Origin of the sequence: Methermicoccus shengliensis DSM 18856 (genome assembly GCF_000711905.1) — an archaeon.
Lineage (GTDB): Archaea > Halobacteriota > Methanosarcinia > DSM-18856 > Methermicoccaceae > Methermicoccus > Methermicoccus shengliensis.
The window spans coordinates 108,444-333,189 of sequence record NZ_JONQ01000007.1; the positions used below are offsets into that span (position 1 = coordinate 108,444).

A 224,746-nucleotide genomic window follows, 5' to 3' on the forward strand; every position below is an offset into this window, starting at 1 on the left:
TGGCTGGGATAGCGTGGCCGGGATAGGGTAGTGGTTATCCTTTGGCCCTGTGGAGGCTAAGACCCGAGTTCGAATCTCGGTCCCGGCCTCATCTCGAGGGCCCGTGGCTTAGCCAGGATATAGCACCGGGCTTCTAACCCGGGGGTCGCGCGTTCAAATCGCGCCGGGTCCGCTTACTCAATCGAGCCTTTTTTGGCATGGGGGCACGCCAGCCTGCCCACGGCTCTACCTCCCTTACTTGGACCTCCTGTCGTCTGAGAGTGCAAGAGCGACTTCTGACCTCGTAAGCAACTGTTGATTGCGGAGTAATCAACACCACCACGATGTCGCAGTAGCTCGTCTCAACCCCGTCGTCTCAACCCCGAGCACATACAGGGTGAAGTTTATAATTGTGGCATTCCTATTGTAGTGCACGGGGGTCTTTCAGATGGTGCTCGTTAGCAACAAGGAGCTCATGGACAAGGCGTACGAGGAAGGTTATGCCGTTGGGGCATTCAACATCAACAACATGGAGATTCTGCAGGCCATCGTGAGTGCTGCGGTGGAGGAGAACTCACCAGTGATTCTCGCAGCCTCCACAGGAGCAATAAAGTATGCGGGCATGGACTATCTTGTGAGCATGGCCAGGGTGGCAGCCCAGAGCGTGGACATCCCCATAAGCCTTCACCTCGACCATGGACCAGACTTTGAATGGGCCATGAGGTGCATCCGCGGAGGGTTCACCTCTGTGATGATAGACGGCTCCAAGTATCCATACGACCAGAACGTGGCCCTCACCAGAAGAGTGGTGGAGAGCGCCCACGCATGCGGTGTGCCCGTGGAGGCAGAGCTTGGCAGGCTGGTGGGAGTGGAGGATGAGATATCGGTAACCGAGCGGGAGGCATTCTTCACAGACCCAGAGGAGGCAAGAAATTTCGTTGAGGAGACTGGGTGCGACTCGCTCGCCGTCTCGATAGGAAACGCCCATGGAATATACAAGGGCGAGCCCAAGCTGGATTTTGAGCGGCTCGAGGAGATTCACGGAGTGGTGGAGGTGCCACTGGTGCTGCACGGCGCCTCTGGAATCCCCGACCACGACATCACGAGGGCAACAAAGCATGGCATAAGCAAAATCAACATCGACACCGAGCTCAGGCTTGCATTTCGAGATGCCGTGAGAAAGGTGGTGTGTGAGACCGATGTGTACGACCCGCGAAAGTTCGTGGGTCCTGCGAGGGATGCGATGCGCGAGGTGGTGAGGCACAAGATTAGAATCTTTGGCTCAAAGGACAGGGCATGATGAAAAGAGATGGGGTGTCCACGGCCACCATTGTGTACCACCCTCCAACCAACACATATATTGTGCGTGAGGGATATGTGGAGGGCAATCTCCTGATAAGGGGCAACCTGCTCACCGCCCCAAATGTGCACATGTGGAGGGACGTGGTGGTGAAGGGCGAGCTAATGCTTGCCAGAGGGTGCACCGTAGGGGGCATGGCAAGGGCAAAATCGGCGGTGATTGGTGCGAGGTGCACCATCAGGGGTGAGCTGGTGGTGGAGGACGGCCTCTTGTTGCTGGACGGTTGTGAGGTGGCAAGGGGCATCCAGTGTGGAGGGGACATCACCATAAGGCCAGGGGTAGTGACGAGGAGTGTGTGCACCAGTGGCGTGGTGGAGATGGTGGGGAAATCACAAATCCCCCACATAGATGCCAAAAAGCTCGTGGCAGTTCCCGAGGTGATGTGATGGAGGTGCACGAGGCACTCGAGCTGTGCAGGGACATAGCTCACAGAATTAGAGAGGCCATAGACAGCCTGAGTACAAAGGATGCTGGCACAGAGATGTACATGGGTGCAGATGGCACACCCACAAAACGCATTGATGACGTGGCAGAGCGTACAGCTCTCGAGGTGATAAGCGAGAGTGGACATCCCATGAGGGTGGTCAGCGAGGAGTGTGGTGAAATCTCTCTCGGAGGCTCTGATATCACGCTCGTTCTCGACCCCATAGATGGCACCACCAATGCCATAAGGGGTCTGCCATCGTACACCGTATCGATGGCACTCACACAAAGAGACCTCTCACAGGTGTGGTTCGGGTATGTGTATGAGCTATCGTGTGGGAGGGAGTACCATGCAGCAGCTGGGAGGGGGGCATATCTTGGCAAAAAAAGGCTTCACGTGTCCCATACTTCAGAGCTATCAGAGAGCACTCTGGGCCTGTATGGCTTTGCGCAGAGCCCACGGGTGATGTGCACACTTGCAAGAACGTGCAAGGGGATAAGGATGGCTGGATGTGCCTCTCTCGAGCTGTGCCACGTGGCATCTGGTGCCATAGATGGGTTCGTCGACCTCAGGGGCAAGCTCAGGATGACCGATGTGGCTGCTGGTGCCCTTCTCGTGCGCGAGGCTGGAGGGATGATTACGGACGAGCGTGCTCGTCAGCTCGCGGGCGATGTAAATGTGGGCACGAGGCTCAGAATCGTGTCCGCATGTGCTCCCCTTCACGGGCAGCTCATGAAGAGAATAGCCGAGGTGGGTGTGTGAAGGCGTGCATCATGTGTGGAGGAGCGGGCACGAGGCTCAGGCCCCTCACGTTTGAGCGGCCCAAGCCAGCGATTCCCCTGCTCAACAAGCCCTCCATCGCAAGGCTCGTGGAGTTTCTCTCAGACAAGGGATTCACAGATATCGTTATCACACTCGGGTACATGGGAAGGCACATCGAGGAGGTGCTGGGCAATGGCAGCCTGTTTGGGGTGCACATCGAGTACGTGTATGAGAGGGAAAAGCTGGGAACGGCTGGCAGCGTGAAGAACGCACAGGAGCTGCTCGAGGGTGAGAGCTTCCTCGTGGTGGGGGGAGACCACGTGATGGATCTCAACCTGCGACAGCTCTACCGCTTCCACACTTCTCATGATGCACTGCTCACCGTGGGTCTGGTGTGCAGCGATGACCCAAGACAGTTTGGAATAGTGGACATGACCATAGACAGCACCATCACGAGGTTCAAGGAAAAGCCCCAGGTGGGGGAGATATTCTCCAACCTCGCGAGCACTGGAATATACGCCTGTGACCCCGAGCTTTTGGATATGATTCCAGAGGGCAGAAAGTTCGACTTTGCATACGACCTGTTTCCCATGCTCATAGAAGAGGGGCACATGAAGGGTTATCTCGTGAGTGGGCACTGGACCGATGTGGGAAGCCCAGAGGCCTACCGCGAGGCATCGAGATGGATGCTCGAGGGGTTGAGTGAGACGGTGATAGAGGGAGGACTGCGTACCGAGGGTGCACGTCTTTCTGGAAAGCTGGTGATAGGCAGCAATGTGAGCATCGGCTCCCACACATCCATCGTGGGTCCCGTGGTGATAGGCCCAGACACCACCATAGGTGAGGGTGTGCTCATAGGGCCATACACCACCATAGGCTCTGGGTGCACAGTGGGCGATGGTGCCAAGGTGCTCTCCTCATACATCTACGACGAGGTCAGCTTGGGCGAGAGGACGAATGTGTTCGGCTCCATCATAGACTGCTGCACCAGCGTTGGGAGGGCGTGCAGCCTCGAGACGGGCTCGGTGATAGGTCCAAGGGTGGTGCTCGAGGACGATGTGGTGGTGCACTCCAATGTCAGAATATGGCCAGATCTCCTTGTCAGTAGGGGAAGGGTGGTAAGTGCCGACCTGTATAACGAAAACTATGAGGTGTCCACCAATGGCTCGTGAGCCTGTGCTACTCCTCTGGTAACTTTTTAATACTGAGTGTCATATCAATGCATGGAGAGTTTATCATGAAGAGAGGTGTGCTCGTATTGGGCCATGGCAGCAAGCTGCCATACAACAGAGAGGTTGTTGAGAGTGTGTGCTCGATGCTCAGGCAGATGAGGGACGATATCATGGTAGTGCCTGCTTTCATGGAGCTGTGTGAGCCCACGATAGAGGATGGGCTCGAGGAGCTCGCCAAGAGCGGCGTGTCCGAGGTGGCAGTGGTTCCGCTGTTCTTGGCGCATGGCGTGCATACTCTCAAGGACATCCCTGCAAGGCTCGGGCTCGAGGACGGCAAAAGAGAGTGCACTTACGAGTGTGGGGGCGTTCAGCTGAGGATATACTACGCCGACCCACTCGGACCTGCGGAGGCCATCGCACGGCTGGTGTACGAGAGAGCCCTCGAGGCTCTTGGTGAGTGATGGGCTGCATCGCAGTGCTCGACCTCACCCATGGAGGGGATGTCCTCGCAAGATGGCTCTCTTCCATGGGTGAGAGGGTCGTGGGTATCGATGTGTACCACACACTGAGCGACCACGAGCGAGGGGAGCTCGAGGACAATGGTATCCCCGTGTTGGAGCGGATGCCAGATGAATGCACCCTCGTGGTGGCACCAGTGCACCTTCCCCCCATTCCCATCCTCAGAGAGGCAGAGAGGAGGGGTATCCACAGGGTTACTCACCACGAGATGGTAAGAAGGCTCGCATTGGAGTGCTTTCCTGAGGTGTGCGAGCGATGCATCGAGATTACGGGCACGAGGGGAAAAACCACCACCTCTGTGCTGCTCGCAAGGCTGCTGAGCTGCGAGGGCAAAGTGGTGTGCCACACCACAATGGGCGTCGATGTGCTCGAGCGGGGTGTGCGCACACAGCACTGGAAAAGACTCAGCATTACCCCTGCCTCAGTGCTCGATGTGCTCAAAAAGGCTGAGCAGACGAGAGCAGAGCACGTGGTGCTCGAGGTGTCCCTAGGGGTGTGCGGGCTGAGAAGGGGTCTGCTCACCACGTTGGAGGGGGAGTACTCCATAGCAGGGGGAACGCTGACCTCCACTCATGCCAAGACGATGGTGCTCTCGCATCCCCCAGAGGGCTTTGTGATGGCAGTGCCCGATGAGGACGTGCCACAGGCCCGCTGTACCCTGAAGTACCTCCACGATGGACTAAGGGTCAGGCTTCTGGATGGCAGCGGTGGCAGCGGGGGCAGCGGGGGCAGCGGGGGCAGGGGGGGCGAGGTCGCCACCGTGTATCTCGATGGAGCAAAGGAAAGATTGGAGAGCATGCTCGATGGCACCATGTACACGAGGGCGCTTGCTCGTGCGGCTGTGGGCGGGGTGCTGTGTGGCCTTTCTCCCACCACGATTGAGCACTACCTCCCAAGGCTCCAGCTCGACGTCGAGGGGAGGATGAGCGTTTACTGCATCGGGGATGCGAGGATAGTGGACTGCTCTGGCTCTGGGCTAAGGGCAGAAGACATCGCCAGAGCCATCGAGCTGGCAATACAGCGGTTTGGGAGGGTGGATGTGCTCGTGGTGGGGGGCAGCAGAACGGTATGCGAGGGGCTTGATGGCCCCGAACTGGAGAGCGTTCTCTCGTGGGCATCCGAAAGGGTGGGTAAAGTGATACATCTCAAGGGCAACGAGAGCTACGAGGTTGCCCTGAGGTGTGCTCTCTCTGCTGCGCCCTCGGGCGTCGTGCTGCTGTGCATCAAGTGCTTCAGGTAATGAGTTCGCCAAGCTGCTCAGCCATGCTCGTTGCCCTCCGCGCTATCGTGCGGGCTGCCTCACACACCATCTCATGTGCCGTATATGAGCGGTCAGACTCCATCTTCATCACGAACACATCCTCGATTTCGCCCACCTTGATGGCACCTACCTCGCATGCCTGCTCACACAGCCTGCACATCGTACACTTAATTATGTCCGTGATGATGGGCTTTCCTTCCTCCATGGCGATTATGTGCTTGGGGCACGCATCGACACACTCGCCACACCCATCACATGCCTCGGAGAACTCCACCTTGGGCATGTTCTTGTAGCCGCACGCCACCCCCACCTGCCATTTGGCATGCTGCCTTCCCGTGCCCACCCTTGCTATCGCCTCCACGGCGACCACCTGGCCCTCGAACAGCTCCACTATGGGTATATTGGGCTCTGCGGGCACCACGGAGGGGTCAGTGGACACCAGGTCAGAGGCGTGCACGGTGCACGGTCCCTCGGCCATCAGCGTGAGCACCACCTGACAGCGGGGGCATCCCTCCTCACACCCACACTCCTCCCTCGGCACAAGGGAGGAGGGGTCACCCTTCAGGGGCACGAGGGCGAGCCTGAGGGCAAGCTGCTCATCGAACAGCACTGACGTGTTGTTATACACATTGAGCTCGTCGATGGCTATCTTGGGTATCTCCGAGAGGGCAGCCCTTCGAAGGGCGTTGGCAAACGCAGAGGATACCCCAGAGAGCACGAACTCCACTCTGTCCTCTGATGTGGATATGATTTCTACTTCCATGGCTGCCACTCACACACGCCTTCCTCGTTTGCCGCCAGGGGGCTTGGTACCGTCGTGGGGGATGGGTGTAACATCCTCTATCCTGCCTATCCTGATGCCCGCCCTCGCAAATGCCCTGATGGCAGCCTGTGCACCAGGTCCAGGGCTCTTCAGCCTGTTGCCACCCGGAGCCCTGACATACACGTGGAGCCCTGTGATGCCCTTGTCCTTGAGCTGCTCTGCAAGCCCGCTTGCCATCTGCATGGCAGTGTAGGGCGAGCCCTCATCCCTTGCGGTCTTGACCACCATGCCACCAGAGGACTTGGCTATTGTCTCGGCCCCCGTGAGGTCTGTCACTGTTATGAGCACATTGTTGAACGATGCATATATGTGAGCAATAGCCCATTTCTCATTATCTGCCATGATACATCACCTCAACTCGCCTTCACTGGCCTTTCTGGATGGGAAGTGTCTGATAGGGGTGAGTTGGCGTAGTACGAGATGCTCATCTCCTCAGAGAGGGGGACGAGATAGCTGGGAACGGTGACTCTCCTGCCATTTATGGCGATGTGCCCATGCACCACGAACTGTCTCGCCTGCTTGATGGTGTGGGCAAGTCCCTGTCTGAACACCTGCGTCTGAAGCCTGCGCTCGAGGATGTTTTCCACACTCATCCTGAGCACGTCGTTGAGGTTGGCCTCCTCACCTATCATGCCATAGCGCTTGAGCATGCTGAGCAGGGCATCAGTCTCCCTCTTAGTGTAGGCGCTCTCTCCAGCAAGGGCCTCCAATGCCATGATGTTCCTTGCGCGACGCCTGAACCGCCTAAGCAAGCTCTGAGCCTTCCACACCTCACGCTTGTTTCGAAGGCCGTACGCCTTGATGAGCTCTGCCTCCTCTGCCAGCCTCCTGGCGTCCCACGGGGTTCTGGGCCCCTCGTAGAGTTTCCTACTCTTTCCCGGGTATCCCATGCACAATCACCTGCCACCCAGCTTCTTTCTCACAACACCCACCGTGGCGCCCGTTCTGCCAGTGGAGCGCGTCCTCTGGCCCCTCACCTTGTGCCCACGTTCGTGCCTGATACCCCTGTAGCACCTAATCTTCTTCAGGAAGGTTATGTCCTCCATGTGCTGCATGGCCAGATCAGAGCCAAACACATGCCTGTCCTCGCCCGTGAGCAGGTCCTTTCTGCGGTTGAGCATCCATGTGGGAATGCTGGACGTGAGTGCGCCCTCCACGAGCTGCCTCAACCTCTCTATTTCCTCATCTGAAAGGGTGCCGAGCCTCGCATCCATATTCACTCCCGCCTTCTGGGCGAGCACCTTGGCGACCCTTCTACCTATGCCCCTCACACCTGTGAGTGCCATTGCCACCTTCTTATTACCATCAAGGTCAGTGTTGGCAATCCTCACGAGATGCTTGAACTCATCCTCGTGTGCCTCTGCATCGTTACTCATAGAGCTTCCTCCATGGGGAATTCCCCATCGCAGCCCCGACTTTCTGTCGGCGCCCCCGATTGCTCGGGTGCTCGCCCCAGCATGCACATACCTCTTATATAAGGATAGCGAATGCTGATGTGGTGGAAAAAGGGCACCCATGTGGGGTGGGGCACTCGCATGCAGACGGAGGGTATCATCGAGCAATTTGAGATGGTTGCAAGAGAGCTCACAATCACATGCACACCCGGAAAAATCGTGCTCTGGTTTGGGAGAGGCATATCGGTGGAGAGAATCCTGAGGGTGCTGTATGCAATAGCAAGGGCAAACCCCACTGCCGTCTATGAGGTGGCATTCACGTGCCCGTATGAGGAAATAGCCAAGTACGAGGCAATGGGCTATGTGCTGGTCTCGTACGCGAGGGTAAAGGGATGCTACAGGGCAATGTTCAACATTCCCTTCTCTGACGTCCATGCAGTAAGGAGCTTTGCAGAGCTCATAGAAAGGGAGCTGCAAAACTCAAGCACCACCAAGACGCTGTACTGGAGTGCGGGCGAACCCTCGATGAGAATGCTGCTCGATGAGCTGGATGGCTTAGGGGGCTGGGAATACAAAAATGTAATATACAGGAAGGGCAGGGGGTGAGTAATGTGAATGCGGACAAACTCACACATTCCAAGAAGAATTTCGAGCACATCACAATGCTAATGCATCTCGTGGCCGACCATCTCATCCAGATGGCAGAAAAGCTGGACAAGGATGCCATAAGCCACCTGATCGACGAGCTGCTCCGTGCCGATGCCATCTTTCTCATGGGCGCTGGACGCTCGGGGCTTGTGGCAAGGGCGTTTGCCATGAGACTCATGCACCTCGGGTTGAGGGTGTACGTGGTGGGGGAGACCACCACGCCAGCGGTGAAGAGGGGAGACCTCGTGATTGCCATATCGGGCTCTGGTGAGACGAGCTCAATCGCAAACCTCGGCAAGATTGCGAAGCAGCTCGGTGCCAAAGTGGCCACATTCACCTCCAACCCTGCCTCCACGCTGGGGAGTATTTCAGATATAGTAATCCCAGTGAGCGGAGGGCTATACAGACAGACGCCAGAGAACAAAGAAAAGGACTACCTCGAGCAGCACATGATGGGCACGTACAGACGGCTCACGCCCCTTGGCACTCTGTTTGAGATCAGCACACTTGTGCTTGCAGATGCCATCATCGCAGAGCTCATAGCGCGCACGGGAACGAGCGAGGAGGAGCTGAGGGCCCGCCATTCCACGCTGGAGTAGAGCATGTCATTCTGACTCTCAACTTTTTTAGATACTCGACCCATATTGGGGTTGTTCTTTTTTTATAGAGATATTTATATTAAATTCTGTGAATGGGAAAGCTTTTAGAGCCCAAAGTAGTGTTTACGGCAGGTTGAGGGGGCATGAGCTGACAATGAGAGACTCGAAAAAGACTGTCCAGACCACACTGTGGGGGGAGCATGTTCCCCAGCTCCCCAAGGTCAGAACGACCGACGGCTACATGCTGGAGTGGGACAGAGAGAAGATTGTCCAGGGGCTTCTCAGGGAATCAAAGCTCAGCGAGTACTTCTATGGCACGCCACCCATGGATGAGCACCTGGCAAGGAAGGTGGCGAGAGAGGCCGAAAAGAGGATTGTGTGGATGAACCCGCGCTTTCTCTCGGGCCCACTCGTGAGAGAGGTGGTGAACACCGTTCTTCTGGAGATGGGCTATCCAGAGTACAGAAATGTGCTCACTCGGGTGGGCATGCCAGTGTATGATGCCCACATGATCGACGTGGGCAATGGGTTTGAGGCAAGAGAGAACGCCAACCTGCAGGAAAACGCCGAGACCTCCCACAAAAAGAAGGCCGACAAGATATCCAAGGAGCAGTACCTGCTGTGTCTTCCCCATCACATCTCGGATAGCCATCTGAGCGGGGATATCCACATCCACGACCTGGAGTACTTCGGCACCCGCCCCTTCTGTCAGGACTGGGACCTGAGGTACTTCTTCTACTATGGACTGATGCCAGATGGTTCTGGTAAGAAGGCGTCAGTGGCTGGACCAGCCAGGAAGCCAGAGGTGGCTATCTTACACGCCGTAAAGGCACTGGGCAGTGCCCAGACCAACTTTGCGGGTGGGCAGGGCTTCTACAACTTCCTCACGTTCCTCGCCCCCTACCTCGAGGGGCTCTCCTATGAAGAGATAGAGCAGCTCATGCAGATGTTCGTGTACGAGATGACCCAGATGATGGTCGCTCGAGGAGGACAGATGGTGTTCTCCTCCGTGCAGCTCTCTCCTGGCGTGCCCAAGCTGTGGAGGGATAAGCCAGTCGTCTACCAGGGAAAGGTGCACGATGGTGTGCACGCACCCCTTCGTACCTATGGAGAGTTCGAAAGAGAGGTCAGGCTTGGCTTTTTAGCCCTCATGAACGTAATGCTCGAGGGCGATGCGATGGGCAAGCCGTTCAACTTCCCAAAGCCAGAGATATCTATAGAACCCGACTTCATGCACGAGGACGAGGAGTTCAACGCCGCACACCCCGACCTTCCCACCTATGATGAGCTGTACACGAAGGCATTCGAGCTTGCCGTGAAGTTTGGCACGCCGTACTTCGACAACCAGCTTCCCCCGTATCGAGGTGCTGGGGAAGGAGTATCGTGCTATCAGTGCTGTGCCTACCAGTTTTCGAGAAACGCAGACAACGACGACGAGTTTGAGGACAAGCTCTACTTCCGGGATGGAAAGCACTTCTCGATGGGTGCGATGCAGGTGGTCAGCGTGAACTGCCCGAGGGCTGCATATCGTGCCAATGGTGATGACGATGCCCTGTTTTCCCATCTAAGGAGTATGATGGACAGGGCAATGGACGTTTTTCACATAAAGAAGGTCTGGATAGAGGAAATCGTCCGAAAGGGAAGGATGCCATTTGCCACTCAGCGACCCATTGACCCAAACACCGGAAGGAGAGGTACGATGGCAGTTGATATCGATGGGCTCGTGTACACCATCGGGGTCGTGGGCATCAACGAGATGGTGCAGCATCACACGGGCTACCAGCTTCACGAATCCAAGGATGCGTTCAGGCTGGCAGTGCGGGCGATGACCGAGATGGAGTTCTATGCAAGGGAGCTATCAAAAGAGCACGGAATGGAGGTCGCCCTTGCCAGAACGCCCGCAGAGACAACCGTGCAGAGGTTTGCCGTGAGCGACTTGCTCAACGAGCAGTACAGAGAGCATGCCCTGAGAGTGGTAAAGGGAGATGTGAAGTATGCCCTTGCCCACCTGTGGGAGACGAGGAACCTTCCAGTGTACTATACCAATGGCACCCACGTGGCATACGATGCCGATGTGCCGCTGGCCGAGCGTATAAGGCTGGAGCACGTGTTCTTCCCCATCGTGGATGGGGGTAACATCATGCACATCTTTCTTGGAGAGCACATGCCCTCTCCTCGGGGGCTAAAAGAGTTCGCGATGAAGCTCGCCAAAAACACTCAGACTGGCTACTTTGCATTCACCAAGGACATGACCATCTGCCTGAGGAACGATGAAGAGCCCAAAAGTGAGGCCACGATGTCACAGAGTGAAGAGAGAGCCATTTTTGCATAGCTGCTTACTGTTGATTACAAAGTAATCAGCTCACCCAATACTTCTCATGCAAAGAGCGGGCGCGGAGGGACTTGAACCCCCGAACTACAGCTTAGGAGGCTGCCGCCCTATCCTGGCTAGGCCACGCGCCCAATCATCTACGGGCTCACCCACTATCGATTTTAGGAGGGCCCGCACAACATCAGATACCTTAACCATATTTAGACTTTATGGCACTCACAACTGGGGGAGAGGTCACCGGGGGAGAGGTCACCAACGGTTATGAGAAGGGTGTGTGCCGTGTGTGCCCAAACAGCACTTCGTTGAGCCATCCGGTTACCAAGTTAATACAGGACGACATCCAATAACTCCAACCCTCATGACTACACCGTCCTAAGCATCCCAATCATCCCAATCATCCCAACCACCCCATATACCTATATATCATTAAAGAAAACTCCTAACTGAGTGCTATGGAGCTTACACCGATACAGCTCGAGGTCCTAAACGCCCTCATAGCCCTCCATCATCAGAAGAGGGGATGCATCAAAGGAGAGGAGATAGCCAGGCTTATAGGCCGTAACCCAGGAACCGTTAGGAACCAGATGCAGTCTCTGAAGGCCCTGAGACTCGTCGAGGGTGTGCCCGGGCCAAAGGGTGGCTATAAGCCCACCACACTCGCCTACGATGAGCTTTCAATTCAGGATGTGGAAAAGGAGGCGGTGGTGCCCATAAAAAGAGACGGAGAGCCCGTCGAGGGGGCTACTGTACTCGAAATCAGCTTTACCACCGTGCACCACCCCCACGAATGCCATGGCACTGCGCGAATGCTTGGAAACATCAAGCTCTTTGAGGAAGGAGACACGATAGAGATTGGCCCCACCCCAGTGAACGGGCTCATTCTGAGGGGAAGGGTGATAGACAGGGACGATGTGAGAAGCTTGCTCCTGTTTGATATAGACAGGATAACAACGCTTCCAAAGGGCACGCTCTCGGAGTGTCCCCTCTCCGAGTTCAAGATTGGAGCAGATACCCCCCTCAGGGATGCGGCAGCGCTGATGGCCGAGAGGTGTGAGCATGCCGCCATGGTGGAGAGAGATGGGAAAGTGGTGGGCGTAGTGGAGCTGCTGGATATCGCGCGTGCTCTTGCCAACAATGGAGCAGACAGCCCAGTGAGCGAGGTGATGCGAGAGCCCATCTGGGCAGATGCCACCACGCCCATGCTGGATGTGCTCGATGTGCTCACCAGTGAGCGTGAGGGTGCGGTGCTCGTCGAGCAAGAGGGCAAGTGCCTTGGGCTGCTCGATTGCAGGCGACTGATTTCCTCACTCGGGTATTAGTCCAGCTGTTCGAGGAATTTTACGAGCATTGGCAAGAATACACCGACATCGCTCACGAGCCCTATGGCCTGCGCCGTGCCCCTGTCCATGAGCTTGGTCACGGTGGAGGGGTTCACATCCACACACACCGTTTTCACATACGAGGGCAGCACGTTGCCCACCGCTATGGAGTGCAGCATCGTTGCGAGCATGAGCACCATGTCGCACTGCTCCACCAGCGCCTCAGTTGCCCTCTTGGCCTCCACGCTGTCCGTTATCACATCTGGCAGCGGACCATCATCCCTGATGGAGCCCGCAAGCACATAGGGAACATCGTTCTTGATGCACTCGTACATTATGCCCCTCGTGATGAGCCCGCCCTCCACGGCAGCCCTGATGGAGCCATATGCCATCACCTCATTGATGGCATAGAGATGATTGCGGTGCCCATGGCTAAGTGGGGCAGAGGTCTTTATATCCATGCCGAGTGATGTACCATACAGTGCGCACTCGATATCGTGCACTGCAAGGGCGTTTCCTGCGAGAAGTGCATCCACGTACCCATTTCTTATGAGCCATGCGAGCTGGGGGGCGGCTCCAGTGTGTACTATGGCAGGACCGCCCACCACGGCAATCCTGCCCCCACTCCTCTTGACATCCACTATCTCCTCTGCAATCTGGCGGATGAGGGTTGTGGTGGGCCTCTCCGAGGATACCGCTCCCCCCATAAAACCAAAAATCGACCTATGTCTTGGTCTTTCGGGTGGAATCACCCTCACTCCCTGCTCCCCCACAACCACCATGTCACCCTTCTTAACATCACACAGCGGCACGCACATTGCCCTGCCATCGTGCACCACCACCACCCTGTCCATGCTGATGTCCTCCACGTCCACCCATTCTCCATTCACCCTCACCTGCGTGGGATGGTTGGTGGTCGAGTAAAAGCCCCTCGGCGCCACCCTGTCTGCGGGTGCCTGTTTTAGCACCACCTCCTCCACCTCTGGAGCGGTCGCCCCAAGGCTGTGCAGCTCCCTCACGAGGGCGAGCAGTTGCTCCTCTGTGCTCGCATACACCCTGAGCTTGGCATAGCTGATGTCTGACTTGCGCCTTCCCACCCTGAACTCGATGATGTCGAAGTCTCCATCCATGTCCATTATGGTGGAGAGCACCTTTGGCAGGATGAGGGAGTCTATCAGATGCCCTTTGAGCTCTATATCTGTGGACGGTGATGGTGTGTTCAAGCTCCTTCCACCTCCTTTTTTGCCTGCTTTATTCTCTCCTTGGTCGTGTAGCCTGTAGCCTTGGTGAGAAACTGCCTGAACCTTCTGTTGGTGTCCAGCACCTGCTCATCTGATGCGTTTTTGTTAGAAGTTGTCTCTACGCATAGGGCTTTGCCATCCAGCCATACCTCCATCCGCTCGATGGCACCATAGCTCAGGATGCACTTTTCTTTTATCATTTGAACCTCGCATGGAAAGCACTCCTCAAGACATCTTGCGACTCTTGTGATGTCGGGTGAGTGTCCCCTTTTGAACTTATACCTCATGCTCGCTCCTCCATGCAGTGATCCTCACGCCTGCCATAAATGCTTGGAGGCTCCTGTGCATCCTCCCCAGAGAGCACCTTTCGATGTACATCCAGAGCATCCCCTGAGATGCTCTCCCAGTTATACTTTTCGCGTATCTTCCCCAGCTCGCCTATTCATTCCGTTTTTTAGTCCCAACGACACGTGGAAATTTTAAGGGCAGGGCTAAAACTCCATCCATGGAGCTACAAATAGATTTGAACCCCGAGGGCGAAACACCCACAGGATTAGCAATCTCTTTGTTCGAGCATATCCAATGCTACCCTCAAAAAGTATTCAGTTGCTTTTTTTCTTGGACTTCCACATATGCTGAGTATCATAAAATTAAGATTAAGATTTTATCTTTTCAGCTATCTCTACACCAAGCTCAAAAGCTTTCCTTAATTCATCTTCTGTCGGTCTATATTTGATCTGCAATGGTTCCATAACATCGAATTTTAACTCTTCAAAAATCCTGTTTATTTCCTTAACCGCTCCCCCTCCCCATCCGTAAGAGCCGAAAGCAACACCAATCTTGTTTTTAGGCTTTAAACTCCTCATGTAGGCTAAAAAGCCTGCAACGGGTGGGAAGACGGTGTTGTGCATTGTCGGCGCTCCGATAGCAATTGCCTTAGCATCCAGAATTTCAGTCATTATTTCGCTCCAGGCATCTCTTCTTACATGGAAAAGCCTAACTTTAACACCTTTACTTGCTCCCTCTGCTATGGCCCTTGCAATCCTTGCTGTACTATTGTACATCGTATCGTAAACTACAACCAGCTTGTCTTCAGCTTCAAAATCAGCCCACTTCTTGTAAGCCTCGATTATTCTGCCTGGATTTTTCCAGATAACTCCATGACTTGGGGCTATCATTCCAATTTGGACTCCCTCAATTTCCTTAAGCTTTTTCTTAACAAGCTCGCCGAAAGGCATTAGGATATTTGCATAGTAAATTTTGGCCCACTTGATTGCTTCTTCCACACCAAGCTCTTCATCGTATCTCTCAACACTTGCTATGTGCTGTCCGAAGGCATCGTTTGAAAGCAATAGCTTATCTCCTTTAACGTAAGTTACCATGTTATCGGGCCAGTGGAGCATTGGGGTCTCTATGAATGTCAAAGTTCTTTTACCGATTTTTAACTCATCTCCAGTCTTAACAACCTTAAATTCCCAGTCCTTGCAATCAAAGTGCTTGCATAAACCACTTTTGCCTCTAGAAGTGCAAACAACAACGGCATCCTTGGCAATTCTTTTAATGTCTGCCAAGCTTCCAGAATGGTCAGTTTCAACGTGATTTGAAACAATGTAGTCAATTTGAGATGGATCGATTATTTCCCTTATTCTTTCCACCATTTCGTGAAAGAACTTGTGTTTGACGGTATCAACTAAAGTTATTTTGTCGTCTATTATAAGATAAGCGTTGTATGTGGCTCCTCTGACAATTTCAAAGTTGTGAAAATCTCTCTCTTCCCAGTCTATAGCCCCAACCCAGTATATGTTTTCTTTAATTTTCAGAGATTTTAAAGCCATTTTTGCATCCCCAATTAGTTAATTAATCAATCATTTTATTAAAAATTTTTGTCAAACTCAGGATTGTTTTAATTTCTGTTTTCTTGTGGGCTGAACCTCTTCAAAACTCTTTAAAGTTCTCTCTTGTTAACCTCCTTTGAACACAGCATAACACTTTATATCTATTTTCTTCATAATTTTCTATTTTTATTTTTTAAGTTTGTAAAAAATATTTAACTATGGCTTTTAAAGTAGCCACCTATAACGTAAATCCATAAAGCAAAATTCACATCATAATTCTTTATGTAGATAAGAAGTTAATACAACTGGCTGCGAATAAACCTCTCAGCAATCCAAACAAAATTAGATTCTCTCCGGAAATTGAAATTAGGTGCATATCTTAGTTTAGTTTTGGAATCATTTAAATTTTCTTAATTAAGCTCCAAGCAAGCTTCTGCTACTCTTATAAGTAATTAATCCCCCTCCTGAATGGCTTTAATCAATTGAATTTTGGCAGATTATTTAGAAATTATTTGCGTTGTATGCTATACTTACTTTTTCATCATTACGAATTGGCCAGCAACTTTTAAATAATCCTTAATAATTTAATACATGGATGGATATTGGCATATGATGAACTGGTATGGATATCCCTTTTTTGGCTTTGGAATGCTATTCTGGTGGTTAGTTTTTCTTATAATTGGATTTCTGGTTTATCAAGATGCTAATAAAAGGGGAGTGAACTACTCCGCCCTAACGGACGGAGTTTCCTGCTTCATCCACCAGCACTTACCCGACGGCTCTCTCAGCCTTTCGGGCAGAGGTGCCAATGTCCACAGGCGTAACTTCGGGCCGTCCCAGCCCTGGGCCACCTTGCGGTGGCAATAATATGTTCATCGGGAACTACATAAAACTTACCTCCAGCCTCCCCCTCCCGCCTCCCCTGCTGTATCCCCTCGCTTTCGCAAGGGGACTTAGCAGCAACGGAAAGTTAAATGGTGCTCTGTGGTTCATTCTCGTAATTCTTCCAATGATTGGGATAATATTTCTTTTACTTTACATTGTAATAAGAGAACCTACACCAGCTAAAACAGAAAAAAGCAGAGCACTTGAGGTTTTAAAGGAAAGGTACGCTAAGGGGGAAATTACAAGGGAAGAGTATCTATGAAGGAAGAGCTGGAGGGATAACAATGCATGACATGCACATGCATGAAGCTGAAAAAGAAGAGACTCAAGAAGATATGGAGCACAAAATGAAAACTGAAACCAAGCATGAAGAACATGAAATGCACGAAATGGAGAAAATGAAACGTGAGCATGAAAACCACGAGATTAAGCATGCATCCCACCACGAACACATGAGGCAGGACTTCAAGAGGAGATTCATAGTTTGTTTAATTCTGACCTTTCCAATTCTAATCTTATCTCCAGCAATTCAGAACTTTCTTGGTTTTAAATTTGAATTTACTGGCTCAATCTATACCCTGTTCCTTCTATCTTCTTTTGTTTACTTCTATGGTGGATATCCATTTCTCAAAGGAGTTTTTGACGAGTTAAAAAAGAGAACTCCGGGAATGATGACTTTGATTGCTGTAGCCATAACCATTGCTTACGTTTACAGCTCTGCAGTCGTTTTTGGTCTCAAAGGCAAATTCTTTTTCTGGGAGCTTGCAACCCTTATCGACATCATGCTTCTCGGTCATTGGATTGAGATGAGATCGGTTCTTGGGGCTTCAAGGGCTTTGGAGGAGCTTGTAAAAATAATGCCTTCTGAAGCTCATCTTATAAAAAACGGGGAAGTTGTGGATGTAAAGGTTGAAAGTCTGAAAATTGGAGATAGAGTCCTTGTTAAACCAGGTGAAAAAATACCTGTTGATGGTGTAGTTGTTGAAGGAGAAACGACAGTAAATGAGGCTATGCTAACAGGAGAATCCAAGCCTGTTACAAAGAAAGTAGGGGACGAAGTTATAGGTGGAGCTATCAATGGGGAAGGTTCGATTGTTGTTGAGGTAAAACGGACTGGAAAAGACACATATCTTAATCAGGTTATAGAGCTTGTCAGACAAGCTCAGGAGAGCAAATCGAGAACTCAGGATTTGGCTGACAGAGCAGCTTTCTTTCTTACAATTATAGCTTTAACCGTTGGAAGTGTAACCTTGATAGCCTGGCTAGCTTTTGGAATGGATTTTGTTTTTGCAATTGAAAGAGCTGTAACGGTTATGGTTATAACCTGTCCCCATGCTTTGGGTTTGGCAGTTCCATTAGTTGTCGCAGTCTCAACATCATTAGCAGCAAAATCTGGATTACTTATAAGAGATAGGCAGGCTTTTGAAAAGGCTAAGGATTTGCAGGCTATCGTTTTTGATAAAACTGGAACACTTACAGAGGGTAAATTTGGAGTAACAGATATAATACCTCTCAATTCGATTGGCAAAGATGAAATTTTAAGGGTAGCTGCATCGCTTGAGGCTAAATCTGAACATCCTATAGCTGAAGGGGTTGTGAGAAGTGCCAAGGAGAGGAATTTAAGCCTTGAGGAAGTAGAACACTTCAAAGCCATTCCGGGAAAGGGCGTTGAAGGAATGATAAATGGTAAGAAATTCAAGGTTGCAAGTCCCAGCTATTTGAGGGAAAATAAGATAGAGTTGAAGGATGAAAGAGTGGAGAAGGTTGAACAGCAAGGAAAGACCGTTGTATTTCTGCTTGAAGATGAAAAGCCTGTTGGGGCTATAGCTTTGGCAGATATTATCAGAAAGGAATCGAAAGAGGCAATTGAAAGTCTTAAAAAAATGGGTATAAAGTGTATGATGCTCACGGGAGATAACAAATTCGTTGCAAAATGGGTTGCTGAAGAAATTGGCTTGGACGAATTCTTTGCAGAAGTTCTGCCTCATGAGAAAGCCGAGGTTATTAAAAGCATACAGGAGAGGGGTTTAACAGTTGCAATGGTTGGCGATGGCATAAACGATGCTCCAGCTTTAGCACAGGCAGATGTTGGTATAGCCATAGGAGCAGGAACTGATGTAGCAATAGAAACTGCCGATATCATTTTAGTCAGGAATGACCCAAGAGATGTCGTGTCTGTAATTCAACTCTCTAAGAAAACCTACTCAAAGATGTTCCAGAATTTACTGTGGGCTACAGGTTATAACTCCTTTGCGATTCCTCTATCAGCAGGTGTTCTTTATGGATATGGAGTTTTACTTACTCCAGCAATTGGGGCATTGCTAATGAGTTTAAGCACAGTAATAGTTGCAATGAATGCAAAGATGTTGATTGTAGATTTGGGCTACTAATTCCTGACGTTTCATCATGAAATAACTGAACAAGATTATTGGTTTAGTCTCATTACATTTAATTTCAAATAATAAAATTAAAAAAATTCAAATCACTCTATCCTCCCAAACTCCTCCTTACTTGCTCCACAAACAGGACAAACCCAGTCTTCTGGCAAATCTTCCCACTTTGTGCCAGCAGGAATACCGTTGTCTGGATCGCCTTCATCCTCATCATACACGTATCCGCAAACAGTGCACTGATATTTCGCCATTTTTACTCCTCCAGATAAACGGTTGCAGTTTTTGGACTCTTACCACCTTTTACAAAATGGTAGTGTTCGTACGTCATGACTTCTCTATCTTCCAGCAGTTCAGCATCCACAACTTCTCCGATAAACAGTGTGTGAGTACTTGCATCCAACCTGTTTACAACCTTAGCCTCAATGTAAGCCACTGCGTTGTCTAAAACAACTGGTGCTCCTGTTTTACCAATTTTGTAGTTTATTCCTTTAAATTTATCAAAGTTCTTACCAGACTTAAAGCCAAATCTTCCTATGAATTCCATTGGCGTGTCCTTAGCCAAAACTGAAACTGTAAAAACTCCGCTGTGCTTTACATAATTGTGCGTTAAGTTCTCCTTATTCAAGCTTGCTGCAATTAAGATGGGCTTTGATGCTACCTGAAAAACGGTGTTTGCTATCTGTCCGTTGTACTTTCCATCTTTCACAGATGCAACTACATAGAGTCCGTAGCTTATTTTGTATAACGCCTTGGGATTCATATGTCCACCTAATACTCCTCACACTTTACCATGAAGTAACCCCTCGGATGCTTGCATGAGGGACATTCTTCCGGAGGCTCTTTTCCATAGTGCACATATCCGCACTCCATGCAAACCCAGTAAACCTCTTTGTCTTTCTTAAAAACAGTTCCAGCTTCGACTTCTTTAAGCAATTTTCTGTATCTTTCCTCATGGTGTTTTTCTGCCTCTGCTATAGCCCTCAATCTTTTTGCTATCTCAACAAACCCCTCCTTTTCTGCAATTTCAGCAAAACTTGGGTACATCTCAGTATTTTCGTAATGCTCCCCTTCTATTGCTGCCTTCAGGTTTTCAGCTGTACTTCCAAAGGTTAAAGGAGCTGCAGCTTCAACGCTAATCTCTTTTACATCCCCCTTTCTCTCCTGAATTAGTTTGAAAAGAGTCTCAGCATGCTCTTTTTCATTGTCAGCGGTAATTCTGAATATCTCCGCAATTTGCTCATACCCCTCGTCTCTGGCTATTTTGGCATAGAAAGTATATCTGTTTCTTGCCTGACTTTCCCCAATAAAGGCTTTAACCAAATTTTTTAAAGTTTCCATACTATCACCTCACTCCTCAATCCACAAACCGTGCACGTTACAATATGCTCTTGCAACCACTTTACCTTTCACTTCAAACTCAGCTTCTGGCTTATCTCCCGGTTTCAATCTATCCTCCATTGGATGCGGAACGCTGCCAACTTTAAACTCCACACCCTCACACTCCCTGTAATTATTTGTCGAAAGAGAATTACTTGTAACAGAACCACCAGTCGTAGTGCTTGTACTCCTCAATCCTCTTCTTAGCCTCTTCAACGCTCGTTGCCGGGTGTATTATCACACTGTCCCCTATGAGCTCGTTGTTGGGCCAGTTTGCCGGAATCGCAACCCCTTCTTCGTCCGACACCTTCAGAGCCTCTACCATCCTCACTATCTCGTCTATGTTCCTTCCAAGCTCCTGAGGATAGTATAGAATTGCCCTTAACACGCCATCGGGGTCAACGATGAACACTGCCCTCACGGTGTTTGTGCCCTTGTCCGGATGAATGAGACCGAGCATGTTGGACACACTGCCAGTGTTGTCCGCAATTATCGGGAACTCTATCTCAACTTTGAGGTTCTCTCTTATCCACTCTATCCACTTGATATGTGAGAACACCTGATCGATGCTAAGACCTATGAGCTCACAATCAAGCTTTCTGAACTCCTCGTATCTTCTCTGAAAGGCTACGAACTCGGTTGTGCAGACCGGGGTGAAATCTGCGGGATGGCTGAAGAGCACGAACCACTTTCCCTTGTAGTCCCCGGGAAGCCTCACCATACCATGGGTTGTCTGCACCTCTATGTGTGGAAAGCTCTCTCCTATCAGGGGAATTTGTCCCTCCATGCTATCACCAAAAAACATTCTTTACAAAAATTTATAAGATTTTCTTTCGAAAATCGAACTAAAAGGACTTTATAGAGGTGGGCATAGTTTGTGCCAATGGACTCAAAGGACCGGAAGATACTGTCGAGACTCATGGAGAACGCAAGAGTGCCAAAAACAAAGATAGCCGAGAGCCTTGGTGTGAGCGAGACTGCTGTCAGGAAGAGAATAACAAACCTTGAGAGGGAGGGTGTGATACTCGGGTACAGGGTGATGGTGAACTACAAGAGAGCAAACATGTTCGCCTCCATAACTGGCATCGACGTCGGACCTGAACACCTGTGGAACATTATCAATGCCCTGAGGGGGATGGATGAGGTAAAGACGATAATGCTCACATCAGGGGACCACACGATAATGACCGAGATAGTTGCACACTCACTGGATGAACTCTCTGAGCTTCACACAGAGATATCGAGGATGGAGGGTGTCAAGAGAATCTGCCCAGCCATCGTTTTGGAAACGATTAAGTGAACCGTTTGCCATGGGCGGGTCGGAGTTGAGACTGTCCTCTATCATGGGCTTGGGGAGAGATTCATAGGTGCATCCAGACGTGCTCATCGGGAGGCCAGAGCACTCCTATATAAGCCGAAGAAAAAGCATAAGTAGGGCGCAGGGTATGTAGTCCCAGCACATCTTGCGAGGGGTCGGGATGGCACGTGAAATAAAGAATGTGGTGTGGCTTGATGAGGTAAACAGCCAGAGCATATCGATGGTGGGGGGAAAGGGTGCGAGCCTGGGAGAGATGATATCTGCAGAGCTGCCAGTGCCCGGAGGGTTTGCAGTCACTGCGCATGCATTTAGGAGGTTCATTACAGAAACGGGCATCGCAGATGAGCTGTTCAGAGTGCTGGAGGTGAACGTGGACGACGATGAGCAGCTCAAGCAGGCAGAGGCGAGGGCAAAAAAGCTGGTGCTCGAGACCGATATGCCAGAGGAAATCAAAAAGGACATCATTAGCTACTACGAGGAGCTGTGCAGGCGAGAAGGTGAGGAGGTGTTCGTGGCTGTGCGCTCGAGCGCCACGGCAGAAGACCTGCCAGATGCCAGCTTTGCAGGTCAGCAGGAGACGTATCTCAACATAAGGGGAGCACGACAGGTGCTGGATGCTGTAAAGCGATGCTGGGCATCACTCTACGGCGCAAGGGCGATATTCTACAGGGCAAAGCAGGGCTTTGACCACTCCAAGGTGGACATATCGGTAATCGTGCAGAAGATGGTGGATGCCGAGAAGGCGGGAGTGATGTTCACCTCTCATCCCACCACTGGCGAGCCAAAGGTAATCATAGAGGGGGCGTGGGGCCTTGGTGAGTCCGTGGTCTCTGGTGCCGTGTCCCCAGATATGTACGTGGTGGACCCATTCAATGAAGAGATAGTGAGCAGGACGGTGTCCACCAAAAACATCATGATTGTGAGGGGAGAGGATGGCTCCACGGTAGAAGTGGAGGTTCCGCCAGACAAGAGGGACGCTCAGGTGCTAACCGATGACGAGATACTCAGGCTGGCGAGCCTCGCAAGGCTCATAGAGGACCACTATGGCGTTCCACAGGACGTGGAGTGGGGCATCGAGAAGGGCAAGATATACATCCTGCAGTCAAGGCCCATCACCACCATAAAGCGTGAGGAGGAAGTAAAGCTGGTGCTCGAGGGCATAGGCGCATCCCCGGGCATAGCCTCCGGGCTGGTGAAGGTGGTGCATGACGTCTCGGAGCTGAACAAGGTGCACGATGGAGACATCATGGTTGCCACTATGACCACCCCAGACATGGTGCCAGCCATGAAGAGGGCTGCGGGCATAATAACGGACGAGGGGGGGCTCACGTGCCATGCTGCCATTGTGAGCCGGGAGCTTGGATGTCCGGCAGTGGTGGGCACCAAGCGTGCCACCACTGTTCTCGAGGACGGCATGCTCGTGAGCATCGATGGCGAGAAGGGGCTGGTGTATCTTGGCAGGCTGGAAGAGGAGGAGAAAAAGGAAACCATCCCGGCACCTGCCCTCTCCACCTATGTGCCCATCACGGCAACTGAGGTGAAGGTGAATCTCTCGATGGTGGAAGCCACCGAGCGGGCACTCGCCACCAACCCAGACGGAGTTGGGCTTCTCAGGATAGAGCACATGATTCTCGGGCTAAACCAGCACCCGAGCTTGTACATCAAGGAGGGGAAGCAGGAGGAGTACATCAACGAGCTTGTGAGGAACATCGAGGTCGTGGCAAAGGCATTCTATCCAAGGCCAGTGTGGGTAAGGACGCTCGATGCCCCCACAGACGAGTTTCGAAGCATGAAAGGGGGCGAGGGAGAACCCATAGAGCCAAACCCCATGCTCGGATGGAGGGGCATACGCAGGGACCTAACCGACAGAGAGCACTTCATGCTGGAACTCGAGGCATTCAGAAGGCTCGTGGAGATGGGATATACCAACATCGGCATCATGCTGCCCCTCGTGCAGCACGTGAATGAGCTCAGGGCTGCCAAGCAGCTCATGAGGGAGGCTGGCATAGACCTCGAGAAGGTGGACGTGGGAATCATGGTGGAGGTGCCTGCAGCCGCCCTCACGATAGACCAGTTCATTGAGGAGGGAATAGACTTCATATCCTTTGGCACCAACGACCTCACACAGTACACCCTCGCAGTGGACAGGAACAACGAGCACGTCAGTGAGCTGTACAACGAGATGCACCCGGCCGTGCTCCATCTGATAGAGCACGTGATTCAAAGGTGCAGAAGGGCCGGGGTGCAGACATCCATATGTGGTCAGGCAGGCTCGAACCCGAAGATGGCGAGAAAGCTGGTGGAGTTGGGCATCACCAGCATCTCTGCCAACATCGATGCCGTGGATGCAGTGAGGAGGGCGGTGATGCGGGCTGAGAGGCAGCTCATGCTGGACGCCCTTCGAGAAAAGCAAGCTAACTCTCGGTGATGCTCGCCCCACTGTTTTTTGCTCGGGTGAGCACCACCCTCCCTCCATCCTCGGAGAGGGCGCGCTCCACCCCTCTCTTCACCCTTTTACCATGCTCGCACACTCCCACTATTGTGGGTCCAAAAGAGCTCATTCCAGCACCAGCTGCGCCACTGTCCAGCATGACATCCATAATCTCTCTCACGCGCTCCGCCTGAAGGCCCACCTCGATGCGCTTGAAGCCCACACCCTGCAGCATGTTCAGCGCCTCGCCAAATGCCACTAAGTCATCTTCGAGCACTGCGGGCATCATCTTCATGAGCACGAGCCTGCATGCCCTCGCAACCTCCAGCTCATCGATGGGGCAGTACTTTGCAAAGATGTCTACCTCCTTCGCATCCGAGGCACCCTTAAGATTCGGAATCGCGAGCACGATGTCCCAGTCTGGGAAGTCATATCTGGCGAGTATGGGCGGAGGGGGTGCTCGACTTGCGGCAGAGGGAGCAAACGCCCCCTTCTGGGAGAGCAGATGCCCAGCATCCACGATGAAGCCCCCGTGCTCGAAGGCGGCAACCCCTATCCCCGACGTGCCCCCCCTCCCCACCATCTGTGCAATTCTTCGTGCAGGGGGGCATGTGCCATGCAGCGTGCACAGGGCAGCGGCTGTGCACAGCGCAAGCTGGGTGCCGCATCCAAGCCCTACGTGCTGGGGATAAGCAGAGGTCAGCGTGAGCGTTGCATTTCCCAGCCCAACGGACTGTGCCACAAGCCTCATCCTGTTTTCAAAAACAGCCCTCTCTGTGTCATCCATCTCGACGGCGATGCATATGTCGAGCCCTTCCGAGGGCTCTGCCACCACCTCGATATAGGGCTCCTGCAGGGCAATGCCCACGCCCCCATCCACCCTGCCAAGCGAGCCATTGAGGTCGAGCAGGCTCAGATGCACCCTCGAGCACGAGCGAACGGTAATCATCATCCATACTCACTCGCTACCTTTTAATATCTCTTTTCCCACTCTTCTGCAATGGACGAGACGCTAAGGCTGATTCACGACATGCACATTCCCCTCTCCTTACGGATATGCCTTGCCACCGATGGCTCGCTCACACATCTTCTCGAGGTGCTCTTCGGAAAGGAGGTGGGAGTGCAGGCAGTAGAGCAGGAGGTGGTGAGCGCAGACGAGACCATTGCCCAGCTGCTCTCTGTGCCAGAGGGCTCTGCCATCAACAGGCGAAGGGTGGTCCTGAGCGCAGAGGGGCAACCACTCGTGTGGGCACTTTCCCTTTCGGCACTGGAGAGGATGCCCCCCTCACTCAGGAGGGACATAGGCAGGGCAGAAAAGCCCATCGGCAAGATACTCAGGGAGCACGGCATCGAGAGCAGGCGTGAGCTTCTGAGGGTGGAGAGAACCAGCGAGATGGCAAGCGAGCTTGGATGTGAGGCTGTGGTCAGGGAATACTACATCATCCATGCTGGAGAGCCCATGATGTGGATAAGAGAGGTGTTCCCCATAGATGGGCGCTGGGAGGGGTTGGAATGAGCTACTCCACGACTAAAAGCGGGAGCAGCTTCACGACGCGTTAATACTACGGCTTAACTACCCCCTCTCCACACCTCTCCTCGCTTACGCAAGGGGTCTTGCAAGCAACGGAAAGATAATTGAACACGCTGAAAAATTCTTGGAAAAAGTGAAAGGCAGTTTCAGGAGGATTGAAAGGCTGGTGAATTACTTTGCTGCTGTTCGCCGACTGCTTCTGAACAGGAGAGGTATCTCGGTGAACTACCCCTATTCGGAAGGGGCTTCCTGCTTCAGCGACCAGACATATCACAGGCTCTAAGGGTCGTCCCAAGGTCTGCCAGCTCTTTCAGCCTTGCAGACATTGTAAGTATGCAGAAAAAGACTATAAGCTTATTGGCTCTCATCTCCCTACGAAAGGGACTTCCCGCCGATAGGTTAAATATTTTAATAAATTCACCCTTTCTCCCTTCATTGTAGAACGGGAAACCAATCAGTTTGTATTTTTTGTTTTCTCCAAATAATTTCGGCTCAATTTTAATCTGGTATTTTTTCCTCAATTTCTTTTAAGAAATCCTCTTTCCATTGGTCTGTTTTAATTAGATGTTCTCCATTTGGCTCTATGAAAAGTTGATATTGCTCAATTTCATCTGAATCCTCTTTCTTTAGAAACAATACAAAATCAGGTTCCATAGCTTTTCCATCTAAAAACCTATAAATCTTAAACAAGCTTGCATTTCTCAATAGATACACTTCGCTATACTCTTTTCTCAAATCTTCTATGACTCTGTCAATAAATTTAACAAAAGATTACTCATTCTGGATGCTTACCACCTCCCAGCATGTCCGGCGAACCTTAATCTTTCAAATTATTAATGTGAGTATAAATCTCTGTCGTTTTTAAACCTAACGACCCACTGCTTATCCTAACAGCATCGGACAACCAAATAAAAAGCGTTAAAAAAGGTTACTATGTCTGTGCCTGAGCAATCGGTATTATCTTCAACCCGAAGCCTGGAAGTACTTCAAAGCTGACGACATTTCCAGTCGTCTTCTTTGCTCCCCTGACCTTAGCCACTTCGAGAGCACTAACGTATCTGTCTCCAACCTGCTCTTTCCTCAGAAAGAGGTGGCAGTCACAGGCTGAACGAATCCTCGTGAGGGCGTCTTCCTTAAAGGCATGCTGATGCAGAGTTATGAAAATTGTCTTGTCTCTGTCACAGATGTTTTTGAGCCTCGTCAGGAATTCGAGAACGTTGTCTTCTGTTGAATATGTTGTAAACATCGTGAGCGAGTCTATCATTATGATATCCTCTCTGATAATTTTTATGTGATTCGCAACGAGGTTAAGAACGCTTTTCATCTGTTCTATGCTCCAGTCCACTCCTTCAAGGTGTAGTGGGAATATTCTAAAATATCCCCAGGCGTAGAAATCTGAGACATCTAAGCCCAAGGACTCCATCTGACCAAGTAAGCTTTTAATTGTGTTTTCTGTGGTATAATATGCTACGCTGCGCTCATTTAATAGACTCCCGTACGTAAACTGCTGGCACATAACACTCTTACCAGTGTCATTTTCACCCTCTATGAGAGTCAATGAGCCGAGAGGTATGCCTCCTCCGAGTCTCTTATCTATCTCACCATTCCCACTTGAAAGAATGCTCTTTTTCTTTTCCTCCTCAATTTCCGCAAGACTTTCAACCGTACTATCACCCCCCAACCGTAAAGTCTAAACTGGTACAAACGGCGTTTGGAGTACAAATCATCAGAACGTAAGTTCCGTTAGCAAGCTGAGAGGACAGACGAGCTTCAAGCTCTGCAACCTCATGGGGATCGAAAATTCCGGGATTTATCAGCTCATTGGTAATGCTAAATGTCGTGTCGTTGAGATACTCAGCAATTCTTTCACCACTTTCTGTTGTGCCATACAGTATAACATCAAATTCATCAAAATCCTTGAACTTTGTTTCTCCCGTATTTTTGAAGTGCGCTGTGATCTTAGGTGTGGAATCATCGTAAGTCAACCCGGTTATAGTAATGTCTGTATGCAGGGTCTTTATAGTTTCTTTAACTGCCCCTCTGTAATTTAAGGCTGAAGACTCGGTGAGTGAAACGCTGCCAGATGCGAAAGTGTATGCTACTGTTATTATCAGGGCAATTGAGATTATCGCTGCTATCACAGTTTCAAAACCCATAGTCTCACCACGAAAACAAATCGCTTGTCCCTACACCATTATACAGCACGAATGCAAGTGTATACTCGCCCTGCGGAAGGCTGTCAGTGTCCAGATTTTCGATTGCAAATCTCAGCGTTTCGCTTTTTTCCCAGTAATCGTCGCTATCTCCGTTTTCTATTGTATAGGAAACTTCGGGGTCCGTTGGAGTAAAATGGAGGTATTTATTATCCGAGTAAATGAATATATCGCTCCGATTTATCAGTGCATCAGGTATTCTTGTATTTCCTGTATTTTTTACCCAGAAGGTAACGTTTACGTATGAAGTGCTGTTGTTCACCATTATAAAAATAATCTCAGCATCGGTTTCAATTTTATCGTTAAGATTTGTGGCAAGGGAGGCATAAGAACCGGATAAATCCCTAATTGAGGGAATAATAACCATTATTGCAGCAGAAGCGGCTACCACTGTAGCTATAATCAAGATTGACGCGGATATCACCTCTCTTGCCATTGATGTTCACCATAATCATGACTTCTTCTCAAGCAGCAGGCCGAGCAGTTTGGAATCCATGCTTGTCTCTTTGTCCTGAAAATACAACATCTTGTGCAGTTTGTATAATTCAAGCACCACGTCTTCGGAGATATTGTCCACATCGGGCCTTAGCAGGTCAATGAGTTTTACCAAGTCAATGAGTTTCACTATAAGGTCCTTTGCTTCAGGGGTTATATAGCCTGCAGACTCAAATACGATGATCATATCTTTCAGAGCTACATCGTATTTTTCGAGCATCTTTTTGACCCATTCCATGAGACTAAGAAGCGTGATAACGTCGTATTTTTGTACGGGCAATGCCTGTGAGGATTCTACTGAGGACTTTCGAGTCCCATTCTCTGGGGCAACTTTGACCATCTCATCGACCTCAAGCATGGGAGCATCCTCCTTTTTTGTCACCTCCTCAACTCCTGAATCGGACTTTTCCTCAACTTCATCCTTTAAATCTTCATCTTCTTTCTTTTTTCCCTCCCTCTTTTCCTCATTTGGTTCCTGAATCGGTGTTGGCACCACCTGTATTGGTTGGGGTGGTTTTGTCGTAGGAGCTAATGCCTCTTCAGCGAGCTTCTGCAGATTCTGGAATGGATTTTCGAGGTTGTTCATAGTTACTCTGATATCCATCAGCAACCGCTTTATAGATCCCTTGAGTATATCGACCTCTTTCTCAAGTTTTTCAAGCCTGCCTTCCGGAGTATCTGCCTCGGCACTTGCAAGAATTTCATCAACGACTGCTTGGTTGATGTCCCCACTCATTATACCACCCTTCTAAAAAAATAAAAAAAATAAAAAATTGAAAATTATTTTAGCAGCACCATGACGCTGTCTATGCTTGGTGGAACTGTGAGCTCAATTGGATATGTTGCACCTGCCGGTGGCTTCACTTCAATTATGAAGTCCTCATTTGGACCGAGGTCAAAGCCGGCATCAGATAGACACAGCGTAATTTCGGCTTTTTCGAGCTCCTCAATGTAGTCGTCGGGGGTGTCTCCTTGCAGACTGTATATCCATTCTACTCTGTAGTGGTCAGCACTGTTATTGGCTACATCGCTGTCGAAGTTCGTTGAGTTCATGTAGTCAAGCTCCTTGAAAGTACCGTCTTGAGGAGCAAGGACAGTGATAACTGTATCGTTTAGGTTTATTGGATTGCCTCCAGCAGCGAGCTGGATAGTAAATGTGGTGTTGGCAATGTTATCACTGGTCGTGTTGCCTGTTGCAACTATTGATCCGACAAGCTCTATCGACGATGTTGCTTGCTTAACTCCTGTGTGCACAACCTCCTGACTTTTCTGCGTCGTGAAGAAACCAGCACTGAGCAATACATAGCTGAACACTGCGGCAACCGTAACGAAAGCTATCAGGACGATTGCTGCTTCGAGTCCTGTGAAACCCCTGTTGTCTTTAAGCATCCTTCTCATTTGGCATCACCTCAGACCTCAGACATATGTTAGATTGGTAAAACTCGGTGGAAGCTGCTTAGTTATTGTAAGTGGAGCGCCTACTGGAGGTTTAACTTCGATTGTTATCTCATCATTGGGCTGAAGGTCTCCTATAGTGTCCCATAGGGAGCTTCCAGTGGAGTCATACAAGTCTATCACAATCTTGTACTTCTCGTTGACTTCGACGGTGTTGTCATTGTCACCTTTTACGCACTCATAGTACCACGAAGCATTGGTGCCCGCCGTAGCACTCTCGTTGTAGAATATCTGCTTGTATCCCTCAGCAGATGCTATGGCCAGTGAAGTCTTGTTCAGATCAACTGACACTCCACCCGCTGTCTGTGTGATATAAAAGTATATCTCTCCCACCTTTCCATTTGACCCGGTGGTACCCTTAGCATCACTTGTACAATTCAAGTAGATGTATTGTCCGTCGAGAGTTAGTGAGCTGCTCGCCTGCTTCACGCCAGTATCCACGACTTGCTTTGATTTCTGGGTGGTGAAGAAACCTGCTCCAAGCATGACGTAGCTGAAGACAGCAGCAACTACAACGAAAGCCACCAATACAATTGCTGCTTCAAGCCCCGTGAATCCCCTCTCATCCTTAACTATTCTCCAACCTCTCATCTTAACACCTCCGTGTGGACTTACCGCCAAATGGCTGGAGCCACTAAGTGGATAGCAACCCCCTTTAAAAATCTGGTATGAATAATAATATTTAAATTTTTCCCTATTGTGGGCATGGGGCGTGATACTGGGTGCGTGTGCGAGTTTGGAGACAAAAGAGGAGTTTTAAGCGTTGCAATTGAAGATGCTGCTCAGAGGCAGCCTTATCCACAGGCTGGTTCACACAGCCACTATCCGTTATCCTTCTGGACTCACGGACTACCTTCCACGGACTACCTTCACACCAGCCCTTACGGGCTGTCCAGCCTTACGGCTGTTGGTCGTTATACCCTTGCATCCTCAGAGTATTTAAACCTGACCACCCACCTCCCCTTGCGTATCCCCTCCCTCTCGGAAGGGGTCCTGCAAGCAACACGAAGATAAAGGACTGGAGTGAACTACTCCGCCCTAACGGACGGAGTTTCCTGCTTCATCCACCAGCACTTACCCGACGGCTCTCTCAGCCTTTCGGGCAGAGGTGCCAATGTCCACAGGCGTAACTTCGGGCCGTCCCAGCCCTGGGCCACCTTGCGGTGGCAATAATATGTTCATCGGGAACTACATAAAACTTACCTCCAGCCCCCCCCTCCCGCCTCCCCTGCTGTATCCCCTCGCTTTCGCAAGGGGACTTAGCAGCAACGGAAAGTTAAGAAAGAAGTCATAATGCTGGATGACCACCTCTTCAGGCTCGACCCTGAGGAAGGAGTGATAAAACTCTCGACTCCAAACGGAAGGCTTAAACTGGAGTTTTATCTGGCAAATTATCACGAGAAGTTCAGGGACTGGAAAGTTTACAAAAAAGTTACGGCTAATCAGAACGGGAGAACTCCAAGCGCATCGAGCACCGCACCGAGCACGATGCCCACGAGAAGTGCCACCATGAATGGGATGTTATCCCCATACTTCCTCGACATCACGAGCGCCACGAGGCTTCCAGCGATTACCACCCACACGGCGAGCAGGCGGTGGTGCAGCATGACCGAGAGGGCAAGCATGCCCTTCACGTCCGCACCCCCCATCCCTCCAAAGTGATAGGACGCGAAGACGGCTGGGGCTATTATCAACAGACTCATGAGCAGCAGCCCAACATCCACTCCAGAAAGCGCAAGCAGCGGCACTCCCAGCCCCATATAAACAGCCCAAACGCGGTTCGAGACCGTCCTCGTTTTGAGGTCGGTATAGGCGGCATACGAGAACACCGCCAACGTCAGAATGAGTACCGGCTCCATCGGGGAGTAAGAGAGCTCTCTTGATATAAATTGCCTGTGCTCACTGAAAGGGGTGCTGTTGCTTACTTCTCACTGCTCCGTAATCAACACTTAGAAGTTCGTGTTAGCTTATTGTCGTTAGCTTATTGGGACGATAGTTTTATATGTCGGATATCGGAATAGGGAAATCAGGATAGAAGATGCAATCTTGGGAGGTGGAGTTATGAGACTGCTGAAGGATACAAAAGGTGTGTCACCAGTCATAGGAGTAATCCTGATGGTGGCAATCACCGTGATACTCGCTGCCGTGATAGGCAGCTTTGCTTTTGGCTTTGGGCAGAGCATGGGAACACCGGCACCGAATGCACAGCTTGTGTTCTCTGATGCTGCAGATGAGCTAACATCGGCTTACCAGCAAGACATATTCTACGTGGACCACATGGGTGGAGATACACTCTCGTGCAAGGACCTCAGGGTTCTGGTTTACCGCAAGCAGACAGGAGATAAGTACAAGACATTTGACTACGATGAGTCGAACAATTACTTCTATTCCTCGGATGGAATAACTGGATCTGGCATGGGCAGCAACGACCTCTTTGAGCCGGGAGAAAGAATAACATTTACTGAAGACAACAACACCAACTGGAGAGCAGGAACGTACACCGTCAAGGTGCTCCACACACCGAGCGGCAACTTCGTGTTCGTCGGTGATGTGGTGGTGAGGTAATCTTAACACCTTACCCCTTTTTTCTCTTTTACTGCCTTTTATGGAGTGTGTCTAACATCCTCTAACCAACTTATGTGACCTCCTCCCCTCCTCTCCTCGCTCACGCAGGGAGTTCTGTAAAAAATGAGCTTGGAGGATAGTGCCCGAGACGGGTCTCGAACCCGCGACCTCCAGATTTCTCAGGAAGGTTGGGGCATGCGCATCGCTTCCTTATGAGTCTGGCGCCCCACCAACTAGGCCACTCGGGCACGCAACACACCTCAATCACGTTGCCCTATTAAAGAGTATCGCTCCCCATCACGTGTGATAGCAGCTCGCAAGCCTTGCACAAGTGCCCCACCGAAGGTTCACCGCATGCTGAGCACCTCGCAAGCTCAAAGGGCTCCCTCGGCACAAGCTCCATTAGCCGCTCATAGCCCCTGAGCAGGGCATACTTGGTTCCCGGATGCTCATACTCCAGCTCGTTCAGCATGCGCTTCAGCGTGAACCTATATGAGCGCTCAGCATATGGACACGTGGGTCCCTCCAGCTCTATTCCATGCAGATGCGCATACAGGGCGGTCTCTCTCTCTGGCACATCGGAGAGGGGTTTGATTCGTGGGATGAGTCCTTCCTTGTACCTGATGGGTCTCATTCTGCACAGCCGTTCCACATCTCCCTTGAGATGGTTCAAAAGCACGCTCTGGGCCTCATCATCGAGGTTGTGCCCAGTGGCGAGCTTGGTTGCTCCAAGCCTCCTTGCCGTGATGTTCAGCAGCCTCTTTCTCAGCACACCGCAGTAGGTACACGCACCTTTTCCATCCCTCATCAGCTCGTCCAGTGTGGTGCCGTACTCATTCTTGAAGGACACAACCTCGAGGGGCACATCACACTGTCTTGCTATCCTGCGAGCCACATCGAGCGTGTGAGCTCTGTAGCCAGCGATGCCCTCATCCACGGCTATCGCCACCAGCTCCACATCCCTTCTGTGTTCTGTGAGCTTTGAGAGCATCATCAGCACGCTGGAGCTGTCCTTTCCCCCGCTCAGCGCAATGGCTATCCTGTCCCCTCTCTCGATTGCCCTGCTCTTTCTGAGCCTTCGCTTCACTTTTCGCTCCACATCGAGCACGAAGTGCCTCGCACATAGGTGCATTCCAGAGTAGGGCTGATAGAAAATCGCCCTCGCTGAGCACTTGGTGCACGATGGGGCGTGTGCTGATGTCTCGCTCATGCTCTCCCATCTCACCTCACAGCTGTCGTCCAGCTGCAGCTGTCGTCCAGCTGGCATACAGCGCATTAATCCACTCATGTGCCAGCTTAATTAAGCTGTTGTTTGCACGCAAAAGCTTATATACAACATCCTCCTTTTTATGTCATTCCTGAAGTGATGCGCGCATGAGAGCCAGCAGACGATATGGAAGGGATATGGGGCTTGCGGTGAGGATGTTCCTCACGATGTTGCTGCTCGCAGCAGTGTATCTCGCGTTTCTCGTTGTGCTCTCGAGGATGTTTGCCCTTCCCTTCGTGCTGCTGTTCGTGGGAGCGTTCATGTTCGCCCAGTTCTACTACTCGGACAGGCTGGTGCTGTGGTCGCTGGGCGCAAAGGAGGTGAGCCCCAGTGAGGCTCCAAAGCTGCACTCCATCGTGGAGCGGCTGTGCTCAATAGCAGACCTCCCCAAGCCAAGGATTGCCATCGTGCCCTCACAGGTTCCCAACGCCCTCGCCACTGGAAGGAGCAAGTCGAATGCAGTGGTGGCAGTAACCGAGGGTCTGCTGAACACGCTGGACACCGATGAGCTCGAGGCGGTGCTCGCTCACGAGCTTTCCCACATAAAGCACAGGGACATGCTGGTGCTCACAATCGCGAGCTTCATATCCACGATAGCCTACTTCATAATGCACAACTTCTACTTCCTTGCCCTTGGAGGAGACAGGCGGGAGGGCAATGCCCCCCTGCTGCTCATCTTCGTGGCATCGCTGCTCACGTGGATCATAAGCTACCTTCTGATTAGAGCGCTCTCGAGATACAGGGAGTTTGCGGCAGACAGGGGCTCTGCCATCATCACTGGAAGGCCCAGAAGCCTGATATCGGCACTGTACAAGATAAGCGGCAGGATGCAGCGCATCCCAACGAGAGATATCAGAGAAGTGGAGGGCATGAACGCCTTTTTCATAATCCCCGCCATCTCTGGGGAGAGTCTGCTCAGGTTGTTTTCCACCCACCCCCCACTGGAGAAGAGAGTGGAGGCTCTGGAGCGGATAGAGAGGGCAATGGAGAGTGTGTAGATGGGGCTGTTCGACGCCCTGTTTGGAAGGACGCGACCCGTGCAGCCCAAGCCAGAGGGGATATACGAGCTGCCCTCGGCAGCTGTGAGTCTCGAGGTGCTCTTTGACCTCAAGCCCGAGGGCAGGGCAGGAGTGTGCTTCAAGCCCATTCCCACCCACCACTTCAGAGAGGTGGAGGAAGAGATGAGGGAGATGCTCACCTGCGCATCCGATGAGGGCACGAGCTTTCACACCCACATGGATGCACTCGGCTATCAGTGGGTACTGCTCGAGGGGGGTGGTGTGGAAAGCCTCGTGACAGCCCTCGCCAGCGTGGTGGATGCGCTTGAGGATGCAGGCTATGCGGACAAGCTCGTGTGTGCCCTGTTCCCATTCAGAGACGGCAAAAGGGCGTATCTCGTGTATAACTACAAGCGGGGCACGTTCTATCCGTTCGTACCCTCTGGAAGCCATGAGCGAGATGCAGAGATGGAGCTGAAAATAGCCTCCCTGATGCGAGATGAGCTCACGCTCGAGAGGGACGAGTCGAGATGGTATCCCATCTGGGATGCGCCCATCTAAAGCCCACCTCGCCCATCTAAAGCCCATCTAAGCACTCTAAAGATACCTTTTCGGAATCGCAAGCAGCTCGCTGCCCACCACGAGCACGCCCAGCTCGTCCCCAGCGTGCACGCCCTCCACTCTCCTCACCCACACGGGCGTGAGGGTGCTCGGATGGAGCACCAGCAGCGCCGTGGCGTCCTCCTCGAGCACGGTGGTGCTGATGACGTTGCTCAATTTTCCGAGCACATCCATGGGCTCATCCAAGGGTACGTGGCGTGAGCCCCTACCATACAGGGGCTCGAGGTGCACACGGTCCCTCACGCCCACCACCACATGAGGTTCGCCTTTGTAGCTCACCACATCCCCAGCCGAGAGTCCGGGAAGCCGCAGCGCATATGTGATACGGTAGACGTCCCTTCCATCCCTCCTTCCTGCGAGCGTGGAAGATGTGGTGAGCGTGCCTCCCATCTGGGAGAGCACCTCCGTGCACAGCTTTTTTGCGGCCTTTGCACTTCCCACATAGAGATCGATGCCACCTCTCACCCTCTCCTCCTTCGTCAGGAATGCCAGCCTCTCTCCCTTCTCTCTAAGCCTCGAAAACAACACATCCACTGTGTGGCGCACCCTTTCCAGCTCGGCCTCGGTGGGGCTGCGGGCATATGACCTCACCTGCACCACGGCCTCAAAATACCCTCCAGACCTCCGAGAGCACGAGGGACAGCTCTCGTATGCCAGCCTGATGTGGAGCACAAAGGGCCAATTTCGCTCATTTGCCACCACCTTCCCCTCAACCCGATACATGTTGCTCGACATCTGCGCGAGGCTCATCTCGATGTCCACATCCTTTGCCTCTGGAGCCACCTCTATGCTATCCAGCACCCTCCTTCTTATGACCTGCTCTATATCGTCCACGTCCACCCATCTGCCCTCGAACACTGCGCCACACCCCCTGCACACCCGTAGGGTCTCTGGAGTGTGCACCTTCACGGGGGATGCGTGTCTAAGCCTGCACTCTGCACACATCCCGTTCTCCAGCAGGTCGGTCTCCTTCCCACACCTCGGACACACTGGCCTCATCCATCCAGCCTCTGGGGTATGTGTCCGGCGAGCATTGCATAGTCCACGAGCACGAGCGCAACCATCGCCTCTGCCACGGGCACGACCCTCGGAAGTATCGTGGGGTCGTGCCTTCCCACTGTGCTCACATCCCTCTTCTCCCCTTCCACGGACACGGTGCGCTGGGGCCGAGCTATCGACGGGGTGGGCTTTACGGCAATCCTGCACACAATGGGCTCGCCAGTGCTGATGCCGCCGAGTATTCCCCCTGCGTTGTTGGTGAGCGTACCAATCCTTCCCTCCTCCGCCACAAAGGGGTCGTTCATCTCGCTTCCCCGCATCTTTGCACACGCAAACCCTGCACCGATCTCAACCCCCTTTACCGCACCTATGGACAAAAGCGCCCCTCCGAGGGCGGCATCGAGCTTGCCAAACACGGGCTCACCAAGCCCAGCGGGCACCCCATGAGCCACCACCTCGGCTATGCCGCCTATGGAGTCTCCCCTTTTTCTCACGTCCTCCACCAGCGCCTGCATCCTTCTGGATGCCTCTGAGTCTGGACACCTCAATGGGCTGCGCTCTGTGGCCTCTCTGAGGACGCGTACATCGGTGGGCACATGCACTGCCTCGACCTCTCCGATTGCCCTCGTGTATCCCACTATCTCAACGCCCAGCCGCCTCAGCAACTTTTTGGCGACCGCCCCGGCCGCCACCCTTCCCACAGTCTCCCGTGCAGAGGCTCTTCCACCCCCTCTCCAGTCCCTGATGCCATACTTTGCGGTGTACGTATAGTCCGCATGCCCTGGTCGAAACACGTCCCTTATGGGCTCATATGCGCTGGAGTCCACATCCCTGTTCCACACCAGCATGGATATGGGAGTGCCAGTGGTCATGCCCTCGAAAACGCCAGAAAGGATGTGCACCTCATCCCACTCCTTGCGCTGGGTGGTGTATGTGCTCTGTCCGGGCCTTCTTCTGTCCAGCTCGAGCTGGATGTCCCCAGCAGAGAGGGGCAATCCCGCTGGACACCCATCCACCACCACGCCCACCGCCTTTCCGTGGCTCTCACCCCACGTGGTTATCCTGAAGAGCGTTCCAAACGAGCTTTTGAGCATCACCTCATAGTCGAGCACAGCTTACATAAGCTTTATTGAACAAAACGTTCTTCTCAAGCCAAGATGCAGTGTGAATGGAGCATTGCTCTGATGGTACTAGTTCTCTTGTGCATAGAGGGGTGGGATACGCCACCGCAAACATTGTGCATGGGGATATACATGCCCAACAGAGCATCACACAGGTGTCCACCACTATTCAACCGAGCTGTCCGATGCCGGGGGGAAGAGCTGGCGGTGGTGGAGGGAGGCATCCAATGAGGCATCCAATCTGTGAGGTAGGGTTTTTAAGCATCGAAGGACAATTACTCTGGCACCAGGGCGCTGGTAGGCTGTGGTGGTCTTGGAGAAGAGTGTGAGGTTTTTGGATACCACGCTGAGGGATGGGGAGCAGACGCCCGGCGTCTCGCTCACCAGTGATGAGAAGGTGATGATAGCGAAGAAGCTCGATGCCATTGGAGTGGACATCATCGAGGCTGGAAGCGCAATCACCTCAGAGGGAGAGCGGGATGCCATCAGGGCCGTAGTTGGCGAGGACCTCTCAGCCGAGATATGCAGCTACTGCAGAATCAGAAAGGAGGATATCGATGCCGCCATATCGTGCGATGTGGACTCCATTCATCTTGTGGCACCGCTGTCCGACCTTCACATAGAAAAGAAGCTCAAAAAGGACAGGGAGTGGGTGAGAGAAACCTCCGTAGAGTGCATCCAGTATGCCCTCGACCATGGCCTCATCGTGGAGTACAGCGCAGAGGACGGCTCAAGGGCTGATGTGGACTATGTGGAGAGCATGTTCAGAGATGCCCTCGATGCTGGGGCACAGCGGGTGTGCCTTTGTGATACCGTGGGCATCCTCGTGCCTGAGAAAACGAGGGAGCTGTTCTCGAGGCTCTCTGGGGTGGGGCCCGTGAGCGTGCACTGCCATGATGACTACGGGCTTGGCACGTCCAACACAGTTGCCGCAGTGCTGGGAGGTGCGAGCGAGGTGCACGTGACAGTCAACGGAATAGGCGAGAGGGCAGGCAACACACCGCTGGAGGAGGTGGCGTTGGTGCTCTCCAACCTGTATGGTTATGACATTGGGCTGAAGACCTCAGAGCTCTACTCTCTCTCAAGGCTCGTCGCAAGGCTGACGGGTGTGCCCGTTGCTCCGAACAAGGCAGTGGTGGGGGGAAATGCCTTCACCCACGAGGCTGGAATCCACGTGCACGGCCTTTTGGCAGATACCTCGACCTACGAGCCCATAAGACCAGAAACTGTGGGCCGAAAGAGGAGGATAGTCCTCGGAAAGCATGCTGGAAGGGCATCGGTGCTTCTCGCCCTCAAGGAGCTGGGGCTGAATGTGAACGACGAGCAACTAAATGAGATAATGGGCCGCATCAAGGAGATTGGAGACAGGGGCAAGAAGGTCACAGACGCCGATTTTCAGGCGATTGCCGAGAGCGTGCTGAACCTCACATCCAAGGCATGGGTCAAGCTCGAGGAGCTCACCGTGGTCTCTGGAACGGTGATGCCCACGGCATCCATCAGGCTGAAGGTGGACGGGGAGGAGAAGCTCGCTGCGGGCACGGGCACTGGGCCAGTGGATGCCGCCATCAACGCCCTTCGTAACGCACTGAGTGGACTGAGTGATGTGCAGCTCGACGAGTACCACGTGGACGCCATCAGCGGAGGCACGGATGCCCTCGTGGATGTATGGGTGAAGATGAGTAAGGACAAGCACGTGATGACCGCGCGCGGTGCCCACTCCGACATCATAATGGCGTCTGTGGAGGCAGTGCTGCAGGCGATAAACCGCCTCAAGGAAAGGGATGCCAAGGAGGGACAGTAGCCCGGACAGTAGCCCCTACCCAAACACCGCTCTCTTTACCGCCTCGATGGTGGCGTCCACCTCAATGGGAGGGGGAGAGTTGGCTATTGCGGTCTCTGGGTCCTTCAGCAGATGGCCAGTGGTAATGCACACCACACTCTCGTCCTCCTGAATGACGCCCATATCAAGCAGCTTTTTGAGTCCAGCCACGGAAGCCGCACTTGCGGGCTCCACCCCTATCCCCTCCCTCTGGGCGAGTGCACGCTGAGAGGCGAGGATTTGCTCATCGCTCACATCCACCGCATACCCCCCGCTCTCATAAATGGCAGAAAGTGCCTTTTTGGCGTTCACGGGGTTGCCGATGCGTATGGCGGTGGCCACAGTCTCGGGCGTGGGCTCCGGGGCAATCTCAAGTGCTCTGGCAGCAAACGCCTCCACGATGGGCTTGGAGCCCTCTGCCTGAATGCCACACATCTTGGGTACGCTCTCCGTGATGCCAAGGTCCCTTAGCTCACGAAAGCCCTTGTAGATGGCGCTGATGTTTCCAGCATTGCCCACGGGCAGCACCACACAGTCGGGAACGTGCCATCCGAGAGCCTCGGCCACCTCAAACGCAATCGTCTTTTGCCCCTCCAGTCTGTAGGGGTTAACAGAGTTCAGGAGATAGAAGCCCTCGCTCTCGCACAGCTGCCTCACGAGCTCCAGGGCCTCATCGAAGTTGCCCTGTATGGATAGCACCTTTGCCCCGTGCATCAGCGCCTGAGCCACCTTGCCAAGTGCCACCTTGCCACTTGGAAGCAGCACCACTGCGGGAATGTTCGCCCTCGCACCATATATCGCGAGCGATGCCGATGTGTTGCCAGTGGAGGCACACGCCACCACCTTCATACCAAGCTCGAGGGCTTTGCTCACCCCCACGGTCATCCCCCTGTCCTTGAACGAGCCAGTGGGGTTCATTCCCTCGTGCTTCACATACAGCTCCCTTATTCCAAGCTCCCTCTCCAGCTCATTGCACCGATAGAGAGGTGTTCCTCCTTCCAATAGAGTTATGGGCTCTCTCCTTACTGGAAGCAGGCTCCTGTACTTCCACACGCACAGCCTGCCAGGTGCCGTTATGGTGGATGGGTCTATGTCGTCCAGATTGTATGCAATCTCGAGCAGCCCTCCACACTCACAGGTGTACACCACCTCATCTGGCGCGTACTCCCTACCGCACTCGATACATCGCTGAACGTACATTCCTCCACACCTCACGAGATGGCACTACAAAAAGGTTGTGATGAGTGCTTAATCCCTGACCTCCAACGCACGCTCCACGAGCCTTCTGCCCTCTGGAGCAGAAAAGAGGGGTGCCTCCTCTATTTTCAGCCTCGCCCTCTCGGCATGAACCTCCTCACCCCTCGTGGGGTCATACCCACCCACGGACTCCTTGAGCCTGTATGCCAGCATCCCCCTTCGCTGCCATGGGGGGGCTTTGGCAAGGTTGATACCCCTCTCGAACAGCAGCTCATGGAGCTGCTCTGCCCCCTTGCCCGCAAGGTGGGCCGCAGCCTGCTCATTACTCATTCCCTCACCCACGAGTGTATAGAATGCGTATGAGTTCATGCAGTTTCGCCAGCACTCCGCCTGCCTCCATATGAGGTAGTCCACCACCTCTCCCCTCTGGAGGGGTATCAGCCTTGCATCAAAGCAAAGGGGCTCTTTTGGCTTGAATTCATAGAGTGCAGATGTGAACACAGAGGAGGCGAGGCTTGCCGCCACAGAGTCGAGCTTTTCCACCCTCCCGTCAAAGGGTAGATGCTCAAGATACACGTTGAACTCATCAGAGAACGCATACACCACAAGGGGAGAGAACACTCCACTTGTGAAGAACGCATGGCATACCGCCACAGATGCCTCTCTCATCGCTTCATCATAGGGCTTTTGCACTCCAAGCCGTGAAAGCACCCTGCTAAACGCCACCCCATCCAGCCTAAGCATGATGGGTGGGGCAACTTTAAGCTGGGCATATACCTCTCTGTGCTTGAAGGACTTCATGCACCCTTAGCGGACGGCCGCCCTGAAATCTGCCTCCTCCTCTTCTGTCTCCTCCTCCCTCCTGGAGACTCTGACGGGGTGTACCATGAGGGCCACGTCGTCCACAGCGGTGATCCACCTGTATGGAAGGTACACACCCTTGCCCCTCACATCGAACAGGCTCTCGTTCACGTCCACCACGGCAAGGCTCGTAATCGCACCCTCGGAAGAGTCTATCACCACGTCCTTGATTCTTCCCACATAGGTGCCATTCAGTGTATACAGGCTCAGCCCCAAAAGTGAGGTCATCTCCATCTTCATAGCGCCCACCATACCCTAAGGGCGACTCAACACCAGCCCATTTATAAGTTTCTCTTGGCACCGGGGCACATGGCAGGAGGGCACCCAAAATAAGGGGTTACGAAAAGCTAATATATAATTCGCTTTTACCCCTGCCCAGCACTGTTGAGGGTCTGGGCATGAGTACAGAGAGCGCGAGGGGAAGAAGATTCGTCGGGATATTGGCCACCTTCGTGACGATGTACATCTTCTGGCTTTTAAACTCAGGGCGGCTTGAGCCCTTCTACATCTCCATGGGCATTGTGTGCGCTGCTTTTGTCTCGGTGTTGTTTGAGAGCCACTTTGTGATGCTTCGCAATATTGGAGAGAGTCTCAAAATCATGGCGAGGTTTTTGGCATACGTTCCCTGGCTGATGTGGCAGATAGTGCTCGCCAACTGGGACGTGGCCAAGAGGGCAATATCCCCCAGCATGCCCATAGACCCGAGGATCATAGCAGTGGACTCCCATCTGAGGAGCACGCTGGCGAGGGTCACCTTCGCCAACTCCATCACCCTCACCCCCGGGACAATCACCGTAGACATCGACGAGGACGGCACGTTCTACGTGCACGCAATAGCTGAGGAGCCCGCACAGAGTCTGCTCGAACCCGTGCCATGCGAAATGGCGGTAAGGTCGGGCTACATCTATGGAGAGAACGAGAGGTGGAAGGCGTGAGCATCTTCGAGGTCTTTATATGGGTGCTGCTGTTCACGAGCTTTCTCGCCCTATACAGGGCGATAAGAGGACCCTCCGTGTACGACAGGGTGGTGGGCATCAACGCCGTGGGCACCAAGACCATCGTGGTGCTCGTGCTCATAGGATACGTGTATGCTCGACCCTCCTTCTTTGATATCCCTCTGCTGTATGCCATCTTGAATTTCATATCCGTCATCGTGATTGCCAAATACCTTGAGAGGGGGAGGGTGGACGAATGATTGAACTCATCAGAATGGCGGTAGCGTTTGGTCTCATGGTGGGTGGGGCGTTCTTCATGCTTACGGGCTCAATAGGGCTCATCAGGTTTCCGGATGTGTACACGAGGATGCACGCGACTGGAAAGTGCGACACCCTCGGTGAGGTGCTCATCCTCAGTGGACTCATCGTGTATCAGGGAATAGACCTCGTGAGCATGAAGATGCTGTTCATAATAATATTCATACTCATCACAAGCCCCATAGCCACCCACGCGATGTTCAAGGCAGCCATCACCAACGGGCACGCGATGTGGACAAAGCATGGCAAAAAGGTGTGGAGCAAGGAGGAGCACAGATGATCTGGTCTGTTGACATCCTGCTGCTAATCTTTGTGGTGGTGCTCGCAATAGCATCAATAGAGGCAAAAGACCTGCTCGTTGCCACCGTGCTGTTTGGGGGCTTTAGCTTTCTCATGGCAGTGATATGGGTGGAGCTGAATTCCGTGGACGTGGCGTTTACTGAGGCTGCAGTGGGCGCTGGAGTATCCACCGTGCTCATGGTGGCGGCAATAGCCCAGACCGCGAGGTATGAGGAGGGAAAGGGTAAGTGAGGCGGTATCTTGCAATTCTCAGCTGCCTGCTGTTCTGGGCACTGCTCATGTATGGAGCGATGGACCTTCCCAACTTCGGAGACCCAAACGCTCCAGCCAACGAGCACGTGGTTCCAAGGTATCTGGAGGGGGCTCTCGAAGAGTGCGGAGTGCCCAACGTGGTGACCGCAGTGCTGGCAAACTACAGAGGCTATGACACACTGGGTGAGACCACTGTGATATTCACGGCTGGAATATCGGTTATCCTTCTTGTGAGGAGGAGGTGGGAATGAAGGTAGATACCACACCCTTCACACAGGATATCATCCTCAGGGTGGGTGGCTACCTGATGGTGCCCTTCATATTCATGTGGGCGCTGTATGTGCTCATCCATGGTGCACTCGGTCCTGGAGGGGGCTTTCAGGCTGGGGTGATCATGGCTGCAGCCTTCATATTCCATGCCACAGTGTTCGGAGTCGATGCCACCAAGAAAAAGCTGCCTGTAAAGCCCCTTGCAGTGATAGCCAGCCTCGGGTTAATGATGTATGCTGGTATTGGGATTGCTGCCATCATGTTTGGGGGCAACTTTCTCGAGTATGGAGTGATACCGTTCTCCGTGCATCCCGAGGTGTCCAGTGAGTATGGTATAGAGGTGGTGGAGATAGGCATAGGGCTCACTGTGATGGCAATCATGACATCCATCTTCTATGATCTTGCTGTAAGGGAGGAATAGCATGCTGGAGCTGTTGCTTGCCAAGTACAACTACATCATATACATCACCCTCATGACCATCGGCTTCTATGGGATGATAGCCAAGAGCAACCTGATAAAGAAGCTAATCGCCATGAGCATCTTTCAGTACTCCATCTTTTTGCTGTACATCTCGGCAGCCGATGTGGAGGGTGGCACAGCTCCCATCCTGTTGGGCGAGGAGGTGCAGTATGTGAACCCCCTGCCCCACGTGCTCATCCTCACCGCCATCGTGGTGGCGGTTAGCACGCTCGCCGTGGGGCTTTCCCTCGTTATAAGGATGTACAGGCGGTTTGGAACAATAGAGGAGGATAAAATTCTGGAGCTGAGCCGATGATGCTCGAAAACCACCTTCCAATTCTCCTCATAGCAGTGGGGCTGCTCGGTGCGTTTTTCACTCCACTGCTCGGGATGATGAGCAGAAGGCTGTGCAACCCATGGACGACTGTAATAACGTTTGCACAGTTTGCCCTGAGCATCGCCCTGCTCTACAAGGTGATGAGCAGCGGGAATGTGAGCTACTGGCTTGGGGGATGGGAGCCCCCATGGGGCATAGAGTACTACGTGGACCTGCTCAACGCGTTCGTGCTGGTAGTGGTGTCCTTTGTTTGCTTTGCCGTGTCCATCTATGCAAGACGCAGCAACGAAGCCGAGGTTCCGGGAAAGGAGGTTGCGTTTTACACACTGTACATTCTGCTCGCCACCGGAATGCTCGGCATCGTGGTAACGGGGGACATATTCAACATGTACGTGTTCTTGGAGATTGCCTCGCTGGCTGCGTATGCCCTGATATCGGTGGGAGATAAGCACGCCCTGAGGGCGAGCTTCAACTACATGATAATGGGCACTATCTCGGCATGCTTCATCCTCATCGGCATAGGCTACCTCTACATAATGACTGGCTCGCTCAACATGGCAGACCTTCATCGCCTGCTTCCCCCCCTATATGGTACCCGCGTGGTGCTCGCAGCACTCATACTGCTCATCGTGGGCCTCAGCATCAAGGTGGCGCTGTTTCCCCTGCACACGTGGCTGCCAGATGCATACACCCATGCACCATCGAGTGTGAGTGCGATGCTCTCTGGCACGTTCACCAAGGTGGGCGTGTATGCCATGATAAGGATACTGTTCACTGTGTTCTCTCCATCCTATGTGATCAAGATGGTGCCCGTGGCCGACGTGCTCGCATGGGTGGCAGCCATAGCCATCATCGCGGGCTCTGTGCTCGCCATAGCCCAGTACGACATCAAGCGCATGCTCGCATACTCCACCGTGAGCCAGGTGGGGTACATGGTGCTCGGGGTTGGCATGGCGACCAAGATTGCGATTGTGGGAGGAATATTCCACATCCTCGCCCACTCCATGATGAAAACTGGGCTGTTCCTGGTGGCAGGAGCCATCATCTACAGGACGGGGATAAGAAACATCTATCAGCTCAGGGGCATGGGAAAGAAGATGCCCTTTACCATGGCTGCATTCGTGATTGGAGCGCTCTCCATGATAGGCATCCCACCCACACTCGGATTCGTGAGCAAGCTGCTGCTGGGCTGGGGAGCGTTTGAAGGTGGGCACTGGGTGTTTCTCGCCGTGATACTCGTAAGCAGCCTGCTCAATGCGGTGTACTTCTGGAGGGTGTTTGAGAACGCTTACTTTGGGGTGCACGAGGACATAGAGCGGGAGGAGGCGCCGCTGAGCATGCTCGTGCCCACGCTTGCGTTTGCGATAATAACGGTCGTGCTGGGCATACTGGCGCTCATTCCCATAGGCGTGATAGAACCCTGGGTGGTAGAGGTTCTGAGTTAGGAGGTGAACGATGGAAGCGATAACGTCAGCAACTCCAGCCCTTGCAGTGCTCGTATCTCTCGTGGCAGCGGCGCTAATATTGCTCACGGGAAGGCATCCCAACCTCAGGGAGAGCGTATCGGTGGGTGCCAGCCTCATAAAGTTCGCCATCGTGGCGTCCATGATGCCCACGGTGCTCGCTGGAACGCTCATCGAGTTCAAAGTGGTGGACATCCTTCCCAACCTGCCCATCATGTTCAGGGTGGATGCATTTGGCATGGTGTTCGGGCTCACCGCTTCTTTCCTGTGGATACTCACCACCCTCTACTCCATGGGATACATGCGCTCACTCGAGGAGCACTCCCAGACGAGGTACTACTTCTGCTTTGCCATTGCCCTCTCCTCTGCCATGGGCATAGCGTTCGCAGCCAACCTCGTCACACTGTTCATCTTCTATGAGCTGCTCACCGTCTCCACATACCCGCTGGTGGTGCACAGCGAGACGCCAGAGGCGATGAGCGCTGGCAGAAAGTACCTGCTCTATCTGCTCACGGCTGGAGTGTTCTTACTGTTCTCCACGATAGCGGTGTACTTCTATACGGGCACCACCGACTTCGCCTTTGGGGGCATCCTCGAGGGGCACGACATCCCCGTGAACATTATAAGGCTGCTGTTCATCACCTTCATGATAGGATGCACCAAGGCAGCCTTCATGCCCCTTCACTCATGGCTTCCCACCGCCATGATTGCGCCCACGCCAGTGAGCGCGCTGCTGCACGCGGTGGCGGTCGTGAAGGCGGGTGTGTTCACTGCGGTGAGAATAATCCTGTACATATTCGGAGTCAACCTGATGCAGGAGACCGGGCTGGCGCTGGCGATGGCATACTTCGTATCATTCACCATCATCACTGCGTCCATCTTCGCCCTCACTCAGGACAACCTGAAGATGAGGCTCGCATACTCCACCGTGAGCCAGCTCTCCTATATCGTGCTGGGGGTGTGTATGCTGACGCCAGCTGGCATAGTGGGGGGCATGTACCACATCGTGAACCATGCCCTCATGAAAATCACGCTATTCTTCTGTGCTGGAGCGATATTCGTGGCAACCGGCAAGAAAAACATCAGCGACATGGGAGGTGTGGGCAAGTTCATGCCCATCACGATGCTGGCGTTCTTCATCGCCAGCATGGGCATGATCGGCATTCCCCCATCCATCGGGTTTTTGAGCAAGTGGTTCATCAGCCTCGGGGCGATGGAGGCCCATCAGGCATTCTTCGCCTTTGTGATGGTGGCAAGCGGCATCCTCAACGCCGCATACTTCTTACCAATCGTGTACACGGCGTTCTTCAACAAGCCAAAAGAGGGTGAGCAATTCACAGAGGCCCCCATGATAATGGTGGTGCCCCTGCTAATCACCGCACTGCTCACCCTCACACTTGGAATTGCACCGCAGGGGGTGTACACCCTCCTGCTCCACGCACTACAGCAGGTGATGCCATGAGCTGGAGAGCAAAGACTATCGCACTGCTCGCTGGGGTGTTGGTGCTCGCCCTATTGGCCCCAGTGGTTGAGCAACCAGAGCATGCCCTCCCGATGGGGGAGATTGTGCTGTTCACACTACTCGGATGCGGGTACTACGTGCTCGTGATGGTGGTACTTCCGCACATCCTTCAGAGGGAGGTGATGGAATGATTCCTCCCGGGCTCATATTCCTGCTGGGAGCGCTGCTCATTCCACTGCTGAAGGGCAGGGTAAAGAAGGCATACCTGCTGCTCGTGCCTGCAATAGTGCTGGTCCAGCTGTTCTTCATGCACCCACAGGTGGGATGGGAGTTTCAGTGGCTCAACATGCACCTCGTGCTCCTCAATGCCGACAGGCTCAGCCTGTTTGTGGCATACGTATTTGCCATCATAGGCTTTCTTGCCATCCTGTACTCACTGCACGTGGATGATGATGCCCAGCACATCGCCTCCTTCATGTACATAGGAAGCTCCCTTGGAGTGGTGTTTGCTGGGGACTTCTTCTCGGTGGTGTTCTTCTGGGAGATGATGGGCATCACCTCGGTGATTCTCGTGTGGGCCCAGCGAGACAGAGAGTCGAGGGATGCTGCATACAGATACATCCTGTTCCACGTGTTTGGAGGTGGGCTGCTCATAGGGGGTGTGGTGGCTCAGTATGCCGCCACGGGCTCGCTCGCCCTGGGTCCAGTATCTCATGGACTGGCATACATCCTCGTGCTGCTCGGAATTGGTGTGAACACCGTGTTCATACCCCTGCACACATGGCTTCCGGATACCTACCCAAGGGCCACCATCACGGGAGCGGTGTTCATGTCGGTGTACACCACCAAGACGGGCGTGTACCTGCTCGCACGCACGTTCTCTGGAGTGGAGGCCGTTGCCATCATGGGGGGCATCATGGCAATATACGGGGTGACGTTCGCCCTGATGCAGAACGATGCCAGAAAGCTGCTCTCCTACCACATCGTGAGCCAGGTGGGGTACATGGTGGCAGGTATCGGGCTGGGGACCGCCCTCGCCATGAATGGCGGTATAGCCCACCTGTTCAACCACATCCTGTACAAGGCGCTGCTGTTCATGACCGTTGGAGCCGTGCTGTACAGTACTGGCATCAGAAACATTACCGAGATGGGTGGGCTGGCACGCAAGATGCCCATCACCACCCTGACGTTCTCGATAGCAGCGCTTTCGATTTCGGGCTTTCCGGGCTTCAATGGCTTTGTGAGCAAGGGAATGGTGATAGAGGCTGCCCACAGCATGCCCCTCGTGTGGGTGCTGCTCGAGCTTGCCTCGATAGGCACGTTCCTCTCCTTCCTGAAGCTGGGATACTACGGGTTCTTCAGAGAGAACAGGAATATCGAGGCCACCGAGGTTCCATACCACATGAGGGTGGCAATGCTGTGCACGGCGGCTCTGTGTGTGCTTCTCGGGCTGTATCCTCAGCTGATGTTCAGGGTGCTACCCTTCGAGGCACACTACGCTCCCTTCGAGCTGCTGAGGGTGAGTGAGACAACCGTGCTGTTCATGATAACCGGCATCGTGTTCATCGCCCTGCTGAAGGTGTTTGAGCCCCACCACGCCATCACCTATGACATCGACCACGTGTACCGTGCCCTTGGCAGGGGCTTCCTGTGGTTCATCAACAACCCCCTTGCAAGGGGTTCCCAGTGGACTGTGGATGTGTTCCTGCACATCAAGGACGCGCTCATCTGGATTGGAAAGAACCCCACGGGCGCCATGGTGCTCCTACTCATAACACCCTACCTGCGGCTCGTGGCCATCCTGAAGGGGCGTCAAGAACTGTACAGGAAGATGATCGAGAAGATGTGGAAGAGCTATCCGGGGGAGCCCGTGAGAAGGGAGCCCATAGGCGATGCGGTCATTCTCGTGCTTGTGTTCGTGGTAGCATATGGAGTGTACTACCTATTCCTCAGATAGGGGGCTGAAAGATGTATAGACTCTCACCACCTCATAGGAGGAATGGAGTTTGGTAGCTCCAAAGAGGGCCCTGCTCAGCGTTTTTGACAAAAGGGGCATCACAGAGCTTGCTCGCTTTCTTGCCGATAGAGGCGTGGAGATCATCAGCACGGGTGGAACCGCGAGCATACTCGATGAGGCAAACATTCCCTTCTGTCCAATCTCAGAGTACACACTGTATCCAGAGCTCATGAACGGGAGGGTGAAAACACTCCACCCCAAGATTCATGGTGGCATCCTCGCCCGCCGAGATAAAGAGCACCACCTGAAGGAGGCAGCAGAGCACGGCATAGAGCTCATCGACCTCGTGTGTGTGAATCTGTACCCGTTTGAGAGCGTTGTGAGAAAGGGATGCACGCTCGACGAGGCCATAGAGAACATAGACATCGGAGGTCCAACCCTCATAAGGGCAGCTGCCAAGAACTTCGAGGCGGTCGTTGTGCTCACAGACCCAGCAGACTACGAGCCAGTGATGAAGGAGATAGAGCACACGGGAAAGGTGAGTCTCGAGACCAGAAAGAGGCTGGCTGTGAAGGCCTTCAGGCACACCGCAAACTACGATGCAAAGATAGACACATACCTCTCGAGCGAGCTGTGTGGTGAGAGGGTGCTGAGGCTCATGTTTACACAGGGAAGGGTGCTGAGATATGGTGAGAACTGGCATCAGAGGGCAGAGCTGTATGTGGAGCAAGATGTGACCGAGTGCACCCTCCCCAAGGCGAGGCAGCTTCATGGAAAGCAGATGTCATACAACAACTATGTTGACCTCGACTGTGCCCTTCAGTGCGTAAGGAGTATCGCTGCCCTCGCAGATGATGCGGTGGTGGCAATCGTAAAGCACAACAACCCGTGTGGGCTTGCCACGGGCAAACGCCTCTCTGAAGTGCTTCAGGCAGCGTGGGCTGGAGACCCCATATCGGCATTTGGAAGCCTCATATGCACCAACCGTCCATTTGACATGGAGGCTGCAGCATTCCTCAAGGACAAGTTCGTGGAGGCGGTGCTCGCCCCCTCGTTCGAGCCAGATGCCCTAAATGCTCTAAAGGCCAAGAGCCCAAATATAAGGCTGCTGGAGCTTGAGGGAGACTGGAGCGAGCTGTCCATAGAGTACACCTACCGATACATACCCGGAGGTATGCTAAGGCAGACGAGGGACACTGAGAGTGTGGCAGAGTGGAGATGCGTGAGCAGGAGACAGTTTCCAGAGCACAAGGTGCCGCTTGCCATGTTCTCGTGGGTGGCGTGTAAGCACACCCGCTCCAACGCCATCGTGATAGCCGAGGAGTATGCCCCTCATGCGTACAGAGTGCTGAGCATGGGGGCTGGGCAGCCAAACAGGGTGGACTCCATAAGGAGGCTCGCCATCCCCAAGGCATACGATAACCTGAAAATGGCATATGGACTCGAGGGAGAGGAGCTGGAGGAGGTGGCAAGAAGAGTGCTCTCCGAGTGCGTGCTCTCATCGGACGCATTCTTCCCCTTTGCAGACAGCATAGAGGCCGCAGCACAGGGACATATCCAGTACATCGTCTCGCCGGGTGGCTCCATCAGGGACGACGAGGTGATTGCGGCAGCCGACAGGCTGAACATCGCCATGGTGTTTACCAAGATGCGCCACTTTCTTCACTGAGTTCGAGGACGAGCTCATCTCCTTCCCTCACACCCAGGAGATGCGAGGCACTGCCCCCACCAAGGGCAAGCTCAAAAAAGCCGAGGGTCCCCCTATACAGCACGAGCCGTCCTTGTTCATACGAGTCCGTGAGAAGGAAAGGATGCCCCCTCACAGTGCCTCTTCCACTGGGAAGGGCTGCAGAGTTCGGAATGGCGAGCACGAGATTACCAAACCCATCCACATAGAGCACCTTCGTGTGCACCTCCTCTCCGCTGAGGTGCACGTGCTCGAGTGTGAGCTCCACGATGCTCTGAGTGGGCATGCCCATCTCTGAGGGACTCACGCCATTTTCGAGCATTGCCGCAGCCACCGCATACTCCACACCAGAGCCCATCTCCCACTGAGCCCTCTCCCACAGCTGTGTCCCGTCCAGCTCAAAGAGCTCGCCCCCTCCCAGCACCTCTGCCGCAGGGCATAGCACCCCGCTGTCTGGACCCACGAGCGTGCCCCTTTTCGTGCGCACGACGAGCATTCTCGAACGACCCCTCACCTCTGAGCCCAGCACGCACACATGGATGGCATCGGGAAACCACACGCTTGCACATCTTAAGAATAGAGCTCCAGCGACCACGTTGCCCCGCGGCACCTCGTGGCTCACGTCCACTATCTTGGCATTCGGACTCAAGGCGAGGATGGCACCCTTCAGCGCTGCGGGATACAGCGTACCAAAGTCAGTGGTGAGGGTTATCATACATACAGCCTCGATGAGTATATGAACCAGAGCCCAAAGCCCACAAGGAAGATGCCGCACGCCCCGAGTATCGCGCGGTACACGCCATCAGAGATGAACCGCCTCGTCCTCGAGAACAACATCGCCACGCCAGCATACCACGCAAGGTCAGAGAGCAGGTGGCCTGCCATGAAGGTGAGGGCTGCAAGGATGCTTGGAAGCCCGAGCAGTATGAGGGCGAGCCCCACGGTAAGCCACCATACCCAGAAATACGGGTTGGATGCCGAGGTCAACATGCCCGCAGCATAGGGGCTGCTGAACACACCACTCCTCAGAGAGAAGGTGCCAAAGGCACTTTTTATTGTCAGAGCCCCGAAAAGGCACAGCGCCACTCCACCAAGCAGCCCTATCTCGGCAATCCACTGATGCACCACCGAGTACACTCCATACACGATGAGGACAAATATTCCCATTTCGAGGGTGGCATGCCCCATCACCACCTTCGGACCTGCCCGCCACCCCTCCTTTATGGAGTGCTCGATTGTCGCAAACAGCATGGGACCAGGGGCCATTGCACCCGTGAGTCCAAGTGTGAACCCCACTACCAGCGCCTCTATCGCATGCATGGGGCTCACAGTATGATATCTATTCCGAGGTGCTCGGCAAGCTCCTTGTATCGATTGCGTATCGTGACCTCGGTAACGCCAGCAACTTCCGCAACCTCACGCTGGGTCTTGCGGTCATTGCACTGTATTGAGCTTATGTAGATGGCGGCAGCGGCCACCCCCGTGGGCCCCCTCCCGCTCGTGAGCTCCTTTTCACCAGCCTGCCTTAGAATCTCGATTGCCCTTGCCTGCACCTCACCGCTCAGACCCAGCCCAGAGCAGAACCTCGGCACGTAATCTATTGGAGATGTGGGTAAGAGCTTGAGCCCGAGCTCTCTTGAGACAAAGCGGTATGTCCTCCCAATCTCCTTTCTGGAGACCCTCGACACCTCCGCAATCTCATCGAGGGTTCTGGGCACACTGCACTGCCTGCACGCCGCATACAGCGCTGCGGCAGCCACCCCCTCGATGCTTCTTCCACGAATCAGGTTTTTGTCCACTGCCTTTCGGTATATCACGGCAGCCGTCTCCCTCACATTTCTCGGAAGCCCGAGGGCAGATGCCATCCTGTCCATCTCCGAGAGCGCAAACGCCAGGTTTCTCTCAGTGGCATTGCTCACCCTTATCCTTCGCTGCCACTTTCTCAGCCTGTACAGCTGGGCTCTGTTCTTGGAGGATATGGACTTGCCATATGCATCTCTGTTCCTCCAGTCTATCATCGTTGAGAGGCCCTTGTCGTGAATTGTGAACGTCATGGGCGCCCCCACCCTCGAGCGCTTCATCCTCTGGTCATGGTCAAACGCCCTCCACTCTGGACCCTCGTCCATGAAGTTGGAGTCAACAACGAGGCCACACCTCTCGCACACGAGCTCCGCCCGCTCATAGTCCCTCACAAGGACACGGCTCCCGCACTCCGGGCATGCCACCGTCTCCTCTACCCTCTCCCTCTCGGGAGCCTCCGCTACCTTCTCCACTACTTTTTCCTTTTCCACCTCTGATGGCCTTTCCTTCTCAATCTCACTTCCTGCCATTATAATCACCCTCTAACGAGTGTAGAGCCTCTGACCCACGAGGCTCTCAGCCCTCACACCCCTCTGCACCCTCACCGCAGCATAGGGGCTGCGCACAGGGCCCATCACATCGTGCAACCAGCCTATCTTCCTGTTGGTCTTGGTATACACTGGAGAGCCCAGCTTAGTGCGACTGGCGTCGAATGCCTCAATCTTGAGGATGAGCTTCCCCTGGGCAGAGAGGTGTAGCACCGTTCCCAATCTCCTCATGTGCTGTGGACACCCCAATCTATATATATGAGTTATCAAACATACCATATAAAGATTTCTCAAAAATAATAATCAAATTTTTTTATTAAATATGTTGAATTAGTATGTATGCCCCTCAGCATGCGTTCTTATCCAACAACATATCAGTGGGAAATTCTCATAACACAGCTCCATCAAAAGATTTTTACGTCCACTACCACGTGCTCCACGCCTGGGGAGAACTTCTTCACCCTTCTCATACCCATGACCTCAGAGCTCACACCCTCGAGAGCTGCCGCCCTCTCGATGTGCTCAAAGGGCCGCTGGGGACTGAGTACGGAGGGCACACTCTCATGATAGTGGATGATTCCACTGCCATCCAGCAGCCCGATGGCCCTCCTGAGGTACCCAACGGGATGCCCCACCACCGAGAAATCACCTATTAACCCCATAATCACCCTGTCTGCAGGCTCTGGGGGCTCGAGTTCGAGACAGCTTCCCAGCATGGGCACCACCCTATCCTCCACACGATTTAGGGTGATGCCCTCGCACAGATACGAGTGCGCCACCGGATTGAGCTCCATGGCATACACGCGCCTCGGCGATGCCCACACGGCACACGGTAGCGTGAAGTAGCCTATGCCGGCGAACATGTCCACCACCACCTCATCATGCCCAACGCTCGCCATGCGCATGCGCTCGAACTGGTTGCCCTTGGAGAACATCACCCTGCACACATCCATGGGATAGAGCACACCGTTTTCTCTGTGCACCGTGTACGAGGATGCCCCCTCCGGATACACAACCTCCCGTTTCGGTGTTCTGAGCTGCCCCTCGATGCCAAAGTCCAGCACCACACACCTGCACATGGGATGCAGCTCGAGCAGGGCCTTGGCTATCTCCCGTCTTCGGGAGAGCAGGGGCTCCTTTAGCTTCACCACCATGATGTCGCCCACTATCTGCCACCGCCTCGGAAGGAGCCGTCTTTCCTCTGGGCTAAGGTGGGCGAGTACATCCATCAAGTCCCTCATCTCAGCAGCTCGAGAGCCTCCCTCACTGTGGCTCCCTCGTGAACGATGGCGCATATCGCGCGCGTGATTTTCGTGGGCTCGTCATGCTGGAAAACGTTTCTACCCACTGCAACCCCCCTTGCTCCAGCCTGCATCGCTCCCTCCACCATCCTCAAAAACTGCTCATCCGTCTCGGTCTTGGGGCCCCCCGCCATCACCACTGGCACGGGACAGCCCTCCACGACCTTCGAGAAGGAGTCCGCATCGCCGGTGTAGTTGGTTTTCACGATGTCTGCCCCAAGCTCAGCACCCACGCGGGCAACGTGTGCCACCACCTCTGGATCGTATGGGTTGGATATTGCCTTCCCTCTCGGGTACATCATGGCAAGCAATGGCATGCCCCAGAACTCGCATCTTTCTGCCACGTGTCCCAGTATCTCGAGCTGCCTTGGCTCGGTGGTAGCCCCTATGTTGATGTGCACCGAGACGGCATCAGCACCCATCTTCAGTGCCTCCTCCACGGTGCACACCTGCACCTTGTCGTTTGGGTCGCTGGAGAGGGCGGTGGATGCACTCATGTGTATTATGAGCCCTATGTCCCTGCCATAGCCTCTATACCCGTGCTTGACCATCCCCTTCTGCTGCAGCACTGCATTGGCTCCCCCTTCTGCCACCATGTCCACCATCCTCGGCAAGTCTATAAGCCCCTTTATGGGACCCTCCGAGATGCCGTGGTCCATGGGTATTATCACAGTGTTGCCACTATCCCTGTTTATGATTCTCTCTATCCTCACTCTCTTTCCAATCTCACTCACGACACCACCCCCATGAACGCCTAAGGGATGTCCAAGGAGAACTGCTACAACAGCCTTCTCAGCTCATCTTCCAGTATGTCTGCCCTCGTAACGCCCTGAAAAACCTGCATGATTTCGTTGTCCTTCTCTATGATGAGGGTGGGCACCACCCTTATCCCATACCTTGCCGCCAGCTCTGGATTCTCGTCAACATCCACTACCCTTATGTCCACCGCATCTCCCAGCCTCTGCTTTAGCCTCTCAAGCTCGGGCTTCTGAAGCCTGCATGGACCACACCATGAAGCCGAAAAATCATAAAGCACAGGTTTTCCCATATACCGTACCTCCATGCAGGTGTGAGGAGTTATAACATAAAAGCCTTCACTCCCTGACAGGGAGTAACTCGAGCAGAAGTTCGAATGCCTCCTTAACGCTCGCATCCCCGCACTTTACGGCAAGCGCCCTCATCCGCACAATGTCGTCCAACATCTTGGGGTCTTCAAAGAGCACGTACCGGGTGGCGAGCACGCACGCCTCGATTAGGGCAGCAAACCCCCTGTTGTGGGCTCTGGGGATGGGGGAGAGCACCTTCCCATCCACGGGCAATAGCTCAAAGGTGGAGATGGTGTTTGTGGCTGTAAGCGGCGCGCATCTGAATGCCACATATGCCTCACACCCCAAAAGCACGGGAAGTGCCACACCCTCGACCTCGTGCCACCCAAACTCGTCCTCGCTGAGCTCTGAGAGGGCAGAGCGCACAAACAGCATGGGGTCATAGCTCACGTGAGCCACGCAGTAGGGTGTGCACTGTAGGTTGGCGTGCGTCTGAGAGCCCTCATACACCCTGAGCGAGCACCTTCCTTCCCTGATGTGCACCCCCATGGGAGCGGCATTGGGCACCCCCTCTCGAACGGTGGAGAGCACCACCTCGTTGATGCCCTCGAAGAGTCCGAACCTTGAGAGCACTATACCACCATCCCCTCCAGAAGCGCTATAAGAAGCCCGGCCCCCACTATGTCGGCAGTGCTTCCCGGGTTGATGTGGGCAGATACCAGCTCATTGTCGAACTGCTCTATCATTGCCAGTGAGTCATGGAGACCTCGAGCCTCCAGATGGCGCACGATATTGCACGCCCTCTGAGACACCTCCATGGCGACCTCATCCCCCTGCTTGGCAGCTATGAATGTATCTGGTCTTTTGGCAAGATTGTGCAGGAAGGTGACCAGCACGGCATCGTTTAGCGTGTGGCGCGCTCTCAGCTCTGTGATCATTTTTGCACTCGCAAAGCTCTCCTCAAACCCACACACCCACTCTCGAGCCACGAGGTCGTATCTTGCAGACATCTGCATGAGGTCGAACAGCGTAATGCCCCTGTTCTGAATCTCCAGCGCCGTTTGCTCTTGGTTGATGTCGAGTGTGTCCACGTCCTTCACCTTTACGCGTGCCATGTGAAATGCCTCCAGAAAATCGAGGGAGTCGTCAACGGTGGTCGTCCTCACGATGTGGGATGCAGAGCTTCGAAGATAAGAGCCGAGCCGTGGCGTGAAGACCAGCTCTGCGTGCCTTCCAGCGGCCATGCACAGCGGAACAAAGAGGAGAAACGTTCCAAAATGGGTGTTTCCCCCTCTGTGCCATCGCATGCTCTCGGCCACTGCATCCCTGATGAGGGCACCCACACCAAAGCTCGAGGATGATGCCCTCACGAGAGCTGGAAGCGCTCCGACAGCGGATGCCAGAAAGTGCTCAAACGAAGTGTCCTCAAAGTCGTGGGTGCGGTCGACGTTTCCCGGCTTTGGGGTGGCAGAGACCTCGAGCAGCATGGCAAGCTGTGCACACTGCGCAATTCTGAGGGCATGCTCCTGCTCCTTACTCATGTCCCACACCCGAAATCCACCTTGGGGTTCTGTCATCCCTCGCGAGCAGCACCACCCTGCTTATGGGCACCTCGTCCACGAGCGTGTAGCCAGTAAAGTGGGCTATACGAGATGCAAAGGCGTGCACCTCCTCGTGGGCGGGCATTGCGTCCCTTGCAAGCCTGTTTCTTGAAAAACCGATGTGCATGTATGCCTTGACCTCCACAAAGTCGGGCTGGGCTTTTTCCAGCAGGGTGGCATATCCTGCCTCGTCATGCATGTTGAGCCCCCTCACGAGTGTTATCCTCACGTTCGTTCTGCATCTTTTCTGAGGGAGAAGCTCGAGGCTCTCGAGCACCCTGTTCCACGTGTTTGCAATGGGACGACACACCTTCCTGTATGTGTGCTCATCCGGGGCATCGAGCGATATATAGAGCATCGTGGGCGATATTTTCTCTATCACCTCCGGGCAGGTGCCGTTGCTCACCACGAACGTGGTCATATCCCTGCTGGAAAACTCCCGTATCAGCTCATCTAGGTATGGGTACAGGGTGGGCTCGCCAGCAAGCGATATCGCCACGTGTCTTGGCGTGTGAGCCTCCCTCAACGCAGCTCCGTCCGTCTTGGAAGAGCCTCCATAGCCCGTGAGAAGGCGCATCTGAGCCTCTATTGCACCATCTGCTATGAGAGATGGAGAGTCCCAGCCGTATGCTGGGGGCTCCACCTCCACTGGACGCCAGCAGAACATGCACCTCTGGTTGCACATCAGCGTGGGGGTCATCTGAATGCACCTGTGGGAAAAGATGCCATAAAACCTCTCCTTGTAGCACATCCCCTCCCCCCTCAGCGCCTTTTTGAGCCAGAGACAGCTCTTTACGGCGGAGTGTGCGCCCACCCTCTGGTAGCCGTGCTTCCTGAGCAGCCTCCAGTACTCCTCATCACTCATGCGCATTTCCTCTTCTCCTCACCCCTCGCACACCTCAAGAGGGCGTCCACATCGATGTGCTCCTCCACCAGCCGATGGGCAATGTCAACGTCCTCCTCACTCTTTATCCTCATTCTTCCCAGCACCTCCTCCATCCTCTCTATGGCGGACAGGACGTCCCCCCTAAAGTGCAAGAGCGGAACACCCCTCTGCTCGGCATGCGAGAGCAGTGCACACTCTGGCACATGCTCACCCGTTGCCACCACACACCCCACATTGCACTCAATGGCCGCCGAGATTATCTCCGAGCGGCCAGCTCCAGTGATCACCACAGAGCTGGCACCCCTTCTGAATGCCCTGATGGAGCTTTGAAGGTCCATAGCACCTATGAGCAGCTCATTGACGGGCCGCTCGAGCCCCTCCTCACCTGCAATCACCTGTGCATTGATGATATCTGCCACCTCCTGCACCTTCAGCTTGCCAAGGGCTGGCTCGTGGGGCACCACACCAAGCACATCTATGCCCCTGCTGTCGAGAAAGCCTCCCACCAGCGATTCCGTCCATTCCATTCGCTCTCCTGGCACAGCGTTTATGATTACACCGCACAGCCCCTCCTGCCCGAGGAGTGTCACGCCCGCAAGCACGCTGTCAGCCAGTCCCCTCGTGTATGGAGAGACGAGCACATTGACGGCCCCCATCAGGGATGAGAGCTTCGATGCCTCAAGCCCAAACACCGCACCAAACTCCACGCCAGATGCTCCCTCCACGAGCACGACGTCCCTATCTCTCGATATCTGCTGGAACGCTGAGAGTACCCTGTCGGAAAGTGCCTTGGTCTTTCCCATGAGCGCATCGTGCACCAGCCGCTCGGTTGCCAGCAGCGGAGTAATCACCTCCAAGGAATCCCCGAGATGGAAAAGCTGGCTCATCATGATGGCATCCTCGTCCATCAGCACACCATCCACATCCACGAGGGCGTTGCCCACTGGCTTCATGTACCCCACTCTGTAGCCCCTCTCGGTGAGGACCGAGAGCAGACCCATGCAGAGGGCACTCTTGCCAGCACATGCACACGTGGACGCAATAAATATGGGTCTCATATTCATACCATTACCTCCTCAGCGTGGCTCTAAAGTCCACTGCCACACATCCGTCACCCTCTCGGCGAACGACCATGGGGTTGATGTCCAGCTCAACGATCTCGGGGTTCTCCTCTGCAAGCTGGGAGAGCCTCTGGATGCACTCCGCCACCGCCTCGACATCATATCTTTCCTCCCCCCTCACACCAGAGAGCAGCGGATATGCCCTGATGTCCCTTATCATCTTGAGGGCCTGGGAGCGTCCCACAGGAGACACCCTGAACACCACGTCCCTGAGCACCTCCACATACACCCCTCCGAGCCCAAACATGAGCAGCTTTCCGAACTGTTCATCCTCACTTATCCCGAGCACCACTTCCCTCCCCTCCACCATCTGCTGGACGAGCACACCCTCCACAAGCGCATCTGGGGCATACCGTCCCACCCTCGCCATGAGCGCAGAATACGCACTCTCGAGCTCGCTGGCATCCGATATGCCCGTGATGACGCCCTTCACCTCTGTCTTGTGGGAGATATGGGGTGATACCACCTTGAGCACCACGGGATAGCCTATGGCGGATGCTGCCCGCAGTGCCTCATCGATATCCCTTGTGAGCACAGAGGGTGCGGTGGGAATGCCGTACGCCTCAAGAAGCTCGATGTGTTCCACCCCGAGCGTGCTCTTCCTTAGCTCCAGCGCCCTTTCGATGATTGTCCTCACGCTCGCTCTGTCTACCTTAAAGCGCACGGGCTCGTCCTCATCCCAGCCCTCGCGCAGCGTGCGCACCCTACCAAGGCTGAACACTGCCCGCTCTGGATAGGGGTATGTGGGGACCCCTCTCTCCCTGAGGATGCGCATCCCTTGCTCTGTTCTGCTACCCCCGACGAGACATGCCACGATGGGCTTTTTGCTCCCGACGGCGGCTATTGCCCGTGCCACTGCCTCCACATCCGTCATCGCCTGTGGAGAGGTCAGACACACCACGGCATCCACGCCCTCGTCATCGCACAGCGCCGAAAGGGCTGACGCGTATGTATGGGCATCCGCATCGCCGAGCACGTCCACGGGGTTGTAGAAGGAGGCTGCTGGTGGCAGCACGCGCTTTAGCTGCTCGATGGTGGACGGGCTGAGCTGTGCCAGCTCGAGTCCATGGAGCACGCACGCGTCCGCTGCCAAGATGCCGAGACCCCCTGCATTGGTGAGCACTCCAACCCTCCTAACCTTCAGCTCGGGATAAGCCGAAAGAAGCATTCCGATATCGAACAGCTCCTCGAGGGAGTATGCCCGAAGGATGCCACACTGGCCAAATGCGGCTTCATAGGCCACATCAGAGCCCGCAAGAGAGCCAGTGTGGGACGAGACCGCCTTCGACCCCGCTCCCGTCCTCCCAGCCTTCAAAAACACCACGGGCTTTTGCCTCGTAACAGCCCTCGCCACCCTCATCAGCCCCCTCCCATCCGAAGCCCCTTCGAGGTAGCCCAGGACGACAGCAGTGCCCTCATCCTCCCTGAGCGCCTCCAGAACCTCGTTCTCCCCGATGTCTGCCTTGTTTCCAAGGCTCACCACAGCGGAGAAGCCCAGCTTCATCTGGTACGCCCAGTCCATGATGGAGGTCAGCAAAGCACCCGACTGAGAGAGCACCCCCACCTTTCCAGCATGAGGTATGGTGGCAGTAAACGTGGCATTTAGCCCGATGCGGGGGTTTGCGACCCCAAGGCAGTTGGGCCCAAGGATGCGAACACCATATTCTTGTGCCGCCTTGAGCATTTCTCTCTCGAGCTTTAGCCCCTCTATACCGCTCTCTCTAAAGCCAGCCGAGATTACCACTGCCACCTTCACGCCCGCCATCCCGCACTGCTCCACCACGTGGGGTACGGCTCTGGCGGGTATTATCACCACCGCCATCTCACACGAGGGCACATCTAAAACGGAAGGATAGCATTTCAGCCCCAGCACCTGCTCATACTTGGGGTTTACGGGATACACATCTCCTTCAAAGGAGAGCATGTTGGAGAGCACCGCATGGCCCACTTTGCCCTCCCTGGGAGTTGCACCGATGACCGCCACTGAGTGGGGAAAGAGCAGGCTCCTAAGAAGGCTCATGGGTCCACCCGTCATCAGGCTGGCACGAACTTCGTGCCATAGTATATGAGCCCCTTCTCATTATCCTCCCCAAGTCTCCTGAACGCAGCCTTTACCCTCATGCCTATGTGCACCTCTTCTGGTGGACACACCACATGGGCAGTGACTCTTGCCCCTTCATCGAGCTTCACGATGGCGAGCACATAGGGTGCATGCCTCTCAAACCCCCTCGCCGCTGTGTGGATTACCGTGTATGTGACCACCTCGCCCTCGCCCCTGAACGTGTACGGCTCAACATTCCCAGAGCGTCTGCAGTTGGGACACACACTCCTTGGCGGAAAGAAGTACTCTCCACACACCGTGCATCTTGTGCCACTCAGGCTGTACCTGCTGGGTATCTCCCTCCAGAACCTCGCTATTCCCATACGCTCACCTCGACAGTATATGGATCACCGCAGTACCTCCAGAGCCGCCCACGTTGTGTGTGAGCCCAACCTCTGCACCCTCCACCTGTCTCTTGCCTGCCTCACCCCTGAGCTGCTCCACGATCTCCACCACCTGCTTGATGCCCGTGGCTCCCACGGGGTGTCCGCACGCCTTTAGCCCTCCAGAAGGGTTCACTGGGATGCTGCCATCGATTTGGGTCTGGCCTTCTTCCGTCATTGGTCCTCCCTCTCCCTTTTTACAGAAGCCTATGTCCTCTATTGCACATATCTCGGCTATCGTAAAGCAGTCGTGCACCTCTGCCACGTCGATGTCGTGCGGGGAAAGTCTTGCCTGTGCAAACGCCCTGCCTGCCGCCACCACGGTGGCATCGAGGGTGGTGATGTCCCTTCGGTTGTGCAGCGATATCGAGCTTGTGGCGCACGCCGAGGCTCTGACATATACAGGAGTCTCACACAGCCTATCCGCCACCTCACGGGCTGCGAGCACGACCGCTGCCGCCCCATCGCTGATGGGTGAGCAGTCCAGCACCCTCAGTGGGTCTGCCACCATGGGGGAACTCAGCACATCCTCCAGCGTGATTTTCCTTCTGAACTGGGCGTTTGGGTTGTGCATGGCGTTGGCATGGTTCTTCACAGCCACGTGGGCAAGCTGCTCCCTCGTGGTACCATGCTCGTGCATGTGGAGGCGGGCAATCATGGCATACAGGCCCGGAAATGTCGCTCCCACAAAGCCCTCCCATTCTCTGTCAGATGCTGCCGCCAGCGCATCTGTTGCCACATCCACCCCCACATCGGTCATCTTCTCAACACCCGCAGCCACCACGATGTCATAGTACCCAGAGGCAATGGCGAGCACCGCCTCGTGCATCGCAAGCCCACCCGAGGCACACGCTCCCTCCACCCTCACCGAGGGTATGCTTAGGGTGGCGAGGCCAGAGTAGTCGGCGATGAGGGAGCCTATGTGCTCCTGCTTGATGAACTGGCCTCCACTCATGTTGCCCACGAACATGGCGTCTATGTCCTCGCCCGCAACCCCGGCATCCTCCAGCGCCTCCACGCCCGCACTCACTATCAGGTCTCTGAACGAGGACTCCCAGAGCTCACCAAACCGTGTGCATCCCACGCCTATCACTGCCACATCTCTCATGTGCTCACATCCTTATCTTGCCCTTGTGCTTCGCATACATCCCATAGTCGAGGTATATGGGGTCTGCCAGCAGCTCCTCGACGGTGGGTGCGCCCCCTCTTATCTCTTCTATTCTGTCAGTTATTGTGAGGGAGAACGAGTCGCTTCCCGCACCAGAGCCAAATGAGGTGAGCAGCACCCTCTCCCCGGGCCGTGCCACATCGAGCACGGCAGCAAGCCCAATCAATGATGAGGCAGAGTAGGTGTTGCCCAGCCTGCCCACCACCAGCCCGGGCGCCAGCTGCTCCTTCGAAAAGCCAAGCTTGGCTGCCACATTCTTCGGAAACTTGCCGTTGGGCTGATGAAACACCACGTAGTCGTAGTCCTCTGGACGGGTGCCCGTCTTTTCGAGAAGCGCCCTTGTTGCAGCAGCCACATGTCTGAAGTATGCGGGCTCACCCGTGAACCTTCCTCCATGCTCTGGATAGGGCTGACCCTCCCTTCTCCAGAAGTCTGGGGTGTCTGTGGTGAACGAGCACGTATCATCGATTACAGCAACCGCCTCTTTGGCCCTTCCCACCACTGCCGCCATGCCACCAGCTGCAGCCGTGAACTCGAGCGCATCATTGGGTGCGCCCTGAGCGACGTCCGAGCCTATTGCCAGCCCGAGGTCTATCATCCCAGAGGACACGAGACCCATGCACGTCTGGAGGGCAGCAGTACCTGCCTTGCACGCAAACTCATAATCGGCTGCAGTGAGCATTGGGGTCGCACCAATTGCCTCTGCAACGATGGTGCTCGTGGGCTTTACTGCATAGGGATGGCTCTCCGAGCCCGTGTATACAGCACCAATGCGCTTGGGGTCTATGTGCGCACGCTTAAGGGCATGCCTTGCTGCCTCCACGGCAATGGTAACCGTATCCTCGTCCAAGTCTGGTACTGACTTTTCCCATACCCCCAGCCCCCTGATGATGGTGGAGGCATCCTTACCCCACACCCTTGCTATATCCTCGACCCTGATTCTGTACCTCGGTATGTACACCCCATAGGATACCAAACCTACATCCACAAAAATCACTTCCTGTGCAGTGCCTCTATGATGTTGCTAATATCCATCAGGGTGGTGAGCACTGGTATCTGCTCGATTTCGGCGATTTTCAGCGCCATCTCATCCACCTTACTTATCCCATGAAGCACCACTGCGCCGGGCTTGAAGCTGGTCACCCTGAGCGCCACCATGGGCGAGCGGCCCGTGCTCACCTTGGTGAATATGAGGGCTCTTTCAGTGCTCCACCCATACAGCCGCTGAAACTCGTTGGAGGAAAGCTCGAGTATCGCCCTGATGCTGTCGATGATTGTGTGCCCATACAGGGGCTTCTTGCTCTTCACATCGAGCACCACCGAGGCATCTATTCTTTCTGCAAGCTCCTCCACACTCATGGGGAGCTCGTACTCCTCCATGTCGTATATCACATTGGGGTTGAACCCATACATCATGGCGGTATATGCCCTGACCTTGCTACCCCCCTTCGCAATGTCCATGTCTATTATGGCGTTCACAATTCTCTTCACGGTCTGCACACCGGGTGAGCGTCTCCTGCCGCTCTCATAGTCTGACACCACCGATGGAGATATTCCAAGATAGGCGGAAAGCTCAGTTTGGGCAATGCCAAAGCTCATCCTCCACTTCCTGAGAGTCTCGCCCGGGCTATCGGAGAGAGTAATCTCCCCCGCCATCCTCTCGGCAAGCCTCACCCTGATATCGCCTCTCTCATTGGCCCGTGCTGAATACCCTGTGCCTCCCTCCATCCACAGAAACAATGTTGCAACGTACTTATAAGTTTAACGAAAGGTAATATCGTCTTTTGACGAACTTCGTCCGAGGATAAGGTTTAAAAGCCCCTCACATATGGTAGTTGCACGGTGAGTCAATGGTCAGGACAAGAGGTATGAGCCACTGCGTCTCCTGTGGTGTGGCGCTCATTGAGAGGGGCTCTGTAAGGCTTCCCTGTCCCATGTGTGGGGAGGAGATAGGAAGGTGCCCAAGGTGCAGGGTGCTGAGCACCGCATACGTGTGCAAAAAGTGTGGATTTCGGGGTCCATGAGGTGATGACATGGGAGAGGTAGCGGCAAAGATAAGGGTGATGCCAGAGAGCACTGAGACGGACTTGGAAGCTCTCAAGCAGAGGGTAAGGGATGTGCTTCCCGAGGGTGTGAGGCTGCATGCCTTCTCGCTCGAGCCAATTGCCTTCGGGCTGAAGGCCCTCATAGTGGTGGTGATTCTCGCCGATGCAGAGGGTGGCACGGAAGGGGTGGAAAAAGCCATCGCTGGGCTGGATGGCGTGGAGAGTGTGAACGTAGTCGAGGTGGGGCTGCTTTAGCCCCTCTAACACGATGCCCCAATCAGAAGCAATCATATACGATGAGTGCATCCACCCCACTTGTGGGAAAATGAAGGACAAGCTCATATGGCTGAAGGCTGACGAGGGGTCATGGGAGGACGTAAAGCCCGTTGTTATAAAGGCACTCGAGGCTGGAGCACACTGCATACTCGCACGTCCAGAGCACGTTAAAAGCATAAGGGAGCTCGGTGGAATCACCATAGCCTCCCAAGAGCCCGATGGGGATATTATCCTCTACCCCTTAGACACCACCCCAGATACTCCTCTTCCAGATGTGGCGCAGCTGATTGGTGAGATTGACGCCCTCAGGGGCAGTGGAAAAGAGGTGGCAGCCCTTGTGGTGATAAGAAACAAGGCATGTGAGGAGCTTGCCGCAAGAATAGGAAAGCACTGCGACTACTTAGTGGTGATCGGCACCGACTGGAAGGTGATTCCCCTCGAAAACCTCATAGCCTCGCTGCAGGGCTATGATGTACAGCTCATCGCCGGAGTGAAGGACTCAGAGGAGGCAAGGCTCGCCCTCGAGACGATGGAACACGGTGCAGATGGCGTGCTGCTGTCCACCTCTGATCCCAACGAGGTCGTAAGGACTGTGAGGGTGGCGAGAAGTGCGGGCACTGGGAGGGTGGAGCTGGTGCCAGCACGCATAACGAGCATAAGGCAGGTGGGCATGGGGGACAGGGTGTGCGTGGACACATGTGCCCTGATGAGCGTTGGAGAGGGCATGCTGGTGGGCTCGCAGGCCAATGGCTTCTTCCTCGTGCACTCTGAGACCGAGGAGTCCCCGTATGTCGCAGCCCGACCGTTCAGGGTGAATGCTGGTGCAGTGCACGCCTACATCAAGGTGGGTGAGAAAACACGCTACCTTTCTGAGCTTCAGGCAGGAGACGAGGTGATGGTGGTGGACGCGCAGGGCAACACGAGGCTCGAGGTCGTGGGGAGGGTGAAGATTGAGCGGCGTCCCCTCGTGCTCGTCGAGGCTGAGGTGGAGGATAAACGTATCAAGATTCTGCTCCAGAACGCAGAGACCATCAAGCTCGTATCCAAGGAAGGTGTGCCACTGTCCATCACGAGTCTAAAGGAGGGTGATGAGGTGCTCGTACATACGGAGAACATCGGAAGGCACTTTGGTATGAGAATAGAGGAGAGCATCATTGAAAAGTGAGGATGCTCATAGACCTCGCCAAGAAGGTGAAGGTTGGCGATATGGGCCCTATGCCAGAAGGCGTGGCATATCACACGTGGAGGGTCGAGGAGAGTACAGAGGGGTCGAGGAGAGTACAGAGTAATCAACTGCTATACAGTAAACAGCATTCCCAAATAGGCTGGCTTGAGATGTTCGTGATAAGGGGAAGGGCATGGGTGTTCGGCGATGATGTCGACACCGACGTCATAATACCCGGCAAGTACCTGCGCACCACTGACTATAGCGTGTTCGCCCAGCACGCGATGGAGGGCATAATGCCCACATTCGCATCCCATGTGAAAAGGGGAGATGTGGTGGTCGCGGGCAGCAACTTTGGGTGTGGCTCATCGAGGGAGCAGGCAGCGATAGCCCTGAAGGAGGTGGGCGTTGGATGTGTGGTCGCCCGCTCATTTGCGAGGATATTCTTCAGAAACGCCATCAACGTGGGGCTTCCCATCATGGAGGCAGACGTGCAGTGTGAGCAGGGGGATATCGTGGAAGTGGACATGGAGCAGGCGTGTGTCAGGGTGAAAAACAGCATGTACAGGGGCACAAAGCTTCCCGATTTTCTCCTCTCCATCCTGAGGGATGGGGGGCTGGTGGCACACAGAAGAAAAAGAGGGATGGGAGATGATTGTTCCAGATGAGCCCAAGTATGTAGGCGTGTGCAGTGAGAAGCCCAACAGGACATCGAGGGTGTACTTTCTAACGCGCTATCTCCTCGAAGAGAAGGGCACAGAACTCACCTTATATGAGCTTGAGACCAGGGGAGAGGGCATCATGAGGGATGTCGTGGATGTAAAGGTGCTCGCCGAACCCCAAGAAATCGTGCGCTATGACAAGGAGGTGGACATCCACAACCGTGCCGAGCTCGTGGAAATCGCCCACATGCTGTGTGGTGATGGTGTGAACACCGTTGTGTTCAAAGGAATGGACGGGCACATAACCTTCGTGCACGAGCCCGACATCGACCAGATACTGAACATCGAGGTGTACGACGTGGTGCCACCCCACCCCTCCATGCTGGTGTACTGGCTCTCAAAGCTCAAGGAGGCAGGGGCGTTCAACGACGTGATGGTCAGGTTCATCCCAAGGCTCGTGAATCTCAAACAGCTCGAGTCCCCCCACACAGTGTTTCCATGCTCTGCCAGCGGGCTCTCTCCTCCCTTTCTCGATAGAGACAGGCTAAAGGCTCCCGTAAAGCTCATAGGATGCGATACTGGCAGAGAGGTGATGCGCGCCATGTACCCCCACATCCCCCACACAGTCGAGAGCTTCTGCCCCTTCAGCACCGAGCTGTACGCCCCCTCTGGCCCCTTCATCGCAAGATGCTGCAGGCGCGAGCGATGTGGTCCTGCGAGGATTGGAGGGCATGTGGGGTACATCGTGCACTGGGGCGTGCATCAGTGTGAGCTCATAGAGGCCGTGCACACCCTTGTCAAGGAGGTATGAGTTGTTCGAAATACGGGAAAAAGATGTTCTGGGCAGAATAGGGGTGCTCAACACGCCCCACGGCAAGGTGGAAACACCCCTGCTCATGCCCGTGATAAACCCTAACAAGCTCATACTCAGCCCCCAGCAGATGAAAAGGATGGGCGTCAAGATGCTCATCACCAACGCCTACATCATATACCGCACCCCAGAGCTGAGGGAGCGAGCACAGCGGAAGGGTGTGCACGGGTTGCTTGGCTTTGATGGCCCAATAATGACGGACTCAGGTTCCTACCAGCTCTCAGTGTATGGGAACCTCGAGGTCGAGAGCGATGAAATCGTGCGGTTTCAGAGTACCATCGGAAGCGATGTGGTGGTGCCAGTGGACATCCCAACCCCCCCGCACGTACCACGGAGGCGGGCAGAGAAGGAGCTTGGGATAACGCTCGAAAATGTGAGAAGGGCAAGGCAACTCCTAAACGAGCTCAAAGGCAGTGGGCTGCTCGCAGCCCCCGTGCAGGGCTCCACGTATCCCGAGCTGCGGCACAGAGCTGCACTGGAGCTTTCGGGCATTGGAGATGTGTACCCCATCGGCGCAGTCGTGCCCCTGATGGAGCAGTACAGGTTCGACGTGCTCGCACAGGTAATCATGCACTCCAAGATGGGGCTTCCTCCATGCGCACCAGTGCACCTGTTTGGTGCTGGCCACCCAATGGTGCTTGCCCTTGCCGTTGCACTGGGGTGCGACCTGTTTGACTCTGCAGCCTATGCCCTCTATGCCGCCAAGGGCAGATACCTGACACCCCAAGGAACCCAGGTGCTCTCTGATATGCAGGAGCTTCCATGTGCATGCCCCGTGTGCGCAGAGCACACACCAGAGGAGTTGGGCCGCAACGAGATGGCGCTCGCCGAGCACAACCTGCGCGTCGCCCTCACAGAGCTAAAGCTGATAAGAGAGTGCATCCGTGAAGGTACGCTCACAGAGCTCGTGCAGCAGCGGTGTCGAGCACACCCAAAGCTGCTCTCAGCACTCAGGGCTGCCATGTCTCACGCCAGCTATATAGAGGAAATCGCTCCCCAGCCAAGGGCTCCCTTCTTCTATGGGGGTCCAGAGAGTGTGCAAAGACCAGAAGTGATAAGGCACAGAAGAAGGCTGCTGGATATGGACATCGGGGAAAGCTGCCTCGTGCTCTCGGGCCGTCCTCGAGGTGTGCACGGCTCCCGAGGTGTGCACGGCTCCCATCACACCGTGTGCATCCTCATAGCTCCCTTCGGACCCTGCCCCATCGAGCTGTGCGAGACATTTCCCGTGAACACCGTGAGCATTGAGGGGGACTTGGAGGCGAAGCAATGCGCCCTTGAGGCTCTGGAGGCCCTCATACTGGCAAATCCCAGCTGTAGCTTTGATATAGAGCTGGACGAGAGCTGGTGTATCCCTCTACTCCTACCAATAATTGGAAGATTGGAAGCTTTTAACAATGTTAAGCACATTGATGTGAAGAAAGAAATACACGAGGGGATGTCACATGAATGATGGCTGCAGACCTGCCTGTGAGAGGGTAGTTTTTTATGTGCTTCCCGCCATCAGGGCTCAGCTCGCAAGGGTGCTCGTGAAGGAGTACGGCGTGCCCCAGCAAAAGGTGGCCGAGCTCATGGGGCTCACCAGCGCCGCAGTATCCCAGTACATCAACTCCAAGCGGGGAGCTGAGCTGGCCCTTTCGAATAGCGTTATGGAGCACATCCATGAATGTGCCCAGCAGATGCTTTCGAGGGAGGCGGAGAAGGACTACATATGTAAGATATGTCATCTCATTCAGAGCGAGGGAATAATTCTTAAGGAGGATGAGTAGTCCCTCTGGAATTGAACCCAAGAGTCATCCCAAGAGGTCCGCACATGCGCATAGTCATCGTGGGAGCTGGCAACGTCGGCTACAACCTTGCAAGGCTGCTCTCCAAAAGGCACGACGTGCTGGTGATTGAAAAAGACCCGGGGCGCTGTGCCTATGTGGAGGAGCACCTCGATGTAGATGTCATATGTGGGAACGGTGCCAATGTCAAGCTGCTCAACGAAGCAGTGGCTATGGGTGCCAAGATGCTCATCGCCCTCACGAACGTAGACGAGGTCAACATAGTGGCGTGCATATCCATAAAGAGGCTGGACGAGGACGTGCTGACAGTGGCGAGGGTGAGAAATCCTGACTATGTGGACACCCCCGTATCCAGCAGAAAGTTCGTGGGGGTGGACATAATGATATCGCCTGAGATGCTCACTGCCACCAAGGTGCTGCAGATCATATCCATCCCCGGGGCAATAGACTACGAGGCGATGCCAAACCTCGGTGTGGAGATCATCCAGTTCAAGATTGAAGAGGAGCATACCTCTCTGATCGACATTCCCCTGAAAGACCTTCCCATCCCCAAGGAGTGCATCGTGGTGGCCATCCACCGTGATGGAAACATCATAATCCCCAAAGGGGAAGACGTGTTCTTGGCGAAAGATAGAGTCATCGTAATAGGCAAGCCCCAGAGCACCCACGCATTTGCCCGGCTATTTGGAGACGCTTCCGAGCTCAAGCGCTTTGTGCTAGTTGGAGGGAGCATTGCAGGTCTATACATAGCCAAGCTCCTGGACGAAAAAAAGCTCGATGTGAAGCTCATAGAGGAGGACGAGGAACGGTGCAGAGTGCTCTCGGAACAGCTGAAAAATGTCCTTGTAATTCATGCGGATGCCACCGACCCAAACGTGCTGAGAAATGAAAAGGTGGGAAATGCCGATGCCCTCGTGTGCATCACCGACAACGAGGAAAAAAACCTGCTGTGCAGCCTCATAGGTAAGAAGATGGGTGTTCCAAAGGTGGTTGCAAGGTTCGCCAAGGTGGAGTACGAGGAGATATTCGATATGGTGGGTGTGGATGCTGCAGTGGGCTACCATCAGGTGATGGCAAACGAGGTGGTAAAGCAGATATTCAGAGAGCGTACCGAGGCAGTGCTCATTCTCGAGAGGTTTTCCGAGGAGGTCATAGGGCTCACAGTGGACAGCAAGGCAAAGATAGCTGGAAAGCCCCTAAGGGCTGTTAAGTTTCCAGAGGGAGCCATCATAGCCCTCGTGCTCAGGGGGGAGGAGGTGATAATCCCCAAAGGGGAGACCGTGCTGAACGAGGGGGACAGGGTGGTGCTGTTCACCCTCACTGATGAGATACCAAAGCTTGAAAAGCTGTTTCATACAACACTTCCACTGAGATAGGGGGCATCCCTTGAGAGAGCGAAAAGAGAGCACGCTGATGAGTCTGTTCGGAGCAGTGCTGTTCTATCTGGCCATCGCTCTGCTGCTCCCGACTGTCGTCGCCCTGTATTATGGTGAGGGTGTGGAGGCGTATCTCTACCCTTTCGTAATAACACTATTCATGGCCATCGTGCTTCTGCTGCGCTATCGCCCGTCTGATACCATACACACCTCAGAGGCGTTCTTTGCAGTCTCGGTGGGCTGGCTTATCGGGATGTGTGTGGCATCGGCACCCTTCATTCTGAGCGGATATGGGCTTGTTGACAGCATGTTCGAGGCGATGAGCGGGCTTACCACCACTGGCTCCACCATCCTGAGTTCAATCGAGGATGCGCCAAAGAGCCTTCTGTTCTGGAGGAGCCTCATTCAGTGGCTCGGTGGGGCTGGAATCATCATGGTGTTCGTGGCAGTGCTGCCCACGTTGGGAGTTGGAGGAAGACAGCTGTTCAGGGGCGAGTTTCCGGGCCACGATGTGCAGAGCATCCGCCTTCGGATAAGGCACACTGCAAGGCTGTTCTTCTACGTGTACCTCGTGTTCTCAGCTGCCCTTTTTGTGATACTGCTCTTTGCGAGGGTGGGAGTGTACGACTCGCTGTGTATAGTGTTCTCCACCCTGTCCACTGGGGGGTTCTCTCCACACACGGAGAGCATCGCCTATTACGGCAGCCCATTCGTGGAGTGGGTCGTGGTGGTGTTCATGTTTCTGTGTGGTGCCAACTTCTACACACACTACAGAGGACTATATGAGCACCCCATACACTACATCAAGAGCGCCGAGTTCAGGGCTTATTGCATCATTGTGGGCAGTGCGATAGCAGCCGTGTGGGCTGCAGTGGAGCTTGCCGAGAGCCCTCCCATAACCTACGGGCTCAGGGAGGCTGCATTTCAGGTGGTCTCCCTGATGAGCACCACTGGGTTCACAACAGCCAACTATGATGGATGGCCCACTCCAGTCAAGGTTCTGCTTCTCATGCTGATGGTGATCGGCGGCTCCACTGGCTCGACGGCTGGAGCCATGAAGGTGGCAAGGTTGCTCATCAGCCTGAACTTCATCAGGCTCACGCTGTACAAGCTGGTGCACCCAAGCGCCATCGTCCCCATCAAGTTCGACGACAAGTGCGTGAGCGAGGATGTTCTATCATCGGTTGCGGCCTTTGTGGTCGCCTATATGGGCCTGATATGTCTCTCAACGCTCCTCCTGCTGTCCATGGGCCTTGGGGCATCTGATGCGTTATCGGCATCAGTCGCCACAATAGGCAACGTGGGTCCTGGCTTTGGCGGGGTAGGTCCCACAGAATACTATGGCTGGCTGCCCTCTGGAGCAAAGCTGATGCTCATATTCAACATGTGGGCTGGAAGGCTGGAGCTGTTCACGGTGTTCGTGCTATTCCTTCCAGCTTTCTGGAGGGAGCTTCGTAAAAAGGAGAGATGAGGAAAGATGAGTATGAGTGGGGAGTGGGAGGAGCAGATACGGGCAGCCTTGGGGGAGATTCCGTGCGAGCTTGTGATAAGAGATGTGGACATCGTGCTGTGCGGAGCTGGAAAAGTGGCAAAGGGCGACATAGCGGTGCACAGGGGCACCATAGTGGGAATGCTCGAGCACTACGAGGCACAGAGGGAGATGGATGGCGAGGGTATGTACGCCCTTCCGGGGTTCATTGATGGACACATCCATCTGGAGAGCTCGATGCTCACGTTTTGCGAGTTCTCCAAGCTCGCAGTACCCCATGGCACCACCGCCCTCGTGTGTGACCCCCACGAGATAGCCAATGTGTGCGGGCTCTCTGGCATTGAGGAGCTGATGCGAGAGGCTGCGAGCGTTCCCCTCTCGGTGTTCTTCACGGCCCCCTCCTGTGTTCCAGCCACCCCTCTCGAGACGAGCGGAGCACGCCTCGATGCATCCCAGCTCGAGCCCCTTATCGTGAGGGACGAGGTGGTTGGGCTCGCAGAGCTGATGAACATGGCAGGTGCCATCCATCGCGACCCAGAGGTGATGCTCAAGGTGAGAGCTGCACGACGAGTGCACAAGAGGGTGGATGGGCACTGCCCGCTGCTAAGTGGCAAGCAGCTCAATGCCTATATGATGGCAGGTCCCAGCTCAGACCACGAGAGCACACTGCCCGAGGAGGCGCTCGAAAAGCTGGAAAAGGGGATGTGGGTGATGATACGGGAGGGCAGTGTCTCCAAAAACATGGAAGAGGTGCTCGGTGGGCTGCTGGATGCCCACGTGGACATGAGAAGATGCATGCTCGTGTCGGATGACCGCCACCCATTGGACATACGGAAGAGGGGATACTTCGAAGGGGTGCTAACGAGGGCAATCGAGATGGGGGTAGAGCCAGTGGAGGCTGTGGCGATGGTGAGTCTCAATCCAGCCCAGTACTTCAATCTCGATGGGTTCGGGGAGATTGCGGTGGGGAAGAGGGCAGACATCGTGCTAACCGACGGCCTCGAAGACATCAGCATCCAGCGAGTGCTGGTTGGAGGTAAAGAGGTGGCATCCAATGGTAAGATGCTCGCAGATGTTCCCAGCTATCGCTTCTCCCCAGCCCTGAGAGATACCGTGAGGCTACCCCCCCTCACCGAGAGCTCATTTGCGGTGAGGACGCACGCAGAGGATACGACGAGGGTGAGGGTGATTGGGGTGCTGGAGGACTCCCTGATCACCGAGAGCTTGAGGTGGGAGCTTCCCGTGGTGGATGGGGAAATACGTGAGGATGTGGACGCAGACGTGCTTCGCATCGCGGTCGTCCACAGACATGGAAAGACTGACAGCATAGGGCTCGGGTTTGTGAGGGGGTTTGGGCTAAACGGTGGGACGATTGGCTCCACGGTGGCGCACGACTCCCACAACCTCGTGCTCGTGGGCGCTCGCAAGAGGGACATGCTCGTGGCTGCCCAGCACCTCGCATCAGTGGGAGGAGGGTTTGTGGCGGTGCGTGATGGAGATGTGGTGGCATCCCTGCAGCTCGAGCTGGCAGGCCTCATGACCACCGCCTCCTCAGAGGAAGTCAGCACGGGACTCGATGAGCTGCACAGGGTAGTGGCAGGATGGGGCTGCCCCCTATCCTCCCCCTTCATGACCCTCTCCTTCATGTGCCTTCCCCCCATTCCCCATCTAAAGCTCACGGACGTGGGGCTGGTGGAGGACTTCTCGCTCGTGTCCCTTGAGGTAAGCTCTTTATAACTTCACTGAGAGGTGGATGCATGCTCGAGCTGCTAAGAGAGTCGCTGAAGGGGTGCCCGATAGTGATGAAAGGTGGTTATCCATACTTCGTGCACCCCCTCACGGATGGTGTGCCCATGATACCACCCCACCTTTTAAGGGAGGTGGCAGGGGAGATTGCGCGCATTGCACACACTGATGTGGACAAGATCATCACCGTTGAGGCGATGGGGATACCCATAGGCTCTGCCCTCTCACTGCACACGGGCATCCCACTGTGCATCGTGCGAAAGCGCAGCTATGGTCTCGATGGCGAGGTGTGCATTGAGCAGCACACTGGCTACTCGCGCTCCAGCCTGTACATCAACGGCATCCACAGGGGAGACAGGCTGCTCGTGGTGGATGACGTGGTGAGCACGGGAGGAACGATGATTTCGCTGCTCACCGCCCTCCAGAAGATGGGAGCAGATGTGAGAGATGTGGTGGTGGTGTTCAAGAGGGGCGAGGGGCTCAGCAGAGTGGAGAGCACGATGGGAAGAAAGATTAAGTACCTGCTCGAGGTCGAGGTGGTGGACAACACGCTCGTAGAGGTGCACACACAATGAAGCTCGACCCATGGGGCTCTGGGGCGCTGGAGGATTATGAGAGGCTGTTCGGGGAGTTTGGAATCCAGCCATTTGAGCCTCTGCTCTCGAGGATGCCAAACCCCCACAGGCTGATGCGAAGACGAATAATATTCGGGCACAGGGAGTACGACGTAGTGCTCGATGCCATGAAGGCTGGTGAGCCCTTTGGAGTGATGAGTGGGTTCATGCCCAGCGGGAGGGCTCACCTTGGCGGCAAGATGGTGATGGAGGAGGTGATATGGCATCAGCACATGGGGGCACACGCACACGTGGCAATCGCAGACATCGAGGCTCATGTTGTCAGGGGCATTCCCTGGGAGCGATGCAGGCAGCTGGGCATGGAGGAATACGTGCTCAGCATGATAGCACTTGGACTCAAGCCAGACGCCCACATATATTTTCAGTCGGCCTCCGAGAGCATAAAGAGCCTCGCGCTCGAGCTCGCATCAAAGGCAAACCTCAGCGAACTCATGGCGATATACGGCTTCTCTGGGGAGACCAGCATTGCCCACATGCACGCTCCCCTGATACAGAGTGCGGACATCCTGAGCCCCCAGCTCACACAGCCCATGCCCGTGGTGGTGCCCGTGGGCTCTGACCAGGACCCCCACATAAGGCTCACGAGGGACCTTGCCGACAGGATGAACATGCTCTCGGTGTTCCAGGACCCAAACGGCGGCGGGGTGAAGGTGTATCTCCGAGATGCCCCAAGAGAGATGCTCGAGGAGCTAACGGATGAGCTCATCAACAGGTTTGGCATAACATCCCATGAAGGGCACATCGACGTTCAGGGAGATGGCGTATCAGCCGAGCAGGTACTTCAAGAGGTGCAAAGAGCTGCCCGCACCGTGGAAAGGCGGCATGGTGGCTTTGGCTTCATCCCTCCTTCATCGATATACCACAAGTTCATGGAGGGGCTAACAGGAGGTAAGATGTCCTCGAGCAAGCCCGAGAGCTACATCGCCCTCACAGAGCCTCCCGAGCAGGCGGCAAAAAAGGTGATGAGGGCAAAGACTGGGGGAAGGACGAGCCTTAAAGAGCAAAGGGAAATGGGCGGTGTGCCCGAGCAGTGCGTGGTGTATGCCATGCTGCTCTTTCACCTGATTGAAGATGACGAACAGCTCACCGAGATTTACACACAGTGCAGGGCTGGAGAGAGGATGTGTGGCCAGTGCAAGCAGGAGGCTGCTGATGCAGTGTACCGTTTTCTAAAGGAGCATCAGGAAAAGCGAGAGCAGGCAAGGGATATGCTCGATGAATACCATATCCTAATGTGAATCACCGCCTTCTTGAATCACCGCCTTCTTTTTTCTCTCACGCCAAACACCGATGGCACGTGAAGGATGTACTCTCCATTTTCCTTTACCGCTATCACAATCTCCCGTCTCTTGAGCAGCATCTCGAGGTTCAGCTCATATGAGCCTGGCTGCAATATCCTTATGCTCTCTATGCGCTTTCCACTCTCTGGCGTGCGCTCATCCTTTGAGATGAACTCGTCCACATCCCTTATCAGCAAATCCACTGGATTGGAAGGGGGCGCCTCCGCTGTCTCGGGAAGGGACTTTTCTGGCACGTACAGAAACTTGTTCCATCCGCACTTGGGACATCCCTCGAGGATGGTCATATCCCCGCTCTGAAACACGGCCCCACACCGTGTGCACCTGTGAGCCATCGATACCCCCTTCCCCTGAGTTGAAAAATAGTTTGTGGTGGCTGGTGGCTACGCTACCTTCGCATCCTCTGAAGCTGCTCCACAGCCCGCTTCACACACTCTTCGAGCAGCTCCACGCCCTTCCCCCTGACCTCGAGCCCGGCTGCCGCTGGATGCCCCCCTCCTCCTCCATCCACGTCCCTCGCCATTTTCGAGAGCAGCTCCCCGAGGTTCAGCCCTGCAGAAACCACTTCCCTTCTCGCCCTTGCGCTGATTCTAACACCCTCCTCGAGCGGCGTGGCAACAAACGCAGCATCTGCCCCAAGTCCCACCAGCCCAGCCGAGGCGGCATCGGTGAAGGAGCTCACTTTCGAGCTTGCCACCACGAACTCCCCTGCCCTGTGCAACTGCATCCTCTGCGCAGCCTTGAGCACCGCCTGCCTCATCGAGGGGTCCTGTGGGGTGGTGGATATTATATCCAGCACCTCGCCATAGCTCACAAGACCCTCAGATAGTATCTCGGAGATGTGAAGAAACGTGCTACTCCTGGCATGCCTGAGATGGCCAGTGTCGGTGATGATGCCAGCGAGCAGGGCTATTGAGACCATTCTCGTGAGGGGAATGCGCCAGCAGCGCAGCATCTTGAGCAGTATCTCCGATGTGGAGGTCTCGGGCTCGTTGATGAACAGCTCCGCATTCTCTTCAAGCTCATAGGTCACATGATGGTCGACTACGCAGTACCTCCTTAAGGGGAGGTTGTTGAGCTGGGTCGTGTTGGAGGTGTCCACGACCACCACGAGTTCATAATCCTCTGTCGAGGGAGACTCTATGGGACTTATCCCAAGATACGCACACATCACCTTGGCAACCCTGTTGAGATTATCAGCAAGCCCCACGTCTCCACCAAACAGCGTCCTTAGCACAAAGGCACTGCCTATTGCATCGGCATCGGCGTTCTTATGGCACAGATACAGCAGCTCACCTTTGGCTTCCTTGAGCAGCTCCTTTAGCCTCTGATACTCAGCACACCTTTCTGTCAACTGCCCCACCTTTCTACTGGTAGTTGTTTAACATTTCGGAGGGACGATGCCAGCCAGCGCACACGCGAGCCTCATGCGCACTCCCCACACCCTGCCCTGCTGCACGCTCTTCAGCTCGATGGGGCTCAGCAGCCTCATCGCCACACTGAGCAGCACATCACGGCTAAAAAGCACATCATACGTCCTTCTGATGGCATATGCCCCCTCGATACATCCGAGCATGTGCTGCCTCCACAGCCGCTCGTACTCGCACAGCTCTCTGCCATGGAGCACGTGCTCTGCCGCACACATCCCAGCCAGCCTTCCAGCAGCCAGTGCCAGCGGAATGCCCCCTCCGGTCGTGGATACCACGTGAGATGCAGCATCGCCAGCGATGAGCACGGCATCGGTGCACGTGCACTTGGGGGGCATCCCACAGGGCACGAGCCCCCCTCCTCTCGCCACTGCCACTCCCTCCCCGAGCTTTGGGCTCGCATGGGAGCTGTGCACGAAAGTGTGAAGGCGGCTGCGAGCGCCCGACCCATATATTAGCCTCGACCCAACCCCCACGTTTGCCCTGTGGGCAGAGTGAGGTATGACCCACCCATATCCCCCGGGGGCAAACCTCCTGCCAAAGTACATCTCCACCACATCAGGCTCCACCTCCACGCCATCCCTCACCTCATAAAGACAGAACGCGAGGTCGCTCTTGCTCCTGTGCCGCACGAGCCCGCTCTGGGACGCCACCTTCGAGAGGGGGCCGTCTGCCCCGATTACCACCTGTGCCTTCACACACTCGCGCACCCCTCGCACATCGAGTGTGAGCGCGCACCCGCTGCCCCCTGAGGCGAGACGCTCGAGGCGGGCGGCAGGCAGCACCTCCGCCCCAGCCCTTGCTGCACTCTTCGCAAGCAGCTCGTCCATTCTTGCCCTGTCAAGCACCCATCCATCCACCTCGAACTGCTTAGAGGTGCCATCTGGAGCCACCATGCGCTGGAGTGATGTGGTGTTCACCCTTGCCCTGCTCACGATGGACAGCTCCTCCTCGATGTGGGGAATGGATAGCAGCTCTTCAAGCTCGTGAGGCTGGGGAAGAAAGCCAGCGCACTGCACGGGTGTGCCCACCCTCGCATGCTCCTCCACCACGAGCACGGAAGCCCCCATCTCTGCCGCCATCTTCGCTGCCGCAAGCCCAGCTGGGCCAGCTCCGACCACCACAATCTGCCAGCGCTCACTCATGGGAGGCTCTCAAAAGGTCAATGGCATCTCTGAGGGGCAGCACCTGCTGTTCCCCAGTGACAAGGTCCCTTAACGTGAGGCTCTGCTCATTCATCTCTCTTTCACCCACTATCACCGCATATCTCGCACCCAAGGCATTTGCCCTGCTGAGCTGCTCCCTTATCGACCTCTTCATCACATCGAGCTCCACCTCAAGCCCAGTACCCTTGCGCAGCTGTTGAGCCACTCCGATGGCATAGCGGTATGTGTCCCCCACGTTCACCACAACCACCCTACTCGCCCTCTCAAGCGGGGGCTCACACACCTCCATCACCCTATCAAAGCCTATGCCAAACCCGCACGAGCTCACAGGCTCTCCACCAAAGAGCTCGGAGAGGGCATAGGAGCCCCCGCCACACACCTGGCTCTCTGCCCCAAGACCCTCCGCATATGCCTCAAACACAATACCAGTGTAGTAATCCAGCCCCCTCACTATCCCGAAGTCCACATCAAAGGGCACCTCATATGCCTCGAGCAGCTCGAGCGTCCTCTCAAGAACCTCAAGCCCCTCAGAGGCCGAAATCTCGGACGCCTGCTCGATGCGGGAAAAGGCGTCCCCTCTAAGCTCCATCAGCGCTTCCAAAGGCTCGAGCACATATGCCATTCCCATCTCCACGAGATATGTGGCAAGCTGCTCCATCTCGTGCTTGTCGAGAAGCCTGAGCACAGAGCGCCTCTGCTCCTCGCTCAACCCCCTCAGCAACCCGCCCACCACATCGAGGTGGCTCACGTTGATAGTGGTGTGCACGCCCACGCTGGATAGCAGCGCATATGCGAGAGCCATTGCCTCGGCATCAGCATACACCTCTCTTCCTCCTATGAGCTCTGCTCCAAACTGCCAGAACTCCCTGAACCTCCCCCTCTGTGGGCGCTCATACCTGAAGCAGTTGCCAAAGTAGTATAGTCTGAGCGGCTTTGGGGCACGCTGCATGCTCTCCACATACATCCTCACGACGGGCGCGGTGAGCTCTGGACGCAGTGCCAGCTCTCTTCCAGACTTGTCAGTAAAGGCATAGAGTTCCTCCTTTATTGCCTCTCCAGACCTGAGGGTGAACAGCTCGAGGTGCTCGAATGTGGGCGTCGCAACCTCGCCATATCCCCAGCTCTCGGCGATGCGCCTCATTGTGCGCTCCACGGCCCTTCTCCTCTCCATCTCCTCCGGGTAAAAGTCCCTCGTGCCCCGAGGTCTGGGTATCCTCATACCCTACCCCTTGATTGGTGCTCACTTAAGCATTTCGAGCTGTGCCCCCTCGAACCCGAGTATCAGGCGTCTTGCCCACATGAGCTTTTTTCTCTTTAGGGGCCCCTTGCTCGCATCATAAAAGTCAAAGCCCAGCAGCACCACCTTGCTTGCCCCAAACGCTCCCGCCAAAAACACGCACCTGTCCCCGTCGGTAAATCCACCAAAGTTGTACACCTCATCGAACGGTATGCTCTGGGTTGTGGGGATGACGTTCTTCAGCCTTGGCACGTACTCTCTGAGCAGGGGAATGTTGTCCCCATGGGCATGCACCACCACGAGAGAGCCCATCCTGTTGGCAGCGATGATGTCGCACATGTTGCCATCGAGGTCACTCACAATTATGTGGGGCACCATCTTGAGAGATAGTAGCACGCTCGTGGCTCCATCGGCTGCGATGAGCACCGAACCATCGAGCATCCTCCTTTCTTTCGCTCTTTTTAGGTCGGAGGCGAGCCTTGCAGCCTTGCCGCACACCAGTGTCCGCCTTTTCTCGATGAGTTCCTTAAGCTTCTCAATGGGTGCCCTGTTGTTCGCCTCTGAGATGAGAGTGCACAGCAGCCTCGCCGCCCGCTCATCTGCGTCCCTCTCAAATCCAAAATCCCTCAAAATGTGTTCGTACACTGGCAGCCACCACCCCATATCTGCATTGGGTGGAGCTGTGATGTGAGCCATGGGTGTTGATGTGGTGTAAAGTATTTTTAATGTTGAGGTATAGCTTGTGGCGGTGAGGTAATGCTTGGTGTGATAGCTGGCACCAACCTTCGAGGCTCGAGGTTGCTCTCTGGGCTCAAGGAGTGCCTCGTGGAGAGCCCATATGGCAGAGCTGTGTGCCACGTTGGCGATGATGTAGTGCTGCTGTTGAGGCACGGACCATCCCACAGCGTTCCTCCACACAAAATCAACCACAGGGCAAACATAGCCGCCCTTGTGAACCTCGATGTGGACGAGGTGGTCAGCGTAAACTCGTGCGGAAGCCTGAAAGAGGCAGTGAAGAGGGGCTGGTTCATGGTGCCCCACGACTTCGTGTGCCTCTGGGACTCAATCACCTTCTTCGAGGACGAGGTGTATCACGCCACGCCAGAAATGGACGAGAATCTCAGGAGAAAGCTGGTGGAGGCTGTGAGAGCCTGTGGCGAGGCCGTGTACGAGCGGGGTGTGTATGTGCAGGTGAGGGGGCCAAGGCTCGAGACCAAAGCCGAGGTGCACTTCCTCGGCACGTTTGGGGACGTGGTGGGCATGACCCTCGCCTCGGAGGCCACACTGTGCTGTGAACTCGGGATACCCTTTGCCAGCCTGTGCTCGGTGGATAACTACGCCAATGGAGTCGTGGGGAAGACCACCATGCAGGACGTGTTCGATGCTGCGACGGCCAGCAGGGAGAGGGTGGAGCGGGTGCTCGATGTGCTGATGGCAAATGAGGGGCAAGAGGGTTGCGCCCAAGGCGCCCAAGGATAAGCTTATTTATGAGATGGCATATGAAAATCTATAGCACTTCGAGGGAGAGGTGCAGAGAGAAATCACAATCATCACTTCAACCCTGAATGCGGATACACTGGTATGAAGGCGAGGAGCGGAACACGAGTCAGGTGAGGCTTGAGAAGTATGTGGCGAGTCCACCGGAATGCTATCCGCCATAGGTATTGAGCCAGCTGAGGGTGATGTGATTTCTTTTTCTGCGTTCCTCCCATCAAGGGGGTGTAAAGTTCATGCAGAATTCAGACGCTACTACCAAGTACCTCATACACGCCAAAATAAGTGCAGATGGAGTTATAGAGAGGCCAGACGTGGTGGGGGCCATATTTGGTCAGACTGAGGGCCTCCTCGGAAGTGATCTCGACCTTAGAGACCTCCAAAAGAGCGGCAGGATCGGCAGGATAGAGGTCAACCTCAAGCTCAAAAATGGCAAGGCGAGGGGCACGATTGATATTCCCTCGAGCCTCGACAAGGTGGAGACCGCCATCCTTGCCGCAGCACTGGAGACCATAGACAGGATAGGGCCGTGCGTGTCCAAGATAGAGGTCGTCAAGATAGAAGACGTGCGAGCCTCGAAGCGCAAATGGATTGTGGAGAGGGCAAAGCAAATCCTCATTGAGGCATTCGATACCTCTGTGCCCGAGAGTCAGGAGCTTGCCGAGGAGGTAAAGCAGTCTGTGCGCACCGAAGAGCTGTGCTACTGGGGCCCAGAGAGACTTCCAGCAGGGCCAAACATCGATGACTCAGATGCCATACTGATAGTGGAGGGGAGGGCAGATGTGCTGAACCTCCTGAAGTATGGCATCAAGAACGCCATAGCCATCGGCGGAACTAACGTCCCGTCCTCCATCGCCCAGCTCTCCAAGAACAAGGTCGTCACGGCCTTCACAGATGGCGATAGGGGTGGCGAGCTAATCATAAAGGAGCTGCTGAGGGTAGCCGATATCGACTACATAGCAAGGGCACCAGATGGCAAGGGCGTGGAGGAGCTCGTACATAAAGAGATCGTGAGGGCACTGAGGCAGAAGGTGCCCGTGGACAGGGTGAGAGATTACTACCTGCGGCCCACGCCGAGAAGGCGGCATGTGAACAGGGTAGAGAGCGAGACGGCACATGCCGCCGTGACCAAGACCCCACTCCCCGAGCCCGCCGAGCCCGCCGAGGAGGTCGAGCCCACAGGGAAGGCCAATGAGCAGGCTGTTGAAGAGCCTTCCGAGGCGAAGGTGGAGATCGAGGTCGAGAGCAGGCAGGCATCCCTGAGGAGGCAAGTGGAGCAGGTCAACGGTACTGGCGTTGCAAGGCTGCTGGACGGGGAGTACAGCGTGTTAAAGGAGCTCAGTGTGGCAGAGCTCGCCGATGGTCTAAAGGAGCTAAATGGCACTGTGAAGGCTGCCGTGTTCGACGGTGTGATCACCCAGAGGCTGCTCGACATTGCGGCCACGAAGAATATCGAGTGTGTGGTGGGCGCAAAGCTCGGAAGCCTCGTGAAGGTGCCTGCCAACGTCAAGGTGATGACGTTCGACTCTGTATGAACCTGCTCTGCACACGCGACTTGGGAAAGCGCAGTGAGCTTGGGAAAGCGCAGTGAGCTTGGGAAAGCGCAGGGAGACCACTGTGGGTTGGCGTCCACATAAATTGCAAGTTAACTTTTTGATGCAGCTATTGCAGGGGCTGCGGTCACCCAAGCTCATGTTAGCATGCACCAGGCACTCCTGAGGCGGTGAGAGCGGTTCGGCTGTTGTGGACGCGGGCGTGGCAGCGAGCCCGACCAAGCCTGGGGAGTCGGTCGAGCACAGCCAGAGCGTACGGTGAAAGCATCCTAAGGACTACACACCGTCTGACGGTGAGTGGTTGACCACGAGAATCGCATCACCCGCCCTCTCAAACAGAAGGAAAACTCGAAAGTTATTTAAAGAGCTGAAGGGATGGAGTAGCTCGCCCAGAGGGTGGTCAATGCCCAGCAACCCAGCCGATATTCCAAAGGAGTATAATGCCACTGCCGTCGAGCAAAAGTGGCAGAGCGTGTGGAAAGACGAGATGTACTACTTTGATGAGCACTCTGAAAAGCCAACGTACATCATAGATACCCCTCCTCCCTACCCCACGGGCAACTTCCACATAGGCAACGCCCTGAACTGGTGCTACATAGACTTCATAGCCAGATACAAGCGAATGCGGGGCTATAACGTCATGTTCCCACAGGGCTGGGATTGCCATGGACTGCCCACCGAGGTGAAGGTGGAGGAGATACACGGCATAACAAAGAATCAGGTGCCCAGAGCAGAGTTCAGAAGGCTGTGTGAAGAGCTCACCCTGTCCAACATTGAACACATGCGCCGTACGATGAGAAGGCTGGGGTTCTCTGTGGACTGGAGCAACGAGTACATCACCATGAAACCTGAGTACTATGTCCAGACCCAGATATCGTTCGTCAGAATGTACGAAAGGGGGCTCATATACAGGGATGACCATCCAGTAAACTGGTGCCCAAGGTGTGAGACCGCCATTGCGTATGCAGAAGTTGAGTACAAGAACAAGCAGGGGGTGCTCAACTTCCTCCACTTCGATTCGCTGGACATCGCCACCACGAGACCAGAGCTTCTGTGTGCGTGTGTGGCGGTTGCCGTGCATCCAGAGGACGAGCGCTATCGGGACATGGTGGGAAAGAGGCTTAAAGTTCCGCTGTTTGGGCACGAGGTCGAGGTGATAGCCGATGAGGCGGTTGACCCAGCGTTCGGCACTGGAGCAGTGATGATATGCACGTTTGGAGACAAGCAGGACGTCAGGTGGTGGAAGAAACACTCCCTGCCCTTACGAGCTGCCATCGACCGAAAGGGAAGAATGACGGCGATTGCGGGTGAGTTTGCTGGGCTCACAATCGAGGAGTGCAGGGATGCGGTAGTGGAGGCTCTCAAAGAGGGGGGATACCTGTATGACCAGCAGGATGTGGAGCAGAGCGTTGGGGTATGCTGGAGGTGCAAGTCCAGAATAGAGATTCTCTCGGAGCCCCAGTGGTTCGTGAGAGTGCTTCCAGAGAGGGTGCTCGAGAGGGCACGGGAGGTACGGTGGGTTCCAGAGCACATGCTCACGAGGCTGGTGAACTGGGTCGAGGAGATGGAATGGGACTGGTGCATCTCGAGACAGAGGGTGTTTGCAACGCCCATTCCAGTGTGGTACTGCACGAGATGCGGCAAAGAGCACGTAGCCTCAGAAGGGGAGTTGCCAGTGGACCCCACACACACTCCCTACACTGGTCCATGCCCTCACTGTGGCGGTGAGGAGTTCGTGCCAGAGGAGGATGTGCTCGATACATGGATGGACTCTTCCATCTCGGCACTACACGTGGGTAGATGGCTTTCGGACTCCCCCATGCTACCCACACAGCTTCGACCACAGGGACATGACATCATCCGCACATGGGCGTTCTACACGCTCCTCAGGGCAGATGTCCTTGTGGACACCAAGCCATGGGATACCATCGTAATCAACGGAATGGTGCTCGGAGAGGATGGGCACAAGATGTCCAAGTCGCTGGGCAACATCATCCAGCCAGAGGAGGTGGTGGAAAGATACGGGGCAGATGCCTTCAGGCAGTGGGCTGCCATCGGGGGCTCGACTGGCTCGGACATCATGTTCAGATGGAAGGATGTGGTGGCCGCCTCCCGTTTCCAGCAGAAGCTGTGGAACATCGCGAGGTTTGCGCGTCTCGCTGGAGCCAAGAAAGAAGAGCAAAAACCCACGCTGAGGACAGCGGACAGGTGGATACTCTCCAAGCTCCAAAGGCTCGTGGAGGAGTGCATCGCCCACATGGATGCCTACGAGTTCGACGAGACTCTGAAGGCAATACGGATGTTTGCATGGGAGGTGCTCGCCGACAACTACATAGAACTCGTCAAAGGCAGGCTATATGGTGAGGACGAGCAGGGAAAACGTGCCGCCCAGTACACGCTGGGTGATGTGGTGCTCACCCTCGCGAGGCTGATTGCTCCCTTCATGCCACATCTAGCAGAGGAGATACACTCTCTGTTCGAGGATAAAAGTGTACATGTACAGCCATACCCCTGCGTGAAGGAAGAGCTGATAGACGAGGGTGCCGAGCGGGAGGGTGAACTCATTGCCAGCATCACATCCGCCATCCGAAGATACAAATCCGAGCACAAGATTGCCCTCAACGCCCCACTCAAAGAGATTATAGTGTACACCAATGGCACGCTGCCAGACACCGTAGATATCTCCAACGCCACCAATAGCAAAACGAGGGTCATCACCCACCCACCAGTGCTCGAAAGAAGGGTGAAGGGGTTCACACCCAACATGGCAGTGCTCGGACCGCTGCTGAGGGCTGATGCCAAGCGAGCAATCGATGCCATGCAAAAGATGAGGGAGGATGAGCTACTGAAGATGGTGGAGGAGGGCACCATCAGGGTGCAGCTCGACGGAAAGCAGATAGAGGTGCCATCCAATGCCATCCACATAGAAGAAGAGTTCCTCGTCGAGGGCGAGAGAGTGGACGTAATCGAAATCGACGGGGCGACGTTGCTCGTGGTACGATGAAGTGAGCACTGTTGATTATAATCAACATGTCTAATCAACATGTCAGAAGGCGGCTCGTGCTCAATATCAAAGAGATAAAGCCAACCCATACACATATATACGCCAAGGAGTGGAGGCTTTAGCCCAGATGATACTGGAGGATGCCCGCAAGGTACTATCTGAGGGGCACGTTTGCGACCACTGCCTCGGAAGACTGTTTGGCAGGCTGTCCACCGGACTTTCCAACAGCGAGAGGGGAAAGGCTATCAGGGTGGTGCTCTCCCTCGAGGATGATGTAAGGAATGAGCAGTTTCTCCACTCAGGTGGAGTGTGCTGGATATGCAACGGGCTGTTCGAGCAGCTGCCCATGTGGGCCAAGCGGGCGCTCGATGCCCTAAGAGAATACGAGTTTCACACGTATCTCGTGGGCACGCACCTGTCGGGCATGCTCGCCGCCAGTGAGGAGATGGCATGGTCAATGCTCTCAGAGCTGCATGCCGAGCCTTTAAAGGCAGAGATAAACAGAGAGGTGGGAAAGCTCATAGGAGAGGCCACTGGAAAGGATGTGGACTTTGAGCATCCCGATGTGGTGGTGCTGCTTGACCTCGAAGGGGATGCTGTGGAGGTAAAGCCCTCACCCATATTCATCATGGGAAGGTACCGAAAGCTCATAAGGGGTATTCCCCAGACCAGATGGCCCCACAGGGCATGCAGAGGAAAAGGGTGCGAGGGCTGTGGGTTCACGGGAAGGCAGTATCCAGAGAGTGTGGACGAGCTCATATCTGCACCGGTGGTGGAAGCCTTTCTGGCAAAGGACACTGCATTTCATGGCTGCGGCAGGGAGGATATCGATGCGAGGATGCTGGGGAGGGGAAGGCCATTTGTGCTCGAGGTTATATCTCCCAAAAGGCGCACCATCGACCTTGAGGAGCTGGAACGAGTGATTAACGAGCATGCCGAGGGCAAGGTGGAGGTCAAAGGCCTGACATATACCACGAGAAAGACCGTGGAGAGGCTGAAGGCCGCCAAGTATCCAAAGCGCTACCGCATAAAGGTGCTGCTCGAGCACGAGGTGTCCCCAGAGCTCATCATCCATGCCCTCGAGGACATCACGAGCAACAGAATAGCCCAGCGAACCCCAAAGAGGGTTGCCCACAGACGTGCCGACAAAGTGAGATACAGGAGGGTGTACGAGGCGAGACTGGTGGCTCTGGAGGGCACATGGGCTGAGATAGAGCTCAGGTGTGAGAGCGGCATGTATGTCAAGGAGCTGGTGTCTGGAGACGAGGGGAGAACTGTTCCCTCGCTCTCGCAGCTGCTGGGTGTGGGGGCCAGCGTAGAGGAGCTGGACGTTCTCGATGTGGAAGATGAGAGTTTCTTGGCCGAGACAAACTGAGTGGAAAGGACTCAGAAAGAAGAGAATGTCTTTCAGAAACAAGACGAAGTTACCCCTCTCTCCTTCTTGCTATCCTCGACTGCAGGGAATGAAACACCGAGAAACCCTCTGCATGCCACGGCTCTCCCCCTGTATCGAAGGAGACCATATCCTTGCTGTACAGCGCGTGGGGGGAGTGTCTTGCAACCACCCTGCACGAGCCAGCATACAGCCTGAGCCTGACCCACCCGCTCACATACCTCTGGGTGGAGTCCATGAAGGCGTTCAGGTCCTCAAACAGGGGCTCATCCACGAGCCCAAAGTATGCAAGCTCTGCCCACTGCTGCTCCAGCACACGCTTGAGCTGTAGCTGACGATACGTCAGCGTGAGCGACTCCAAATCCCTGTGTGCCTTGAGCAGTATGGTGGCCGCTGGATGCTCATAGTTCTCCCGCGCTTTAAGCCCCAGCACCCTGTCCTCCATCATGTCTGTGCGCCCAACACCATGCCTTCCTCCGATTTCGTTGAGCGTCTGAACGAGCTTTACGGGCTCGAGACGCTTTCCTTCCACCTCTGTGGGCACACCTCTCTCGAACGATACCGTTATCTCCTCTGGGTGCTCGTCCCTCGTGGGGTCTAAAGTCCACCCATATATCTCCTCTGGAGGCACGCTCTCTGGCTCCTCCAGCACTCCCCCCTCTATGGAGCGAGACCACAGGTTCTCATCGATACTCCATGGCTTCTCCTTGGTGGCTGGCACGGGAATGCCATGCTCTCTTGCGTACTCTATCTCCCACTCACGGGTGAGATTCAGCTCCCGCATGGGGGCGACCACCTCCATGTCGGTGAGCCTGAACACCGCCTCGAACCTGAGCTGGTCATTCCCCTTGCCCGTGCACCCATGGGCAAGGGCAGATGCCCCAACGCGCTCTGCCACCTCCACCACCTTTTTTGCGATGAGGGGGCGCGCAATGGCCGTGCCCAGCACATACCCCTCGTAGCATCCGTTAGCCTTGATGAGCGGGAATAGATAGTCCTCCACGAACTCCCGCTTGGCGTCCACGGTGTAGTGCTCATCGGCGATTGCTCGTGCCTTTCTTTCTGCCATGTCCACATCTGGCTGACCCACGTCCACCACGACGGTGACCACGTGGTCAAAGCCATATCTCTCCCTTAGCAGGGGGACACACACGGACGTATCCAGTCCTCCAGAGTACGCAAGGACCACCTTCTTCATACTCCTCTCTCCCATGGGAATTGAGCACAGGTATTTAAAAGGAGCACTCACATGAACGGGTGCCCTGCACCGTACTTTCGCTTGAGCGCCTCCTCGACTTGGCTCTGAGGCCATCGCCCGCCTTATCGCCAGCCTTGTGGCCTCATTGATGACGAGGGTGGAGGGCTTTGGTGGAAGAGAAGGGTGGAAGAGAAGGTTCGAGCACTGTCAGCAGGGGTGTGTGCTCCTCACGCGGTGAGGCAAGAGACATCACAAAGGCATGCTGAATCAACTACTGAATCTGCCCCTGATGTTCAAAACAGGGAACTTGCGTGCCCTCTATGTTCGTGAGAAACACCTTTCCACACACAGGACACGTTGCCTCGTGCATCTCTCCACTTCTGATGTTCTCCCTAATCTGCTTTTTCACCAGGGGCTCTGTATAGCATGGACCAGCCCCACAGGGGTTGGTGCTCGGATATCTTCTCTCCTCCTCAGCCACGTGCTCACCTCCATCACATTCGGGGGGCATCGTATATGGACTTACCCAGCCCTATTCCTCCTTTCTCCTCGCCACCTTCACCCTCGCTGGACGCAGCACCCTGCCCCTTCTCTCATATCCATGCACGACCTCCTCGAGGATTGTGCCCTCTGGCACATCGTCCCGCTCCTCATAGAGCACACACTCATGAAGATGGGGATCTAGCATTCCCTCGCACACTATCCTGCTCACACCCTCCTGCTCGAAAAGCTTGCAGAACCTTCCATAGATGAGCTCTATACCAGTAAAGAAGCTTTCGAGGTCGCCTCCACTGTCCCTCAAGGCAAGCACACGCTCTATGTCATCGCTCAGGGCAAAAAGCTCACAGAGCAGCTCATCCTTCGCTCTCTCTGCCACCTCTGCCATCTCTCTCTGCATCCGCTTTCTATAGTTGTCAAAGTCTGCTCTAAGGCGCAGGTAGTCTTCCTGCATAACCCTTAGCTTTTCCTCGAGCTCGTCAATCGTTTTCTGGTCATGCTGGAGCTGCTCACCTGTGTCGCTCGGCTCTGCAGCTCCAGCATCCGTCGTAGTGGAGGGTTGCCCCTCCTCCCGTGATGCCTCTACCTTCTCTTCTCGTGCCGAGGGCTGCTCCTGTGGCTCGGACATATCACCCACCCTGAAATGATTCAGCGAGTGTGGTCAGGTGCCGGGAATGTTCCCCTTCATTCCCCTCCGCTTAGCCATCTCGTAGCTCTTTGGCCAGTGCTTCTCCGCAATGCTGGGCTCCCTTCTCTCCGATGCCAGTATCTCATCCAGCCTCAAAATCATGCACACAATCTCGGTGGCCGTGGAAATCATCTGCCTTTTCACCCTGAGAGGCTCGATGACGTTTGCCTCCCACATATCTATGATGTCGCCGCTAAACACATCAATGCCGGCCGTTGTGCGCCCCCCCTCATGAGCACTTCGAAGGGCCACCAATGTATCAATCACATCCAGTCCCGAGTTTTCAGCCAGCGCCTTTGGAATTGCCTCCAGTGCCTCAGCATATGCCTGCACTGCGAGCTGCTCCCTGCCCTTCAGGGTGTTGGCATACTGCCTGAGTCTGAGAGCCATCTCCATCTCGGGCGCCGCCCCTCCAGCCACCACGGTCTGGTCCTCCACGGCACACGCCACCACCTTCAGGGCATCCTCCAGAGCCCTCTCCACCTCGTCTGCCACATTCTCGCTTCCAGCGTGAATCACGATTGTGACCGCCTTGGTGTTCTTTGCATCGTGGATGTAGATGTACTTGTCTGCCAAAAAGCCAGCCTTTCCGACCTCCTCAACGAGCCCTGCCTCACCTAAGTCCTCTGGCTTAAGGTCAGACGCGGTGGATACAATCCTCGCCCCGACTGCCCTCGAGATGCGCTTTAGGTCATCTGAGAGCAGCCTCTCCACGGCAAAGATTCCGTACTTCGAGAGCAGGCTGTTTCCTATGTCGTCTATGCCCATCTCGGTCATCACTACATTTACGCCCAGCTCTGCAAAGCGCTTTACCTGCTCCTCGACGACACGCACGTCCTCCTGCATGAACTCTGCGAGCTGCTCTGCGCTCTCGATTTTCATCTTGGCCTTCGTCTGGGGCTTTTTAGCCTCAATTCCCTTGTTGAGCAGCGCAATTTTGGCATTCTTCACCCTCCTCGGCATAGAGGGATGAGAGCGCTCTTTGTCGATTACAATGCCATTTATGAGCTCGGTGTTCTCAGAGCGCAACCCCACTCTCTTTATGAGCTTGATGTTCTCCTTCACATCTACGGCACCGTTGTCCTCCACCCCCTTTACGGCCCGCACGCACATCTCGGCAAGGGTGTCGGCATATACCTCTGGACCCTTGCCCATCATTGCTGTCTTGGCAATCTCCCTCAGCGTGGCATCGTTCGTGCGCTCCACCCTTCTTGCGAGGCTGTCCAGCACCTGCTGGGCTCTCTCTGCAGCCATCTTGTATCCAGAAACGAGCACTGTGGGGTGCACTCCCGCATCCATGAGCTTCTCTGCCGCATCGAGCAGTGCGCCAACGAGCACCACCACACTCGTGGTTCCATCCCCTGCTACATCCTCTTGAGTCTTTGCACCATCGATGACCATCTTGGCACTCGGATGCTCAATGCTCATCTCCCTCAAAATTACCGCCCCATCGTTGGTGACTGTGATGTTGCCCAGAGGGTCGATGAGCATCTTGTCCATCCCCAGTGGCCCGAGCGTGCTCTTTACAGAATCCACCACCGCCCTTGCGGCAAGGATGTTCATGTGCCTAGCATCCCTGCCGCTGGTTTTTTCCTTATCAGTGATCACAAACACGGGCTGTCCCGTGGGAGCATGCCCAGCTGGAACGACGACTTTATCTCCAGTGCCTCTTGCCATATTACCTCCTCCAGTACTCCTGAAACGCTGTTTGTTATTCTATAAATAAGTTGTGCAGGGAACACACCATATGGCTATAGCCTCTCGAGATGGTCCAGACCTCTCATGCCCACCAACGCAATGCCAGCTTTGCGCGCCCGCTTTCTGAGCTCGGAATCGCTCGTGGCAAGGGCAGCATCCATCTCGTGTGCCAGCTCCAGCAGAAAATCATCGATGGGCACCTCACGTGGTGATGGACAAACGATGCATCTTTCGGCAAGGGCAAGTGCCACCCTCGCCGCCACACCCTCCTTGCCCCCCCTTCTCGAGAGGCCCCTGAGTTCCAAGAGGACACCCTGGGGCACAAAGAGCTCGGTAAACCCCAGCCTTCTGAGCTCCGAAAGCACATCCACTTTATGGGTGTGGGCCAGCATGAGTATGCTGGTATCGATGATAACTCTGCAGCTCATCTCTTGTTTGCCCTGAGGGTGCCCACGCCTATGAGTCTCCACCTCGAGCCTATCCTGCGTGAGATTGCCACTCGAGCCCCCTCTTCTGCGCACACGGGTCTCTTGAGCTTGACGGTGGCTATGTCTCCCTTCTTGCCCTTTCTGGTATTTGTGATGATGCCGACGGTGGTCGCCGTGCCCACATTGAGCATCAGGGGCTCGGCCCTTGTGAGGGGTTTGACCTCTGCCTCCTCGCTCGTGCCCACCACCCTCTCGAGCAGCCTCACCTCGAGGTCGAACTCATCCCACGTGGGAGGAAGCGTGCCCACCTCACCTGCAATTTGACCCACCAAAAAGTCGCTCTTGGTGAGGGATGGGTCGAGCAGCGTACCCACGCCTATGAGCCCACCCGGAGTTGCCTCTTCCACCTTAACACCGCCAGCCCTCATATCCACTACCTTCGTGGTGAGGGGTACCCATCTCGTGGTGCCCTCTGAATCCACCTTTCTTCCAGGGCGCATCTCGATGTCCATCCCCACCCTGAGTCTGCCCTGTGAGAGGCTTCCACCTATCACCCCTCCCACGATGCGATTCACGGGTGTGCCCGGCTTGTTCACATCGAACGACCTTGCGACATACATCCTCGCAGGCTTGGTGGGGTCGCGCTGCGGCTCTGGGATGTACTTTATGAGAGCCTCGATGAGCACATCGATGTTCACCTTCCTCTGAGCAGATACGGGGATGATGGGCGCATCCTCGGCCACCGTTCCCTTCACGAACTGCTTGATCTGGTTGTAGTGTTCTATGAGGGCGTCCCTCTCCACGAGGTCTATCTTGTTCTGCACGACCACTATGTTTTTCACACCCACTATATCGAGCGCCATGAGATGCTCCTTGGTCTGGGGCTGGGGGCATGGCTCGGTGGCGGCTATAACGAGTACCGCCCCATCCATGAGAGCAGCGCCAGAGAGCATGGTAGCCATGAGACTCTCGTGCCCCGGGGAGTCAACAAACGAGACCGTTCTAACGTGTTCAGTGTCCACATTGTGCACTGGACACACCTTCTCCACCGTGTAGCACTCTGGCTCATCACACAACGGGCACTTTCTAAATTCGGTATCGGCATAGCCCAGCTTTATGGTGATGCCCCTCTTTATCTCCTCACTGTGCTGGTCTGTCCACACCCCAGAGAGTGCTGCCACCAGTGTGGTCTTGCCATGGTCAACGTGGCCCACCATTCCTATATTCATGCTTGGCTGCTTCATCTCCGTACCGCCATGTGTTTCGTAAGGCTGCACGTGCTATGCCCCCTCCCTTTAAAAGATTACCGCCTCCTTCTGTACTGGAGCGCCATGGGCTCCTCAAAGTGTGCTGACTCAAGCCGTCTTCTGTGTTTTCTGGCCCGAGTGTACCCAACTATGGCATGGCCCATGAAGAGTGTTAAGAGAATCACGATGAGGGGAGATGCCCTGCTGAGATAGGTGAGCATTTGGGGGCTTGGCTCGTGCCTTTCCACAAAGGTGGGATTCATCACATCTCCTGGGTCACTGCTGTGACCGAGCCCAAGAGCGTGCCCCAGCTCGTGCGTCGCCACCAGACGTGCAGTCTTCTTTCCGTGTGCCCACCAGAGCAGCCCCCTTTTTTCAGCCACCTCGAGCACTATGTCCACTCTCTCAAACCTCACCCTTCCATCGACGGTGTGGTGCTGTATTTGTGCATATCCAGCCACCCCCTTGGGAAACTCCCCTCCCTCACCTATGTTCTCCACCCAGCGGATGGTTATGTCTGCCTCATCTGGGTCCTCTACCCGCTGGAACACGGGCCTGTATGACAGCCTTCTTGCCCCATCCTTCTCCCAGTATCTGAGAGCAGAGAGCACGGCGTCTCTGTATGCCTCATCCCACATGGGGTGTGTGTTCACATCGTCGATGTATATCCTGATGGGGAGATGGTCCCACGGCTCCTCGGCTATCTTTGGCTGCTCAGAAGCGAACAGCGCATGAGCCTGGGGTAGCATCAGCAGTAGTCCGAACAGTATAGCAACCCTTCTCAAGCGGCTATCAGGTATATCAAAGGATATTTAAGTATGAGTGAACTGCCCCTCGCTCACCCATAATTTCTCTCATCCCTCCTTACGGAAAGGGGCTTCCAGCCCGCATCAGTCAAACTGCACATCAGCCTCTCCGACTACTGAAATACCCAAACACTGAAAGTGAGACTCTTTGGCTTGTGACTCCTCCACATCCGGCTGGAAAGGCAGATATATCCTCATTAGCAATCTTTATATAGTATGACTGGAGCGGGGTAGGGCAGATGGAAGGAACATACAGCCATTTTCCCCTCCTGTGGTGTAAACCTTCCATCTACCCCCTCCTTTACATCAACGGCAAATCCACCCCATTCAGAATATTTATATAGTATGACTGGAGCGGGGTAGGGCAGATGGAAGGAACATACAGCCATTTTTCCTCCTCCTGTGGTGTAAACCTTCCATCTACCCCCTCCTTTTTAGCTCATTGCACTAACTGCTCTTCGATTCACCCTGCTCCATCAGCACCCTTTCCAGCTCTCTTAAGAACTCCTCCTTCTTGCCCTTTGGGATGGAAGCTCCGGCCGCCACGCTGTGCCCGCCTCCGCTTCCACCCACTACGTGTGCCGCCTTGGATAGAGCGCTTGCAAGGTTGATGCCCCTCCTCACCTTGTGAGGCGTGGTGCGGGCAGACACCTTGAGCATACCATCCTCGCTCTCCGCGATTGCCACCACGGGAACGTCATTTCCAAGAAAGCTCATGCTCATTCCGGCAACTATGCCCACAATGGTATCTCTGATGTTGGCACCCGCGTCAAAGTACGTGAAGCTCTGCATCCTCTTTGCACCCTTCTCCCTCACCAGCCTCAGTCCCTCCACGAGGTTTCGCCTGTGCTCGGCCAAAAGTGTCCTTGCCCTTTTGAAAGCTTCATCTCTGTCCCCAAGGCACACCGCCAGCCCCACATCTGCGCACTCATAGCGGGCGGTGGCATTGAGCAGGGTGGAGTACTCCGAGGCATCCCGAAGTTCTGTGCCCTCCTGCTCTGTAAGCAGCGTGTACACCTCCCCCACGAGCGAGGTGGCCCTTGCGGGAGGGACGCCGTTGGCAAGACAGTGCTGTATGAGATTGGAGACCACCCTCTGCTTCTCATCATCATCGAGGTCTATCCACCTCCTCCATCTTTCCCCCTTCGCCCTGATACCACACGCATGCAGAAATGCAATGCAGGCATCCTCGCTTCCCGTGAGCCCCGGAAGCACGGGGTCTGTGGAGTACTCCAACAGCTTGAACAGGGGACGGGTCTGCCTTCCGAACAGTCTGAGGTCAGCACCAAATGAGAGATAGCCATGTGCTGAGCCCTGCCTGAGTACCGCCCTGTTCAGGGATGTCAGCCTGCCGGTCTTCATGTGCTGCATATCGCCCACCGCGCCCACTATCGCAAGAGGAGAGAGGTCGATGTTGCCCTGTGGCGTTCGAGAGAGAGCCCTTGCGAACAGATAGGCGCTGGTGGCCCCACACGCCTTGGATGAGCCATCTATGCCGAACAGGTGGGGGTTGAGATGATGCCTGAGCTGAGAGGGGGCGGGCTGGTGGTGGTCTATCACAATGGCATTCATCTTCAGCCGCTCTATCTGGTCTGCAAGTCCGCTTCCAAGATCTGTGAACACCACCAGCTCGTGTCCCTCATTCAGCAGTTGCTCGAGGTCTGAGGAGGTGAGCTGCTTTATGAACCGTATCTCTGAGGATAGCCCTGCTCTCTGAAGAGCCGTGAGGGCTATGGCGCCAGAGGTCAATCCATCGGCATCTATGTGAGATACCACTATGCAGCTCTCGTGCCTTCGCGCATATCTGGCACACTCGACAGCCCTTTTTTTCATCGAAGAGGGGTCCGCGGAGGGCATCTGCGCATCATTGGAGCTTGGCCCTCATAAAGGTTGCCAAGTCGAGACCGACGAGCCATGATTTGAGTATAAGGCACTGCTTCATTCCGCTTTGCATCCTCTCAGCGAGTGCTGTCCTCAATGGGGGTGCTGCACCCGATGAACGGGATGGTGGTGTGCATGCCCAGCTGCCATCTCGTGTGTACGAGGTGGTCACCACACACGAACATCGAGGCATCGAGCCTCATGAGTCTTCCCACCAACGTGTCCACGAACTCACATGCCTCTGCGAGGTCTGCGGGCTGCTCGGCTCGGTGGGCTGCCCTGTCTATGCTTCTAAAGTGGGCGCACACGATGTCACACCCCCTTCGTATCAGTGTGAGGGTGCCCTTGAGGATGGCCTCATCATAGCTCCTTATGTCCTCGCTGTCCGACACGCCCACCGTGAAGTCTATGCGATGCCTGAACGCACTTGCCCCCTCGGCCTCGGTGACCATACCACACACGATGCCCATCTCTGAGGCTATCTCCAGTATGGACCTTAGAGCGGGGTTTTTCACATCGTTGGTGATGTACACTCGGTGCACCTCTGGATATGCACCACAGAGGATGGAGGCTATCGCTGGTGTGGTCTTGTTGGACACTGTACAAAGGTTCTCGATGATGCCATTTGCCGCCAGGCTCTCGATGTGGGGAGTGCGTAGCTCGGGATGGTAATACACGTTGGAGCACAGGCTATCCACTATCACGAGCACGATGGGAAACTGCGCACTGCCACGAAAGTGCTCAAGAAAGCCCGTGATGGGGGAGCCCTGCACACCGGACAATGGAATGCCTGCCAGCGTGCCAATCGTGGGAGCTATGTCAAGGAGCGTTCGAGTCATGCCCTGTTCGAGGATGGCGCTGCTTTGGAAGCACCACCTCGAGTACACCATTTCTGTAGCTGATTTTGGCCAAAGATGCATCCACTGCACATGGAAGCTCGCTCATCAGGGAACAGGAGCCACCATTGCTCACCGCCGTGATGCGAACTACTCTTTCCCTCACATCCACCTCAATGTCCTCCTCTCGGATGTTTGGCACCTCTGCGGTGATGTAAACCTCGTCATCTCCCTCTATGGTCTCGATATGAGGCTCAATCATCCCACTGCCCAGATCCTCGTCATCGATTTCGTCAAACTCGTCCTCGGGCAGCATCTTTCTAATAATGGGCTCCTCATCTCCCCTCTTTATTATAGAGAACCCATACACCACCGTCTCGTCCAGACCCTCCGCAGGCATACTCTCTATGAGCATTCTTATGAGCCTGTTCAGGTCATCCACAATGTCCTCAAAGGAAGGTTTCCTATCCATGGCTCTCTCCTTTCCTATGCTGTTTGTCTACCTAATATTTAAAAAATGTGGTGGATGTTTTCCGAGCCTACTCACTTATGCCCTTCCTCGCAAACTGGCGAGCCATCTGCTCAAAGTGTGCAAGCTGCTTCCCCGTGAGGCTTGGGGCTATCTTCTCGAGTGCCTTGCACATGTGCTCCATCGTAATCCTCACGCTGCCCACGAGCCTCTTGAGCTCACTGGGCTCTGGAGACGTGGATAACACCTGCCTCAGGGCTGTCATTGTTGCTTCCCTGCACACCGCCGCTATATCCGCACCCGTGTAGCCCTCTGTGGCCATTGCGAGCCTCTCGATATCCACACCCTCGGTGGGCCTGTGCCTGAGGTGGATGGAAAATATCTCCTTCCTGTCTGCGAGTGTTGGAGGTGGCACATACACGAGCCGCTCTATCCTGCCCTGCCTCAGCAGGGATGGCTCCACGAGCTCTGGACGGTTGGTCGCTGCCATCACCACCACATCCTTCATCTCCTCGATGCCATCGATCTCTGTCAGCAGCTGGCTCACCACCCGCTCACTCACGTGGGAGTCTGATGATATGCCCCGGTGAGGAGCTATGGAGTCTATCTCATCGAAGAACACGATTACGGGAGCCGACTGTCTCGCCCTTCTGAACACCTCCCGCACCGCCTTCTCGCTCTCGCCCACCCACTTGGAGAGCAGCTCTGGCCCCTTTATCGAGATGAAGTTTGCCTGTGATTCACTCGCCACTGCCCTTGCAAGCAGTGTTTTTCCAGTGCCCGGGGGACCGAAAAGCAGCACGCCCCTCGGTGGCTCCAGATTTAGCTCATCAAACGCCTCCCTGTATTTGAATGGCCACTCCACGGCCTCGATGAGTTCCTGCTTTACCTCACGCAGCCCCCCAACATCCTCCCACGATACATGGGGCACCTCCATGAACACCTCCCTCATCGCAGAGGGTTCTATGGCTCGCATGGCCGCAAGCAGGTCCTCCTTTCTGACTTCCAGCCTTTCCAGTATCTCCGCAGGAATCTCCTCGCTCTCGAGGTCAATCTCTGGAAGCATCCTTCTCAGGGCATGCATGGCAGCCTCCTTGCACATGGTGGCGATGTCTGCGCCCACGTAGCCGTGTGCGAGCGATGCAATCTCCTTTAGAAACTCATCGGTGACGTCCCGTGAGAGGGGCATGCCCCTCGTGTGGACGTGGAGTATCTCGAGCCTCCCCCTCGCATCTGGAATGCCTATTTCGATTTCCCTGTCAAACCTTCCACCCCTTCTGAGAGCCGGGTCGAGGGCGTTGGGGCGGTTGGTGGCTCCGATGACGACCACCTGACCCCGTGGGGCAAGCCCATCCATCAGGGCGAGCAGCTGCGCCACCACGCGCCGCTCCACCTCGCCCGTGACCTCCTCACGCTTTGGGGCGAGGGCATCGAGCTCGTCTATGAAGACCACGGAGGGGGCATTCTGCTGAGCCTCCTCGAAGATGTCCCTGAGCCGCTCCTCGCTCTCTCCATAGAACTTGCCCATGATTTCTGGACCGCTGATGGAGAAAAAGCTCGCAACTGTCTCGTTGGCGACCGCCTTGGCTATCAGGGTCTTGCCGGTGCCTGGCGGGCCATAAAGCAGCACACCCTTTGGAGGCTCTATGCCGAGCCGCTCGAACAGCTCTGGATGTCTTAGGGGCAGCTCCACCATCTCCCGCACGAGACCTATCTCCCTTGATAGCCCGCCGATGTCCTCATAGCTCACGCCACCCACGAAGAGCTCACTTTCAATGGGCTTGTCCCTGATGCGAATCTCGGTATTCCTGTCTATCACTGCCGGCCCCTTTGGCACAATGGATATCACGACAAACACCAGCACGTTGTCGAGCACATCCACCCTGACCCTCTGTCCCTTGCTCAGCGGCCTTCCCGCAAGGGTGCGTGAGAGGTATCCTTCCCCACCCGCAAAGTGAATCTTCTTGGTGGGGGCAAAGGTCACTCTCTCGGCGCGCCTCGCCTCTATCTTTCTGACCATCACCTTGTCGTCGATGCCCACCCCTGCGTTGGCACGCAGAGAGCCATCCATCCTGATGATACCCTCAGCCTTGTCATCGGGATAGTTGGCACCCACCACGGCAAATGTCTTCATCTTGCCCACGATTTCCACAAAGTCGCCGCTTCTCAGCGATAGCTCTGAGAGTGTCCTCTGGCCCATACGGACGATTCCTGCACCAACGTCCCTGTGATACGACTCGGCAACCCTGAGCGGCTTGCCCTCCTCCAACTCAACTCACCCCAGCTACTCCTCACAGCTGTCGTCCACTTGGCTTTTTACAAAAGCCAGCAAAACAGCGCATTAATCCACTCACGTGCCAGCTTAGTTAAGCTGCAGCTGCCGTCCAGCTGGCATACAGCGCATTAAGGGCTACTGCTAAGTAGCCCCTTAATCCACTCACGTGCCAGCTTCGTTAAGCTGTTCACAGTCAAAGCACACCATCACATCCTTTAACCTGTTGGTGTAGAATCTCTTCTTGCACACCGAACAAACCACCTCGTACAGCCCGCTCTCCTTTTTCACATGCTGCTTTAGCATGGCGGCTGCAGCACAGCACACGCTCTCCGTGAGTTGAGCATCCTCGAAGCTCGAGTGTTCACCCTCTTCCACCATATCACTCCCTACTGTGTACTGTGTGCCCCGCTATTTTTAGGTTTTGAGATATGTTTAAATAATATGAATGAATGAGGATAAAGTAAATTAGAATAGTATAATTTAAGAATTAGAGGTATGTACATGATAGCGAGGATGAAGGCCGACATTTTCAGGTGTCTTGCACATCCCACGAGAATCAGAATTCTTGAGCTGCTCAGAGAGACCACTGCCTCCGAGGCAGCGGAGAAGTGTGGAGATGAGCGAATGGGGGAGCTATGCGTGTGCAAGATCACGCCAGCCCTCGGGCTCGAGCAGTCCAACGTCTCGCAGCATCTGGCAATTCTAAAGGAGAGGGGGCTCATCCGTGGTAGAAGGGAGGGGCAGAATGTGTACTACAGCGTAGCCAACCCCAAGGTGTTCCTCCTGCTCGACGTGGCAGAGGAGCTGCTCGCAGAGAACCTCGAGGAGAGCCAGCAGATGCTCAAGATGCTGAGGTAGATGTAGTTGGACATCACAGTTCTCATCAATGGCGCCATTGCATTTGTTGCAGAGTATCTCTCTGCCCATGTGCTCACGTGCCTCGTGCCAGCTTTCTTTCTGGCAGGTGCCATAGCCGCCCTGTTCTCCAAAGAGGTGGTGCTCACATATCTTGGAGCAGATGCAAAAAAGAGCATAGCCTACCCAGTGGCTGCACTGAGTGGGAGTCTTCTCGCCGTGTGCAGCTGCACCGTGCTCCCCCTGTTTGCGGGAGTGTACCGAAGGGGTGCTGGGCTGGGACCAGCCACCACATTTCTGTTCTCGGCTCCAGCAATAAACGTGCTCGCAGTGGTGTACACCGCAAAGGCCCTCGGGCTCGAGCTTGGAGCCGTGAGGGCGGTTGGAGCAATCGGGTGCTCAGTGGTCATCGGTGTGCTCATGGCTGCCCTGTTCGAGCGACACAAAGAGGAACAGCAGTGCACGTACACAGTGCATGGCTCCAGCTGGAGGGAGCACAGAAAGTCAATCGGCATATTTGTGCTGCTGCTCTCGATTCTGGTGCTGGGCGGAGCAATCACCGACTGGGTGCTCAAGGCGTCCGCCCTGATTCCCCTCACGGTGCTCACGGGATACGCTGCCAGAAGCTGGTACACGAGCGAGGAGCTTTCCGAATGGATGCGAGAGACCTGGTTTCTTGTCAAGATGATTGTGCCCCTCCTGCTCGGGGGTGTGTTTCTCATGGGTATCGTGGTGCAGCTTCTGCCAGCCGAACTCATTGCACGATATCTTGGGGGCAACACACTTATGGCAAACACCATCGCCTCGCTCTCGGGTGCCCTGATGTACTTTGCCACGCTCACAGAGGTGCCAATCGTGGGAGGGCTCATGCAGCTTGGGATGGGAAAGGGTCCAGCACTTGCGATGCTGCTCGCAGGTCCTGCCCTCAGCCTTCCCAACATGATTGTGATATCAAGGGTGATGGGCACAAGAAGAGCGGCAGCCTACATCAGCATGGTGGTGGTGTTCTCCATCGTGCTGGGGCTGAGCTACGGATACATTGCATGCCGCATGCTCACACAGCTGTGAGAGTAAGAGAGGTGTAGCATATGAAAATAGAGATACTGGGAACTGGATGCCCAAAGTGCCAAGCACTCACAAAATATGTGGAAAGGGCTGTTGAGGAGCTTGGACTTAAGGCAGAGGTCGTGAAGGTGGACTCGATAGAGGACATACTCGAATACGGCGTGATGAGCACTCCTGCCTTAGCCATTGAGGGAAAAGTGCTCTTTGCGGGTAAGCTGCCCTCATACGAGGAGGTGTATCGACTGATAGACGAGCACGCTGGAGGGGGGAAGGATGACGGGAGAGCATGAGAGGGGCATCCCAGACAATGCCCTGTTTCTGTGCTTTGGTGGGATGAGCAACACCGGCATGCTCACCGTTAAGGCGGGTATCCGTGTGCTTGAGGAGCTTGGTGAGGACAGGGTGGGCATATACTGTCTAAGTGCCCTACCAGCTGGTGTGAAGATGGTGCTCGAGAAGACCAGCAGGACGAAAAACATCGTGGTGGTGGACGGTTGTCCCAACGAGTGTGCCCGCAAGCTGGTGGAGCGGGCAGGATTCACACCCGATGCAGTCATCAACGTGGCAAAGGACTTAGGGGTGCACAAGGTGCCCTCTCCATCTGCCCATACCGATGAGGATGTAGAGAGGGTGGCAGAGGCGATAAAGCGCGCACTGCTGTAGGAGGGAGTGCGTGGGGAGCGTTGGTGGAGTGGCACAGCACATCACCCGCCATCTCGAGTTCTACTTCTTACTGTCCCTCCTGATGGGGGTGGTGGCTGGATATGGGCACGACCTTGAATGGCTCAAGTCCCTCGTGCCACTTGCCCTATTTTTGATGCTCTACCCCATGATGGTCAACCTCGACATCGAGCGAATCAGAGGGGTGGTGAAAAACAGCAGAACTGTGGGCTTGGCTCTCGTGCTCAACTTCGTGGTCTCGCCACTGCTAATGGCAGCGCTGGTGTATGCCTTTGGCATCCCGGGAGAGCTTGCTGCGGGGCTGCTGCTCATAGGGATGACGCCCTGTGCTGGCATGGTAATAGCGTTCACCGGACTCTCGAGGGGCAATGTGGAGGCTGCAGTGGTGCTGGTGGCGGCAAGCCTGCTGATTGCAGTGGGGATGGTACCGCTGTGGAGCAAGGTGCTCATAGGGATGTTTCTTCCAGTGCCCACAAGGCTCATCGCCCAGACAATTCTTCTCGTCATAGTGCTCCCGCTGGTGGGAGGAGACCTCACGAGGCGACTCATAATAAGGCGCAGGGGATACGAGGGATATGTTGCGATGAAGGAGAGCTTCTCTGCATTTGCATCCTTTGGATTGCTGCTCATATTCTTCATAATATTCTCGATAAACAGCAGGGCAATACTCTCCGAGCCATGGATAGTTGCAAGGCTTGCAGCTCCGAGCGCACTCTTCTACCTGCTGCTGCTCGCTGTGGCATTGAGCATGGGGAGGCTCGCCGGCATGAGCTGGGCAGACAGGGTGGCACTTGCGTTCTCCACTGCGGCAAAGAACCAGTCGATAGCAATCGCCCTTGCCCTCATGGCATTCGGGCATACAGCAGCCCTTGCCGTGGCAGTGGGTGGGCCACTCATTCAGGCGCCCATCATGCTCTCATACGTGCGCTACAACAAGAGCCATCCTCCAAGTGTCCCGAGTGGAGCTTGAGGATTCACTGGTAGCTTGAGGATTCACTGGTAAATGCAAAAGGAGGGTAAATGAGAGTAATAAAAACAGAGAGGATACTTCCCTGTCTTGTTGACCCATGGAAGATAAGGGGGATATTCTATCTGGACTGTGAACTCACAGAACACGAGCTAAAAAAGCTCTCAGAGCTCTACAATGGACGATACGTGGCTGGCCTTAAGACCGCCCTCATCCAAGTGAGGGGAAGGGAAATTAACTTCTTTTCCACAGGCAAGGTGGCTGTCAGGCTGGCAGAGGATGAGAACGAGGCAATCTCCCTCATCAACAGCGTGCTCGCCTCACTCCAGCAGGCGCTGCTGCTCGAGGAGATTTAGATTCTCAGAGCATATGCCACCCGCCAGCCTGCTAACGGAGATGATGCGCAAGGGGCCACCCACATTACACCCAATAAATGCAAAGGTTTTTTAGTTGATGTGTCGAGTGGAATGTAGTGATGCATATGAGGCGAGTAGTAGCGCTCTCATTGGTTCTAACGATTGCGCTTGGAGTGTTTGTGAGCGGATGTGCGCAACAGCCGCAGGCACCCGTCACCCCTGCTGAAACTCCCTCTGAGACCGAGGGTGCGGTCGGAGAAGAGGGTACACCCACCGAGGCTCCCGCAGTCCCAGTGGAGGAGGCACAGACAGCCCCAGTGGTAGAGGTACAGATAGTCAACTACGCCTTTATCCCATCCACCATCACCGTCAAGGCGGGTACCACCGTGCAGTGGGTGAACAACGACAACGTAAAGCACACGGTCACCAGTGATGAGGGGGTCTTCGACTCTGGCGTGTTCAACACGGGTGATATATTCGAATACACCTTCGATACCCCGGGAGAGTACTCCTACCACTGCGAGCTCCACCCATTCATGAAGGGCAAGGTGATTGTGGAGGAATAACCCCCCATCACCCTTTTACAAGCGCTGCCTGAACTGTCCGCCGGGGCTCCAAGCCCCACTACACCCCGTACAACAAACCTGAGCGCTCTCTTCATGCCCACCTGTCCACAAGCACACCATACACACCGTAAGCTTAAATAGTATCTTCCAGATAGCCGAGCCGAGGGACGTGCGATGAAGGAGCAAACAGAAGTTGGAAAGCTGAAAGAGGGCAGATATGTGATCATCGATGATGAGGTGTGTGTAATCAAGAGCATCACCAAGTCCAAGCCCGGAAAGCATGGCTCGGCAAAGGCAAGAATCGATGCCATAGGGCTCTTTGATGGGCAGAAGCGCTCCATCGTTCAGCCCGTGAGTGCCAAGATATACGTACCCATCGTGGAAAGAAAAACTGCTCAGGTGCTCTCGATTGCCGGGAACGTGGTGCAGCTCATGAACATGGATGATTACTCCACCTTCGAGCTTACCGTCCCTGATGAAGACATTGCCAAGATAAAGGAGGGGCAGGAGGTGCCCTACCTCACGGGACTTGGCAAGATGAGGCTGGACGTAAGGTAGATGTACCACTACCCGCTGTTTGCAGACTGCACTTGCTCCTACGAGGATGCAAAATTCGTGCTGTTCGGTGTGCCCTTCGATGCCACCTCGTGCTTTAGAAGCGGCAGCAGGGACGCTCCAGCAGCCCTGAGGGCAGCCTCCTACAACTTTGAGACATACCACCCAGAACTCGATATAGACCTCTCAGAGGTGCTCATGTGTGACATCGGGGACATGGAAGTCCCCGGGAACGTGGAGGATGTGCTCTCGCTCGTGTACACCGAGCTTAGATACCACATGGAGAATGGGAAGGTCCCCATCATGATGGGGGGTGAGCACTCCCTCACCATCGGATGCATCAGAGCCGCATGCGAGCTCTATGAGGACCTGGGCATGGTGGTGCTCGACGCCCATCTTGACCTCAGACAGGAGTATGGGGGGTCGGAGTACAGCCATGCATGTACCTCATATCAATGCCTGAAGTTTCTCTCTCCCGAGCGATATGCATGCATAGGGGTGCGCAGCGGCTCCAGGGAGGAGTTCGAGTTCGCAAAGCGCATGGGGCTTACGTGCGTACCTGCACAAAGAGTGCGCGATGAGGGAATGAGAAGGGTGCTCGAGGATGTGCTGGACGAGCTGGAGTGCGCGCAGGTGTATGTTTCCCTCGATGCTGACGTGGTAGACCCAGCGTATGCCCCGGCGGTGGGCACACCAGAGCCCTTCGGGCTGACACCAGAGGATGTGAGGCATGTTATACGAACGCTGGCACCGATGGCCGTGGGTATGGATGTGGTGGAAATCACCCCTCACTATGACGGGGGGCAGACCGCCCTGCTGTTTTCAAGGCTCATAAGGGAGTTCATCGCAGCAAAGGCAAGATGCATTGGCATATCGGGAACCATGTAGGGCGCCCTCCAGAACTCGTGCCTCGTGCGAGTCCATTTGCATATTCAGAAAACTTTTTATATTATACTCTGGAAGTTTGATGAAGTCCGCCCCTAAGAGCACGACGCTGCTTGTGGGTTTGGAGGTGTGGTAGTGACGGATGAGTGTGGGCTGTCGTCCACCCCCATTGGAGGCGTGGATGGGAAGCTGTTTGTGAGAGATCAGGCAGATATACCAGAGATTCTCAAGTGCCTTCTGTTTGGAAAAAAACCCGATAGAGTGGTGATTGCCCGCTCGAGGGATGAGGTGGTGAGCACCGTAAGGTATGCGTTCGAGCACGAGATTCCCATCGTGCCAAGGGGAGGTGCCACCTCACCCTATGGTGGTGTCATGCCCGTGAAAGGAGGTATCGTGCTCGACCTCTCACACCTCTCCTCTGTTATGGATATAAACGTCGAAAAGGGCACAGCGAGGGTGGAGGCTGGTGTGCGATGGGCACAGCTGAATGAGCGGCTTCCCGACGGACTCACCATGTACACATACCCGACCAGCTGGTTTTCCACTGTTGGGGGATGGATAGCCACTGGTGGGTACGGGATTCACAGCCTGAGATACGGTCATCTCTCAACGCTGGTGGATGCCCTCGAGGTGGTGGATGGCACGGGAAATGTCAGATGGATTCATAATGGCGATGAGGGCTTTTCCCATCACTTTGGCACAGAGGGACAGATGGGAATAGTGCTCTCTGCAGTGCTAAAGGTGGGGCACGTTCCATCCTCAAAGCTGGACCTGCTGCTGTTTGATTCACCTCGAGGGGCGCTCGAAAAGGCGAGCGAGCTTGCTCGCCGAAAGGATGTGCTGCACATCGTCATGCTCGAGGAAGGAAGGATGCACGAGATGAACGTGCTGCTCGGCGAGGACCTGCTCCCAGAGCGCTGTGCCCTGCTCGTCGAGAGTGAAGAGGGGATAGAAGATGTGCCCAAGGCCCAGCCGTGGCAGGCCAGCTACGTGTGGGGTCAGAGATTCTTCCCGCTAAAGCCCAAGAAGCTCGGTCCTGGACTGCTGGCATCGGAGATACTCTGTCCAATGGATGTCGCCCCCGAGTACATCGAGAGGGCACACTCACTTGCAAGGGGATACGGGGTGTCGATAAGCACCGAGGTGCACGTGATGGGGAAAGACCTCGCGCTGGTGGTGCCCACCTTCATCACCAACAAGCGAAGGACGCTCCCCTACATGACGCACCTGAGCCTCGTGCTCGCCCTCACGCAGGAGGGCGTGGCCATTGGGGGAAGACCATACGGCATTGGCACGTGGAACACCCCCTATGCCAAGAAGGCGTTTACAAGAGAAGAATGGAATGCCCTGAAGCAGTACAAGCACGAGATAGACCCCAAGGGCATTCTCAACCCGGGAAAGTTCTTCTCGCTTGCCACGAGGGTGCCACTTCTCGAGCAATTGATGGGCTCGAGGCTCGTGAGGGGCTCGAGGCTCATTGCTCCCCTGCTGGGTAGCCCACAGCACGAGGAAAAGCCAGACGTGGTAAGGGACGCCTATGAAAGCTGTACCCACTGTGGTGCATGTGTGAGCGTATGCCCTGCGGTGGCACTGCTCGGTGATGAGCGGCTCTCGCCAAGGGCAAAGCTGTTCTATGCCCGCATGCTCAGGGAAGAAGGGAAACTGGACGCCGAGGAGGGGTCGAGGCTCATGTTGTGCCTGCACTGCGGACAGTGTGAAAAGGTATGCCAAGCTGGTCTCAACCTAAAGGCGGTGTGGGAAAAGCTGGAGGAGGAACTCTCTGGATACCCCATGCCCACCGAAGACATAGAGAGGCTAACTCGCCTCGTGGAGTCGGAGGAGAGCTACAGAAAGCTTGCCGATGGGGGCATGCTCCATGGGTAGGTACCACATCACCCCCTCTGAAGCCCAAAACAGGAGGGTGCGTGCTGGCAGGCTCGAGATAGAGCGCTCTGAGGCATGCATCAACTGCGGACACTGCATCAGGGCATGTGTATACGACGTGCACGCCCGAAGGAAGGACGACCCCAGGCTGATGGCAGAGCCGCGCTCTGAAAATTGCCATGCATGCTTCAGGTGCGTCACGGAGTGCCCTGTGGAGGCTATCCACGTCAAACCGTCTCCGCTGTATGCAGGCAGCATCAGGCACGTGAGGGGCGAGGATGTTGCCACCCTGCTGTTCGAGGCTTCCACTGGGAGGGTGCCCGTGTCGGGTGCGGGATACGGAGGTCCATTCGCCGGTGATGGGTTCGATGGGATATGGACCGACATGTCCGAAATTGTGAGACCCACAAGAGACGGAATACACGGAAGGGAGTACATCTCCACCACAGTCCAGCTTGGAAGAAGACCTAGGAGCGTTCTGGACGAGGAGGCCCCCATGCTCATCGACATACCGTTTCCCGTGATTTTCGGCAAGATGCCCTCAGACGAGAGAATACAGCAATGCGTGCTCGAGGCTGCCTCTCAGCTCGGAACGCTCGTGATTGTTGCTCCTACCACACTGCAGAGCTTTTCCACCTATGCCCCCTGGATGGTGCCTCACCTGAACAGCGTAGAGGCAATAGATGGCGTCAACATTGTGGAGCTCGATGCCCAGCTTGTGCTCGATGAAGGTGTGCCAGAGGGAGTAGTCACCATGGCAAGGCTCGCGCCCCACGGCACGATGGAGCTCTCTGAGAGGGTGCTCGAGCTAATGGATGCGGGGGCACACGTGGTGCATCTTGTGGGCGATGATGCTGGAATGGTTGGAGATGTGCACATCACTGATGTGCTACGCACCGTGCACCGGCACCTGATTGAGGTGGGGGCAAGGGAGCGCATCTCGGTGGTCGCCGAGGGGGGCATTGCACTGGCAGAGCACGTTCCCAAGTGTCTGCTGTGTGGAGCGGATGCAGTTGTGATAGACACGGCATATCTGATTGCCCTCGAGTACCTCCTCCCAGACCAGCCCCCCTCCTCATCCCACGTGGAGATGGAGTGGGGGGTGGCGAGGATACGAAACCTGATGTGCTCGTGGAGGGACCAGCTGCTCGAGGTGGCTGGAGCCATGGGTATAAAGGATGTTAGAAGGATGCGGGGGGAGTTTGGAAGGATGCTACTTCACAGAGAGCTCGAGCAGGAGTTCGTGAAGATGTGCGGGTTTGAGGAGGAATGAGCATGGAAATAATCGAAAAAAGGATGATACAAAAGATTCCCTCTCCAAAGGAGGCGCCCTTAAGAGCTGCAAAGAGGCTCAGCCCCTACGTCGTATCGAGGGATACCGAAAGGTGCATAGCGTGTGGGATGTGTGAGATTGTGTGCACGAGGGGCGTGCACGAACGAAAGTATGGATATGCCGTGATGTCTCCTCCCAAGAGCTGGCTGTGTGACAGCTGTGGTAGCTGTGGTGGCGAGCCCCAGTGCGTGATGAAGTGCCCAAGGGGAGCACTCGAAGTGGGCGCAAACCCACTCCTTGAGGTGGTGGGAGATAAACGATGGACTGGTGAGCTGATAGCAGCCACGTGGATGGAGGCAGAAACAGGGATGCCACCCACCAACATCGAACATCGCGTGGGCAAGAGCGGTGGGGGGTTCGACAGGTTGCGCTTTCGCATTCCTCACGGCAGCTCTGCCGTAAGGCCAGAGGATGTGAGCCTGTCCATAGAGCTGAACAGGCGAAAGGTTGGCCAGAAGATACGCATAGGTGTGCCATGGTATGGGGGAGGAATGTCCTATGGCTCGGTGAGCATGAACGTCATCCTCGCAAGGGCGATGGCTGCCTCGTGGTGGGACACGTTCGTGTGCACGGGTGAGGGCGGATATCCGGATGAGCTCATACCCTTCAAGGATCATGTCATCACGCAAATTGCGACGGGGCTGTTTGGCGTGAGGGAGGAAACAATCGCCCGCTCAAGAATCGTGGAGTTCAAGTATGCCCAGGGGGCAAAGCCCGGGCTTGGTGGGCACCTGCTCGCAGACAAGGTGACTCCAGAGGTTGCCAAGATGCGAGGAGTGGTACCCCACTCCAGCCTCTTCTCACCCTTCCCCTTCCACAGTGTGTACTCCATCGAGGACCATAGAAAACACGTGGACTGGATACGCTCGATAAACCCAGATGCTGTGGTCTCTGCGAAGGTATCTACCCCCGCCGACGTGGACATGGTGGCAGTGGGCGTGTACTATGCCGGAGCAAACATCGTGCACATCGATGGCAGCTATGGAGGTACTGGAGCTGCCCCCAACATCGCCAAGAAGAACATCGCAATGCCCGTGGAGTATGCAATAACCAAAGTGCATCGCTTCCTAACACAGGAGGGTGTCAGAGACAAGATGGTGCTCATTGCCAGCGGCGGAATACGCACAGCCCACGACATCGCCAAGGCGATAGCCCTCGGAGCAGACGGAGTGGTGGTGGGCACCTCTGAAATGGTGGCAATGGGTTGCAGGCGGTGTGGCAACTGCAAGAGTGGCAGGGGATGTCCCGTGGGAATAGCCACCACAGACCCTGAGCTTGTAAAGCAGGTGGAAACGCAGTGGGCCGCAGCCAGAATAAGCAACCTGTTCCATGCATGGTATGTGGAGCTGAGAGAGCTGCTCTCGGCGCTGGAGCTTGAGAGCATCGAGGAGCTAAGGGGACGCACGGACCTTCTCCAGTATCAGAGGTGAAGTACACATGACGTTCAGACAGACAGAACAAGAGGGCGGGTGTGGTGTCGTTGGACTCATATCCACCATGCCCATCGAGGCACGGTATTTAGAGAGAGCACTGGTGCAGATGCACAACAGAGGAAACGGCAAGGGAGGGGGTATTGCTGCGGTTGGGCTGGACCCCTCATGGCTGGGAGTAGACGAGGACATGCTCAGGAGAGACTACATAGTGACAGTGGCGTACCTCGACCCCTCTGCGCGAGACGAGGTGGAGCGGGAGCTCGATGCCGTGTTCGAAATCGAGCACTGCAAAAAGCTGGAAAGTGGAGATGCAGAGGAGATGGGGCTCGATGTGAGACCCCCAGAGGTGTGGCTATACATGTGCACCCCAAGAAGGGGTGCCGTTGAGCAGATAGAGGGGCTTGCTGGAGAGAAGGCAGATGACGAGCTGGTATTCAGAACGAGCACGAGCATCAACCGACGGTTTTATGCCAACGGGGTGCTCAGGGCGTTCGTGCTCTCCCATGGGAAGAACATGCTCATCCTCAAGGCAGTGGGCTATGCAGAGCATGTGATTCAGTATTACAAGCTCGAGGACCTGAAGGCACACGTGTGGTTGGGACACCAGCGCTATCCCACCCGTGGCAGGGTGTGGCATCCCGGCGGAGCGCACCCCTTCATGGCAATGCACGAGGCTCTTGTGCACAACGGCGACCTCGCCAACTATTCCTCACTCGCAAGCTACCTGTCCGAGTATGGCTATGAGCCCATGTTCCTCACGGACACCGAAGCTGGTGCGCTGCTGTTTGACCTGTACACCCGTAAGCTGGAGTACCCGCTGGAGTACACGATAGAGGCAATTGCCCCCACCACCGAGCGGGACATCGAGCTTCTACCAGTAGAGAAGAGGCGGCTCTACAGGACGATACAGGCCCTGCATGTGCACGCCTCGCCAGATGGTCCATGGTTCTTCATACTTGCACGCAACATTCCCGCCAGAAACGAGATGCAGCTCATAGGCATCACGGACACCTCGATGCTGCGACCGCAGGTGTTTGCCCTCCAGCAGAGGGAGCACACAATCGCCCTGATAGCCTCAGAAAAGCAGGCGATAGATGCAGTGCTGGGCGAGCTTGCCGCACACAAAAAGGGCTTTGATGAGGTGGCAGACCGATACTGGAATGCGAGGGGAGGAAGCTACACCGATGGTGGGGCATTCATATTTACCCTCAGAGATGGGGTGCTCGAGGCGACCAACAAGTTTGGTGCTCCCGTGGATATGGATACCTTACCCTACACATGCGAGGGCACGTTCACCGATGAGGACGCCCTGCGCATCCAGCAGCTTGCGCAAAAGGGAGACGGGAAGGCCCTGTTCTCGTGGATGGTGGATAACATCGGGCGGCTCGATATTGAGGCAGCACTCGAACACCTCATTTCCTGTGATGGCTCACTGGAGGCCCTCATACATTGCCTAACCCTCATGCTCGATAGAAGGTATGACCCCGTGAGTGTTAGGCGGAGTGTGGTGCTCTCCCGTGTGCAGCGTGCCCTCAATAAGCTCCTTGCCTCATGTCCCTACGTGGGCTCATCAGAGAGATACGTGCTGGTGGATGCCCCCCACAGAGAGGACCTATGTGCCCCACTGAACGAGCAGGTGCTCGTGGTTGATGCTGCGGGCTTTGCACAGGAGGGAGAGCATAGCGTCGCAAGGTTCATCGTGGACGCCTACCGCATGGGCTGGAGAGAGTTCATCGTGTTCAACACGCGGGGGCACAGGTTCATAGGATGTGGGCTGGGTCCAAATTCCCATGGTGTCAGAATAGACGTGTATGGCTCGAGCGGGGACTACCTTGGCTCTGGAATGGATGGGGCAGAGGTGTACGTGCATGGAAGTGCACAGGATCAGGTAGCTCAGATCATAAAATCTGGAAAGCTGGTGATACACGGGGATGTGGGGCAGACATTCATGTATGGCGCCAAGGGAGCAGAGGTGTACGTGCTCGGAAATGCCGCAGGAAGGCCATTGATAAACGCCGTGGGCTCTCCAAGGGCGGTGATAAATGGCACGTGTCTCGACTACCTCGCCGAGTCCATGATGGCTGGAAACCCCCTGAGTGGTGGAGGGTTTGTCATCGTGAACGGAGTATCCTTTGATGAAAGGGGCAACATCATAGACCTCGAGGAGCCCTATCCAGGTGGCAACCTGTTCTCCCTTGCCTCTGGAGGCGCCGTATACATCCGAGACCCCATGGAAAAGCTCGATGAGGGACAGCTCAATGGTGGAAGGTTCGCCGAGCTTGGCGAGAGAGACTGGAAGCTCATAGAGCCCTACCTCAGAGAAAATGAGAGGCTGTTTGGCATTCCAGTGGAAAGGTTGCTAACCGTGAATGGCAAGAAGATGTCCCCATACGAGGTGTACAGGAAGGTGGAGGCGGTTCCAGTAAAGGCCCTGGCAGCCCTTGGGGCATAATGCTTAATACTACCCCCACAACCCCCATACATGGTCGAGCCACCTGCACTCGAGGAGAAAGCAAAGAGGTATGGGGATATGCTGGAGCGTGCCCTCGAGGAAGTGGAGATTGCTGCCATGAGGGATAGCTTCCTCTTCAGGGCAGGATGTGACCTTCTGGAAATGGCGAGGGCGTATCACGAGGATGGCATCTTTTTCATGGGGAAGAACGACCTCGTGAATGCCCTCGTGTGCTTTAGCTATGGACATGGATTTCTCGATGCTGGAGTGAGAATGGGCGTGCTCAGAGCGAAAAGCAAAACGCTGTTCACGCTGTAGGGAAAACAATAAAAAGCTTGAGTTGTGGACGAGGATAAGGAGGAGATGTCTGGGTGGGAAACTATCTCGTTTCGCTTGAGGCAGCATGGGTGGTCAAGGACGTGAACACGCTGGACGATGCCATGGGAGTGGCAATCTCGGAGGCTGGCAAACGGCTCAACCCCAAGCTCGACTACGTGGAGGTGGATGTGGGACAGAGGTTTTGTCCCTCCTGCGGGGAAATATTCGACAGTGCCTTTCTGGTAGCCAAGACCGCCCTCGTCGGACTCGTGCTCCAGATGAGGGTGTTCGATGCCGAGAGCGAGGAGCACGCCTCCCGCATCGCCAAGAGTGTTATTGGCAAGGCACTTAAGTCCGTGCCCCTCTCTGTTATCAGCGTGGAGCCACTGTGAGGGGTTATGATGAGAATAGCGCTTAGACTCGCCTACATGGGCACCCAGTGCTCTGGGTTTCAGATACAGCCCGATGTGCCCACTGTGGAGACCTATCTCTTTGAGGCTCTCTCGGCACTTGGCATCATGGACGATCCCAAGAGGGCTGCCTATGCGAGGGCATCCAGGACAGATGCGGGAGTGCACGCCCTCGGACAGGTGGTGGCATTCAACACACCACATCCAGAAAGAGCCCTTCCAAAGGCCATCAACGCCTACCTTCCTCCCTTCATATGGTGCTGGGCACGTGCCATCGTTTCACCCGAGTTTAATCCCCGATATGATGCAAAGGAGAGGGTATATGAGTATATCCTGTATAACGAGGGCTACGACATACGGGCGATAAGAAGGGCGTGTAGGATGCTGGAAGGAGAGCACGACTTTGCCAACTTTGCGAGCGTCGAGGACGACAATGGCAGCACCATCAGGAGGATAAACCAGATAAAAGTCAGGCTGGATGGAGAGTTCGTGCACCTCACCATCGCCGCCAACAGCTTTCTCAGGACAATGGTCAGAAGGCTCATCACCGCCCTGAAGATAGTGGGGGAGGGTATAAAGGACGAAGAGTGGATAGCACAGCTACTCAGCCCCGAGAGCTACAGGGAGAGCATCGAGCCCGCTCCACCCTTCGGGCTGGTGCTGAAAACGATAGCCTACGAGGGGATAGAATGGGAAAATGATGAGTATGCCATCTCGAGGACAAATCGTGCCCTCATGGAGAATCTGGTGATGTTCGGCACGATGGCGAGGGTGATGAGAATCATGCAGGACATGGAGTAATAACATACGGGGTGGCATGATGAGCTGGACAGCGCAGAGGCTGAGAGAGCTTCTCGATGGCGAGTGCGCCCATATGTGCGCCCATATGGGATGTGATATGCATGTGCACTCGAGCTACTCCTCGGATGTGCCAGATGTGCTCTCTCAGAGGCCGCTAAACCGACTGCTCTCAGCCCTCGAGCGGGGAATGTACTACTTCGTGCTCACAGACCACGACACAATGGCTGGATATGTCCAGCTCATGGATGAGCTCTCCATGATGGGAGAAGTGGGAAAGCTGGCAGCCGAGCGTGTGATTTCTGGAGTGGAGCTCTCGTGCCGATGCCCAGAAGTGGGAATCGTGCACACCAATGTGTTCGGGCTCGATGAGCGCCAGTTTGCCCACATTGACCGCCTCAGGGACGCTGGGGGATTCGTGAGACTGGAGAGGCTGATGCCCTACCTCGATGCAGAGGGGCTCGTGTGCAGCCTCAACCACCCCCTGTGGCAGCCGCCGGATGGCAACATCACATTCTCCAAAGTGGTGAGGGGTGTGCTCACCACCCTTCTCAACAGGAGGCTACACAACGGAGAGGCAATAAGCCAGAAGATAGTGGAGAGCCTGTACAGCCCGGAGGGGCAGCGGCGGATGGAAGAGGTATACAGGGGAACACTGGACATCGCCGGGCAGTTTTCCCTCATAGAGGTAAACGGCAGCCGTGTGGCTCTGATGAACGACATAGCAGAGCACATCGCCTCAGAGGTGGGTGTGCCCACATGTGGTGGCTCCGATGACCACTACGGAGAGGTGCTGGGGCTATGCTATACAATAGCCGATGGAAAGGACAAGTGGGAGTTTCTCGAAAGGGTCGAGAAGGGAATGGGGCAGGTAATGAGGAGGGATGCCGACTTTGCCACCTCCTGCATGAGGTTCATAAACTTCATAAGGCTGGTGGCAGAGAGCGAGGAACCAGATGAGGTGGTCGTCTCCCTGTTCAACTCCCAGATTGGAAGGCTACCGCTCCTCATCGCTCCAAGGTTCATAAGGCTCATGTATCGCTTGCTGAACCGCCGCAACAAACGAGCTCAGCGCGCTGTTGAGATCATGGCTACCTCCTACCTAAAGGCACAGGACCTCAGAGGAGGCAGGGGCACCAGCTGAGGGGCATGATGGCTATGTGCCCAGTATGTCCATTGCCTTCTTTACCACGATTGCCATGAATACAACAACACCTGCTGCTACCACCCAGCTGAGCCTTCTTATCCACTTTGGGGAGATGTGATACGGACTCGTGAGCTCAACGAGCACGAGAAGCCCTATGAGCATCAGGATGAAAAACAGGGTGATGTCATAGCTGCGAGTGAGGCTCATGAGGATAAGAACGGTAAACATCCATGCCGAAAGAGCATAAATAAACCTCTGCTGCCTTGTTAGCATTTCGCCCTCCTATGGAGTGTATCTTCTGAGCCTCAAGGAATTGGACACCACCGAGACCGAGGAGAACGCCATGGCAAGGGCGGCCACCATGGGGTTGAGCAGGATGCCAAAGAACGGGTAGAGCACCCCAGCCGCAATTGGTATTCCAACCGTGTTGTATATGAACGCCCAGAACAGGTTCTGCCTGATGACCCTCACGGTCATCTTCGAGAGCCTTATTGCTCTTGCCACATCCATGAGGTTGTCCCGCATGAGGATGATGTCGGCAGCCTCGATGGCGACATCGCTTCCAGCACCTATGGCTATGCCCACGTCGGCCACCACGAGGGCTGGAGCATCGTTCACACCATCCCCGACCATCGCCACCACCTCGCCCTGCTGCTGGAGGCTCTGAATCGTTCTGGACTTGTCCTCTGGGAGCACCTCGGCGATGTATCGGTCTATGCCCAGCCTTTTCGCCATCGCTCCTGCGGTGCGCTCATTATCTCCCGTGAGCATCATGGTGGATATGCCCATCTGCCTTAGGGTTGAAAGGGCACGGGTGGCCTCTGGCTTTGGAACGTCTGCAGCTGCAACGAGCCCCACCACTCTACCATCTCTCGCCACATACATCACCGTCTTTCCCTCCTCAAGCAGCGGGATGGCTCTCTCAAGGGCATTGTCCAACGGCACACCGAGCTTGGACATCAACCTGTCGTTGCCCACCAGCACCTGCGAGCCATCCACCTCCCCCCTGATGCCCATGCCGGGATATGACTCAAACCCAGAGACCTTGGGAATGGAGAGATGGGAGGCCGCCCTCACTACCGCCTGTGCGAGGGGGTGCTCCGAGGTACCTTCCACCGCAGCCGCAAGGGAGAGGACGGCATCCCCATCGAGGTCATCTAAGGGGAACACGTCAGTCACCTCTATCCTCCCAGTGGTGAGGGTGCCAGTCTTGTCGAACACCACAATGCTCACACGGTGAGCAAGCTCGAGGCTCTCGGCTCCCCTGATGAGGATGCCGCTCTCGGCTCCCCTGCCCGTGCCCACCATGATGGCAGTTGGCGTGGCAAGCCCCAGAGCACAGGGACATGCGATGATGAGCACCGAAACGAAGCTCAGAAGGGCGAATGTGAACCTTGGCTCGGGTCCGAGAAAATACCACACACTAAACGCCACGACGGCAATGAATATCACGATGGGCACGAATATTCCAGCTATCCTGTCTGCCACCCGCTGAATGGGTGCCTTGGAGCCCTGTGCCTCCTCCACGAGCCGTATAATCTGGGACAGGGTGGTGTCTGCCCCCACACGCTCAGCCCTGAATGTGAACGCCCCCGTGGTGTTCAGCGTTCCACCTATGACCTCATCTCCCACGTCCTTGTCCACTGGTATGGACTCCCCAGTGAGCATGGACTCGTCCACACTGGAGTGCCCCTCTACAATCACACCATCCACGGGAATGCGCTCACCCGGACGCACGAGCACAATGTCCCCCACTCCAACATCCTCAATGGGCACCTCCACCCTCTTCCCATCCCTGATGAGTGTGGCACTCCTTGGCCGTAAGGAGAGCAACCTTCTTATCGCCTCCGAGGTCTGACCCTTTGCCCTCGCCTCGAGCAGCCTTCCAAACAGTATCAGAGTGATGATGACCACGGCAGTGTCGAAGTACACGTGCACCTCAAGACCACTCCTCTCGAAAAACTGCGGAACCAGCGTGCCTGCTATGCTATAGAGAAAGGCAGCGGATGTGCCCACCGCAACGAGCGTGTTCATGTCGGCAGTGCCGTGTTTGAGGGCCCCCCACGCACCCCTGTAGAACTCAGCACCAGCCCAAATCTGCACTGGCGTGGCAAGAGCCATGAGGAAGAGATGAAGTACATTCCTATCGATGCCAAGTGCCACCAGCTGAGACGAGAACACGCTCAGCAAAAACACGGGCACCGCTATGCTCGCACTGAATGCCACCTTTCTCTTGAGCCTCGATAGCTCCTGCTTTCTTGCCCTCTGCTCCCTGTCCAGCGCCATCTCGCCCTCGGCGACCACTTTGTAGCCAGCATCCTCTATCGCCCGCATGAGCTCTGCGGGGCTCACCATGGTATCGAGGTACTCTATGGTAGCCCGCTCGGTGGCGAGGTTGACGTTTGCCCGAACCACTCCATCAATGCTCAAGAGTGCCTTTTCGATTTTGGCGACGCACGAGGCGCAGGACATACCTGTGATGGGAATCACTGTCGTCTTGGTGGCTCCCCCCTTGGGCGTCTCTTCTTTTTCCAACCCCTCCAGCATGCTTTCGTCTATCTTGCACACTTCGCACTCCTCGACCACATAGGACTCGGGAGAGGCATCGAACCTCTCCTTGCATGAGGGGTTGCAGAAGTAATACGTCCTGCCCCTGTACTCGGAGGTGGCGGCAGCCTCCTCCTCACTCACCTCCATGCCACACACAGGGTCTATGGGCACTTGTGCTCACCTCACTCATCCACTGCGTGTTGGGGGGTTCTTCGTGCCCACTGGTGTGCAGTAATGCCAGCTCTCGAACCCATGGGCACAGCCACCATACACCAACATGACAGTTACGTCCACATGAGGGCTAATCAATTTTTGGGTGCAGGCTATCTTCTCAGAGTTGCTTACTTCGTAAGCAACTGCTGATTACTCCGTAATCAACACTCCACCGCCCAGTGTGCGCCCTCGAAGAACACCACGTCCTGCTTCCATTTGGTATGGACGCCCGTAGCATGAGCCCCAGCATGCGGCGAAAAAGCCGCTGGCGCACTCCAGCTCAGTGGCAGAGAGCACTCATCCCTCCCCCCTATCCAGAGCTGCATTCCCCTCCCTCAGCTCCTCAACATCCCTTATGAACACCATGCTCTCCGAGGCAACGAGGCTCTCCACATCGATGCTGGGATGCACCTCCAGCGTATGGGCCTTGACCCTCCCAAGAATGCGGCAACCCTGCTCAACCCTCACGTGCCGTGCCTCGATTCCGCCATGAATCACGTTGTCCTTTCCGAGTACCACGCTGGTGCGAGCCCTTATGCCTCCAAACAGCTCGTTTTGCTCACCCATCTCAACGCTCTTTGCCCTTATGTTGCCCACCAGCCTGCACCCTCTTCCCACCACCACGGGCGCAGGCGTCTGGATGGTGTTGAAATCCAGCATGCTCCTCGGGGGCACCACCATAACCTGCGTGGGGTCTGGTGCCTCTTCCGAGAACAGCTCATTTAATGCCTCCTCCACCTGCTCTGCCCTTCCAAGCTGCAACAGCGCCAAGAGATACAGATAGATGTAGAGCACGAAGGGCAGGGGGTTGCGTATGCGTATCCAACCGTGTGCCTCGAAGCCCTCCTCAATCTTGATTTCTCTTCCGATGTCGAGGTCGCCATCCACCACGAGCCTGCCGCCAATCCTCACCCCCTCCCCAAGGTACACATTCCCTCTGGCTACGAGGTCTCCCGACACCGACGAGAAGCCATCGATTTCCACATCCCCTCTGGCATCGAGTGTGCCCCCAAAGCTTACCCGCTCCCCTGCCCTGATGTTGTTGGCAATCACGCCATACCCAAAGTCCACCCCGCTTCCCACGATGAGGTCGCTCTCCAGCACGACGGTTTTCTCCTCCATGCGGGTACCATCTGGAATTGCAAGCTGGATGTCCATTCGGACAGGGAGATAAACATGCTCCAATATAAGCATTGGCAGGGTTTATGTAGGGCAACGGCAATGGATGCGCCATGGCAAGAGTGGCGGTGGGTGGCACGTTCTCCCCACTTCACAGGGGACACAAGGCATTGCTCAAAAGGGCGTTCTCGCTTGGCAACACCACCATAGGGCTCACGAGTCAGCAAATGGCCGAAAAGAGGTCAAGATATGTGGAGCCCTATGAAATCAGAAAGGAGAGGTTGCTCCAGTGGGCTAAATCGTGCTGTGGTGTGCATCCAGAGGTCATCATGCTGAATGACCCATTTGGCAGCACGCTCGATGAGGACTTCGACTACATCGTGGTATCACCAGAGACCCACGAGGTGGCGCTGCGCATCAACGAGGAGAGGGAGAAGAGGGGGAAAAGCCCAATCGAGGTCGTGCTCGTGCCATTTGTGCTCGCAGAGGATGGGGTTCCCATCTCATCCTCCCGCATAGCCAGAGGAGAGATCGACGAGGAAGGCAGGCTGCTGCGCCCACCCAAAAGCATTTAAACAATACTCCCAAAAGTGGGACGGTCTCGAACACGCACGGAGGAGGTCTTTTGTCTGGCAACAGAATAACAGGGGCTAAAGCCATCATCGAATCTCTGAGAAAGGAGGGTGTGGACATCATATTTGGGTATCCTGGCGGGGCGATACTGCCCACTTACGATGCCCTATTTGACTCAGACATAAGACACATACTGGTAAGGCACGAGCAGTCGGCGGCCCATGCTGCGGATGGATACGCCAGAGCCACTGGCAAGGTGGGGGTGTGCATGGCAACCTCTGGCCCCGGAGCCACCAACCTCATCACCGGTATTGCCAACGCCTACATGGACTCCGTGCCCCTCGTAGTCTTCACGGGACAGGTTCCAAGACCACTCATAGGCAACGATGCCTTTCAGGAGGTGGACATCAAGGGCATCACGATGCCCATCACCAAGCACAGCTACCTTGTACAGGATGCCTCTGAGATCCCCAAAATCATAAAGGAGGCATTCTACATCGCATCCACTGGAAGGCCGGGCCCAGTGCTCATAGACCTTCCAAAGGACGTTACCACAGAGGAGATCGAATTTGAGTACCCTGCGGAGGTCAATCTCAGGGGATACAGACCCAAGCTCATGGGCAACGAGCAGCAGATCAAGCGGGCTGCCCTCGCCATAGCCAAGGCTGAGAGGCCCGTGATATATGTGGGCGGTGGGGCCATCATATCAAATGCGGCAGAAGAGGTCAGGGCACTGGCAGAGAAAATCATGGCGCCCGTGGCCACCACATTGATGGGAATTGGGGTGTTTCCAGAGGACCACCCCCTCGCCCTGCACATGCTGGGCATGCATGGCACGAAGTACGCCAACTATGCCGTGCAGGAGAGTGACCTTCTGATAGCAATCGGGGTGAGGTTTGATGACAGGGTGACGGGAAAGGTGGACTCCTTCGCCCCAGAGGCAAAGATCATCCACATCGACATAGATCCAGCCGAAATAGGCAAGAATGTGAGGGTGGATATTCCAATCGTGGGAGACTGCAAACACGTGCTCCAGAGCCTGCTGAAGTACGTGGACAGGTGCCGCTCAGAGAGGTGGATAGAGCGCATAAAGCAGTGGAAGAGGGAGTTTCCCCTTCAGTATGAGTACAGCGATGCGGTCATCAAGCCCCAGTACGTGGTCGAGCGCATACACAAGGCATGCAAGGATGCCATAATCGTCACTGAGGTGGGCCAAAACCAGATGTGGGCAGCCCAGTTCTTCACGTACACCGAGCCGAGGACATTCATCTCACCAGGCGGGCTTGGTCCAATGGGCTATGGCTTTCCAGCGGCGATAGGGGCAAAGCTCGGAAGGCCAGACAAGACCGTGTTCGACATCGCGGGGGATGGGAGCTTCCAGATGAACAGCCACGAGCTTGCCACCGCCGTGAAGAGTAATGTGCCCGTAATCGTTGCCATACTGAACAACGGCTACTTAGGGATGGTGAGACAATGGCAGGAGCTGTTCTTCTGCCGCAGATATTCCGAGACGTGCATTGAGGGGAGTGTGGACTTCGTGAAGCTGGCAGAGGCTTATGGTGCACTGGGGCTTCGGGCAGAGCGGCCCAGTGAGGTGGACGATGTGATAGAGGAAGCCCTTAGAGCGAACCGTCCCACTGTGATAGATTTCGTGTGCGACCCAGAGGAAAACGTGTTCCCCATGGTGCCAGCGGGAGCCTCCATCAACGAGATGCTGGAGGGATGAACATGAAGCATACACTCGCAGTCCTCGTAGAGAACAAGTCGGGGGTGCTCGCAAGGGTGGCTGGGCTGTTTGCAAGAAGGGGCTACAACATCGACTCTCTGGCAGTTGGAGTGACAGAGAACCCAGAGATATCGAGGATGACCATCGTGGTGAGAGGAGATGACAGGGTGCTCGAGCAGGTCAGCAAGCAGCTCAACAAGCTGATAGACGTGATAAAGGTCTCGGACCTTCCCTCCGAGGAGTCAGTGGAGAGAGAGCTTGCCCTGTTCAAGGTGGCAGCCGATGCCTCCACTCGTCCTGCCATCATGCAGCTCGTGGACGTGTTCAGGGCAAACATCATCGATGTGAGCAAGCGCTCGCTCATAATAGAGATCACAGGGGACGAGGAGAAGATCAATGCCATGGAGAGTCTGCTTCGGGACTTTGGCATCCTCGAGATGTGCAGGACTGGCAGGATTGCCATGAGTCGTGGGCTAAAGAGCGTGGTGTACGAGGATGAAGGATAGTCTGACCTCCTCCCCGCCCTGAAGGGCGAGGCTTCCAGTTCGTAAGGAAGGTGAGAGCTCTTGCAAAGCGAAGTTCGTCGAAGCGTTTTGACAAAGGGTATAACTGTCTCTACCCCCTCCCACCCCTCTTAATTCATCCCCCTTGAAACGAGGGGCTTTCTTAGCGACATTTTGTAAATGTTGGTTACTTCGTAAGCAACTGTTGTACTCAATCAACAGAAAGAAGATAGAGCAGAAGAGGCTTCACTCAAAGGTGCCACTCTGATCATCCTCCCCGCCATCCTCGTGTATGAGGGCCTCGACTAGGTAGTACTTCTTCACGTACTCCTTCATCTCGTCGTCTGAGATGCATGAGCGTCGCTTCTCCTCGTTGTACAGCCTCTGAATCTCCCGTGTGATTGCCTCGATTCGCTTGTCCCGCTTGTTGACCTTTATGGATACTCCGAGCTCCTTTTGGAGTATCTCCTCCACCTTGTGGGCAATCACATCTGCTCCCGAGGTGCTGCCCACAAAGAGTTTTCGTTCCACGCCAAGCACCTCTGGCGGATAGGGCTCGTAGTTGAACGGGTTTTTGAGCACGCCAGCGGTGTGTATTCCAGACTCGTGGGCAAAGATGTTCTCGCCCACCACGGCCTTGTTTCTAGGAATCCTGATGCCAAGCTCTCGCTGGACATAGCGGGCGAGGGGGTTCAGTGGCTTGAGATTGTACTTGTCTATCCCCAACCTCTGATTTAAGAACAGCAACAGCTTTTCCAGCTCGGCATTTCCAGCCCTCTCCCCCATCCCCAAGAACGTGACGCTCGACCAGTCGGCACCATACCAGTACCCCACAACGGAATTGATGAATGCCATGCCAAAGTCATCGTGACAGTGGGTCTCCACGTGCCTTGCACCAGCCTCCCTCACGCCCCTGATGAGGTAGGGAATGCCATAGGGCTCGCCCACCCACTCAAACGGTACCCCATATCCAACTGTATCACACACCCTTATTATGCACTCCGGGTCAATCTCCACAATCTTGCGAACGAGGGGAAACACAAACCCCGAGTTGTCCGCTCTCGTCATATCCTCCAGATGGGCTCGAGTTCTTAGTCCATGGTCAACCGCATACTGCAGGGCACTTAGATACTTCTCCTCGGCCTCCTGCCTGTTAGAGAGCCCCATCTTGGTCTTTATGTGCACATCTGAAACTGACATCAGGATGCCCGTCTCCTCTATCCCATCCACACCAAGAATGATATCGATGTCCGCTGGGTTGGCCCTCGCCCAACCCGTAATCTCTGGCTTCTCATAGCCCAAGTCCTGCATCTCCCTTATGGCCATCCTGTCTCTCTCGTGATACGCAAACAGCTCCAGCTTCTCCACGCCAATCTCGTGAAGTGCCCTGTAGATTCGAAGCTTGTGCTCTGTTGTCATGACGATGCCTGGCATCTGCATGCCGTCCCTGATGGTGCTATCGCTGACGTACACCTCCTGCCCCTCTGGTAAACTCAATTTTGGGATGTCCTCATAACGACTGTACATCACAACAAATCACCTCCTCAGGATGCAGCAAAAGACCATCCTGATGAATACGGCTGTTGGTCAACAACCACACCATTTTAGATAAATGTTTTTACATGTTTTTACATCTTTTAAACGTCGCTACGAAGGCCCCCTGATTCATTAGAGGGATGAAGTAGAGGGGTGGGCGGGTAGTTAAGCCTAACTCACTGCCTCTTGAGCACAATGCACCCGCCCCTTATATCCACCACTCTGCCACCTGTGCCCTCTGCCAGCTGCCTTGCAGCCTGCTCGGTGTCCATGGACTGCCTTGCAGACCTCAGCAGCCTCACCTTCACCACCTTCCTCTTCTCGAGCTGCCTTGTAAGCTCCTCGAGCAGCTGCGTGGTGATTCCAGACTTGCCCACGTGCAACGTCGGCGCAATCTCAGCCATCGCCCTCTCTGGGCTTTTTGACTCTTCTTTTTCACTCATGGCCTTCACTCTGTATCGATCATCTCCATAATATTTTCACTGCACCATCATGTCGTAGTCCTCCCCGCTTTGGGCCTTCCCAAAGGCATCTGTCAGCTTCCACACCACGTACAGCAGGCCCCTTTGCACATCGTTCATCGCCCTTAGCAGGCTACCCTCTGTGAGCTCATCATACGTTATCTCCACCTCAAACACAAAGGAGCGAACGAGGTCGTCCTCTGGTGGCTCTGTGCGAAACGCAGTAGGTGAAAACAGCAGTCCATACCTTATATCCATCAGCAGCTCGTGCCTCTCTGAGGGATTCATGGCATGCAGTGCCTTGAGGTGGTCTGGATGCAGCGTGAGCCTTGCTGCCACGATCACTGATCTTCTAAGAGCCTTGGGCTGTACTACCACAAAGTTCATCCCAATCCCGCTCCGAGCTGCATACTGGAAGTGGGCCTCCTCCCTTTTCTCTTCCTCCACGAAGTACCCCCTGTCCACAAGCCAGCGCTTGATGAGGGAGGATGCCTGCTCTGGTGTGTCAACGGCCATTGCGCACCTCCAGCATATCTTTTGGTTCATCTCATATAGAGCTATTCCCCCTCTTTCTTCACCCGCCCCTCTTTCTTCACCCGCCACCTGTAGTAGGCAAGGGGATGGCTCACCCTCGCACACAGCTCATCCTTGCCCATGCAGTTGCCATACGTCTGCATGGTAGCACACGAGGGGGGAGTATACGTAGTTCCTGTGGAGCCCGCGATGTGCTCTACCTGATATGTGGCCATCTTCTCATCAAAGTCTGGGGAGGATGCGAGCAGCTCAACGACCTCCTGCACACCCCACCCTATGGTGAGCAGAAAGGATGTGAGGGCAAACCTCTGGGAGTGGGGAAGGTTCATCCCCTCTCTTACAAGCCTCATCGCCTCCCTGATGCAAGGGGGATATGCACGTTCTGGACCCCTCACGTTCTCCTGCTCAAACCTCGCCTTCTTCTCCCCCAAGAGAGTCCTTATCCTGCCTATGCGCACCGAGAGCCTTCTGCACACCTCCGGGGGCACGCTGAGGGGCATCCCTTCCTCGACCTTCGTTCGCATTGCCTCCTGAAGCAGCCTTATCATCTCGTCCCTTCGAACCACGACCATCCCACGGTCGACCTCGCGATTGACGAGTTTCCATCTGGGCTCGTGGATGTGGCTCGCATACTTCAGATATGATGTGAGGGACATCCGAGAGCCTCCTTCCATGTGCTCCACCCTAACACCGAGCTCGTGCGCCAGCTCTTCTAAGAAGGACAGGGCTTCCCCCTCATCCATCTTGGAGAGCACACCCTTCAGGAACTCACCAGAACTCTTTGCCTCCTTGAGCGCATACCTGCGGATGGCGTACAAGTCCCCTATACAGGAGAGCAGGAGCCTTGCTATGGGGTAAGAGAGCAGCTCCACCTCCATCTCAGTTATCTGGCTGTCAGCAAAGAGTGGCTTTTCGATATCTCCCTCGAGTGCCTGCACTATCCTGCTTTCTGCCCTGTTCAGGGCGATGTCATACACATTCTTGTATACAATATCGAGCAGTTCTACATCGAGGCTATCCACATATTCGGCGGCGCTCTTGGTGAAGGGGAGGTTGTAGAACTGGGAGAGCTGCATCTCAGGCTGACTCCACCCTCGGTGCCACGATGTAGGTGGCCTTGCACGTGCCATCGGCGAAATCGAAAGAGAGCCTCATGGGATAGTCTATCCCAATCTCAATCAGGATATCAGAATTCGACATCGCCCTGCTCTTGCTGATGTCCCTGAGGTACTCCAGCGAGAAGAGGGACCTCGCATTGCTCCCCTTAAGGTCGATTAGCTCATCTTTTGTGAGCGTGAACCTCATCTTCTCGGTATCGCCCTCCACCTCCACATAGAACTCCTCGTTCTCAACACCGAGGGCAAGGTAGCTTCCCACATCCGAGGCCGCCCTTATGGCCCGCTGAAAGTCCACCCCTTGCATGATGATGCGAGCTGGAAGCTCGAGCTGAGGCACCCTTGGGACACGCCTGATGGTGGAGGGATCGAGCAGGGAAAGATGATAGGTAATACCAGACAGCTCGAGCCTGAGCTTGTGTGTGTCCTGCTCCAGCTCCAGCATGGTAATGTCCCCCTTCTGAGCCATGCTGACCGCCTTCAACAGCCTGCTGAGGTCAATGCCGAGCTCGCCTCCATCAGCTTCATAGGCCTCAAACGCCCCTGCCTCCATGTCGAGAACCACCATGGCGGCGTTGGCTGGCTCCACTGCCTTTGAGTGCAGCCCCCCCTCGCCCACCTGTATCACTGCCTCATCCACGAGTGTGTTCATGACCTCGAGTGCATCCCTCAGCAACTCGGCTCTGATACTCGCCTTGAACATCTCTAAGCCCTCCCTCACCTCATATCTCTGTGCCGACTTATAAAAGCTTGCTGCCCGGTGGTGTGCCCTCGATGCGCTCTGCCAGCGCTCTCGACTGCTCTGCCAGCTCGTGCATGCCAGCAAGCTCGCAGAGCTGCTCATAGCTCTCCAGCAACCGCACGGCCTGCGTGAGATAGGTGTACATGTCCCCACCATATACGTACACCCCATACTCCTCCCTCAGCACATCGTTAATCTCCTCGGGGTCGAGCCCCTCTGCCCTAAGCTCGATAACTCTCTTGGAGAACTGCCGCTCAGGGCAGCCACAAAACGGGTTTTCTGCACACTTGCACGAGAGAAAATCACGGACAAACCTCAACACCCTCTCTGCATCCGCCCCCAACCTCCTGAGCATCTGCCTTTCCAGCATTCCCTCGAACATATGGGAAAACACCCTATCGGAGACTGAGGTATCTCTTCTCATGGCAAGGTGCACCGCATCGAGCACCGCAATGTGCACCAATGCCTCGAGGGGAGGTGTTCCAGAGCGCACGTGCTCGAGCATGCTCATTAGCTCGGAGGGCGCAAGAAAGCTCGTGGCTGCCACCCTTCCAAGCTCAGAAAGAGAGATGTGCTTGCCCTTGAGCTTTACAAGCCCAAGATGGGAGAGTGTACGAACACACTTATCCGCGCTGGGCGAGGCGAGCATGCTGGAGCATATCTGCTCGAGCTCGGGGAGTGTTCGTGCACAGGCACAGCTTGCCAGCACCTCCTCGAGCATTGCCTCATGGATATACTCGACCTTCACGGGCTCCACCTCCCCCTTCAGCAGCATCAGGGCAAGCTCATCCTCTGTGTGGGGTCCAATCCTTCTCGCTGGGTCAACCAGCAGATACACACTGCCCTCATCGTGATAGTCGGGCCTTCCAGCCCTTCCCAGCATCTGGTTGAACTCGCCGATGCCAAGCTCCTTTATACCCATTGCCAGCGAGTCGAACACCACGCACGAGGCTGGAAAGTCCACTCCAGCCGAGAGGGCCGCCGTGGTGACCACACACCCTATCTCTCCGCTTTCAAACCGCCTCTGGACTTCCCTCCGCCGCTGGCTTGGAAGCCCCGCATGGTATGCCCTCGCTGGCACCTCGTGAGTGCTCAGCAGCTTGGCGAGCTGCTCGCACCGCCTTCTCGAGCTTGTGAACACGATGGTCTGCCCACGGTAGCCCTTGGATGAAACGAGCTTCCACTGGATATTCACAATTTTCCGTATCACCCTGTGTTTCTTCTGGGAAGGACAGAAAATCAGATGCCTTCTTAAGGGGATGGGGCGGTGGGTGTACTCCACGAGCTTGGCTCCAAGGCTCTTGGCGAGCGCCCTTGGCTCACCCACGGTGGCGGACAGGTAGAGCATCTGAGCATCTGGATGGGCGTGCTTCAGCCTCGCAATGAGCCCGTCCAGCCTGTGCCCCCTCTCCTCATCCATGAGCATGTGCACCTCATCCACCACCACACACCCCACCCTTCCCAGCGAGCCTCCAGCCCGAAGCACGCTGTCCACTCCCTCGTATGTGCCCACGAGCACGTCCGCATCGAGGCTGGTGTTCACATCTGGATAGCTGTCCTGCTTTGTCCAGACCCTTGTCTTGCCAACCACCAAAGAGACATCGAGCTCATAGCGGGACGAGAACTGGTCATACTTCTGGTAGGCAAGAGCCACGAGAGGGACGAGGAAGAGCAGCTTTCCCCTGCCCTCGAGCACCCTCTGGATGCCCGCCATCTCACCCACTAGGGTCTTGCCACTTGCCGTCTGAGATGCCACCAGCATGTGCTCTCCCTCGAGAAGCCCTGCTCTGATACACATCGCCTGGATGGGCAGCGGCCTCTTGAACTCCTTAGCGAGCAGCTTTTTAAGATGGGGATGCAGCGGGACATCTGCCCATGAGATGTCAGTGTGCTCGTCCACCGCCTCCAGCACGTCCACGAGCGAGAGCTCATCCCTCACTCCCTCGGGAGTGAGCTGGGCGAGCACCGCATCGAGGTCCCTCACCCTTGAGAGCAACGAGCGCATATATCGTGCAGCAGCAGAGCCGCGGGTGGCAGAGAGGAGGGTGGCAAGCTCCAGCTCCAGCTCGGCTGATGCACAGGAGAAGCATATGTGCTCACCACCATAGCGAACAAAGCTGCCATCCCTTGGCGTGATGGTGCCACGGGCAAGACAGTGCCGACACACCTGCACCGGGGTGGCTGTGAGCTGATATGCGGAGAGCATGTCGCGGAGGGCCTGCGTGGTGGCATGCGCTGGCTCATCCACCACACAGAGGGACGATGCTCTCCTGAGCAGCTCCAGCGCCTCCCTCGGGTCTCTGGACTCTATCCTCTCCCCCCTCATCACCTGAAAGCGAACTGGGCGATGCCCCCTCTGGGTTCTGCCAAAATAGAGCACTCCCACGAGCTTGGGCGTGCCCCTGCGAGAGGAGAGAGGATAGAGGCGCACACTCGACTTTCTGGGATGGAGGTACACGCACAGCGACATTTGGGCCTACAGCACTCCCTTGGTGCTCCTTGCCCCACCACCTATGGGACGGGTGGCCTGCCCGAGGGCGAGGGCTGTTGCCTTGAATGACGCCTCCACGATGTGGTGGCGGTCTCTTCCCCTCGTGATGATGTGCAGCGTGAATCGGGCATTTCTGGTGAGTGTGTCAAAGAAGTGCTCAAACAGCTCGGCTGGCACCCCGCCCACCTGTCCCCACTCGAGGGGCACATCGAACACGAGGTAGCTGCGTGTCGCGAGGTCAACTGCCGCAAGCGAGAGTGCTTCATCCATGGGCACCACCGCATGGGCAAACCTCGCTATGTCCCCTCTCTCAGAGAGAGCCTCATCGAGCACATCTCCCAGCACAATCGCCACATCCTCCATCGTGTGGTGCACGTCCACCTCGATGTCCCCCTTTGCATCCACCACGAGGTCGAACCCAGAGTGGGTTGCAAGAGTTGTGAGCATGTGGTCCAAAAATGGGATGCCCGTGGATATCTTGGATGCACCGCCACCATCGATGTCGAGCTGAACGCTGATGTCTGTCTCGCTCGTCTTCCTCCTGGCACTGGCAGCTCGCGCCATACACCCTCAAATCAGAGTAATGGTATTTAAGTGCCCTCATCGATGGTATTTAAGCGCCCTCATCGAGCACCTGCTTGGCCCTCTCGCTGTCGCTCACCCGCATCACGAGGTATGGGTTCTTCTGCTTGGACATCGAGGTGTAGGCGTAGTCCACGCTGATATCGTTCTCCGCAAGCTTCTTGGATATCCAGTACAGGCTGTCGTGGATGCTCTTGAGCTCCACACCGAGTATCTTTGTTCTCGAAACGGTAAAGCCCGCATTGGACAGGGCGCTGTAGGCCTCATCTGGCTTGTCCACCACCATGTGAAACACTCCAAATGTGCCAGCCTCGGCAATGGTGAACGCCAGCACCTCCACATCAGCCTGCATCAGCGTTTCAAACACCTTGTACATCCTTCCCGGCTTATTTTCTGCAAAGAGCGATATCTGGGTTACTATCTCGCTTCTTATCATACCTTCCATCCCCTAAATGTTCTTGCGCCTGTCTATCACCTTCTTCGCCTTGCCCATTGACCTTGGAAGCGTGCCGTGCTCCACCAGCTCCACATTGGTGCTCACGTTGAGCACGCTCCTTAGGCGGGCGGCGATGTGGTTCTTGAGCCGCATGAGGTCGCCCACGCGGTCGCTGAACATCTGCGGCGTGACCTCCACCTGCACGGTCATCACATCCAGCGCTCCATCACGGTCCACGATGATCTGGAAGTGCTCCCCAACCTCTGGAATGCGCATGAGCACGTCCTCGACCTGGCTCGGAAATATGTTCACACCCCTGACCACCAGCATGTCATCGGATCTCCCAAGAATGCGCATGATTCTGGGGTGCGTGCGTCCACACTCGCATCTCTCGCTCTCCAGAATGGTGATGTCGCCTATGCGGTATCTGATGAGAGGCAACGCCTCCTTGGTCAGTGTGGTGATTACCAGCTCGCCCTTCTCCCCATCGCCAACGGGCTCTTGGGTCTTGGGGTCTATGACCTCTGGATAGAACATGTCTCCCCATATGTGGATGCCACATTTGTGGATGCACTCTGTAAACAGCGGTCCAGAGAGCTCCGAGGTGCCGTAGATGTCGTAGGCATCAATTCCACTCTCTCTTTCTATCCTTTTTCTGGTCTCGTCAGACCATGGCTCGGCTCCGAATATTCCCTTTTTGAGCTGGGTGTCCCTTTCGATGTCCACACCCATGCCCTCCGCCACCTCCATTATGTGGAGGAAGTAGGACGGAGTGCATGCGATGGCAGTGGTCTTGAGGTCCTGCATGAGCTCTATCTGACGCTCGGTGTTGCCAGCACTCGTGGGAATCACCGACGCCCCTATCATCTCTGCCCCATAGTGAAGCCCAAGCCCGCCCGTGAACAGCCCATAACCATAGCCAACCTGAATCACGTCCCGCCTTCCACATCCTATGGATGTCAGGGCTCTGGCGAGGGAGAGGCTCCAGTACTTGAGGTCGCTGTGGGTGTACCCCACGACAGTGGGCTTTCCCGTGGTGCCCGAGGAGGCGTGAAAGCGAACCACCTGCGACTGGTCAACGCAGAACATCCCCATGGGATAGGTGTCCCTCAGGTCCTGCTTGGTGGTGAAGGGGAGGCGGGTGATGTCCTCTATTCCATGGATGTCCTCTGGGCGCACGTTGGCCTCATCGAGCCTGCGCCTGTAGAAGGTAGAGTGGTGATACACATAGTCCACGAGATGCCTAAGCCGCTTTGACTGGTGCTCCCTCAGCTCATCTTCTGGCATTCTCTCGACAAGGGGGTCCCAGTAGTCCATCATTGCCAATCACCATCCAGCTTTCTCAGGTCGAGTATCCTCTTGGCCTTTCCAGCGGTGCGCTCTATCGTGCCCTTTTCCACGAGCTCCACACGGGTTCGCAAGTTTAGCATGTCCCTCAGCCTGTGCTCAACATACTCCCTTAACCGCTGCAGGTCTGTGATTTCGCCCGTGAAGCTGTGCTCATTGAGCTCCACCCTCACCACTATCTCATCGAGCTGGTGCCTCTTTCTGTCCACTATCACCTGGTACTGGTCCCCAATCTCCTTGATGTTCATGAGCACCTCCTCGATCTGGCTTGGAAACACGTTTATGCCCCGCACGATGAGCATATCGTCGGCCCTTCCCAGCACCCTGGAGATGCGCCGCATTGTGCGCCCACACGCACACTCATCCTCGAGAAGACGGGTGATGTCGCCAGTGCGGTAGCGAATGAGGGGCATCGCCTCCTTTCTCAGCGAGGTGAGCACGAGCTCGCCCTTCTCACCCTCTGCCACCTGCTCCCCAGTCTTCGGGTCTATCACCTCCACAAAAAAGTAGTCCTCCCAGATGTGCAGACCATCCTGCTCTGTGCACTCGAATGCCACCCCTGGCCCATACATCTCAGAGAGTCCATAAGAGTCGTATGCTTTGCAGTGCAGTGCATCCTCGAGCTCTCTTCTGGTGGATGACGACCATGGTTCTGCTCCAAAGCACCCTATGCGAAGCCTTAGCTCGTCTATGATGCCCATCTCCGAGGCGACCTCTGAGAGATAGAGGGCATAGGAGGGGGTGCAGTGGAGCACTGTGACACCAAAGTCCCGCATGAGCTCGAGCTGGCGGATGGTGTTCCCAGTGCCGCTGGGGACTGCGGTCGCCCCTATCCGCTCTATCCCATAGTGGATGCCCAGCCCTCCTGTGAACAGCCCATAGTTCGCGGCGTTCTGGAATACATCCTCGCTGCTCACGCCCACCATTGCGAAGTTGCGAGCCATCAGCTCTGCCCAGTGCTCGATGTCTCCCCTCGTGTACCCAACGACAGTGGGCTTACCGCTCGTTCCAGACGAAGCATGCACCCTTATGACCTCCCTGAGGGGGACCGCAAACAGTCCAAACGGATAGGTGTCCCTCAGGTCCTGCTTGGTGGTGAAGGGGAGGCGGGTGATGTCCTCTATTCCATGGATGTCCTCTGGGCGCACGTTGGCCTCATCGAGCCTGCGCCTGTAGAAGGGGACGCGCTCGTACACCCTTTGCACCGTATGCCTAAGCCGTTCTGACTGCAGGCTCTCCAGCTCCCGCCTATCCATGGTCTCTATCTTCTCGTTCCAGAACGCCACCGTCTCACCTCGAGCTGAGCAATGCCCTCTTGCCATGCTCAAAAGCCTTTCTGTTGAGCTCTGCGGTGCGGGGTGGGACACTCTCAACAAGGGCGTGCACGAGGGCGTCCTCCTCCAGTGTCAGGATATGGCTCATGGCGCCGAGCATCACGCTGTTGGTCGCCCTCGTGCTCCCCAATGAGGCCGCCACGCGTGTGGCATCAAACGCAAAGGTGTGGGCACAGAACTTCTCAAAATGACTCACTACATCGTCCATGTCTGGATACACCCCATCCCCTCTGAGCACGGAGGTGGGAAAGAGGGGGTGGGTGTTGAGCACCACGTGAGTGTGCTTTCCCACATAGGACGCAGCCCTCAGAGCCTCCAAGGGCTCGAGCCCAGCCAGCACGTCGCATGCACCCTTGGGTATCAGGGGGCTCCTGGCATCAATTCTCACGTGGGTGACCACGCTTCCACCTCGCTGAGCCATGCCATGAGTCTCCGAGGAGAGCACGTGGCGTCCGCTCAGTATGGCGGCTCTGCCAATCACGTTGGACATCAGGATGGCCCCCTGCCCACCAACACCCGCTATGAGGATGTTTAGCTCACCCATCTACAACTGCCCCTTCACTCCTCATCGTCCTCGGGAGCGCTCCAGTACATCGCCCCGTACACCACACACAGCACCGTGCTGATGATGCACAGCACAAACCCCAGAAGCACCCAGAAGTCCGGTATTCCCAGCATCATATCACTCCTCTATTCCCCTGAAACACTCATCGAGATGCGTCTCGTCCATTGGCGTTGTGAGCAACGAGACGCCAAAGGCGACCACGAGCGATATTGGAAGTGCCACCAGAATTGGGTCCACAACAGTCCACGTGCCCGTGAGCAGCGTATCCATGCCAAACAACGCCTTGCATATTCCGAGTGCAGTGGCCTCCTTGGCATGCACAAAGGTGAGCCAGAACAGGGAGGAGACGGTGCCCACCAGCAGGCTCGCTATTGCCCCAGCCCTCGTCATCCTCTTCCAGAACAGCGCTCCGATGTACATGGGCAGGAACGCAGCGGCACACAGCCCAAAGAAGATGGCGGTGGCTCTGGCTATGATGCTTATCGGAAGGACGTAGGCGAGCACCACCGAGATGAAGATGGTCACCATGATGCCCACTCTCGTGATTGGGATTGTCAGCCCTATCTTTCCCTTCCTGATGAACTCCCGATAGAAGTCGTGGCCTATTGAGGTGCCCATCACGTGGAACTGAGATGAGAGGGTGGACATGGCGGCTGCGAGCAGTGTGAGCATGAACAGCACCACAAAGAACTCGGGCATGGCCGAGCTGATGTACATGGGGATGATCTTGTCGATGTTGCCTCCCGCTGCCACCACGGCAATCACGCCCTGCGTGCGGTAGAAGTACAGGTTGGACAGCGCCCCGACGATGAACGCCACTCCGGTCATCATGAAGATGAACACCCCGCCTATGGCCACTGCCTTGTACAGGCTCTTTTTAGATGAGGCAGTCATGAACCTAACGGCGAGCTGGGGCTGGGCGAGCACGCCTATGCCCACTCCCAAGATGATGGTGGACACCAGCGTCCACCAGATGGGAGAGCCAAACGTGGGGAAAGATGTCCATCCAGTAAAACCCCCTGCCGTCAGCGATGCTGGGGCGAGTGGAGCAAGATCGGTGAGCGCCTGATGGGCAGCCGTGACACCCCCCAGCTTGATGTACGTGAGCACCAGCAGCAGCGCCATGCCCACGAACATTATGGTGCCCTGCAGGGCCTCGGTGTACATCACGGCGATGATGCCGCCCGTGATCACGTAGGCGGCTATTATGATGGTGAATATCAGCAGCGCCACGTTATAGTCCAAGTTAAGGGAGACCTCTATGAAGCGTGCGGCACCGATGAGGATGATGCCCGCATACAGGGGCATGAACAGGAAAATCAGTATACCAGAGAAGCCCTGTATGAAGCGGGAGTTGAACCGCTTTCCCATGAGCTCTGGAAACGTGACAGCGCCGAGGTTCTTACCCATCTTTCGCGTACGGGTGCCAAACAACACGAATGCGATGAAGATACCAACGAAGATGTTGAGAAAGGTGAGCCAGAGCAGTCCCATTCCGAACAGCCCAGCCACACCTCCAAAGCCCACGATTGCGGAAGTCGAGATGAACGTGGAGCCATAGGAGATCGCCACCACAAAGGGATGAGCCTTCCTTCCCGCCACCATGAAGTCCTCGACCTCACGGGTGCGCTTATACCCATACCAGCTCAGATAAAACACTGCCATGAGGTACACGAGCACCGTTATGGAGAGTGTGAACGTGGAGACCATGTGAGCGCATCTGCCAACTAATATTTAAAAGATTTGCCATGATTATCCATTTAAGAGTTCACAACCCACATATTCCACCGTTTGTTGTCAAATTTGAACCATTTTCTGATGGCACACCTTACCGTGTGCTCTCGCCATACACTCCATCCTTGATGAGGTTTGCATCGTTCGAGTTGACCGCATCCCAAAGTATCCATCGGATGCATTGGCACTGTGAGCTTCACCTCACGGGCGGACTGGAAGACACCAAGGCGAGTACCACAAGAGCAAGATGCTCACCAAAACATCACAATGTTGATTAGCATGCACCACGAAGGGATGTGAGGGGCTTGAGCTTGGGAGACGAGCTGTGCATTGCGTGGGCAATTACAGGTGCTGGACACCTGCTAACCGATAGCATCGAAGCGGTGAGTGTCCTCAAAGCCCGCCATCCGGGCCTTAAGATTACCACCTTTCTTTCTGCTGCAGCGGTGGAGGTGTGCAGGCTCTATGGTGTGCTCGAGAGAATCGGCAACATCTCGAAAGGTGGCTACCTCGAGGAGGTGTTCGTGGATGAGCACAGGAGCAGCTATCCCAAGAGCGGAAGGTTTCAGATAGGAAGGTACAGGGCGCTGGTGGTGAGTCCCGCCACCTCGAACACGGTGGCAAAGGCGGTGTACGGCATTGCAGACTCGCTCGTGAGCAACTGCATCGCAATGGCCACCAAGTCGAGGGTACCCACCCTCATCGTGCCCGTGGATGCCCATGCTGAGACGGTTGCTTCACAAACGCCATACCTCATTGACCGCGCGTTGTGTGTGGGCTGTGAGTGCTGCCACGCTGGGTCCGTGTGTCCCACGGGAGCTATAAGAGGGCATGGGACGGGCATAGACACCTCGCTGTGTACGGGGTGTGGGGTGTGCGTTGAGGCATGCCCCCATGGAGCCATCAGAAGGATGGAGGCAGTGCTCACACCAAGGCAGATAGACCTCGAGAACATCGAGAGGCTAAAGAGAATAGAGGGTGTGAGTGTGGGGGGAACGGGAGACATCGTGAGCTGGGTGGAGGATGTGCTCTTCAGAACACCGAGAGAAAGGGGGTGAGCAATTTGTGGTGTTGCATAAGAATGGTGAGAATGTGAGGATGAGTTCAATGCACTCAAGGCAAATCAATTAAATGAGATAGGAACTTCACTTAACGGTTCTCGGTGTAAAAGAAGTTCGGCAAACCGAATTTGGGCGGAGCGAAGCGGAGCCGTGTGTCCGCTGTTATCTGCCATTGCCATTTTTTATTCCTCCTCTAATGTACCAAGTGTGGCAATCATTGGGAGCAAAACTGGGGATATTGCCTTTGTTATTTCGTATACTTTTTCATAAATAGATTCCTCTTCTTTTTCTTTTAATTCCTTAAGAAGAGACATCCCAATGAGCACCATGCCATATTTGTATTGTGCTTCTAATATCTTGGGATCTGTTTTAAACCGTCCTTTTATTTCTGTCAGTAGATATATATTATCCATATTGATGTAGAAATCGTATCCATTTTCGCCTGAATCCATTACTTTTAATGCGCTTTCTTCATCGAAGCCATATTTATCCCACTCATCTTTTTTTACTGGTATTATATTGGGTATATCAAATGCTGATGGTTTCTTCCTCTTTTCTCCTTCCTCACCTGGAGGTTGAATCCTCTTTCCAGGTTTTCCGCTCTTCTTTTGAACTGGCGGATCAACGATTACATAAAATTCAATCAAAAAAGGATTTACACGAGAAATATCATTGACTTCTGCTACATATTCTAGTAAATCACCCACTTTACAATCCTCAGGTAGCGATACAGTTAGATTTGCAATTCCGTTCCAAAGATTCAATGTATAATCTTTATCTTCTACCTCGGTTTTATCTAAGAATAATTTAAATTCTCCGGGGTATAAATCCCTTGCCCTTGCGAAGTAATTATTTTCGGCATCTGTTTCAAATTGCACTCTAAATCTCTGGTTCTGCGGACAGTGTTTTGGTTTGTGAATTGTGAACTCCTTTGTTAACTCAAAATAGGTAGGAAATTGTTTAAATTGTTTACCTTTGAAAATTTCTTCTTTAACTCCTGCAGGAGCAAGGTTAAATGGGTTTGTTATTTTAACCCCCTCTACAAATAACTTCGAGAGAGTAGGAGAGTTTTTAATTACCTTCTCTATTACTTTCACTAAGGGTTTCGCATCGCCTATTTTTCCCTCTATTTCCTCTCGTCTGCGTCGTTCTTTTAACTCTCTTAAACCCTGATGTTTTTTAATTAATTCCGCTATTTTTTCTTCTATTTCTTTTTTTAATTCTCCCTCTCTCAATCTATCTCTACTATTCATAAAAAGATCTTCTCTGGTTCTACCACTAAATTTTGTACAATCGGCTATTATAAGTAGGGAGTCTGCAAGATACGACATACCGACAGATTTTCTAGTAAAAAACGAATCGTGTATGAATCCATGTGCCTGACCATTTACAGTAAAGATTATTCCTTCCTTTCTCGTCTTATAATGTGTTTCCTTACCAGGTTTAAAGACAAATATCTGAAGCTTCATTTCCTGTCCTTTAACTTTAAGAGTGGCGGAACTGGGAAAACCATCTTCGATATTCCTGTACTTATCTTCTTCTAACCTAACGCTTAAACCAGATAGAACAATGTCATAAGCTTGAGCAGTGTATCCTCTCCTCCTTTCAACAAGTAAAATAGGTAGAGCTATATTAGGCACCAAAACTGCCAGCCGGTAATATAAATCAAAGTAAACAGCTGTTTTAAGACCCACCAATTGGTATTCATATAATTTAATAAATGTTCCCCACTCTAAATGTTGCCCCCATGGATTTGGATACTCTCCTGGTAAAAGTGGAAGGCTCTTAGCTTTAAACATAGGTATATTCCCGTGGGGAGCTAAATATTTAAAAGTAGAACTTTTCATTCCCTTCTCGGGATCTACACGTCTAATGACCGTAAACCCCCAATAGTCAGAAGTTCCATCGTTACCTTCTATCTTTACTATTTGTGGATCTCTTCGAGATATAATAAGTTGTAAATTATGTTTTCCACAAAATTGTAAGGCACCAGTGCCACCCATATTAAATTTACCTTGAACAAAAGGTATACGCAATTTGTTTGATTTTGTTAAGGATAAAAATGTTTCAGACATCTTCTTAGGAGTTTGCCCCTCTCCTTTATCAATAATTGAATAATTTGGATTAGACTTTTTACCAGTTGCCACTATCATGATATTTTCAGCTAATTCTCGTCTCTTTTTAGGTAATAAATTTGTTAGCATACCATGCCTGATACCAAAAAATTCCTCCAATGCATCTTCGGTGGTTGGAGGAGCTTCATCCCCTTCTGGATCAATTCCCCTTCGAAGGCACTCCCTCATTAGCATAGCATCCACAGAATTTACAATTTTTTCAACTAAAGCAGAATCTGGTGCACTTTGTTGATTACCTATTGTAGCAAAGTTATTTTCGTTGTCTCCATAGTATCTCCATGCACTAGAATCATCCCAATATCCCCATTCTTTCAATAAGTCAATTACTTCCTTTTCTGTTTCGGCTCTTGATAAACTAATACAAAGGGATTTTAGGCTTTTCATTTATAACACCCCCTTGACAATGGCAGATAACGTCCAGCGGCTATCTGAAGTCCTCGCAAGAGGATTTGGGCGAAAGCACGAAGTGCTAAAGCCAGATGCCCGCTTGTTGTTCGAGTACGGTAGCACCGAGCCAACGAAGTTGGCGAGAGTCGTGGACGAAAGGGCATCATTTTTGCTTTTAGATTTTGTTCTGTAATTTTAGTCTGGCATGGCCTCTCAACTTTCATAGTTTTTCCTCCAATATTCTTAGAATATCGTTCAATTTATTGTCAATAACGTAGAGTTTATGATGAGGCAATTTTTCTATGAAACGATCGTAGTCCCAATCATTTTCCAAATGGTCTTTTATTGTATTCGCATAGTGATAATAATCGTTGAACAACTCGACGTTCTCTTCCGGAAAATTAAATGATGCTTTAAATACACAGTCCATTTCGATAGATTGGTATAATTTATGCATTTTCTCTTGACCTTCAATCGGTTTACGATCCATTAATACAGCCCTTTGAGGGTGTGTAAAATGAAGACCTGCACACATCGAGGAGAACTGGAAGACAATATCAAAACTAAAATCGTTATGTTTCAACGATAATTGCGATTTTTTCCCTTTACTCTCATATTGAATTTGCAATTCTGTATTTGACGGTATGCAAAAATCTAGAAATCCAGCACTTTCAAATATTTTTGAAAAATCCCATGATAGGGATGCAATTATAGAGTCTTTTGATGGTTTTGGTAGGTCTTTAACAGAAATCTTCCTAGAACTTACGCTCTTGGGTATTGGACCGGAAGAAATCTTTCCCTCATGTCTACGAATTTCTATTAGCCATGAGTGTGCAAAAAGCCATGAAAATGAATGGAGGAGAGCGTAAGGTGTAATCTCTATAAAAAATGATTGAACAGTGTCCCAATTCTTTGTTAAGGTCTTAATATCATTTTTAGGTATACTGTTCACAAAACTTATGTAGTTAAAAATACAACTTGGTTGATATATAGGACCTGGAATTCCAAGTGAGTCCTTGTAATAGTTGATAACAATTCTGAATGGAAATGTAAAATCAGGGTCTTCTTGATGACTAAATAGCCATTCCAGTTGTCTGTCACTAACTAACCTTTTTCCATGACTTGTTCGAATATAATAGATCCTATTCTTAATTTCTGGCCCTTCTCTTGAAACAATATATGCATGAGGAATGCCTTTCCTTTTTGGGATATTTACAACCATAATATCTCCATCAGGGCATTGTAAGAATTCTATATCGTATTCAACTATTGGGCTAATCGTATTGTGACAAATATTATCAATAATGTTCTTATAATGGTCTATACCTTTATCATCAAATATCCCTCTACCTTCAAGAGTTGCATCTTTTTTGACTCCTATTAATAATTTACCTCCATAACGATTTGCTAATGCCACAATTTCATAGCCTATATCCCTCTGACCTTCTCCACTTCGTAGTTTCTCTGATTCTTTGAATTCGATTTTCATTGTTTCTTTCTCAGGATTTTTCAAAATTTGATATATTTCATCACATGTGGTCATGGTATCCTTCCTTCAGAATATTGAGTCCCTTTCGTCCACGATTTCGGACAACTCGTTCATATACGCATTGCGTATATCATCCCAATTTGGGATTATACCTGTATTGCATATATACTCATTCTGGATGCCTCTCACCCCAAGCATGTCCAGTGGGCTTCTAATCTTACTCAAATTCTTGGTGCTAACATGAGTATAAATCTCTGTCGTTTTAGAGTTATGTCCCAGCACTTTTTGAATAACCTCAGATCAACCCTGCCTCAAGTGGGTGGCAAAAGAGTGGCGTAAAGAATGAGGGCAGCAGCGGAAGAGATTTATACTGCCCTGTGCAACGGTGCACACACAGCGGGGCCGTAGGGTAGCTTGGACCATCCTTCAGGACTGGGGGTCCTGAGACCGGAGTTCAAATCTCCGCGGCCCCACTTCTCCCTTCCAACACACCTTTCAGTCTGAAAACTCACATAATCGACAGAAGATGGCCACAGGCCCAACGATTGGGCATGCTCAAACAGCACCTTTTTTAAGAGTGGGGAACACAGTGTCAACCCCGGAGATAGTTCACATGGGGCTAATAGAGGAGGCAAAGAGAGGAATCATCACGGAAGAGATGCGAATAGTTGCCGAGAAAGAGGGTGTTGACCCAGAGTTCATAAGACGCGGGGTGGCCAGCGGAAGGATCGTGATGCCCATCTCACCCTACAGAGAGGTCGAGATTTGTGGAATAGGTGAGGGGATCCGAACGAAGGTAAATGCCTCTGTGGGAACATCCTCTGACATCGTGGATGTGGACATGGAGGTGGAGAAGGCCAAAGTGGCCCAGCAGAGTGGTGCTGACACCCTCATGGAGCTTTCCACTGGAGGCGACTTGAGAGAGATCAGAAGAAGGGTGATTGAGGCGACCACGCTGTCGGTGGGAAGCGTCCCGCTGTACGAGGCGTTCATCGAGGCCATCCGAAAGAAGGGAGCTGCAGTGCTCATGGAGGAGGACGACCTCTTCAGGATCATCGAGGAGCAGGCCAAGATGGGCACCAACTTCATGGCCATCCACACGGGTGTGAACTGGATGACGCTGGAGAGGCTCAAGAGGCACGGACGCTATGGAGGCCTGTGCTCGAGGGGAGGGGCATTCATGTCGGCATGGATGCTGCATAACGAGAAGGAGAACCCACTGTACAGCGAGTTCGACTACCTTCTCGAGATACTGAAGGAGCACGAGGTCACCCTCTCCTGCGGAAACGGCATGAGAGCAGGAGCAGTGCACGACTCGCTGGACCGTGCCCAGATGCAGGAGCTCATAATAAACTGTGAGCTTGCGGACAGGGCACATGAGTTCGGTGTGCAGACCATCATCGAGGGGCCCGGGCATATTCCCATCAACCACATCGAGGCGAACGTCAGGGTGATGAAGGAGATGAGCGGCCACAAGCCCTTCTACATGCTTGGGCCCGTGGTGACCGACATCGCGCCTGGATACGACCACGTCGTGGCCTCGATTGGGGCGGCCATGTCCAGCGCTGCGGGCGCTGACTTCATATGTTACGTGACGCCGGCAGAGCATCTTGCCCTGCCCAACGTGGAGGACACTCGCCTCGGCGTGATATGTGCGCGCATAGCGGCCCATGCCGGCGACATGGTGAAGCTGGGCAAGATGGACATGGACCTCGCCATGGGAAGGGCCAGAAGAGACCTCGACTGGGCAAGCCAGATGAAATATGCCATTGACTCGACCACCGCAAGGGGGATAAGAGCCTCGAGATATCCCGAGGACCCCGAAGTGTGCACGATGTGCGGCGAGTACTGCGCCCTCAAAATCGTAAGAGAGAACTTCGACTTTAGCAGGTGAGGGGTCTCCCTCCTCCACGATGGCCACCCCCGTGGGGGCGCCGGAGTCAGTCAGCACACTCAAGAGCTCAGAAATCCTTAAGTACCGGCAAAGACGAGTTTTGTTTAGTAATTTGATAACTAATCAAAATTGTTTCCCCAGAGGGTATCCAGATGAGAAGAATCAGGGTGAGGAACCCAGAACTCGAAAGGGCATATATTCCGAGAATCTCGCCCTCTGAAAGGCTTGTGGCAAGGGTGCTCGTGAACAATCCGCTCTGCGGGCACAACGCGCTCATAAGTGCACAGCTCACCCCCCAAGGCAGCATAAGGGTGGGCGTGAAGAGTGGGTGCAGGCTGATAGAGAGAATGGTTGAGCTGTTGCCCGAGTTCACCACAGCAGACCTTCGATATGTGAACGCCGGCGGGATGTATGATGCGGTGGCCGAGGCGAGGGTGCACTCCAACTGCCTCATCCCGCCTGCCATCATCGCCGCATGCATGATAGCCACTGGTCTAATCGAAAAAAAGAGAGCCGAGAGTGCTCCACCCACCACCATCCATCTCGCACCAGAGAGAAAGCAGGGCACTCGGCCTGCCACAGGGTCATCCAAGGTGAGGGTGCACGAGACACTGGGGGAGTGTACCACTCTTATCAGAGCAAAGCAGAAGGATGATGTGGTAATAACGAGAATAAAGAGCAATTGCGAGGATGTCGTGGCCTTTGGGGAGGAGGTTTCCGAGCTTTCGGTGTCCTCGCTGTGCAGGGCAAACCCCGAGGGGATGCTGGAGGCCGCCGAGGACGTGGGGCTCTCTCCCTTTAGCTTTGTGCCTCCAGCCCTCATGACCGCATGCTGGATTGCGGCGGGAATGGTGGCACAGGGGCTCATAGAGGGTATGGAGCCCCAGACGGTGGTGTTCATGCCCCGTGATGAGGAGGTGCATTAGCTTAATATTATATACTGATAGATGCAACCATTCATACAGGTGAAATGATGGTATCGAGGGTAAAGGTGGAAGACCCCATCTGTGGGCACACTGCCCTTATAAAGGGCTGGAGAGATGATGAAGGTATCTTCAGGGCAGAGCTCAAGACAGAGTGCCCTCACCTTCAAAGCTTCGCAGAGGACTTGAACTACATGGAGACGGAGATGGAAGACCTCTACCATGTTATGAGTGATGTATATGAGTGTGCCGTGGACAACAACGTGCCAGCCACCTGCCCAGTGCCCACTGCAATCATCAACGCCTGGTGGCTCGAGGCAGACATGATAGCCAAGTCTCTTGCCCACAAATCCACCATCACGATAGAGGTTCCCCAGAAGGATGGGGATGGTAAGAAAGATGTATCCAAGGTGAGGGTGAACACGCCCCTGTGTGATTATGTGATACTCGTGAGGGCTAAGAAAACACCAGAGGGCAAGATAAAGATTAGCTTTGCCACCAACTGTCCCCATCTCAGAGGGGTGAGAGAGAAGCTGCCCGAGATTGGACCCGAAGAGATTGCAGAGCACGACGCCACGAGGGTGTATGAGATAGCAGACGAGCTCAAGTTTACCCCCATATGCTTTGCCCCCCTCGCCATGACCCTCGCATGCATGATGGAGGCTGGAAAGCTGGACAAAGAGGCACTTGCAGACTCCATCAGGATTAGCTATCCCAAGGAGTGAGGGTTTTGGGCTGGTGAGTTAGATGTACGTGTACGGTCCAGTGCCCTCCAAGAGGCTGGGTGCTTCGCTGGGACTCGATATCATACCAAGACTCACGTGCACGTTCAACTGCGTGTACTGCCAGCTCGGAAGCAAAAAGCACGTGGTGTCCGGCCCAGAGGGCATAGCATTTCCGAGCGCCTCCAAGGTGCTCTGCGAACTCGAAGGGGTGCTTTCACAGTGCCCAAGGGTGGACTACATCACGGCTGCGGGAAGCGGGGAGCCCACGCTCAACCCAGAGCTTGGAGCACTCATCGAGGGCATAAGGGAGCTCACCGATGTGCCCTGTGCCCTCATCACCAACTCATCGCTGCTCACCCGTCCATCGGTGTTCGAGGCGGCGTGCAAGTTCGACGTGGTACTGCCCTCTCTCGATGGAGGGGATGAGGGGACACTGAAAAGGGTGAACAGGCCCGCGAGGGGCATAAGGCTGGAGAATGTCCTCACCGCCCTGAGACGGCTTTCGGCAGAGCAGAGGGTGTGGCTGGAGGTCATGCTCATCGAGGGAGGTGTGAGCAACACCACCCCCACCTCCCTTGAGCACCTCATATCATGCATAGCCACAATACAACCAGCCGAGGTGCACCTCAACACCCCGACGAGACCACCGGCAGAGAGGTACGTCAGGGCTCTTGAGCCCTCACGACTCAGGGAGATTGCCATAAAAATTGAGAGCGAATGCTCTGTGCCCACGAAAATCGTGCCCGAGGCAGAGCCTGAGGCGGAGGTGGTGCACGCACAGGGCAGGCTCGAGCTCATCCTTGGCATGCTGAGGATAAGGCCCTGCACCCTCGATGACCTCATGGCAGCCACTGGGCTCAACGATAAGGAGCTGCTAAAGCACCTCTCGGTGCTGCTCTCAGATGGCAGGGTGAGCATGAGGATGCTGGAGGGAAAGAGGTTCTATGTGGCAGAGGGTGCCTAAGATAGTTTTACCCCCTTTATCACACACAGGGCAGCCTCCCGTGGGCTCTGAGAATCGTACACCGCCTCCTCAGATATTCCCAACCAGTATTCCCATCCGAGGGCAAAGTGCGCACGAGCCCTCCTCACGATTTCCTCTGGCGTGTGCCTTATCCTCGCAAAGTATCCTCCCTCCCTTCTCCTCCTCTCAACGTACTCGGAGAGGGGGTTCAGCACGAGCGCGAGCAGCCTTCCCCCTGATGAGAGCACCCTGTGAGCCTCCCCGAGCGCAGCATCCACATCCTCCATGAACTCCAGCGACGTTATACACACCACCCCATCGAAGCTCTGCTCCCCGAACGGCAGGTGCTCTGCCATCCCCTGCACAAACGTGCACGTGGCGTGATGGGGGGCCAAGTGCAGCATGTTTCTGTCCATGTCCAGCCCCACCATCCTCATATCCAAGATGCCCTCGAACACCCCGGGCCCACAGCCCACATCGAGCACGCACCCACAGCCCACAAGCTCTCTCTGAATGAGCTCACGCTCTCTCAAAAGTATGCTTCTCCCAAGGGGGGTGTCGTAAAACCCCACATAGCGCCTCGCATCACTCAAAGAACTGCTTTCTCCACCAGCTAACGTAGTCCTCCCTCTCCTTCACCTCACGCGTGTGAAAGCTGTAGCGGTCGTTGTTGCGCCTTGTTGTCAGATACTCATATGCCTCGGAGAGCATCATAAACCGCTCGGGGTCTCCCCCCTCCACCCTATCTGGGTGGCACTCCATCGCACGCAGCCAGTATGCCCTCTTGATTTCGTGGTGGGTGGCGTCCCTTCTCACGCCAAGCAGCCTGCGTGCCTTTTCCTCCCACTCAAGCTCCTTCCTGATATCCTCGAGCTCCGAGCCATACACCACAACCACCTTAGGCAAGCCTAACATAACATATTTATCGTGCTATATCAAACTAACCCAAGGTGGGAAAAATGGATCCCTGTCAGGCTGCCGTTGATTCGTGCATAGACTGTGGGAAGTGTGGAGAGGTGTGTCCCATATCCATGGTATCGGACAACTCCACCTACACGCCAGACAGCAAGATAAAGCTGCTCTCCAAGATAGCTGCGGGAGAAGCGCTCGAAAAGGACGAGTTCGATACCATCTACCTCTGCACGAGGTGTGGGGTGTGCGATGATGTGTGTCCTGAGCACATACCCATATCCGACATAATCCAGCACGAGAGAGAGCTGCTCGCAGAGCAGGGAAGAGAGCCAGAGAGAACGAAGCACATCGTGTCCAACATCCTCGAAAAGAAAAACCCGGGTGGGTTCGACAACTCCAAGAGGCTGGACTGGATAACAGATGACCTGAAGCTCTCAAAAGACGCCGACGTAGGCTACATGGCTGGGTGCTGGGTGGCGTTCAAGCATCCAGAGATTGCGCAGGCGACCATTCGGGTGCTAAACTCGTGTGGCATCGAGCCGAGGATACTGGAGGAGGAGCAGTGCTGCGGGCTCTTCATGATAGACAACGGACACCTCGACGAGGCAAGGGAGTATGCCAAGAACTATGTGAACTACATCGAGTCGCTGGGCATAAAGCAGCTCATCGTGTCCTGTCCAGCATGCTATGGTGTGCTCAAGTTCCAGTATCCCAAGCTATACCGCGACACCAAGTTCGAGGTAGTGGCATCGATAGAGGTGTTCAAGCAGCTCATCGAGGAGGGCAAGCTCAAACCAAAGCAGATCGATGGCACGGCCACGCTAAAGGATGCGTGCCCCCTGCGGCACATGTACGATGTGCCGAGGGAGATTCTCGCCAGCATGGGCATTGAGATGAAAGAGATGTTCGACAAGCACACTGTGTGCTGTGGGGCGCCAGCTGGTGTGAAGCCCAACTATCCAGAGATTGCAGATGCCATAGGCATGCTCCATCTCCAAAAGGCGAGTGAGACGTCAGGGGTGATGGTCACGTACTGTCCCTTCTGCCTGTACCACCTCGAGGGGGTGAGCCAAAAGAGCGGAGTGGAGGTGCCCATGAAGGACATTGCCCTGCTGCTCGAGGAGGGCATAAAGTAGAGCCTACTTCAAGAGGCTCAGCAGCTCATCCTTATCCACACTCACGCTCATGTCGAGCGAGAGGGGTGTTATGGAGATGCTCCGCCTCACGTAGAGTGCCCAGCTGTCCGTCCCCTCCTCGCCATTGACGATGAGCCCTCCAGATATCCAGTAGTAGGGCCTCCCCCTGGGGTCGTTTCTCTCCTCCACATCGGTCTTAAACAGCTTTCTTGCCAGCCTCGTGATTTCAACCCCTGTGTGCTCGTCTGCACCATGGGGCACGTTGATGTTGAGCACGTCCACACCCTCTGGAAAGCCCTTCTCGATTGTGCGCGCTGAGATGCGCCTGAGCAATGAGGCACATACCTCAAAATCCCCCTCATACCCTCTCCCATCCCCGAACTTGTGGCTCTCCTCCACCACCTGTGTGGAGATGGCTATGGAGGGTACACCATATCCTGCAGCCTCGAATGCCGCCCCTATCGTACCAGAGGTCATGGCAGAGTCAGTGCTTATGTTCTCGCCCACGTTGATTCCAGAAACCACGAGGTCTGGAAGCCTCTTGAGTATACTGAATATGCCGAGAATCACGCAGTCCGCGGGCGTTCCACCCACGGCATATGCGCTCGTGCCCTCTCCTATGACGACCTCGCTCATCCTGAGGGGCTCAAAGATTGAGATGGAGCGGCCAAAACCACTGCGCTGGATGGCGGGCGCCACCACCACCACATCCCCCACCTGCTCTAAAGCCCTGAGGGCAGCCCGTATGCCAGCCGAGTACACACCATCGTCATTGGTAAGCAGTATCGTGGGCATCGCAACATCCATCATCTCCTTTCTACTTGAGAGTTTTGCCAGCGAGCATCACTTATAGGTGAAGGGCGCACATGGTATGGGGTCCATCATGGATGTCATGGATGTGTTGGAAGCAATAGCCGAGAGACGCTCAATAAGGAGATACACGGGAGAGCACGTGCCCGATGCAAAAATCGATGTGCTCATCAGCGCAGGGCAGGATGCCCCATCTGCTGGAAACCTGCAGGCACGGGACTTCATAGTGGTGAGGGACGCGACCACGAAGGACAGGCTCGCCATGGCATCGCTAAGACAGCCACAGGTGCGAGACGCGGACGTGCTCATCGTGGTGTGTGCCAACATTCCCCGCTCCACCTCCAGATATGGAGAACGAGGGATGCTGTATGCCCATCAGGACGCAGCAGCCTCTGTGCAAAACATCCTGCTCGCCGCCCATGCCATGGGGCTTGGGACGTGCTGGATTGGGGCATTTGATGAGGCGGAGGTTGCCCGCATCCTTGGGGTACCAGAGGGTGTGGTGCCCGCAGCCATAGTCACGGTGGGTGTGAGCGCAGAAAGGCCAAGAAAGCCCCCAAGATTTACCCACGAGAACGTGCACGAGGAGAGATGGTGATGGACATAGCACTGCTATGGGACTCAAAGCTGCTCATGGAGCGCTATATCGCAGAGCACGTGCCCTCTTCTGCAAGGATAGAGCCCCTCGTGCTCGCAAGCCCGTTTGCCCCACGAGCAAAGGTGCTCATCATCCCAACCGGGTTTGCCGAGCCCAAGTACACCAAGATTGGGGGGCAGCTTTCTCGTCTGAAGGGAGTGTTCACGAGCTTTGTGGAAAGGGGAGGGGTGCTCGTGGTGTTTGGAGCCCTTAGAAGCACGAGACTGGAGTTTCTTCCAGAGCCCATAGAATACGTGAGCAAGTATGGGGCAAGAAACCTCAGGTTCGAAGATGGAGCGTGCCAAATCGTGGATGAGGTCCATGCAGAGTGTGATGGGTACCTGTTGCCCGAAAAGAAAAGCGGATGGAGGGTTCTGTGTCGTGATGAGTTCGAGAAGATTGTGACAGCGTCCCTCGAGCATGGAAGGGGTGTTGTGATTGCAACGACCATCCACGAGCTTCCCTCCCCCGCCTTTCTGAGGTGTATCGTCGAGAGGTCGCAGATGGGCTAATCATGTGTCGAGGTTCACCACTTCTTTCGCATGGGCCCGTATGAACTCTCTTCTGGGCTCCACCCTCTCTCCCATCAGTACGGAGAATATCTCATCGGCGTATATCGCATCCTCGAGCGTGACCTTCAGTATCGTTCTCCTTTCGGGATTCATCGTGGTCTCCCAGAGCTGAGAGGGGTTCATCTCGCCAAGCCCCTTGTAGCGCTGCACCCCAACACCATCCCCACCAAGCTCCTCGATTGCGCGCTGGAGCTCGCTCTCCGAGTACACATACAGCTCCCTCTTGCCCTTGAACACCCTGTAGAGGGGCGGCTGGGCAATGTACACATGCCCTCTCTCTATCAAGGGGCGCATGTACCTGTAGAACAGGGTGAGCAGCAGAGTGCGTATGTGGGCACCATCCACATCGGCATCGGTCATTATTATAATCTTGCCATATCTGAGCTTGCCGATGTCCAGCTCGTCCCCCACACCACATCCAAGAGCGGTGAGCAGGGCACTGACCTCCGTGTTGGAGAGCACCTTATCCAGCCTCGACTTTTCCACATTCAGTATCTTTCCCCTGAGGGGGAGGATGGCCTGAAAGCGCCTGTCCCTGCCCTGCTTGGCGCTGCCACCCGCAGAATCGCCCTCCACGATATATATCTCGCACCTCTCGGGGTCGCTCTCGGTGCAGTCTGCGAGCTTGCCCGGAAGCGAGCTTCCGTTCAGAGCGCTCTTTCTTCGTATTAGCTCCCTCGCCTTGCGAGCTGCCTCCCTTGCACGGGCTGCCTGCAATGCCTTGTTCAGTATGGTCTCCGCCACAGTGGGGTTTTCATCCAAGAAGTATCCAAGCTCCTCGCTAACCAGCGACTCCACAACGCCCTTTACCTCGCTGTTGGCGAGCTTGGTCTTGGTCTGCCCCTCAAACTGTGGGTTGGGCAGCTTCACACTGATCACGGCAGTAAGACCCTCCCTCACGTCCTCGCCCGTGAGCTCCACCTTCTCTCCCCGCTTTCTCAGATACTCGTTGGCAGTTCTCGTGAGCGCAGCTCTAAAGCCCGTAAGGTGCGTTCCGCCCTCGATGGTGTTGATGTTGTTGGCAAATGCATGCACACTCTCGAGGAAGCCATCGGTATACTGCATGGCAATCTCCACAATGATGGAATCCCTCTCCCGCACAAAGTACATGGGAGGCTTATGCAACACAGTCCGGTTGCGGTTTAGATGCTCCACAAAGGAGACTAAGCCTCCCTCATACTCAAACTCTTCTTGCGTTCCCGTGGACTCGTCCCTGATTGTGAATCTCACACCTCTGTTGAGGAATGCCAGCTCCCTCAGCCTATCCGCGAGGATGGAATACTTAAGGCCACAGCTCCCGAATATCAGCGGGTCTGGCTTGAACCATATATCTGTGCCAGTTCCCTCTGCCTCCCCCACCACCTCCACGGACGTGGTGGGCCTGCCCCTCTCATATCGCTGGTAGTAGAGCTTTCCGTTGCGTCTTACCTTTGCCTCGAGCCACTCGGAAAGGGCATTCACCACCGATGCCCCAACACCATGCAGCCCACCAGACACCTTGTAGAGCTCGTGGGAGAACTTGCCACCTGCATGGAGGGTTGTCATCACGAGCTCGAGGGCGGATTTCCCATACCTTGGGTGCACATCCACGGGGATGCCCCTGCCATCGTCCACCACCCTCACAGAGCCATCGGGATACAGCACAACCTCGATGTTGTGGCAGTGGCCAGCCAGCGCCTCGTCAACGCTGTTGTCCACAATCTCGTACACCAGATGGTGAAGCCCATGGCTATCCGTGCCCCCAATGTACATGCTGGGACGCTTTCGCACTGCCTCGAGCCCTTCGAGCACCGTGATGTGCTCTGAGCTGTACTCCTCACTGCCCGACATCGTCGCTATACCTCTATATCGAAGAGGTGATAAGGCTATTGGCTTGGGGGGTGGGGCTCACCCCTCCACAAGGCTCACCCCTCCACAAAATCGCTCGGGGAGGGTACCTCGAGCTTGAGCCCCTTTCTCTGTCTGATCTGGCGCACCACCTGTGGCAAGAGGTTTGGTGGAACTGGCTCGAAGCCCGCAAACTCTGTGCTCCACATCGCCCTTCCCTCTGTGGCGCTTCTGAGGTCGCCAGCAAAGCCGAACAGCTCTGCGACCGGAGCCTTTGCCTCGATGATGCTCATGTCTCCCTCCTGAGACATCGAGAGGATTACGCCCCTTCTTCCCTGTATCACCCTCACAGCACCACTCATCTGATCCTGTGGCACGTGGATGAACACCTTCTGGATGGGCTCGAGCAGCGTGGGGTTGGCTTTAAGGATGCCAGCATGCAGTGCGTTCCTCACTGCGGGTATCACCTGCGCAGGACCGCGGTGCACTGCATCCTCGTGCAGCTTCACATCGATGAGCTTCGCCTTCACGCCCCTCACAGGCTCTCTGGACATTGGACCCCCTCTCATCACCTCCTCGAAGCCCTGATGCACAAGCTCGAGCGTCTCTCTGAGGTGCTGCACACCCTTGGTCATATCCACGAACACGTTGGAGTCATAGATGTGGGTGATGCCCTTTGCCTCCTCCTTGTCCATCCCCGCATCGATGAACTTCTGCCTGCGCTCCACCTCTGGCATCTTCATATCAATCTCGCCCTCTCTGATGAGCTCGAGCACGCCGGACTCGAGGGGCTCAACCTCGATGTAGAAGCGGTTGTGCTTGTTGGGAGACTTGCCCTCTATGATGCCGCTCTTGGTGGTCACAGTCTCACGGTACACCACGATGGGTGGAGAGGTGGTGATGGGCACACCCTTATCACGCTCAATCTTGTGTCCTATCACCTCGAGGTGAAGCTCACCCATTCCCGCAAGCAGGTGCTCTCCAGTCTCCTCGTTGATAGTCACAATCAGGGTGGGGTCCTCCTTGGCAATCTGCCGCAGCACCTCGATGAGCTTTGGCAAATCCTTCATGTTCTTTGCCTCTACGGCAACGGTGACCACTGGCTCGCTCACATGCCTTATCGCCTCAAAGGGCTCCATGGGCTCAGAGGACACTGTGGAGCCCACGATGGCATCCTTCAGACCACTCACGGCCACGATATTACCAGCTGGAATTGCCTCCACCTCTTCCCTCGCAGGGCCCATGTAGATGCCCACCTGCTGCACCTTGTTCTTCTTGCCAGTGCCCGAGATGTACAGCTCATCACCTCTCTTTATGGTGCCAGAGAACAGCCTTCCGCTCGCAATCTCACCTGCATGGGGGTCAACGGAGATGTCGGTCACCATGAGAGCAATGGGGGCATCTGGGTCGCAGTTCATCATGGCCTTGCCAATGGAGCTGTCGATGTCCCCCCTCCAGATGACGGGGATTCTCTCCTTTTGTGCATCCAAGGGGTTGGGTAGGAAGCGGATGACCATATCGTTGATTACCTCGTGGAGCGGGCACTTCTCTGCAAGCTCCCGCATCCTCCCACTCTTGCAGTATTCGATGACCTCCTTGAAACCAATGCCATTCTTCTTCATGGAGGCTGCGCTGATTGCCCAGTTGTACAGCGCCGAGCCAAACGCCACGCTGCCATCTGCAGCGCTCATCTTCCAGCCAGCCTTGTACTTCTCCTCGGACATGGCGCGCACGAGCTTGTTCACGCTGTCTATCACCTTCCCAAGGCGAATCTGCATCGTCTGCGGGTCCACCTTGAGCTCGTTGATGAGCCTGTCCACCTTGTTGATGAACAGCACAGGCTTCACGTTCTCCTTTAGCGCCTGCCTCAGCACGGTCTCAGTCTGGGGCATCGCCCCCTCCACGGCATCCACCACCACGACGACGCCGTCCACTGCGCGCATCGCCCGTGTCACGTCCCCTCCAAAGTCCACGTGCCCTGGGGTGTCTATGAGGTTAATCAGGTACTCCTCGCCCTCGTACTCGTGCACCATGGATACGTTGGCGGCATTGATGGTGATGCCTCTCTCCTGCTCCTCCTCATCATAGTCCATGAAGAGCTGCCTTCCAGCAAGCTCCTTGGAAATCATACCAGCGCCCGCAAGCAGGTTATCGGTGAGCGTGGTCTTTCCATGGTCTATGTGCGCCACGATGCCGATGTTTCTGATGCGCTCTGGCTTGTGCATCAGCTCCTTTATGCGGTCAACCATCTTCTTTGCTCTTGCCATCTGCCACTACCTCTTCGAGATGAATATGAGAGCTCCGGACGAGCAACCTCTAACAGGCTACTGCCTTATTTAAAGTTTGTCTGTGTATGATTTATTCCTCGCTCAACTCCCGCTTCAGATGTGAGAAGGTAGCCCACCACGGCGCTCGACGATGCCCGCAAAAAATACCAGCGCCTCGCCACTAAGCTTTCCCATGTATGTGAAATGCTCTGATACCATCTTGATTAGCTCGTTCATCTGCTCTGGCTCGTATTTTTCCAGAAGGCTCTCAGACCCTTTTACTCTCGTGCTCGTGTTACTGTCTTGGAGTTCTTCTGGTGTGAGCGTCATAATAGGCTCGATGTCAGAGCTTTTCTCATCAGGCTGTTCTTTTGTGTGCATAAAAAGAGTTATCCAAATTAAGTATAAGCATTTCTCGATTTGCCGAAAAAGCACTCACAAAATCCCACAGATAGTAGTGGGATTGCGATAAAAGAGAGATTCTCGGAAGTGTTCACAGGAGTGAAGTGCCCACACCCTGTGCCCCACACCCTTATATATATTCTGCACTCACTCACGGTGGGGTTTAGATGGTAGAGAGAAGCTCGAGGATTTCAGGATTCTACAAGCTCACCAGAGAGGAGAGAATAGAGCATGTGAGGCGGTTTGCCTCCCTTACGGACGATGAGACGCGGGGGCTTTCAGGGGGAGCGCTCAGCCTCGATGTGGCAGAACGGATGGTGGAGAATGTCATAGGACTTATGGAGGTGCCGCTTGGGATAGCAGTGAACTTCCTCATAAACGGCCAGGACTACCTAATCCCCATGGCGATAGAGGAGCCCTCGGTGATAGCGGCTGCCAGCAATGCAGCCAAGATGGCAAGGGCTGGAGGGGGCTTCTACACGAGCAGCACCCCGCCGGTGATGATTGGACAGGTGCAGCTTCTGGGGGTGCCCGACCCCTTTGGGGCGAAGATGGAGGTCATAAGACGCAAGGAAGAGGTGCTCGAAATTGCCAACAGCAAGGACCCGGTGCTCGTCAAGCACGGCGGAGGGGCAAAGGATATCGAGGTCAGGGTACTGGACACCCCGAGGGGTGCGATGGTGGTGGTGCACCTGCTCGTGGACTGCCGTGATGCAATGGGTGCGAATGCTGTGAACACCATGGCAGAGGCGGTGGCACCCACGCTCGCCCATATCACGGGGGGAAGGCCCCTTCTTCGCATCATATCCAACCTCGCCGACAGGCGACTGGCAAGGGCAAGGGCAGTGTTTCCCAAGGACGCAATAGGGGGTGATGAGGTGGTGGAGGGCATCCTCGATGCCCATGCGCTCGCCAAGGCAGACCCATACAGGGCCGCCACCCATAACAAAGGAATCATGAATGGCATCACGGCAATGGCGCTCGCAACAGGAAACGATACCAGAGCCATTGAGGCTGGAGCCCATGCCTATGCAGCAAGGTATGGACGATACGAGCCGCTCTCCACATGGGAGAAAAATGCCAACGGAGACCTCGTGGGCACCATAGAGCTTCCCATGGCAGTGGGGCTCGTGGGTGGTGCCACCAGAACGCACCCCACAGCCCAGACCAACGTGAAGATTCTTGGGGTAAAGAGCGCTTCAGAGCTGGCTGAGGTGATGGCTGCCGTGGGGCTTGCCCAGAACTTCGCCGCCCTCAGGGCACTCGTGACCGAGGGAATCCAGCGGGGACACATGAGTCTGCACTCGAGAAATGTGGCAATCGCGGCTGGAGCGGAGGGGAAGCTGGTGGACATCGTTGCCGAGAGGATGGTGCAGGAGGGCGTCATAAGAGTGGACAGGGCAAGGCAGCTCATAGAGGAGCTGAAAAACGAGTGATTGCCTTCTCACGATTGGCAAAACTGCCTATGGGGTCTGCAGCGGAACTCACTGGGGTGCTGTCAGCCACCCGAGTCCCTTTGAGGGACAAGCCCCGTCCGTCAGGGCGGGGTAGCTGGCTCACCCCTGCCATCCTCATATCCGTGAACTACCCCTCTAACGGAAGGGGCTTCCCGCCGAAGAAGTTAAAAGGAAGGGAAACATTTAAAAGGAGAGATATTGTTAGTGTGCTCACGCTTCAAAAGCATGTTTATTGGAGGAATAAAAGATGGCAGCAGAGAAACCCCACATGAATCTGGCGATCATAGGCCACATCGACCACGGCAAGTCCACCCTCGTGGGGAGGTTGTTATACGAGACAGGGGTGGTGCCACCCCACATCATCGAGAAGTACAAGGAGGAGGCAAAGGCGAAGGGCAAGGAGTCCTTTGCCTTCGCATGGGTGATGGACTCCCTCAAGGAGGAGAGGGAGCGGGGCATCACCATCGATGTTGCCCACAAGCGCTTCGACACCGACAAGTACTACTTCACCATCGTGGACTGCCCAGGGCACAGGGATTTCGTGAAGAACATGATCACTGGAGCCTCTCAGGCCGATGCAGCCATTCTCGTGGTGGCAGCCCCGGAGGGGGTCCAGGCTCAGACCAAGGAGCACGTGTTCCTCTCCAGAACGCTGGGCATCAACCAGCTCATAGTGGCCATCAACAAGATGGACATGGTCAAGTATGACCAAAAGCGCTATGAGGAGGTCAAGAACGACATCTCCCAGCTGCTCAAGATGGTGGGCTACAAGCCAGACGACATCACGTTCATCCCCACCTCGGCCTTCATGGGCGACAACGTTTCCAAGCTGAGCGAGAACACACCATGGTACAAGGGACCCACGGTGCTTCAGGCGCTCGACCTGCTCAAGGAGCCAGAGAAGCCCGTGGACCTGCCTCTCAGGGTGCCCGTGCAGGACGTGTACTCCATCTCTGGTGTGGGCACCGTGCCAGTTGGAAGAGTGGAGACTGGCAAGATGAAGAAGGGGGACAAGGTGGTCTTCATGCCCCCGGGTGTCGAGGGCGAGGTGAAGTCCATCGAGATGCACCACGAGGAGATTCCAGAGGCAGTGCCGGGAGACAACATCGGATGGAACGTCAGAGGTGTGGGCAAGGACGAGATCAGGAGGGGCGACGTGTGTGGCCACACCACAAACCCGCCCACGGTGGCCGATGAGTTCACCGCCCAGATCGTGGTGCTCCAGCACCCGAGCGCCATCACAGTAGGCTACACTCCAGTGTTCCACTGCCATACCGCACAGGTGGCATGCACCATCACAGAGATACAGAAGAAACTCGACCCAAGGACAGGACAGGTGAAGGAGGAGAACCCCACATTCATAAAGGCAGGGGATGCTGCAATCGTGAAGGTGAAGCCCACTAGGCCTCTCGTGATTGAAAACGTCAGGGAGATTCCCCAGCTTGGCAGATTCGCCATCCGAGACATGGGGCAGACCATCGCTGCTGGCATGGTCATAGATGTCAAGAAGAAGTGAGGGTCTCCCCCACCTCTATTTTTGAGAGGCATATATGACGCAAAAGGCTCGTATCAGACTGTCAGGTATCAACCCCGCCCACCTCGATGAGCTATGCTCCCAGATAAAGAGCATAGCCGAGAGGACGGGGATATACATCTCTGGGCCCATACCACTTCCCACCAAGCGTCTGGTAGTGCCCTGCAGAAAGTCGCCAGATGGTGGTGGCACTGCCACATGGGACCACTGGGAGATGAGGGTGCACAAGCGTCTCATTGACATGGAGGCCGATGAGCGGGCACTGAGGCAGCTCATGCGCATTCAGGTGCCAAAGGACATCAACATAGAGATCGTGCTGCACAGCTGATCTCCCTATTTCTTTCCACCTTTCCACCTTTCCACCAATAGCCTTTATAACGCATGTCGCCCATCTACCTGCTCGGTGGGCATGAAGAGGGATGTCAACACATGGCTGCTCGTTCTCGTGGTGGTGCTCAGTGTGAGCCTTGCGGGGCTCACCGTGTACTATCAGAACATGTACTTTGAGATTGAGCAGCAATATCATCACACGAGCAGCGTGGTGGCCACCCAGTACGAGCAGCTCTCCAATGAGTATGCCGCAGCTCAGGAGAGAATCAACAATCTGGAAGCCGAGAATGAGCAACTGAGAGAAGCGCTCGCGGCCAAGGAACAGTATATCCAAATACTAAAGAGGCAGATTGAGGAGATGGGAGGCACTCCCGTCAGTCCATGAGGTGGGCATGTACTCATTCGTGAGGGCACTCAAGGAGTTCAGAAAAGCCTACAGACGGACATCGGCCAGCCTGCGGGTGCTGGATGCCGTGGTGCTATTCCTCGGTATACACCTCGTGCTAACACTGCTGCACGTTCCATTCATTCTGTACGAGTTCGATAATGGTCATGTGGTGGTGGGGGATGTGGTGATATGGCATGCCCTGATGTACACGTGCGCGCTCTCGACCCTCATCACCAGTGCAGGGATGGTGCTCATGGGAACGCAGAAGGAAGAAGATGTCATCAGAATGCTGGAGAGGCGGTACGTGAAGCTGAGGGACAGGCTGTCGTGTGCATGCGATAACCGCCAGCTCGATAACGTCTTCATGAGAAGGCTTGCCAGAGAGGTGGACATGGCCCTTCGGGGCGTCAGCCTCTCCGACTTCTTCTATGTGGAGAGGGTGCTCAAGCGGGTGGGCGTGCTGCTCGCCATAGTCACTGTGTTTGCCCTGCTCCCTCACAGCCTTGCAGCCATCCAGATGGCTGGAGAGCACATTGAGAGCATAGGAGACAGTCTCGGCATAGATTCGGGGATGCTCTCTTCAAACGAGGACGTGGAGACCAAGGAGAGCACCACTGCGGGCTCGGCACTCGAGGGTGGGAGCGAGGTGCTTTACGGACAGGCAAGACTGGCAGAAATCAAAGGGGCAGCCCTCGACCTCACCATATACTCGGGAGGGGGATCAGAGGTGCTCGTGAGAGATACCAACACCACCGAGCAGACCATGTTTAATATCACCCCCCAGTACCCGGTGGATGTGGAGTCGTATGAGGTTTACTCCGAGCGCCTTCCCAGCGAGCACATCGACATCGTGAGAAGATACTTTGAGATGCTAACCGAACGTGGATAATGAGGGATGATGTATGAGTGAAGAAGTGCTTACGAGGGCGTCCGAGCTCTTTTCCAGCCTGTTTGGCGAGCTCGAGCGCGTGATAGTGGGACAGAGGGAGGCTCTCGAGCATATGGTGATAACCATCCTGTGCAATGGGCATGCGCTTGTGGAGAGCAACCCTGGACTTGGAAAGACGCTGACGATCTCCACACTCGCAAGGCTCATGGAGCTCAAGTTCTCGAGAATACAGTGCACGCCCGACCTCATGCCCTCGGACATCACCGGGACATACATCCTCGAGGAAGAGGATGGCAGAAAGCAGTTCAGGTTCGAGAAGGGGCCCGTGTTCGCCAACATCGTGCTCGCAGACGAGATAAACCGTGCCTCCCCCAAGACCCAAAGTGCCCTGCTGGAGGCAATGCAGGAGCGGCACGTCACGGTTGGAAGGGAGACGTTTCCCCTCGAGAGGCCCTTCTTTGTGCTGGCCACGCAGAACCCCATCGAGATGGAAGGCACGTTTCCATTGCCAGAGGCCCAGCTCGACCGCTTTTTGCTGAAGATACAGATGGATTATCCCTCCCCCGAAGAGGAGATGGCCATAATAGACAGATACACCACCAATGTGGTGCCAGATGTAAAAAGGGTGATGGGGAGGGAAGAGCTGCTGATGCTTCAGAGGCTCACGAGGGATGTGCCAATATCCAACGAGCTCAAGCAGAGAGTGGTTAAGATCATCACAGCCACGAGGAGAAGCATCCCCGAGATTGCCTACGGAGCATCCCCCAGAGCCTCCATAGGGCTCATCCTCGCAGCAAAGGCAAGGGCGTTCATACACGGTAGGTCTTTTGTCTCGAGGGAGGATGTGGATGCCATGGCATATCCAGTGCTCAGACACCGCATAATCCTCACGTTCGAAGCCGAGCGCAAGGGGCTCACATCGGATATGGTGATAAGCAATATCCTCAAGAGCGTGTGAGTGGCTCAAATGATAGACCTCGAGTTCTTTGAGCAGCTGGACAGGTTCACCCTGATGGTGAGAAAGCGGGTTTCCAGCGCATACACTGGAGCCCACCGCTCTGTGAGGTATGGGAGGGGGACAGAGTCCGTTGGCTACAGGCAGTACAACAGGGGAGACGACATCAGGCTAATCGACTGGAAGGTGTATGCCAGAACAGAAAGGCTGTACGTCAAAGAGTACGAGGAGGAAAAAAGCATCACTGCCCACATATTGCTCGACATCTCCAAGAGCATGGGCTTTGGAGAGCCCACCAAGCTGGAGTATGGACTCATGATAGGAGCGGGCGTGGCATATCTGGTGTGCAAGCAGAACGAGAGGTTCGCCTTCTCCACATTTTCGGACAGGCTCGTGGTGAGGCAACCAAAACGGGGCGTGGGCTACCTGCTCTCTGTCATCTCTGAGATAGAGGGGTTAAAGAGCGAGGGAATCACCAGCATGAGAGAAGCTGTGGAGCGGTTCTCCTCCACACTGCGCACGAAGTCTCTGGTAGTGCTCATATCCGACATGCTGGTGGATGTGGAGGAGGCAAAGGATGCCATCTACAGGCTGGGCGAGCACGAGCTAATCGTGGTGATGGTACTATCTCCAGATGAAAGCGAGCCACGGCTAATGGGCGACGTGAAGCTCGTGGACAGTGAGACGGGAGAGGTCGTGCAGACCTATGTGGGCCCACGATTTCTCGAGCGCTATAAAGAGCGGCTAAATGAGCACGTGCTCACGCTGGAGAAGGCAGCAAGCGATGTGGGTGCAGACTTCTTTGTGTTCCGCACCGATACCCCTGTGTTTGATGCACTGTTTGAGATTGTGAGCAGGAGGTGGTGATATCTTTGGTGGTATCTTATTTGAGAACACCAACGCCCTTTTGGCAGCTGCTGGCATCATCCCCATAGTAATCCTGTATCTGCTAAAGCCCAGGACGGTTCAGAGGCTCGTCCCCTCAGTAATGCTGTTTCTAAGAACAAAGGAGAGCAAGAGGCTCACAAGTCTGTTTCAAAGGCTCATAAAAGACCCCCTCCTGCTGCTCCAGATGCTGTTTGTGGTGCTGATTGCCCTTGCGGCGGCTGGCCCATTCCTTCCCACCTCGCAGGCTGTCGTACAGGGGAATGTGGCGCTCGTGATAGATGCCTCTGCCAGCATGCAGGCAGATGGAAGATTTGAGGAGGCAATCCAGAGGGCTCACGAGATGCTTGGAGAGAGCAACACCATTGTGCTCGCAGAAAAGCTACCCATCCTCGCTGTGGAGGGTGCAAGCCCCACGAAGGCAGCACAAGTGCTCTCTGAGCTCAGGGCTGGTGCCACATCGGCCGACCTTGCCAGCGCCATCCTGCTCGCCTCCCAAAAGCTACCAAGGGGCGAGGGCACGGTGGTGGTGCTCTCGGACTTCTCCTCCTACGAGGGCGATTCCCCCATCACCGCCCGCACCATGGCAATGGCAGACGGGCACAACGTGGTGTTCGTAAAGGTCGGACGTGCCTCAGATAATGTCGGAATCGTGAGCGGGGTGCTGGAGCGTGCCCATGCTGGATACGCCTACACCTATGAGGTCAGAAACTACATGGACAGACCCGTGAGCTTTACGGTGAAGATAACCACCGAGGGTGGGACGGTATCAGAGAGAAGGGAGCTCGCAGCCCACGAGAGCAAGACATACACCGTATCCAACGTGCACACTGGCACGACCAGGATAGAGCTCGATGTGGCAGACGGGCTGAAGGCCGACAACGTCGCCTACATATCCATTCCACCCACGGCTAAAAGAGACGTGCTCTTCGTTGGAAGGCAGGGTTCCCCTGCCCATGTGGCGCTCTCGGTGCCCCCTGAGAACAACGTGCTCTTGGGCTCTCGAGAGCAGGGACAGATGGAGTTTGCTGGCATAGACGTGGTGGTGCTGGCGGACGAGGGGCTCACCACACCAGAGGAGATGGGCATTGGGATAAAGACGTTCCTCGAGGCGGGCGGAAGCGTGGTGGTGCTGGGCTCTGATGCACTGCTCAAGGACGAGGTGCTAAAGCCCTTGCTTCCAGTGGAGGTGGTGAACACCACAAACGAGACGGTGCTCATGATAAAGAGGTCGCACGAGCTCGTGGAGGGCATACCCTTCGACGAGGTCAGCGTAAAGCAGTCATTGGGGGCAATACCTAAGAAGGGAGCGACGGTGCTCGTCTCCTCCTCTGATGGCTCGCCAGTGCTCGCCTACTGGAGTGTGGGCAGGGGGAAGGTGGTGTATCTTGGCATGAGCGACACAGGGGAATGGGACAACTTTCCCTCCAAACCAGAGTATCCCATATTCTGGCTAAAACTCATCAGCTGGCTTACAGGAGTGGAAGACGTCAACTCCTACAACCTGAGGGCAGGGGCGCTGCTCACATTCGATGAGGAGGTGCTCGTGAGAACGCCCACCCAGCAGCTCAGGACGAACACACTGCTGCTGGACGAGGTGGGGATATACACTGTGGGTGAGCAGAAATACGCCGTTAGCATGCTCAACCCAAGGGAGAGCGATGTGAACGCGGTGGGGGTGAGCGTGCAGGATGTTGAGCGGTTCTCTGGTGAGGGAGCCATCACCCGACGGCAGAGTGGAAAACTGGACCTCGGATGGCTCGCCATTCTTGGCGCCCTCACAGCTGCCCTGCTGGAGATGGTGGTGCTCAGAAGGAGGGGTGAGCTTTGATCAGCTTCGAGCACCCATATGTGATATACGTGGGCGTGCCCCTTGTGGTGCTGGCCTTTCTCATTGCCCTTCGGAGGGGATGGGGAAGATGGATGGTGCTCTCGAGGTTCGTGCTCATCGTGCTGCTTGTGCTCGCGATTGCCTCTCCCTTTGAGAGGGTGAGCGTTTCGAGCGCAGAGGAGAGTCCGGGCGTGGTGCTCGTGCACGACCAGACGCCGAGCATGATGCTCTTTGATGATGCCAGGTTTGAGAGTGTGCGCTCCATCATCTCAAGCATCACTCCCCCCAAAATCGTGAGCCTTACGGGCACCACCACGGCGCTGGGGGACACGATAATCCAGAACGCCCACGAGAACAGCAACATCGTGCTCGTGAGCGATGGCAACAGCAACAGTGGAGCGGACTTCGCAGACGCTGTGAGGCTTGCCTCCTACCTGAACTCGCGGGTGTTCATGGTGAGGGATGCTCCCATACGCAACGACATGAGTGTGGAGGTGCTCGGTGCGAAGAACGTGGTGGTGGGCAGTGAGAGCACGTTCACCATAGTGGTGAGGGCGGCTCATCTACCCGCAGCATGCACCCTCGTGGCAAGCATCGACGGGAAGGAGGTGATGAAAAGGCATTTACAGCTTTCCAACAGGACTTCCAGCATAGAGTTCACCCACAGAATGGACACCAAGGGGGCACACCTGCTCACGGTGAGGATGCAGCCCGATGGGGAGGACATGAGGGAGGAGAACAACGTCTTCACCAAGGGCATCTACGTGGTGGACAAGCCCAAAGTGCTGCTCATCTCGGGGGAGAGCTCCCCCCTATCAGCCGCCCTCGACGAGCTCTATGCCACCACCATGAGGGAGGAGCTTCCCGACAACCTCACGGGCTACTCTGCCATCGTGCTCGACAACCAGTACATCTCGGCACTCAACGACAGCAAGCTCACAGAGCTTCGGACGTTTGTGGCAGATGGTGGCGGACTGGTGGTGGTGGGAGGAGACAGGGCATACAACCTTGGCGACTACTCTGGCTCAGCGTTCGAGAGCATGCTGCCCGTGGAGTCAAAGCCCAGCACGTATGGAGGGGGGAGAAGTGTTGTCATCCTCATAGACATCTCTGGAAGCACCAGAATATACGAGATAACTGACATCGAAAAGGCCATAGTGGTGAGCATGCTGCTCCAGATGGGCATATATGACCGCATAGGCGTGGTGGCGTTCGGCACCGATGCCCACGAGATAACGGACGGGCTAAAGTCGCTCTCTGGCGGGCTCGACCTGCAGGCCCTGATAGACAAAATCGCGAGGCTTCAGGCAGGGGGAAGCAGCGCCACATCCCTGAACAAGGGGCTTGACCTTGCCGGAAAGCTGCTGGAAAATGCCCCGGGAAGCAAGCACATCATCATCGTGTCCGACGGGGCGATACAAAATGTGTACACTCCGACGCTACAGCAGGCGAAAAAGCTCGCAGCACAGGGCGTGAAGATGCACTTTGTGGTGGTGGAGACCAGACAACCCATAGGCACGTATGCAGAGGACCTCATGAAGGAGGTCGGGGGCGAGTACTACTACGTGACCAGCGGATTCGGCATCAACCTCAGATTCGGGGACGAGGAGGCTGAGGAGCCGCCACCCGAGGAGCCGCCCGAGAGATTCACGAGCTATGGGCTGACGAAGGTGAACTCAGAGCACTTCATCACCCGCTACGTGAATGTTAGCGGCAACATCACGGGCTACAACGAGGTCACGCCCAAGATTGGCTCAGAGAGGCTCATCGCCCTGTCCAATGGCAAGCCAGTGCTCACGGTGGGCAGATACGGGCTCGGAAGGGTTGTGGCACTCAGCACCGACAACGGCAATGGCTGGGCCTCTGTGCTGTACTCCGAGCAGAACGCCAAGCTGATATCTGCGATGATGAACTGGGCAATCGGTGACCCCCAGCGGAACGCTCCACTCGCCGTTAGGGTGGACGACGTGTTTTTGGGGCAGAGCGCCACCCTGTGGGTGAGATCCGAGAGCCCACCGACCCTTTCAGTGGGCGGTGGAGCGCTGCAGTTCGAGAGGACGGGGGACAACGAGTACATGAGCACCATCACCCCTGAGCACTCGGGAATCCTCTACATATCAGACTATCCCCTGTGCGTAAACTATCCAATTGAGTACAGGGACGTGGGCTTCAGCGAGCAGGCGGCCAAAATCGTGAGGGACTATGGTGGGAAGGTGCTCACTCCAGAGGAGCTCTCACTGTACCTTAGAGAGAGGATGAAGGAGAAGACGGCGTCCACAAAGCTCGTGAAGGTGGACAGACGCCCCTACCTGCTGTATGCAGCCCTCCTCCTGTTTATAGCCGAGGTGTGTGTGCGAAGAATACGGGAGATCAGAAGGCTGCTATCCGAAAGAAGAGGGATGTGAGCGGGCTGGGGAGTGGGGGTTAGTGTGTAAAATCAGCTTTCACCCGCTCACCTTTCCGCTACTCTTCATAACTAATATATAAAGATGTCTCTCCAAGGTTCTGTTAACTTATTGTTGGTGTGGTGAAAAACAAAAGATTAACGATTTTGCGTCTCTGCGTGGTTCGAAAGCCAGAGGTAAACTTTCATTGAATTTTTCATGCAAAACATTTTTCATAAAAGAATTTCAGAGCGAAATAAACAACCCTCATTGTTGATCTGCCTTTGTTGGAATAAGAAAGCAGAAATTCTCTCGGTGTTTTGCCAGATTTCAGAAATCTCTTTACAATTGAAATGCCTTTTCCTGTTTGGTAAGAGTACTTTCTCAGCTTTATTTCTTCAATGAGCTTACCTATCAGCTTGTATTTTTCTTGCGGCGTAAGCTTTTTAATATCCAAGTCCATAGAAAATTGTATGAAATCTGACTTTATAAAAGTTCGCTTTAACTCTTATTTGGAAGATTATGCAAATAGAAAGTGCGTGGAATACACGTTAGTCGCAATTCGGAAACCTGCCCCTTGAAAAGAAAAATATGGAGGAGAATAAAATGACATTGATGGGAGAGTTGAAAGAGCTCCTTAAGGGAGATACACGATTTGTAGATGCTGAAGGAAAACTATTAAAAAACAAGATAGTGGAACATGCTTTAAAACTTGATAAGGAATTGATTAAACTTCTATTGAAAAACGAACGGATAAAGGAACATTTCTTTAAGGATGTAGATGGTATTTTGGTTTTTGATAAAGAGAAATTCATGAAATTCATAGACAATAAGGAATTTCTCCCTGATTCATACACTGCTTTTAAAAATAAGATAGGACTTGCTAATGAAAATGGTAAATACATAGCAAAGAGTAAAGAAGTTGTTTTGGTGTGGCCATATAAGGATTGTGTTCTTGAAGGCGGACAGGAAAAACCTGATGAGAAGAGAAAAGAGATTTTCCACAATGTAATTCTTGCTCCTGATGAGATTGATAGATTATTAGAACCTAAGGTTTTTACCAACTTTAAAAGGATAGATAAAGATGGAGAACATCCGCTTGATGGTTTCAGAAGAGATGCTGAAATAAACAGGAAAAGAGGATTACCGGAAGATACAATAACGGATAATTTGATTATTAAGGGGAACAATCTCTTAGCGTTGCATTCACTTTTAAAGGAGTTTAGAGGGAAAGTGAAGTTGATTTATATTGATCCGCCGTATAATACAGGAGGGGATGAGTTTCAGTATAATGATAATTTTAAGCATTCTACATGGTTGACTTTTATGAAAAATAGATTGGAAGTGGCAAAAGAGTTGTTGAGTGAAGATGGTAGCATCTGGATTAATATCGACGATAATGAATTATCTTATTTACAAGTTCTTTTAGATGAAATTTTTGGACGTGAAAACTATATTTCTCTTGTAACAGTTAAAAGAAGCGCTTCAACCGGACATAAAGCAATTAATCCGGGACCGATAAATGTTACGGATTACATAATAGGATACGCAAAAAATAAAAGAATGTGGAAATACCATATACAGTATGTTCCCAGAGATTATGATAAAGCATATTCTTTATTTATAGAAAATTATGATGAAGGAGTTGATAAATGGAAGTTTATCCCAATCAGCGAAGCTTTGAAGAAATATGGTTGCACTATTTATGAGCTTATAGAAAAATACCCTGAAAGAATTGTGAGATTTGCCGAACCAAATTATTCAGGCGTTGGTAAAGAAACTAAAAGAATAATAGATCTATCTAAGAGAATTCCTAATAAAATTTTTATTCAAAAAAGAGAGGGATATCCCGATATATACTTAAAAAATGGACAAAGAATTTTGTTTTACAAAGATAAAGTTCAGAAAATAAATGGAAAAATAACGACTGTGGAACTATTAACGAATATCTGGAATGATATTCCATTTCAGGGTATAGCTAAAGAGGGCGGGATAGTATTACGGAAAGGGAAAAAGCCCGAAAAGCTTCTAAAAAGGGTTATAGAAATGAATACCGATGCTGGAGATATAGTATTAGACTTTTTTATGGGGACAGGAACTACATGTGCGGTAGCGCACAAAATAGGACGCCAATATGTTGGTATTGAACAATTGGACTATGGAAAAAATAGCGCTTTGTCGAGGCTTAAAAATGTTATTAATGGCGATCAAACTGGCATATCCAAAGCAGTAAATTGGCAAGGCGGTGGCGATTTTGTTTATATGGAATTAATGAAGTTAAATGAACCTTTTATTGAGAGAATAAGAGATGCTGAGACAACAGAAGAACTTTTGAAAATATGGGAAGATATGAAACACAATGGATTTTTAAGCTATAGGGTTGATCCAAGGTTATTTGATGAAAATATTGAAGAGTTCAAGGCTCTAAATTTAGATGAGCAAAAGAAATTGCTACTTGAGATGCTCGAATATAATGACCTTTATGTGAATTACAGTGAAATTGATGATGATATTTACAATGTTAGTGAAATGAATAAGAAACTAAACAAAGAATTGTATGGGGGGTGCTAATTATGGAATATTATACTGATAACAAATTATATCAGTTCCTTCGTAACAGTTATAAGTTTAAATTTTCAGATATTAATGTTTGGGAGTTGATTTATGGTGATAAATTTTCGACTCCTAAATTGCTTGTGTTAGTTGCTGGGGTCCATATGGAAGAGAGTTATAAAAACCTCTATGACATCTTTAATAAAGAATCCTATGCTCGTTTAAAATATTTATCCGAAAAATCGGGTCTCCCATTCATTTGTATAGCATTTGAAGTTGGTGTTGAAGAAATAGATAAAGTTTATTTTGCAGAACAGTGTGGGGAGTTTAGAGAATTGACACTAAATGAACTAAAAGAGATATTTCAGACATATGATTTGCCAATTAAAGATTCCACCACCCAAAAATATCTTAACGATAAAACATCCAGTGCTTATCATAATTGGCAAAGAGATAATTTGGGAGATGAGATTACAGTATCAGATATAGATCTTTGGATTATACATCTCAATTCCAACATCCCAATAGCAATACTTGAAATTAAAAGATCAAAGATTCCCCTCGATTCTTGGACACCCTACAAAAACGATTATCCAAACTTTAAATTAATCTCGAATTTGTGTAATATGTCTAATATCAAGTTTAAAATTGTGTACTATCATATGGGAGAAGGTACCACATACAGACCTGAAGACATTTCTAAGGTTAAAGTATTTGATGTCAATTTTAAAAAAGACCCACCTATAAGTTCACCAGGTAGGATTATATCTCTCTTAGATTTTATTATTTCCGAGGAGTGGATAACGAATGAATAGTAGTCAAAAATTAAGTCAGGAATACGATGTTCTATCAAAAATGGGCTACCTTAAGAAGGACATCCCTAAATATATTGAAGATAATCTCAATCCAAGGTTTAAATTAAGACCTTATCAAATTGAAGCCATAGCAAGGTTCATTCACTACATTGAAGAAAACCCCAACAGAAAAAAACCAACACAACTTCTATTCAATATGGCAACAGGTTCCGGTAAAACCCTTTTGATGGCTGCGGATATCCTTTACCTTTACAATAAAGGATATAGGAACTTCCTATTTTTCGTGAATAGCACAAATATAATAGAAAAAACAAGGGATAACTTCCTGAATCCTCTATCCCCAAAATATCTATTCAACGAAAGGATAAAATTTGGGGATAAAGAAGTTGTAATAAGAGAGGTTTCCAATTTTGATGAGGCAAATGAAGAAGACATAAACATCATCTTCACAACAATTCAGGGACTACACAGCCAGTTAAATCTTTTTAGGGAAAATTCAATCACATTTGAGGATTTTAAGGATAAGAAGATTGTTTTAGTATCCGATGAGGCACACCACATAAACGCATGGACAAGAAATAGACTCAACAGGACAGAAGAAGAGATGAAAAAGACTTGGGAATATACAGTTATGCAGATTCTCAAATCCAACCCTGAAAACATAATGCTTGAATACACCGCTACCATTGATATGGATAATCCTGCAATTTATGAAAAGTATAAGGACAAAATAATTTTTGAATATGATTTAAAGCAGTTTAGAATTGATGGTTATTCAAAAGAGGTTAAGGTTTTGCAGGCAGATTTAGAAAACTGGGAAAGGATGTTGCAGGCAGTTATTTTAAGCCAATACAGAAGAAAAATTGCGGAAAAATACGGGATAAGGTTAAAGCCTGTTATATTATTCAAATCTAAGAGCATAAAAGAGTCTAAAGAAAATTATGATTTATTTAGAGAAAAAATGGACAATTTGAGTGGGAGTGATATAGAGACCATCAAATCAAATGCTACCGGAACCATATTGGAAAAAGTCTTTAATTACTTCGAAAGGGAAGGGATAACAACCAATAATCTCATAACTGAATTGAAAGAGGATTTTTCAGAGGAAAAATGTATTCTGCTTGATTCTGAAAACATAGACAAGGAAAAACAAATTAAACTCAATACTCTTGAAGATGAAAACAACGAGATTAGAGCTATATTTGCAGTTAAGATGCTCGATGAAGGTTGGGACGTTCTTAACCTTTTTGATATAGTCAGACTCTATGATACGAGAGATGGATACTGGACAAGGGATGGTAGATATATACCAGGAAATACCACGATTGCAGAAAGACAGCTAATTGGTAGGGGAGCAAGATATTATCCCTTTAAACTCAATGAAGACGATGATCCATTCAAAAGAAAATTTGATAACCAGCCTGAGCATGGACTGAAAATTATTGAAGAACTTTATTACCATAGCAAACACAATCCAAGATACATACAGGAGCTCACAACGGCACTAAAGGAATACGGAATTATGCCCTACGAAGAAAAAGAGATTGTATTGAAAGTGAAGCCCACAATTAAAAATACAGAATTCTGGAAAAAAGGGGTTCTTTTTGTAAATAAGAGGGTAGAAGCTGATAGAAGTGGAATAAAAACCGTAGATGATATCAAAATAGATAAGACTTATAAATACAAACTACCAACAGGATTTGTTAAAGAAGATGTGATTTTAAAAGAAGGTGAAACTAATAGCAAATCTCTTGAAACAACAACCAAAACATTTCAATTGGGTGATTTTGGAGATACAATCTTAAGAAAGGCAATGGCAAAACTTGATTTCTATAGGTTTAACAACCTTAAAAAATACTTCCCATCTCTGACTTCTTCCAGCGAATTTATTGAGTCTTTGAAAAGTATAACCGTTGACATCACAAGTTCAAAGGAAAAATTAGATAATCTCACACCAGAAGATAAACTGAAAGTGTGTTTAAATGTGTTAATGCAATTGGAAAATGAGATTTTAAACGAATATGTTGAGTATAAGGGGACAGAAATTTTCATACCAATCGAAATTAAGAAAATAGTCCGGGACAAACAACTGAAAATTAATGTTGGAGATTATGGTGATCAAGAATATGGTGTGCCTATGAGTAACCCAAAACACCCAGATTTACAATTAAATATAGCAGATAAAGATTGGTATATTTATGATGAAAACTAAGGTACTTATGAAGAAAAATCTTTTGTTAAATTTATTGATGGAGTCATAGAAGATCTGAAAAAAGAATATAGCGAGGTATATCTATTGAGAAATGCAAGCTTATTTAAGATTTATAGATTTTCGGATGGAAAAGCTATGGAACCGGATTTTTTGTTATTTTTGAAGAAAGAAAATTCAGATGAGATTGAACAATACCAGCTTTTCATAGAACCAAAGGGGGAACATCTAATAAAAACGGATCAATGGAAAGAAGATTTCTTAAAAGAAATTGAGAAAAAATACCAGATTAAGATTGAACCGAGATTATTTGGAGAAAACAAAAAATACAAACTAATTGGTTTCCCATTCTACAATGAAGGGAGAAAGAGTCAATTTATTGAAATATTTAAAGAAAAGTTGGGGTTAACATGATGCGTGAAAATAAAAGGTACGGAGCAGGTTTCCGAACTCTCCACTCCTTAAAGTCGCTCCGACCCCTACGGGGTGCGACTAACAAGCGGGTATCTGGCTTTGGCTATCGCCTTCGCCCAAATCCTTCGCTATCACTCAGGACTTCAGATACCCACAAAACGTTATGTGAAATCGGGGGCAAAGGATGAGAATAAATGGTGATGCTATGAAAATTTCGAAAGAGTTAAACATAACTGGTGTCATAATTAAACCAAGTGATATCAGAGAACTAGCCAAAAAAGTGTATGAAGAATATGAGAGCGATAATGAATCTGACCGTAAAAGAATTAATTTTATCTTGAAAGGGAATGATGAGACACAATACGAAAGCGAAGATATTGAAATCTTCTCAGATAGAGGCATTTTAGATACAAGAAGAATTATAGGAATAGAAATGACTTACTTTAATTATTCCAATAATAAGAGAATATCTATTAAACTAGATCATACCGTAAGAGACTATGGATGGGGAAATTCTATATCTGTATCTGGTTCCAATGAATTGTGGGTAAATGGAATTATCAAGAATTTCGAGGGTATTATTTCAAATTGGGAAAAACAAGTAATTTTGCCACATAAATATGGTTGGTTTTTAGCGATAATATTTATGATAATATTTGTAGGAGGTATTGGTTTACTCTGTCTCAATTTTTTATCCAAGTTAGAGTGGAGTATAGCATTCGGGTTTTCATTCGGAATTTCATTTTGGCTAGCATCCTACTTAGTCGATGAATTGAAAAAATTATATCCTATTGTTGAATTAAGGACAGGACCGGAGCATACTCAAGTGGAGGCTAAAAAGAGAAGGAAGGTATATGCTATAATTTCAATAGGAGTCATTCCATTGATTATATCCCTTGTAGTCGAGTTAATAAAAATAATAATTTAGGTCAGCGTAATCATAAAAACAATGATGGTACATATAATGCATTTGATTGATCCTTTGCCTCCCACTCTTCGCAACTTTCGTTGCTCGCCCTTCGGGTCACTTAACAGGAGGATATGTGGCTCGCTCAAATTTGCCTTCGGCAAACTTCACATATCCCCAAGACGTTATATGTCACTTTGCTATACTTAAAAAATACTTCACAAGGGGAGAGTCAGAAATGAAGAATAGAAATGAGACTTTTGTATCTGATATTCTTAACAAAACGCCCCAACTAGCACCACTCATGCAGGAGATTGAAGGAATTGAATTCCATGATGAGAGTTCTAAGTTAGGCGCGCTTATTCATCATATGTTCGAAAATGCTCAGTCAACAAATGTCTCTCTGAACAGGGTTATCATATACACTCTCTTCAACTGTATTTGCAAAACCATCGAGGCAAAGCAGGGTTTCATTCTTCTTTTCAACAATGATCTCTTCTCCTCAGCATTTTCACTTAATCGCACAATATTTGAACTCTGGGCTGCAGCGTGCTTTGTTGAGAAGACTGTTCGAGACTTTTACACTTCCAGAAATGAAGCGAAATTGACCAAAATTGCTAACAAGCTCTTTGCTGGTACAAGATATCCAACAGAACTACCTTGGGATGAACCCAGTACTGATAAACCTGTGCATATAAACGAAATGCTTGCGGAACTTAAACAGTGTCATCCAGGGGCAGAAGATACTTATGGCTTTTTATGCGAATACTGTCACCCAAACTTTCTATACAATATGGAGGCATACCTTGCCAGCAGTCAAGATGTATTGTGGGAAAATCCTCGTTTTAGAGAAAAAATTACTATGGCATTAGAAAAACAATTTTCATCCCTATTACAAGCACTCCGTGGAATCAAAGCATGTACTAGAGCAATTTTGGATATGTGTTTGAAAGAATACGGTGTGGACTACCCATGAGATTGGCAAAGCGGCGTATAACACAGCATAAAAGGTTCATGTCTTACGGCACTCACCCAAACCCAGCACTTTTAAAAAGTGTGGGTGCGGAAAAGTGCTGGGCTTCTTTTATGCTGATACTGTTATACCAACTAAGTTAACAGAGCCCCCCAACAAATAATAAATACTGGAGTGCACAGTTCTCATTGATGAACGCGCATTCCATTGAAAAAATTGTTATTGCCACCGATGGCTCTGAGTACACTCATCGCGCCATCGCCTTCGGGCTCTCGCTGGCCAAGAAGCTGGGGGCAAAGGTATATGCGTTGAGCGTGCTGGACATTGCACCCGTGATGTCCGTGCCCATAGATGGTGCATGGAAGGGTGTGTTTGACCTCATGCACGAGGAGTGCTTCAAAGCCACCGCCTACGTGAAGGAGGCAGGGGAGGAGATTGGAGTTGAGGTCGAGACCGTGGTGCTCGAGGGCAAGCCAGCAGAGAAGATTGTGGAGTATGCAGAGGAAAACGACATCGACCTTGTCGTCATGGGCACCACGGGAAAGAGCGGGCTGGACAGGATACTGCTGGGAAGCGTTGCCGAGAGGGTGGTAAAGCTCTCCCATGTCCCTGTGCTCGTGGTGAGGAGCGACCAAGAGATAAAAAACAGAAAAGCCTCTCAGTAGTAGAGCCTCGCATCCCTGCACTTGGCAAACAGCGTCTCCATCTGGTCAATCAGCTCAACATTGCCTATGTACAGGGGTACACGCTGGTGCAGAGAAGTGGGCTCCACATCGAGCACCGAGCCCATGCCCACAGAGGACTTCCCCCCAGCCTCCTCCACTATGAGTGACATGGGGTTGCACTCAAACTGGAGCCTGAGCTTTCCATGGGGCCTGTCGAGATAGGCTGGATACGCAAAGAAGCCACCCTTGTGCAACACCTGGTTGGTGTCCCCTATGAACGAGCCCCCATACCGTAGCCCGTAGTGCTCCCTCTCCAGCAGCGCGATGAAGTGACGAAACTCGGGAAGCCACATCTCCCTGTTGCTCGGAACACCATACACCTTTCCCGGCGAGGGAATCTGGAGGTGCTCGTTTACCAGATAGTACACATCCTCAAGGTTGTGCTTTCTGCCCTTCACGAACTCGTGCACGCCCCGCTTTGCTGTGTACATCATCGTGGTGAGTGGGCCATACAAGATTGTCAGGGCTGCCTTCAGCTTCCTTCCCCTCGCTGGAAGCGGTGTGCTGGCGTCGTATATCCCGCATATAACGCCAAAGAGGTTGTTGCTCTCGATGTTGCTCGAGCCATCCAGCGGGTCGAGTGTGATGTTAAAAGCGCCCGTGCCCTCCTCATACTCCACGATGTCCTCAGATTCCTCTGATGCGAGCTGATGTATCAGGCCGGTGGACAGCAGCCCATCGATGAAAACATCGTTTGCCCACACATCGATCTTGGTCTGCTGCTCTCCCGATATGTTCACAGTGCCCGCCTTTCCAAGTCTGTGGGGAAGCTCCCGTCTGATGAGGATGGATAGCTCGCATATTCTGGAGATGAGGGTTGCGAGCTCCTCATCAAGTTCCCGAAGATGCTCATGGAGAGTTATCACCTCGCTCATCTCGCTCATCTCGCTCATCCGCTGCCCTCCTTCGAATAGGAGTGGTCGTGCCCATAGTTATGTTTTTCCCAATGTTGTTACTTGCAACTGTTCAGAGTAATCAACAGCTTAAAAAGCGTCCACACACCCTGCGCAGGTCCTGCACAGGTGCTCACCTCATCGAATGGAAAGGCGACAAAGTTCAAACCCCACATCGAGGACAGTTTAAGTCCTGTGGAGGCTCTCTCACTCTCTCAGCACCTGCAGCATCCGCTAAAGCAAAACTTTTTTAACCGCCTCCACGTTGCATCCACAGTGGGTCTATGAGCGAAATTGGCAAGTCGGTGAGGATGGAGAGGATTATCAACCGAGATTCAAAACGCACAATCATCGTGCCAATGGACCATGGAGTGAGCATGGGACCCATCAAGGGCCTGCTCGACTTGCCCAGTATCGTGAACAAGGTGGCTGAGGGAGGGGCCAACGCAGTTCTGGGCCATCTTGGGCTTCCCAAGCACGGACATCGAGGCTATGGCAAGGACATAGGACTGATCATCCATCTGAGCGCATCCACCTCACTTGGCCCGGACCCAAACCACAAGGTACTCGTGACCACTGTTGAGGAGGCAATCAAGGTGGGTGCTGATGCCGTCTCGGTGCACATCAACGTGGGCGCAGAGGACGAGGCCGAGATGCTCGCAGGGCTGGGACACGTGGCAGAAAGATGCGACTACTGGGGTATGCCCCTCGTCGCCATGATGTACCCGCGGGGCAGAAAGGTGTCTTCCGAGTACGACGTGGAGTTCGTAAAGCATGCCGCAAGGGTGGGTGCAGAGCTTGGAGCCGATATAGTGAAGACGAACTACACGGGCGACCCAGAGAGCTTCAGAGAGGTGGTCAGGGGCTGTCCCGTGCCCGTGGTGATGGCGGGTGGTCCCAAGACAGAAACAGAGGAGGAGTTCCTGAGAAATGTGTATGACGCCATGTCGGCAGGGGCTGCCGGGGTCGCTGTTGGACGAAACGTGTTTCAGGCAGATGACCCCACGGCGCTCGTTCGCAAGATCGCACAAATCGTTCACGAGGGGGCAACCCTTGAAGACGTGCTGAAGGGGTGAGAGGTTGGAAGGTGTTGTGTACGTGAACGGAAGCTTCGTGCCAGCACACGAGGCGAGCGTCTCGATATACGACCACGGCTTTCTGTATGGAGATGGTGTGTTCGAGGGGATACGGGCATACAACGGCAGGGTGTTTCGGCTGGATGCCCATATAGACCGGCTGTATGACTCTGCCAAGGCAATCATGCTTGAGATACCCTTGAGCAAGCAGGAGATGAAGGAGAGCATACTGCAGACCCTTCGAAAGAACAATCTCAGGAATGCATACATCAGGCCCATCGTCACAAGGGGCATCGGCGACTTGGGTCTTGATCCAAGAAAGTGTCCGAAGCCAAACGTGTTCATCATCACGCAGGAATGGGGAGCAATGTATGGCGACCTGTACGACAAGGGACTCACTGCCATCACGGTGAGTGTGAGAAGAAACCCGCCAGAGGCTCTCCCCCCCAACATCAAGTCACTGAACTACCTCAACAACATACTCGCCAAGATCGAGGCAAACGTCAAAGGAGGAGACGAAGCCATCTTCCTCGATGTCCGGGGCTGCGTGTCCGAGGGCTCGGGAGACAACATCTTCGTGGTGAAAAGAGGTCACATCATAACCCCTCCCACGCTCAACAACCTCAAGGGCATCACGAGAGAGGCAGCCATCGAGATTGCAGAGAGGCTCGACATACCCATCAAGGAGGCCGATGTGGGTCTGTTCGACCTCTACACTGCTGATGAGGTGTTCGTCACGGGCACGGCAGCCGAAATCGCCCCCATCGTGAAGATAGACGGAAGGGACGTGGGAAGCGGCAAGCCTGGCAAGGTCACACGGCTGCTCATGGCCGAGTTCAGAAAGCTCACCGAGAGCGAGGGGACCCCAATCTACGACTGAGCCTGCCTGAGCCGCCGCCCAATCGCGAACCTCGGCTTTACTTTCTCGATTCGCACATCGAGGTGCTCCCCCACATCGGCACCCTTCACGAACACCACGAAGTTGTTCACCCTCGCCACTCCCTCCCCCCTCTCGGAGAGGGACTCTATCACCACAGAGTGCACATCGCCCACGTGAAGTGCGGGTTCGAAGAAGCCCCGAGCCACCACATATATCTCGGCACTCTCCTTCCTCGATGCTTTTGGAGTAAAGAGGCTAACCTTGGCAAAGTACTCCTCCACCTCTGTGAGCAGTTCATCCAGCATGTCTCCCTGAAACACCTTGCACACCATTCTGCCCTTTGGGGCAAGCAGTGCCCTTGCCCACCTCAGCGCGCCCTCCGCCAGCTCGATTGACCTCGCGTGGTCATAGGGCCAGTTTCCAGAGAGGTTGGGAGCGGCATCGGAGAGCACCACATTCACCTGCCCCCCCGTTATCTCCCTCACCCTCTCGAGTGTTCGCTCATCTCTCATATCTCCCCTCAACGTGATGGCTCCCTCCACGGGCTCGATGTCCTTGAGGTCTACACCCACCACCATACCGTGGGAGAGCTCCCTCGCCACCTGCATCCATCCGCCGGGAGCCGCTCCAAGGTCCACGACGATGTTGTTCTCACGGATGATGTCGAACCTCTCGCATATCTGAATGAGCTTGTATGCGGCTCTGGAGCGGTATCCCTCCTGCTTTGCCTTCTTGTAGTAGTAGTCCCACCTTCGCCTTGCCATCACCCCACCTCCTCCATGAGCTCGAGCACGCGTGTTGCAAGTGAGATGCTCTTGTGCTTGCTGGACATCAGCGTGTCTGCCCGAACGGTATCCACAGCAAACTGCGAGGGGTGCACGTCATCCCTGTGGTCTATGATGAAAAGGTCGAGAAAGTCCTCGTAGAGCTGAGAGACGCCAAGAGAGGACGGCTCAAGCCCACATGCCCTCATCAGTTTTTCCGCTGGACCGCTGACAGCCCTGCCCCCTATGATGGGCGAGATGGCAAGCACCCTCTTTCTGGACAGGTACCGCCTCATTCCACCAACTCCGAGGATGGGTCGGATGCTCGTGATGGGGTTGGAGGGCCCTATCACCACCCACTCATTCTCGCGAAGCGCTTCCCCAACCTCGCGCGTGAGGTGTGCCCCTTCAAGCCCTTCGTGGCTCACGGAGAGTACATCTGGCTCTCCCTTTCGCACCACCCAGAACTGCTGAAAGTGCATTCTGCCCTCGCTGGTTTCGAGCATGGTACTCACGGGCTCATCACACATGGGCAGCACCCTCTCCTGCACACCCATCGCATGGCAAAGCTCGAGAGTCGCCTGCGTGAGGGTGAGCCCCTCACCGAGCATCTTCGCCCTTGCAAGATGCGTAGCCCTGTCGATATCGCCTATACGTAAGGGCTCTTCCATACCCAGCCCCCGCAGGGCATCTGCGGTGCTAAACGTGTCATTCCTCACCCCCCACCATCTCGATGTGTCCAGCCTATCACTGAAGAGATACAGCACTGTGTCGATGTCTGGGCACACCAACCCCCCAGAGACCCACACATCCTCTGCGGTGTTCACAACCACCGTGAGCTCATCTGGAGCCAACAGCTCCTTCAGACCCCAAAGCAGCTTTGGAGTCCCAGTACCACCAGAGAGCACCATCATCGACATCGAAAATAGAGGCGTCGGGGAGAAGGTATAAACATATCGTGCTACCCTATCACCATTATGATGTCCCCTGGGCTCACGGTATCCCCTTCCTTGACCAGAATTTCCTTTACCACACCCCCCTTAGGTGCCACCACATCGTTTTCCATCTTCATGGCCTCGAGGACTGCAACCACATCGCCCTCTCTGACCTCCTCTCCCTCCTTCACCTTTATGCGCAATATTGTTCCCTGCATCGAGGCGAGCACACCCCCTTCCACATTCTCTGGCTTGCTCATCTTGGGCATCTGCTCAACAGAGGCGACGGCCCCGCCAATGGGCTCCACTTTCACGATGTAGGTATCGCCCTCCACCTCCACCCTGTACTCGGTGGGCAAGAAGACCGCTGGGGCGCCGGCAGAGGGCTCGACAGGAGGTTCGAGAGGCTCCTCCTTGAGCTCGCCCTTGAGAAAGTCCACCGCAACTTGAGGGTACAGGGCATAGATGAGCACGTCCTCCTCCTCGCTCACGATGCCCAGCTCCTCTGCCTCCCTCTTGGCCTTTTCATACTCTGGCTCGAGCAGGTCCGCGGGACGGCACGTGATTGGGACGTCATCACCTATCACAATCTTCTTTATCTCTGGGTCCACGGACGCGGGCGTCCTCCCATAGTAGCCCAAGACGTAGTTCTTGACCTCCTTGGGCACCACCTTGTACCGCTCGCCCATGAGCACGTTGAGCACCGCCTGAGTGCCCACTATCTGGCTCGTGGGTGTGACGAGCGGTGGATACCCTAACTCCTTACGAACGATGGGAATCTCCCTGAGCACATCCTCGAACCTGTCCAGTGCGCCCTGCTCCTTTAGCTGAGAGACCAGATTGGAGAGCATCCCTCCGGGTATCTGGTACACCAGCACATTCACGTCCACCCTCTCCGAGATGGGATTGATGAGGGCACGATACTTCTCCCTTACCTCCTTGAAGTAGTTGGCAATCTTGCCGAGCAGCTCGAGGTCGAGCCCAGTATCGTAGGGAGTATCCTTGAGGGCTGCCACTATGCTCTCGGTGGGAGGTTGCGAAGTCCCCCAAGCAAACGGAGATATGGCAGTGTCCAGAATGTCCACGCCCGCCTCACACGCAGCATAGTACGACATCGGAGCAATGCCACTGGTGCAGTGGGTGTGGAGGTGGATTGGCACATCCACATCCCTCTTGAGGGCCTTTATGAGCTCGTATGCATGGTGGGGGGTGATGAGTCCCGCCATATCCTTTATGCAGATGGAATCGCACTCCAGCGCCACGAGCTCCTCCGCAAGCTTAAGATAGGACTCGATCGTGTGCACTGGGGAGAGGGTAAAGCATATGGCGCCTTGCACATGGGCATCCATCCGCTTTGCTGTCTTTATGGACACCTCCATGTTGCGTATGTCATTTAGCGCATCAAACACCCTGAATATGTCTATACCATTCTTGGCAGCGTGCTCCACGAACTTGATGACAACATCATCTGAATAGTGGCGGTAGCCCACGAGGTTCTGGCCACGTAGCAGCATCTGAAGGGGAGTATCCTTGATGTGCTTTTTGAGGGCTCTGAGCCTCTCCCACGGGTTCTCGTTGAGAAAGCGTATGCACGCATCGAACGTGGCTCCCCCCCACACCTCAAGGGAGAAATAACCCACGCTGTCCAAGTCCTCTGCAATGGGCAGCATGTCCCTCGTCCTCATCCTCGTGGCAATTAGCGACTGGTGAGCATCCCTGAGAATGGTGTCGGTGAGTCTTACCCTTCCCATGCTATCCTCCCTAAGGGGGGGGTTGGACAGACCACTATATAAGCCCTTTCCAAATAGACTGTTTTTTTGAATATTCAAGATGTGCATGGCCGATAGCCTTTTAAATTTCCATAATAGGGGGATGCACGATGCTTGCGGCTTTCGATTTCGCTTACTTGCTCATCGGGTTGACCATCATCATGGTGGCTTGCGAGCTTTTCACCAATGGGATAGAGCACGTTGGCTGCCGATATCAGCTCTCAGAGCAGGCCACCGGAAGTGTGCTCGCCGCCGTGGGCACCGCCCTGCCCGAAACCATTCTACCCATGATTGCCATCCTGTTTGCAAGGACTGGGGGGCACGAGATTGGAAGTGGTGCTATCCTCGGAGCGCCCTTCATGCTCATATCTCTGGCGATGCTGCTTGGGGGCATCACGGTCATCGCGGGCTGGGCTGCTGGAAGGCGTGGGCTCGTACTGGACATAGACCCAGAGCACGTGAGGTGCGACCTCGCATACTTTCTTGGTGCGTATGCTCTCGTGCTGGTGGTGAGCCTGCTGCTACATCCCCTCAAGGAGGTGCTCGCCCTTGCACTCATCGCCGCCTATGCGGTGCACACGAGGCGCACGCTGTACTCTGATGGGCAGATGGATGCCGAGGAGTGCAGACCCTTGTATTTCACGAGGGTCATCCCCTCACTAAGGCAGAACGCCAACCTCGAGCTTGCCCAGAGTGTCACAGGGCTCTTGGGAATCGTGGTGGGTGCCAAGGTGTTTGTGGATGGCATAGCAGGCGTGGCCCTCGAGTTTGGGGTTTCGCTGTTCTTGTTCTCATTTATCATAGCGCCGATGGCTACCGAGCTTCCAGAGAAGTTCAACAGCATTCTGTGGTACTGGAGGGGAAAAGACGCGCTCGCCATGGGGAACATCACGGGCGCGATGGTGTTTCAGGCCACGTTTCCCGTGGCAGTGGGCCTCCTGCTCACCCCATGGACGCTCGACTTTGAAGGGCTGCTCGGCATCGGGCTTGCGATGCTCGGTGGGACAATGTTCTATGTGCTGCTCGGTGTTAGAGGCACCTTGAGTGGCACATGGATGCTTCTCGGAGGCGTGATATATGTCCTCTATCTCGTGGGTGTGTTCAAGTGGGTTTAATCCCAACGGGGACGGCTACTTCCAGCTAACGTCCTCCCACGTGCTCGAAACATCCTCGAACGACCTTTTCACGTACCTGTCTATGAGCTGCGCCTCCACGTCAATGTCGAGCAGGTTGGCAAGGCAAAGGCACACAAACATTACATCGGCCATCTCCTCTGCCACACCCTCGTGGTAGCGCATCGCCTTGGACAGCTCTCCCACCTCCTCCATGAGCACTGCCAGCAAGAACAGTTCCCCCATCTGCCCATCCTTTTCAAGATAGCGCTCAGCCAGCACACGCTGCAGCTCGGATATGTGCATATGCTACTTCCTCCTTAGCTCCACCTTGGCGCCCATGGGCTCAAGATACAGACCTATCTCCTCAAGATAGGCTCTCACCTCCCCCCTATCGTGGATTAGCAGCTCCACGAGATCCTGCGGCTCGTCGATGTCCACAGAGGTGTAGAAGGAGTCGTACACCTCCACGCTGAGCCCCCTCTTCCTTGCAAGCTGTTCATGGGTGAGGAAGGAGAGGTTGTGGTAGCGTACCTCGAACCTCTCTGGCCTTGACACCCTGAGCACGTTGGTGCCACCCGCCCGTCCCGGAGCTATCACCACATCTGCGCTGGACGAGCACATCTCATCAATGTTGCGGCTCGTTATGAGGGGCAGGTCGGCCATCACCACTATCACCTGCTCTCCCGGCATGTGCTCTGCCACCTTCTCGAGATATGTGTTCACCACCTCGTCGAGGGGATGGGGTGCATATATCCATCCCACCCCCTCCACAGGAGACTCGAAACCCATGCTGGTGGATGCCACCTCCACCACGTCCACGCTCGAGCACACGAGCTGCTCGAGCACGCTCTTGAGCATGAGCATTGCGAGGTGTTCTCTCTCTGAAGGAGAGAGCACTTCGGCAAGCCTTGACTTGGCATCCTCCACCTTAAAGGGAACGAGGGCTCGCATTAATCCTCCTCAAACGCTCGCTCGAGGGGTGGCACTACCTCCTTCTTTCTCGATACCACTGGACGCTCTATGTATCCACTCTCCAGCCTGCCCTCAAACGCCCTCTCGAACACCGAAAGGGCGTTTTGCGTGCCCACGGCATACAGCCTGCTCTTTTTACTCAGGATGTGGGTTATCATGAGCACCACGAGCTCATAACCCTCGCCGAGCATCGCCCGCATCTCCTCCAAGAGGGCATCCATGTTGGGCTCTATCTGAGAAAAGTCCATGAGCTCCACCTGCCCTATGGCAACCCTGTGTCCAGCAAAGGAGAACTCCTTGAGGTCTCTATTGAGCAGCTCCGAGGCCGACCTGCCCTCGATATCGCTCTTCTTTTTTAGCATCTCCATGCCATAGTGCTCGAGCTCCACGCCAGCATGCTCTGCAAGTCTGTGGGCAATCTGCTCATCAAGGGGTGTGCACGTTGGAGACCTAAAGAGCAGCGTGTCCGAGATGAGGCCAGAGAGCAGCACGCCCGCAATCTGCCTCGAGGGGTCAATCTTCATCTCATCGAACATTCTGGCGAGCACCGTGCACGTCGAGCCCAGAGGTTCGACCCTGAAGTATATGGGAGCCGAGGTCTTGAGCCCTCCGAGCTTGTGGTGGTCCACCACACCCACTACCTGGTCCTGTGCCACACCATCCGGCATCTGGACGGGCTCATTGTGGTCCACGAGGTACACCGCCATATCAGGGGATGGAACGAGTGGCTGGGGTGGTTCGAACCCGAACGTTGAGAGAGCAAATGTCGTCTCTGCATTCAGCTCGCCTGCCCTCGCCGCCACGGCGAAATAGCCAAGCTCGTTGAGCATCTCGGCACACGCGATTGCAGCACATATGGAGTCCGCATCTGGGTTTTTGTGGCCCACCACATATATGGGGCCCATGGGGTCCTCCTTGCCAATGCCAATCATCCTCATCCAATTCCTCCTATCTCAGACGAGCATAACGTGCTCTCTCCCCCAGCTGCTCCTCTATTCTCAACAGCTGGTTGTACTTTGCAGTGCGCTCACCCCTCGCAGGAGCTCCAGTCTTTATGAGCTGTGCTCTGATACCAACGGCAATATCGGCAAGGGCTGCATCCTCGGTTTCTGCAGAGCGATGGGATGCCACCACTCTCCACCCAGCATCGTACACCATCCTCGCCGCATCCAACGCCTCGCTCAGCGTGCCTATCTGATTCACCTTGAGCAGCAAGGCCGACGCCGAGTGCATCGCTATTCCCCTCTGGATGCGCTTCGGATTGGTGACGAATATATCATCGCCCACCACCATCACTCCATCCAGCCTTCGGGTGAGAGTTGCATAGTTTTCGTAGTCCTCCTCGTGGAATGGATCCTCAATGTACAGAAGCGGATACTCGGATGCCAGCTCCTCATAGTAGGTCATGAGCTTATCTGGGGGGATGTCCATGCCATCGAGATGGTAGCGTCCATCGGAATAGAACTCGCTCGCCGCTGCATCTATGCCAACCATCACCTCATGCTCGGTATAGCCAGCCTCATCGATTGCCTGCATGAGGGCATCCAGTGCATCTCTCGTATGTACGATGGGGGGTGCATATCCCCCCTCAAAGCCCACGTTTGTGGCGCCCCTCCCATATTTCTCCTCCAGCACACTGCCCAGAGCATGATACACCTCGACACCGTATCTCAGACCCTCGGCAAACGTTGGCGCCCCCACCGGCTGTATCATGAACTCCTGTATAGCAAGCTCGTTTCCAGCATGCTTTCCACCATTGAGCACGTTGAACGTGGGCACGGGAAGAGTGGTGGGCGAGTTGTTCATGAGCGTGCCTATGTGTTCGAATAGAGATATGCCAATGGAAGAAGCCGCAGCCTTGGCACACGCGAGCGATGTGCCCACGATGGCGTTCGCTCCGAGCCTCGACTTGTTGGGCGTGCCGTCCAGCTCACACATCACCATGTCGAGCTCTCGCTGCTCCCTCGAGTCCATACCCACTATGCTGGGACCTATCTCCTCGTTAACACTCCTAACGGCCCTCAGAACACCCTTTCCATGATAGCGCTCTCCTCCATCCCTGAGTTCTACTGCCTCGTGGGTACCGGTGGAGGCGCCAGAGGGCACACAAGCCCTCCCAAAGCCGCTTTCCGTTCTAACGTCCACCTCGACCGTGGGGTTGCCCCTCGAATCGAGAATTTCCCTCGCACGCACATCTAGAATGACCGTCATGTGAACACAGCTCCACTCCTTGCAACATGGAGATACAGGCTCTAAATGGGCACATCATCTCAGGATATAAATGTTGGTGCCATACTCCAGCAAGGTGATGCGAGTGCATGCCCACAGCTCAGCCCTTTTTCAGGAGTTCCTTTAGCCTGTGGATGCTCTCAAGAATCTCCCGATTCTCCCTGAGCTTCTTTTGCTCCAGTTCGTCTATGATATCCTCAATGGGCTTTTTCAATCTGTAGAGCTTGTAAGGTCTTCCCTTACCAGGCTTTTTATCCTGCCTAACATCCACCCAATCCAGCTCTACAAGCTCTCGCATGGTGATGCTAACCTCGGGCTGTCTCAAATCAGCACCAATCTCAAGGTCCCTCGAGGTAGCCTCTTTACCGTCCCTGAGGTATGCCACCACCTTCGCCACATTGCGCTTTAGACCAAAGTCCATAAGTGCTTTAGCAAATGCATGAACGTCAGTATTGGTACCTTCCACGTGATCACCTCGCAGGGTCAAGAACGTCAGAACACATGGGGCGTTCGTATTTACTCTTTATGATTAACATAAATATATACTTTTGTAATATCCATCCTCCATCCATCCTCCATCCATCACCCAAACCAGCTGGCTGACATTTTTGTAATTACACCAAACCCCCCCTCCCCTTTATTTCCAGTGGAATATCTGGAGGGAGCGATGGTCACCAGAACACAAAATCCAGAACACAAAATCCAGAACACAAAATCCAGAAATCCGTACCCCATCCAGAAATCCGTGGACTACCTCACCCTCACGGACGGAGCTTCTCCCGTTCCATTGCCTGCGTTCGCCTGCGTTCCACAGCAACTTCATCTGAGAGTTCGGGGTAATCCGGGCTGCCTCACCACAGTCCCCACGCCCCATCCCCTTGCCCTTGCTTTTCACATCTATACTCGCCGTGTCCCGCGCCGTGTCCCGACGAGGGAGCTTTAAGAGGTACCTCCAAACTTTTGAATGGGACAAACATCTATTTAAACTTTATGATGGGCATTCCTCCTACCACTAAATGTGGTGGGCTTCCTGTCCGCTTTTCTCGTGAAACATTTGAATACTTTTGGCTTCCGAAATTTTTAAAATAGTTTTGATGGGCAACTGTATGTTGGGGCAGTCTTCGAAATGTGGGGCGTTTAAGCCCGAATGGAGGTTTAAGCCCGAATGGAGGCTTTATTTGCCTCGAAGATGTGGGGAGTCTTCGTCCCTGAAAGCCAGCCGATGAAGGAGGGGTGAAAAGTAGAGCAACTATTTACGGGTAGGCAGAACGGATGAATGCAGAACGGATGAATGCAGAACGGATGAATGCAGAACGGATGAATGCAGAACGGATGAATGCAGAACGGATGAATGCAGAACGGATGAATGCAGAACGGATGAATGCAGAACGGATGAATGCAGAACGGATGAATACTATTAAGAAATAATATCAGCATATACACGCCACATATCACGAGGAACCACATATCACGAGGACATTCTCTCCAGGAGAAACGGCTGTATGCGGACAGATGTCCAACGAACATCCAACGAACATCTCCACGCCCGAGCTGGCTCGGTGTGGACGGGCTGCTGTCAACGATACAGGGAGCCATGTGTTCACCTGCAAGCGTAAAAAACATCATGAGGAGCTTTTCATGAGGAGCTTTGTTTCCACTCTCTATAATTCCTTCAAGCTAATTCCTTCAAGCTCGGACTTTTTTCCCTATTAAAAAATGGAGCTGGCTTGGGCGGTTGGGATGCTCGTACCCATGGTACTTCCATGCTCCAGTGGAAATAAAGGGGAGGGGGGGTTTGGTGTAGGGGGTGTGGTGTAAAAACGAAACTAATTTCCAGTGGAAGCTGGGGTAAGTTCTGGAGATATGAAGTCCATCCCCCCATGGCTTTAAAAAGACAGGCCAGCCCCCGCCCTATTAAAAATTATCAATTCATTAATATAATTATTCTGGGGTTGAGTTGAGATTTTTCATGCCCAACTCATCTATCACATAATTTATGTGTATTCAGTGGAAATGATGGGGTCATCACCACAACCCTTAATAGAACGTAGAAGAGTCCCCACACTGGAGGAGTTGGAGGTGACAGGGGCACTCAGCAAGGTGTTCGAAGAGCTGCTCAACAGGGACACGCTCTTTGTGAACAGAGAGGTGCTGCGCTCCACTCACACCCCAGAATCACTTCCCCACAGGGAGAAAGAGGTCAATCATCTTGCCAATGTGTTGGTGGCTGCCCTTCGAGGCCAGACTCCCTCTAATGTGCTCATATACGGAAAGACTGGCACCGGCAAGACGGCTGTGGCAAAGTTCGTGGGCAAAGAACTCGAGCTGATGGGCGAGAAGATGGGTGCCCCCTTGAGTGTGCTCTATGTGAACTGCAAGGTGGTGGACACACAGTACAGGCTGCTTGCCAACCTCGCGAGTTACTTCGGACGCGAGGTGCCCATGACGGGTTGGCCCACTGATCAGGTGTACGAGGAGTTTAGACAGGGAGTGGATGCAGAGGCCAGAATCGCCATCATCGTGCTCGACGAGATAGACAAACTCATCCGTAAAGGCGATGATGTGCTGTACAACCTCTCGAGAATCAACGACAACCTCTCCCGTTCCAAGGTGAGCCTGATTGGAATATCCAACGACCTTCGCTTCACCGAACAGCTCGATCCAAGAGTGAGAAGCTCTCTCGGAGAGGAGGAGATTATATTTCCTCCATACAATGCCGCCCAGATAGCCGACATCCTGACCCAGCGGGCGAAGGTCGCCTTCAAGCCGGGTGCGCTGGACCCGAACGTCATTCCGTTATGCTCTGCTTTTGCTGCTCACGAAAATGGAGATGCCCGAAGAGCCCTCGACCTTCTGAGAGTCTCAGCAGAGCTTGCGGAGCGTGAGGGTGCTGAAAGGGTGACCGAGGCACATGTGAGGATGGCACAGGATAGGATAGAGGAGGACAGGATTACAGTGGTGGTGAGGACGCTGCCCACCCAGTCCAAGTTGGTGCTCTCGAGCATAGCGTTTTTGAGTTCGCGGGGCGCCAAGACGATGACCACGGGTGAGGTGTACAGCGTGTATAAGAAGCTGTGCTCCAAAATCGATGTGGACATCCTTACCCAAAGGCGCATTACGGATTTGCTCTCCGAACTGGACATGCTGGGCATAGTGAACGCCACAGTAATCAGCAAGGGCAGGTATGGAAGGACGAAGGAGATATCCCTCACCACCCCGTGGGAGACAATATTCAAGACGCTGACGGAGGATTACAGGCTCAAGATGCTCGCCTCACTCAACCCCTCTTTTCCCACACAGTCCAAGCTCGATTGTATTCCAGAGGAACCTTAGGCTCGCTTAGGCTCGCTTAGGCTCGCGGCTCGCAAGCCTTTAATAGCCACAGGGATGAATGGATGAATGGATGTAAAAAAGCCATGCAGGAGTCAGTTCTTGATGTGTGAGCAGAAGAACGCGCAGGAGAGCGTTTGGCAAAAGAGGTATTCAGATGGCAAGTGAGCTTGAGGATATACAGGGGGTTGGCCCCAGCAAGGCTGAGAAGCTGAGGGAGGCTGGCTACACCTCTGTGGAGGCAATCGCCGTGGCCTCTCCATCTGAGATTGCGGCTGCCGTGCCCGACATCGGAGAGGGGGCAGCAGCCAAAATCATCAAGGCGGCAAGGGAGCTTGCCGATATAGGGGGCTTTGAGACTGGGGATGTGGTGTTTGAGCGAAGGCAGAAGGTGGGCAAGCTGACCACTGGCAGCTCGGCACTGGACGCCATCCTCGGCGGCGGCGTGGAGACGCAGGCGATTACGGAGTTTCATGGGGAGTTCGGCTCTGGAAAGACGCAGCTCGCCCACCAGCTCGCAGTGAATGCGCAGCTTCCAAAGGAGCTTGGAGGGCTGGAGGGCTCAGTGGTCATCATAGACACGGAGAACACCTTCAGGCCAGAGCGCATCACCCAGATGGTGGAGGGGCTTAAAGAAAGGTATGCTGAAAGCTATTCAGAGCTCGAGTTGGACCCAAGGCAGTATCTCAGGCACATCCATGTGGCGAGGGCGTACAACTCGAACCACCAGATTCTGCTGGTGGACAGCGCGATGAGGCTCGCGGAGAGCTTAAAGGAGAGTGAGATGCCCGTAAGGCTGCTGGTGGTGGATTCCCTCACGGCCCACTTTAGAGCCGAGTATGTGGGCAGGGGCACGCTGGCAGACAGACAGCAGAAGCTCAACCGCCACCTTCACGACCTTCTTCGCTTTGCAGACCTTCACGATGCAGTCATTGTGGTGACCAACCAGATGATGTCCAGGCCAGAGGTGTTCTATGGAGACCCCAACAAGCCGGTGGGGGGGCACGTGCTCGCCCATACCGCAACGTTTAGGATATATCTCAGGAAGAGCAAGGACAATCACCGCATCGCCCGCTTGATAGACTCCCCCAGTCTTCCAGAGGGCGAAGCCACGTTCAGGGTGGGCACCCACGGCATCAGCGATTAGGGGGGCACGAGCTGGGCGATGGTCCACATACGAGCCATAGCAGCCGACATCGATGGCACTCTCACGGACGAGCGGCGAAGGGTTTCCCCAGCGGTGCTGGAGGTGGTGGAGCGACTCGACGTTCCCGTGATTTTGGCTACTGGAAATGCGCTGTGCTTCACGAGGGCGGCGGCGCTGCTGATTGGCACGTGTGGGGCCACGGTTAGCGAGAATGGGGCAGTGCTCTCCACCGCGCTGGACACAGAGCCCCACGTGCTCGTGGAAAAGCGGGTGTGCCTCAGGGGTTATGAGTTGCTCAGGGATCACTATGATATGAGGCTCCTGGACTTTGAGTACAGAAAGAGCGAGGTGGTGGTGGCGAGAACGTTCGATGCCAAAGAGGCAAACGAGATTGTGCGCTCCCACTATCCAGAGCTTGAGGTGATAGATACTGGGTTTGCCATCCACATCAAGGCCGCCTCCATGAGCAAGGGTGAGGGCGTCCGCAGGCTGCTCGAGCTGCTTGACTGGGATATGGGCATGGAGCACGTGGCGGCATTTGGGGACTCGGTCAGCGACCTTTCCATGCTGGAGGGGGCGGGCGTCTCGGTGGCGGTGGCGAACTCCCCTCCAGAGGTCAAAAAGAGGGCGACCTATGTGGCGCGCTCGCCGTATGGCGAGGGCTTTGCAGAGGGTGTGGCGTGGCTTGAGGAGCAGGGGTTGCTGTAATCACACCTCACACCTCACACCCCACACCTCACACCTTGCTCACAAGTGCCCTCAAAGCCTCTTCCTGGTCTGGTGCCTTCACGATGCCGCTTGCGAGCAGCACGCCGTGGGCACCAAGCTCGATGGCAGCCACGAGGTCATCTGCGTTGCTTATGCCCGCACCACACAGCACTCTCACTTTCGGGTTCACCCTCCTCACGGCATCCACCGAGCCAGATATCACCTCTGGGTCAGCCCGGGATACCGCTATACCCGTGCCTATGAGCTCTGGGGGCTCCACGGCCACGTAGTCGGGCTCGAGTGCTGCCGCTGCCCTCGTGGTGGCGATGTTGTTGGTGCACACCACGCTCGTAAGCTCGAGCTCCCTCGCCATGTGCACACAGGCGTCGATATCTGCAAGCGTGAGCCTCCGCTCGGAGTGGTTGATTAGGGTGCCAGTGGCCCCTGCCTGCTTGAGTGCATGGGGGAGCATCCATCCAGTGTGGCTTCCCGGTGTGATGGGGTCCATGTGCTGTGCATACGCCCTCGTGAGCTGGGCCACTCTGTGTAGGTCTGCACTCTGGGGAGCAGCGACGATTGAGAGCCCGCTCTCCTCACTCACCCTGGCACACACCTCCGCAAGCTTCAGGGCACGCTCGCCCGTGGCCTCGAGGTATGTCTTGAAGTTCACGATTATTATGGGCTTCATGCCGTTTTTCCCTCGAGCTGTTGCTGCACTATGGTGTGCACTCTCTCTATAAAACGCTGCTCGGTGCCCTTTGGAATCTCGGCACCTGCCGCCACCGCATGCCCTCCTCCCTTGCCACCCACAGACTCGGCAGCCTCTGAGAGGGCCGATGATAGGTCAAGCCCGGCGTGCACCATCGCTCTGGTGCCCCTTGCAGACACCCTGACCTCGGAGTCCCGCAGGTTGAGCAGCACGAGGGGTTTGTCTGGAGGGTATCTGTACCGAAGCAGCGTGCTGGACACCACCCCCGTGGCCACGAGGTTCTCTGCGGCTGCCCACCTGAGCCACTTCATCTCTCTCATCGCCCCCTCCACCCTCTTTATCTCCTCGAGCACCCTCTCCTGGTGGGCTGCGAGCACCCCTCTTGCCTCTTCCAGCACACTTCTGTCCCTCAGGCACAGAGCAACTCCGAGCCCTGCTCTGTCCAGCTTGCCACACGCACCGATGAGGTCGGCAAGCTCTATTGTGTTTGGCACGAGCTCTGCGGGTGCCCTGTAGAACTCTCCCACCAGCACCTCCACGATGGTGGGATGGGCACCCTTCAGAAGCTTCAGAGCAACCGCGTCTGCGAGCCTTCTGCCCTCTTCTTCGCTCAGCTCGTCCACCCTCTTTCCCTCGAGCCCGAGTCCCGCAGCAAAGTTGTGGCAGGCCTCCTCATCCCCGGTGATGTCGAGGTAGGGTTCATAGCACCTCATGAAAAGCTCTTCTACCGGGTAGTCTGGCACCTTTAGACCTCTCGAGGGTACAAGATACCCGCTTTTTATGCCCTCCTCCACGATTGCGAGATTTGGTCCTTGGATGCGCTGCTTATCCCCCACGATGCCCGCAAGTGCGAGCCCCACGAGGTCCTCGTGTTTCCAGCCACCCATCTGGGATGCCCGTCTTGCCACGAGGTAGCACACTCCAGCGGCGCACAGCTCAAAGCTCCCCTCTATTCCCACATGATGGGGATTTACCTCCAGTGCACTGTCCTCCAGCGCACTGCCATCTCCTCTTGGGTAGTGATGGTCGAGCACCACGGCTTCGCCCAGCCGCTCCACGAGCTCTGGCTGTCCACTTCCCATGTCGCACAGCACGGTAAGCTCACAGCTCTGTGAGCTGATACGTTCAACGGCTGCCTCGTTGAGTCTTGGCACTATGGAGCACACGAATGGTATGCCAGCTCTCAGCAGCACATGGGCGATGATACCGGCCGAGGCGATACCATCGGCGTCGTTGTGGGAGACCAGCCTCACATCACTACTATCGAGGATGCGCTTTGCTGCGCGCCCTGCCAGCTCATCGAGCTGTTCAATGCTCATCTGGTGTTCAATGCTCATCTGGTTATGAGGATCTCGGCGGTCTCTGGGCTGTATGTCCAGTCCTTGGGAAGCTTGCCCTCACGCTTGTAATAGCGTGCAAGCCTGCGAATTTTGGACTCGCAGAGCTGGAGCGAGCGTCTGTTGTGGAGGTCCTTTTTGTTGAGTTCGAGGTGCTTTCTGAGCCTCACAGCCTTCTCTATGAGATTTCTTAGGTCCTCTGGGATGGAAGGGGCGAGCCCAGCCTCCTCGATGATTCTCATAATCTTTTTTCCGCACACCAGCGATACGTCTGGCACGCCGTACTGGTCCCTGAGGACTATGCCAATCTTGCTCGTGGACATGCCATCGGCCCACAGCTGGAGCACGAGCTTTTCCACCTCCTCGGCGGAGTACATAACCCACTCGGGGGGTTCTGTCCTGTGGGGGGGTTTAGAGCGTGACTTTCCCTTTCTCTTTGCATACATCCTTGCCATGGTCTCTATCCTCTCTGCTATTGGGCGAAGGCTGGGATACGATTGTGTATGTGGCTTATATAGCTATCGGAGTTTTTGGGATTGAGGATGCCTCCACGATTGTGGCATAGCTGCTATTACACAATGGTCTGCTCATTCGTATGCCCTTTTCTGATACACCCGCTCGTATGCCCTGCATGCGGGGCACACCTTACGGTCAATGTGCTTTACGAACAATCTTGCCACCCTGTTGCCCTTTCTTGCCCTTGTGCATATGGGACAGCGGGCTTTGCAGAACTCTGCCCTCTTACTAATTGAGCTGGCACCACCCATAGACTATTCCACCTTTGGGGTAAGTTGGAGCCGTGATTATATATAGCCTGCTGTGTTTATATGGCCTGCTGTGTTGTTCTCACCTTCCACCACAACCCACATAAGCCATTACTGCGTGGTATGAAGCGATGCGGCAGATTGCCATATATGGGAAGGGAGGGATAGGAAAATCACTCACGTGTGCCAACATCTCGGCAGCCCTTGCCCTCATGGGAAGGCGGGTGATGCAGGTGGGTTGCGACCCCAAGCACGACTCCACGAGGCTGCTTTTGGGTCATACGTGCCGACACACCGTGCTCGACCTCCTGCGCGAGCATGGACCCTCGGGCATACGAAGGGAGGATGTGGTGCACGAGGGGTTTGGCGGCGTGCTGTGCGTGGAGGCTGGAGGCCCGGAGCCCGGCGTGGGCTGTGCTGGAAGGGGCATCATCGCCACCTTTGAGGTGCTGGAGAGGCTGGGTGTGTATGAGGAGGGCTTGGACTACTGCCTTTACGATGTGCTGGGGGATGTGGTGTGCGGGGGCTTTGCCATGCCCATAAGGGAGGGCTATGCACAGGAGATATATATCGTCACATCTGGAGAGCCCATGGCTCTTTACGCGGCAAACAACATATGCAAGGGCATCAGGAGGTTCGAGCGGACAAGCTCGGCAAGGCTCGCAGGCATCATAGCCAACCTGAGGGGAATTGAACATGAGCTGGACATCGTGGAGAGGTTTGCCTCGACGATGGGCTCAAGGGTGGTGGGGGTGGTTCCGAGGGATGCGATTGTGCAGCGGGCTGAGAGGGCAAGAAAGACCGTGGTGGAGTTTGCACCCCATTCCCAGCTTGCCCGCACATACATGGCGCTGGCGCAGCGCATAGAGCACAATACCCAGCGGGTGGTTCCAGCACCCCTCGAGCTCGATGCTCTTGAGCAATTGCTCGAGGAAAGGCCTTAGGCCTTTAGTTCCTCGTAGGTATGCTTGAGCAACAGGGCATCCTCTTCGATGTTTGGGCTCTCACATATCACCACTCCAGCGATGTCATAGTCGATGAATGCCGAGAGCAGCGCACGATAGTCGAAGTCCGATTCCCGCAGGTTCAGGTGATTCTTCTCACCTTTGTTGGTGTACTCTATGCCCTGCACATGGCAGTGCATCTCCTTTAGCGCCTCGGCTCCCAGCACCTGCTCCACCTGCTCGAGCACATGGGCAAACTCCTCATAGGTGTTCATTTTGCCCTCCCGTGCATGCATGTGGGAGAAGTCTATGCATGGAAGCACGCCATCCAGCTCTGCGGAGAGCGAGAGCACCTCGTCCAGCGTGCCAAACTGTGTGGGCCTTCCCATCGTCTCGGGCCTTATCCACACCTCTCCCCTTTCCGCTCCAAGCTCCTCCAGCACCTCGATGATGCACCGTTTTACCACATCGTACACCACCTCTGGGGGGTCACCGTGGTAGTAGGCTGGGTGAAACACTATGCTGTAGCCCCCACACAGGTGGGCGATGCGGGCGGTGGCAACGATGCGCTCGATGCTTGCCCTCTGCTTGTCATCCTCCTTGGAGTTCAGGTTGATGTAGTAGGGTGCGTGGGCTGTGAGCACCACTCCGTGTCGCTCTGCTGCCCTCCTCACCGCCTCTGCCTTATGCTCCCCCATCTTCACCCCACGCACGAACTCCATCTCCAACGCATCCAGCCCGAGGTGTGCCACCTCGGCTATGCCCAGCTCAGTGTCCCGCTTTTTTACCCTCAGGGGAATGCCAGCCGTGCCAAAGAGTACTCTATCCATGCCCTACCTTCCGTATCTTTGAGGCAACCTCATCGCATGCCCTGAACCTTATCTTTATACTATCATCGAACCTTGCCTCCTCCACCACCCCGCGCTCATAGAGCATGGAGAGCCGAGACATCGAGGAGGGACACATGGGCAGCTCCACCATGTGCTCCCGCCAGCGGGGAAGCATGCGGTCGATTGCCTCTCTCAGCTCATCGAGCCCAGCACCCTCCTTTGCCGAGACCATCACTGGGTTTGGGGCAAGCTCCCTGAATGCATGGGGGTCGAATTCCTCCACCCTGTCCATCTTGTTGAACACCGTGATGATGGGGGCGTCGGCAATGTCCTCGAACAGGGTGGCGTGGGAAGTGGCGAGCTTTCTGCGTATCGAGGAAGCATCCTCGCTCGCATCCACCACCAGCAGCACGAGGTCAGCCTCGTATATCTCAGAGAAGGTGGAGCGAAACGCCTCTATCATGAAGTGGGGCAGGTCTTCGATGAACCCCACGGTGTCTGTGATGAGCACCTTTCTTCTGCCCACCTTCACTTTCCTCGTGGTGGGGGACAGGGTGGTGAACAGCTGGTTGGCTGCCACTGCATATTCCCCTCCTGCCAGAGCGTTCAGCAGCGTGCTCTTGCCGGCATTGGTATATCCGCACAATGCCACCCGCAGTAGCCCCTTTCGGGTGTCCCGCGTGCGCCTCTCGTGCTGTTTGGCAGCATACCTTGCAAGCTCTTCCCTGAGCTTTGCCATCCTCCTTCGGATGTCCTGCTCATACGAGTCCTCGTAGTTTCCAAAGCCCATGAATCCCGGATGCTCCCTTCTCTTGGAGAGGGCAACCTTCTCCCTTGCCTTTGGAAGCTCATAGCTCAACGAGGCGAGCTCCACCTGCAGCTTTGCCACCCTCGTCTTCGCCCTCTTGGCAAATATCTCGAGGATTAGGTGGAACCTGTCCATCGTGTCGGTACCCAGCAGCTTTGAGAGGTTGAACAGCTGCAGTGTGGAAAGCCTGTTGTAGAATATCACCTTGTCCACGTGCTCATCTGCTATATACTCGGCTATGTCGCGCACCTTCCCATAACCAATCTGGTATCTTCTGTCCCAGTGTCTCACTTGGGTGAACGTTCTAGCCACAGTATATCCAGCAGATGTGGCGAGTAGCTTCAGTTCCTTGAGCCTGTAGTCCTCCTTCTGCCTTTCCTGCGGGCTGGGCTCGCTTCGAAGCACCAAGACTACCCTTTTACCCTTTTGTGGACTCACCACTCATTAGTGCGAGGCCATCCTTAATAAAAGCTCCCTCGTTGCCAGAGCGCAGTGATGGGCAATCTCCAGCGCCCGCCTTTCCCCTATCGACTCGATGTACCTCACATCTCTTTCGAGCAGGGAGCTTGCCCTCCATTGCTCCACATTGAAGAGCTCCCCCCTCTCCAGCAGCACCACATCCTCTCTGAATGAGGGGGACAGTGTGCTCAGGGCATCGCGTATGAGCTCACACACACTGCTCATCTGGGGCTGCATAGTGGACAGGGACAGCCCAATCTCCAGCACCCTTACCACATGGGTGGGCGTGTGCTCACACACCACTGCGGCACACACCATCAGGTATCTACCTTCGTGCACATGCCTTCCAGAGATATCACACGCCACTGTTCTCAAACGCTCACCCTTTTGCGGGAGTGCTACAAGAGCTTTGCCCATGGGTAGAAATCTTTTAAAGGTATGAGCCATATCTTGCGGCGGAAGGCGAGCATATGCACATCGATGGCCTGCTGAGGTACCATTTTGAGCGGCTTGGAACGAGAAAGATGCTGGCAATCCCCTTGGCAGTTCTGCTCATGGCCCTTGCAGTACTCGGGGCAAACACACTCATCACGGGCTCACCCATAACACTGGGCTATGAGTTCGTGGGGGGCACGGTGATATCCTTTGTGAGCGAGCAAACGCCTGCGGAGCTGATGGCAGAGTTCTCTGAGTATGGTCCGGTTGATGCCCGCGCGTTCGGGGAGCGAAAGCTCATGGAGTTTCCACCTCTCGATAGGGAGACCACCGAGAAGCTGAGGGCGGACATCTCTGCCAAATACAGTGATGTGAGTATAAGCTTCACATCTCCCGTGTATGGAAGGGAGCTGCAGCTTCAGGCAGTAAAGGGCGTGCTCGTTGCCTTCTTGGGGATGGCTGTGCTCGTATTTCTGTTCTTTCGCACCTTCGTCCCCTCCCTTGCAGTGGTGCTCTCGGCGTTCTCGGATATAGTGATAGCAGCAGCCCTGATGGATGTGGCGGGCATCAAGCTCTCTCTCGCCACTGTCGCTGCGCTGCTAATGCTCATAGGATACTCGGTGGACAGCGACATCCTGCTCACCGAGAGGGTGCTCAAGAGGAAGGGGGAGCTCTCAGAGAAGATTGTAAAGGCGATGGGCACTGGGCTGACCATGACCATCACCTCGCTGTGTGCCGTGCTCGTGCTGTTCATTGTGTCCTCATATTCTTACGTATTCGCCTCCACTTTTTCTCGCATAGACATACTCGCTGATATAGCCGTGGTGCTCGCCTTTGGGCTGCTCGCAGACATCATGAACACGTGGATGCTCAACGCCGCCATCCTGAAGTGGTATGTACAGAGGAGGGGAAGAAGATGAGACGAGACCACCCCTTGAGGGACATGCGGGTGCTGCTGCTCATAGCTGCGCTGCTGATATCTCTCTTTGCCATCCACCCTCATGTGGGCGATGATGGCAGGCTTGCCACCAACCTCAAATACGGACTCGACCTCGCGGGTGGCTCGACGCTGCAGCTTCAGGTGGAGGGTGTGGTGGTGGGTATAGATGCCAGTCGGGACCAGATGGTGAGCTACATAGTGAGCAACATCACCTCCTCAGAGCCCACCATCGTGAACTCAGCAGACGCGACCGTGGTGCTGCGCGCCATCAGCTCTCTTCCCCCCTCACAGATTGAGAGCGAGCTCAGGGCATATGGTCTGGATGCCACTGTCAGTGGCTCAGGTACCTCTCGCATCATCACGGTGAATGCCGATGCACCAACGGTGATAGCTGCCTATCTGACCCAGACCACGAAGTCCGAGGTGGTGCCCTTCAAGGAGGGCGATGAGATACGGTATGAGATAAGAAAGCTGTATACCTTAGAGGAGCTCAATGCATTGCTTGCGCCAGCGGGAGCGAGGATAGCCACCGTGAATGGGAACTACGTGTACAGGGTGGGCGTCACCAAGCCCACGATAGAGCTCACCAAGAGGGTGCTCGACGAGAAGCTCAATGGGCTCGGCTTAAAGGACATCACGATTCGGACAGTGGGTACACAGTACATCCTCGTGGACATGGCTGGGGAGGAGAACCTGACACGTGCCGAGAGGATTGCCACCACCCCAGGTAAGTTCGAGGTGAAGTTCCTTCTCGATGATGACAGGTATGTGTTTGTGCTGGATGGCTCTGACATCGAGTCCGTGGGGCAGGTGAGGGATGACCCCCAGATGGGATGGGGAGTGGACTTCAGAATAGACAGGGATGCCGCCGACAGGCTCAGGAACATCGCGATAGAGTATGGGATACTGGACGACCCCGAGGCACATCCCCTCGTGATGTTCCTCGATGATAGGGAGGTGTTCAACGGCACGCTGAGCCCTGGGCTGGTGGAGACGCTGAGGCTCGAGGCGGTGAGAAGCCTCACGGCCACCACAGGGGCTGGTGGAGAGGAGGCTGCGAGGGAGCTACAGATTCATCTCAGGGTTGGGGCTCTGCCCGTCAAGGTCTCGGTGCTTGGCGCAGGGCAGGTACCGGCCTCGCTGGGGGAGCAGTTCAGGATACAGGCAGTCATTGCAGGGCTTTTGGCACTCTTGGCGGTGAGTGCTGCGGTGTATTTCAGGTACAGGCAGAAGAAAATCCTGCTTCCCATGCTGGGCACGTCGCTGAGTGAGCTCATCATGATCCTCGGGTTTACCGCCCTCATCAACCGCCAGCTCGACCTTGCTGCCATAGGGGGCATCATCGTTGCCATAGGCACTGGGGTCGACCATCTCGTAATAATCACCGATGAGGTGCTCTATGAGGGCAGGATGCCCTCCACTAAGGTGTACCTAACAAGGCTTGGAAAGGCGTTTAGCATCATCTTCATGGCTGCAGCCACCACCATAATCGCCATGTCCTCGCTGTTCCTGATTGCCTTTGGAGCCCTCAAGGGCTTTGCCCTCACAACAATCATCGGAGTGCTCGTGGGCGTGCTCATAGCAAGACCTGCATATGGACGCATCATCAAGGACCTGATACGATAGTATGAGCGAACTGCACGTCATAGTGGTGAGTAATCTGGGACAGTTCAACCACCTCATCCACCGAGCCCTTCGGGACATCGAGGTGCTCGGGGAGGTGTTCATAGAGCCAGAGCTCGTGGAGAATACACTCTCCCTGCACGAGATGCGCTCTCTGGAACCCGACGCCCTCATAATCGGAGGGGGCCCAGACATCGAGAAGAGCGGAAACTGCATCCAGTACATTCAGCAGATGGACGTCCCCATGCTGGGCATATGTCTCGGGCACCAGCTCATGGCGCTGGCCCATGGCGGAAAGGTCGGGAGGGGAAGGCAGGGAGGGTATGCCAGTGTGGAGGTAGAGGTGCTGGCAGAGGATGACATACTGAGGGGCACGGCGCCTCGCATCAGGGTGTGGACATCCCACATGGACGAGGTGTTTGAGCTTCCACCATCCTTCGAGAGGCTCGCCCGCTCGAGCATATGTGAGATAGAGGCAATGCGACATACCACAAAGCCCCTCTATGGTGTGCAGTGGCACCCCGAGGTCTCGCACACCGAAAAGGGGGAGCTGGTGCTCAGAAACTTCCTCGAGGTGTGTGCAGCCCACAAGTCTGCCCAATCTCGGCGCCCCTGATGTGGTGTGGATGGATGGCACCTAACGGCTCCAAAAATCCCAACTCGGACTCCAAGGCAACTATGGGCCTTTCCCCTGTCGTCACCTCAGTCACTAAAAGGGCTCCACCTCGATACCCAGTATGTGCTGGCATCCGCCTGCCACCGCCCTTGCAATCTGTGCACATCCCAATGCCGCACTCCAGCCATTGGTGGTGTGCACATCTCGTCCAAGATGGCGGCGCACCCTGTGTGCCACCTCGGCAAGCGCTCCGATGGAGCCCGTGAGCACCATCTTCACACTCCCATCGGTGTAGTCTCTGACGAGCACCTCGCACGCCGCCATCTCCATGGCTGCAAACAGGGCTATCGTATCCAGCGCCCGCCTGCCCGCTTCTCTGTCGCGTTCGAGCAGCTCCTCTATGGATGTGTAGCCCTTGTGAAGCTTTAGCACTCCCCCCTTCGAGAATGCCTCGTTGGCGCTCATGGTGCCATCATCGACCTTACGGATTGCATCGAGGTCGAGGGGACCATGCACGGCTCCGGGGGCAAATATGCACGCATCTATTGCACCCACGAGCCGACCATCGGCAACGGCGAGGCTCACCGTGTTGGAGCTCACATCAGAAACCACGAAGCTCTCGTATCCCATCTGGTACACGTGATATGCTATTCCTATCTTTTCTGGGCTTGCCCCGTGGGAGAACACGTTCATGCGGGCATCTGGACAGTTTCCCCTGTGAAATCCACATACAACAACCGCCCGCATTCCAGATGCCCTTATGGCATCGAACACCCTCGTTCCCCCTCCGATGTGCACCCCAGCCCCATCACCTCGCACGATACCCCTGTTGGGCACCCTCTCGATGGGCGTGATGCGAGTTATTGCATCGCCCATGGAGTATGTGATGGCTGCCATATCCACGTCCTCTGCCCCGATGCCGAGCCCCTGCTGTATCCTGTCCATCACATCTTCGCAGGACATGAGGGCAGCCTCTTTTCTTGGAAGGGCAAGCGTTCTGCCATCTAAGGTGGCAAGGCGTATTGCCCCGGTTCCGTGCTCAATACCCAAGAATACACTCATTCTTCCTTCTCTTGTCTTATAACAAGAACGTTACAGGGAGCGTGCCTCATCACACCCTCTGCCACGCTGCCCAACAGCATCTTTGCCACGCCCGATAGCCCCTTGCTTCCCATGTATATCGTGTCCACCCCGCTCTCCTCGGCCTCCTCCACAATCTCGGCAACGGGATGTCCTATCCGGGTTCTCACATCTATGTGGAGCCGTGGCTCCTCGAGCTGCTCTCTGAGCTTTTGCAGCGCCTTTAGCGCTTTTTTTGCCTCCTTCTCGGCCTCGTGTATCGGGTCGCCATACATCTTGTATCGTCCTGGCTCCACCTCTATGACCTCAAGGATTATTATGTCCGCATCTCTCAGCTTTGCATCCTCAATTGCCCTCTTCAGTGCGAGCTTTGCCTCGTCAGAGCCGTCATAGGCAACAAGAAACCTCACCATGCTCTCACATACTCACCCGTGCTTAAAAACATGACGCCATTTATATATGGGATATGCAGAGAGTTAGTGCTGGAGGGTACCACGTGGCTGGAGGGTTGGCATGCAGTGGGTGAGGGTGGTTGGCGCTCTCGTGCTAATGGTCGCTGTTTTTGCGCTCAGTGGTGCTGGCGCATCTGGTGCAGATGGCAAGATTTCACAGGCCGTGCTGGAGCAGTACTCCACCTCGGAGAGTGCACGGGTCATCGTGCTGTTTGAGCGTGGGGAGACGACACCTGTGCTCACACCCATGGCACATATGCTTCAACAGCAGCGTGAGGGGATAAGGGATGTGCGGGAGCTGTGGCTCATAAATGGTGTTGCCATGAATGCCACGAGGGATGCCATAGAGCGCATGGCACGTGACCCCTCGGTGCTCAGGATAGTGCCAGACTATCCCGTGTATCTGAACGATATCGTGATGGGTGTTCAGAAGAGCACCCCAGAGGAACAGAGTGTATCGGAGGGCGTGCTTGCAGTGAACGCCACTCCAGTGTGGCTCAATGGCTACACGGGCAGAGGCGTCAACGTGTCCATCGTGGACACGGGCATCGCCAGGCACCCAGATGTTGCTGACAGGCTCGCCCTGTGGAAGGACTTTGTGAACGGTCAATCCGACTTCTATGATGACTATGGACATGGCACGCACGTGGCTGGTATCGTTGCGGGAAACGGCACGAGCGGCACCATCACAGGGGTTGCCCCCAACGCCACGCTGTTTGGTGCAAAGGTGTTTGGTGCAGATGGTTCGGGAAATGTATCCAGTGTGATAGCTGCCTTTCAGTGGTCTGTTGAGCATGGTGCGGACATCATCTCGTACAGTGGGGGCACCAACACGTGGGAGCAATACACGGGTAGTGGTACCACTGATGTGGGAACGAGCTACCACTCCCACTCGTTCAGCGCCACAAAGTACGAGGACGCGTTCAAGCTCGCCTTCATCGTGGCCAAGTGCCAGTTCTACGACACCGATGTGTGCAGCGCCACCGATGCGTACAACGGCACCACCATATCTCTCATAGCGCCCAACGGCTCGGAGGTGAGCGCATATCCAGTGGACTGGGTGGACCATCCCACAGCGCGAGTAATCAAGTACATGGCGGACAGCCCCCTTCCCGCTGGCGAGTGGAAGCTGGCTATAAACTCCACTGTCAGCGGTGCACCCTACACCTACGAACTCGTGGGCTACTACGAGAGCGATGGCACCTCCCTCGTGGACATGGCCGTAAAGAACGCCACGGAGCACGGAGTGGCCGTGGTGGTGGCGGCTGGCAATGCTGGAGAGGGGGGATTGAGGACTATATCTGCTCCAGGCACCTCTCGCTATGCGATAACGGTGGGTGCCACCCATGCCAGCAAGGACTACATCGCTCCATTTAGCAGCAGGGGTCCTGTGAACTTCACCTCCCCATACATCAAGCCCGATGTGTGTGCTCCGGGTGTGGACATTCTGTCGCTGGACAAGGATGGAGGGTATGTTAGAATGAGCGGCACATCGATGGCGACTCCGTTTGTGAGCGGCATCGTGGCGCTGATGCTCGATGCGAACGGCACCCTCTCCCCCCAGCAGATAAAGGACATCCTTGCCACAAGTGCCGTGGACCTTGGCGTTGAGGGCAAGGACAACACCTATGGATGGGGCAGGGTGGATGCGTGGAGAGCAGTGAATGCCGTGGCTCCCCTCGCGCCCGCCGTCAACTTCACGAGCGCACAGCTACAGCTCTTTGGCGGAGCTCTCACCGACGATATTGTCATTCAGCCTCCAGTGCTCGATTCAGCAGGGGATGGTGGGGCTGGAGACGTGCTCGCCGCTGGGCTGGACATCATCCCCTCGACCCCCTCTGCGGACTTCTTCATCCTCACCAAGGACATACCGGACCCCTCTGTGTGCGAGTACAGGATATACGTGGACACCGATGCCAGCAGCTCCACGGGCTTTTCGATGCATGGTATTGGGGTGGACGCATGGGTGGTGCTGAACTCCACATCGAGTGTGCTGCTCGATGCGAATAACACCACCCTGTCTTCGGCTGTGCCATGGGCTGTGGAGGAGGACACCCTATGGATACGACCATCGAGGGTGCAGCTTGGCATCACCAACGTCTCCTCTCCCCTGCGGTTCGTTGTGGAAACCTCCTGTGGAGGCGATGTGGACGTGGCTCCAGATGTGGGATATGGTGCCTACCCCTACCACCTGAGGGCGGATGGGTTTGCCGTGGTGTGGGACACCGCTGGAAGGCAGCCAGCCCCCAACGAGAGCGTGCGTTTTGAGCTGTATGGCTGGAACACCAGCACCCATGGGTACGACACGCCGATGGGCAGTGTTAACACCACCACCAACGCCACGGGGTATGCGCGGGCGAGCTTTGAGTGGCTCTCCACGAGCACGAGGGGGGATGGGCTGCTTCGCATATCCACGGGGGACATCTTGGTGGAGGACACTTTCGTGTGGTATCCCTCCCTTCCCTCGCCCCAGATGCCCTTTGTCCCCACACTCACCCCCACCTATCTGGTGAACAAGGATGGCATCCTCAACGTGAGCTACACCCTCGTGAGGCCAGACTTTACCCCATATGATGACCCCGTGACGCTGGTGTTTGGCACGCCAGAGGTGAACTACACATATATGCAGGTCAACCTCACCCCGGTGAGGGGCACGGTGAGCTACTCGCTCGACCTCAGCACCACATCGTTGGACGAGAACGCTTCATTTGGTATATACCTGCTCAATGGAACTGTGGAGCACCACGATTACTGCGTGTGGGCTGGAGTGGCTGTGGTGGCAGATGACATGAGAACGCTGAGTGTCCAGCCCTCCTTTGCTCCTGCCTCACCGCTTTCCAACACCACATTTCTCGTGCTCACTGGAGGGCTGTATGATGGGGCTCCGCTCTCCAGAAACGTTAGCGTGGATGTGTACTGGCTCACCGAGTCCGAGGTGAAGGAGCTGTCTGCCGAGGTGCCCTATCTCCAAAGTGGTGTATCTCGGCTGTATTTGGAGGGCACAGGCGTCGATTGGCTCTCGGATGCCCACCTTCATGCTGTTCTGAGGGAGCGGGCATCCAACCTCAAGCACCCCTCTGAGCACACAACACTCTCCACCAACTCCCATGGCGTGGGGATACTCAACATCACACCCCCCATCGGTGCATATTTTGGGCTCGTGGTGGTCAGCGATGGCGGACTGGAGAGGGGTGCTGGGATACTGGTGAGGGACCCCCACCTCTACGACCGCCTGATTACATCGCCCACCCTTCCCATAATAGAGTCCACCATTGAGTGGTATGCCCGCTACAACGGAAGTGCGTGGAATGCTGAGCCCCATCTGAGGGTGAACGTGAGCATGTACTACCTCAACGAGAGCACACAAATGAAGAAGACTCCCCTTGCTGGAGAGACTCTCCATCTGGTGCTCAGCACCGGGGAGGCAAGGGATGTTCTCACCGATGGGGAGGGGAGGGCGAGTGCGGTGTTCGATGCCCCCATACTGACTGATATAGCCAACACCACACCAATCGAGCTGACAGACTACGTGGGCTTGAGCCCATGGAGCGTGGGCGTGGTGGTGATATCGGACAGGGCAGATGAGAAGGGGGGTATGCTCGCCACCCATGCCTATGGCACTGTGCAGGTGCCCCTCTCCCAGAGGCATGCCGTACCCCATGTGCACTATGAGTCTGGCAGACTGCTCGCCACCACAACGTGGTGGGATGAGGAAGGAGCGCTCACATCCGCCGTCCCGACGGTACTCGATGTGGTGAGAAGGGCTCCAGCCACTGGGCAGGTGGTGGAGGTTTTGCTCTCGAAGTACATCGATGATGGCGGCACATATCACACTGAGAGCGTGGACGTGGGGGCATTCGGAGAGTACGTTGCATATGCCAGCACGCTAAGGAACATGCTTCATGGAAGCACCATCATCACGCGCGAGGATGAGGTGGCTGTGATGCCCATGCTGATGACAGACCTCGCCAGCACATACCCCCCCAACATCACGGTGCCCGTACGCGTGAGGGTGACATACCTAAACGGCACGCCCATCCCAGACGCACTTGTGTATCTCTGGGCGAGTGCAGGAGCCTTTCAGACAGACCCACGGCACGACTCGTACGTTGTGAACCCCCCAGCATGGAGCACCCTCGACTACAACTACACCGATGCACAGGGCGCCACCACGCTCCAGATGCGCACACCGCCTCACCATCCTCAGGGAGGTGTTCGCGTGGTCATTGGCCTTTCCACAGGGGAGCAGATATTCGAGACTGCGAGGGAGTATGAGGTGTACATAACCGACAAAAAGCCGGCACTGCCCATCGTCCAACTCAACCACACAATCAACAACGCCCTCTCCCCATCCTACTTCAACGCCTCTCCCTCCCATGACCCAGATGGCACCATCGTGCACTATATGTGGGACTTTGGGGATGGCACATCGGGCTCTGGCGTGTTGGTGGACCACACCTACACCTCGTATCTGTGGAACGGCACTCAGTACATGCCGTTTGAGGCAAGGCTCACTGTGCTGGACGATGCCGACCTTCCGAACTCTACCACGGTTCCCGTGATTGTGTACATGGCAGGAGATGCCAACGGCGATGGCGTATCGAACATACTGGATGCGGCACTGGTGGGCCTGCACTGGATGGCGTCATATGGCACTGCCAACTATCACGATGGGGCTGACCTGAACAACGACAATGTGGTGGACATACTGGATGCCGCAATCGTGGGGCTGAACTGGAACAGAAGGGCGGGGAGTGTGTGATGACGAGAAGAGTTCTCATAGCTTTGTTGCTCGTGGTGCTCGCGTTGGGCTGCGCTTTAGCCCAGCAGACCGCGACCCTTGCCGTGCTGCCCTCCAAGGAGAGTGTGGATGCAGGCGAGCTCATCACCGTTGAGATCTCGGTGGATAGTCAGAGGGATGTGTATGCTGCCCAGTATGAGCTCGTGTTTGACCCGGCGGTGTTTGAGGTTCTCTCCCAGAGCTCTGGGGAGTTCTTGAAGTCGGATGGGCAGTCCACACAGGTGGTAGCCAACAGTTATAACAACACCGAAGGCCATGCCACATATGGGGAGACGAGGGTGGGCACTTCCACGGGCGTTGCTGGAAGGGGCGTCCTCGCCACCATGGCTCTTAAGGTGAGGGATGACGCCAAGTCAGGGGAATATGAGATTTCGTTTGTGGAGGACAATACGATACTTGCAGACCCCACGCCAGCACCCATCCCCAGCATCACTCTCGTGTCTGCCACCATCACCGTCAACGGCATCCCTCAGGTGGAGTCAACACCCACGTCTACACGGAGAGAGTCATCCTCGATAGGTGTGGCCCCCCAGGCCCCCCAGCCAAACCCAAGCGCCCCCCAGCCAAACCCAAGCCCCACAGAGACACCCATGGCTACGCCAGAGGGCACCGAGACCTCAGTGGAGAGCCAGGATGTCCAGACCCCACCACCAGCTCCAGTGGGTCTGCCCAAGCTCCCACAGACCTCTCTCGAGGTTCCAGCCCCCTCGGTCCTTCTCGTGATGCTCGCACTTCTCGCTTCCTTCCTGATGGCAAGAAGGAGGTGATTATGGGGGAGTGTGCACGCCTCAGGATGCCCTTTTTGTGGGGATGCCTCGAGGTGGTGGCAGTGGATGGAAGCGTGGTGTCCTCAAGGTTCAGCCATGAGCCCATGCAGGAGGTGTGCCATCCATCTCTCGTATCCCTGAGAGACATGCTGGAGCGTTATCTTGATGGCAGGAGGGTGGAGCTTGATGATGTGCCCGTCGACCTTTCCGCATGCACGGCATTTCAGAGGAAGGTGTACACGGAGCTCAGGTGTATCGGATGGGGCAGGACCATCACCTATGGGCAGCTCGCACGTCGTGTGGGCTGTAGATGTGCGAGAGCGGTGGGCAGAGCACTCGCAAGCAACGCCCATCTACTGTTTGTGCCCTGCCACAGGGTGGTGGCATCAGGAGGGCTTGGTGGCTTTTCGGCAGGTACAAATCTCAAGAGGGCGCTGCTCGAACTCGAGGGGGTGTTCTTGTGAAGGAGGGCGAGCTTATCGAGCTGCTCTATGAGGTGCTCTCCCTTTCTCAGAGGGAGGACTGTGTGCTGTTTGACATGGAAGAGCACTATGTGGTTGTGGGGTGCGACATGGTGCACGAGCGCACAGACTTTCCCTTCCAGATGACTCCATATCAGAGGGGCTGGATGAGTGTGGCTGTGAGCCTGAGCGACATTGCAGCCATGGGGGCACAGCCCCTTGGAGTGCTTGTGGCGCTGGGGATACCAGAGGGCACACCACCCTCGTATGTGCGGCAGATGGCGGAGGGAATGCGGGGCTGTGCAGCGCATGCGGGCACGAGGGTACTCGGTGGTGATACAGACCGGCACGATGAGCTGACGGTATGCACCACAGGGGTGGGAATTGTCAGCAAGCGATACTGTGCGAGGCGAAGGGGAGCCCATGTGGGGGACGTCGTTGCCATCACGGGAACGCTGGGGGATGCTGCATGTGGCTTTGCCTTGCTCTCTGGAAAGCTGCGGGGCGACCCCCTCAGCGACCCCCTCAAGGCCCACGAGAGGGAGGGGCTCATCGAGAGGGCTCTCATGCCCATTCCGAGAGTGCGAGAGGGCATGGAGATAGCAAGGGTGTGCACATCGATGATGGATACCAGCGACGGGCTCGCAATGAGCCTGCACGAGCTGTCAGCCCAGAGCGGCGTGGGCTTTGAGATCTATGAGCACATGCTTCCCATATCAGAGGGTGTGAGGGCGTGCACTGAGGACGTCCTCGAGATGGCGCTGTATGGTGCTGGCGACTTTGAGCTGCTGTTCACAATTCCCGAGAGGGCGGTGCACATGCTGGAGCACACGAGGCCCACCGTGATTGGAAGAGTTGTGGAGCAGAGAGAGGTCGTGCTGAGGAAGTCGGATGGCTCTTCCGTCCCGATAGATAGAAGGGGATGGGAGCACATCTTTTAGCCAACCTGCAGGGGCTGAGCAATCCTCTTCAGGGTGGATATCGCAGACAGGGCGGCAAGCATGCTCGTTTTTGGGTTCTCTGGCGAGGGCACGTTCTGCACCGTGCACTCGAGCCTTCCAAACTCTCCCTCCACCAGCAGTGTATGGGTGTTTCTCTGAGCACTGGGGTCTGCCACAATCCTCACCCGCGTTTTTTCAGCTCCCATCCCTGCAAGGCTTATGGCGGCTGCCACGTTGATGTTGGCTGGAAAGCCCCTCACGGCATCGATGGCCGTACCCTCAAACACCACCGTGGGCACCTTCAGGCGCTCCACATCGATGTTTGCCTCTCTGAGGTGAGGTGCCCCCACAAGCGCCATTGGTGGTTTGGTGGTGGTGAGCTCCATTCTGTGAATTTTGCCCACACACGCTGCTCTCAGCCCATCGAGCCCTGCGAGCGCACCCGAGGGCACGTATATTTTCTCCCTATGGGCGCGCGCCAGCTTCTCGAGCTCATCTCTCAGCTTTTCGTCGAGCAGTGCCCCCACACTCATGACCATTAAGCTGCATTCATTGGAGAGCACCGTGTGCGCCAGCTCCTTTACGGCCTGTTGGGAGGCACACTCCACCACCAGCTCACAGCTTTTGGCCATGGATTCTACATCCATCACGTCGGGGGGATGCGAGAGTGAGGCTGCGAGCCCCCTCGCCCTCTCTATGTTGCGGTCGTACACAGCCAGTAGCTCAGCCTCCACCACGCCCCCATCTATTGCTCGGGCGAGCGTGGTGCCTATGAACCCGCAGCCCACTATTCCCACTTTGAGCATCTCATGAGAGAGCATCGCCTTACTATTTAACTGATGCGGGCTGGAAGCCCCTTTCCGTAAGGAGCACTGATTGTATTCATCACAAACTCTTTATCCTTTCATTCTCACTTATACACGGTGATACCATGGTTGTGGTTCCAGAGGAGGCAAAAGAATATTTCAACAACCCGCAGGCTGCAAAGGTGATTGCCACGGTGGACGAGCAGGGCAACCCCCATGTGGCTCCCGTGGGCTCTCTGCAGTGTGTGGCTGAGGATACGTTTGCATTTGCGGTGGTCGGTGTAAAGAAGACGAAGGAGAACCTCGAGAGAACCAAGAGGGCAGCGCTGCTGGCCTTTACGGCACCCCCCAACCTCGGCGGATACAAGATCGATGGCACGTTTGTGGGCTTTGAGACCGAGGGGGAGCTGTTCGACACGTTTGCGAAGGCCCTGAAGGAAATGATAGGGGTGGACATCTCGTATATAGGCATCATAAAGGCTGAACATGCAGAGCCCGTCTCCCTCTGATTCCCATGAGCGGCCGTCGCCCATTTGTTTTTTTGAACCTTGCCATGAGTGCAGATGGCAAGATTGCAACAAGAGAGCGAAGACAGCTGAGGATATCTGGGGAAGCGGACTTTGAGAGGGTGGATGAGCTGAGGGCGTGGGCGGATGCGGTGATGGTGGGCATAGGCACCGTGCTCGCAGACGACCCCTCCCTCACGGTGAAGTCTGAGCAAAGGCGGGCAAGAAGGCTTGCAGAGAAGGGCTCGGAGCATCCCATTCGGGTGGTGGTGGACAGCAGTGCCCGCATACCACTCGATGCACAGGTGCTTCACAGAGGCGAGGGCACGAGGGTGGTGGCGGTATCGGGCAATGCTCCACCAGAGAGAATAGAGGCTCTACGGCGGGCAGGCGCACAGGTGGTCGTGGCTGGCGAGCACAGGGTTGACCTGAAGTACCTGCTTTTCCAGCTGTGGAAAAGAGGCGTTCGACGGCTCATGGTCGAGGGAGGAGGCACGCTGGCATGGGGTCTTATTTCGCAGGGTCTGGTGGATGAGCTGTATACTTATGTGGGCAACGTGGTGATAGGGGGAAGAGACGCACCAACGTCCGTGGATGGTGAGGGGTTCGATGAGGCGCACATCAGAGGGCTCGAGCTGCTGGATGTGGAGAGGCTGGATGAGGGTGTGCTGCTGAGATGGAGGTTTGTGAGTTGAGTATAGGAATACTGTGCAGGCTTGGCTTTCATAGCTGGAGGCAGACGGGAAGGCAGTGGGACGCCTCTTCCAGCGTGATGGAGCTGACGCACGTGTGCAGGCGATGCGGCAAGGTCAGAAGGCAGTTCAAGCCATACACGAGGGATTTGAGGAGGTGAACTGCCACCCGCCACCCGTAAAGTGAGCTCCCCTCAGCACGCCACCACCGCCGGGTCCGGACCGTTCACGGGTCCCGATTGCCAGCTCGGCGTGCCCTCTCTCCCCTGTCCTCATCCCACTCTTTGTAGCTCGTCAGCAATCTTACGACCTCCTCCATCTTCTCCTCGGGTAGCTTTGGCGCATCGATTGCCATGCCCCCTCCCATCAGCACGAGCCTGCTTGGACGATAGCCCCAATACATGAAAAGCAGTGCTGCACCTGCCGCAAGCAGTCCCAGCCCCCCATCCCTCAGATATGTGAAGTCCTTGACTATCACGATGTAGCTGGAGATGAGGGGTGAGGATTTGATGTAATCTATGGCAATCCATATCAAAAGCACAAGGATGCCCAATGCCAAGAGCGCTTTTCCGAGCTTTTTTAGCACGCCGTACACACTCCGCCTCGTGAGCACGCCTGCCAGCTGGTCATGAAATACCACCCCAAGGCTCAGCCCACCGACAGCCCCCCTCCTCAGCAGCACGCTCTTTTTGTCGGTGATGTAGAAATCTGTGTAGCCGAGCAAGGTCTTGTGCTCGTAGGTGAACACAACGCGCTCCACATCGAGGATGAGCTCGCTAACGTTCACACCTAACCCTCCCATAAATTGTACGTCGTGGGGTTAAAAAGCTAATCGTGGGTCTCCTAATGGCTGTCGTCCACTTGGCTTTTTACAAAAGCCGGCAAAACAGCGCATTAAGGGGTGTGGCTTAGCCACACCCCATTAATCCACTCACGTGCCAGCTTAGTTAAGCTGGAGTATCCTCTCCACGCGCTCCCAGTCGTGCTCGTATATATGAGCCGAAATACTTAGGGTGGTGATTGTTCCAATGCGCACACTCAGTTTTCCTGCGACGTATCTTAGCACCTCGGTGAGCCCGTAGAGGTTGGCGGGGTATGCACCAGCAAAGTCGTGACTCCTGAAGAGTGCCGTCAGGTGCAACGCCCCATCCCTGAGCTTGAAGTCCACCGCCATCATGCAGGGCACCTCTTCCCTTTTTGTGTCCACATCAGCCACCCATGTTATGGCACACGCCCGTCTCGTCTGGGGGCTCTCTGTTAGCTTTCCTATCACGTATGCTATCTGGTCGGTGCCACTTCCCCATGCCCTGAGTCGCTGGCCATAGGTGTACTCAAACCCATGGGCATCGCCATCCAATAGCTGCTCAGCATACTCCCTGAGCCTGTCCTCTGTCCATCCAAACCCTGCTGGAATGCGCTCTCTCTCGAGGTCCTCCACCACAATCATCAGGTTCAGCAGCTCTCTCGTTTGACTTCCCCTCTCGTCCGTAATGACTTGTCCTCCACGATATATCAGCTCGAGACCCCTATACCATGCATCCTGAACCGTTTTAGCCCTTATGAACCTTCCAATCAAACAATCACCTCCATCCCGCCTCCAACCTATCCAGCTCATTGAGCACGAGCACCACACAGTGGTCCGCATGAAGCGACAGGGGTCCGACCGAGAGCTTGTCCACACCTCTCTCCAGCAGGTGCTGCTCCAACGGTGCTGGAAGCCCCCTGTGGTCACCAAGGATGAAGGTGAGCTCGTCACTGGCCGAGAGCCGAGAGGTGCGAATGTCTGCTCCGTCCTCGCTCAGCAGCACCATGAAATCCGAGCCCAGCGCCTCGATGAGCTGTGCAAACGTCATCCCCGACACATACACGCCAGGGGTAGAGCGGGCCCATCCCTCGCCCACGTCCACCGAGAGTGCCTTCTTGATGAGGGAGCCCGCACTCCGCTCATCTGGATTTAGGTAGCGCAGGTTGGCTCCCTCGAACAGCACGGTCTTAGGGGGCTCTGGCTCACCCAGCAGGTGCAGGTAGCATCTGACATTCCTTCTCAGCGAGTGGGAGAGGAAGAAGCACGAGTTCACAAACCTGCACGCTATGTCGAGTCTTCCAGCTCCGCCCGCAAGGTCATTCAATGAGAACTCACCAGCAGTGCACATCGTAGTTCCCACGAGCACAAAGTTATACACCTTCACTCTCCACCCCTATCAAAATGTTTATGATGAGGGAGGGAATACATAGTATAGAAGTGTTTTGTCCAGCTCTAAGCGGCTGGGTAGTTGACGCATGGGGGACCTGAGATGGCAAAGTCCAAGAGAAGAGACCTCGAGCGTAAAGGCGTGCAAAAGCAGATGGAGCTTGAAAAGAAACTCATAGATGAGAACTTTCTGGAGCACTCCCCAGAGGAGGCAGAGGTGCTCTCGGACATCGAGGAGCTTTAGGAGTAAATCGTGGATGAGTGTCGTGGATGAGTGAAGAAAAAGATGTGCTTCGTGTGCTGTATGGGGCAGAAGAGTTTTTGCTCTGCCCCGCCGATTTTTCCACATATGAAGATGTACTAAAGCACCTCAACATAAATCCAGAGACAGTGCTGCTCATAAAAGATGGAAAGGTGGTGCCCCATGATGCCCAGCCTGCATCGGGAGTGCTAAAGCTCATAGGCGTGGTGTCTGGGGGATAATTCTCAAAAATAAAGCTGTTTTGGTGTGCTACCCTGCTACCCTGCTACCCTGCTACCCTATCCTTTCAACGCCCTTATCGTCTCTGCGGCCTTCTTGATGGCATCGAGTATCTCCGAGATTCTTCTGGGGTCATTTTCTGCCCTCAGGGCTTCGGATAGCTCGAGCATCTTCTGGTGCACTGCCACCACGACCGAGCCATCTGGCATGGACGACTGGGGGGGCTCGTAAGTCACCTCGGGGGCAGGGCTCGACCGAGACTCCGTTGGGGCTGGTGGGGCTGTGAGCTGCTCACGGCTCTGGTTATCCTCTGCAGAGCACACGGGACACACCACCTCCCCCTTGTACCTGAACAGGGGAGCACCACAGCGCTCGCAGTGCTGGGCGAGCATCGTACCACCCAGCTCGAGCATCTTTGATATCCTCTCGAGCTTTGATTTTTTGTTGTTGGCATCTGGCATTTTGATTCCTCCCCGTGTTGTTCGATGGACTGTATTTAGCCTTTTTTCTAAAGGCTCTCTGGTGATGTCCCAAGCACCCTCACCAAAACTGGAGATGCCACATATGCCAGCAAGATTCCAAGCAGCAGCAGGGCGCATGCACGCGTGAGGGGCTGAATTGATGTCCAAAGGAAGAGGGCCAGAGCCAATGGAACTGGGACAAACATACCCAGCATCCATACCCTCGTGGGCTTTGGATACACAAGGCTGCTTATCATGAGAATGGAGAGCACGGGTATCATAACACCATGAGCCCAGAGAAGACGGGTGGTGGGCACTACGAGCTCGAGCGAAAGGAGGGATGATAATAAGAGCCCGGCCGCTGTGGTCGGAAGCCCCACAAACCCCATGGAGCGGGAGGAGAACAGCACGTTGAATCTCGAGAGCCTGAGGATGCCACACGCCACATACAGGGCACACACCACCAACACCAAATCCACCATCAGCCTCGAGCTGGGCAGACCCCCCACCAGCACCCTATAGGAAATAATGGCTGGGGCGATGCAGAACGCTATGGAGTCCGAGAACGAGTCCAGCATCACCCCAAACCGCATCTTCTGCTCATCTCCTCCCTCATACCTCGCCACCATGCCATCCAGCCCATCGATGATGGCACACACCAGAATGAGGGAAACCGCCACACCCAGCTTCCCCTCAAATGCAAACACCACTGACAAGAATCCAAGACATGCCGAGAACACCGTCAGCGTGTCCGACATACGGGTGAGCTGGAGAATGTGTGCCAATGTGCCATCCCCACCACTCTTAGGGGGTTGGGCTACAAAAAGCTTCCCAGCTCATGGGAGCTCTATTACCCTGCCCACCCCATTTCTCACATACTGCTCTGGGTAGAGCTCGGCTATTCTTGCCTTGTGCACCGTGCAGTGGCATGGAGAGAGCAGGCTCATGCCAGATAGCACATGTAGCTGAGAGAAGGAGTGCAGGCCGCCCACGAGCCCTCGAACGGGCATCAGCTCACCAGCCCTCTCGAGGATTGCCTCCACGCCGGGATGGGCACACCCCGTGAGCACGATGCCCCCGTCCAGCACCAGCGCCTGCTCCTTCACCTCATCTCCCAGCACTCCAGTGCTGTACACCCCCTCCGCTATGCTGAGGGGCTCAGCACTCACCTCGTGCACCTCTGCGAGATTTGAGAGCTCCCCAATGAGCCTTTTCGAGAGGCTTGAGGGCACGTACACCCTTGGATTGGACACGTGAAGCAGTGTGGAGAGCCCTCCCGCATGGTCCCAGTGGCCGTGGGAGAGCACCACAACCTCTATAGTACTGGGGTCAATTCCAAGGTGCTCCATGTTGGATAGCAGCAGATTGCCATCCCAGCCAGTATCAAAGAGCACCGTGGTCTTCCCCTCAATAAGGCAGGAAAAACCCCAGCCCGCTTTCAGTTCCAGCTCGCTGGCATAAACCTCGTTATCGTACACCGTGATTAGTCTCATGAAGGAACTTCGGATGTCCTATATTTTATTTTTTAGTGTGATGGGTGCTTGTCGATTGTCATCCACAGCTGAGGTGCATGCATCCCACTCACAGCACAGTTGGGGAACAGTTCTTTAAAGGTTTGTGCACAACATAAAAGCATGGACATGGAGCAGTTTGTAGAAAGATGTACGGCATGGATATCTCAGAAGGTCGAACAGGCCCATGCCGAGGGTGTTGTGGTGGGGATGAGCGGGGGAGTGGACTCCTCGGTGTGTGCAGTGCTGTGCAAGAGGGCGGTTGGGGACCGCGTGCTTGGGCTGATCATGCCCCTGTACAGCTCCCAGTCCGACATCGAGGATGCCCTCACAATTTCACACAAGTTCGGTATAGCCACCAAGACTGTGCGCCTTGAAGAGCCCTACATGGCGATGCTCGATGCAATGGGGGCACGGTACTCGGAGAGAAGCGTGGAGTGCGCCAACCTGAAGGCTCGACTCAGGATGTGCACACTCTACTACTACGCTAACAGCCTCAACTTGCTCGTGGCTGGCACCTCCAACAAGAGCGAGCTGCTCATGGGCTACTTCACCAAGTACGGCGATGGTGCCGCAGACATACTGCCGATTGCAAGCCTGCTAAAAAGAGAGGTGAGGGAGCTGGCAGCTCACCTCGGTATCCCAGAGCACATCATCCACAAGCCCCCCTCTGCAGGTCTGTGGCCAGGTCAGACAGACGAGGCAGAGCTGGGCATCACGTATGAGGTGATAGACGCCTTCATAGGGGGTGAGCACGTGAGCGAGAGGCATGCAGCCTGCATCCGAGAGATTATGCAAAAGAACGCCCACAAGCGAGAGCTTCCACCAGTGTTTGTCCCTTAGGTCTTGGGCATGTTGCTTACTTCATGGCATGGAGGTGTCCGTCTGTGCCAGCCTGCGGATTCTGCCAACCCCATCAATCTCGTGAATGAGCTTGGCCACGCAGGCTGGAACTAGCTCCTCCCAGCTGTCCCCCTCCAGCATCCTCTTTCTGATCTCTGTACCAGAGTACACATCCCGCCTGAACATTGGCAGCGCCCTGACCTCAATACCCGCCTCCTCGAACAGCCTTCCCACAAGGGGATTGTTGGAGTACACCACAGAAAAGGTGGGCACCCTTGCTCGCACATGGGCCGTCCACAGGGAGTTGTACTCCACATCCTCTATGGGTATCACGTAGAAGGGTATGCTAAACTCTGAGAGTGCCTTGGAAATCATCATCACACGCTCCCCAGCTGTGAACGGGTCGTCCACCGTGTGCGACCTCTGGGCACTTCCCACACCTATGATAAGCTCGTCCACTTCAGAGGACAGTGCTCCTATCACGGTGTGATGTCCCATGTGGTATGGCTGAAACCTCCCTATGTAGAACGCCCTCTCAGTATCCATTCAGCCCACACTCCTTTAACTCCATCTCATGAACCCGTGCTATGGCCTCGATGACACCCTCGTCGAGGGATGGGTAGCCCTCTATCTCCTCAATAGAAAAACCCACCTCTCCCCCATCGAACTTCCGTATCACCCTGCACCATGGAATGAGATGGACACTCTTGCGCTTTCCTGGTCCCCTTCTGAGCTCCACCGCCACAATACCCCGCCTTCCAGAAAGCCTCAGAAAATCCGCCATGTGGGAAAGCTGATGCACGCCCCTCCCATCCACTGTGAAATGCTGGGAGAAGTACAGTGCCTTGGCCCCCCTCTTGAGGGAGAGGGACTTGCACTCTATGGCAAGGTAGCACTCTGGGTCGAGCGAGTCCACGAGCACGTCCACTACCTGTGAGGTGAACCTCGACTGTCTGAGGCGGTATGCCACCGCCCTGCGTTCCGCCTCCCTAAAGGCCTCGTTCAGTGCATTCACGAGGGCCCGCTCAAAATTCAGACACGCCCCCTCCTATGGCACAAACACCGCCATGGCCACCACTGTGAGATACTCTCCATCTCGCTCCACCTTTCCTGCGCTGTGTACATGCGTTAGTCGGCTTGGCTCCCTGCCATTAAGGCTTTTGTACATCTGCGAGGCAATACTTCTGGCCATGGCCAATCCCACGTCCTCTTCCTCGTGGGAGTGGTGCTCCGCAAAGTAACCATGCGTATTCTCGTCCGCCGGATGCGCACACGCCACGCACGCAAACACGTTTTCGCTACTTTTGCACGACGAGCTCACAGAGAGCACACAGAAGGTGACCTCGCCAGGCTCGAGCTCCCTCAGCCCCTCATCCATCGAGATGAAGGTACATCGCGGTGGGAGCACCGAGCTGACCCCCACGAGGTTCAGCGTGTGAACGCCAGCATTCCTCAGCGCCAGTTCGAAGGACATCAGCCTGTGCTCATGCCTTCCCATACCAGAGGTATAGAACACCCTACTCGGTACGATGTGTGTCATAGTGCCTCCACCCCCAGGCTACTTAGCCCGAAGCTTTATGGGCCCGAGCATGGCTATGCGTCGCTTTCCGTTGAGTTGATTGCTCTGTAATCACCTCTGCTTACATTGTAAGCAGCATATCCACACATGAGACCATGGGACTCAGCCAGCACGAGCACCCCACGCTCTTGGGCATGATGACCCGTGCCCTTTTTGGCTACCTTTCCTGCCGGGGTGTCTCCGAACTTAAGAATGGGTGTATTTAAGCTTATTCCCCCCGGAATTTGACGACGATTCCCCCACCGTCCGAGCCCATGGTGCCCCTGTTCTTGTGTGCGCTCCTACTGATTGTGCGAAGAGGACCTCCAAAGAGGTCTGGAGCTGAGCGCCGAGGGCGAGATTCGAACTCGCGCGATGCCAAAGCATCACTGGTTCTCTCGTGCCAATGGCATCTCAAGACCAGCGCCGTAGTCCACTTGGCTACCTCGGCACAAAACCTATGTGTGTTTCTGTTCGCCCGCCTCCCTCTGTTCACCCGCCTCCGCGGGATACACCTCCTCGAAGACCACCTTTTCCATCCCCACCTTCTCGAGTATCTGACGGGCAATCCATGCCTTTGACCTCAGCCATCTCAAATCAAAGGTGAGCTTCTCTGGCACTGTTATCCTTACCGTGCCGTCCTCAATTCTCACGTCGAGGTCCTCGGGGATGTGCAGAGCAATCAGTCCCTTCACCTTCTCCACATCATCCTCCACCTTTTCCTCGATGCGATAGGAGTAGTGGAGCGTCTTTCCAGCGAGGGGGTGGTTGAAGTCCACCCTGACCCTCCTTCCCACGATGCGGGTGATTGTTCCGATGTTGCCATCGATGTTCACCCGCATACCTTCCCTTGGGTTCTCAAACTTCGTTATGGAGTATACCTTCACGAGCTCTGGGCTTCTCTCGCCAAAGCCCTTCTCTGGGGGCACCACGATACTGCCCTCGTATCCCACCTCCTTGCCCACCATGTCCTCCTCAAGTCCCTTTATCACATGTCCAGCACCCACTACCACTACGTCCCCACCATATCTGGCATTCTCGCTGTAGATTCCCTCGCTCTTTGCGAGCTCCTCATCGGTTGTGTCGAACACACTTCCATCCTCGAGCTTTCCAGTATAGGTAATCCTTACGAAGTCTCCCTCTTCAATCGCCAAATCCATCCACCCTTTGAAGCCTATGTGAATGTTCCTCTTGTAGAGAGTTCACTTATTTAACTGATGCGGACGGGAAGTCCCTTCGGTTAGAGGGGTAGATCACGCATTCTCACTTCAGAGAGGCTGGACAACAAAAAACCTTATCTACCATAGCTTTTCTCTAACCACCTCTTATCCCCCAAGCTGCCGGTGGATTGGTGATACGATGCCCCTCAATATCAAGGTAAAGAATGTGATGACAAAAGAAGTGGCATATGCCACTGTGCCTGGATCGAGACACGAAGTGCTCCAGATACTCAAGACCAAGCACATCTCTGGCGTGCCCGTGGTAAAGGATGGCAAGGTGGTGGGTATCGTCACACGCACGGACCTTCTCAAAAACCCCACTGAGGAGCAGCTCGCAATCCTCATGACCAGAAACCCCATCACAATCTCTCCGGATGCCACCATAGAGACCGCTGCAAGGCTGATGAGCGTCCATGGAGTAAGGAGACTGCCGGTGGTGGAGAATGGTGTGCTCGTGGGCATCATAACAGTCACTGACCTGCTCGGGATAATAGCCGAGAACGGATTTGATGAGAGCATCAAGCCCTATGTTGCACCTTCCGTGGTCTCCGTCTGGGACGAGACCCCTCTTCCAGTGGTGGGAATGATAATGGAGCTCGCCGATGTTAAGGCGTCTCCAGTGCTCAACAGCGAGCTCGAACTCGTGGGGATTGTGACCGACAAAGACCTCATAGCAGCCAGTGTGGTGGAGGATAGCCTGCACCAGTCAGACATCTCGGCTGGCTCAGACGAGGATGCTTGGACATGGGAGAGCATGAGAGACACCCTCAAGCTGTACTATAGCATTTCCCGTATCAAGCTCCCAGACCGCCCAGTGAAGGAGGCGATGAGAGATGCCCCTGCCGTGGGCATAAACGGGAGCGTGGTGAGTGAGGTGGCCAGGCTCATGAGGCGAAACGGCCTCGAGCAGCTTCCCGTGATAACCGCCGAGAACAGGCTCAAGGGCATTGTTAGGGATAGCGATGTAATACGATGCCTCATAAAAACATGAGACCCGCAAAAGACCGCCAAACATGAGACCCACCATTCGAGTGGTGCTGGTGGAGCCGCTGGGAGAGGCAAACATCGGAGCATGTGCAAGGCTGGTAAAGAACTTTGCGGCCCATGAGCTGGTCATCGTCAACCCCCCTCCTCTTGGGAAACAGGCGCGAATGTTTGCCATGCACGCATGCGACGTGCTCGAGCATGCCAGGGTGTGCCAGAGCCTGAGGGAGGCAATACAGGGATGCACCCTCGTGGTGGGCACCACGGGAAGGACACCAAAGGGCGACCACGACCACTATCGCTTTCCCCTGTATGACGTGCGGGAGTTGCACACGCTGATAGATGGGAGCAACGTGGCTCTTGTGTTTGGCAGAGAGCGCACTGGCCTTAGCAACGAGGAGCTCGAGCTTTGCGATGTTGTGGTCACCATTCCCACTTCTCCAGAGTATCCCTCTCTCAACCTCTCCCATGCAGTCGCCATAGTGCTCTACGAACTCTCTGAGCTCACGGGTGGCATGCACGACCTCTCCACAGTAGAGCACAGGGAGGGGTTGATAAATCATCTTGAAGAGTTGCTGCTCGAGGTTGGCTATCCAGCACACAAGCGCAAGAAGACGCTGCGCATGACAAGAAAGCTGCTGGGAAGGGCACAACCCACCATAAGAGAGGTGTTCACCCTGAGGGGTATAATAAGAAGGACGATGTGGGCACTGAAGAGAGGGCACGCATGAGAATAGCGATAGAGACATTTGGATGCACTGCAAACCACGCCGACTCACAGCTCATGAGGGAGCTGCTCGAGAGGGCTGGGCACAGCGTGGTGGATGGCGAGGCGGACCTCTACGTGGTGAACACGTGCACCGTCGTTAAAGCAACTGAGAGGAGGGTGATGCGCAGGCTAAGGGAGCTCGAGCGCCGTGGCGTGCCCTACATAGTGGCAGGATGTCTTCCAGCAGCACAGCCAGAGCTGCTCTCGGAACTCTCACCCCTTGCCGTGCTAACACCCTCTACCATCCAGAGCATCGCGGATGTGGTGGGTGTTGATTATTTAAAGCAACGGGGGCAAGAGCACCACTCCCCACCGTCCCCTCCTCAGAGCCCCCACATCATACCGATAGCAAGGGGATGTGTGGGGAGCTGCTCCTACTGTATCGTGAAGAGGGCGAGGGGGCACCTTAGAAGCGTGCCCGAAACAGAGGTTGTGGCAGAGGTAAAGCGTGCAGTGCACTGGGGAATAAAAGAGATACACCTCACCGCCCAAGATGTTGGTGCATATGGGCTGGACACAAAAAGCTCACTCGCACGGCTATTGAGGAAGGTGTGCTCTGTGGAGGGAGAGTTTTTCGTGCGGGTGGGCATGATGAACCCCAGCACGGTGATTTCGCAGGCGAGCGAGCTTTCAGAGGCGTTCCTTCATCCAAAGGTATTCAAGTTTGTGCACATCCCAGTGCAGTCTGGCTCAGACGAGGTGCTCTCTGCAATGGGAAGGGGCTACACCGTGGAGCAGTTCGAGCGCCTGTGCACGCTTTTTCGAGAGCGACTTGGAGAGTGCACCCTGTGCACCGACGTGATTGTGGGATATCCCACAGAAAGCGAGGAGGACTTTGAGAGAACGCTCGAGCTCATAAAAAGGCTCGAGCCAGACAAGCTTAACATCACGCGGTTTTCTGCACGTCCTCACACGCCAGCCTTTCGGCTTTCCCAGCTTCCCGACTGGATAAAGAAGGAGAGGTCGAGGAGGCTCACACGGCTGTACATGTCCATCACCGAAAAGAGGCAAAGGAGGCACGTGGGAAAAAGGATGAGGGTGCTGGTGTCTGAGAGGGTGAGGGAGGGAAGTGTGGTGGCGAGGGATGCCGCCTACCGCAACGTGGTGATAAGAGGGGAGTATCCGATTGGCGCAGTGCTCGATGTGAGGGTGGTGCGTGCCCACCCCATGTATCTCATTGCCGAGCCTCTCGATGAGGCAAAAGCTATATGCATCTCTGTCAGTTAATAGCACGGGACTCAAGGTGGTCATATGGCGAAGATATACTACGATGCAGATGCTGACCTGAAGTATCTCGAGGGAAAAAAGATTGCCGTCATAGGATATGGCAATCAGGGACATGCACAGGCTCAGAACCTGAGGGACTCTGGGATGGACGTGGTGGCTGCAGACATCAAGGGCAGCCGTGCATGGAAGCAGGCAGAAAAGGACGGAGTGCCCATCACCACCGTGCCAGAGGCATGCAAGCAGGGTGATGTCATTCAGGTGCTCCTTCCAGATGAGTTTCAGCCCATGGTGTACAAAGAGCACATTCTGCCATACCTCGAGGAGGGGAATGCGCTGTGCTTCTCTCATGGCTTCAACATCCACTATCATCAGATAGTGCCCCCAGAATACGTGGATGTGTTCATGGTGGCACCCAAGGCACCGGGACACATGGTGAGGACGATGTTCGTGGATGGTCTCGGGGTGCCCGCACTGGTGGCTGTGCACCAGAACCCCTCTGGAAAGGCAATGGAGACCGCACTCGCATATGCCAAGGGAATTGGATGTACGAGGGCGGGCGTAATAGAGACCACATTCAGGGAGGAGACCGAGACCGACCTGTTTGGAGAGCAGGTTGACCTGTGCGGCGGTGTGACCGAGATGATAAAGGCGGCATTCGAGACGCTCGTGGAGGCTGGCTATCAGCCCGAGATTGCATACTTTGAGACGCTGCACGAGCTCAAGCTCATCGTGGACCTCATCCATGAAGGTGGGCTCGCCAGAATGTGGCAGTCCGTCTCGAACACGGCAGAGTATGGAGGGCTCACGGTGGGGAAGAGGATCATCAACGAGCAGTCCAGAGCCGCCATGTGGGAGGCGCTCGAGCGCATCCAGTCAGGAGAGTTTGCCCGTGAGTGGGTGCTCGAGACTCAGGCAAACAAGCCAGTGCTCAAGGCACTCGAAAAGCAGGAGTTTGAGCACCCCATTGAAGAGGTGGGTGCAAGGCTTCGAGCGATGATGCCCTGGCTCAAAAAGGAGTAATCTAGCAATGCTGGACAGCATCATCTCCCTCGCCGACCTCGACCGCCCTCAGCTCTGGGAGCTAATGGAGCTTGCAGAGCAGCTAAAGCAGATGCGAGCAAGGGGAAGGGAGGTCGAAAAGAGGCTCTCTGGAAAGAGCGTGGGGATGCTGTTCGAAAAGCCCTCCACCCGCACGCGCATCTCCTTCGAGGTGGCGGTATGGGAGCTTGGAGGACATCCCCTATTTCTCTCCTCAAAGGAGCTACAGCTTGGAAGAGGTGAGCCCCTCAAGGACACAGCAAGGGTGCTGTCCAGATACGTGCACTGTGTGGTCGCAAGGGTGATATCCCACGATACCCTCATCGAGCTGGACAGGTGGAGCAGCATCCCCGTAATCAATGCCCTCTCTGATGTGGAGCATCCCTGTCAGGCACTCGCAGACCTGCTCACCATCAGAGAGGCAAAGGGAGAACTCGAGGGCGTGAGGGCTGGATGGATAGGCGATGGCAACAACGTGTGCCACTCCTTCATGCTGGGCTGTGCCCTCTCGGGAATATCTCTCACAGTGGCAACGCCAGCTGGCTATGAGCCAAACCGGGACATCGTGGAGAGGGCGAGGGCGCTTGGAGGCGATATCGCCCTGACCCATGACCCAGAGCAAGCAGCTCAGGGAGCCGATGTGCTGTACACCGATGTGTGGGTGTCGATGGGACAGGACGCTGAGAGGGAAAGAAGGCTCATGGACTTCAAAGGCTTTCAGCTGAGCGACGAGCTGCTTGCCCTCGCATCTTCTGAGTGCATCGTGCTGCACTGCCTTCCAGCCCACAGGGGAGAGGAGATCACAGATGCCGTAATAGAGGGTGAGCGCTCGATGGTGTTCGAGCAGGCTGAGAACAGGCTGCATGCACAAAAGGCACTGCTGTACAAGCTGTTTGAGAGATGACCTGAACATCACATGAAGTCGCTCAGCGTGCTCTGCCTTGCATCGCTGCGCATTTCGTGCTGGACGCTGGATAGCATTCCCGTGAGAGCACCCTTTCCAACAAACAGCTCGAGGATTCTCATCACGGGCGGCAGTATCTGCTTGTTGATGTAGTACTCGGTATCGAGGGGGATGTGGTGCTCCCTCACATACTCCGGGTCCTCTGCCCTATCCACCATCAGCCCACTTCCAGCAGTGATGACGAACGGGACCCTGTCCCCTATGGAGTATTTCTCGAGCCCCCTGCTTCTCAGCTTCTCCACCACCGTGATGTGGGGCTGCCTGTTCTGATACTTGTCTGGGTGCTTGGTGTACCGCCTCGTGAGTATCAGGTCCTCGAAGAGATGCTCATCGTGCACAGGGTCGATGTTCTTGAGCTGCTGAACAACCTTTCTCACGAGCTGCACCGCCCCTCTGACGTCGCCCTCCTTGAGCACCAGCTCCAGCACGTGGTTTACAACCTTGGACGTGAGCTCACACCAGTCCCTCCTCACGGTCTCCATTCCCCTCACGACGATGCTGTCCTCAAACTCCTCCCCCCTCCTTCTGAACACCCACAGGGCATAGCGCTTCTTGGCTATGAACAGCGCCCTCTTGGCAATCGCATCGAGACGCAGCTCCATGGGATCTGGAAGCCTCTCGCTCACGATGTTCGCTATCGTCCTGCCGATGCGCTCGAGCACTTCGAGGCTCACATCCCCACCATCCTCAGGGATTACCTTGACGAACACGCTGTCGGTGTCTCCGTACACGACCTTGAGCTCAAACTTCCGTCCACCCGAGGCCTCATCGAGGCTCACATCCACATCCACATCCACATCCCCATCTGCCCATACCCTTGCTATCTCCTCCTCCACGATGCGCCTCGTGTTCAGGATGTTCTCCCTTCCATAGCTCGTGATGGCGGCAGCCATCTCTGGAACGTACAGCCTCGCCATCGCATGCCCATAGTATCCATAGAAGCTGTTGAGCAGCACTTTGAGCGCCTTCTGGCGGGCATCGAGCGCCCTGTACTGTTCGGGTGGAGTCTGGGTGCCCTCCATTTGCCTCCTCGTGCGCATGCGCTCCTCGAGGATGTGCTCCAGTATCTTGGGCACTATCCCCCTGAACACCGATGGGGACACGAACTTGGCACCATTGGGTGTGGTGATGTGCTCGAGCTGCTCGGCCTGCTGCTCAGTGAGCAGCGTGCTGTAGCATATGTTGTACGCCATTATTATGGTGGGATAGAGGGAGCGGTAGTCGAGCACGAGCACGTTCTCGTGAAGCCCCTTCACGGGGTCGAGCACCTCGGCTCCCTGCAGCTCCTTTTCCAGCCGCTCATCAACATCCCCGCCACGAGGCTTTGGATACACCACCCTCTCATGCTCCAAAAACGCCCTTATCAGCAGATTCTCCACCATCACGGTCTGTCCTCTATCGAGCACGTCCTGGGCAAGGGTGCCCGATAGCCTCGCTATGGCAAAGTATCGGTCGAGCAGGTGAAGCCCGAGCACGAGCCTCATCACGAGCTCAGCATCCCTCCTCGAGTAGGCTATGAGCTCTGGAAGACGTGCATCATCCTGCCATACACTCTCCATCTCAGAGAAGGGCAGCTCCAGCTTTTCTGTGTCCAGAAGCTCGTGGGCAACGTTGCTGAGGGTGTACTGCTTTAGCGAAAAGTCCCTTCTCACAAGGCTCAGCCCGTCTGCCACGATCCTTCCCACGACGTTGACCGAGGGCATGTACCCAAACCTTCGGTAGCTCACCTCCTTGGAGCGGTCCCTTCCCAGCGTGAGCAAGAGCTGCTCATTACCCTTCTTTTTTCTCAGATGCCTCAGTCGGTCGAGCAGATACGGAAAGTCAAAGCCGTTTGAGTTGTATCCCATTATGACATCTGGGTCATAATCCACCACGATGCTCACGAACTCCCTCAGCATTTGCTCCTCGTTATCGAACACCAGCACGCCATTGCCCGCATTCTCTAAGGGACGTGCCACGAGCACGAGACTGTCGTATCCCTCGTGGGCAGGCTCAAATGCGAGGCTCACCATTATGATTGGCGCCTCATTGGGCTGGGGCATCTTCCCCCCAATCGGCAGGCACTCTATGTCAAACGCAAGGTACCTCAGGGGTGCATCCATGTGCTGCTCGTATCGTCTTATTGCGCTGGCAACCACGACCCTATCGCACTGGATGCCCTCCAGGAGCTCATCTGGAACACCCTCACCCCCTTCCTCGACCTCCACCACCTCCACCCACTCCATGCCACCGAGCCCAGCATCCAGCATGAACCTGTATCTGAACAGTATGTCGCTCTCATATATCCCGTGAATGGATGGAATCGTGGTCAGCTCCTCCCTGAGCTTTGCCACGTCCGAGGGCAGGTGGGTGTACACCTTCAGCATCTTCTGCTTTTTAGTCTGGTAGCCTACGGGCTCATACCGTTCCACATCCTCTATACGCCGTATGTACCCTCCAAAGCGCTCGAGAAGCTCCGACCTCGTCCTCTCGATGTCAGAGCACCCCACATAGAAGTATGGCTCAAATCCAAACACAAAACAGCACACGCTTTTACCGTCTTCCCCCCTCCCAAACAGCCTCAGCACGGGCTCATTGTGGAAGGGGACGTAGTCGATATCGAGCAGCTGGAACCTCATCTGACCCATTTCCTGTGAGTATCTGCCCCCCTATATAGTTTTACCCGGGGGCGGTGCAAAAGGCTCAAAGTTGGGCAAGAGCCACAGCCATCTAAGGGGGTGCTCACGAGCGAGCAAACTCTAAAGCAGAAGTACCCTAATCGATAAAAGGTGCGAGCTGTTCAGCCGAACAGCTCGTGCAGGCTTATCTGATACTTTCCGAGTTTTCCCTCATAGTTCCCAGCACCTATCCGAATCACGCCCGGAATGCGCACAGCGGCCTCGATGCCAACCCTCATGGCCTCCTTTACAGCCTCAAGGTCGGTGCCATTTATCACGATTTCGTATAGTGAGGAGCACCCGGGTGGAACACATGAGCCCTCCACACGGTCGCGCAGTGAGGGGCAGAACCTCTCATTGGTGGTAGCCTTCATGAAGCTGTACTTCACAGAGCCTGGCTTTGAGCCAGATGCCACCACACCACCTGGGAACGGCGTAATGCTGCCCTCCAGCTGCTTAATGGCATCCACGGCGTTCTCCGCAGCAGTAAGGGCTGCCATCTGGTTTTCCCCAAATATGAAGAAGTTGCCTCCGGCCACACCTTCCACCGCACCTATGGTGCGCTCGGCGATGAACTCTCCCTCCATCATCGGGATGGCATAGCACTGCAGCCCTCCGACCTCTCTCTCATATTCATATCCATCTGCAAAGAACTTGAGCTTGAAGCCTATGTCAAACTGTTTTTCTGCCGCTGGCAGCCCATTGAATATGGCGGTGGTCGGAGCTGTGAGCACGCACTGTCCCAGACGTGCCAGGAGCTGCTCCTCGAGCGCCTTGTACCCAAAGGCGCATATCTGGACATACACGCCAGGTCTTCCATCTGGCGTCTCTCTGCCACTCGCATAGCGCTCTATACCCGCCTCTGCCGGGCACATGATGACCGATGTTCCAAACCCAGTGGCTTCCTGTGCCGCAACCTCTGCCCAGTGGCGTGTGGCAGCGGTGATGAGCACCCTCGCCACCTTTATGGGAAACGCCTCAGCAAATGTATCCTCTATAGGTACACCATTTATTTCCATAGCTCTCCCTCGCTGATGACAGCCCAACATCGGCATCCAACTATTTAACGGTTTAGAGGATGCATGAAAACATTTAACTGATGGTACCACGTATTCTCTGCGAGGTGAGCGATGTGTGTA

The 224,746-nt window shown here is 54.6% G+C and carries 235 protein-coding genes, 6 tRNA genes and 1 pseudogene (1 of these 242 running past the window's edge); 121 read left to right on the forward strand and 121 right to left on the reverse strand.

Annotated elements, in window-relative coordinates; translation table 11 throughout:
• The first annotated feature begins 16 nt into the window (after nt 1-16).
• From BP07_RS00940 to BP07_RS00975, 8 genes are all read left to right on the forward strand, one after another.
• A tRNA-His gene (locus BP07_RS00940) sits at nt 17-88 on the forward strand.
• A 9-nt stretch (nt 89-97) separates the two neighbouring features.
• Nucleotides 98-172 (forward strand) — tRNA-Arg (locus tag BP07_RS00945).
• A 255-nt stretch (nt 173-427) separates the two neighbouring features.
• Entirely contained in the window at nt 428-1,279 is an 852-nt protein-coding gene (locus BP07_RS00950) for a class II fructose-1,6-bisphosphate aldolase (RefSeq protein ID WP_042684469.1), read from the forward strand.
• On the forward strand, nt 1,276-1,725 hold the full coding sequence (locus BP07_RS00955) for an LbetaH domain-containing protein (RefSeq protein ID WP_052353063.1): 450 nt from the start codon (nt 1,276-1,278) through the stop codon (nt 1,723-1,725). The genes BP07_RS00950 and BP07_RS00955 overlap by 4 nt, the downstream gene beginning before the upstream one ends.
• Nucleotides 1,725-2,525 carry a bifunctional fructose-bisphosphatase/inositol-phosphate phosphatase gene (locus BP07_RS00960; RefSeq protein ID WP_042684472.1) on the forward strand — a complete coding sequence of 267 codons (801 nt, stop codon included), beginning with the start codon at nt 1,725-1,727 and terminating at the stop codon, nt 2,523-2,525. Before BP07_RS00955 ends, BP07_RS00960 begins: the two co-directional genes overlap by 1 nt.
• Nucleotides 2,522-3,697, forward strand: a complete 1,176-nt coding sequence (locus BP07_RS00965; RefSeq protein ID WP_042684476.1) for a nucleotidyltransferase family protein — start codon at nt 2,522-2,524, stop codon at nt 3,695-3,697. The genes BP07_RS00960 and BP07_RS00965 overlap by 4 nt, the downstream gene beginning before the upstream one ends.
• A gap of 47 nt (nt 3,698-3,744) precedes the next feature.
• Complete coding sequence (cfbA, locus tag BP07_RS00970) at nt 3,745-4,158, forward strand: sirohydrochlorin nickelochelatase (protein ID WP_052353065.1); 414 nt, start codon at nt 3,745-3,747, stop codon at nt 4,156-4,158.
• Entirely contained in the window at nt 4,158-5,456 is a 1,299-nt protein-coding gene (locus tag BP07_RS00975) for a Mur ligase family protein (RefSeq protein WP_042684478.1), read from the forward strand. The genes cfbA and BP07_RS00975 overlap by 1 nt, the downstream gene beginning before the upstream one ends.
• Here the strand turns inward: BP07_RS00975 and BP07_RS00980 are convergent.
• The 4 genes from BP07_RS00980 to BP07_RS00995 are packed head-to-tail and all read right to left on the reverse strand — an operon-like array spanning nt 5,449 to nt 7,676.
• Nucleotides 5,449-6,240: a DNA-directed RNA polymerase subunit D gene (locus tag BP07_RS00980; protein WP_042684954.1), complete on the reverse strand. Its 792-nt coding sequence runs from the start codon at nt 6,238-6,240 to the stop codon at nt 5,449-5,451. The genes BP07_RS00975 and BP07_RS00980 overlap by 8 nt on opposite strands.
• 9 nt (nt 6,241-6,249) lie before the next feature.
• On the reverse strand, nt 6,250-6,642 hold the full coding sequence (locus BP07_RS00985; protein WP_042684481.1) for a 30S ribosomal protein S11: 393 nt from the start codon (nt 6,640-6,642) through the stop codon (nt 6,250-6,252).
• 11 nt (nt 6,643-6,653) lie between these two features.
• Nucleotides 6,654-7,190: a 30S ribosomal protein S4 gene (locus tag BP07_RS00990; RefSeq protein ID WP_042684957.1), complete on the reverse strand. Its 537-nt coding sequence runs from the start codon at nt 7,188-7,190 to the stop codon at nt 6,654-6,656.
• Between the two features lie 6 nt (nt 7,191-7,196).
• Entirely contained in the window at nt 7,197-7,676 is a 480-nt protein-coding gene (locus BP07_RS00995) for a 30S ribosomal protein S13 (RefSeq protein ID WP_042684485.1), read from the reverse strand.
• A gap of 159 nt (nt 7,677-7,835) precedes the next feature.
• Here BP07_RS00995 and BP07_RS01000 point away from each other — a divergent pair, with 159 nt between their 5' ends.
• From BP07_RS01000 to nrdD, 3 genes are all read left to right on the forward strand, one after another.
• Complete coding sequence (locus BP07_RS01000; protein ID WP_157203017.1) at nt 7,836-8,300, forward strand: hypothetical protein; 465 nt, start codon at nt 7,836-7,838, stop codon at nt 8,298-8,300.
• A 5-nt stretch (nt 8,301-8,305) separates the two neighbouring features.
• Nucleotides 8,306-8,941: a 6-phospho-3-hexuloisomerase gene (gene hxlB / locus BP07_RS01005; RefSeq protein WP_245597010.1), complete on the forward strand. Its 636-nt coding sequence runs from the start codon at nt 8,306-8,308 to the stop codon at nt 8,939-8,941.
• 154 nt (nt 8,942-9,095) lie between these two features.
• The gene (gene nrdD / locus BP07_RS01010; RefSeq protein ID WP_052353067.1) at nt 9,096-11,273 is read left to right on the forward strand and encodes an anaerobic ribonucleoside-triphosphate reductase; all 2,178 of its coding nucleotides are present in this window, start codon (nt 9,096-9,098) and stop codon (nt 11,271-11,273) included.
• Nucleotides 11,274-11,329: 56 nt separating this feature from the next.
• Here nrdD and BP07_RS01015 read toward each other — a convergent pair.
• Nucleotides 11,330-11,404 (reverse strand) — tRNA-Arg (locus BP07_RS01015).
• A 321-nt stretch (nt 11,405-11,725) separates the two neighbouring features.
• Here BP07_RS01015 and BP07_RS01020 point away from each other — a divergent pair.
• Nucleotides 11,726-12,592, forward strand: coding sequence for a CBS domain-containing protein (locus tag BP07_RS01020; RefSeq protein ID WP_042684490.1), 867 nt, complete (start codon nt 11,726-11,728; stop codon nt 12,590-12,592).
• Here BP07_RS01020 and BP07_RS01025 read toward each other — a convergent pair.
• The 3 genes from BP07_RS01025 to BP07_RS01035 all read right to left on the reverse strand — a co-directional run bounded on the left by BP07_RS01025 (nt 12,589) and on the right by BP07_RS01035 (nt 15,668).
• Nucleotides 12,589-13,815 (reverse strand): ornithine cyclodeaminase, encoded by a 1,227-nt coding sequence (locus tag BP07_RS01025; RefSeq protein ID WP_042684492.1) that lies wholly within the window; start codon nt 13,813-13,815, stop codon nt 12,589-12,591. The genes BP07_RS01020 and BP07_RS01025 overlap by 4 nt on opposite strands.
• Nucleotides 13,812-14,120, reverse strand: coding sequence for a DUF5611 family protein (locus BP07_RS01030; protein WP_042684495.1), 309 nt, complete (start codon nt 14,118-14,120; stop codon nt 13,812-13,814). The genes BP07_RS01025 and BP07_RS01030 overlap by 4 nt, the downstream gene beginning before the upstream one ends.
• Nucleotides 14,121-14,489: 369 nt before the next feature.
• Complete coding sequence (locus BP07_RS01035) at nt 14,490-15,668, reverse strand: FprA family A-type flavoprotein (protein ID WP_042684497.1); 1,179 nt, start codon at nt 15,666-15,668, stop codon at nt 14,490-14,492.
• Nucleotides 15,669-16,476: 808 nt separating this feature from the next.
• Between BP07_RS01035 and BP07_RS08970 the strand changes: the two genes are divergently transcribed.
• Nucleotides 16,477-16,815: an SHOCT domain-containing protein gene (locus BP07_RS08970; RefSeq protein WP_245597011.1), complete on the forward strand. Its 339-nt coding sequence runs from the start codon at nt 16,477-16,479 to the stop codon at nt 16,813-16,815.
• 22 nt (nt 16,816-16,837) lie between these two features.
• The gene (locus BP07_RS01050) at nt 16,838-18,943 is read left to right on the forward strand and encodes a heavy metal translocating P-type ATPase (RefSeq protein ID WP_042684504.1); all 2,106 of its coding nucleotides are present in this window, start codon (nt 16,838-16,840) and stop codon (nt 18,941-18,943) included.
• A gap of 92 nt (nt 18,944-19,035) precedes the next feature.
• On the opposite strand, the gene rd is transcribed toward BP07_RS01050, so the two are convergent.
• The 5 genes from rd to BP07_RS01070 all read right to left on the reverse strand — a co-directional run bounded on the left by rd (nt 19,036) and on the right by BP07_RS01070 (nt 21,098).
• Nucleotides 19,036-19,197, reverse strand: a complete 162-nt coding sequence (gene rd / locus BP07_RS01055) for a rubredoxin (RefSeq protein WP_042684505.1) — start codon at nt 19,195-19,197, stop codon at nt 19,036-19,038.
• A 2-nt stretch (nt 19,198-19,199) separates the two neighbouring features.
• Nucleotides 19,200-19,706: a flavin reductase family protein gene (locus BP07_RS01060; RefSeq protein WP_042684506.1), complete on the reverse strand. Its 507-nt coding sequence runs from the start codon at nt 19,704-19,706 to the stop codon at nt 19,200-19,202.
• 8 nt (nt 19,707-19,714) lie between these two features.
• A complete protein-coding gene (gene rbr, locus BP07_RS01065) occupies nt 19,715-20,284 on the reverse strand; it encodes a rubrerythrin (RefSeq protein WP_042684508.1) in 570 nt (189 codons plus the stop codon).
• Between the two features lie 9 nt (nt 20,285-20,293).
• Nucleotides 20,294-20,404 carry a desulfoferrodoxin family protein gene (locus tag BP07_RS09200; protein WP_084174053.1) on the reverse strand — a complete coding sequence of 37 codons (111 nt, stop codon included), beginning with the start codon at nt 20,402-20,404 and terminating at the stop codon, nt 20,294-20,296.
• Between the two features lie 70 nt (nt 20,405-20,474).
• Entirely contained in the window at nt 20,475-21,098 is a 624-nt protein-coding gene (locus BP07_RS01070) for a peroxiredoxin (RefSeq protein ID WP_394296285.1), read from the reverse strand.
• Nucleotides 21,099-21,206: 108 nt separating this feature from the next.
• On the opposite strand from BP07_RS01070, the gene BP07_RS01075 reads away from it, so the two are divergent.
• The gene (locus BP07_RS01075; protein ID WP_042684514.1) at nt 21,207-21,623 is read left to right on the forward strand and encodes an Lrp/AsnC family transcriptional regulator; all 417 of its coding nucleotides are present in this window, start codon (nt 21,207-21,209) and stop codon (nt 21,621-21,623) included.
• A 178-nt stretch (nt 21,624-21,801) separates the two neighbouring features.
• On the forward strand, nt 21,802-24,069 hold the full coding sequence (ppsA, locus tag BP07_RS01080; RefSeq protein ID WP_042684517.1) for a phosphoenolpyruvate synthase: 2,268 nt from the start codon (nt 21,802-21,804) through the stop codon (nt 24,067-24,069).
• Here ppsA and BP07_RS01085 read toward each other — a convergent pair.
• A complete protein-coding gene (locus BP07_RS01085) occupies nt 24,056-25,024 on the reverse strand; it encodes a beta-ribofuranosylaminobenzene 5'-phosphate synthase (protein WP_338045880.1) in 969 nt (322 codons plus the stop codon). The genes ppsA and BP07_RS01085 overlap by 14 nt on opposite strands.
• Before the next feature lie 48 nt (nt 25,025-25,072).
• Between BP07_RS01085 and BP07_RS01090 the strand changes: the two genes are divergently transcribed.
• Nucleotides 25,073-25,588 carry a chorismate--pyruvate lyase family protein gene (locus BP07_RS01090; protein ID WP_042684520.1) on the forward strand — a complete coding sequence of 172 codons (516 nt, stop codon included), beginning with the start codon at nt 25,073-25,075 and terminating at the stop codon, nt 25,586-25,588.
• A gap of 269 nt (nt 25,589-25,857) precedes the next feature.
• Here BP07_RS01090 and BP07_RS01095 read toward each other — a convergent pair whose 3' ends face one another.
• The 9 genes from BP07_RS01095 to BP07_RS01135 form a co-directional block, all read right to left on the reverse strand.
• Nucleotides 25,858-26,124 (reverse strand): hypothetical protein, encoded by a 267-nt coding sequence (locus BP07_RS01095; protein WP_042684522.1) that lies wholly within the window; start codon nt 26,122-26,124, stop codon nt 25,858-25,860.
• Nucleotides 26,102-26,338, reverse strand: a complete 237-nt coding sequence (locus BP07_RS01100) for a hypothetical protein (protein WP_042684524.1) — start codon at nt 26,336-26,338, stop codon at nt 26,102-26,104. Before BP07_RS01100 ends, BP07_RS01095 begins: the two co-directional genes overlap by 23 nt.
• 196 nt (nt 26,339-26,534) lie before the next feature.
• A complete protein-coding gene (locus BP07_RS01105; RefSeq protein WP_042684527.1) occupies nt 26,535-27,284 on the reverse strand; it encodes an ATPase domain-containing protein in 750 nt (249 codons plus the stop codon).
• Nucleotides 27,274-27,759 (reverse strand): hypothetical protein, encoded by a 486-nt coding sequence (locus BP07_RS01110; RefSeq protein ID WP_042684528.1) that lies wholly within the window; start codon nt 27,757-27,759, stop codon nt 27,274-27,276. Before BP07_RS01110 ends, BP07_RS01105 begins: the two co-directional genes overlap by 11 nt.
• A 4-nt stretch (nt 27,760-27,763) precedes the next feature.
• Nucleotides 27,764-28,252, reverse strand: coding sequence for a flagellin (locus BP07_RS01115; RefSeq protein WP_042684531.1), 489 nt, complete (start codon nt 28,250-28,252; stop codon nt 27,764-27,766).
• 15 nt (nt 28,253-28,267) lie between these two features.
• Complete coding sequence (locus BP07_RS08260; RefSeq protein WP_052353070.1) at nt 28,268-29,047, reverse strand: hypothetical protein; 780 nt, start codon at nt 29,045-29,047, stop codon at nt 28,268-28,270.
• A gap of 44 nt (nt 29,048-29,091) precedes the next feature.
• Nucleotides 29,092-29,709 carry an archaellin/type IV pilin N-terminal domain-containing protein gene (locus tag BP07_RS01125; RefSeq protein ID WP_042684532.1) on the reverse strand — a complete coding sequence of 206 codons (618 nt, stop codon included), beginning with the start codon at nt 29,707-29,709 and terminating at the stop codon, nt 29,092-29,094.
• Nucleotides 29,710-29,727: 18 nt separating this feature from the next.
• Nucleotides 29,728-30,357 (reverse strand): archaellin/type IV pilin N-terminal domain-containing protein, encoded by a 630-nt coding sequence (locus BP07_RS01130; RefSeq protein WP_042684534.1) that lies wholly within the window; start codon nt 30,355-30,357, stop codon nt 29,728-29,730.
• A gap of 851 nt (nt 30,358-31,208) precedes the next feature.
• The gene (locus BP07_RS01135) at nt 31,209-31,625 is read right to left on the reverse strand and encodes a prepilin peptidase (protein WP_084174023.1); all 417 of its coding nucleotides are present in this window, start codon (nt 31,623-31,625) and stop codon (nt 31,209-31,211) included.
• 202 nt (nt 31,626-31,827) lie between these two features.
• On the opposite strand from BP07_RS01135, the gene BP07_RS09060 reads away from it, so the two are divergent.
• Nucleotides 31,828-32,331 carry a type IV pilin gene (locus BP07_RS09060; protein WP_052353072.1) on the forward strand — a complete coding sequence of 168 codons (504 nt, stop codon included), beginning with the start codon at nt 31,828-31,830 and terminating at the stop codon, nt 32,329-32,331.
• Between the two features lie 140 nt (nt 32,332-32,471).
• Here BP07_RS09060 and BP07_RS01145 read toward each other — a convergent pair.
• Both BP07_RS01145 and BP07_RS01150 read right to left on the reverse strand, forming a co-directional pair.
• A tRNA-Met gene (locus BP07_RS01145) sits at nt 32,472-32,579 on the reverse strand.
• Nucleotides 32,580-32,608: 29 nt separating this feature from the next.
• Nucleotides 32,609-33,607, reverse strand: a complete 999-nt coding sequence (locus BP07_RS01150) for a TIGR00269 family protein (protein WP_245597012.1) — start codon at nt 33,605-33,607, stop codon at nt 32,609-32,611.
• 98 nt (nt 33,608-33,705) lie between these two features.
• On the opposite strand from BP07_RS01150, the gene htpX reads away from it, so the two are divergent.
• Together htpX and pspAB are read left to right on the forward strand one after the other, a co-directional pair.
• The gene (htpX, locus tag BP07_RS01155; protein WP_042684538.1) at nt 33,706-34,596 is read left to right on the forward strand and encodes a zinc metalloprotease HtpX; all 891 of its coding nucleotides are present in this window, start codon (nt 33,706-33,708) and stop codon (nt 34,594-34,596) included.
• Nucleotides 34,597-35,157, forward strand: coding sequence for a PspA-associated protein PspAB (gene pspAB / locus BP07_RS01160; RefSeq protein ID WP_042684543.1), 561 nt, complete (start codon nt 34,597-34,599; stop codon nt 35,155-35,157).
• A 36-nt stretch (nt 35,158-35,193) separates the two neighbouring features.
• Here pspAB and BP07_RS01165 read toward each other — a convergent pair whose 3' ends face one another.
• Both BP07_RS01165 and aroC read right to left on the reverse strand, forming a co-directional pair.
• A complete protein-coding gene (locus BP07_RS01165) occupies nt 35,194-36,216 on the reverse strand; it encodes a 60S ribosomal export protein NMD3 (RefSeq protein ID WP_042684545.1) in 1,023 nt (340 codons plus the stop codon).
• Nucleotides 36,213-37,310: a chorismate synthase gene (gene aroC / locus BP07_RS01170; RefSeq protein ID WP_042684972.1), complete on the reverse strand. Its 1,098-nt coding sequence runs from the start codon at nt 37,308-37,310 to the stop codon at nt 36,213-36,215. Before aroC ends, BP07_RS01165 begins: the two co-directional genes overlap by 4 nt.
• Before the next feature lie 334 nt (nt 37,311-37,644).
• On the opposite strand from aroC, the gene BP07_RS01175 reads away from it, so the two are divergent.
• Nucleotides 37,645-39,138, forward strand: coding sequence for a (R)-citramalate synthase (locus tag BP07_RS01175; RefSeq protein ID WP_084174054.1), 1,494 nt, complete (start codon nt 37,645-37,647; stop codon nt 39,136-39,138).
• 15 nt (nt 39,139-39,153) lie between these two features.
• Here the strand turns inward: BP07_RS01175 and thrC are convergent, their stop codons facing one another.
• Genes thrC through BP07_RS01190 form a run of 3 tightly spaced genes read right to left on the reverse strand, consistent with a single transcriptional unit; the run spans nt 39,154 to nt 41,454 of the window.
• Entirely contained in the window at nt 39,154-40,356 is a 1,203-nt protein-coding gene (thrC, locus tag BP07_RS01180) for a threonine synthase (protein ID WP_042684547.1), read from the reverse strand.
• 48 nt (nt 40,357-40,404) lie between these two features.
• Complete coding sequence (locus tag BP07_RS01185) at nt 40,405-41,154, reverse strand: tRNA(His) guanylyltransferase Thg1 family protein (RefSeq protein WP_042684549.1); 750 nt, start codon at nt 41,152-41,154, stop codon at nt 40,405-40,407.
• A 6-nt stretch (nt 41,155-41,160) separates the two neighbouring features.
• Nucleotides 41,161-41,454, reverse strand: a complete 294-nt coding sequence (locus BP07_RS01190) for a PRC-barrel domain-containing protein (protein WP_042684552.1) — start codon at nt 41,452-41,454, stop codon at nt 41,161-41,163.
• A 158-nt stretch (nt 41,455-41,612) separates the two neighbouring features.
• Here BP07_RS01190 and BP07_RS01195 point away from each other — a divergent pair, with 158 nt between their 5' ends.
• Genes BP07_RS01195 through purH form a run of 12 tightly spaced genes read left to right on the forward strand, consistent with a single transcriptional unit; the run spans nt 41,613 to nt 50,637 of the window.
• A complete protein-coding gene (locus BP07_RS01195) occupies nt 41,613-42,149 on the forward strand; it encodes a Na+/H+ antiporter subunit E (RefSeq protein ID WP_052353074.1) in 537 nt (178 codons plus the stop codon).
• Nucleotides 42,146-42,409: a monovalent cation/H+ antiporter complex subunit F gene (locus BP07_RS01200; protein WP_245597013.1), complete on the forward strand. Its 264-nt coding sequence runs from the start codon at nt 42,146-42,148 to the stop codon at nt 42,407-42,409. Before BP07_RS01195 ends, BP07_RS01200 begins: the two co-directional genes overlap by 4 nt.
• On the forward strand, nt 42,406-42,747 hold the full coding sequence (gene mnhG, locus BP07_RS01205; protein WP_211247030.1) for a monovalent cation/H(+) antiporter subunit G: 342 nt from the start codon (nt 42,406-42,408) through the stop codon (nt 42,745-42,747). Before BP07_RS01200 ends, mnhG begins: the two co-directional genes overlap by 4 nt.
• Complete coding sequence (locus BP07_RS08975; RefSeq protein WP_042684553.1) at nt 42,744-42,998, forward strand: hydrogenase subunit MbhD domain-containing protein; 255 nt, start codon at nt 42,744-42,746, stop codon at nt 42,996-42,998. Before mnhG ends, BP07_RS08975 begins: the two co-directional genes overlap by 4 nt.
• The gene (gene mbhE / locus BP07_RS08980; RefSeq protein WP_042684555.1) at nt 42,995-43,270 is read left to right on the forward strand and encodes a hydrogen gas-evolving membrane-bound hydrogenase subunit E; all 276 of its coding nucleotides are present in this window, start codon (nt 42,995-42,997) and stop codon (nt 43,268-43,270) included. The genes BP07_RS08975 and mbhE overlap by 4 nt, the downstream gene beginning before the upstream one ends.
• Nucleotides 43,267-43,710 (forward strand): Na(+)/H(+) antiporter subunit B, encoded by a 444-nt coding sequence (locus tag BP07_RS01220; RefSeq protein WP_042684558.1) that lies wholly within the window; start codon nt 43,267-43,269, stop codon nt 43,708-43,710. Before mbhE ends, BP07_RS01220 begins: the two co-directional genes overlap by 4 nt.
• 1 nt (nt 43,711) lies before the next feature.
• Nucleotides 43,712-44,065 carry a cation:proton antiporter subunit C gene (locus BP07_RS01225; RefSeq protein WP_211247031.1) on the forward strand — a complete coding sequence of 118 codons (354 nt, stop codon included), beginning with the start codon at nt 43,712-43,714 and terminating at the stop codon, nt 44,063-44,065.
• Complete coding sequence (locus BP07_RS01230) at nt 44,062-45,531, forward strand: monovalent cation/H+ antiporter subunit D family protein (protein ID WP_052353075.1); 1,470 nt, start codon at nt 44,062-44,064, stop codon at nt 45,529-45,531. The genes BP07_RS01225 and BP07_RS01230 overlap by 4 nt, the downstream gene beginning before the upstream one ends.
• A 10-nt stretch (nt 45,532-45,541) precedes the next feature.
• A complete protein-coding gene (locus BP07_RS01235; protein WP_042684563.1) occupies nt 45,542-47,011 on the forward strand; it encodes a monovalent cation/H+ antiporter subunit D family protein in 1,470 nt (489 codons plus the stop codon).
• Nucleotides 47,008-47,202: a hypothetical protein gene (locus BP07_RS08720; RefSeq protein ID WP_042684565.1), complete on the forward strand. Its 195-nt coding sequence runs from the start codon at nt 47,008-47,010 to the stop codon at nt 47,200-47,202. Before BP07_RS01235 ends, BP07_RS08720 begins: the two co-directional genes overlap by 4 nt.
• A complete protein-coding gene (locus BP07_RS01245; RefSeq protein ID WP_052353077.1) occupies nt 47,199-48,968 on the forward strand; it encodes a Na(+)/H(+) antiporter subunit D in 1,770 nt (589 codons plus the stop codon). Before BP07_RS08720 ends, BP07_RS01245 begins: the two co-directional genes overlap by 4 nt.
• Nucleotides 48,969-49,017: 49 nt before the next feature.
• Nucleotides 49,018-50,637 carry a bifunctional phosphoribosylaminoimidazolecarboxamide formyltransferase/IMP cyclohydrolase gene (purH, locus tag BP07_RS01250; protein WP_042684568.1) on the forward strand — a complete coding sequence of 540 codons (1,620 nt, stop codon included), beginning with the start codon at nt 49,018-49,020 and terminating at the stop codon, nt 50,635-50,637.
• Here purH and BP07_RS01255 read toward each other — a convergent pair.
• The 16 genes from BP07_RS01255 to BP07_RS01330 form a co-directional block, all read right to left on the reverse strand.
• A complete protein-coding gene (locus tag BP07_RS01255; RefSeq protein WP_042684570.1) occupies nt 50,609-51,370 on the reverse strand; it encodes an SAM hydrolase/SAM-dependent halogenase family protein in 762 nt (253 codons plus the stop codon). The two genes, purH and BP07_RS01255, sit on opposite strands and share 29 nt — an antisense overlap.
• Nucleotides 51,367-51,975 (reverse strand): LysE family translocator, encoded by a 609-nt coding sequence (locus BP07_RS01260; RefSeq protein ID WP_042684993.1) that lies wholly within the window; start codon nt 51,973-51,975, stop codon nt 51,367-51,369. The genes BP07_RS01255 and BP07_RS01260 overlap by 4 nt, the downstream gene beginning before the upstream one ends.
• A 5-nt stretch (nt 51,976-51,980) precedes the next feature.
• On the reverse strand, nt 51,981-52,985 hold the full coding sequence (locus tag BP07_RS01265; protein WP_042684573.1) for a transcription initiation factor IIB: 1,005 nt from the start codon (nt 52,983-52,985) through the stop codon (nt 51,981-51,983).
• Nucleotides 52,986-52,997: 12 nt separating this feature from the next.
• Complete coding sequence (locus BP07_RS01270; RefSeq protein ID WP_042684575.1) at nt 52,998-53,234, reverse strand: H/ACA ribonucleoprotein complex subunit GAR1; 237 nt, start codon at nt 53,232-53,234, stop codon at nt 52,998-53,000.
• Between the two features lie 173 nt (nt 53,235-53,407).
• Nucleotides 53,408-54,244: a class I SAM-dependent methyltransferase gene (locus BP07_RS01275; protein WP_042684577.1), complete on the reverse strand. Its 837-nt coding sequence runs from the start codon at nt 54,242-54,244 to the stop codon at nt 53,408-53,410.
• Complete coding sequence (locus tag BP07_RS01280) at nt 54,241-55,038, reverse strand: 2-amino-3,7-dideoxy-D-threo-hept-6-ulosonate synthase (protein WP_042684580.1); 798 nt, start codon at nt 55,036-55,038, stop codon at nt 54,241-54,243. Before BP07_RS01280 ends, BP07_RS01275 begins: the two co-directional genes overlap by 4 nt.
• Nucleotides 55,039-55,082: 44 nt before the next feature.
• The gene (locus BP07_RS01285) at nt 55,083-55,367 is read right to left on the reverse strand and encodes a thioredoxin family protein (protein ID WP_245597014.1); all 285 of its coding nucleotides are present in this window, start codon (nt 55,365-55,367) and stop codon (nt 55,083-55,085) included.
• 31 nt (nt 55,368-55,398) lie between these two features.
• Entirely contained in the window at nt 55,399-55,983 is a 585-nt protein-coding gene (locus tag BP07_RS01290) for a DUF447 domain-containing protein (protein ID WP_052353081.1), read from the reverse strand.
• Nucleotides 55,983-56,891, reverse strand: coding sequence for a triphosphoribosyl-dephospho-CoA synthase (locus tag BP07_RS01295; RefSeq protein ID WP_042684585.1), 909 nt, complete (start codon nt 56,889-56,891; stop codon nt 55,983-55,985). The genes BP07_RS01290 and BP07_RS01295 overlap by 1 nt, the downstream gene beginning before the upstream one ends.
• On the reverse strand, nt 56,884-57,822 hold the full coding sequence (gene twy1 / locus BP07_RS01300) for a 4-demethylwyosine synthase TYW1 (protein ID WP_245597015.1): 939 nt from the start codon (nt 57,820-57,822) through the stop codon (nt 56,884-56,886). The genes BP07_RS01295 and twy1 overlap by 8 nt, the downstream gene beginning before the upstream one ends.
• Nucleotides 57,813-58,895: a phosphotransacetylase family protein gene (locus BP07_RS01305; RefSeq protein WP_169736224.1), complete on the reverse strand. Its 1,083-nt coding sequence runs from the start codon at nt 58,893-58,895 to the stop codon at nt 57,813-57,815. The genes twy1 and BP07_RS01305 overlap by 10 nt, the downstream gene beginning before the upstream one ends.
• A gap of 10 nt (nt 58,896-58,905) precedes the next feature.
• Nucleotides 58,906-60,978 carry an acetate--CoA ligase family protein gene (locus tag BP07_RS01310; protein ID WP_042685002.1) on the reverse strand — a complete coding sequence of 691 codons (2,073 nt, stop codon included), beginning with the start codon at nt 60,976-60,978 and terminating at the stop codon, nt 58,906-58,908.
• Nucleotides 60,979-60,992: 14 nt separating this feature from the next.
• Nucleotides 60,993-61,382, reverse strand: coding sequence for a Zn-ribbon domain-containing OB-fold protein (locus BP07_RS01315; protein WP_042684586.1), 390 nt, complete (start codon nt 61,380-61,382; stop codon nt 60,993-60,995).
• Nucleotides 61,383-61,386: 4 nt separating this feature from the next.
• Nucleotides 61,387-62,550 carry a thiolase domain-containing protein gene (locus BP07_RS01320; protein WP_042684589.1) on the reverse strand — a complete coding sequence of 388 codons (1,164 nt, stop codon included), beginning with the start codon at nt 62,548-62,550 and terminating at the stop codon, nt 61,387-61,389.
• Between the two features lie 4 nt (nt 62,551-62,554).
• On the reverse strand, nt 62,555-63,598 hold the full coding sequence (locus BP07_RS01325) for a hydroxymethylglutaryl-CoA synthase (RefSeq protein ID WP_042685005.1): 1,044 nt from the start codon (nt 63,596-63,598) through the stop codon (nt 62,555-62,557).
• Between the two features lie 5 nt (nt 63,599-63,603).
• Entirely contained in the window at nt 63,604-64,338 is a 735-nt protein-coding gene (locus BP07_RS01330; RefSeq protein WP_052353089.1) for a helix-turn-helix domain-containing protein, read from the reverse strand.
• A gap of 107 nt (nt 64,339-64,445) precedes the next feature.
• On the opposite strand from BP07_RS01330, the gene BP07_RS01335 reads away from it, so the two are divergent.
• The 12 genes from BP07_RS01335 (at nt 64,446) to BP07_RS01390 (ending at nt 75,900) form a co-directional block, all read left to right on the forward strand.
• The gene (locus BP07_RS01335) at nt 64,446-64,634 is read left to right on the forward strand and encodes a zinc finger domain-containing protein (RefSeq protein ID WP_245597016.1); all 189 of its coding nucleotides are present in this window, start codon (nt 64,446-64,448) and stop codon (nt 64,632-64,634) included.
• Nucleotides 64,635-64,643: 9 nt separating this feature from the next.
• Complete coding sequence (locus BP07_RS01340; protein WP_042684593.1) at nt 64,644-64,910, forward strand: elongation factor 1-beta; 267 nt, start codon at nt 64,644-64,646, stop codon at nt 64,908-64,910.
• A 70-nt stretch (nt 64,911-64,980) separates the two neighbouring features.
• Nucleotides 64,981-66,096: a 3-dehydroquinate synthase II gene (locus BP07_RS01345; protein WP_042685011.1), complete on the forward strand. Its 1,116-nt coding sequence runs from the start codon at nt 64,981-64,983 to the stop codon at nt 66,094-66,096.
• 170 nt (nt 66,097-66,266) lie between these two features.
• Nucleotides 66,267-66,764, forward strand: coding sequence for a 3-isopropylmalate dehydratase small subunit (locus BP07_RS01350; protein ID WP_042685014.1), 498 nt, complete (start codon nt 66,267-66,269; stop codon nt 66,762-66,764).
• Nucleotides 66,748-67,569, forward strand: coding sequence for a DUF7714 family protein (locus BP07_RS01355; RefSeq protein ID WP_042684595.1), 822 nt, complete (start codon nt 66,748-66,750; stop codon nt 67,567-67,569). The genes BP07_RS01350 and BP07_RS01355 overlap by 17 nt, the downstream gene beginning before the upstream one ends.
• A complete protein-coding gene (tgtA, locus tag BP07_RS01360) occupies nt 67,553-69,082 on the forward strand; it encodes a tRNA guanosine(15) transglycosylase TgtA (protein ID WP_052353093.1) in 1,530 nt (509 codons plus the stop codon). Before BP07_RS01355 ends, tgtA begins: the two co-directional genes overlap by 17 nt.
• Complete coding sequence (locus tag BP07_RS01365; RefSeq protein ID WP_042685019.1) at nt 69,075-69,398, forward strand: transcriptional regulator; 324 nt, start codon at nt 69,075-69,077, stop codon at nt 69,396-69,398. Before tgtA ends, BP07_RS01365 begins: the two co-directional genes overlap by 8 nt.
• Before the next feature lie 44 nt (nt 69,399-69,442).
• The gene (trkA, locus tag BP07_RS01370) at nt 69,443-70,792 is read left to right on the forward strand and encodes a Trk system potassium transporter TrkA (protein ID WP_042684597.1); all 1,350 of its coding nucleotides are present in this window, start codon (nt 69,443-69,445) and stop codon (nt 70,790-70,792) included.
• Between the two features lie 10 nt (nt 70,793-70,802).
• Nucleotides 70,803-72,263, forward strand: a complete 1,461-nt coding sequence (locus BP07_RS01375; protein ID WP_052353096.1) for a TrkH family potassium uptake protein — start codon at nt 70,803-70,805, stop codon at nt 72,261-72,263.
• 6 nt (nt 72,264-72,269) lie between these two features.
• Nucleotides 72,270-74,018 (forward strand): adenine deaminase, encoded by a 1,749-nt coding sequence (gene ade, locus BP07_RS01380; RefSeq protein WP_042684600.1) that lies wholly within the window; start codon nt 72,270-72,272, stop codon nt 74,016-74,018.
• Between the two features lie 20 nt (nt 74,019-74,038).
• Nucleotides 74,039-74,602, forward strand: coding sequence for a hypoxanthine/guanine phosphoribosyltransferase (hpt, locus tag BP07_RS01385; RefSeq protein ID WP_042684603.1), 564 nt, complete (start codon nt 74,039-74,041; stop codon nt 74,600-74,602).
• Nucleotides 74,599-75,900, forward strand: coding sequence for a tryptophan--tRNA ligase (locus tag BP07_RS01390; RefSeq protein ID WP_042684606.1), 1,302 nt, complete (start codon nt 74,599-74,601; stop codon nt 75,898-75,900). Before hpt ends, BP07_RS01390 begins: the two co-directional genes overlap by 4 nt.
• A gap of 17 nt (nt 75,901-75,917) precedes the next feature.
• Here the strand turns inward: BP07_RS01390 and BP07_RS01395 are convergent, their stop codons facing one another.
• From BP07_RS01395 to BP07_RS01415, 5 genes are read right to left on the reverse strand one after another with little or no spacing between them, the layout of a single operon-like run.
• On the reverse strand, nt 75,918-76,295 hold the full coding sequence (locus tag BP07_RS01395; RefSeq protein WP_042684608.1) for a Zn-ribbon domain-containing protein: 378 nt from the start codon (nt 76,293-76,295) through the stop codon (nt 75,918-75,920).
• 53 nt (nt 76,296-76,348) lie between these two features.
• Entirely contained in the window at nt 76,349-77,314 is a 966-nt protein-coding gene (locus BP07_RS01400; protein WP_169736225.1) for a DHH family phosphoesterase, read from the reverse strand.
• A 27-nt stretch (nt 77,315-77,341) separates the two neighbouring features.
• Nucleotides 77,342-78,532: a geranylgeranyl reductase family protein gene (locus BP07_RS01405; RefSeq protein WP_052353098.1), complete on the reverse strand. Its 1,191-nt coding sequence runs from the start codon at nt 78,530-78,532 to the stop codon at nt 77,342-77,344.
• Nucleotides 78,525-79,772 (reverse strand): histidine--tRNA ligase, encoded by a 1,248-nt coding sequence (gene hisS, locus BP07_RS01410; protein ID WP_042684610.1) that lies wholly within the window; start codon nt 79,770-79,772, stop codon nt 78,525-78,527. Before hisS ends, BP07_RS01405 begins: the two co-directional genes overlap by 8 nt.
• 21 nt (nt 79,773-79,793) lie before the next feature.
• The gene (locus tag BP07_RS01415; protein WP_245597018.1) at nt 79,794-80,486 is read right to left on the reverse strand and encodes a 6-hydroxymethylpterin diphosphokinase MptE-like protein; all 693 of its coding nucleotides are present in this window, start codon (nt 80,484-80,486) and stop codon (nt 79,794-79,796) included.
• Nucleotides 80,487-80,546: 60 nt separating this feature from the next.
• On the opposite strand from BP07_RS01415, the gene BP07_RS01420 reads away from it, so the two are divergent.
• The 4 genes from BP07_RS01420 (at nt 80,547) to BP07_RS01435 (ending at nt 87,216) form a co-directional block, all read left to right on the forward strand.
• The gene (locus tag BP07_RS01420; RefSeq protein WP_042684612.1) at nt 80,547-81,269 is read left to right on the forward strand and encodes an MTAP family purine nucleoside phosphorylase; all 723 of its coding nucleotides are present in this window, start codon (nt 80,547-80,549) and stop codon (nt 81,267-81,269) included.
• Between the two features lie 251 nt (nt 81,270-81,520).
• Nucleotides 81,521-82,819 (forward strand): DNA primase DnaG, encoded by a 1,299-nt coding sequence (dnaG, locus tag BP07_RS01425; protein ID WP_042684614.1) that lies wholly within the window; start codon nt 81,521-81,523, stop codon nt 82,817-82,819.
• A gap of 421 nt (nt 82,820-83,240) precedes the next feature.
• Complete coding sequence (locus BP07_RS01430) at nt 83,241-85,841, forward strand: valine--tRNA ligase (protein ID WP_042684622.1); 2,601 nt, start codon at nt 83,241-83,243, stop codon at nt 85,839-85,841.
• A gap of 127 nt (nt 85,842-85,968) precedes the next feature.
• On the forward strand, nt 85,969-87,216 hold the full coding sequence (locus BP07_RS01435; protein ID WP_042684626.1) for a tRNA pseudouridine(54/55) synthase Pus10: 1,248 nt from the start codon (nt 85,969-85,971) through the stop codon (nt 87,214-87,216).
• Nucleotides 87,217-87,265: 49 nt separating this feature from the next.
• Here BP07_RS01435 and BP07_RS01440 read toward each other — a convergent pair whose 3' ends face one another.
• The 13 genes from BP07_RS01440 to BP07_RS01495 all read right to left on the reverse strand — a co-directional run bounded on the left by BP07_RS01440 (nt 87,266) and on the right by BP07_RS01495 (nt 99,636).
• Entirely contained in the window at nt 87,266-88,432 is a 1,167-nt protein-coding gene (locus BP07_RS01440; protein WP_042684628.1) for an argininosuccinate synthase, read from the reverse strand.
• A gap of 271 nt (nt 88,433-88,703) precedes the next feature.
• Entirely contained in the window at nt 88,704-88,913 is a 210-nt protein-coding gene (locus BP07_RS01445; protein ID WP_157203018.1) for a CpXC domain-containing protein, read from the reverse strand.
• A gap of 51 nt (nt 88,914-88,964) precedes the next feature.
• Nucleotides 88,965-89,558 (reverse strand): nucleotide exchange factor GrpE, encoded by a 594-nt coding sequence (locus tag BP07_RS01450; protein WP_052353101.1) that lies wholly within the window; start codon nt 89,556-89,558, stop codon nt 88,965-88,967.
• A 33-nt stretch (nt 89,559-89,591) separates the two neighbouring features.
• On the reverse strand, nt 89,592-91,295 hold the full coding sequence (gene thsA, locus BP07_RS01455) for a thermosome subunit alpha (protein ID WP_084174035.1): 1,704 nt from the start codon (nt 91,293-91,295) through the stop codon (nt 89,592-89,594).
• A gap of 74 nt (nt 91,296-91,369) precedes the next feature.
• Nucleotides 91,370-91,744 (reverse strand): type II toxin-antitoxin system VapC family toxin, encoded by a 375-nt coding sequence (locus BP07_RS01460; protein ID WP_042684632.1) that lies wholly within the window; start codon nt 91,742-91,744, stop codon nt 91,370-91,372.
• The gene (locus BP07_RS01465) at nt 91,741-92,988 is read right to left on the reverse strand and encodes a translation initiation factor IF-2 subunit gamma (RefSeq protein WP_042685033.1); all 1,248 of its coding nucleotides are present in this window, start codon (nt 92,986-92,988) and stop codon (nt 91,741-91,743) included. The genes BP07_RS01460 and BP07_RS01465 overlap by 4 nt, the downstream gene beginning before the upstream one ends.
• 59 nt (nt 92,989-93,047) lie before the next feature.
• On the reverse strand, nt 93,048-93,776 hold the full coding sequence (locus BP07_RS01470; protein WP_157203019.1) for a matrixin family metalloprotease: 729 nt from the start codon (nt 93,774-93,776) through the stop codon (nt 93,048-93,050).
• 218 nt (nt 93,777-93,994) lie between these two features.
• Nucleotides 93,995-94,186 (reverse strand): hypothetical protein, encoded by a 192-nt coding sequence (locus BP07_RS08725; RefSeq protein WP_157203020.1) that lies wholly within the window; start codon nt 94,184-94,186, stop codon nt 93,995-93,997.
• 58 nt (nt 94,187-94,244) lie between these two features.
• Nucleotides 94,245-95,654, reverse strand: a complete 1,410-nt coding sequence (locus BP07_RS01475) for a DHHA1 domain-containing protein (RefSeq protein ID WP_042684634.1) — start codon at nt 95,652-95,654, stop codon at nt 94,245-94,247.
• Nucleotides 95,655-95,755: 101 nt separating this feature from the next.
• Nucleotides 95,756-96,517 (reverse strand): alkaline phosphatase family protein, encoded by a 762-nt coding sequence (locus BP07_RS08270; RefSeq protein ID WP_052353108.1) that lies wholly within the window; start codon nt 96,515-96,517, stop codon nt 95,756-95,758.
• Nucleotides 96,498-96,986 carry an Hsp20/alpha crystallin family protein gene (locus BP07_RS01485; protein ID WP_042684636.1) on the reverse strand — a complete coding sequence of 163 codons (489 nt, stop codon included), beginning with the start codon at nt 96,984-96,986 and terminating at the stop codon, nt 96,498-96,500. Before BP07_RS01485 ends, BP07_RS08270 begins: the two co-directional genes overlap by 20 nt.
• A 67-nt stretch (nt 96,987-97,053) precedes the next feature.
• Nucleotides 97,054-99,252 (reverse strand): CDC48 family AAA ATPase, encoded by a 2,199-nt coding sequence (locus tag BP07_RS01490; protein WP_042684638.1) that lies wholly within the window; start codon nt 99,250-99,252, stop codon nt 97,054-97,056.
• A gap of 168 nt (nt 99,253-99,420) precedes the next feature.
• Nucleotides 99,421-99,636, reverse strand: coding sequence for a hypothetical protein (locus BP07_RS01495; RefSeq protein ID WP_042684640.1), 216 nt, complete (start codon nt 99,634-99,636; stop codon nt 99,421-99,423).
• A gap of 123 nt (nt 99,637-99,759) precedes the next feature.
• On the opposite strand from BP07_RS01495, the gene BP07_RS01500 reads away from it, so the two are divergent.
• The 17 genes from BP07_RS01500 (at nt 99,760) to BP07_RS01580 (ending at nt 114,960) form a co-directional block, all read left to right on the forward strand.
• On the forward strand, nt 99,760-100,116 hold the full coding sequence (locus BP07_RS01500; RefSeq protein ID WP_042684643.1) for an ArsR/SmtB family transcription factor: 357 nt from the start codon (nt 99,760-99,762) through the stop codon (nt 100,114-100,116).
• Nucleotides 100,117-100,122: 6 nt separating this feature from the next.
• Nucleotides 100,123-101,181 carry a permease gene (locus tag BP07_RS01505; protein WP_052353110.1) on the forward strand — a complete coding sequence of 353 codons (1,059 nt, stop codon included), beginning with the start codon at nt 100,123-100,125 and terminating at the stop codon, nt 101,179-101,181.
• A 20-nt stretch (nt 101,182-101,201) separates the two neighbouring features.
• Entirely contained in the window at nt 101,202-101,468 is a 267-nt protein-coding gene (locus BP07_RS01510) for a thioredoxin family protein (RefSeq protein WP_042684646.1), read from the forward strand.
• The gene (locus BP07_RS01515) at nt 101,452-101,841 is read left to right on the forward strand and encodes a putative zinc-binding protein (protein WP_042684648.1); all 390 of its coding nucleotides are present in this window, start codon (nt 101,452-101,454) and stop codon (nt 101,839-101,841) included. Before BP07_RS01510 ends, BP07_RS01515 begins: the two co-directional genes overlap by 17 nt.
• A gap of 10 nt (nt 101,842-101,851) precedes the next feature.
• A complete protein-coding gene (locus BP07_RS01520) occupies nt 101,852-102,829 on the forward strand; it encodes an arsenic resistance protein (RefSeq protein WP_042684651.1) in 978 nt (325 codons plus the stop codon).
• A gap of 50 nt (nt 102,830-102,879) precedes the next feature.
• Nucleotides 102,880-103,182: a hypothetical protein gene (locus BP07_RS01525; protein ID WP_042684652.1), complete on the forward strand. Its 303-nt coding sequence runs from the start codon at nt 102,880-102,882 to the stop codon at nt 103,180-103,182.
• 119 nt (nt 103,183-103,301) lie between these two features.
• Entirely contained in the window at nt 103,302-103,748 is a 447-nt protein-coding gene (locus BP07_RS08540) for a cupredoxin domain-containing protein (protein ID WP_042684654.1), read from the forward strand.
• A 174-nt stretch (nt 103,749-103,922) separates the two neighbouring features.
• The gene (locus BP07_RS01535) at nt 103,923-104,306 is read left to right on the forward strand and encodes a translation initiation factor IF-5A (protein ID WP_042684657.1); all 384 of its coding nucleotides are present in this window, start codon (nt 103,923-103,925) and stop codon (nt 104,304-104,306) included.
• Entirely contained in the window at nt 104,307-105,191 is an 885-nt protein-coding gene (gene speB / locus BP07_RS01540; protein WP_042684659.1) for an agmatinase, read from the forward strand.
• A 132-nt stretch (nt 105,192-105,323) separates the two neighbouring features.
• Nucleotides 105,324-107,072 (forward strand): FAD-binding protein, encoded by a 1,749-nt coding sequence (locus BP07_RS01545; RefSeq protein ID WP_042684661.1) that lies wholly within the window; start codon nt 105,324-105,326, stop codon nt 107,070-107,072.
• Nucleotides 107,065-108,345 carry a glutamate synthase-related protein gene (locus BP07_RS01550; protein WP_169736226.1) on the forward strand — a complete coding sequence of 427 codons (1,281 nt, stop codon included), beginning with the start codon at nt 107,065-107,067 and terminating at the stop codon, nt 108,343-108,345. Before BP07_RS01545 ends, BP07_RS01550 begins: the two co-directional genes overlap by 8 nt.
• The gene (locus BP07_RS01555) at nt 108,342-109,835 is read left to right on the forward strand and encodes a glutamate synthase-related protein (protein ID WP_211247032.1); all 1,494 of its coding nucleotides are present in this window, start codon (nt 108,342-108,344) and stop codon (nt 109,833-109,835) included. Before BP07_RS01550 ends, BP07_RS01555 begins: the two co-directional genes overlap by 4 nt.
• 7 nt (nt 109,836-109,842) lie before the next feature.
• Nucleotides 109,843-112,290, forward strand: a complete 2,448-nt coding sequence (locus tag BP07_RS01560) for a GltB/FmdC/FwdC-like GXGXG domain-containing protein (protein ID WP_084174038.1) — start codon at nt 109,843-109,845, stop codon at nt 112,288-112,290.
• Between the two features lie 30 nt (nt 112,291-112,320).
• Complete coding sequence (locus BP07_RS01565) at nt 112,321-112,608, forward strand: DUF357 domain-containing protein (protein ID WP_042684665.1); 288 nt, start codon at nt 112,321-112,323, stop codon at nt 112,606-112,608.
• A gap of 53 nt (nt 112,609-112,661) precedes the next feature.
• On the forward strand, nt 112,662-113,000 hold the full coding sequence (locus BP07_RS01570) for a DUF555 domain-containing protein (protein ID WP_042684669.1): 339 nt from the start codon (nt 112,662-112,664) through the stop codon (nt 112,998-113,000).
• A 6-nt stretch (nt 113,001-113,006) separates the two neighbouring features.
• The gene (gene truA, locus BP07_RS01575; RefSeq protein WP_245597019.1) at nt 113,007-113,819 is read left to right on the forward strand and encodes a tRNA pseudouridine(38-40) synthase TruA; all 813 of its coding nucleotides are present in this window, start codon (nt 113,007-113,009) and stop codon (nt 113,817-113,819) included.
• 16 nt (nt 113,820-113,835) lie between these two features.
• Nucleotides 113,836-114,960 carry a PHP-associated domain-containing protein gene (locus BP07_RS01580; RefSeq protein ID WP_042684674.1) on the forward strand — a complete coding sequence of 375 codons (1,125 nt, stop codon included), beginning with the start codon at nt 113,836-113,838 and terminating at the stop codon, nt 114,958-114,960.
• 12 nt (nt 114,961-114,972) lie between these two features.
• On the opposite strand, the gene BP07_RS01585 is transcribed toward BP07_RS01580, so the two are convergent.
• The 3 genes from BP07_RS01585 to BP07_RS01595 form a co-directional block, all read right to left on the reverse strand.
• Complete coding sequence (locus tag BP07_RS01585) at nt 114,973-115,191, reverse strand: hypothetical protein (protein WP_157203023.1); 219 nt, start codon at nt 115,189-115,191, stop codon at nt 114,973-114,975.
• A 54-nt stretch (nt 115,192-115,245) separates the two neighbouring features.
• Nucleotides 115,246-117,684 (reverse strand): heavy metal translocating P-type ATPase, encoded by a 2,439-nt coding sequence (locus tag BP07_RS01590; RefSeq protein ID WP_042684678.1) that lies wholly within the window; start codon nt 117,682-117,684, stop codon nt 115,246-115,248.
• Nucleotides 117,685-118,023: 339 nt separating this feature from the next.
• Nucleotides 118,024-118,884, reverse strand: coding sequence for a polymer-forming cytoskeletal protein (locus BP07_RS01595; RefSeq protein ID WP_042684681.1), 861 nt, complete (start codon nt 118,882-118,884; stop codon nt 118,024-118,026).
• Nucleotides 118,885-118,958: 74 nt separating this feature from the next.
• Here BP07_RS01595 and BP07_RS01600 point away from each other — a divergent pair, with 74 nt between their 5' ends.
• Genes BP07_RS01600 through ilvN form a run of 3 tightly spaced genes read left to right on the forward strand, consistent with a single transcriptional unit; the run spans nt 118,959 to nt 121,650 of the window.
• Nucleotides 118,959-119,420, forward strand: coding sequence for a phosphopantetheine adenylyltransferase (locus tag BP07_RS01600; RefSeq protein ID WP_042684682.1), 462 nt, complete (start codon nt 118,959-118,961; stop codon nt 119,418-119,420).
• Nucleotides 119,421-119,470: 50 nt separating this feature from the next.
• Nucleotides 119,471-121,144: an acetolactate synthase large subunit gene (locus BP07_RS01605; protein WP_042684684.1), complete on the forward strand. Its 1,674-nt coding sequence runs from the start codon at nt 119,471-119,473 to the stop codon at nt 121,142-121,144.
• A 2-nt stretch (nt 121,145-121,146) separates the two neighbouring features.
• Nucleotides 121,147-121,650: an acetolactate synthase small subunit gene (ilvN, locus tag BP07_RS01610; protein ID WP_042685047.1), complete on the forward strand. Its 504-nt coding sequence runs from the start codon at nt 121,147-121,149 to the stop codon at nt 121,648-121,650.
• 243 nt (nt 121,651-121,893) lie between these two features.
• Here the strand turns inward: ilvN and BP07_RS01615 are convergent, their stop codons facing one another.
• The 13 genes from BP07_RS01615 to BP07_RS01670 all read right to left on the reverse strand — a co-directional run bounded on the left by BP07_RS01615 (nt 121,894) and on the right by BP07_RS01670 (nt 134,500).
• A complete protein-coding gene (locus BP07_RS01615) occupies nt 121,894-123,174 on the reverse strand; it encodes a LeuA family protein (protein ID WP_042684689.1) in 1,281 nt (426 codons plus the stop codon).
• A 185-nt stretch (nt 123,175-123,359) separates the two neighbouring features.
• Nucleotides 123,360-123,626, reverse strand: a complete 267-nt coding sequence (locus tag BP07_RS01620; protein ID WP_042685050.1) for a YhbY family RNA-binding protein — start codon at nt 123,624-123,626, stop codon at nt 123,360-123,362.
• 36 nt (nt 123,627-123,662) lie between these two features.
• A complete protein-coding gene (locus BP07_RS01625; protein WP_042684691.1) occupies nt 123,663-124,160 on the reverse strand; it encodes a DUF2299 family protein in 498 nt (165 codons plus the stop codon).
• A gap of 41 nt (nt 124,161-124,201) precedes the next feature.
• Entirely contained in the window at nt 124,202-125,254 is a 1,053-nt protein-coding gene (locus BP07_RS01630) for a DNA primase large subunit PriL (protein ID WP_042684694.1), read from the reverse strand.
• Between the two features lies 1 nt (nt 125,255).
• Nucleotides 125,256-126,014, reverse strand: coding sequence for a DNA polymerase sliding clamp (locus BP07_RS01635; protein WP_169736227.1), 759 nt, complete (start codon nt 126,012-126,014; stop codon nt 125,256-125,258).
• Between the two features lie 19 nt (nt 126,015-126,033).
• Nucleotides 126,034-128,505, reverse strand: coding sequence for a DUF5814 domain-containing protein (locus BP07_RS01640; RefSeq protein WP_042684700.1), 2,472 nt, complete (start codon nt 128,503-128,505; stop codon nt 126,034-126,036).
• 6 nt (nt 128,506-128,511) lie between these two features.
• A complete protein-coding gene (gene hisB / locus BP07_RS01645) occupies nt 128,512-129,090 on the reverse strand; it encodes an imidazoleglycerol-phosphate dehydratase HisB (protein WP_042684702.1) in 579 nt (192 codons plus the stop codon).
• A gap of 49 nt (nt 129,091-129,139) precedes the next feature.
• Entirely contained in the window at nt 129,140-129,544 is a 405-nt protein-coding gene (locus BP07_RS01650) for a hypothetical protein (protein ID WP_084174042.1), read from the reverse strand.
• Nucleotides 129,545-129,556: 12 nt separating this feature from the next.
• The gene (locus tag BP07_RS01655) at nt 129,557-130,864 is read right to left on the reverse strand and encodes a phenylacetate--CoA ligase family protein (RefSeq protein WP_042684706.1); all 1,308 of its coding nucleotides are present in this window, start codon (nt 130,862-130,864) and stop codon (nt 129,557-129,559) included.
• Entirely contained in the window at nt 130,861-132,177 is a 1,317-nt protein-coding gene (locus BP07_RS01660; RefSeq protein ID WP_042684709.1) for a phenylacetate--CoA ligase family protein, read from the reverse strand. Before BP07_RS01660 ends, BP07_RS01655 begins: the two co-directional genes overlap by 4 nt.
• A gap of 4 nt (nt 132,178-132,181) precedes the next feature.
• A complete protein-coding gene (locus BP07_RS01665) occupies nt 132,182-132,769 on the reverse strand; it encodes an indolepyruvate oxidoreductase subunit beta (protein ID WP_042684711.1) in 588 nt (195 codons plus the stop codon).
• Between the two features lie 14 nt (nt 132,770-132,783).
• A complete protein-coding gene (locus tag BP07_RS09115) occupies nt 132,784-132,906 on the reverse strand; it encodes a symporter small accessory protein (RefSeq protein ID WP_276624618.1) in 123 nt (40 codons plus the stop codon).
• 1 nt (nt 132,907) lies between these two features.
• Nucleotides 132,908-134,500 (reverse strand): sodium:solute symporter family protein, encoded by a 1,593-nt coding sequence (locus BP07_RS01670; protein WP_042684714.1) that lies wholly within the window; start codon nt 134,498-134,500, stop codon nt 132,908-132,910.
• 329 nt (nt 134,501-134,829) lie between these two features.
• Here BP07_RS01670 and BP07_RS01675 point away from each other — a divergent pair, with 329 nt between their 5' ends.
• Nucleotides 134,830-135,582 (forward strand): flavoprotein, encoded by a 753-nt coding sequence (locus BP07_RS01675; RefSeq protein ID WP_084174043.1) that lies wholly within the window; start codon nt 134,830-134,832, stop codon nt 135,580-135,582.
• Between the two features lie 185 nt (nt 135,583-135,767).
• Here the strand turns inward: BP07_RS01675 and BP07_RS01680 are convergent, their stop codons facing one another.
• A complete protein-coding gene (locus tag BP07_RS01680) occupies nt 135,768-138,104 on the reverse strand; it encodes a hypothetical protein (protein ID WP_042684716.1) in 2,337 nt (778 codons plus the stop codon).
• Between the two features lie 223 nt (nt 138,105-138,327).
• Nucleotides 138,328-139,650: an AlbA family DNA-binding domain-containing protein gene (locus tag BP07_RS01685; RefSeq protein WP_042684717.1), complete on the reverse strand. Its 1,323-nt coding sequence runs from the start codon at nt 139,648-139,650 to the stop codon at nt 138,328-138,330.
• A gap of 344 nt (nt 139,651-139,994) precedes the next feature.
• Here BP07_RS01685 and BP07_RS01690 point away from each other — a divergent pair.
• The 5 genes from BP07_RS01690 (at nt 139,995) to BP07_RS01710 (ending at nt 144,102) form a co-directional block, all read left to right on the forward strand.
• Nucleotides 139,995-140,069, forward strand: a tRNA-Pro gene (locus BP07_RS01690).
• Between the two features lie 140 nt (nt 140,070-140,209).
• A complete protein-coding gene (gene thiC / locus BP07_RS01695) occupies nt 140,210-141,490 on the forward strand; it encodes a phosphomethylpyrimidine synthase ThiC (protein ID WP_042684718.1) in 1,281 nt (426 codons plus the stop codon).
• A 152-nt stretch (nt 141,491-141,642) separates the two neighbouring features.
• On the forward strand, nt 141,643-142,416 hold the full coding sequence (locus tag BP07_RS01700; RefSeq protein ID WP_042684719.1) for a DUF6951 family protein: 774 nt from the start codon (nt 141,643-141,645) through the stop codon (nt 142,414-142,416).
• A 44-nt stretch (nt 142,417-142,460) separates the two neighbouring features.
• Nucleotides 142,461-143,138: a DUF6951 family protein gene (locus BP07_RS01705; protein WP_042684722.1), complete on the forward strand. Its 678-nt coding sequence runs from the start codon at nt 142,461-142,463 to the stop codon at nt 143,136-143,138.
• Nucleotides 143,139-143,160: 22 nt separating this feature from the next.
• Complete coding sequence (locus BP07_RS01710) at nt 143,161-144,102, forward strand: radical SAM protein (RefSeq protein ID WP_042684724.1); 942 nt, start codon at nt 143,161-143,163, stop codon at nt 144,100-144,102.
• Here the strand turns inward: BP07_RS01710 and BP07_RS01715 are convergent.
• Entirely contained in the window at nt 144,099-144,695 is a 597-nt protein-coding gene (locus BP07_RS01715) for a class I SAM-dependent methyltransferase (protein ID WP_042684725.1), read from the reverse strand. The two genes, BP07_RS01710 and BP07_RS01715, sit on opposite strands and share 4 nt — an antisense overlap.
• Nucleotides 144,688-144,999 (reverse strand): J domain-containing protein, encoded by a 312-nt coding sequence (locus BP07_RS01720; protein WP_245597026.1) that lies wholly within the window; start codon nt 144,997-144,999, stop codon nt 144,688-144,690. The genes BP07_RS01715 and BP07_RS01720 overlap by 8 nt, the downstream gene beginning before the upstream one ends.
• A 62-nt stretch (nt 145,000-145,061) precedes the next feature.
• On the opposite strand from BP07_RS01720, the gene BP07_RS01725 reads away from it, so the two are divergent.
• A complete protein-coding gene (locus BP07_RS01725) occupies nt 145,062-146,150 on the forward strand; it encodes a (Fe-S)-binding protein (protein WP_042684731.1) in 1,089 nt (362 codons plus the stop codon).
• A 3-nt stretch (nt 146,151-146,153) separates the two neighbouring features.
• On the opposite strand, the gene surE is transcribed toward BP07_RS01725, so the two are convergent.
• Nucleotides 146,154-146,960, reverse strand: coding sequence for a 5'/3'-nucleotidase SurE (gene surE, locus BP07_RS01730; protein WP_042684733.1), 807 nt, complete (start codon nt 146,958-146,960; stop codon nt 146,154-146,156).
• Between the two features lie 73 nt (nt 146,961-147,033).
• Between surE and BP07_RS01735 the strand changes: the two genes are divergently transcribed.
• Both BP07_RS01735 and BP07_RS01740 read left to right on the forward strand, forming a co-directional pair.
• The gene (locus tag BP07_RS01735) at nt 147,034-147,558 is read left to right on the forward strand and encodes a nitroreductase family protein (protein WP_211247033.1); all 525 of its coding nucleotides are present in this window, start codon (nt 147,034-147,036) and stop codon (nt 147,556-147,558) included.
• Entirely contained in the window at nt 147,558-148,109 is a 552-nt protein-coding gene (locus BP07_RS01740) for a hypothetical protein (RefSeq protein ID WP_157203025.1), read from the forward strand. The genes BP07_RS01735 and BP07_RS01740 overlap by 1 nt, the downstream gene beginning before the upstream one ends.
• On the opposite strand, the gene gyrB is transcribed toward BP07_RS01740, so the two are convergent.
• The 3 genes from gyrB to BP07_RS01755 form a co-directional block, all read right to left on the reverse strand.
• Nucleotides 148,110-149,999 (reverse strand): DNA topoisomerase (ATP-hydrolyzing) subunit B, encoded by a 1,890-nt coding sequence (gyrB, locus tag BP07_RS01745; protein ID WP_042684737.1) that lies wholly within the window; start codon nt 149,997-149,999, stop codon nt 148,110-148,112.
• 74 nt (nt 150,000-150,073) lie between these two features.
• The gene (locus tag BP07_RS01750; protein WP_042684739.1) at nt 150,074-152,263 is read right to left on the reverse strand and encodes an elongation factor EF-2; all 2,190 of its coding nucleotides are present in this window, start codon (nt 152,261-152,263) and stop codon (nt 150,074-150,076) included.
• A gap of 114 nt (nt 152,264-152,377) precedes the next feature.
• Entirely contained in the window at nt 152,378-152,644 is a 267-nt protein-coding gene (locus BP07_RS01755; RefSeq protein ID WP_157203026.1) for a hypothetical protein, read from the reverse strand.
• A 188-nt stretch (nt 152,645-152,832) separates the two neighbouring features.
• On the opposite strand from BP07_RS01755, the gene BP07_RS01760 reads away from it, so the two are divergent.
• From BP07_RS01760 to BP07_RS01800, 9 genes are all read left to right on the forward strand, one after another.
• Nucleotides 152,833-154,101 (forward strand): hydroxymethylglutaryl-CoA reductase, degradative, encoded by a 1,269-nt coding sequence (locus BP07_RS01760; protein ID WP_042684744.1) that lies wholly within the window; start codon nt 152,833-152,835, stop codon nt 154,099-154,101.
• A 268-nt stretch (nt 154,102-154,369) separates the two neighbouring features.
• A complete protein-coding gene (tuf, locus tag BP07_RS01765; RefSeq protein ID WP_042684746.1) occupies nt 154,370-155,638 on the forward strand; it encodes a translation elongation factor EF-1 subunit alpha in 1,269 nt (422 codons plus the stop codon).
• Between the two features lie 34 nt (nt 155,639-155,672).
• Complete coding sequence (gene rpsJ / locus BP07_RS01770) at nt 155,673-155,984, forward strand: 30S ribosomal protein S10 (protein WP_042684748.1); 312 nt, start codon at nt 155,673-155,675, stop codon at nt 155,982-155,984.
• Between the two features lie 75 nt (nt 155,985-156,059).
• Entirely contained in the window at nt 156,060-156,371 is a 312-nt protein-coding gene (locus BP07_RS01775) for a DUF3450 domain-containing protein (protein WP_157203027.1), read from the forward strand.
• A gap of 7 nt (nt 156,372-156,378) precedes the next feature.
• The gene (locus tag BP07_RS01780) at nt 156,379-157,263 is read left to right on the forward strand and encodes a DUF7502 family protein (RefSeq protein WP_042684753.1); all 885 of its coding nucleotides are present in this window, start codon (nt 156,379-156,381) and stop codon (nt 157,261-157,263) included.
• A gap of 13 nt (nt 157,264-157,276) precedes the next feature.
• Nucleotides 157,277-158,221 carry an AAA family ATPase gene (locus tag BP07_RS01785; protein WP_042684756.1) on the forward strand — a complete coding sequence of 315 codons (945 nt, stop codon included), beginning with the start codon at nt 157,277-157,279 and terminating at the stop codon, nt 158,219-158,221.
• Nucleotides 158,222-158,230: 9 nt separating this feature from the next.
• Complete coding sequence (locus BP07_RS01790; protein ID WP_042684759.1) at nt 158,231-159,085, forward strand: DUF58 domain-containing protein; 855 nt, start codon at nt 158,231-158,233, stop codon at nt 159,083-159,085.
• Nucleotides 159,086-159,098: 13 nt separating this feature from the next.
• Nucleotides 159,099-160,934 carry a vWA domain-containing protein gene (locus tag BP07_RS01795; RefSeq protein ID WP_276624625.1) on the forward strand — a complete coding sequence of 612 codons (1,836 nt, stop codon included), beginning with the start codon at nt 159,099-159,101 and terminating at the stop codon, nt 160,932-160,934.
• Nucleotides 160,931-163,339, forward strand: a complete 2,409-nt coding sequence (locus BP07_RS01800; protein ID WP_042684765.1) for a vWA domain-containing protein — start codon at nt 160,931-160,933, stop codon at nt 163,337-163,339. The genes BP07_RS01795 and BP07_RS01800 overlap by 4 nt, the downstream gene beginning before the upstream one ends.
• Before the next feature lie 196 nt (nt 163,340-163,535).
• On the opposite strand, the gene BP07_RS01805 is transcribed toward BP07_RS01800, so the two are convergent.
• Nucleotides 163,536-163,781 (reverse strand): hypothetical protein, encoded by a 246-nt coding sequence (locus BP07_RS01805; RefSeq protein ID WP_042684769.1) that lies wholly within the window; start codon nt 163,779-163,781, stop codon nt 163,536-163,538.
• Nucleotides 163,782-163,924: 143 nt separating this feature from the next.
• On the opposite strand from BP07_RS01805, the gene BP07_RS01810 reads away from it, so the two are divergent.
• From BP07_RS01810 to BP07_RS01835, 7 genes are all read left to right on the forward strand, one after another.
• Nucleotides 163,925-165,889 (forward strand): DNA methyltransferase, encoded by a 1,965-nt coding sequence (locus tag BP07_RS01810; protein WP_042685057.1) that lies wholly within the window; start codon nt 163,925-163,927, stop codon nt 165,887-165,889.
• A gap of 86 nt (nt 165,890-165,975) precedes the next feature.
• Nucleotides 165,976-166,686, forward strand: a complete 711-nt coding sequence (locus BP07_RS01815; RefSeq protein WP_169736229.1) for a hypothetical protein — start codon at nt 165,976-165,978, stop codon at nt 166,684-166,686.
• Nucleotides 166,679-168,898: a DEAD/DEAH box helicase family protein gene (locus tag BP07_RS01820; protein ID WP_211247034.1), complete on the forward strand. Its 2,220-nt coding sequence runs from the start codon at nt 166,679-166,681 to the stop codon at nt 168,896-168,898. Before BP07_RS01815 ends, BP07_RS01820 begins: the two co-directional genes overlap by 8 nt.
• 84 nt (nt 168,899-168,982) lie before the next feature.
• On the forward strand, nt 168,983-169,309 hold the full coding sequence (locus BP07_RS08985; RefSeq protein ID WP_211247035.1) for a hypothetical protein: 327 nt from the start codon (nt 168,983-168,985) through the stop codon (nt 169,307-169,309).
• A gap of 184 nt (nt 169,310-169,493) precedes the next feature.
• The gene (locus BP07_RS01825; protein WP_157203028.1) at nt 169,494-170,237 is read left to right on the forward strand and encodes a hypothetical protein; all 744 of its coding nucleotides are present in this window, start codon (nt 169,494-169,496) and stop codon (nt 170,235-170,237) included.
• Nucleotides 170,238-170,454: 217 nt separating this feature from the next.
• The gene (locus BP07_RS01830; protein ID WP_042684775.1) at nt 170,455-171,192 is read left to right on the forward strand and encodes a hypothetical protein; all 738 of its coding nucleotides are present in this window, start codon (nt 170,455-170,457) and stop codon (nt 171,190-171,192) included.
• A 188-nt stretch (nt 171,193-171,380) separates the two neighbouring features.
• Nucleotides 171,381-171,854: a universal stress protein gene (locus BP07_RS01835; RefSeq protein WP_042684777.1), complete on the forward strand. Its 474-nt coding sequence runs from the start codon at nt 171,381-171,383 to the stop codon at nt 171,852-171,854.
• Here the strand turns inward: BP07_RS01835 and BP07_RS01840 are convergent.
• Complete coding sequence (locus tag BP07_RS01840) at nt 171,848-172,807, reverse strand: class 1 fructose-bisphosphatase (protein WP_052353123.1); 960 nt, start codon at nt 172,805-172,807, stop codon at nt 171,848-171,850. The genes BP07_RS01835 and BP07_RS01840 overlap by 7 nt on opposite strands.
• Nucleotides 172,808-173,091: 284 nt before the next feature.
• Here BP07_RS01840 and BP07_RS01845 point away from each other — a divergent pair, with 284 nt between their 5' ends.
• A complete protein-coding gene (locus tag BP07_RS01845) occupies nt 173,092-173,883 on the forward strand; it encodes a 2-amino-3,7-dideoxy-D-threo-hept-6-ulosonate synthase (RefSeq protein WP_042684779.1) in 792 nt (263 codons plus the stop codon).
• Between the two features lie 4 nt (nt 173,884-173,887).
• Nucleotides 173,888-174,763, forward strand: a complete 876-nt coding sequence (gene ilvE / locus BP07_RS01850; protein ID WP_042684782.1) for a branched-chain-amino-acid transaminase — start codon at nt 173,888-173,890, stop codon at nt 174,761-174,763.
• Here the strand turns inward: ilvE and BP07_RS01855 are convergent.
• Genes BP07_RS01855 through oadA form a run of 3 tightly spaced genes read right to left on the reverse strand, consistent with a single transcriptional unit; the run spans nt 174,754 to nt 178,213 of the window.
• Nucleotides 174,754-175,527, reverse strand: coding sequence for a 23S rRNA (uridine(2552)-2'-O)-methyltransferase (locus BP07_RS01855; protein ID WP_042684784.1), 774 nt, complete (start codon nt 175,525-175,527; stop codon nt 174,754-174,756). The genes ilvE and BP07_RS01855 overlap by 10 nt on opposite strands.
• Nucleotides 175,527-176,447 carry a 2-phospho-L-lactate transferase gene (cofD, locus tag BP07_RS01860; RefSeq protein ID WP_338045882.1) on the reverse strand — a complete coding sequence of 307 codons (921 nt, stop codon included), beginning with the start codon at nt 176,445-176,447 and terminating at the stop codon, nt 175,527-175,529. Before cofD ends, BP07_RS01855 begins: the two co-directional genes overlap by 1 nt.
• A gap of 41 nt (nt 176,448-176,488) precedes the next feature.
• Complete coding sequence (gene oadA, locus BP07_RS01865; RefSeq protein ID WP_042684786.1) at nt 176,489-178,213, reverse strand: sodium-extruding oxaloacetate decarboxylase subunit alpha; 1,725 nt, start codon at nt 178,211-178,213, stop codon at nt 176,489-176,491.
• A gap of 128 nt (nt 178,214-178,341) precedes the next feature.
• Here oadA and BP07_RS01870 point away from each other — a divergent pair, with 128 nt between their 5' ends.
• Nucleotides 178,342-179,346 (forward strand): sodium:calcium antiporter, encoded by a 1,005-nt coding sequence (locus tag BP07_RS01870; protein WP_042684788.1) that lies wholly within the window; start codon nt 178,342-178,344, stop codon nt 179,344-179,346.
• 15 nt (nt 179,347-179,361) lie between these two features.
• On the opposite strand, the gene BP07_RS01875 is transcribed toward BP07_RS01870, so the two are convergent.
• From BP07_RS01875 to BP07_RS01895, 5 genes are all read right to left on the reverse strand, one after another.
• Entirely contained in the window at nt 179,362-179,649 is a 288-nt protein-coding gene (locus BP07_RS01875; RefSeq protein ID WP_042684791.1) for a MazG nucleotide pyrophosphohydrolase domain-containing protein, read from the reverse strand.
• A 3-nt stretch (nt 179,650-179,652) separates the two neighbouring features.
• Nucleotides 179,653-180,297 carry a 2-phospho-L-lactate guanylyltransferase gene (gene cofC / locus BP07_RS01880; RefSeq protein ID WP_042684793.1) on the reverse strand — a complete coding sequence of 215 codons (645 nt, stop codon included), beginning with the start codon at nt 180,295-180,297 and terminating at the stop codon, nt 179,653-179,655.
• Nucleotides 180,297-181,256 (reverse strand): manganese-dependent inorganic pyrophosphatase, encoded by a 960-nt coding sequence (locus tag BP07_RS01885; protein WP_052353125.1) that lies wholly within the window; start codon nt 181,254-181,256, stop codon nt 180,297-180,299. Before BP07_RS01885 ends, cofC begins: the two co-directional genes overlap by 1 nt.
• A gap of 10 nt (nt 181,257-181,266) precedes the next feature.
• Nucleotides 181,267-182,529, reverse strand: coding sequence for a phosphopyruvate hydratase (eno, locus tag BP07_RS01890; RefSeq protein ID WP_042684797.1), 1,263 nt, complete (start codon nt 182,527-182,529; stop codon nt 181,267-181,269).
• A gap of 118 nt (nt 182,530-182,647) precedes the next feature.
• Nucleotides 182,648-183,013, reverse strand: coding sequence for a hypothetical protein (locus tag BP07_RS01895; RefSeq protein ID WP_042684799.1), 366 nt, complete (start codon nt 183,011-183,013; stop codon nt 182,648-182,650).
• An 814-nt stretch (nt 183,014-183,827) separates the two neighbouring features.
• Here BP07_RS01895 and BP07_RS09205 point away from each other — a divergent pair.
• The 4 genes and pseudogenes from BP07_RS09205 to BP07_RS01915 form a co-directional block, all read left to right on the forward strand.
• Nucleotides 183,828-183,968 (forward strand): annotated as a pseudogene (locus BP07_RS09205) (hypothetical protein); the annotation flags it as partial.
• Between the two features lie 658 nt (nt 183,969-184,626).
• On the forward strand, nt 184,627-185,880 hold the full coding sequence (locus BP07_RS01905) for an ORC1-type DNA replication protein (protein ID WP_245597020.1): 1,254 nt from the start codon (nt 184,627-184,629) through the stop codon (nt 185,878-185,880).
• 154 nt (nt 185,881-186,034) lie between these two features.
• Nucleotides 186,035-187,024: a DNA repair and recombination protein RadA gene (gene radA, locus BP07_RS01910; RefSeq protein WP_042684804.1), complete on the forward strand. Its 990-nt coding sequence runs from the start codon at nt 186,035-186,037 to the stop codon at nt 187,022-187,024.
• A gap of 18 nt (nt 187,025-187,042) precedes the next feature.
• Nucleotides 187,043-187,732, forward strand: a complete 690-nt coding sequence (locus BP07_RS01915; RefSeq protein WP_042684806.1) for a phosphoglycolate phosphatase — start codon at nt 187,043-187,045, stop codon at nt 187,730-187,732.
• Nucleotides 187,733-187,760: 28 nt separating this feature from the next.
• On the opposite strand, the gene tpiA is transcribed toward BP07_RS01915, so the two are convergent.
• The 4 genes from tpiA to BP07_RS01935 form a co-directional block, all read right to left on the reverse strand.
• Nucleotides 187,761-188,420: a triose-phosphate isomerase gene (tpiA, locus tag BP07_RS01920; RefSeq protein ID WP_042684808.1), complete on the reverse strand. Its 660-nt coding sequence runs from the start codon at nt 188,418-188,420 to the stop codon at nt 187,761-187,763.
• Complete coding sequence (locus BP07_RS01925) at nt 188,417-189,760, reverse strand: DHHA1 domain-containing protein (protein ID WP_042684809.1); 1,344 nt, start codon at nt 189,758-189,760, stop codon at nt 188,417-188,419. The genes tpiA and BP07_RS01925 overlap by 4 nt, the downstream gene beginning before the upstream one ends.
• Nucleotides 189,761-189,774: 14 nt before the next feature.
• Nucleotides 189,775-190,233, reverse strand: a complete 459-nt coding sequence (locus BP07_RS01930; RefSeq protein ID WP_042684812.1) for a 30S ribosomal protein S15 — start codon at nt 190,231-190,233, stop codon at nt 189,775-189,777.
• A 132-nt stretch (nt 190,234-190,365) separates the two neighbouring features.
• Nucleotides 190,366-190,545, reverse strand: coding sequence for a hypothetical protein (locus BP07_RS01935; RefSeq protein WP_042684814.1), 180 nt, complete (start codon nt 190,543-190,545; stop codon nt 190,366-190,368).
• 128 nt (nt 190,546-190,673) lie between these two features.
• Here BP07_RS01935 and nifH point away from each other — a divergent pair, with 128 nt between their 5' ends.
• Complete coding sequence (nifH, locus tag BP07_RS01940) at nt 190,674-191,486, forward strand: nitrogenase iron protein (protein WP_042684816.1); 813 nt, start codon at nt 190,674-190,676, stop codon at nt 191,484-191,486.
• On the opposite strand, the gene BP07_RS01945 is transcribed toward nifH, so the two are convergent.
• The 3 genes from BP07_RS01945 to BP07_RS01955 are packed head-to-tail and all read right to left on the reverse strand — an operon-like array spanning nt 191,483 to nt 193,949.
• Nucleotides 191,483-192,316: a TIM barrel protein gene (locus BP07_RS01945; protein WP_042684818.1), complete on the reverse strand. Its 834-nt coding sequence runs from the start codon at nt 192,314-192,316 to the stop codon at nt 191,483-191,485. The genes nifH and BP07_RS01945 overlap by 4 nt on opposite strands.
• Nucleotides 192,309-193,562: a GTPase HflX gene (gene hflX / locus BP07_RS01950; RefSeq protein WP_157203029.1), complete on the reverse strand. Its 1,254-nt coding sequence runs from the start codon at nt 193,560-193,562 to the stop codon at nt 192,309-192,311. Before hflX ends, BP07_RS01945 begins: the two co-directional genes overlap by 8 nt.
• Nucleotides 193,563-193,568: 6 nt before the next feature.
• Nucleotides 193,569-193,949 carry a DUF2209 family protein gene (locus BP07_RS01955; protein WP_042685067.1) on the reverse strand — a complete coding sequence of 127 codons (381 nt, stop codon included), beginning with the start codon at nt 193,947-193,949 and terminating at the stop codon, nt 193,569-193,571.
• A 104-nt stretch (nt 193,950-194,053) separates the two neighbouring features.
• Between BP07_RS01955 and BP07_RS01960 the strand changes: the two genes are divergently transcribed.
• From BP07_RS01960 to BP07_RS01970, 3 genes are read left to right on the forward strand one after another with little or no spacing between them, the layout of a single operon-like run.
• Nucleotides 194,054-194,938: a protein translocase subunit SecF gene (locus tag BP07_RS01960; RefSeq protein ID WP_052353128.1), complete on the forward strand. Its 885-nt coding sequence runs from the start codon at nt 194,054-194,056 to the stop codon at nt 194,936-194,938.
• Nucleotides 194,935-196,584 carry a preprotein translocase subunit SecD gene (locus BP07_RS01965; protein WP_042684820.1) on the forward strand — a complete coding sequence of 550 codons (1,650 nt, stop codon included), beginning with the start codon at nt 194,935-194,937 and terminating at the stop codon, nt 196,582-196,584. The genes BP07_RS01960 and BP07_RS01965 overlap by 4 nt, the downstream gene beginning before the upstream one ends.
• Before the next feature lies 1 nt (nt 196,585).
• Nucleotides 196,586-197,197, forward strand: a complete 612-nt coding sequence (locus tag BP07_RS01970) for a GMP synthase subunit A (protein WP_042684821.1) — start codon at nt 196,586-196,588, stop codon at nt 197,195-197,197.
• Nucleotides 197,198-197,290: 93 nt separating this feature from the next.
• On the opposite strand, the gene BP07_RS01975 is transcribed toward BP07_RS01970, so the two are convergent.
• Both BP07_RS01975 and BP07_RS01980 read right to left on the reverse strand, forming a co-directional pair.
• A complete protein-coding gene (locus BP07_RS01975) occupies nt 197,291-198,259 on the reverse strand; it encodes a methanogenesis marker 12 protein (RefSeq protein WP_042684822.1) in 969 nt (322 codons plus the stop codon).
• On the reverse strand, nt 198,256-198,690 hold the full coding sequence (locus BP07_RS01980) for a universal stress protein (RefSeq protein WP_042684824.1): 435 nt from the start codon (nt 198,688-198,690) through the stop codon (nt 198,256-198,258). Before BP07_RS01980 ends, BP07_RS01975 begins: the two co-directional genes overlap by 4 nt.
• Before the next feature lie 100 nt (nt 198,691-198,790).
• On the opposite strand from BP07_RS01980, the gene BP07_RS08280 reads away from it, so the two are divergent.
• Genes BP07_RS08280 through thiL form a run of 4 tightly spaced genes read left to right on the forward strand, consistent with a single transcriptional unit; the run spans nt 198,791 to nt 205,699 of the window.
• Entirely contained in the window at nt 198,791-203,491 is a 4,701-nt protein-coding gene (locus BP07_RS08280) for a S8 family serine peptidase (RefSeq protein WP_052353131.1), read from the forward strand.
• Nucleotides 203,491-204,297, forward strand: coding sequence for a cohesin domain-containing protein (locus tag BP07_RS01995; protein ID WP_042684827.1), 807 nt, complete (start codon nt 203,491-203,493; stop codon nt 204,295-204,297). The genes BP07_RS08280 and BP07_RS01995 overlap by 1 nt, the downstream gene beginning before the upstream one ends.
• Nucleotides 204,298-204,299: 2 nt before the next feature.
• Nucleotides 204,300-204,761 (forward strand): methylated-DNA--[protein]-cysteine S-methyltransferase, encoded by a 462-nt coding sequence (locus BP07_RS02000; protein WP_052353133.1) that lies wholly within the window; start codon nt 204,300-204,302, stop codon nt 204,759-204,761.
• Nucleotides 204,758-205,699 carry a thiamine-phosphate kinase gene (gene thiL, locus BP07_RS02005; RefSeq protein WP_042684830.1) on the forward strand — a complete coding sequence of 314 codons (942 nt, stop codon included), beginning with the start codon at nt 204,758-204,760 and terminating at the stop codon, nt 205,697-205,699. Before BP07_RS02000 ends, thiL begins: the two co-directional genes overlap by 4 nt.
• Here thiL and BP07_RS02010 read toward each other — a convergent pair.
• Nucleotides 205,696-206,505: an aspartate dehydrogenase gene (locus tag BP07_RS02010; RefSeq protein WP_042685079.1), complete on the reverse strand. Its 810-nt coding sequence runs from the start codon at nt 206,503-206,505 to the stop codon at nt 205,696-205,698. The genes thiL and BP07_RS02010 overlap by 4 nt on opposite strands.
• Nucleotides 206,506-206,630: 125 nt before the next feature.
• On the opposite strand from BP07_RS02010, the gene BP07_RS02015 reads away from it, so the two are divergent.
• From BP07_RS02015 to BP07_RS08730, 3 genes are read left to right on the forward strand one after another with little or no spacing between them, the layout of a single operon-like run.
• Complete coding sequence (locus BP07_RS02015) at nt 206,631-207,014, forward strand: pyridoxamine 5'-phosphate oxidase family protein (protein WP_042684833.1); 384 nt, start codon at nt 206,631-206,633, stop codon at nt 207,012-207,014.
• A 5-nt stretch (nt 207,015-207,019) separates the two neighbouring features.
• Nucleotides 207,020-207,706: a 2,5-diamino-6-(ribosylamino)-4(3H)-pyrimidinone 5'-phosphate reductase gene (locus BP07_RS02020; protein ID WP_042684835.1), complete on the forward strand. Its 687-nt coding sequence runs from the start codon at nt 207,020-207,022 to the stop codon at nt 207,704-207,706.
• The gene (locus BP07_RS08730; RefSeq protein WP_157203030.1) at nt 207,703-207,864 is read left to right on the forward strand and encodes a hypothetical protein; all 162 of its coding nucleotides are present in this window, start codon (nt 207,703-207,705) and stop codon (nt 207,862-207,864) included. Before BP07_RS02020 ends, BP07_RS08730 begins: the two co-directional genes overlap by 4 nt.
• Before the next feature lie 65 nt (nt 207,865-207,929).
• Here the strand turns inward: BP07_RS08730 and BP07_RS02025 are convergent, their stop codons facing one another.
• The 3 genes from BP07_RS02025 to trmY all read right to left on the reverse strand — a co-directional run bounded on the left by BP07_RS02025 (nt 207,930) and on the right by trmY (nt 209,892).
• Nucleotides 207,930-208,505 carry a hypothetical protein gene (locus BP07_RS02025; RefSeq protein ID WP_157203031.1) on the reverse strand — a complete coding sequence of 192 codons (576 nt, stop codon included), beginning with the start codon at nt 208,503-208,505 and terminating at the stop codon, nt 207,930-207,932.
• A gap of 141 nt (nt 208,506-208,646) precedes the next feature.
• Nucleotides 208,647-209,318 carry a thymidylate synthase gene (locus BP07_RS02030; protein ID WP_052353135.1) on the reverse strand — a complete coding sequence of 224 codons (672 nt, stop codon included), beginning with the start codon at nt 209,316-209,318 and terminating at the stop codon, nt 208,647-208,649.
• A complete protein-coding gene (gene trmY / locus BP07_RS02035; protein ID WP_245597022.1) occupies nt 209,284-209,892 on the reverse strand; it encodes a tRNA (pseudouridine(54)-N(1))-methyltransferase TrmY in 609 nt (202 codons plus the stop codon). Before trmY ends, BP07_RS02030 begins: the two co-directional genes overlap by 35 nt.
• 105 nt (nt 209,893-209,997) lie before the next feature.
• Here trmY and BP07_RS08935 point away from each other — a divergent pair, with 105 nt between their 5' ends.
• Nucleotides 209,998-210,138 carry a hypothetical protein gene (locus BP07_RS08935; RefSeq protein ID WP_169736230.1) on the forward strand — a complete coding sequence of 47 codons (141 nt, stop codon included), beginning with the start codon at nt 209,998-210,000 and terminating at the stop codon, nt 210,136-210,138.
• Nucleotides 210,139-210,164: 26 nt separating this feature from the next.
• Nucleotides 210,165-210,377, forward strand: coding sequence for a ubiquitin family protein (locus BP07_RS02040; RefSeq protein ID WP_042684840.1), 213 nt, complete (start codon nt 210,165-210,167; stop codon nt 210,375-210,377).
• A gap of 57 nt (nt 210,378-210,434) precedes the next feature.
• Here BP07_RS02040 and BP07_RS08285 read toward each other — a convergent pair whose 3' ends face one another.
• From BP07_RS08285 to BP07_RS02055, 3 genes are read right to left on the reverse strand one after another with little or no spacing between them, the layout of a single operon-like run.
• Entirely contained in the window at nt 210,435-210,836 is a 402-nt protein-coding gene (locus BP07_RS08285; protein ID WP_052353139.1) for an Sjogren's syndrome/scleroderma autoantigen 1 family protein, read from the reverse strand.
• 47 nt (nt 210,837-210,883) lie between these two features.
• The gene (gene pssA / locus BP07_RS02050; protein WP_157203032.1) at nt 210,884-211,621 is read right to left on the reverse strand and encodes a CDP-diacylglycerol--serine O-phosphatidyltransferase; all 738 of its coding nucleotides are present in this window, start codon (nt 211,619-211,621) and stop codon (nt 210,884-210,886) included.
• Nucleotides 211,622-211,672: 51 nt separating this feature from the next.
• A complete protein-coding gene (locus BP07_RS02055) occupies nt 211,673-212,329 on the reverse strand; it encodes an MBL fold metallo-hydrolase (RefSeq protein ID WP_042684846.1) in 657 nt (218 codons plus the stop codon).
• A gap of 141 nt (nt 212,330-212,470) precedes the next feature.
• On the opposite strand from BP07_RS02055, the gene nadE reads away from it, so the two are divergent.
• Nucleotides 212,471-213,190, forward strand: coding sequence for an NAD(+) synthase (nadE, locus tag BP07_RS02060; protein ID WP_052353142.1), 720 nt, complete (start codon nt 212,471-212,473; stop codon nt 213,188-213,190).
• A 21-nt stretch (nt 213,191-213,211) separates the two neighbouring features.
• Here the strand turns inward: nadE and BP07_RS02065 are convergent, their stop codons facing one another.
• The 5 genes from BP07_RS02065 to BP07_RS02085 all read right to left on the reverse strand — a co-directional run bounded on the left by BP07_RS02065 (nt 213,212) and on the right by BP07_RS02085 (nt 215,908).
• The gene (locus tag BP07_RS02065) at nt 213,212-213,736 is read right to left on the reverse strand and encodes a nicotinamide-nucleotide adenylyltransferase (RefSeq protein ID WP_042684848.1); all 525 of its coding nucleotides are present in this window, start codon (nt 213,734-213,736) and stop codon (nt 213,212-213,214) included.
• Nucleotides 213,726-214,205 carry a hypothetical protein gene (locus tag BP07_RS02070; RefSeq protein WP_211247036.1) on the reverse strand — a complete coding sequence of 160 codons (480 nt, stop codon included), beginning with the start codon at nt 214,203-214,205 and terminating at the stop codon, nt 213,726-213,728. Before BP07_RS02070 ends, BP07_RS02065 begins: the two co-directional genes overlap by 11 nt.
• Before the next feature lie 33 nt (nt 214,206-214,238).
• Entirely contained in the window at nt 214,239-214,730 is a 492-nt protein-coding gene (locus tag BP07_RS02075; RefSeq protein WP_042684855.1) for a pyruvoyl-dependent arginine decarboxylase, read from the reverse strand.
• A gap of 365 nt (nt 214,731-215,095) precedes the next feature.
• Nucleotides 215,096-215,199 (reverse strand) — tRNA-Ser (locus tag BP07_RS02080).
• Between the two features lie 7 nt (nt 215,200-215,206).
• Nucleotides 215,207-215,908: a peptidylprolyl isomerase gene (locus BP07_RS02085; protein ID WP_245597023.1), complete on the reverse strand. Its 702-nt coding sequence runs from the start codon at nt 215,906-215,908 to the stop codon at nt 215,207-215,209.
• A 199-nt stretch (nt 215,909-216,107) separates the two neighbouring features.
• Here BP07_RS02085 and BP07_RS02090 point away from each other — a divergent pair, with 199 nt between their 5' ends.
• Genes BP07_RS02090 through argF form a run of 5 tightly spaced genes read left to right on the forward strand, consistent with a single transcriptional unit; the run spans nt 216,108 to nt 220,890 of the window.
• Nucleotides 216,108-216,959, forward strand: coding sequence for a CBS domain-containing protein (locus tag BP07_RS02090; protein WP_042684861.1), 852 nt, complete (start codon nt 216,108-216,110; stop codon nt 216,957-216,959).
• Nucleotides 216,960-216,981: 22 nt separating this feature from the next.
• Entirely contained in the window at nt 216,982-217,683 is a 702-nt protein-coding gene (locus tag BP07_RS02095; RefSeq protein ID WP_042684864.1) for an RNA methyltransferase, read from the forward strand.
• Nucleotides 217,680-218,948, forward strand: coding sequence for a tRNA (N(6)-L-threonylcarbamoyladenosine(37)-C(2))-methylthiotransferase (locus tag BP07_RS02100; protein WP_042685093.1), 1,269 nt, complete (start codon nt 217,680-217,682; stop codon nt 218,946-218,948). The genes BP07_RS02095 and BP07_RS02100 overlap by 4 nt, the downstream gene beginning before the upstream one ends.
• A 24-nt stretch (nt 218,949-218,972) precedes the next feature.
• Nucleotides 218,973-219,968, forward strand: coding sequence for a ketol-acid reductoisomerase (gene ilvC, locus BP07_RS02105; RefSeq protein ID WP_042684866.1), 996 nt, complete (start codon nt 218,973-218,975; stop codon nt 219,966-219,968).
• Between the two features lie 7 nt (nt 219,969-219,975).
• Entirely contained in the window at nt 219,976-220,890 is a 915-nt protein-coding gene (argF, locus tag BP07_RS02110; protein ID WP_042684867.1) for an ornithine carbamoyltransferase, read from the forward strand.
• 8 nt (nt 220,891-220,898) lie between these two features.
• Here the strand turns inward: argF and BP07_RS02115 are convergent, their stop codons facing one another.
• Together BP07_RS02115 and fhcD are read right to left on the reverse strand one after the other, a co-directional pair.
• Entirely contained in the window at nt 220,899-223,577 is a 2,679-nt protein-coding gene (locus tag BP07_RS02115) for a DNA-directed DNA polymerase (protein ID WP_084174049.1), read from the reverse strand.
• A gap of 152 nt (nt 223,578-223,729) precedes the next feature.
• Nucleotides 223,730-224,626, reverse strand: coding sequence for a formylmethanofuran--tetrahydromethanopterin N-formyltransferase (fhcD, locus tag BP07_RS02120; RefSeq protein WP_042684870.1), 897 nt, complete (start codon nt 224,624-224,626; stop codon nt 223,730-223,732).
• Nucleotides 224,627-224,706: 80 nt separating this feature from the next.
• On the opposite strand from fhcD, the gene BP07_RS02125 reads away from it, so the two are divergent.
• Nucleotides 224,707-224,746, forward strand: the 5' portion of a protein-coding gene (locus BP07_RS02125; RefSeq protein ID WP_042684874.1) for an FmdB family zinc ribbon protein. Its footprint extends 146 nt past the window's final position; the window shows 40 of its 186 coding nt (coding positions 1-40); its start codon is at nt 224,707-224,709; its stop codon lies off the right edge, out of view.

What these genes read in the sequence shown, in the direction of transcription:
- speB (WP_042684659.1), top strand. Translation starts at nt 104,307, where the DNA reads ATGTACCACTACCCGCTGTTTGCAGACTGCACTTGCTCCTACGAGGAT.
- BP07_RS01685 (WP_042684717.1), bottom strand. Translation starts at nt 139,650, where the DNA reads ATGACCACATGTGATGAAATATATCAAATTTTGAAAAATCCTGAGAAA.
- BP07_RS01995 (WP_042684827.1), top strand. Translation starts at nt 203,491, where the DNA reads ATGACGAGAAGAGTTCTCATAGCTTTGTTGCTCGTGGTGCTCGCGTTG.
- nrdD (WP_052353067.1), top strand. Translation starts at nt 9,096, where the DNA reads ATGAGAGACTCGAAAAAGACTGTCCAGACCACACTGTGGGGGGAGCAT.
- BP07_RS01435 (WP_042684626.1), top strand. Translation starts at nt 85,969, where the DNA reads ATGATACTGGAGGATGCCCGCAAGGTACTATCTGAGGGGCACGTTTGC.
- BP07_RS08540 (WP_042684654.1), top strand. Translation starts at nt 103,302, where the DNA reads ATGCATATGAGGCGAGTAGTAGCGCTCTCATTGGTTCTAACGATTGCG.
- hisB (WP_042684702.1), bottom strand. Translation starts at nt 129,090, where the DNA reads ATGGCGCGAGCTGCCAGTGCCAGGAGGAAGACGAGCGAGACAGACATC.
- BP07_RS01185 (WP_042684549.1), bottom strand. Translation starts at nt 41,154, where the DNA reads ATGAAGTCCTTCAAGCACAGAGAGGTATATGCCCAGCTTAAAGTTGCC.
- BP07_RS01600 (WP_042684682.1), top strand. Translation starts at nt 118,959, where the DNA reads ATGGCAAGAGTGGCGGTGGGTGGCACGTTCTCCCCACTTCACAGGGGA.
- BP07_RS08935 (WP_169736230.1), top strand. Translation starts at nt 209,998, where the DNA reads ATGGCAAAGTCCAAGAGAAGAGACCTCGAGCGTAAAGGCGTGCAAAAG.
- BP07_RS01630 (WP_042684694.1), bottom strand. Translation starts at nt 125,254, where the DNA reads ATGCAGCTCTCCCAGTTCTACAACCTCCCCTTCACCAAGAGCGCCGCC.
- BP07_RS01195 (WP_052353074.1), top strand. Translation starts at nt 41,613, where the DNA reads ATGAGTACAGAGAGCGCGAGGGGAAGAAGATTCGTCGGGATATTGGCC.
- BP07_RS02115 (WP_084174049.1), bottom strand. Translation starts at nt 223,577, where the DNA reads ATGGGTCAGATGAGGTTCCAGCTGCTCGATATCGACTACGTCCCCTTC.
- BP07_RS01680 (WP_042684716.1), bottom strand. Translation starts at nt 138,104, where the DNA reads ATGAAAAGCCTAAAATCCCTTTGTATTAGTTTATCAAGAGCCGAAACA.
- rd (WP_042684505.1), bottom strand. Translation starts at nt 19,197, where the DNA reads ATGGCGAAATATCAGTGCACTGTTTGCGGATACGTGTATGATGAGGAT.
- BP07_RS01710 (WP_042684724.1), top strand. Translation starts at nt 143,161, where the DNA reads ATGTACGTGTACGGTCCAGTGCCCTCCAAGAGGCTGGGTGCTTCGCTG.
- tuf (WP_042684746.1), top strand. Translation starts at nt 154,370, where the DNA reads ATGGCAGCAGAGAAACCCCACATGAATCTGGCGATCATAGGCCACATC.
- BP07_RS01735 (WP_211247033.1), top strand. Translation starts at nt 147,034, where the DNA reads ATGGATGTCATGGATGTGTTGGAAGCAATAGCCGAGAGACGCTCAATA.
- BP07_RS08720 (WP_042684565.1), top strand. Translation starts at nt 47,008, where the DNA reads ATGAGCTGGAGAGCAAAGACTATCGCACTGCTCGCTGGGGTGTTGGTG.
- BP07_RS01130 (WP_042684534.1), bottom strand. Translation starts at nt 30,357, where the DNA reads ATGAGAGGTTGGAGAATAGTTAAGGATGAGAGGGGATTCACGGGGCTT.
- nadE (WP_052353142.1), top strand. Translation starts at nt 212,471, where the DNA reads ATGGACATGGAGCAGTTTGTAGAAAGATGTACGGCATGGATATCTCAG.
- BP07_RS01330 (WP_052353089.1), bottom strand. Translation starts at nt 64,338, where the DNA reads ATGGAGGGAGGCACAGGGTATTCAGCACGGGCCAATGAGAGAGGCGAT.
- BP07_RS00950 (WP_042684469.1), top strand. Translation starts at nt 428, where the DNA reads ATGGTGCTCGTTAGCAACAAGGAGCTCATGGACAAGGCGTACGAGGAA.
- BP07_RS01030 (WP_042684495.1), bottom strand. Translation starts at nt 14,120, where the DNA reads ATGAGGTATAAGTTCAAAAGGGGACACTCACCCGACATCACAAGAGTC.
- BP07_RS02015 (WP_042684833.1), top strand. Translation starts at nt 206,631, where the DNA reads ATGGTTGTGGTTCCAGAGGAGGCAAAAGAATATTTCAACAACCCGCAG.
- eno (WP_042684797.1), bottom strand. Translation starts at nt 182,529, where the DNA reads ATGACGGTCATTCTAGATGTGCGTGCGAGGGAAATTCTCGATTCGAGG.
- BP07_RS01780 (WP_042684753.1), top strand. Translation starts at nt 156,379, where the DNA reads ATGTACTCATTCGTGAGGGCACTCAAGGAGTTCAGAAAAGCCTACAGA.
- BP07_RS01355 (WP_042684595.1), top strand. Translation starts at nt 66,748, where the DNA reads ATGATTGTTCCAGATGAGCCCAAGTATGTAGGCGTGTGCAGTGAGAAG.
- BP07_RS01705 (WP_042684722.1), top strand. Translation starts at nt 142,461, where the DNA reads ATGATGGTATCGAGGGTAAAGGTGGAAGACCCCATCTGTGGGCACACT.
- BP07_RS01500 (WP_042684643.1), top strand. Translation starts at nt 99,760, where the DNA reads ATGATAGCGAGGATGAAGGCCGACATTTTCAGGTGTCTTGCACATCCC.
- BP07_RS01320 (WP_042684589.1), bottom strand. Translation starts at nt 62,550, where the DNA reads ATGAGAGATGTGGCAGTGATAGGCGTGGGATGCACACGGTTTGGTGAG.
- BP07_RS08285 (WP_052353139.1), bottom strand. Translation starts at nt 210,836, where the DNA reads ATGCCAGATGCCAACAACAAAAAATCAAAGCTCGAGAGGATATCAAAG.
- BP07_RS01670 (WP_042684714.1), bottom strand. Translation starts at nt 134,500, where the DNA reads ATGGTCTCCACGTTCACACTCTCCATAACGGTGCTCGTGTACCTCATG.
- BP07_RS01515 (WP_042684648.1), top strand. Translation starts at nt 101,452, where the DNA reads ATGACGGGAGAGCATGAGAGGGGCATCCCAGACAATGCCCTGTTTCTG.
- BP07_RS01870 (WP_042684788.1), top strand. Translation starts at nt 178,342, where the DNA reads ATGCTTGCGGCTTTCGATTTCGCTTACTTGCTCATCGGGTTGACCATC.
- fhcD (WP_042684870.1), bottom strand. Translation starts at nt 224,626, where the DNA reads ATGGAAATAAATGGTGTACCTATAGAGGATACATTTGCTGAGGCGTTT.
- BP07_RS01755 (WP_157203026.1), bottom strand. Translation starts at nt 152,644, where the DNA reads ATGCACACAAAAGAACAGCCTGATGAGAAAAGCTCTGACATCGAGCCT.
- BP07_RS02010 (WP_042685079.1), bottom strand. Translation starts at nt 206,505, where the DNA reads ATGCTCAAAGTGGGAATAGTGGGCTGCGGGTTCATAGGCACCACGCTC.
- BP07_RS01230 (WP_052353075.1), top strand. Translation starts at nt 44,062, where the DNA reads ATGATGCTCGAAAACCACCTTCCAATTCTCCTCATAGCAGTGGGGCTG.
- BP07_RS01260 (WP_042684993.1), bottom strand. Translation starts at nt 51,975, where the DNA reads ATGCATGCGATAGAGGCGCTGGTAGTGGGGTTCACACTTGGACTCACG.
- ade (WP_042684600.1), top strand. Translation starts at nt 72,270, where the DNA reads ATGAGTATGAGTGGGGAGTGGGAGGAGCAGATACGGGCAGCCTTGGGG.
- BP07_RS08270 (WP_052353108.1), bottom strand. Translation starts at nt 96,517, where the DNA reads ATGACTCGAACGCTCCTTGACATAGCTCCCACGATTGGCACGCTGGCA.
- BP07_RS01820 (WP_211247034.1), top strand. Translation starts at nt 166,679, where the DNA reads ATGAATAGTAGTCAAAAATTAAGTCAGGAATACGATGTTCTATCAAAA.
- BP07_RS01190 (WP_042684552.1), bottom strand. Translation starts at nt 41,454, where the DNA reads ATGAAGATGGAGATGACCTCACTTTTGGGGCTGAGCCTGTATACACTG.
- BP07_RS00995 (WP_042684485.1), bottom strand. Translation starts at nt 7,676, where the DNA reads ATGAGTAACGATGCAGAGGCACACGAGGATGAGTTCAAGCATCTCGTG.
- hpt (WP_042684603.1), top strand. Translation starts at nt 74,039, where the DNA reads ATGCTCGAGCTGCTAAGAGAGTCGCTGAAGGGGTGCCCGATAGTGATG.
- BP07_RS01640 (WP_042684700.1), bottom strand. Translation starts at nt 128,505, where the DNA reads ATGTCGCTGTGCGTGTACCTCCATCCCAGAAAGTCGAGTGTGCGCCTC.
- BP07_RS00975 (WP_042684478.1), top strand. Translation starts at nt 4,158, where the DNA reads ATGGGCTGCATCGCAGTGCTCGACCTCACCCATGGAGGGGATGTCCTC.
- BP07_RS01510 (WP_042684646.1), top strand. Translation starts at nt 101,202, where the DNA reads ATGAAAATAGAGATACTGGGAACTGGATGCCCAAAGTGCCAAGCACTC.
- BP07_RS01430 (WP_042684622.1), top strand. Translation starts at nt 83,241, where the DNA reads ATGCCCAGCAACCCAGCCGATATTCCAAAGGAGTATAATGCCACTGCC.
- ppsA (WP_042684517.1), top strand. Translation starts at nt 21,802, where the DNA reads ATGGCACGTGAAATAAAGAATGTGGTGTGGCTTGATGAGGTAAACAGC.
- BP07_RS01835 (WP_042684777.1), top strand. Translation starts at nt 171,381, where the DNA reads ATGAACGCGCATTCCATTGAAAAAATTGTTATTGCCACCGATGGCTCT.
- BP07_RS08260 (WP_052353070.1), bottom strand. Translation starts at nt 29,047, where the DNA reads ATGAGTGGGGACATCAACCAAGCAGTCGTTGATGAAATTCTTGCAAGT.
- BP07_RS01585 (WP_157203023.1), bottom strand. Translation starts at nt 115,191, where the DNA reads ATGTTTACCGTTCTTATCCTCATGAGCCTCACTCGCAGCTATGACATC.
- ilvC (WP_042684866.1), top strand. Translation starts at nt 218,973, where the DNA reads ATGGCGAAGATATACTACGATGCAGATGCTGACCTGAAGTATCTCGAG.
- rpsJ (WP_042684748.1), top strand. Translation starts at nt 155,673, where the DNA reads ATGACGCAAAAGGCTCGTATCAGACTGTCAGGTATCAACCCCGCCCAC.
- BP07_RS01550 (WP_169736226.1), top strand. Translation starts at nt 107,065, where the DNA reads ATGGGTAGGTACCACATCACCCCCTCTGAAGCCCAAAACAGGAGGGTG.
- BP07_RS01165 (WP_042684545.1), bottom strand. Translation starts at nt 36,216, where the DNA reads ATGAGGCCAGTGTGTCCGAGGTGTGGGAAGGAGACCGACCTGCTGGAG.
- thrC (WP_042684547.1), bottom strand. Translation starts at nt 40,356, where the DNA reads ATGTACGTTCAGCGATGTATCGAGTGCGGTAGGGAGTACGCGCCAGAT.
- BP07_RS01085 (WP_338045880.1), bottom strand. Translation starts at nt 25,024, where the DNA reads ATGATGATTACCGTTCGCTCGTGCTCGAGGGTGCATCTGAGCCTGCTC.
- BP07_RS01405 (WP_052353098.1), bottom strand. Translation starts at nt 78,532, where the DNA reads ATGAGTGAGCGCTGGCAGATTGTGGTGGTCGGAGCTGGCCCAGCTGGG.
- BP07_RS01125 (WP_042684532.1), bottom strand. Translation starts at nt 29,709, where the DNA reads ATGAGAAGGATGCTTAAAGACAACAGGGGTTTCACAGGACTCGAAGCA.
- BP07_RS01365 (WP_042685019.1), top strand. Translation starts at nt 69,075, where the DNA reads ATGAATGATGGCTGCAGACCTGCCTGTGAGAGGGTAGTTTTTTATGTG.
- BP07_RS01930 (WP_042684812.1), bottom strand. Translation starts at nt 190,233, where the DNA reads ATGGCAAGGATGTATGCAAAGAGAAAGGGAAAGTCACGCTCTAAACCC.
- BP07_RS01270 (WP_042684575.1), bottom strand. Translation starts at nt 53,234, where the DNA reads ATGAGGAGATTGGGAACGGTGCTACACCTCTCTGCCCAGGGGAAGCTC.
- BP07_RS01035 (WP_042684497.1), bottom strand. Translation starts at nt 15,668, where the DNA reads ATGGCTTTAAAATCTCTGAAAATTAAAGAAAACATATACTGGGTTGGG.
- BP07_RS01000 (WP_157203017.1), top strand. Translation starts at nt 7,836, where the DNA reads ATGCAGACGGAGGGTATCATCGAGCAATTTGAGATGGTTGCAAGAGAG.
- BP07_RS01345 (WP_042685011.1), top strand. Translation starts at nt 64,981, where the DNA reads ATGAAGGACAAGCTCATATGGCTGAAGGCTGACGAGGGGTCATGGGAG.
- BP07_RS02065 (WP_042684848.1), bottom strand. Translation starts at nt 213,736, where the DNA reads ATGGATACTGAGAGGGCGTTCTACATAGGGAGGTTTCAGCCATACCAC.
- BP07_RS01135 (WP_084174023.1), bottom strand. Translation starts at nt 31,625, where the DNA reads ATGGAGCCGGTACTCATTCTGACGTTGGCGGTGTTCTCGTATGCCGCC.
- BP07_RS01960 (WP_052353128.1), top strand. Translation starts at nt 194,054, where the DNA reads ATGCACATCGATGGCCTGCTGAGGTACCATTTTGAGCGGCTTGGAACG.
- BP07_RS01855 (WP_042684784.1), bottom strand. Translation starts at nt 175,527, where the DNA reads ATGGCAAGGCGAAGGTGGGACTACTACTACAAGAAGGCAAAGCAGGAG.
- BP07_RS01615 (WP_042684689.1), bottom strand. Translation starts at nt 123,174, where the DNA reads ATGTACAGTCGTTATGAGGACATCCCAAAATTGAGTTTACCAGAGGGG.
- BP07_RS01115 (WP_042684531.1), bottom strand. Translation starts at nt 28,252, where the DNA reads ATGGCAAGAGAGGTGATATCCGCGTCAATCTTGATTATAGCTACAGTG.
- BP07_RS01525 (WP_042684652.1), top strand. Translation starts at nt 102,880, where the DNA reads ATGAGAGTAATAAAAACAGAGAGGATACTTCCCTGTCTTGTTGACCCA.
- cofC (WP_042684793.1), bottom strand. Translation starts at nt 180,297, where the DNA reads ATGCGAGCCCTCGTTCCCTTTAAGGTGGAGGATGCCAAGTCAAGGCTT.
- BP07_RS01395 (WP_042684608.1), bottom strand. Translation starts at nt 76,295, where the DNA reads ATGGCTCACAGGTGCACACGGTGTGGGGCCGTGTTTCAGAGCGGGGAT.
- BP07_RS01650 (WP_084174042.1), bottom strand. Translation starts at nt 129,544, where the DNA reads ATGATAAGAAGCGAGATAGTAACCCAGATATCGCTCTTTGCAGAAAAT.
- BP07_RS01350 (WP_042685014.1), top strand. Translation starts at nt 66,267, where the DNA reads ATGTTCGTGATAAGGGGAAGGGCATGGGTGTTCGGCGATGATGTCGAC.
- BP07_RS01580 (WP_042684674.1), top strand. Translation starts at nt 113,836, where the DNA reads ATGATGAGCTGGACAGCGCAGAGGCTGAGAGAGCTTCTCGATGGCGAG.
- BP07_RS01295 (WP_042684585.1), bottom strand. Translation starts at nt 56,891, where the DNA reads ATGAGTAAGGAGCAGGAGCATGCCCTCAGAATTGCGCAGTGTGCACAG.
- hisS (WP_042684610.1), bottom strand. Translation starts at nt 79,772, where the DNA reads ATGAGGATACCCAGACCTCGGGGCACGAGGGACTTTTACCCGGAGGAG.
- BP07_RS01935 (WP_042684814.1), bottom strand. Translation starts at nt 190,545, where the DNA reads ATGGGTGGTGCCAGCTCAATTAGTAAGAGGGCAGAGTTCTGCAAAGCC.
- BP07_RS01075 (WP_042684514.1), top strand. Translation starts at nt 21,207, where the DNA reads ATGGACTCAAAGGACCGGAAGATACTGTCGAGACTCATGGAGAACGCA.
- BP07_RS01875 (WP_042684791.1), bottom strand. Translation starts at nt 179,649, where the DNA reads ATGCACATATCCGAGCTGCAGCGTGTGCTGGCTGAGCGCTATCTTGAA.
- dnaG (WP_042684614.1), top strand. Translation starts at nt 81,521, where the DNA reads ATGCAGAATTCAGACGCTACTACCAAGTACCTCATACACGCCAAAATA.
- BP07_RS01450 (WP_052353101.1), bottom strand. Translation starts at nt 89,558, where the DNA reads ATGTCCGAGCCACAGGAGCAGCCCTCGGCACGAGAAGAGAAGGTAGAG.
- BP07_RS02030 (WP_052353135.1), bottom strand. Translation starts at nt 209,318, where the DNA reads ATGAGCTGGATAGGTTGGAGGCGGGATGGAGGTGATTGTTTGATTGGA.
- BP07_RS00955 (WP_052353063.1), top strand. Translation starts at nt 1,276, where the DNA reads ATGATGAAAAGAGATGGGGTGTCCACGGCCACCATTGTGTACCACCCT.
- trkA (WP_042684597.1), top strand. Translation starts at nt 69,443, where the DNA reads ATGCGCATAGTCATCGTGGGAGCTGGCAACGTCGGCTACAACCTTGCA.
- BP07_RS01925 (WP_042684809.1), bottom strand. Translation starts at nt 189,760, where the DNA reads ATGAGCATTGAACAGCTCGATGAGCTGGCAGGGCGCGCAGCAAAGCGC.
- BP07_RS01565 (WP_042684665.1), top strand. Translation starts at nt 112,321, where the DNA reads ATGGTCGAGCCACCTGCACTCGAGGAGAAAGCAAAGAGGTATGGGGAT.
- BP07_RS01845 (WP_042684779.1), top strand. Translation starts at nt 173,092, where the DNA reads ATGAGCGAAATTGGCAAGTCGGTGAGGATGGAGAGGATTATCAACCGA.
- BP07_RS01340 (WP_042684593.1), top strand. Translation starts at nt 64,644, where the DNA reads ATGGGAGAGGTAGCGGCAAAGATAAGGGTGATGCCAGAGAGCACTGAG.
- BP07_RS00985 (WP_042684481.1), bottom strand. Translation starts at nt 6,642, where the DNA reads ATGGCAGATAATGAGAAATGGGCTATTGCTCACATATATGCATCGTTC.
- BP07_RS02055 (WP_042684846.1), bottom strand. Translation starts at nt 212,329, where the DNA reads ATGAGACTAATCACGGTGTACGATAACGAGGTTTATGCCAGCGAGCTG.
- BP07_RS01970 (WP_042684821.1), top strand. Translation starts at nt 196,586, where the DNA reads ATGAGCGAACTGCACGTCATAGTGGTGAGTAATCTGGGACAGTTCAAC.
- thiC (WP_042684718.1), top strand. Translation starts at nt 140,210, where the DNA reads ATGGGGCTAATAGAGGAGGCAAAGAGAGGAATCATCACGGAAGAGATG.
- oadA (WP_042684786.1), bottom strand. Translation starts at nt 178,213, where the DNA reads ATGGGAAGGGTAAGACTCACCGACACCATTCTCAGGGATGCTCACCAG.
- BP07_RS01390 (WP_042684606.1), top strand. Translation starts at nt 74,599, where the DNA reads ATGAAGCTCGACCCATGGGGCTCTGGGGCGCTGGAGGATTATGAGAGG.
- BP07_RS01535 (WP_042684657.1), top strand. Translation starts at nt 103,923, where the DNA reads ATGAAGGAGCAAACAGAAGTTGGAAAGCTGAAAGAGGGCAGATATGTG.
- BP07_RS01830 (WP_042684775.1), top strand. Translation starts at nt 170,455, where the DNA reads ATGAAGAATAGAAATGAGACTTTTGTATCTGATATTCTTAACAAAACG.
- BP07_RS01595 (WP_042684681.1), bottom strand. Translation starts at nt 118,884, where the DNA reads ATGGACATCCAGCTTGCAATTCCAGATGGTACCCGCATGGAGGAGAAA.
- truA (WP_245597019.1), top strand. Translation starts at nt 113,007, where the DNA reads ATGATGAGAATAGCGCTTAGACTCGCCTACATGGGCACCCAGTGCTCT.
- BP07_RS01460 (WP_042684632.1), bottom strand. Translation starts at nt 91,744, where the DNA reads ATGAGCTGCAGAGTTATCATCGATACCAGCATACTCATGCTGGCCCAC.
- cofD (WP_338045882.1), bottom strand. Translation starts at nt 176,447, where the DNA reads ATGTCGATGATGGTGCTCTCTGGTGGTACTGGGACTCCAAAGCTGCTT.
- BP07_RS01555 (WP_211247032.1), top strand. Translation starts at nt 108,342, where the DNA reads ATGAGCATGGAAATAATCGAAAAAAGGATGATACAAAAGATTCCCTCT.
- BP07_RS01945 (WP_042684818.1), bottom strand. Translation starts at nt 192,316, where the DNA reads ATGGATAGAGTACTCTTTGGCACGGCTGGCATTCCCCTGAGGGTAAAA.
- BP07_RS01790 (WP_042684759.1), top strand. Translation starts at nt 158,231, where the DNA reads ATGATAGACCTCGAGTTCTTTGAGCAGCTGGACAGGTTCACCCTGATG.
- BP07_RS08280 (WP_052353131.1), top strand. Translation starts at nt 198,791, where the DNA reads ATGCAGTGGGTGAGGGTGGTTGGCGCTCTCGTGCTAATGGTCGCTGTT.
- BP07_RS01560 (WP_084174038.1), top strand. Translation starts at nt 109,843, where the DNA reads ATGACGTTCAGACAGACAGAACAAGAGGGCGGGTGTGGTGTCGTTGGA.
- thsA (WP_084174035.1), bottom strand. Translation starts at nt 91,295, where the DNA reads ATGGCAAGAGGCACTGGAGATAAAGTCGTCGTTCCAGCTGGGCATGCT.
- BP07_RS01965 (WP_042684820.1), top strand. Translation starts at nt 194,935, where the DNA reads ATGAGACGAGACCACCCCTTGAGGGACATGCGGGTGCTGCTGCTCATA.
- tpiA (WP_042684808.1), bottom strand. Translation starts at nt 188,420, where the DNA reads ATGAAGCCCATAATAATCGTGAACTTCAAGACATACCTCGAGGCCACG.
- BP07_RS01050 (WP_042684504.1), top strand. Translation starts at nt 16,838, where the DNA reads ATGCATGACATGCACATGCATGAAGCTGAAAAAGAAGAGACTCAAGAA.
- BP07_RS01840 (WP_052353123.1), bottom strand. Translation starts at nt 172,807, where the DNA reads ATGAGCGAGATGAGCGAGATGAGCGAGGTGATAACTCTCCATGAGCAT.
- BP07_RS01885 (WP_052353125.1), bottom strand. Translation starts at nt 181,256, where the DNA reads ATGAGGATGATTGGCATTGGCAAGGAGGACCCCATGGGCCCCATATAT.
- BP07_RS01060 (WP_042684506.1), bottom strand. Translation starts at nt 19,706, where the DNA reads ATGAATCCCAAGGCGTTATACAAAATAAGCTACGGACTCTATGTAGTT.
- BP07_RS01465 (WP_042685033.1), bottom strand. Translation starts at nt 92,988, where the DNA reads ATGAAGCAGCCAAGCATGAATATAGGAATGGTGGGCCACGTTGACCAT.
- BP07_RS01485 (WP_042684636.1), bottom strand. Translation starts at nt 96,986, where the DNA reads ATGGATAGGAAACCTTCCTTTGAGGACATTGTGGATGACCTGAACAGG.
- BP07_RS01255 (WP_042684570.1), bottom strand. Translation starts at nt 51,370, where the DNA reads ATGATAACCCTCACCACTGACTTTGGTACGCTGTATCCCGCAGCGCTG.
- BP07_RS01655 (WP_042684706.1), bottom strand. Translation starts at nt 130,864, where the DNA reads ATGATGGACTACTGGGACCCCCTTGTCGAGAGAATGCCAGAAGATGAG.
- htpX (WP_042684538.1), top strand. Translation starts at nt 33,706, where the DNA reads ATGAGAGCCAGCAGACGATATGGAAGGGATATGGGGCTTGCGGTGAGG.
- BP07_RS08970 (WP_245597011.1), top strand. Translation starts at nt 16,477, where the DNA reads ATGTCCACAGGCGTAACTTCGGGCCGTCCCAGCCCTGGGCCACCTTGC.
- BP07_RS01665 (WP_042684711.1), bottom strand. Translation starts at nt 132,769, where the DNA reads ATGGGTGAGCTAAACATCCTCATAGCGGGTGTTGGTGGGCAGGGGGCC.
- BP07_RS01285 (WP_245597014.1), bottom strand. Translation starts at nt 55,367, where the DNA reads ATGGAGGTACGGTATATGGGAAAACCTGTGCTTTATGATTTTTCGGCT.
- BP07_RS01740 (WP_157203025.1), top strand. Translation starts at nt 147,558, where the DNA reads ATGGACATAGCACTGCTATGGGACTCAAAGCTGCTCATGGAGCGCTAT.
- BP07_RS01980 (WP_042684824.1), bottom strand. Translation starts at nt 198,690, where the DNA reads ATGGTGAGGTTTCTTGTTGCCTATGACGGCTCTGACGAGGCAAAGCTC.
- BP07_RS08975 (WP_042684553.1), top strand. Translation starts at nt 42,744, where the DNA reads ATGATCTGGTCTGTTGACATCCTGCTGCTAATCTTTGTGGTGGTGCTC.
- BP07_RS01760 (WP_042684744.1), top strand. Translation starts at nt 152,833, where the DNA reads ATGGTAGAGAGAAGCTCGAGGATTTCAGGATTCTACAAGCTCACCAGA.
- BP07_RS01750 (WP_042684739.1), bottom strand. Translation starts at nt 152,263, where the DNA reads ATGGCAAGAGCAAAGAAGATGGTTGACCGCATAAAGGAGCTGATGCAC.
- BP07_RS02025 (WP_157203031.1), bottom strand. Translation starts at nt 208,505, where the DNA reads ATGGGAGGGTTAGGTGTGAACGTTAGCGAGCTCATCCTCGATGTGGAG.
- BP07_RS01150 (WP_245597012.1), bottom strand. Translation starts at nt 33,607, where the DNA reads ATGCGCTGTATGCCAGCTGGACGACAGCTGCAGCTGGACGACAGCTGT.
- gyrB (WP_042684737.1), bottom strand. Translation starts at nt 149,999, where the DNA reads ATGTCGGGCAGTGAGGAGTACAGCTCAGAGCACATCACGGTGCTCGAA.
- BP07_RS01785 (WP_042684756.1), top strand. Translation starts at nt 157,277, where the DNA reads ATGAGTGAAGAAGTGCTTACGAGGGCGTCCGAGCTCTTTTCCAGCCTG.
- BP07_RS00980 (WP_042684954.1), bottom strand. Translation starts at nt 6,240, where the DNA reads ATGGAAGTAGAAATCATATCCACATCAGAGGACAGAGTGGAGTTCGTG.
- BP07_RS09060 (WP_052353072.1), top strand. Translation starts at nt 31,828, where the DNA reads ATGAGACTGCTGAAGGATACAAAAGGTGTGTCACCAGTCATAGGAGTA.
- BP07_RS01245 (WP_052353077.1), top strand. Translation starts at nt 47,199, where the DNA reads ATGATTCCTCCCGGGCTCATATTCCTGCTGGGAGCGCTGCTCATTCCA.
- BP07_RS02085 (WP_245597023.1), bottom strand. Translation starts at nt 215,908, where the DNA reads ATGGATTTGGCGATTGAAGAGGGAGACTTCGTAAGGATTACCTATACT.
- twy1 (WP_245597015.1), bottom strand. Translation starts at nt 57,822, where the DNA reads ATGCGCATGAGTGATGAGGAGTACTGGAGGCTGCTCAGGAAGCACGGC.
- BP07_RS00960 (WP_042684472.1), top strand. Translation starts at nt 1,725, where the DNA reads ATGGAGGTGCACGAGGCACTCGAGCTGTGCAGGGACATAGCTCACAGA.
- BP07_RS01625 (WP_042684691.1), bottom strand. Translation starts at nt 124,160, where the DNA reads ATGGCCGTTGACACACCAGAGCAGGCATCCTCCCTCATCAAGCGCTGG.
- cfbA (WP_052353065.1), top strand. Translation starts at nt 3,745, where the DNA reads ATGCATGGAGAGTTTATCATGAAGAGAGGTGTGCTCGTATTGGGCCAT.
- BP07_RS01825 (WP_157203028.1), top strand. Translation starts at nt 169,494, where the DNA reads ATGAGAATAAATGGTGATGCTATGAAAATTTCGAAAGAGTTAAACATA.
- BP07_RS02095 (WP_042684864.1), top strand. Translation starts at nt 216,982, where the DNA reads ATGAGACCCACCATTCGAGTGGTGCTGGTGGAGCCGCTGGGAGAGGCA.
- BP07_RS01975 (WP_042684822.1), bottom strand. Translation starts at nt 198,259, where the DNA reads ATGAGTGTATTCTTGGGTATTGAGCACGGAACCGGGGCAATACGCCTT.
- BP07_RS01110 (WP_042684528.1), bottom strand. Translation starts at nt 27,759, where the DNA reads ATGGGTTTTGAAACTGTGATAGCAGCGATAATCTCAATTGCCCTGATA.
- BP07_RS01415 (WP_245597018.1), bottom strand. Translation starts at nt 80,486, where the DNA reads ATGGCTCACATCACAGCTCCACCCAATGCAGATATGGGGTGGTGGCTG.
- BP07_RS01020 (WP_042684490.1), top strand. Translation starts at nt 11,726, where the DNA reads ATGGAGCTTACACCGATACAGCTCGAGGTCCTAAACGCCCTCATAGCC.
- rbr (WP_042684508.1), bottom strand. Translation starts at nt 20,284, where the DNA reads ATGGAAACTTTAAAAAATTTGGTTAAAGCCTTTATTGGGGAAAGTCAG.
- nifH (WP_042684816.1), top strand. Translation starts at nt 190,674, where the DNA reads ATGCGGCAGATTGCCATATATGGGAAGGGAGGGATAGGAAAATCACTC.
- argF (WP_042684867.1), top strand. Translation starts at nt 219,976, where the DNA reads ATGCTGGACAGCATCATCTCCCTCGCCGACCTCGACCGCCCTCAGCTC.
- BP07_RS01220 (WP_042684558.1), top strand. Translation starts at nt 43,267, where the DNA reads ATGAAGGTAGATACCACACCCTTCACACAGGATATCATCCTCAGGGTG.
- BP07_RS02020 (WP_042684835.1), top strand. Translation starts at nt 207,020, where the DNA reads ATGAGCGGCCGTCGCCCATTTGTTTTTTTGAACCTTGCCATGAGTGCA.
- BP07_RS00990 (WP_042684957.1), bottom strand. Translation starts at nt 7,190, where the DNA reads ATGGGATACCCGGGAAAGAGTAGGAAACTCTACGAGGGGCCCAGAACC.
- BP07_RS01915 (WP_042684806.1), top strand. Translation starts at nt 187,043, where the DNA reads ATGGTCCACATACGAGCCATAGCAGCCGACATCGATGGCACTCTCACG.
- BP07_RS01475 (WP_042684634.1), bottom strand. Translation starts at nt 95,654, where the DNA reads ATGCCCTCCGCGGACCCCTCTTCGATGAAAAAAAGGGCTGTCGAGTGT.
- aroC (WP_042684972.1), bottom strand. Translation starts at nt 37,310, where the DNA reads ATGCTCAAAAGCTCGTTTGGAACGCTCTTCAGGATAACCACGTGGGGT.
- BP07_RS01805 (WP_042684769.1), bottom strand. Translation starts at nt 163,781, where the DNA reads ATGGACTTGGATATTAAAAAGCTTACGCCGCAAGAAAAATACAAGCTG.
- mnhG (WP_211247030.1), top strand. Translation starts at nt 42,406, where the DNA reads ATGATTGAACTCATCAGAATGGCGGTAGCGTTTGGTCTCATGGTGGGT.
- BP07_RS01315 (WP_042684586.1), bottom strand. Translation starts at nt 61,382, where the DNA reads ATGGGAATAGCGAGGTTCTGGAGGGAGATACCCAGCAGGTACAGCCTG.
- BP07_RS09200 (WP_084174053.1), bottom strand. Translation starts at nt 20,404, where the DNA reads ATGGAGGATAGATTGAAACCGGGAGATAAGCCAGAAGCTGAGTTTGAA.
- BP07_RS01440 (WP_042684628.1), bottom strand. Translation starts at nt 88,432, where the DNA reads ATGAAGAAGGTGGTCCTTGCGTACTCTGGAGGACTGGATACGTCCGTG.
- BP07_RS01725 (WP_042684731.1), top strand. Translation starts at nt 145,062, where the DNA reads ATGGATCCCTGTCAGGCTGCCGTTGATTCGTGCATAGACTGTGGGAAG.
- BP07_RS01310 (WP_042685002.1), bottom strand. Translation starts at nt 60,978, where the DNA reads ATGAGCCTTCTTAGGAGCCTGCTCTTTCCCCACTCAGTGGCGGTCATC.
- surE (WP_042684733.1), bottom strand. Translation starts at nt 146,960, where the DNA reads ATGATGGATGTTGCGATGCCCACGATACTGCTTACCAATGACGATGGT.
- BP07_RS01275 (WP_042684577.1), bottom strand. Translation starts at nt 54,244, where the DNA reads ATGAGGGACTTGATGGATGTACTCGCCCACCTTAGCCCAGAGGAAAGA.
- BP07_RS01090 (WP_042684520.1), top strand. Translation starts at nt 25,073, where the DNA reads ATGGACGAGACGCTAAGGCTGATTCACGACATGCACATTCCCCTCTCC.
- BP07_RS01495 (WP_042684640.1), bottom strand. Translation starts at nt 99,636, where the DNA reads ATGGTGGAAGAGGGTGAACACTCGAGCTTCGAGGATGCTCAACTCACG.
- BP07_RS02040 (WP_042684840.1), top strand. Translation starts at nt 210,165, where the DNA reads ATGAGTGAAGAAAAAGATGTGCTTCGTGTGCTGTATGGGGCAGAAGAG.
- ilvN (WP_042685047.1), top strand. Translation starts at nt 121,147, where the DNA reads ATGAAGCATACACTCGCAGTCCTCGTAGAGAACAAGTCGGGGGTGCTC.
- radA (WP_042684804.1), top strand. Translation starts at nt 186,035, where the DNA reads ATGGCAAGTGAGCTTGAGGATATACAGGGGGTTGGCCCCAGCAAGGCT.
- BP07_RS01225 (WP_211247031.1), top strand. Translation starts at nt 43,712, where the DNA reads ATGCTGGAGCTGTTGCTTGCCAAGTACAACTACATCATATACATCACC.
- BP07_RS09115 (WP_276624618.1), bottom strand. Translation starts at nt 132,906, where the DNA reads ATGATGCTGGGAATACCGGACTTCTGGGTGCTTCTGGGGTTTGTGCTG.
- BP07_RS01235 (WP_042684563.1), top strand. Translation starts at nt 45,542, where the DNA reads ATGGAAGCGATAACGTCAGCAACTCCAGCCCTTGCAGTGCTCGTATCT.
- BP07_RS02090 (WP_042684861.1), top strand. Translation starts at nt 216,108, where the DNA reads ATGCCCCTCAATATCAAGGTAAAGAATGTGATGACAAAAGAAGTGGCA.
- BP07_RS01620 (WP_042685050.1), bottom strand. Translation starts at nt 123,626, where the DNA reads ATGAGTGAAAAAGAAGAGTCAAAAAGCCCAGAGAGGGCGATGGCTGAG.
- BP07_RS01305 (WP_169736224.1), bottom strand. Translation starts at nt 58,895, where the DNA reads ATGAGACCCATATTTATTGCGTCCACGTGTGCATGTGCTGGCAAGAGT.
- BP07_RS02000 (WP_052353133.1), top strand. Translation starts at nt 204,300, where the DNA reads ATGGGGGAGTGTGCACGCCTCAGGATGCCCTTTTTGTGGGGATGCCTC.
- BP07_RS01265 (WP_042684573.1), bottom strand. Translation starts at nt 52,985, where the DNA reads ATGGCAGGAAGTGAGATTGAGAAGGAAAGGCCATCAGAGGTGGAAAAG.
- BP07_RS02075 (WP_042684855.1), bottom strand. Translation starts at nt 214,730, where the DNA reads ATGACACACATCGTACCGAGTAGGGTGTTCTATACCTCTGGTATGGGA.
- BP07_RS01420 (WP_042684612.1), top strand. Translation starts at nt 80,547, where the DNA reads ATGCTTGGTGTGATAGCTGGCACCAACCTTCGAGGCTCGAGGTTGCTC.
- BP07_RS01810 (WP_042685057.1), top strand. Translation starts at nt 163,925, where the DNA reads ATGACATTGATGGGAGAGTTGAAAGAGCTCCTTAAGGGAGATACACGA.
- pspAB (WP_042684543.1), top strand. Translation starts at nt 34,597, where the DNA reads ATGGGGCTGTTCGACGCCCTGTTTGGAAGGACGCGACCCGTGCAGCCC.
- BP07_RS08725 (WP_157203020.1), bottom strand. Translation starts at nt 94,186, where the DNA reads ATGGCTGTATGTTCCTTCCATCTGCCCTACCCCGCTCCAGTCATACTA.
- BP07_RS02100 (WP_042685093.1), top strand. Translation starts at nt 217,680, where the DNA reads ATGAGAATAGCGATAGAGACATTTGGATGCACTGCAAACCACGCCGAC.
- BP07_RS01700 (WP_042684719.1), top strand. Translation starts at nt 141,643, where the DNA reads ATGAGAAGAATCAGGGTGAGGAACCCAGAACTCGAAAGGGCATATATT.